Raw genomic sequence first — 226,903 nt, 5'->3', positions numbered from 1 at the left:
CCGGCGCCGGAGCCGTCCTGCTGACCCCCTCGCACCAGTTCCCGATGGGCGTGGCGCTGCGCCCCGAGCGGCGAGCGGCCGTCGTCGACTGGGCCCGCCGCACCGGCGGACTGATCCTGGAGGACGACTACGACGGCGAGTTCCGCTACGACCGCCAGCCCGTCGGCGCCCTCCAGGACCTCGACCCCGACCACGTCGTCCACCTCGGCACCGCCAGCAAGTCCCTCGCCCCCGCCCTGCGGCTGGGCTGGATGGTGCTGCCGCCGTCGCTCGTCGACGAGGTGAGAGCGCTGGGCGGTTCCGCGGTGGCCGCCCTCGATCAGCTGACCCTCGCCGAGTTCATCACCTCCGGCGCCTACGACCGTCACGTCCGCGCCGCCCGGCTGCGCTACCGGCGCCGCCGGGACGCCCTGGTCGCCGCCGTCGCCGCCCACGCCCCCGAGGTGACCGTCACCGGGATCGCCGCCGGACTGCACGTGCTGCTCCAACTCCCGCCCGGCACCGAGCAGTCGGTGGTCCGCGCGGCCGCCTGGCAGGGCCTCGCCGTGCACGGCCTCTCCCGCTACCGCCACCCCCGGGCCGCCGGCCGGCCCGTCGACGCCCTCGTCGTCGGCTACGGCACACCGCCCGACCACGCCTGGGCGGGAACCTTGGAGGCGTTGTGCAACGTCCTGCCCTGAGGTGACCGTGCTCAGTCACGCCCCGTATGATCGCGGGCCGACGTCGACGACGGCACGGCGCACGGCACTCGCGAAACGGTGAACGGGGAGAAGACGGACATGGCAGAGACCCGTCGACGGCTGCGCTCCAGCACCGTCGTACTCGGCGGGATGGGCGTGATCGCCGCGGCCCTCACCTCCTGCGGCTCGGACCCCGACCGCCGCTGCGTCGACCGCGACAGCTACGACTACATCAACGGCTACAAGATCATCGCCGACAAGAACTGCAAGTCCGGCTCCTCCTCGTCCGGCAAGTCCGGCAAGGGCAAGAAGACCGGCACCGGCAGCGGCAAGCGCGTCGACGCCGCCTGGTACTACGACGCCGAGGTCAGCGGCGGCTACGCCGACTACGGCACCTTCAGCCGCGACGAGGCCGTCGACCGCGGCGGCTTCGGCTGCTCCGGCTCCGGCAGCAGCGGCGGCTGACGGACCCCGCGCCATGGAACGCCGCACCATCGAACCCCGCCCCGGCTGGCAGCAGACCGTCGAGGAACAGGGCCTGGTCTACCCCCTCACCCGCTACCCCGACGACTCGCTGCGCCCCTACTGGGACGAGAGCGGCTACTACGTCTTCTCCCTCGACGAGGTCGAGGCCCTGGAGGAGGTCGTCGAGGAACTGCACCGCATGTGCCTCGCGGCGGCCGACCACATCGTCACCGCCGACCGCTTCGCCGACCTCGGCATCACCGACCCGCGTGTCGCGCAGGCCGTCGCCGAGGCCTGGCACCGCCGCGCCGAACTCCCCTCCGTCTACGGCCGCTTCGACCTCCGCTACGACGGCCGCGGCCCGGCCAAGCTGCTCGAGTACAACGCCGACACCCCCACCTCCCTCGTCGAGGCCGCCTCCCCCCAGTGGTTCTGGATGGAGGAGCGCTTCCCCGGCGCCGACCAGTGGAACTCCCTCCACGAACGCCTCGTCGACGCATGGCGCAAACAGGCTCGGCTCCTCCCGCCCGGCAGCCCCCTGTACTTCGCCTACTCCGACGCCGACGAACTCGGCGAGGACCTGATGACGGTCGCCTACCTCAAGGAGACCGCCGAGCAGGCCGGCCTGGACACCGGCTGGATCTCCATGGAGGAGATCGGCTGGGACCGACTCTCCGGCCGCTTCGTCGACCGGCAGCTCCGCTTCATCCGCAGCTGCTTCAAGCTCTACCCCTGGGAGTGGCTCACCACCGACCGCTTCGCCGACCACGTCCTCGACACCCTGGACAACGGCGGCGGCACCGGCACCACCCTGTGGATCGAGCCCGCCTGGAAGATGCTGCTCAGCAACAAGGCCCTCCTCGCCATCCTCTGGGAGCTGTACCCGGACCACCCCAACCTCCTCCCCGCCTACCTCGACGGCCCCCGCGACCTGGCCACGACCACCGGATACGTCGCCAAGCCGCTGCTGGGCCGGGAAGGCGCCGGCGTGACCGTCCACGAGCCCGGCACGCCCCCCGTCGTCCGTGACGAGCCCTGCTGCTACCAGGAACTCGCCCCGCTCCCCGACTTCGACGGCAACCGCGTCGTCCTCGGCGCCTGGGTCGTCGAGAACGAATCGGCAGGCCTGGGCATCCGCGAGTCCTCCGGCTTGATCACCGACGAGTACGCCCGCTTCCTGCCCCACGTGATCCTCTGACCCCACCGGCGCGCCCGGCGGCGCCCAAGAGGTGCCGCTAAAGCCCCAGCACTGCCCGCAGCTGCGCCACCCCCCAGTCCAGGTCCTCCTCCTCGATCACCAGCGGTGGCGCGATGCGGATCGTCGAGCCATGGGTGTCCTTGACCAGGACACGCCGGTCCATCAGCTTCTCCGAGATGTCGCGGCCCGTGCCGTACCGCGGATGCACATCCACGCCCGCCCACAGTCCCCGCCCGCGCACCTGCGTCACCCGCCCCGTCCCGGTCAGCTCCGCCAGTTGCCGGTGGAGGCGTTCGCCCAGTTCCGCCGCCCGGGCCTGGTACTCGCCCGACCGCAGCATCGCGATCACCTCCAGCGCCACCGCGCAGGCGAGCGGATTCCCGCCGAACGTCGACCCGTGCTCCCCGGGCCGGAACACCCCCAGCACGTCGGCCGACGACACCACCGCCGACACCGGCACGATCCCGCCGCCCAGCGCCTTCCCCAGCACATACACGTCCGGCACCACCCCCTCGTGCTCACAGGCGAACGTCCGCCCGGTCCGCCCCAGCCCCGACTGGATCTCATCCGCGACGAACAGCACGTTCCGCTCCCGCGTCAGCTCCCGCACCGCCGGCAGATAACCGGCCGGCGGCACCAGCACCCCCGCCTCGCCCTGGATCGGCTCGATCAGCACCGCGACCGTGTTCTCCGTCAGCGCCTGACGCATCGCCGTCAGATCCCCGTACGGCACGATCTCGAACCCCGGCGTGTACGGCCCGTAGTCCGCCCGCGCCTCCGGATCCGTGGAGAAGCTGATGATCGTGGTCGTCCGCCCGTGGAAGTTGCCGCCCACGACCACGATCTTCGCCATCTCCGAGGGCACGCCCTTGACCCGGTACCCCCACTTCCGAGCCGTCTTCACCGCCGTCTCCACCGCCTCCGCCCCGGTGTTCATCGGCAGCACCATCTCCATCCCGCACAGCTCGGCGAGCTGCTCGCAGAACGCTGCGAACCGGTCGTGGTGGAACGCCCGCGACGTCAGCGTCACCCGCTCCAGCTGCGCCTTCGCCGCCTCGACCAGCCGCCGGTTGCCGTGCCCGAAATTGAGCGCCGAGTAACCGGCCAGCAGATCCAGATAGCGCCGGCCCTCCACATCCGTCATCCACGCGCCGTCGGCACTCGCGACCACCACCGGCAACGGGTGGTAGGTGTGCGCGCTGTGCGCCTCGGCGGCGGCGATCAGGTCGTCCGTAGCGGTCACGGCACCTCCAGAAGGTGAACCAGAAGCTCAGGGCGCCCTCCTTCCTATCCTCGCTCGCATGGTGGACGCGGGAACTTCGCCCTTCGGCGCGCCCGGTAGGCTGAACCACGGGCCGTGACTGGCGCGCTAGGGATGGGACCGACCATCGGGGAGCGGCCCGAACGGGAAACTGTGCCGTGCGCCTGGGCCGAACCGTGTACGCCGAACGCCACGTCCGGAGGTCCCTGATGTCTGACACGTCTGCGCCCCTCTCCACCGAGTCCACCGCCTTCCGCGCCGCCCTCGACGTGATCCGCGCCGTCGAGCCGCGCGTGGCCGACGCCATCGGCCAGGAGGTCGCCGACCAGCGCGAGATGCTCAAGCTGATCGCCTCCGAGAACTACGCCTCCCCGGCCACCCTGCTGGCCATGGGCAACTGGTTCAGCGACAAGTACGCCGAGGGCACCATCGGCCGCCGCTTCTACGCCGGCTGCCGCAACGTCGACACCGTCGAGTCCCTGGCCGCCGAGCACGCGAAGGAACTCTTCGGTGCCCGCCACGCCTACGTCCAGCCGCACTCAGGCATCGACGCCAACCTCGTCGCCTTCTGGTCCGTCCTCGCCCAGCGGGTCGAGGTCCCCGCCCTGGAGAAGGCGGGCGCCCGCCAGGTCAACGACCTCTCCGACGCCGACTGGGCCGAACTGCGCCAGGCCTTCGGCAACCAGCGCATGCTCGGCATGTCCCTGGACGCCGGCGGCCACCTCACCCACGGCTTCCGCCCGAACATCTCCGGCAAGATGTTCGACCAGCGCTCCTACGGCACCGACCCCGCCACCGGCCTCCTCGACTACGAGGCCCTGCGCGCCACCGCCCGCGACTTCAAGCCGCTGATCATCGTCGCCGGCTACTCGGCCTACCCCCGCCTGGTGAACTTCCGCATCATGCGCGAGATCGCCGACGAGGTCGGGGCGACCCTGATGGTCGACATGGCCCACTTCGCGGGTCTCGTCGCCGGCAAGGTCCTCACCGGCGACTTCGACCCGGTCCCGCACGCCCAGATCGTCACCACCACCACCCACAAGTCGCTGCGCGGCCCGCGCGGCGGCATGGTCCTGTGCGACGACTCCCTCAAGGACCAGGTCGACCGCGGCTGCCCGATGGTCCTCGGCGGCCCGCTCCCGCACGTCATGGCCGCCAAGGCCGTCGCCTTCGCCGAGGCCCGTCAGCCCTCCTTCCAGGACTACGCCCAGCGCATCGTCGACAACTCGCGCGCCCTCGCCGAGGGCCTGATGCGCCGCGGCGCCACCCTGGTCACCGGCGGCACCGACAACCACCTCAACCTGATCGACGTCGCCTCCTCCTACGGCCTCACCGGCCGCCAGGCCGAGGCGGCGCTCCTCGAGTCCGGCATCGTCACCAACCGCAACGCCATCCCCGCCGACCCGAACGGCGCCTGGTACACCTCCGGCATCCGCATCGGCACCCCCGCCCTGACCACCCGTGGCCTGGGCACCGCCGAGATGGACGAGGTCGCCGGCCTCATCGACCGCGTCCTCACCACCACCGAGGCCGGTACCACCAAGTCCGGCGCGCCCTCCAAGGCCGCCCACGTCCTCGACCCGAAGATCGCGGACGAGATCTCCCGCCGCGCCACCGACCTCGTGGCCGGCTTCCCGCTGTACCCGGAGATCGACCTCGGCTGACCCGGCTCACACGTCGATCAGCTCCTGACGTGGCCCCCCGTGCGGCGGTCCGGCATCCGGCCGGCCCGCCGCCGTCCGCACTGTGTTCCTCGTCTCACCGGCGACGACCGGCAGCAGCCACGGCGACCGATCGGGTCCCACCCGTTCCCGGCCAGTTCCGGAGCGACCCCCGCGCTCTGAGAGAATGGTGAGCATGGCCTCTGATCGACCCCGTGTGCTCTCCGGAATCCAGCCCACCGCAGGCTCGTTCCACCTCGGCAACTACCTCGGCGCCGTCCGTCAGTGGGTGGCCCTGCAGGAGTCCCACGACGCCTTCTACATGGTCGTCGACCTGCACGCGATCACGGTCCCGCAGGACCCGAAGGAGCTGCGCGCCAACACCCGGCTCGCCGCCGCGCAGCTGCTCGCGGCCGGGCTCGACCCGGAGCGCTGCACTCTCTTCGTCCAGAGCCATGTGCCCGAGCACGCGCAGCTCGGCTGGGTCATGAACTGCTTCACCGGCTTCGGCGAGGCGTCCCGGATGACGCAGTTCAAGGACAAGTCCGCCAAGCAGGGCGCCGACCGTGCCTCCGTCGGCCTGTTCACGTACCCGGTCCTCCAGGTCGCCGACATCCTGCTGTACCAGGCGAACGAGGTGCCGGTCGGTGAGGACCAGCGCCAGCACATCGAGCTGACCCGTGACCTCGCCGAGCGCTTCAACGGCCGCTTCGGCCAGACGTTCACGGTCCCGAAGCCGTACATCCTCAAGGAGACGGCGAAGATCTACGACCTCCAGGACCCGGCGATCAAGATGAGCAAGTCGGCGTCGACGCCGAAGGGCCTCATCAACCTGCTCGACGAGCCGAAGGCCACCGCCAAGAAGGTCAAGAGCGCGGTCACCGACACGGACACCGTGATCCGCTTCGACGCGGAGGCCAAGCCGGGCGTCAGCAACCTGCTCACCATCTACTCGACCCTCATCGGGACGGGAATCGCGGAACTGGAGCAGCAGTACGCCGGCAAGGGCTACGGTGCGCTGAAGACCGACCTCGCCGAGGTCATGGTCGAGTTCGTGACGCCGTTCCGGGAGCGCACCCAGCAGTACCTGGACGACCCGGAGACGCTGGACTCGATCCTGGCCAAGGGCGCGGAGAAGGCCCGCGCCGTCGCCGCCGAGACGCTGGCGCAGGCCTACGACCGGGTGGGTTTCCTGCCGGCCAAGCACTGAGCCGGGCACCGAGCCGGGTACGTGGCCGTAGTGCGCCGCGTACGCGGTGGAGTGCCGGGCCGCGTGCGGGTCGTGCGCGAAGATCACGGCCCGGTCCGCACCACGCACAGCGCTGCACATCACTACGGCTGCGCCTGCCCAGGGCACAGCCGTGGCCGTACAGTCGATAGCCGGGCGACCGCACCGCGGCCGCCCGCGTCCGCACAGGCGTACGTACCGACACGACGACAGGAGACGACGTGGGGACCGTAACGATCGGTGTGTCGATCGCGGTCCCGGAGCCGCACGGCAGCCTGCTCCAGGAGCGGCGCGCGGGCTTCGGCGACGCCGCGGCTCACGGCATCCCCACGCATGTCACCCTGCTGCCGCCGGCGGAGATCGACGACAGCGAGCTGCCGGCCGTGGAGGCGCACCTCACGGCGGTCGCCGCGGCCGGGCGCCCGTTCCGGATGCGGTTGTCCGGGACGGGCACGTTCCGGCCGCTGTCACCGGTCGTGTTCGTGCGGATCGTCGACGGCGCCGAATCCTGTGCCTGGCTGCAGCAGCAGGTCCGTGACCCGTCCGGTCCGGTGGCACGCGAACTGCAGTTCCCGTACCACCCGCACGTGACGATCGCGCACGGCATCGCCGAGGAGGCGATGGACCGCGCGTACGAGGAACTCGCCGACTACGAGGCCGAGTGGTCCTGCACCGGCTTCGCGCTGTACGAGCAGGGCGTCGACGGGATCTGGCGCAAGCTCCGCGATTTCGTCTTCGGCGGCGGCCCGGTGGTACCGCCGCAGGCGGCTCCCGCGGAACGCGGCACGATCCCCAGCTGGTAGCCCTCCAGGGGACGTAGGCCCTGTCGTTTGGATCATCCCGGCGTCGCGGGGTCTGGCACGCACATCTGCCGCGTTGTCGTCAGTCGCCGACGCGCCGCGTCGACTCCCTCCTCCGCCTTGCAGCTGCACGCACCAGACCCCGCTCGACTCGGCCGGGACGCACCGTCCCTCACAGCCGGGCTGATCCAAACGACAGAGCCTAGATCGGCAGCCGGCGGAACACCGCGCGGGGCGTGTGGCGCAGGGCCGACATGGTCAGACGGAGCGCCCCCGGGACCCACACCGTCTCCGAACGCCGGCGCAGCCCCAGCTCGACGGCCGTCGCGACGGCGTCCGGGGTGGTGGCGAGGGGCGGCTCCTCCAGGCCCGCCGTCATCCGCGAGCGGACGAAGCCGGGGCGTACGACCATGACGTGGACGCCGGTGCCGTGCAGCGCGTCGCCCAGGCCCTGGGCGAAGGCGTCCAGGCCGGCCTTGCTGGAGCCGTAGATGAAGTTCGAGCGGCGGGCGCGTTCCCCGGCGACGGAGGAGAGGAAGACCAGCGAGCCGTGGCCCTGGGTCTGCAGCGCCCGCGCGGTGACCAGGCCCGCGGAGACCGCGCCGGTGTAGTTGGTCTGCGCGACGCGCACCGCACTCGCCGGTTCCCGCTCGTCGCGTGCCTGGTCGCCGAGCACGCCGAAGGCGAGCAGCACCATGTCGATGTCGCCCTCCGCGAAGACCTTGCCGAGGACCGTCTCGTGCGACTCGGGGTCGAGCGCGTCGAAGGCGACGGTGCGTACGTCGGCGCCGAGGGCGCGCAGGCCTTCGGCGGCCTCCTCCAGGCCGGGCGAGGGGCGGCCCGCCAGCCACACGGTGCGGGTGCGGCGGCCGATCAGGCGGCGGGCGGTGGCGAGCGCGATCTCCGACGTGCCGCCGAGGACGAGCAGGGACTGGGGGAGGCCGAAGGCGTCCTTCACGGCGGCTCCTAGAGGGTGAGTCGACGGGCGAGATCGGAAACGAACACCCCGCGCGGGTCGAGTTCCGCGCGCAGGGCGCGGAAGTCGTCCAGACGGGGGTACATCGCGGCGAGCAGGTCGGGCCGCAGCCGGGCGTCCTTGGCGAGGTAGACGCGTCCGCCCGCGCCGGCCACCTCCTCGTCCAGTTCGTCGAGGAAGGCGTCGAGGCCGGGCAGGGCGGCCGGGATGTCCAGGGCCAGGGTCCAGCCGGGGGCGGGGAAGGAGAGCCAGCCCGGGTCGGCCTCCCCGAAGCGCTTCAGGACGGCCAGGAAGGACGGGCAGCGGCGTTCGGAGATCCGGTGCACGATCCGGCGCAGGGCCTCCTCCTGGCCGTGTCCGACGACGAACTGGTACTGCACGAAGCCGCTGCGGCCGTAGATCCGGTTCCAGTGCGGCACGCCGTCCAGCGGGTGGAAGAAGGTGGAGATCTTCTGCAGTTCGCCGGCACGCGCGCGTGGGGCCCTGCGGAACCAGAGTTCGTTGAACAGGCCCACCGTCCGCCGGGTGAGCAGGCCCTCGGGGACGGCGGGGGCGGCCGGCAGCTGGGAGGGGCGGAAGGCGAGCGGGTCGCGCCGCGCGCGCGTGCCCTCCGGCAGCGCCTCCAGGGGCGCGTGGTCGCCGCGGGTGAGCACCGCGCGGCCGGTCGCCGCGCCGCGGGCCAGCAGGTCGATCCAGGCGACCGAGTAGCGGTAGTGGTGGTCGGTGGCGGTCAGCCGGGCCATCAGGTCGTCGAGGTCCGCGGCGCGCTCGGTGTCGACCGACATCAGGGAGGTCTCGACCGGCTGGAGCTGGATCGTCGCGGTCAGGATGACGCCGGTCAGGCCCATGCCGCCCGTGGTCGCGTCGAACAGGGGGGTGCCGCGGCTCACGCCGTGGACGCCGCCGTCGGCCGTCAGCAGCTCCAGGGAGAGCACATGGCGGGAGAAGGACCCCGAGGCGTGGTGGTTCTTGCCGTGGATGTCGGCGCCGATCGCCCCGCCGACGGTCACATAGCGGGTGCCGGGCGTCACCGGCACGAACCAGCCGAGCGGCAGCAGCACCTGCATCAGCCGGTGCAGAGAGACGCCGGCGTCGCACAGCACGGTGCCGGCGTCGGCGTCGATGGCGTGCACGCGGTCCAGGCCCGTCATGTCGAGCACCGCCCCGCCGGCGTTCTGCGCCGCGTCCCCGTAGGCCCGTCCCAGGCCCCGGGGGATGCCGCCGCGGGCCCCGCAGTCACGGACGGCGGCGACGGCCTCCTCGTAGGACCGCGGGCGGATCAGACGGGCGGTGGTGGGAGCGGTGCGGCCCCACCCCGTGACGGAAACGGTCTCGGCAGGCATGTCGGTGACCGTATCGCCCCTATGGGGGCTATTAGGTTTGAAACCTGCACCTCTCCCCGAAATGGGTGATTAATGGGATGTCGCTCAATATTGCCGGAGTTCCGGCGGCGGGGGCGTGAACAGTGAGTCCACATGGACGACCTCGACGACATGGACCACCGAATCCTTTCGGCGCTCCGGGCCTACGGCTCCGACCCGCGTGTCGCCGCGGCCGCGCGCGCCCTGTCGTGGGCCGGTGAGCACGGGGCGCTGTGGCTCGCGGCGGGTCTCGCGGGAGCCGCCGTGGACGGCGCGCGGCGTGGCGCCTGGTTGCGTGGAACGGCGCTCACCGCGGGCGCTCACCTCGCCAGCATGGGTGTGAAACGGATCGTGCGCCGTCCGCGCCCCGCGCATGTCGAGCCCCTGGTGCGCACCGCCGGACGGCACTCCTTCCCGAGCTCCCACGCCGCCTCCGCGGCAGCCGCGGCCGTCGCCTACGGCGCGCTCGGCACGCTGGGCGCCCAGGTGTTCCCGCCCCTCGCCGTCGCCATGTGCCTCTCACGCCTGGTCGTGGGCGTCCACTACCCCTCCGACGTGGCGGCCGGCGCGGCACTCGGAGCGCTCGCCGCGCACCTGGGGGCGCGCTGGGTGCGGCAGGGCGTGCCCGACGGCCTGGGCGCGAGCGGGTGCGCCGTGACAGGGAGCGCGCATGACTGAGGCCGCGCCCATGACGAACGGCACGCGCACCACCGACCCGGCACCCCACGACGTCACCGCGCGGACCCTGGGCTCCGCACCCCAGGCCGACACCGCGCGGGCCCCCGAACCCGCCCTCCGGGAGCCGCGTCCGCCCCGCCCGCGACACGCCGAACAGCCGCGCGCAGGCGGCCTCCTAGGGGGCCTCGTCAAGACCGCGCGGCCCAAGCAGTGGGTCAAGAACGTCCTCGTCGTGGCGGCCCCGGCAGCCGCCGGACAACTCTTCTCCCAGCAGGCCCTGGTCCGGCTCCCCCTGGTCTTCGCGCTCTTCACCGCGTGCGCCGCGGCCGTCTACCTGATCAACGACGCGCGGGACGCGGAGGCCGACCGCGCGCACCCGGCCAAGCGGCACCGCCCGGTCGCCGCCGGGCAGGTCCCGGTGCCGGTCGCGTACGCTGTCGGCGGCGGGCTGGCCGCCCTCGCGCCGGCCGCGGCGGCGTTCCTGACGTCACCGGTCGTCGCCGCGCTGCTCACGGCGTACGTCGGCATGCAACTGGCGTACTGCGTCAGCCTCAAGCACGTCCTGGTCGTCGACCTCGCCGTGGTCACGACCGGGTTCCTGATGCGGGCGATGGTCGGCGGGCTGGCGCTCGGCATCCCGCTGTCGCGCTGGTTCCTGATCACGACCGGGTTCGGGGCGCTGTTCATGGTCGCGGCGAAGCGGTACTCCGAGGCCGTGCAGATGGCCGGGAAGGCGGGCGCCACACGCCCGCTGCTCACCGAGTACACCGTCGGCTACCTGCGTTTCGTATGGCAGTTGGCGGCCGGGGTGGCCGTGCTCGGCTACTGCATGTGGGCGCTGGAGGAGGGCGGCGACCCGCACACCGGGCTGCTGCCCTGGCGGCAGCTGTCGATGGTCGCGTTCATCCTGGCGATCCTGCGGTACGCCGTCTTCGCCGACCGGGGCATCGCGGGCGAGCCCGAGGACGTGGTCCTGCGCGACCGCGCGCTCGCCCTGATCGGTCTGGTGTGGCTGGCCATGTACGGCCTGGCGGTGGCCGATTGGTGAGCCGGCCGGTGACCCACGCACCCGCCCGCGCGGATCCCCGGCCACGCCCGCACCGCCGGGAAGTCCTCTCCTTCGCCGCCGTGGGCCTCCTCGCCTACGCCGCGGACCTGGCCCTCTTCACCTGGCTGCGCGGCCCCGCGGGCCTGGACCCGCTCACCGCCAAGGCGCTGTCCTTCGTGGCGGGTTGCACGGTCGCCTACGCGGGCAACGCGCTCGGCACCTACCGGGGAGCCGCGCCGGGCTCGCCCTGGCGGCGGTACGCCGTGTTCCTCGCCGTGAACCTCGCAGGCGCCCTGGTGCAGTTGCTCTGTCTCACCGTCAGCCACTACGGCCTCGGCTTCACCTCGCAACGCGCGGACACGGTCTCCGGGGCGGGAATCGGCATGGCACTGGCCACGATCCTGCGCTTCTGGGGAACCCGGACATGGGTCTTTCACAGCGAGGGCGAGGGCAAGGTCGGATCATGGACTGGCTGAAAAACCTCCCGGTCATCGGCCCGTGGGCCGCCCGTCTGATGACCACGCACGCGTGGCGTTCGTACGAACGCCTGGACCGCGTGAAGTGGACGAGACTGGCCGCGGCGATGACCTTCACCAGTTTCATCGCGCTGTTCCCGCTGCTGACCGTGGCCGCCGCGGTCGGCGCCGCCATGCTCAGCGCCGACCAGCAGAAGGAGCTGGAGGACAAGGTCGCCGAGCAGGTGCCCGGCATCTCGGACCAGCTGAACATCGGCGCCCTGGTCGACAACGCCGGCACCGTCGGGATCATCGCGGGCGCCGTGCTGCTGTTCACCGGCATCAGCTGGGTCGGCGCGGTGCGGGACTGTCTGCGCGCGGTGTGGGAGCTGCCCGACGAGGCGGAGAACCCGTTCCTGATCAGGGCGAAGGACGGCGGTGTCCTGATCGGCCTCGGCGGCGCGGTCCTCGTCACCCTGGCCACCTCCACGGTCGCCTCGGCGGCCGTCGGCTGGATCTCCCGCCAGCTCGGGCTGGTCGAACACGGCTGGGGCAGCCTGCTGTTGCGGATCGCCGCGTTCGCCGTCGCCGTCCTCGCCGACTTCCTGCTGCTGCTGTACGCCCTGACGCTGCTGCCCGGCGTCGAGCCGACCAGGCACCGGCTGGTGGTCGGGGCGCTGATCGGCGCGATCGGGTTCGAGCTGCTGAAGCTGCTGCTGAGCGGCTACCTGCAGGACGTGGCCACGAAGAGCATGTACGGCGCGTTCGGCGTGCCGGTCGCCCTGCTGCTGTGGATCAACTTCACCTCCAAGCTGCTGCTGTACAGCGCCGCCTGGACGGCGACGCCCAGCAAGGAGGCGGAGGGCGTCACCGCCGGCGACGCACCAGGTCGGGCAACGGCCAGCGACGGTTGACCAGGAACGCGGCGCCGCCGAGCAGCAACAGCAGCCCGCCCGCGATCGCCAGGGCGGTCGCGATGCCGCTCGAACCGTTCTCCGCGGTGGCGCTCGCCACCGGCTTGTCCGAGGTCCCGCCGGCCGCGGCGCCCCCGGCCTCGCCCGCGCCCGGCGCGGCGGCCGTGGCCCCCGGCTCGGCGCCGGGCCGGGCCGCGCCCTTGGGTGGCACCAGCTCGCCCACCGGATCAACCTTCCCGGACGCCTTGAAGCCCCAGTCGAAGAGCCGCGCGGTCTCCTTGTAGACCTCGTTGTGGTCGCCCTTCTGCGGGTTCATGACGGTGACGAGCAGCACCTTGCCGCCGCGTTCGGCGACGCCGGTGAAAGTGGCGCCGGCGTTGGTGGTGTTGCCGTTCTTGACGCCCGCGATGCCCTGGTACTGGGAGATGTCGTAGTCGCCGGTGAGCAGCCGGTTGGTGTTCTGGATCTCGAAGGACTCGCGGACCGTCTTGCCCTTCTTGTTCTTCTTGGTCTCGCCGGGGAACTTCGCGGTCACCGTGGAGCAGTACTCGCGGAAGTCCTTCTTCTGGAGCCCGGAGCGGGCGATCAGGGTCAGGTCGTACGCGGAGGAGACCTGCTCGGGGGCGTCGTAGCCGTCGGGGCTGACCACGTTCGTGTCGAGGGCCTGGAGTTCCTCGGCGTGTGCGTTCATCTCCGCGACGGTCTTCTTGACGCCGCCGTTCATCGCGGACAGCACGTGCACCGCGTCGTTGCCGGAGCGCAGGAAGACACCGAGCCACAGGTCGTGGACGGTGTACGTCTCCTCCTCCTTTATCCCGACCATGCTGGAACCGGCGCCGACGCCTTCCAGGTCGGAGAGGGCGACCTTGTGCTTCTCGTTGCGCGGGAACTTGGGCAGCACGGTGTCGGCGAACAGCATCTTCAGCGTGCTGGCCGGGGCGAGCCGCCAGTGCGCGTTGTGCGCGGCCAGCACCTCGCCGGACTCGGCGTCGGCGACGATCCACGACCGCGCGGTGACGTCCTTCGGCAGCACCGGCACGCCCGGCGCCAGATCGACCTGGGTCCCCGGCAGCCCCAGCCGTTCCCCGCCGACGGTCGACATCTTCGCCGGGGGAGTGGCCGACGGACTGGCGCTCCCACTCGCCGACGGGGTGGGCTTGGGCGCGGCGAGCGCTGCCGGAGCGGTCAGCGAAAGGGACAACACGGTCGCCGAAGCGACCAGCAGGGATCGACCGGCGATCTTCTTGGGTGCGGGCACGAGCGAGAAAGTACAGGGCGGGTTCGCGGAAGTCCCGCCCCCCTCTCCACCCCGGACAAGGAACCGGACAGCCGACGGCGATACTGAACGCATGAAACTCAGCCGCCCGATCTCCTGGTTCCTGCTCGCCTTCGGGGTGTGGAGCTGGGTCATCTGGGTCACTTTCGTCAAAAACCTGATCAAGGACGGCAGCGGGCTGGCCTTCGACGACGGTCACCCGACGGCGTACTTCTGGGTGCACCTGCTGCTCGCGGTCGTCTCCTTCGTATTGGGGACGGTCATCGGGGTCATCGGGTTGCGCGGACTGCGCGCACTGCGCCGAACGTCATAGCGGCCGCCGGACCGCAACCCACCCCGCCTCAGGAGAGAGCAACGGCATGGTGATCGTCTTCCTGCTCGTCACGGTGAGCGTCCTCGTGGCGGCCAACTGGTACCTGTGGCGCCGCCTGTTCCGGGACACCACGCGCGCCCCGGGACCGGCCCGCCGCGCGGGCGCGGTGCTGATCGCGGGCGGCTGGGTGCTCGCGATCTGCGCGCTGGTCGCCGAACGCGCGGGCGCCCCGTTCTGGCTCCAGCGCACCCTGGCCTGGCCGGGCTTCCTGTGGCTGGCGCTGTCGATCTACCTGCTGCTCGCCCTGCTGGTGGGCGAGGCCGTACGACCGCTGCTGCGCCGTTACCTGGAGCGCCGGGACCGCGCCCCGGAGCCCGTCGCCACGGACGTGCGGCAGCCGGAGCCGATACCGGCGGGCGCGCCGCCCAAGGAGGCCGCCGGGACGCCGGACACGGACCCCGCGCGGTCGCCGTCCGACGGCTCCGAGCCGCCCCGGCAGGACGGCCCCGAGCAGCCGCCGGCCGGTCCCTCCCGCCGTCTCTTCGTCTCCCGCGTGGTCGCGGGCGCCGCCGCCACGGCGGCCCTGGGGACGGTCGGCTACGGCTCGTACGGCGTGCTGCGCGGCCCGCGCGTGAAGCGGGTCACCGTCCCGCTGGCCAAGCTCCCGCGCGGGGCGCACGGTTTCCGGATCGCGGTGGTCAGCGACGTCCACCTGGGCCCGGTGCTCGGCCGGGGCTTCGCGCAGAAGGTCGTCGACACCATCAACGCGACCCAGCCCGACCTCATCGCGGTCGTCGGCGACCTCGTCGACGGCAGCGTGAAGGACCTCGGCCCGGCCGCGGCACCCCTCGCCCGGCTGAAGGCCCGTCACGGGGCCTACTTCGTCACCGGCAACCACGAGTACTTCTCCGGCGCCGAGCAGTGGGTCGACGAGGTACGGCGGCTCGGCCTGCGCCCGCTGGAGAACGACCGCACGGAACTGCCCTACTTCGACCTCGCGGGCGTCAACGACGTGGCGGGCGAGAGCGAGGGGCAGGGCCCCGACTTCGCCAAGGCGCTCGGCGACCGGGACACCGCGCGGGCGTGCGTGCTGCTCGCCCACCAGCCGGTGCAGATCCACGACGCGGTCGAGCACGGTGTCGACCTCCAGCTCTCCGGCCACACCCACGGCGGCCAGCTCTGGCCCGGCAGCCTCCTCGCGGCCGCCGCGAACCCCACGGTGGCGGGCCTGGAGCGGTACGGCGACACCCAGCTGTACGTCAGCCGGGGCGCGGGCGCGTGGGGGCCGCCGACCCGGGTCGGGGCGCCGTCGGACATCACCGTGGTGGAACTGGCGTCACGCCAGGCGTGACCGGCCGGCCGGGGCGCGGGCCGTTCCCGCCCTGGCCGGTTCTCGCCCTGGCCGGTTCTCGCGGTCCCGCGCGGTCGTGAGAACACCGCATCCGCACAACGGACACCACGCGGCCGCTCCGCATCGCACCATGTGTCAGAGGTGTGTGGGGGGTGAGGAGCGAACGTGGTGAGGCGCTACTCCTTTCGGCTGCCCAGGCACCCGGCGTCCGTGGGGCTCGCCCGGCGCCGGGTGCGCGACCATCTGGGCGACTGGGGGCACGGCCCGGACGATCCGGCGCTCGCGGACGCCGTGCTGCTGGTGTCCGAGCTGGCCACCAACGTCGTACGGCACGGCGCCCGCGCGGAGGGCGAGTTCGAGGTGGCGGTGACCGCGCTGGCCGACGGCTCCTGTCTCGTCGAGGTCTCCGACGAGGACCGGGCCGTCCCCCGGATGCGCACCCCGGACCCATGGGAGGAGAGCGGCCGGGGCCTGCACCTGGTGGAGCACGTCGCCGCCGCGTGGGGCGTGTGGAGCCGGGGGAGCCACGGGAAGACGGTCTGGGCGCTCGTCCACGCCCCCTAGGGGGCGTCTCGTCGATCACGCCGGGCTCGCGGCGCCTGGCACCGCGCCTCGCCGCGTTGTCGTCGGTCCCCGATGCGCCGCATCGACTCCCTCCTCCGCCTTGCGATGCACGGCACCAGACGCCGCTCCCTGATCCGGCCTGATCGACGAGACACCCCCTAGGGCGTCCACCGGGTCCTTCAGGACCTCGGCCGGGTCATTCCGCGGACTTGCCGCCTGGGGCGGGCAGCATCCGCGTCATCCCCGGCAGGAAGTCCGTGAACAGCTCGTGCACCTCCCGCACCAGCGGCCGCAGCACCCGGAAGCGGGCCAGCGAAACGCCTCGCGCGGTGAGCCGGGCGCCGCGCTCGGCGAGCCGGTAGCTGCGTTCCCGGCCCTCGGTGCGGTCGAAGATCCAGTACAGGCAGAGGCCCATCTGGGACAGCCACATCAACTCGGGCAGGATGTCCCGCAGTTCGTCGGGCACCTTGGTCTTCGTCGCCCCGGCGAGCACCTGCCGGTGGACGCTGATGGCCTCCACGCGCGCGTGCTCCGACTCGGGGGAGAACGGGCTGAGCGGACTGTCCGGGTCGGCGGCGTTCTTGAAGAACTGCACCGCGAACTCGTGGTACGGCGTGGCCACGTCCAGCCACGCCTTGAGCACGCCCGCCAGCCGCGCCTCCAGCTCCGTCTCCCGGTCCAGGACTTCGCGGACCGCCGCCTGGTGCTCGGCGGCGATCCGGTCGTAGAAGCCCTGGATCAGGTGTTCCTTGCCGGCGAAGTAGTAGTACGCGTTGCCGACGGAGACCCCGGCCTCCTTGGCGATGGCCCGCATGGTCGTCTTGTCGTAGCCGCGCTCCTGGAACAGCCGCATGGCCGTCTCCAGGATCAGCGCGCGGGTCTGCTCGGACTTGGTGGGCGTGTCGCCCGCCCCGGGGCTGTCGTTCTTCGCAGGCACGGTCGAAGAGCCTAGTCAGTCGCCCGGGACTCTAGTGAGTGGGACAGGCCTCGCCGCCGCAGCCGGGCGGGTCGTACCGCCAGCCGACGCCGGGGTCGTACACCCATCCGTCCGCGCGGCGGTAGGCCCGCCCGGCCCACTGCCCGTCCTGCCGACGCCCGCGCCTCCCCCGCGCGCCCCGCAGCTTCGCGGCGGCCAGGACCGCGCCACGGGCCAGCAGCGCCCCCGACGGGGTGCTGAGGCGATGCGCGAGTCCCCTGTGCTCGCGCAGCGCCCACAACGTCACGATCCACGCGGCCGTCCCCTGATACACCTGTCCGGCGTCCCCGACGACGGTGATCTCGTCGAGGGTGGCGCCGTGGTCGAGGCCGGGGAAGCGCCGCCGGGCCTCGTCGGAGCCGGCGGGCAGCACCTCCAGCGGGACGAGCTGGCGCTGCCGTACCAGCCAGTCGCGCAGGAAGCCGCACAGGCCGCACTCGGCGTCGTACAGCACGGTGAGCCGGCGGACCGGGACGCGCGCGGCGTCCCGGCCCCAGGCGGTGGCGACCACCGAGTCCACCCCGTTCACCGCGTCAACCGCATCCGCCGCGTTCACCGCGTCGACCGCATCCGCCGCGTTCACCGCGTTCACGCCCCGGCCGTAGGAGCGGCCCAGCCCTGCGGGGCGACCGGCGGCAGCTGCTCGCGCTCCATCACACCGCGCCGCCGGATGCGGTTGAGCACGTACACGTTGCCCAGGTGCATGACGCCCAGCACCAGCAGCACCACGCCCAGCTTCGTCGACAGCGCCTCGAAGATCCCGCGGGTGTCGGTGATGGTCTCGTCGTCGCTCAGGTACAGCGCCACGAATCCGAGGTTGACGAGGTAGAAGCCGACCACGAGGAGGTGGTTGACGGCGTCGGCGAGCTTCTCGTCGCCGTGCAGCACGTCGGCGAGGAAGACCCGCCCGTTGCGACTCAGCGTGCGGGCCACCCAGATGGTCAGGGAGATGCTCACCAGCAGGTAGATGACGTAGGCGACGACCGTACGGTCCATGTCCCCCACCCTTTCTTGAACGCGTTCAAAACGCTGACAGGGGAGACTGTAGACCTGTTTTTGAACGCGTTCAACGCAGAAGTGGGTGCTGCCGGTGTGACGCCCGCCTCAGGGGCGGCGCCCCAGTTCCGGCCGCTTGCTGTAGTCCGTGAACCCCAGGACGTTCCCCCAGGGGTCGGCGATCTCGACCGTCCATCCGGTGGCCACGGGGGAGGGTTCGTCGAGCAGGGTGATGCCCGCGCCGGTCAGTGCCCGCGCCGCCGTACGGGCGTCCGGCACCTCCAGCCACACCCGTGGCGTCGGCCACGGCGGCGGCCGGTGCCCGAACTCCTCCTCCTGCCGCAGCAGCAGGCCGGGCGTCTCGCCCCCGACCTTCAGCAGTGCGATCCCGGCCTCGTCGATCCGGAAGGCCGTCGTGAACCCGGCGCGCTCGTAGAACGTCACCGCCTCGGCGAGGTCGCCGACGGGCAGCAGCACGTTGTCGAAACCGAGCAGCTCGTACGACTGGTTGTCTGACATAACGTCAGAATAAGATGCAAACTGCTCAAACCCCGTCATTGTGCCGCCCGTAGACACGCCAGGGCCCCGCCCCCAGTGCTGTGCACCGGAGACGGGGCCCTGGGCCACGTACCCGAGAGAGGGTCAGTAGCGGCGCGTGATCAGCGCCCTCTTCACCTCGGCGATCGCCTTCGTGACCTCGATACCGCGCGGGCAGGCGTCCGTGCAGTTGAAGGTCGTACGGCAGCGCCAGACGCCGTCCTTGTCGTTCAGGATCTCCAGGCGCTGCTCGCCGGCCTCGTCACGCGAGTCGAAGATGAAGCGGTGCGCGTTGACGATGGCCGCCGGGCCGAAGTACTGCCCGTCGTTCCAGAACACCGGGCAGGAGGACGTGCAGGCGGCGCACAGGATGCACTTCGTGGTGTCGTCGAAGCGCTCACGGTCCTCGGCCGACTGCAGCCGCTCACGGGTCGGCTCGTTGGTGTCCTTCGTGATCAGGAAGGGCATCACGTCCCGGTACGCCTGGAAGAACGGCTCCATGTCCACGACCAGGTCCTTCAGGACCGTCAGGCCCTTGATGGGCTCGATCGTGATCGGCTTCTCGGGGTTGATGTCCTTGATCAGCGTCTTGCAGGCCAGACGGTTCTTGCCGTTGATCCGCATGGCGTCCGAGCCGCAGATGCCGTGGGCGCAGGAGCGGCGGAAGGTCAGCGTGCCGTCCAGGTCCCACTTGATCTTGTGCAGACCGTCGAGGACGCGCTCCTTGGGGTCGATCTCCAGCTGGAAGTCTTCCCAGGTCGCCTCCGCCGAGACCTCCGGGTTGAACCGGCGGACCCGGAAGGTGACGGTGATGTACGGCGAGGCCGCGGACCCCGAGTCGGGGGTCTCGACCTTGTCCAGAACAGGGGTAGCCATCAGTACTTACGCTCCATCGGCTGGTAGCGGGTCTGGACGACCGGCTTGTAGTCGAGACGGACGGTTTCCGACCCGTCGGCGCCGACCTCGCGGTACGCCATGGTGTGGCGCATGAAGTTGACGTCGTCGCGGTTCGGGTAGTCCTCGCGGTAGTGACCGCCGCGGGACTCCTTGCGGGCCAGGGCGGAGACCGCCATGACCTCGGCCAGGTCGAGCAGGTTGCCCAGCTCGATGGCCTCCAGCAGGTCCGTGTTGAACCGCTTGCCCTTGTCCTGGATCGCGACGTTCTTGTAGCGCTCGCGCAGCTCGGCGATCTTCTCGACGGCCGTCTTGATCGTCTGTTCGGTGCGGAACACCATGACGTTGGCGTCCATGGTCTCCTGCAGCTCCTTGCGGAGCTCGGCGACCCGCTCGTTGCCGGTGGAGTTGCGCAGCCGCTCGATCTGCTCGACGACCAGGGACTCCGGGTTCTCCGGCAGCTCGACGAAGTCCGCCTTCTGGGAGTACTCGGCGGCGGCGATGCCCGCGCGGCGGCCGAACACGTTGATGTCCAGCAGCGAGTTGGTGCCCAGGCGGTTGGCGCCGTGCACCGAGACGCAGGCGACCTCGCCGGCGGCGTACAGACCCGGCACGACGGTGGTGTTGTCCGCCAGGACCTCACCCTCGACGTTGGTCGGGATGCCGCCCATGGCGTAGTGCGCGGTCGGCTGGATCGGGATCGGGTCCGTGTACGGCTCGATGCCGAGGTAGGTCCGCGCGAACTCGGTGATGTCCGGGAGCTTGGCGTCCAGCTGCTCCGGCGGCAGGTGCGTGAGGTCGAGGTAGACGTGGTCGCCCTCGGGACCGCAGCCGCGGCCCTCACGGATCTCCGTGTAGATGGAGCGGGACACGACGTCACGGGACGCGAGGTCCTTCATGACCGGCGCGTACTTCTCCATGAAGCGCTCGCCGTCCTTGTTGCGGAGGATGCCGCCCTCACCGCGGGCGCCCTCCGTCAGCAGGATGCCCATGCGCCAGATGCCGGTCGGGTGGAACTGGAAGAACTCCATGTCCTCCAGCGGCAGACCGCGGCGGTAGACGGCGGCCTGGCCGTCACCGGTCAGCGTGTGCGCGTTGGACGTCACCTTGAAGAACTTGCCGCAGCCGCCGGAGGCGTAGATCACGGCCTTCGCCTGGAAGACGTGGATCTCACCGGTCGCCAGCTCGTACGCGACGACACCGGCCGACTTCTTGACGCCGTCGACCTCGGTGATCAGCTGGTCCAGGACGTAGAACTCGTTGAAGAACTCCACGCCCTCCTTGACGCAGTTCTGGTACAGCGTCTGGAGGATCATGTGGCCGGTGCGGTCGGCCGCGTAGCAGGACCGGCGGACCGGGGCCTCGCCGTGGTTGCGGCTGTGACCGCCGAAGCGGCGCTGGTCGATCGTGCCGTTCGGGGTGCGGTTGAACGGCAGGCCCATCTTCTCCAGGTCGAGGACCGAGTCGATGGCCTCCTTCGCCAGGATCTCGGCGGCGTCCTGGTCGACCAGGTAGTCACCGCCCTTGACCGTGTCGAAGGTGTGCCACTCCCAGTTGTCCTCCTCCACGTTGGCCAGCGCGGCGGCCATGCCGCCCTGCGCGGCGCCCGTGTGGGAGCGGGTGGGGTAGAGCTTGGTCAGGACCGCGGTGCGGCTGCGCTTCGTCGACTCGATGGCCGCGCGCATACCGGCGCCACCGGCGCCGACGATGACGGTGTCGTACTTGTGGATCTTCATGATTCTCGCAGCCCCGTGCCTAGCGGATGTTCGGGTCGAAGGTGAAGATCACCAGCGTGCCCAGCAGGATGGTGAACACCGTGGCGGTGTAGAGCAGGCCCTTGAGCCACAGCCGGGTGTTCGCGCGTTCCGCGTAGTCGTTGATGACCGTGCGCAGGCCGTTGGCGCCGTGCAGCATCGCCAGCCACAGCATCAGCAGGTCCCAGACCTGCCAGAACGGGGAGGCCCAGCGGCCGGCCACGAAGGCGAAGCCGATCTTGGAGACGCCGCCGTCGAGCACGAGCTGGATCAGCAGGTGGCCGATGACCAGGACGACCAGCACCACGCCGGACAGGCGCATGAAGAGCCAGGCCGCCAGCTCGAAGTTGCCCCGCGTGGACTTCGGGGTCTTCTTGGTGCGCTTGCGCGGGGCCTCGATGTAGGGCGCCGGGTTGTCGACGCTGTAGCCGCCCTCGACGGGGCCGACACCGGATGCGGTGGTCTCAGTGGTGGACATGGGCGTCAGCTCCCGAACAGTTCACGAGCGGCGTGGCCGAGGACGGGGTAGATCGCCCCGAGCATCAGCACGACCCAGATGCCTACGACGGTCCAGAGCATCTGCTTCTGGTAGCGCGGGCCCTTCGACCAGAAGTCGACGGCGATGACGCGGAGGCCGTTGAGCGCGTGGAAGAGGATGGCGGCGACGAGGCCGTACTCCAGCACGGCGACGATCGGCGTCTTGTACGTGGCCACGACCTTGTCGTAGGCCTCTGGGGAGACACGCACGAGTGCGGTGTCCAGCACGTGTACGAACAGGAAGAAGAAAATGAGGACGCCGGTGACTCGGTGAGCCACCCAGGACCACATTCCTTCCCGTCCGCGGTACAGCGTTCCAGCCGGCACGGAAGAACCCTCCGGGAGCGGGATTGGGGCCTGCCGGCTTCGGTGGTCGGACGGGCCCGGCCGGGTACGGTCCACCGGCCCCCAGCATCGTAGCGACGGTTGCCTGCGGCGCTTACGCGGGGCCTACCGGTGTGATCAAACTGGCACGCGGATGGGTTAGGGTGCGGCTTCTGCCCTGAGGTGTCCTGCTATGTATAGGTTGCGGCGCCATTGTGGCTGGTCGCGCCCACGCGGCGGCAGCCGCAGACCGATTACAGCCCCGCGCCCCTCAGGGCGTCCGCCAGGCGCGCCTTCGCCAGGTGCCGGAGTTCCTCCGCCACCACCAGGCGCTCGTCCTCCGGATCGTTCGCCAATCGTGACCGGATGGCGGTCAGCACGTGGTTGAGCGCCTCGTCCGGAGGCGTGCCGTTCACGCAGATGACGAATACGTGTCCGAATCTGGCCTCATAAGCGGCGTACGCGGCGTTCAGCGCCGTATGTGCCGCCTCGTACGTTCCCTCCGGAAGCTCCGGCAGGGATTCCGCCGCCAGGGCCTCCGTCACGTCCGCCGGTGTCAGGTCGTACGCCGCCTCGTCCGCCGCGGCCAGGAGGGAGCCGAGGTCGGGGTAGGGGCGGTGAGCGGTGACGCGGTCGGCCCAGCGGTGGCTGTGCAGGCAGCCGAGGAGGGTGCGCCGGACGGAATCGGCGGGCGCGGTGTTGAAGGCGGCAGGCGGGGCACCGGTGTGGCGGGACTGATCCGGTATGGCGAGCCGGCTGGGGAGGTCGGGGAGACGGTGCGCGGGCAGCGTGGGTCCTCGAGGAAGGTGTGAAGGATGTGCGCTCACGTTATCGAGAGTGGTCACGGCGTGTCCGACGGTTGCCCGAATTTCACCCGCACGGGAGAGTTTAGGAACGTTTGGTGGACGCGTCGCGTCCGCTTTCGGCGTACGTTGGCGGCGTGAGTCAGCACAGGCGCCGGGCGCCGGCGAGGAGGGCGAGGCGGACGCGGACGGCCGCGGTGGCCGCCGGCGCCGCCGTCGTCGTCGTGGCCGCCGGGGTGGGCCTGGGAGTGTGGGCCGGCGGAGGCGACGACGGGCGCGGCGAGCCGGTCGGCTCGGCTCGGCTGCCGTCGGCCGGGCAGTCCGCGCGGGCGCCCGCCCCGGCGGAGCCGAGCCCGACGCCCACCCCCAGCCGGAGCTACCCGCTGTCCTCCGCGCCGGACACCATTCCCGCCGTACGGGCGCACACGCCGGCGCGCGGGCCCGGCTGGCAGCCCGAGCGCGGGTACCGGGTGGTGGTCAGCGACGCCGGTCTCGAGGACGAGGGGCGGCTGATCGCCGGCGAACTGGGGGTGACGTACGGCGGCCGGAAGGGCGACCTGAAGGCCGGGGACGTACGGCTGGCGCTGAACGACGACGAGGGCGCCGACCCGGAGTCGTACACCATGACCGTGCGCGGCGGCCGGGTCACCATCACCGCCCCCGACGACGCGGGGGTCTTCTACGGCACCCGCACCCTGAAGCAGGCCGTGCGCGGCGGCGGGAGCGCCCCGGAGGGCGTGGTGCGCGACGAGCCGGCCAAGCCGCAGCGCGGGTTCATGCTGGACATCGCGCGCAAGCACTTCGACGCGGGCTGGATCGAGGACCGGGTACGGGAGCTGGGGGACCTGAAGTACAACCAGCTGGGCCTGCACTTCTCCGACGACCAGGGCTTCCGCATCCAGTCCGACACGCACCCGGAGATCGTGTCGGAGGACCACCTGACGAAGGCGCAGGTGCGGAAGATCGTCGAGCTGGCCGAGAGCCGGCACATCACCGTGGTGCCGGAGATCGACTCGCCGGGGCATCTCGGCGCGGTCATCGACGCCCATCCCGACCTCCAGCTGCGCAACGCGCAGGGGGTCGCGGCGCGCGGCGCGGTCGACATCTCCGATCCGAAGGCCGCCGAGATCGTCGACGACCTGCTGAACGAGTTCGCCGGCCTCTTCCCCGGCACGCCCTGGCATCTGGGCGGGGACGAGTACCTGGCGCTCACCGCGTCCGACCCGGAGGCGTCGTACCCGCAGCTCGCCGCGGCCGCGCGGGAGGCCTACGGCGCCGGCGCGACCGTCGCCGACCTGGCCACCGGCTGGCTCAACGACCGCGCGCTGACCGTCCGGGTCCACGACAGGACGCCGCGCGCGTGGAACGACGGGTTCTACGAGGGCACGTCCGTGAAGGCCGACGAGAAGATCCAGGTCGCGTACTGGACGGGCAAGGAGATCGGGGCCCGGCAGCCGCTGGAGTATCTGAGCGCCGGACGCCAGGTGATCAACTACAACGACGAGTTCCTGTACTACGTGCTCGGCGAGCCGCAGACCTTCGTCTATCCGACGGGGGAGCGGATCTACGAGCAGTGGACACCGCGGGTGCTGCGCGGCACGGAGGCCGTTCCCGAGCGGTACGACGGGCAGATCCTCGGCGGGACGTTCGCCGTCTGGTGCGACCTGGCCGGCTCGCAGACGCAGGAGCAGGTCGCGGCGGGCATCCGAATGCCCCTGCGCGCCACCGTGCAGAAGCTCTGGAACCCGGGCGAACCCTCGCTTTCCTGGGCGGAGTTCAGCAAACTGGCGGACAGGCTCGGCTGATTCCGCGGTACGGCCGCGGCGTCCGGCGGGGCCGTGGGGCGTTCGGGCCGAACCGACAGTGCGGGGGCGGGACATGGGCTACTGGGGGTACTTCGTCGTCGGCCGCGCCGAGCGGCCGCTGGACGGGCTGACGGCGCTGGCGGGCATGGAGGGGCTGCGGCCGCACGCCACGGCGCCGGGCGGCTGGCAGGTGTGGGAGTGGCCCAGCGCGGACGGCGAGATCGCCGGGATGAGCGCGCTCGCCCGGGGGACCGGGGCGCCCGCGCTCTTCGGCTACGTCATGGACAGCGCCTGCGTGGTCCTGGAGGCCGCCGGCGAGGAGAGCGGGGTGTGGACCGGCTGTCTGGCGCGGGCGGCGACGGCCCGGTACCTCGGCGCCGAGAGCGAGGGGCTGACCCTGGAGGACTACTTCCTGCCGCCCCGCGACGCCGCCGAACGGGCCGTCGCCTGGGCCGCCGAGGCGGGGCACACCGTCCCCGCCGAACCGCTCCACGAAGTGCTGACCGCCGAACCCGACCCGTTGGCCGAAAACCTCTTCTTCCGCCTCCTCGACCGACTGGGTGTCGTCCCGCTGTGACAGAACTCGGCGGTCGCACGCAGTAAGGGGAAGTGCGGGCTCCGTAAAGGTCGGCGCCCACGACAGGCCGCAGACGGGCCCGAAGAGGGAGGCGTGGATGAGCCTGGTGGAACTGATCGCTCAGGCCGACGAACGCGGGCTGGCGGCCAGCGGACTGGCTTGTTTGGATCGGTGCGTGCCCCTGCTGGGCGCGGACGACGAACTGCTGCGCCCGCTGTGGGCGAACCTCGTGGACGGCGGCGACGCCGGTGCCTGGGGCGCCCTGCTGGACCAGGTGCGTGCCGAACTGGGCGTCGCGGACGTCGTGGACGCCGAGGACGCCGAGGACGAGGCCGCCCTGCTCGTCCGGCGGATGCTGGCCGCCGCCCCCGCCATCCGGTCCGCCCCCGAGGCGCGGGTGTGGGCCGACGCCTGCTCCGTCGCCGCCCTCCAGGTCCACCGGATGCTCGATCCCGCCGAGGACGCCGACTCGGTCGACTCCCGGCGGGCCGGCCGCACCGACGGCATGCCCCCGCTCGTCGCCGCCGAACTGCGCCGCCAGGTCACCGTCCTGGAACTGCTCGCCGAGCACGGCACCGGCGGCCTGCGCCGCGCGCTGGACGTCTCCACCGAGGGCCGCCGCGTGCTGCGCGCGGTGGTGTCACGCCGGGCCCGGCACGCGTAAACCCCCGTCCGCGCGGAAATCCTGTGACCGTTCCGGGGGCGAGTGGGGCGGTCCTGGGACGGTTGCGGGAAGGTGCCGCATCCGGGTGACGGAACTCGGGCCCGGAGCGCTTTTCCCCATGTGACGACGACACAGCAGGAGATCAGGCCCTCCGCCGCGGCGAAACCGGTGCGGTGGGCCGGGGACGCGGTCGCGGCGATGCGGGAGGGGGCGCGGGTGCGCCTCGACTACTCGGCGCAGAGCCTGTGGCGCGTCGACCGGTTCATCGCCGAACTGCGCCGCGAGCAGCCGCCGTACGCCGCCGTGCAGGCGGTGCTGCGGGGGTTCGGCGCGTACGCGGGCGAGGTGATCGTCCGGCAGACCGGCGCGGAGTGGTGGGCGACCGGCGGCGACCACTGGGTGCGCACCCCCGACGGCCGGCTGTGGGACCCCATCGACGAGGCCCGCCGCTGCTTCTCGGGCGACGGCTCGCTGCGGCTGCTGTGCCGGGACGCGACGGACGACGGCGCGTTCCGGCACTGAGCGGCCGGGTCAGGGGGCGGCCGGCACGGTGAGCCGGCGGGCGTCCGCGGCGAGGGCGCGGATCGCGGGCAGGTCGCCGTAGAGGCTCTGGCCGGGGCAGTCGGTGGGGTAGCCGTCGCGGTGGCCGGAGATCCGGTACAGGGTGACCTTCTGGCCCGCGGTGTACTTGCCGTTGTCGGCGCCGGCGGTCAGCGTCACCGTGCCGGACGGGTCGCGGTCGTACAGACCGAGCTTCCAGGCGGCGACCTTCGCGATCGACGCGCGCGCCGCGGCGCTGACGGCCTTCGTGTTGTGGTCGCCGAGCATCGAGATGCTGCTCGTGGCGGTGTTGAAGCCGTAGGTGTGCGCGCCTTGCACCGGCTTGTCGATGCCGCCCGCGCGGCCCTCGAAGACGGTGCCGCACTTGTCGACGAGGAAGTGGTAGCCGATGTCGTTCCAACCGTTGCTCTGCACGTGGTACGTGAAGATGCCGCGGACGATCGACGCCGACTCGGCGCAGGTGTAGTCGTTGGTGCCGGCCGTGTGGTGGACGAAGATCGCCTGGGTGCCGGTGGTGTAGGTCGGCGGGTTCTGGACCAGCGACTCGTCGGCGCCCCAGCTCGCGCGCGAGGTGACGGCGGGGCGGTCGGCGGTGGGCTGCGGCGTGCCTGAGTCCGTGCCGGTGCCTGTGCCTGTGCCGGAGGACGTGCCTGTGCCTGTGCCTGTTCCGGAGGACGTGCCCGTCCCCGTGTCGGAGGGCGTCCCCGTGTCGGAGGGCGTGTCCGGGTCGTCCCCGTCGGGGTCGACCAGCTCCACCCGCATGCCCTCGGGCAGTCGCAGGCCCGACGCCCGCACCTGCACCCCGTCGGCGAGGCCGGTCCACAGCGGCTGGGTGCCGCCGCGCACCCCGGCGCGGATGTGGTCGGGGCCCGTCTCGGGAGTGCGGGCGTCGGTGTCGAGGGCGCGCCAGCCGGTCCACTCGCCGGTCGCGGCGGAACGGGTGCGGACCTCGACGGTGCCCTCCAGGGCGGTGTGCGGGTCGTCCCAGGTGACGCCGACCATGCGGAACGGCTGTGTGGCGCGCCGGGGGACGGCCCGGTGCATGGGGTCGGAGCCGAGGATGTCGATGGTGTGGACGGTGCCCGTCCCCTCGGCGTGCGCCTGCCCGGCGGGGCCGGTCAGGCCGAGGGCGGCGAGTGCGAGGGCGGTCGCGACGACGGTGCGCGGCAGAAGACGCATCAGGGGGTGACCTCTTCCTACCCGGCCGGAACCGGCTGGCTGTAACGCATCGGGAGAAGCCGTTCCCGCCCCGGGGCCACCGTGGGGGCACCTGCCGTGAAAGCTCACCCGAACGGAGCGGCCGCGGCACCGCCGCCACGCGTCCGTCACGAACGACGACCGAGACCGTCAAAGGTTGTACGGGGCCTGTGATTTGCCTGTGTGCGAATGGACACGCCCGTGACCCGTGATGTTCCGGCGGCGGCGGGCGCTGGATCATCCGGGGGGCCGGAGCGGGTTTCCCGGATGAGCGAAGGGACGGGCTCGTGAACGCGGCGGCTACCGGCGGAAGAACACCGTGCGCGCGAGAGATGCGCCCCTACACCACGGCCTTCGTCACGCGCGTCACCGCCCGCAACCGGCTGCCGCTGGACTACTCCGTGGCCAGCCTGCGGGTGGTCGACTTCCTGCTCGACGGACTGCGCAAGGGCGGAGCCGAACGGGAACGGCCCGCGGAGACGCTGTTCGGCCTCGGCGGGTACGTCGGTGAGGTGCTGGTACGCCGGGCAGGGGCGGTCTGGGTGGACTTCGACGCCCACCAGCGCGCGTACTTCGGCCAGCCGGTCGGCGTCCGGATGCCCGACGGGCGGGTCTGGAACCCGCTCGGCAAGGTGCACAACCGCTTCGACTCCGGCGCTCCCGAGGAGTCCCTCCAGACGTTCTACCTGACCCTCCACGGGCGGGCGCGCAGGGCCGTGGCGTAGGGACGGGCAAGCGTCGCCGGGCGGCTGACGAGCTGTGACATTTCTGTGCGGCCCGGCGCTGATGACCGTGGGGGACACGGGTGGACGAGGGCGGCCGGGTTCCCCGGTGCGGATCCGCCACGACCGGTAAAGGGCGAGGACAGTTCTTGGGCCAGGCAGGGGAACCCCGCCGCACACAGGCGTACGACGGGGAACTGGGCGCGGCCGTCGCGCGGGCCCAGGACGGTGACGAGGCCGCCTTCGCGGTCGTCTACCGGCTGGTGCAGCCGGGGCTGCTCGGCTACCTGCGCGGCATGGTCGGCGACGACGCCGAGGACGTGGCGTCCGACGCCTGGCTGGAGATCGCCCGCGACCTCCGGCGGTTCAAGGGGGACGGAGCCGGCTTCCGGGGCTGGAGCGCCACCATCGCCCGGCACCGGGCGCTGGACCACCTGCGCCGGCAGCGGGTACGGCCCCGCGCGTCGGCGCTGGAACAGGACGTGCTGGACCTGCCCGGCCCGCACACCACCCACGACCAGGCCCTGGAGTCCATCTCCACCGAGCAGGCCCTGGAACTGGTCCGCGCGCTGCCGCGGGAGCAGGCCGAGGCCGTGCTGCTGAGGGTCGTCGTCGGCCTCGACGGGCCCGCCGCCGCGCGCGTCCTCGGCAAGCGGCCCGGCGCGGTGCGCACCGCCGCCTACCGGGGGCTGAAGCGGCTGGCCGGGCAGCTGGCCGACCGGGGTGTGACGGATGTCGGCCGCGGGACGCTGGGTGAGTCGAAATGAACAGTGACGACGACGGCGAGGGCGACAGATCCGGCCGCGCGGGTCGCAGAGGTCGGACGGGACGGGAAAACGGACATGGGTGAACGGCTCAGCGGTGACGGAGCCCCCGACCGTCTGCACACGCATTACCCCGGCACCTCCGCGTCCGGCCCGCTGGACGAGGACACCGGCCGTCTGGAGGCGTGGCTCGCCGCCACGATGCGTACGAACGGTGTGGACGCCGAGGCCGAGGGGCGGGCCGTGGCCGCGTTCCGGGCCGCCCGGGAGGCCGGCGCCCGGCGCCCCCGCACCCGGCGCCGCGACGACTGGCGGCCCCGCACCCGGCCCGGACTCGCGCGCTCGGCGAAGGCGGCGCTGTCGCTGTTCGCCGTGAGTCTCACGCTGGGCGGTGTCGCGGTCGCGGCGATCGGCTCGGCCGGCTCCCCCGGTCGGGACACCGCCGACGAGCACCGCCGCACCACCCCGTCCCACAGCGCTCGCTCCCAGCCCGCCGACCCGACGGCCGGCCGGCCCTCCGCCCGGCCGTCGGTCCCGGCGTCCGGCACCGGACCGGCCCGCCCGGACCGTCCGAGCGCCGCCGCTGACACCGAGGCCCACTGCCGGGCCTTCGAGCAGGTCGGGGGGCGCGGCAAAGCCCTGGACGCGACGGCCTGGCAGCGGCTGGTCGCGGCGGCGGGCGGCGCGGAGAAGGTCGCCGCGTACTGCGCGGCGCTGGGTGAGGACGCCCGGACGAACCCGGACGAGCGGGGCGGGCCGGACGGGACGGACGGGACGGGAGCGAACGCGGGCCGGTCCGCGCCCCCTGGTGACCAGGCGAAGCCGGACGAGCAGGGTGAACAAGGCGAGCAGGCAGGGCAGAGCGAGAAGAACGAGCCCGGGCAGGCGAAGGGCAAGAAGGAGTAGGCCGGGCGGGTGACTCCTCGCCGCGGGGCTCCGCCGGTGCAGCCTAGGCTCTGTCGTTTGGATCAGCCCGGTTGTGAGGGACGGTGCGTCCTGGCCGAGTCGAGCGGGGTCTGGTGCGTGCAGCTGCAAGGCGGAGGAGGGAGTCGACGCGGCGCGTCGGCGACTGACGACAACGCGGCAGATGTGCGTGCCAGATCCTGCGACGCCGGGATGATCCAGACGACAGGGCCTAGGCAACGGCCGGGGCCGCCACCCCCCACAGGAGAGGCCCCGGCCGTCGCGCGGCACGGGCCGCGCGGCGACCCGTACTTCCTACAGCGCCACGGATGCGTTTTCTGTCACACCCGGGCCGCCCTCAGGGCCGTATCCCGGCGTCGTCCCAGCTCCCGCGCCCGTGGGCAACCATCGAGTCACGAGTTAGTTGCATCTTCTACCGACCTTCTGAGGGCGTGGACGGGGAGCGGTTTCACGCCGTAACGTGCCATTCGCGCCGGGCCGCGGACAGATGGAAGACGGACAGAGCGAGACGTGGCAGACGCCCGCGCGAAAGCGGCGCCGGTGTGGCGCAGAGGGAGTGCGGTGCTGGGGGACGACGCGGAGCTGACGGCCGCGGTGCTTGCGGCACAGGACGGGGACGAGACCGCGTTCCGTACTGTGTACCGCGCGGTGCACCCGCGGCTGCTCGGATACGTACGGACGCTGGTCGGCGAACCCGACGCCGAGGACGTGGCGTCCGAGGCCTGGCTGCAGATCGCCCGGGACCTCGAACGGTTCAGCGGGGACGCGGACCGCTTCCGCGGCTGGGCCGCCCGCATCGCCCGCAACCGCGCCCTGGACCACATACGCATGCGCGGCCGCCGCCCCGCGATAGGCGGCGACGAGACGGAACTGACGGGGAAGGCCGCCGAGTCCGACACCGCCGGCGAGGCCATAGAGGCGCTGACCACCGACCGCACGCTCTCCCTGATAGCCCGCCTCCCGCAGGACCAGGCCGAGGCCGTCGTGCTGCGCGTGGTCGTCGGCCTGGACGCCAACACCGCCGCCGAGACGCTCGGCAAGCGGGCCGGCGCGGTACGGACGGCGGCGCACCGCGGGCTGAAGCGGCTGGCCGAACTCCTCGGCGACCCGAGCGGCGATCCGGAATCGGCCGGGGTGCTCGACGCCCTGCCGCCCCAGCGAGAACCGCGCGGCCGCGCGGTGACGTCCGCGAGTGTGACGCATACGCGCGCGCGGACGCAGAAGGACATGTGATGGCCGACGAGCAGTACCCGTGGCTGGACCGTGAGACGGTGGAGCGTCTGCTGAGCGGCGAGTCACCGGGCACTGCCGACGCCGACGCCCGCATCCAGGCCGAGCGGCTCGCCCAAGCACTCGGCGCGCTCGCCGCCACACCCCCGCCGACCAGCGACGAACTCCCCGGCGAGGCCGCCGCGCTGGCCGCCTTCCGCAAGGCCCGGGACCAGCGCGAGGAGCACGCCGAAGCACCCGCCACCGCCGCCGGACCCGCCCGCGGCGACCTGTCCGACGCGGGGCTGTTCCGCATCGGCGCCCGCCAGGACGACCGTACGACGACCGGCCGCGGCGCCCGCCGGCACCGCCCCCTGCGTCTGGCGCTGGCCGCCGCCCTGGCCGCCGGCATGATCGGCGGGGTGGCGTTCGCGGCCGGAACCGGAGTGCTGCCGACGCCGTTCGACGAGGCCGAACCGGCCCCCGGCGCCTCGGTGTCGGCCGCCGCCACCCCGAACCGCCCGCTGATCACGCCGTCCCCGGAAGGCACCCACGGCGGTACGTCCGGCCTGGCCACCCCCGACGTGGGCGAGCCGTCGGGGGAGGCGCCCGAGCGGGAACCGGAGGCCGGCCGGGACGGCGAGGACCGGGCCACGCCCCCTTCGGACGACGGTGACTCCGGCCGCTCGTGGACCGGGCTCGCCGCGGCCTGCCGTGCCGTGCGCGACGGCCGGGGCCTGGACGCCGACCGCAGACGCGCCCTGGAGGAGGTGGCGGGCGGCTCCGGGCGGGTGACGCGGTACTGCGAGAGCGTCCTGCGGCACGCCCCCGGCGGGGCCGACGCCGGCAAGGGCAACGGCAAGGGCGACGACAACGGCAAGGGCACCGGCAAGGACGAGGGCAAGGGCAACGGCAACGGCGGCGGCAACGGCCAGGGCCACGGGACCGGCGACAACGGCAACGGCAACGGCCAGGGTGACAACGACGACGACGGCCACGGCATAGCCCGCCCCGGCGGACACGGTCACGACGGCGACGGCGACGGCGACGGCCCGGGCGACGACGACCGCCGGGAGCGCCCCGGCCGGGCGTCCCTCTCGCCGCGCCCCTCCTTCACGCCGCCGTACACCACCGGCTGACAGCACCGGCCGGCACCATCTGGCAACCGGGCCTGACCTGCGATTTTGTGTTTCGCTCAACTTTTTTTCGCGAAGGTGTGACGTTTTCTGCCGCCTCGGCGCAGTACAGAGTGAGCCGACTGGTCATCGGCTGTTGCACCGAGCCGGGGTTCCCCCCGTACCCGCGGCTCGTGCACCTGGCGCGGGCGGGACACGTTCCCCCGGTCCCGCCCGCGCCCCGCATCCTCACCAGTGGACGACGACCTTGTCGCCGGTCCGCACCTCCTCGAACAGCTCCGCGATCGCCGCCTCGTCCCGTACGTTGACGCAGCCGTGCGAGGCGCCCGCGTAGCCGCGTGCGGCGAAGTCGGAGGAGTAGTGCACCGCCTGCCCGCCGCTGAAGAACATGGCGTACGGCATCGGCGAGTCGTAGAGCGTGGAGTGGTGGTGGCGGGACTTCCAGTAGACCTGGAACTCGCCCTCGCGGGTCGGGGTGTACTCCGAGCCGAACCGCACCGGCAGCGTCGACACCGTCCGCCCGTCGATCATCCAGCGCATCGTGCGGCTCGACTTGCTGATGCAGAGCACCCGCCCGGACAGACAGCGCGGGTCGGGCGCGTCGGCGGGCTGCCCGCCCATCAGATACAGCTCCCACTGCCCCGGTTCACGGGTCATGTCCAGCAGCCGCTGCCAGGTGACGGTGTCCGTCTCGCCGGTCCGCGGCAGTCCGCGCTTGCCCTGGAAGCCGCTGACGGCCTGCTCGGTCAGATCGTCGTACGTCCCTGTCGGGCCGTCGTACAGCCAGGCGACCTGCCGGAGTCTGGCTTGGAGCTCGCGGACGCCGGGCCCGGTGTCGCCGGGGGACCACAGCACCCGGGGCGGGGGCGCCGGCGCGGCGGGCGCGGTGCTCGGCTTGTCGTCCTCGGGAACGGCGGGCGCCGGGGTGGAGCGGGCCGGGGCGGACGGCGCCGGGGTGGCCGGGGCGGTGCCGGTCACCTCCACGTGCACGGGCCCGCGCGGACCGCCGTCGGCGTCCACCGCCTGTGCCGTGCAGCCGCCCACCGTCAGCAGCGCCGCCAGCGCGGCGACCGCCCGTGCCCCACCCGTCGTACCGCGCATGACAGCCCCCCTGTCGTCGCACCGCCGTGCCCCGCGCACCGCACTGGTGTCACCTGAGATGTTCCCCGCGCGTGACGGGTTGCGAACGGCGCGGCATCGTTGTGAGGAAGGTCCCAGTACGCGGAAGCGCGGAGGCACGCCATGGCACGCGAGTCGGAGTCCGGACTGCCCATCGAGCCGGTTTACGGCCCAGAGGCGCTGGAGGGCTGGGACCCGGCGGAGAAGCTGGGGGAGCCGGGCGCCTATCCCTTCACACGCGGCGTGTACCCGTCGATGTACACGGGCCGCCCCTGGACGATGCGGCAGTACGCGGGGTTCGGCACGGCGGCGGAGTCCAACGCCCGCTACCGGCAGCTGATCGCCCACGGCACCACGGGTCTGTCCGTCGCGTTCGACCTGCCCACCCAGATGGGCCACGACTCCGACGCGCCGATCGCGCACGGCGAGGTCGGCAAGGTGGGCGTGGCGATCGACTCCATCGACGACATGCGGGTGCTGTTCGGCGGGATCCCGCTGGACAAGGTGTCCACGTCGATGACGATCAACGCCCCGGCGGCGCTGCTGCTCCTGCTCTACCAGCTGGTGGCCGAGGAGCAGGGCGTCGGCGCGGACCAGCTGACCGGCACGATCCAGAACGACGTGCTGAAGGAGTACATCGCGCGCGGCACGTACATCTTCCCGCCCAAGCCCTCCCTCCGGCTGATCGCCGACATCTTCAAGTACTGCAAGGCCGAGATCCCGAAGTGGAACACCATCTCGATCTCCGGGTACCACATGGCGGAGGCGGGCGCGTCCCCCGCGCAGGAGATCGCGTTCACGCTGGCGGACGGCATCGAGTACGTGCGCACGGCGGTCGCGGCGGGCATGGACGTGGACGACTTCGCGCCCCGCCTGTCCTTCTTCTTCGTGGCCCGTACGACGCTCCTGGAGGAGGTCGCCAAGTTCCGCGCCGCCCGCCGCATCTGGGCGCGGGTGATGAAGGAGGAGTTCGGCGCGCGCGACCCCAAGTCGCTGATGCTGCGCTTCCACACGCAGACCGCCGGTGTGCAGCTGACCGCGCAGCAGCCCGAGGTCAACCTGGTGCGGGTCGCCGTCCAGGGCCTGGCCGCCGTCCTCGGCGGCACCCAGTCCCTGCACACCAACTCCTTCGACGAGGCGATCGCCCTGCCCACGGACAAGAGCGCCCGTCTGGCGCTGCGCACCCAGCAGGTGCTGGCCCACGAGACCGACGTGACGGCGACCGTCGACCCCTTCGCGGGCTCCTACGTCGTCGAGAGGATGACCGACGACGTCGAGGCGGCGGCGCTGGAGCTGATGCGGAAGGTCGAGGACCTGGGCGGTGCCGTCGCCGCCATCGAGCACGGCTTCCAGAAGAACGAGATCGAGCGCAACGCCTACCGGATCGCCCAGGAGACCGACTCCGGCGAGCGGGTCGTCGTCGGCGTCAACCGCTTCCGGCTCGACGAGGAGGAGCCCTACGAGCCGCTGCGCGTCGACCCCGCGATCGAGGCCCAGCAGGTCGAACGCCTGGGCAGGCTCCGCGCGGAACGCGACCGGCAGGCGGTGGACACCGCCCTCACCGCCCTGAGGAAGGCCGCCGAGGGGCAGGACAACGTCCTGTACCCGATGAAGGACGCGCTGCGGGCGCGGGCGACGGTGGGGGAGGTGTGCGGGGCGTTGCGGGAGGTTTGGGGGGTGTATGTGCCGGCGGATGTGTTCTGAGCTGGGTCGACGGCAAATACCCCGCCCCCGTCCGCCACAAGCGAGGCGAAAGCGTCCCCGTTCCCGAGTCCGTCGGAGTCACCCTCGACCTCCCCGTGGACACCCTCCTCGACGGCGACGACTGACCGTCCCACTCCCTGAGACCCGGGGTGGAGTGTCGTACCCCCGTGCGACACTCCTTGTCATGTTCGGCGTCATCGACCTCCCCACCTACCTGGCAGGCCTCGTCCTGATCGTCCTGCTCCCCGGGCCCAACTCGCTCTACGTGCTGTCCGTCGCCGCCCGCAAGGGCATCCGAACCGGTTACGCGGCGGCGGCCGGGGTGTTCACGGGGGACGCGATCCTGATGACGCTGGCGGCGCTCGGCGCGGCCTCGGTGCTCACGACGACGCCGCTGCTGTTCCTGGTGGTGAAGTACGCCGGTGCCGCGTATCTGGCGTGGATGGCGTACGGCATGCTGCGCTCCGCGTGGGCCATGTGGAAGGCGCGGGGGCAGCGGACCGAGGCGGCGGCCGTCACGCCCGTCGCGGAGTCCGCCGGGGAACACCCGTACCGCCGCGCCCTGGTGGTCTCCCTGCTCAACCCGAAGGCGATCCTGTTCCTGATCTCCTTCTTCGTGCAGTTCGTCGACCCGGACTACGCCTACCCCGCGCTCTCCTTCGTCGTCCTCGGCGCGCTGCTCCAGACGGCGAGCTTCCTCTATCTCTCGCTGCTGATCTTCGGCGGCACCCGCCTGGCCGACGCGTTCCGCCGCAGGCGGCGGCTGGCGGCGGGGGCCACCTCGGCCGCGGGGGCGCTCTTCCTGGGCTTCGCGGTGAAGCTGTCCGTGGCGAGCGCCTGACCCTGCCGCCCGCCCCCTGCCGCTACCGCGCGAGGCCCATCCGTGCCGCGTACTCCGGCAGGCCCGCCGCCGTGTCCCCGGCCCAGCCGACGTAACCGTCGGGGCGGACCAGGAACACCCCGGTCCCGTAGGGGGCGTACGCGGGGATCCGTACGACGGGCGCCCCGAGCGGGGGCAGTCCGGTGTCCGTGCCCACGGTGAGCAGCGTCCAGTGCGGCCCCCGGAATGCGTCGAACAGCCGTACGCCGTCCCGGGTGCCGTCGGGCGCGCGGTCCCCGGCGCGCAGCGCGCCCGGTGCCTGCCGGGTCTCCCGGGTGAGTGCCGACTCCCGGTAGCCGATCCCGAGTTGCCGGGTCGCGTCCCCGCGTCGTTCCTCCCCGCGGTGCACCCGGGTGGACAGGCCCAGCATGTCGGCGGCGACCGGGCGCCGTTCCGCCTCGTACGTGTCGAGCAGGCCCGCGTCCACCCCGTCCCGCAGCACCGCGCCCAGCTTCCACCCCAGGTTGTACGCGTCCTGCACGCTGGTGTTCAGGCCCTGGCCGCCGGCCGGCGAGTGCACGTGCGCGGCGTCCCCCGCGAGGAACACCCGCCCGGCCCGGAAGCGGTCCGCCAGCGCCGCGCGCGGCCGGAAGTCCGACGCCCAGCGCACCTCGGTCACCGCCTCGGGGGCGAGGTGGGAGCGGGCGGCGATCACCTTGCGCACGCCGTCCGGGGAGACGTCCACCGTGCCGCCCTCCGGGAAGCGGGCCATCACCTGGAAGTCCTCGGTCCCCGCGAGCGGGCAGACGGCGAGGAAGCCGTCGTCGTCCCCGCGCGGCGGGAAGATGTGCCAGTTGTCGCGGTCCAGGCCGGTGATCCGCACGTCCGCCACCAGCATCGGGCCCGGGTCGACGAGCTCGCCGGTCATGCCGATGCCGAGCGCGGCGCGCACGGCGGACCGACCGCCGTCGGCGGCCACGACGTACCGGGCCCGCAGTACGGAACCGTCGGCGAAGCGGGCCGTGACGCCCTCCGCTTCCTGGGCGATGCCGGTCAGCTCCCGGCCGAACGCCACGCGCCCGCCCAGTTCGGCGAGCCGCGCCCGCAGGATCTCCTGGGTGCGCCACTGCGGCACCATCCACCCCTCCGCGTACGGCGCGTCCTCGGTCGGCTCGACCGGGTCGAACATCCGGTGCTCGCCCACCTTCGCGCCGTCCTGCCAGATCGCCCCGACCGGGTACGTGCCGCCCGCCGCGCGGATCGCGCCGAGGACGCCCAGGTCGTCGAAGACCTCCATGGTGCGGGGCTGGAGGCCCTTGCCCCGCGAGCCGGGGAACAGGCCTTCGGCCCGCTCGACGAGGAGCGCGTCGACGCCGCGCCGGGCGAGGTCGATGCCCAGGGTGAGCCCGGTCGGGCCGGCGCCGACGATCAGGACGTCCGTGTCGACAGCTGTGGTCATGAGGTCTCTCCTTAACGCTGTTAAGTGCGTCTGCCTCCGAGAGTCCCCTTAACGTTGTTAAGTTGTCAAGCGGGCCGCGCGATAAGTTGGCTCCCGTGAGCACGGAACGACGAGCCCCCCTCGACCGCCGCCGCGTCGCGGACGCCGCCCTCGAACTCCTGAACGAGGTCGGTCTTGAGGGCCTGACCCTGCGCGCCATCGCCAAGGAACTCGACGTCAAGGCACCCGCCCTGTACTGGCACTTCAAGGACAAGCAGGCGCTGCTCGACGAGATGGCGACGGAGATGATGCGCCGGATGTCAGCCGAACCGGCCCCCGGCACGGACCCGGCCGACGGCGACTGGCGGGAGACCCTGCTGCTCCGCATGCGCGGCCTGCGCGCCCACCTGCTGCGCTACCGGGACGGCGCCAAGGTCTACGCGGGCACCCGCTTCACGGATCTGTCGTACGCCGAGCCCATGGAGGCCCACCTCCGCGCGCTCGTCCAGGCGGGCTTCACCCCGCGGGCCGCCGCCCGCGCCTGGTTCACCGCGTACAGCTACACCATCGGCTTCGTCATCGAGGAACAGTCGATGGGCCCCGACCCGGCCGACGGAGCCGGGGGATACGACCTCGACGCGCGCGCCGAACGGCTCGCCGACTACCCGCTGGCCGCCGCCAGTGGCCGCGAGTTCTTCCAGAACCGCGACCGGGGCTTCGAGGCCGGGCTGCGCGCGATCGTCGAGGGCGTGGCGGCGACCTTGCTCTGACGCGCCGCCCGCCCGGCCGGCGCGTCCCCGAGTGCCGTGCTCCCGGCCGTGTCGGTCACGCTGACCCCTCGTGCCGTGTCCGCGGAACGTAGCAGGGGCCAAAGATCAGGAAGCCCGCAGATACGCCGAGAGCGCGGCCTTGCCCAGGTAGGTGAAGCGGGTCTCGCCGGTCAGGTGCTTGTCCAGGGCGTCCTTGATGCCGGGCCACTTGGGGTCGCCGTAGTCGTCGAGGACGACCACCGCGCCCGGCGCGGCGATCTGCTCGGCCCACTGCAGGTCGGCGAGGACGCCCTCGGCCGAGTGGTCCCCGTCGACGACGATCACGCCGTAGGAGCGGTCGGAGACGGCCGCGCGGGTCCCGGGGTCCTCGGAGAAGCCGCGCTGGATGCGGGCCGCGGCGCCCGCCGGGCCGGCCAGGGCGAGGTTGGTGCGGACGGCGTGCTCGTCGACCGGGGCGCCGGTGGGGTCGGGGCGCTGCGGGGTGCCGGGCTGGAGCTGCACGCCGGCGAACGGGTCGACGATCGTCAGGCTCGGGCTGCGGCCGGCCCGCTCCATCATCCGGACCAGCCCGGCGGAGAACATGCCGTACAGCGTGCCGATCTCGAGGATCTCGTCGTTCTCCGGCGGGGCGAGCAGCGGGATCGTGCCGAGCTTGCCGCAGATGTTCATGGTGCCGCCGGCGATCCGGCCCACCCCCAGCGACTCCAGCGCCACCAGCAGCCGGAACGCGGTGGCGACATTGCGCTCGGCGGCGTCCCGGTCCCCGGCCAGCGCCGCCACGTCGGCCTGCAGGCGCTCCAGGGGGCCGGAGCTCACGATCCGCGACAGGCCGCGCGCCCGGGACCCGAGCAGGAGGTCGAGGGTGAGCTGGTGCTGCTTCATCAGTTCGACGGCGTCACGCAGCCGTTCCCGCTCGGCCGCGTTCGCCGCCGCGGCCGAGCGGATCCGCCGGTCGATGCGCTGATCGATGAGATCGGCGACCGGCCGGAGCAGACGCCGGGATGCCGGACTGGTGAGCAGGGTGCGCCTTTTCATGGAACCGAGAACCTCAATCCGTCGGAAGTCGAGTCGGAGTGTTGCGGTCCGAGAACTCCAGTCAGGCTAGGTGGGCGGCACCTGACGGGAAGGCGTACGGAGTTGACCGGTCGGTTAACACCTGGCGAACGCGGTCAGCCGAGCAGCCGCCGCAGATTCAGCCTGCCCCACAGCAGACTGGCGGCGAACGACAGCGTCATCACCGTGGCCACCAGGCCGGCCAGCAGCAGCCCCGCCACCGGACCGCTCAGGTCGGGCGAGACCAGCGGCCGGACGATCTCCTCGACGAAGAGCACATGCACCATGTACGCGCCGAGGGCGGCGCCCGCCAGCTTCTTCAGCAGGGGCCGGCGCTTCTCGGGCACCCGGATCCTGCTGATCAGCAGCAGTACGCAGATGCTCATCGCGGCGACGAACAGGTGCGCGTTGGGCATCACGTAGTGGATCTGCGTGTTGTACCAGAGGCTCCCGGCCATCGTGAGCGGCAGCAGCAGCATCAGCGCGCGGCGCCACCGCACGCTGACCCGGGGGAGCGCGAAGAGCAGGGCCCCGCCGACCGCGTACACCAGCGAGTAGGTGCCGAAGCCCCAGGCGACGGTCGGCATCTCGTGGCCCGTGACCTCGGAGACCGTGGTCATGACGCTCGGCAGGACCGCGATGCCGAGCAGGACGGCACCCAGCCGCCAGGGCCGCTGCCCGGCCTTGATGAGCATCGCGAAGGCCAGCAGGATGATGATCGGGATGTAGGTGTACATGAACCACAGGTGGTACGCGGGCTGCACCGAGGCGAAGAGGGAGTCCGTCGCCAGCTCGGTCATCGGCTCGTCGTTGCGGTTCCGCAGCCAGGCCCAGACCAGGTAGATCGCCGTCCACGCGAACAACGGCACGGTGTTACGGACGATCCGCTTCCACATCTTCCCGGTGTCGCGCGGGGGCGCCCCGACCAGAACGGCCCAGCCGGCGATGGCGAAGTACATCGGGACGGCGAACGGGTTGATCGCCTCGGCCACATGCCCGGCCCAGTACGATCCGGCGCCGTCCGACGGGTCGTTCTTCGTCGCGAGGATGAACTGGGCGCCCACGTGCCCCAGCATGATCGTGGCGGAGCAGATCAGCCGCATCAGGTCGATGTCGTAGCGGTGTTCGCGCTGCTGCGCGGACTGCTCGGACTGTGCGGACTGCTCGGACGTGCCCTGTCTCTGCTGCGGCAAGCGTACGGCTGCGTTGTTCGGCACCGCGCACCTTTCCTGAGGGGTGAGCTGGGGAGGTCGAAGCCCGTGGGGGCGGGTCACTTCCGGGCGCCGCCGCGGCGCACCGCCCGGCGTACGACGCGCTTGGCGCGCCGCACCTGGAGCTTCGCGCGCACCTGCGGGCGGCTGCCGGGCAGGCCGAGCTCGGCCAGCCGCAGCTCGGGGAAGTAGTGGCGGGGCGTGTCCGCCAGGTGGTCGCGCAGCCAGGCGGCCGTCGGCTCCCGCAGCTTCTTGTACGCGTCGGGCTGCATGCAGAAGCCGATCGCCCGCACCAGCGGCGACAGGGTCTCGGGGGCCGCGCCGACGACGGCCGGCGTCGCACCGCGCTCCAGGTCGGGCACCACGTGGTCGATCACGGCGAGCGGCACCCGGTTGCTGTTGGGGTACGGCTTCAGACGCTCCATCACCAGCCTGGTCCCCACCCGGCCGACGGGCACGCCGTAGTAGGCGGAGGCGGTCACCATGGCGGTGGAGAAGCAGCCGACGACGAGTTCGGGCTCGGCGTGCCGGTACAGCGTCTCGGCCAGCAGGGGCGCGTCCAGCACGGTGAGCCGGACGCCGGCCTCCGCGGCCGCCTTGCTCAGCGCCGAGGAGTAGCTCGCGGGCGCGGTCGGGTGGGGCTTGAAGACCACGGACCGGTGTCCGGCCCGCGCGGCCCCGGTGAGCATACGGACGTGGAGGTCCTCCTCCTCTTCCGCGCTCAGGATGTCGATCGCCGCCAGGTACTGGCCCAGCAGCACGGCCGTCGGCTTCTCCGCCAGGACCGGCGCGAGCCGCGGGTCGTCCGCCGCGTCCTGGGAGATCTCGTCGAGCACCCGGCGGAACGCCGCGTCCGGGACGACCTCCGACTCGACGCCGTACTCGGACAGCAGCAGCGGGGTGAGGCCGGGTATCAGGTCGAGGTGCAGCAGCCGCCGGATGCGGCACGCGATGGTCAGCGGCAGCTTGTCCCGGGTCGGGCCGTAGCTCATCAGGCCGTCGGCGTACACGTGGATCGCGGCCTCGGAGAAGATCGCCGCCAGCGCGCGGCCCGGGCTGACCTGGATCGACTCGACGGCGAGGTCGATCCGGTCGCGCTCGCCGATGTCCCAGGCGAGCCGGAACGCCCGCTGCCAGATCACCGTGTCGTTCCCCCGCGGGCCCCAACTGCTGGGGTGGTACGGGCGGATCGCCTCGTTCCAGCTGACCACCGTGTCGAACCGGCCGGCTATGCGCTCGTAGCCGTGCATCTCGTCGAGGCGCAGCGCGGTCTCCGGTATCGCGGCGTTGTTGGAGACCAGCAGGATGCGCCGGGCCTCGTCGCGCGGTCCGAACTGGCCCGCGTCGAGCGCCGCGGCGAGCGTGGCCGCCCCGTAGAGGGTCGAGACCTGGAAGATCTGGGTTCTGTGGGGCATGGATCAGGCAGCCTTCCGCCCGTCACGCAGGCGGCTGAGCAACCTGCTCCTGGTGCTGTCGATGGTTCTGAGGGTCTCCTCCAGCGCGTGCTCGGGCATGCGGCGGAGGGCGGCGCTCGACTCGCGCCGCAGCCGCTGGGCCGCCGTGGGCTCGTACTCGTCGGCCTTGCCGATGTGGAAGGCGATCATGGCGCAGTAGGTGCGCACGGCCTTGAGGAGGAAGCGCTCGGACTCCCGGTCGTTCAGGACGTCCCGCAGCAGCGCGTCGTAGGCCGGGATGAAGTCCAGCTGACGGGAGTCCTTGATCTGGGTGAGCGAGGTCGCCACGCCCCGCCGGTAGAAGATCCCGTGCAGGCCGACGGAGGCGTAGGTCCGGGCCTTCAGGTGCAGGCGCCAGATCCACAGCCGGTCCTCGGCGGTGCGGAGTTCGGTGGCGAAGCGCATCCCGCCGTCGTCGAAGAGGTGCCGCCGGTAGACGCCCGCCCAGACGAAGGGATAGTCGACCATCGTCTCCATGTCGGCCGGCGCGATGCCGTCGCGCGGATCCATCACGGTGTCGCGCATCCGGGCGGGGGGACGGCGCAGCACCCGGTCCTTGCCCGTGACCTGGACGTGGTCGGTGCGGGCGAAGTCGCAGCCCAGTTCCTCGATCGCGTCGACGAGCCCGGCCAGGTGGCCGGGCCCGTACCAGTCGTCGCCGTCGAGAAAGGTGATGAACTCCCCGTTCGCCGCGTCGATTCCGCTGTTGCGCGCCTGGGCTATGCCCATGTTCTTCTCGTGCCGGATCACCTTGGCGCCCGGGAGTTTGTCCGTCCAGCGGTCGATCACCCATGGCGTGGAGTCCGTGGAGCAGTCGTCGACGAGCAGGAACTCGAAGTCGTCTTCCGCATTGCCGGCGAGACTCCGCAGCGTGCTCTCGGCAAAGGTCCCCACATTATGCATGGGCACGACAACGGACAGTTTCGGCACAGGGCCCTCTCATGTTCGAAGGGTGTTATTAGAACAGGCTAACCAGGGCCCCGAAGTCGCCGGTGTCGCGCGAGGTGCGGACAGGTGAATTCCGCGCTCGGTAAACGTGAATTCCCGGTGTCTCAGGCCTGACCGAAGATCTCCCGGAGTTCCTCGATGTTCGAACGGGTGGTCTTCCACAGCAGGTCCTGGGCGCTGTGCACATCCGCCACGGCGGCCGTGTGGTCGTCCAGCACCGCCGCCGCCCGCTCGGCGAGCCGGGGGCCCAGCGACCGGTCGTGCACGGACAGCCCCCACTCCGGCCGGCCGATGTCGGCGAGGAAATAGGCGAGTTTCGGGTGGGAGACGAGGCTGAGGATCGGGGTGCCGCAGCCGAACGGGATCATCCCCGCGTGCCCGCGCATCCCCACCACCAGCCGCGACCGGCGGTACAGGTCGCGGATCCCGTCGTTCGACATGTCGTACAACTGCTCCACGGGCAGCGTGATGCCGTGCTCGCGGCGCAGGTCGTGCACGAACTTCTCGTCGGCGGGCATGTGCGCCGCGTACCGCACGTCCGCCTTGCCCCGCAGCTCCCTCAGCGCGGTGGCCATCTCGCCGAGGAAGTGGCCGTAGTCGTGGCCGAACCGCAGGCCCGCGCGGTCGTACGCGCAGTTCACCAGGACGGTGTCGGAGCGCTCCGCCGGGTCGGTCCAGCCCGGCACCAGATGCCGTGCCACCGTGGTCGGGCAGGGCTGATAGCGCACCCGGTCGCGCAGCCCGGCGGGCAGCAGCTCACGCACGCGTTCGATCGAGCCGTGGTTGCGCAGCCCGAAGAACGCCGACCGCTCGACGAGCGCCCGCAGGCTCTCCGCGAACCGGCCCCGGCGGTAGAGCTGCCCGTCGAACACGTTGTAGCCGACCGCGAACACCGCCAGCGGCGCGGTGATCCGGGCCAGGACGTCGTCCGGGATGTTCCACTGCCAGTGGCTGTTGCCGTTCGGGGAGGTGTCCGGGAGGAACAGCCCGCCGCCGCCCACGATCACCCCGCGCCGCGCGTTCAGCCGCTCCAGCGCCGCCTCGTCGACCAGCCGGTGCACCGGCTGTCGGTACCAGCGCCGCGGGCCGGTGTCCGAGTCGAAGCACATGCGCACGGCCTCGGGCAGGACCTTGTCCCCGGCGTTCTCCTGCCCCTCGGCGAACAGCGCCACATGCGCCAGCTGCTCGGCGGCAGGCGCCGGTTCCGGCTGCTCCGGCTGTTCTGGCCGCCCCGGCGCGTCCGGACGGGTGCGGACGAACCAGGCGTGGCACCCGGCGTCGGTGGGGTCGGCCTCCAGACCGTCGCGGGCGTAGGCGTGCGCGTCCTCCTCCCGCCCGCACACCCAGGCCAGGCGGGCCAGCTGGGCGAACGCGCGCGGGGCGACGTCGGGGGACGCCGCCGCCAGCAGCAGATGGGCCTCCGCCTCGTCGTAGCGGGACAGCGCCATCAGGCACAGGCCGAGCGTCTCCTGGCAGCGCGGCGCGTCCAGCCGGTCGCGCAGGACCGGGGCGAGGACGTCGACGGCCTCGTCGTAGCGGCCCTGCCCGCGGTACCCGTCGGCGACCGTCCGGGCCAGGTCGAGCGAGGGACGCGCCCGCAGCAGAGGCGGCGCGAAGTGCGCGAGGAGATCGGGGTGCTTGCCGCCCGGCAGGGCGCGGTAGGCGGCCCGGAAGTCCTCGTCGTTCATCTCGAAGCGGCGCCGCGCCTCGGTGGCCGGGCCGTACCCGGGCTCGTCGAACGGGCCGGTGAAGCGCAGGACGGCGACGTGCGCGGGCACGGGCGTGTCGTCGTGGAGCCGCCGGGTGAGGAAGTCGTACCGCGCGTCGACCGGGACCAGGACCTCACCGAGCACGGCGTCCAGGTCGGCGTCAGCGGTGAGCCGGTCCGCCACGGCGTCGGCCACGTCGGCGCGCTGGACGACCAGCAGGCCGTCCGGCCGGACGGAGCGCCCCCCGTCGCCCGCCAACTGCGGGACCGCGCCGACTCCGTGACGCATCCGCAGCAGCTCGCCGAGGTCCCCGAGGACCACCATGGACGGGGTGAGGGCGATGACGGTGTCGTAGCCCGCCAGCCGGAAGACGTCCGTACGGCTGTCCGCGTGGCGTGTGACGATCCGCGGGTGCAGGGCGCGCAGCGCGTCGAACGCGGAGTCGGGCAGCCCGGGGTGCAGGACCACGAAGTCCTCGCACACGTCCGGGTTGGTCAGCGCCAGGCTGCGGATCAGCGGGGCGAGGTGGGGCAGCCGTTCGGCGTCGGTGTGGACGGCGAAGGCGATCCGGCGCTTGCCGGTGATGGTTCTGCGGTCGTCCGCGGAGGAGTGGGTCATCGCAGGGCGATCCTCATCTTGCTGTCGTCGACATGCGTCGCACGGTCCATGACCCACTCGGCCTCCCTCGGCCGCAGCCGGCCGGGCGGCTGGAAGCCGATGAGGTCCAGGCGGGGGCTGACGTCCAGGAAGTCCAGGAGCCGCAGGACGGTGAAGGCGGTGCCGGTCCCGGCGTCCCAGCCGGCCTCGCCCAGCAGTGCCGGGTCGGTCAGGGGCCGGCGCAGGGAGGCGTCACCGATGTGCTCCTGCGCGCCGGGGGAGAGTCGCTGCCGGACGGCGCGGCGCCACCCGGCTGCCGGGTCGCCGAACACCAGCCGGACTCCCGTGGGCTGCGTCCATGCGGGTCCGTCCCACGGCGCGTCGCCCCGCAGCGTGACGGCGTGCAGGTCGGTGCGCTCGCCGGTGCCCTCCGCGCGGAGGCGGAACGAGTCGCAGCGCACCACCAGGTCGTAGCGGTCGATCTCGGCGCCCAGCGCGCTCCGGGCGACCTCCTCGCCGTTCGCGACCACGCACACCGTGCGCCCCGCGATCAGGCCGCGCAGACCGGCGGCCCCGATCGGCGTGCCGCCGCCGGGCGCCGGGTCGGCAGGCCCGTCGCGCTCGACGAGCCGCCGGTACTCGCCGTACAGCCGCAGCAGGCGCCGCACCTCGGGGTGGCCCATGCCGTGCCGGGCCACCCGCGCGCGCACGAACGCGGCGAACTCCGTCGTCACGGCCGCGGTGGTCGCGGTCCGCTCGCCGGCCAGGTCGCGCAGCGGGGAACCGGTCTCGGGGAACACCGCCGCATCCACGCACGCCCGGCGGCGCCGCAGGGTGTCGATCCGGCGGACGACCTCCGCCGCCGCGTCGGTGCCGCCCGCCAGCGTCAGATAGCGCTCGTAGCACTCCAGCGCCTCGGCGTCGCGGCCCAGCCCGTCCAGCGCCAGGCCGCGCAGCCGCCAGGCGCCCTTGGACCGCTGCCGGATCCGCGTCGCCGCCTCGGTGACCGCCAGGGCGAGGGCCTGCCCGTCCTCCCCGCCGGCCTCCAGCGCGCGCTCGCCCACCTGGAGCAGGGCGTCGAAGGGGTCCGCCGACGAGGTGTCGTCCAGGGACGTCGCGAGGACGCCGATCGCCTGGACGAGCCGGGCCCGCCCGGGAGCGGACCCGTCGCCCCGCGCCGCGAGGTACTCGCCGCACAGACGCATGTTCCGGGCGTACAGCTCCAGCCTGGCGGCCTCCTTCTGCCGTGCCTTGAACAATCCCGCCAGGGGGTTCGTCATGGGGTTCCACCGTTCGTTCGACCGGAGGCCGAATGTGCCCCAAGGCCCCTGGACGCGGGTGGCTTCACGGTGGACGGCAGGTGAACACTCTCGGCGCGGACGGCTCGGCGCCGCGTGAGCGCCGGATCAGCGCCGCATCGGCTCTGTGTCAGCGCCGTACGGCTTTCAGGATCACCCGCCCGCGGTGCGCCACCCGGCGGGCGGTGGAGTTGCGCGGCAGGAACGCCAGCCGTTGCGGCAGCCCGCCGGGCAGCCCCAGCGCGGTCAGCCGGCGCCGCTTGAAGTAGGGCTGCGTACGGGGACCGAAGTGCCGGGCCAGGAACTCCTCGGCCGCGGGCCGCAGCGAGGGGTGGACCTGCGGCTGCATGGCGAAACCCATGGCCGTGACGAGCCCGGGGAGCAGTTCGGCGGGCAGTCCCGGCGCGTCCCGGCCGGGCGACTCCAGGTCCGGCAGCAGCGCGTGGGCGAGGGCGACGGGGACGCGGTTGCTGTTCTGGAACGGCGCCAGCCGGTCCAGCAGCATCCCGGTGCCGATGCGGGCGACCGGCAGGTCGTGGAACACGGACGCGGTGAACAGGGCCGTCGAGAAACAGCCGACCACCAGCGCGGGCCGCGCCTTCGCGTACAGGACCTCGGCCAGCACGGGGGTGTCGACGACGACCAGGTCGACGCCGAGCCGTTCGGCCTCCGCCCGCAGGGCCAGGCTGTAGCCGGCCGGGGCCGTGGGGTGCGGCTTGAACACCACGGAGCGGTGCCCGCGTCCGACGGCTCCGCGCAGCATCCGCAGATGCAGCTCCTCCTCCTCGGCGGGAGTGAGGATGTTCAGCGCGGAGAGGTACTGGCCGAGCAGCAGTGCCGCGCCGTCCGGCACGGCGGGCAGGTCGCCCGCGGCGCCGGTGAGGTCGCCCATCACCTTCAGGAAGGCCTCGGTGGGCACCACCTCCGCCGGCACGCCGAACTCGGTCAGCAGCATCGGCTTCAGCCCCGCCACCAGGTCCAGATGGAGCAGCCGCCGCACGCGCGTGCCGACCAGCGGGTCGAGCTTGCTGCGGGTGGGGCCGTAGCTCATCAGGCCGTCGGCGTAGACGTGCAGGGGGGCGTCGGTGAAGATCTGGGCCAGCCCGAGAGCCGGATTGACCTGGAGGGACTCCACGACCAGCTCGACCCGGTCGTCGCCCAGCCGCCACAACTGCCGCAGATAGCGCTCGAACAGCGGCAGGTCGTCGCCGCGCGGCTGCCAGGCACCGGGGTGGAAGGGGCGGATCGCCTCGTTGTACGACAGCACCTCGCCGAAGTGGTCGCGCAGTGCGCCGAAGCCCGGCATCTCGTCGACGGCCGGGGTGGTCTCAGGCGTCGCCGAGTTGTTGAACACCAGCAGCACCCGGCGGCCCGGCTCCGGCTCCGCGAAGCACCCGGAGTCGAGCGCGGCGGCGAGCGTGGCCGCGCCGTACAGCGTGGAGACGCAGAAGATCTGGGTGGTACGGGACATCAGGCAGCCGCCTTCCCCTTGGTGATCCGGCGCCGCAGCCGCCGCAGCCTGGCGGCCCGCTGGAAGTCCATGGTGTCGAGCACGTCGCCGAGGGCGTTCTGCGGCATGCGCTTCATGGCCGCCGCGCACATGACCCGCAGCTGCTTGGCCACGGCCGGCTCGAACTTCTCGATCTCCGAGAGATGGTGGGCGATGATCGCGCAGTAGGTGCGCACCGCCTTCGGCAGCAGCCGGTCGGCGTCGCGGTCCGCGGCGGTCTCCCCGACGACCTGGTCGAAGGCGCGGATGAAGTCCAGCTGGCGGACGTCGCCGATCTGGGTGAGCGACCCGGCGACCCCGCGCCGGTAGAACACGCCGAGCAGCCCCACCACGGCGAACGACTCCGCCTCCCGGTGCAGCTTCCAGATCCACGGCCGGTCCTCGGCCGTGCGCAGCCCGTCGGTGAAGTGCAGCAGGCCCCGGTCGAGCAGCCGCCGGTGGAAGGCGCCGGCCCAGGCGTAGGCGTAGTCGACCGAGGTGGTGCGGTCGGCGGGCAGGATCGCCTCGCGCGGGTTCAGCACCTCCCCGCGCCGCCCGACCGGCGCCCGGTGCACGGAGCGGGCCCGCGCGGTCGCCTGGACGTGGTCGGTGCGCACGAAGTCGCAGCCCAGTCCCTCGATGGCGGCGACCAGGTCGGGCAGGTAGCCGGGGGCGAGCCAGTCGTCACCGTCCAGGAAGGCCAGGTACTCGCCGGTCGCCACGTCGAGGCCGGTGTTGCGCGCGGTGGCGAGTCCGCCGTTCTCCTCCCGGTGGATACAGCGCACCTGCGCGAGCCCGGAAAGTTCTTCGGCCGCGCGTTCGAGAATGGCCGGTGTTTCGTCCTTCGATTTGTCGTCGACCAGGATGAACTCGAAGTCGGGACGAGCATTTGCGCGAAGGCTTCTGAGGGTGTCCGGGGCGAATTGCTGAACGTTGTAGAAGGGCACGATCACGGAGAGCTTTGGCACCCGAGAAAGCCTAGGAGGCGGCCCGGCTGCGGAACTTTCCGGTACCGGTACGGGGGGTGAACTCCATGTGTCGGAACGGTGCATGCCGTGTACTTCCCGGGCTGCGACGAGCCAGTTCGGCTCTCGGTGGGGTGCTGTTAACTTTTTGTTGAGTCACGGTTGGGCCATAACTCTCAATCGCTTCCTAGCGTCTTCCGCGTGCCAGCAAGTACAACGAAGCCCACCCGGATCGCGGTACTCGCGGACTCCGACACCCGCTGGAAATGGGGTGCGCTGACCGCGGACCGCATCGTTCCGGTTCCATCCGCGGTAGCCGTCACCGCGGACGCGGCGCAAGCCGCCCCGGTCCTGGACGGATTCCTGCTGCGCGGCCGCGCCACCCCCACCCCACGGCAACTCGCCGAGGTGGGCGTACGCGCCGACTCCCTGCGTGAGGTCACCGCCGTCGAGTTCCTGCGCACCATGGCGCACGAGTCGTACGACGTCCTCGTACTCGCGCTGGTCGGCGGTGGCGTCCAGGCCATGCTGCACGGACTGAAGCGGGTGTGGGAGGACCGGGCGGACCGGCCCGTCGTCGTCACCGGCTACGTCGGCGTCGTCTACGAGAAGCTCGCCGACGGCCTGCTCCTGCGGCACGGCGCGGACCTCGTCCTCGCCAACTCCCGCCAGGACGCCGAGCGGTTCCGCGCCGTGTACGACGGGGTCGGCGCCGACTCCTCCGCCGTGACCGAGGTGGCGCTCCCGTTCCTCGGCGGCGCGCCCTACGAAGGCGAACACGACCCGTACACGGTCGTCTTCGCCGCCCAGCCGTCCGTCCCGGACAGCCGCAAGGACCGCGCGTACCTCCTCGACCGGCTCGTCCGGCACGCCAGGCTGCACCCCGAGCGCGAGGTGCTGCTGAAGCTGCGCTCCAAGCCCGGCGAACACACCACGCACATCGAGGAACTGCCCTACCAGAAGCTGGCGCAGAAGCTCGACCCGCCACCCAACTTCCGCCTGGTGTACGGCAACATGGGCGAGGTCCTGGACCGCACCGACCTGCTGGTCACGGTCAGCTCCACGGCCGCGCTGGAGTCCCTGCACCGCCGCGTGCCCACCGTCGTCCTCACCGACCTCGGCATCCGCGAGGCGCTGGGCAACCACCACTTCGTCGGCTCCGGCTGCCTCGCCTCCTGGGACCAGCTCGACGCCGGCCACCGGCCCGTGCCGGACCCCGGCTGGGTGGCCCGGCAGGGCGTCGAAGCCGACGGCGAGTACGCCACCGCCTTCGACGCGGCCCGCGAACGCATCGCCAAGCTGCTCGCCGCGGACGCGCTGCCCCCGCTCACCCCGTACTACACACCGGCGACCGCCCCCGGCTATCTGCCCGGCATCCTCGCCCGCCACCACCTCGGCCCAGACGGCACCCCGCTGCCCGGCGCCCCCGCCCACGACAAGGACCCCGGCCCGGTCCGCCAGATGGTCCGCCGCGCGGCCCGCGGCGCCTACCGGCACGGCGTGCAGCGGGTGGCCCCGGTGATCCGGCGGATGGGCGAGCTGTGAGCCGTGCGATCCCACCTCAAGGAGTAGAGCCCATGTCCCACCCGCAGACGGGCACAGGCACCGCCCTGCGCCGGGTGCTCGCGGTGATTCCCGCGCGCGGCGGCTCCAAGGGCGTGCCCGCGAAGAACCTCGCCCCGGTCGGCGGTGTTCCGCTGGTCGCCCGCGCGGTCCGCGAATGCCGGGCGACCCGGCTGGTGACCGACGTCGTGGTGTCGACGGACGACCAGGCCATCGCCGAGGCGGCCCGCGCGGCCGGCGCCGAGGTCGTGCTGCGCCCCGCCGCCATCGCCGGCGACACGGCCACCTCCGAGGCGGCCGTCCTGCACGCCATGGACACGCACGAGGCACTGCACGGCTCCCCGGTCGACGTGGTGCTGCTCGTCCAGTGCACCAGCCCCTTCCTGGTCCGCGAGGACGTCGACGGGGTCGCGGCGGCCGTCGCGGAGAACGGCGCCGACACCGCCGTCACCGTCGCGCCCTTCCACGGCTTCGTCTGGCGCGACGCCCCCGACGGCGACGACGAGGGCGCCTTCGGCGTCAACCACGACAAGTCGTTCCGGCCCCGCCGCCAGGACCGCCCCCAGGACCTGCTGGAGACCGGCGCCGCCTACGCGATGGACGCGCCCGGCTTCCGCGAGCACCGGCACCGCTTCTTCGGCCGTACGGAACTGGTGCGCACGGACCCGGCGCGGGTCCTGGAGATCGACGACCCGCACGACCTCGCCCGCGCCAGGGCCCTCGCGCCGCTGTTCGACGCGGAACGGCCCGGCGCCCTGCCGACCGCCGACGACATCGACGCGGTCGTACTCGACTTCGACGGCACCCAGACGGACGACCGGGTGCTGATCGACTCCGACGGACGGGAGTTCGTCTCCGTGCACCGCGGCGACGGACTCGGCATCGCTGCCCTGCGCAGGTCGGGCCTGAAGCTGCTGATCCTGTCCACGGAACAGAACCCGGTCGTCGCCGCGCGGGCCCGGAAGCTCAGGCTCCCGGTGCTGCACGGCATCGACCGCAAGGACCTCGCGCTCAAGCAGTGGTGCGAGGAACAGGGCATCGCGCCGGAGCGCGTGCTCTACGTCGGCAACGACGTCAACGACCTGGGCTGCTTCGCCCTCGTCGGCTGGCCCGTAGCGGTCGCCAGTGCCCACGACGTCGTTCGCGGCGCCGCACGCGCGGTCACCACCGTCCCCGGTGGCGACGGCGCGATCCGAGAGATCGCCGGCTGGATCCTCGGACCCTCTCTCGACTCTCCCGCCCCCACCACCAGGTAAGGAACGTTCCAGTCATGAGCACCAACTCCCGTCTGCGCACGCTCGGTTCCCGTGAGGCCGGCCCCGGCCGCCCCGTCTACATCACCGGCGAGATCGGCATCAACCACAACGGCGAGCTGGAGAACGCCTTCAAGCTGATCGACGTGGCCGCCGAGGCGGGCTGCGACGCGGTCAAGTTCCAGAAGCGCACCCCGGAGATCTGCACCCCGCGCGACCAGTGGGACATCGAGCGCGACACCCCCTGGGGCCGGATGACGTACATCGACTACCGCCACCGCGTGGAGTTCGGCGAGGACGAGTACCGCCAGATCGACGAGTACTGCAAGGAGAAGGGGATCGACTGGTTCGCCTCCCCGTGGGACACCGAGGCCGTCGCCTTCCTGGAGAAGTTCGACGTCCCCGCCCACAAGGTGGCCTCCGCCTCCCTCACGGACGACGAGCTGCTGCGCGCCCTGCGCGGCACCGGCCGCACGATCATCCTCTCCACCGGCATGTCCACCCCGAAGCAGATCCGCCACGCGGTCGAGGTGCTGGGCAGCGACAACATCCTGCTCTGCCACGCCACCTCCACCTACCCGGCGAAGGCCGAGGAGCTGAACCTCCGCGTGATCAACACGCTGGAGAAGGAGTACCCGAACGTCCCGATCGGCTACTCCGGCCACGAGACCGGCCTGCAGACCACCCTCGCCGCCGTCGCCCTCGGTGCCGTCTTCGTCGAGCGCCACATCACCCTCGACCGCGCCATGTGGGGCTCCGACCAGGCCGCCTCCGTCGAGCCGCAGGGCCTTTCCCGCCTGGTCCGCGACATCCGCACCATCGAGGCCTCCCTCGGTGACGGCGTGAAGAAGGTCTACGACTCCGAGCTGGGCCCGATGAAGAAGCTGCGCCGCGTCACCGGCGTGGTCGCCGAGGCCGAGATCGCCGCGGCGGCGGGCGAGCCCGTCACCGTCTGACCGAGCCGAACCCCCACACCCCCCATACGACGGGACGGTCGTACGCCGATGAGCCCCCGCGCCGGTCATGCCGGCCCGAATGCCGGACCGCACACCCTCGCGTTCGTCGAGAGTCCGGTACAGCTGCTGAACGTGCTGGAGTGGGCGCACGCCCACGCGCCCGGCGCGGGGCTCACCCTGGTGGTCCTGTCGCCCGTCGACCCGATGACCCGCGGCCAGCTGCGCCGGATGGCGGAGCTGGCCCGTCAGGAGGGCCACGAGGTCCGCTGGGAGGAGGCGCGCGGCGGCGCGCTGGCACCCTTCCAGACGGTCGGCGGGCTCACGGGGGCGCTGCGCCGCGCGGACCGCATCGTCATGGGGGACCCGTTCTCGCGCTACGTCCAGCTGCTGCTGACCATCACCCGGGCCCGTGACCTGGTCGTCGTCGACGACGGCACGGCGACCATGGAGTTCGTCACCCAGCTGGCCCGCGGCGAACGCCTGGTCCGCTGGCACCGCAAGGGCACCCGCCCCGGGCCCCGCGACCTGGCGTTCGCCCCGGTGTCGTCCTCGGCCCGCCGCCGCCTCACCCCGGCGGCGGACCGCAGGGTCGAGATCTTCTCCTCCATGCCCATAGAGGAGACGCCGGGCGGGGTGACCGTCCGGGCCAACGACTTCTCCTGGACCCGGGCCCGCTTCGGCCCGCCCCGCATCACCAAGGGCGCCGACATGGTCGGCACCTCCCTGGTGGAGACCGGGGTCGTCGACGGCGACCGTTACCTGGCCGCCGTGACCTCCCTGGCCCGTGCCCACGGCGCGCTGCGCTACTTCGCCCACCGCCGCGAGAGCGCGGAGAAACTCCACCGGCTGGCGGTGGAGACCGGCCTGGAGGTGGTCCGCCCCGACCTCCCGCTGGAGCTGATCGCCCGCCGGGGCCCGATCGGCCGTACGGTCCTCAGCTTCCCCTCGACCGTCGTCCACACCCTCCCGCTGGCCCTCGCCGGCACCGAGGTCCGCGTCGCGGTCTGTGACATCGACCCCGCCTGGCTCACCCGCACGGCCTCCCCGCGCGCCCAGGGTTTCCTGGACGGGGTGACGGGGACGGCCCGGGACGTGCACCGGCTGTCGGCGGTCCAGGCGGTGTAGGGGCGGCGGGCGCCCTCCGCCGGAGCGGCGGGCGCGTCACAGCCGGAGCGGCGAACGCTTCACAACTGGTGCGGCGGGCGCTTACCTCCGGGGTAATCGCGGCGGCACGGACCCCTGGCTACGGTCGGGCGGACCACCCGTTCGGCCGAAGGAGGCCCCGTGCCCGCCTATGGTCTCGCCCATCTGCGCAGCCGCCGGCACCATCCCGACATCCTGGAGTACCTGCGCCGCATCCAGGCCACCCTCGACCCCTTCCAGGGCCGGTTCGTCGTGCACGGCCCGCCGGCGGAGGTACTGGAGGGCAGCTGGCCCGGCAGCATCGTGCTGATCGAGTTCCCGGACCTCGGCATGGCCCGCGCCTGGTACGCCTCACCGGCCTACCAGGCGATCCTCCGGCTGCGCACCGACCACATACAGGGCGACGTCGTCCTGGCCGACGGCGTGGGCCCGGCCTACGACCCCGCCGCGCGGGCGGAAAGACTCCGCGCGGAGCAGCCGTAGCCGTGTTCCGGTAGGTGAACGGAAAAGCGTGGGTGGGGCAGGGCGTGGTATCCGTGGAGAAGTGGGTGGGCCTCGCACCGGTCCGGACGGTCGTCGCGGTCGGCCGAGCCGCGCGAGTTTACCCACCCCACCCGGTACCTATGCGCACGGCGGTCGGTTTTTCTTCCCCTAACGGGCTGATTTTTTGTTGATCTCAGGACAGTCGGCCGCCCGGGCGTCCTACCCTTCAGAGGGTGAAGCAATTGATGTCACTGGAGTCCGAGGCCGACCTCCCCGGCGAAGCGGTGCTGCCGGGCACGTTGCCGGAACCCCTGCGAGCCGAGCTCGTCGCGTTCCGCCGTGACCTGCACATGCACCCGGAGCTGGGCAACCAGGAGTTCCGCACCACCAAGGCGATCAAGGCCCGCCTGGAGCAGGCCGGCCTCAAGCCCCGGGTACTCCCGGCCGGCACCGGCCTCGTCTGTGACATCGGCGCCGACGGCGGGCAGTGGAGCGGCGGCCCCGAGATGCTGGCGATGCGCGCCGACATCGACGCGCTGCCGATCCCGGACGCCAAGACCGAGTGCGCCTACCGGTCGACGGTCCCGGACCGCTGCCACGCCTGCGGTCACGACGTCCACACGACGGTCGTCCTCGGCGCCGGGCTGCTCCTCGCCGAGCTGCACCAGCAGGGCCTGCTGCCGCGCCCCGTCCGGCTGATCTTCCAGCCCGCCGAGGAAGTCCTCCCCGGCGGCGCCGCCGAGGCCATCGAGAGCGGGGCGCTGGACGGGGTGGCCCGGATCATCGCCGTGCACTGCGACCCGCGCGTCGACGCCGGGCGCATCGGACTGCGGCACGGCCCGATCACCTCCGCCTGCGACCGGCTGGAGATCGCGCTGGACGGCCCCGGCGGCCACACCGCCCGCCCCCACCTGACGACCGACCTGGTCACGGCGGTGGCCCGGGTGGTCACCGACGTCCCCGCGATCGTCGCCCGCCGCGTCGACGCCCGCAGCGGCCTCTCGGTCACCTGGGGCCGGATCGAGTCCGGCCACGCCCCGAACGTCATCCCGCAGCACGCCGAGCTGTCGGGCACCGTCCGCTGCCTCGACCTGGAGGCCTGGCGGCAGGCGCCGGACCTGGTGCACGCGGCGATCGACGAGGTCGCGGGCCTGCACCGGGCCAAGTCGGAGATCAACTACGTCCGCGGCGTCCCGCCGGTGGTCAACGAACCCGGCGTCACCGAACTGCTCCGCGACGCCATGACCATCCGTCGCGGCATGGACTCAGTCGAGGGCACCGAGCAGAGCCTCGGCGGCGAGGACTTCTCCTGGTACCTGGAGCACGTCCCGGGCGCGATGGCCCGCCTCGGCGTCCGGGTCCCCGGCGAGCGCACCGTCCGCGATCTCCACCAGGGCGACTTCGACGTCGACGAGCACGCGATCACGGTCGGCGTGGAACTCTTCACCGCGGCGGCCCTCCTGGACGGCGGCCGCTAGGCCGCACCCGTCCGGGCTTGTGCCCGGCGGGCCCCGGATGCAGCCTGGATGTGTCCGGAGCACACCTTTCGAGCCGGTGGTTCACCCGCACGTAACGGGCCACCGGCACGAATGGATAACGGCCACGGGGAACCCCGTTCCCTGGAGTTTCTACGCGCGTTAATGTGCGCCGGAACCGAGCACCCACTGCGGGGCTTTGGAGAATGGGGAACTTCAGATGCGTCGGATATCCAGACTGACCCGCGTCGCGGTGGGGGTCGCGTCGCTCGCGCTCGCCGCCACCGCCTGCGGTGGCACCAGCAGTGAGAGTGGCGGCGACGGCGAGAAGGAGAACCTCGGTCTCGCCATCGCGTACGACATCGGCGGCAAGGGCGACCAGTCCTTCAACGACGCCGCGTACGCCGGTCTGACCAAGGCCAAGGACGAGTTCGGCTACAAGACCGCCGACATCGAGCCCACCGAGGGCGAGACGGACGCCGACAAGGAGCAGCGCCTGGCGTCCCTCGCCAAGCAGGGCTACAACCCGGTGATCGGCGTCGGCTTCGCCTACGGCCCCGCCATGGAGGCCGTCGCCAAGGACTACCCGGACACCACCTTCGGCATCGTCGACTCGGTCGTCGAGGGCGACAACGTCGCCTCCCTGGTCTTCGCCGAGGAGCAGGCCTCCTACCTCGCCGGTGTCGCGGCCGCCAAGGCCACCAAGACGAACACCGTCGGCTTCATCGGCGGTGTGGACATCCCGCTGATCCACAAGTTCGAGGCCGGCTTCGAGCAGGGCGTCAAGGCGACGAACCCCAAGGTGAAGGTGCTCTCCCAGTACCTGACCCAGACGGCCGAGGAGGGCGGCTTCTCCAGCCCCGACAAGGGCAAGGCCGCCGCCGAGGGCCAGATCGAGAAGAAGGCCGACGTCGTCTACCAGGCGGCCGGTCTCTCCGGGCAGGGCGTGATCGAGGCCGCCGCCAAGGCAAAGGTCTGGGCGATCGGTGTCGACTCCGACCAGTACCAGCAGGAAGCCCTCGCGTCGTACAAGAAGTTCATCCTCACCTCCGCTCTGAAGGACGTCGGCGGCGCGGTCTACACGCTCGCCAAGTCCGTCGAGGACGGCAAGCCGCTGACCGGCACCCAGACCTTCGACCTGAAGGTCAACGGCGTCGGCCTCGCCGAGAGCAACCCCGAGTTCGCCAAGGTCGAGGGCCTGACGGACGCCGTGGCCAAGGCCAAGGAGGGCATCACCTCCGGCCAGATCAAGGTCAAGACCGAGTAGCGGCACACGTCGCGACCAGGCCGCCCGGCGGAAAGGGCGAACCCGGTCGTACCGATCGGAAGCGGGCGGGCACCCACGGTGTCCGCCCGCTTCGCCGTTCCCGCCCCAGGTCACCCACCGCCACCCGCCCTACGCGCTCCGCGAGCCCGCTCCCGTGCGTTCCGTGGCGTTGGCCACGGGCGGATAACAAGGTGGACAGAAGGGGTTTTCAGGCAGGTCTACGCGCGTTAATCTGCGGCGAAGCCAGCGCCGATGCTGAACCGTGCGGCGCTAAGCGATCCCGGAGCAGTCCGGGCACGCCAGTACGACAGGAGCACCACACATGCGCCGGGTTTCCCGTATCGCGGTCGCGGGCGCAGCGACCGCCTCCCTTGCCCTCGCTCTCTCCGCCTGCGGCGGCACCTCCACCGAGAGCAGCTCGTCCTCGGACAGCGACAAGGGCCTCGCCATCGCTTACGACGTCGGCGGCAAGGGCGACCAGTCCTTCAACGACGCCGCGTACGCGGGCCTGGAGCAGGCGAAGAAGGCGTTCAAGTACGAGACGGCGGACATCGAGCCCACCGAGGGCGAGACCGACGCCGACAAGCAGCAGCGTCTGGAGTCGCTGGCCAAGCAGGGCTACAACCCGGTCATCGGTGTCGGCTACGCCTACGCCTCCGCCATCAAGGGCGCCGCCGAGAAGTACCCGGACACCACCTTCGGCATCGTCGACGACTCCACGGTCGAGGCGAAGAACGTCGCCGACCTGGTGTTCTCCGAGGAGGAGGCCTCCTACCTGGCCGGCGTCGCCGCCGCCAAGTCCACCGAGAGCGACGTCGTCGGTTTCGTCGGCGGTGTGGACATCCCGCTGATCCACAAGTTCCAGGCGGGCTTCGAGCAGGGCGTCAAGGACACCGACCCGAAGGTGAAGGTGCTCTCCCAGTACCTGACCCAGACGGCCGAGGAGGGCGGCTTCTCCAGCCCCGACAAGGGCAAGACGGCCGCCGAGGGCCAGATCGAGAAGAAGGCCGACGTCGTCTACGCGGCCGCCGGTCTCTCCGGTCAGGGCGTGATCGAGGCCGCCGCCGCCAACAAGGTGTGGGCGATCGGTGTCGACTCCGACCAGTACCAGCAGGAAGCCCTCGCCAAGTACAAGGACTCGATCCTCACCTCGGCCATGAAGGACGTGGCCAAGGCGGTCTACAACCTCGCGAAGTCGGTCGAGGACGGCAAGCCGCAGACCGGTATCGTTCGTGGCGATCTGAAGTCCGGTGAGGTGAGCCTGTCGAACTCCAACCCGAAGTTCGCGGACGACGCCGAGGTCCAGAAGGCCGTCGAGACCGCCAAGAAGAAGATCATCAGCGGCGAGATCAAGGTCAAGTCCAGCTGATCCGCAAGACCCTGAGCACTGTGTAACCGCGGGGTTACGTCCGCTCAACGGGGTACGGGGAGGCTGTCTCCCCGTACCCCGTTGTCGCGGTGCGTCGCCCCCTTTCGATGCCGTAGGGGCGCTACGCGCGTAGACGACCCCCGTCCCCAGGAGAGTGCGCCATCAACGCGTCCAGCAGCCCTCCGGCCGGAGCGGCGGTCAACGGTCAGGCGACCGCCGTCGAACTCGCCGGGATCACCAAGCGATTCCCCGGAGTCGTGGCCAACCACGACATCCACCTCACCGTCCGCAAGGGCACCGTCCACGCCCTCGTCGGCGAGAACGGCGCCGGCAAGTCGACGCTGATGAAGATCCTCTACGGCATGCAGAAGCCGGACGAGGGCACCATCACCATCGACGGCGAACAGGTCACCCTGCACAGCCCCGCCGACGCGATCACCCGCGGCATCGGCATGGTCCACCAGCACTTCATGCTGGCCGACAACCTGACCGTGCTCGAGAACGTCGTGCTGGGCAGCGAGAAGCTGTACGGCATCGGCGCCAAGGCCCGCCGCAAGATCAAGGAGATCTCCGAGCGCTACGGCCTCGACGTGCGCCCCGACCTCCTGGTCGAGGAGCTCGGCGTCGCCGCCCGCCAGCGCGTGGAGATCCTCAAGGTCCTCTACCGCGGCGCCCGCACCCTGATCCTCGACGAGCCGACCGCCGTGCTCGTGCCGCAGGAGGTCGACGCGCTCTTCGACAACCTGCGCGAGCTGAAGGCCGAGGGCCTGTCGGTCATCTTCATCTCCCACAAGCTGGGCGAGGTCCTGTCGGTCGCCGACGACATCACCGTCATCCGCCGCGGCACCACCGTCGGCACGGCCGTCCCCTCCGAGATCACCCCGCGTCAGCTCGCCGAGATGATGGTCGGCAGCGAGCTGCCCACCCCGGAGACCGCCGAGTCCACGGTCACCGACCGCCCGGTGCTCACCGTCGACAAGCTGCGTCTGGAGGCCCCCGGCGGCAAGGCGGTCCTCGACGACATCACCTTCACCATCCACGCGGGCGAGGTCCTGGGCATCGCCGGCGTCGAGGGCAACGGCCAGACCGAGCTGGTCGACGCGCTGATCGGCCTCAAGCACGCCGACTCCGGCACCATCGCCCTGGAGGGCGAGGAGATCACCGCCTGGGCCACCCGCAAGCGCCGCGAGCAGGGCATCGGCTACATCCCCGAGGACCGCCACCGCCACGGCCTGCTCCTGGAGTCACCCCTCTGGGAGAACCGCATCCTCGGCCACGTCACCGAGAAGCCCAACGCCAAGGGCGTCTGGCTGGACCCGAAGGCCGCGCAGGCCGACACCCGCCGGATCGTCACCGCGTACGACGTCCGCACCCCGGGCATCGACGTCACCGCGGCCTCCCTCTCCGGCGGCAACCAGCAGAAGCTGATCGTCGGCCGCGAGATGAGCCACAACCCGAAGTTCCTGATCGCCGCCCACCCCACCCGCGGTGTGGACGTCGGCGCGCAGGCCGCGATCTGGGACCACATCCGCGAGGCCCGCCGCGAGGGCCTGGCCGTGCTGCTGATCTCCGCCGACCTGGACGAGCTGATCGGCCTGTCCGACACCCTCCGGGTGATCTACAACGGCAGGCTGGTCGCGGACGCCGACCCGGCGACGATCACGCCCGAGGAGCTGGGCTCCGCCATGACCGGCGCCGCCACCGGCCATCTCGAACACGAAGAGACCCCGACCGACGGCCCGGGTACGGAAGACGAGGCCCGCTGATGAAGAAGTTCGACAAGGAGCGCGTGCTCCTCGCGGTGGCCGGACCGGTCATCGCGCTCGCCGTGGCCTTCGCGCTCAGCGCCATCGTGCTGATCGCCTCCGGCAAGAACCCGGTCGAGCCGTTCGCCGTGATGTTCGAGCAGGCCACCTTCTCCGACATCCAGGTCCGGATCATCAACCAGGCCACGCTGTACTACATCGCGGCCCTCGCGGTGGCCATCGGCTTCCGGATGAACCTGTTCAACATCGGCGTCGACGGCCAGTACCAGCTCGCCGCCATGATGGCCGCCATCGTCGGCGCGCACGCCGACCTGCCGGCCGTCCTCCAGGTGCCGCTGCTGCTGCTCACCGCGCTGCTCACCGGCGCGTTCTGGTCCGGCATCGCCGGTGTCCTCAAGGTCACCCGCGGCGTCAGCGAGGTCGTCGCGACGATCATGCTGAACGCGATCGCCACCTCCGTCATCGCCTACCTGTGGCTGCCGGACGTCTTCGGTGTGAAGGTCGGCAACAACAACACCACCGGCGAGATGCACGAGTCCGGCTGGATCCCCGGCATCGACCTGGGCGCGGCCGGCGAGATCTACGGCCTGGTCGTCCTCGCCGTGCTGCTCGGCATCGGCTACTGGGTCGTCCTCAACCGCACCCGCTTCGGCTTCGACCTGCGTGCCTCCGGTGCCTCCGAGACCGCGGCGGCCGCCAGCGGCGTCGACCCCAAGCGCATGGTCCTCACCGCCATGCTGATCTCCGGCGCGATCGCGGGCCTCGCCGGTCTGCCGATCCTCATGGGCGACACCCACACCTACAGCCTCAACTTCCCGACGGGCATCGGCTTCCTCGGCATCGGCATCGCCCTGCTCGGCCGCAACAGCCCCGTCGGCATCGCGTTCGCCGCCCTGCTGTGGGCCTGGCTCGACAAGGCCTCGCCCGAGCTGGACTTCCACGGCTACGACAAGGAGATCGCGGTCATCATGCAGGGCCTGATCGTGCTCTCGGTCGTCGTCTCCTACGAGGCCGTCCGCGAGTGGGGCCTGCGCCGCCAGCAGCGCCGGGTCGGCGCGGAACTCGCCGCCGGTCACGTGCTCGGCGCCAACAACACGAAGGAGGTGGCTGGCCGATGACCGCCCCCGTCTCTCCGACTGACGTCAACCAGCCCACGCTGCAGCCCGCGGCGCCGACCGGCCGCCGGATGTCGTGGCCCGTGCTGCTGCTGGTCATCGCCGGAGCCCTGGCGCTGACCTCGCTCGTCCGCATCATCACCGGCGCCGACGGCATCACCAACGTCAGCCAGATGTCCACCGCCCTCCAGCTCGCCGTGCCGATCGGCCTCGCCGGTCTCGGCGGCCTGTGGGCCGAGCGCGCGGGTGTCGTGAACATCGGCCTCGAGGGCATGATGATCCTCGGCACCTGGTTCGGCGCCTGGGCCGGCTTCCAGTGGGGCCCGTGGACCGGTGTCCTGGTCGGCATCATCGGCGGCTGCCTCGGCGGCCTGCTGCACGCCTTCGTCACCGTCACCTTCAACGTCAACCACATCGTCTCCGGTGTGGCGATCAACATCCTCGCCCTCGGCGCCACCCGCTACCTGGCCCCCCTCGCCTTCGAGGGCCACGAGGGCGGCTCCGCCAAGCAGTCCCCGGCGGTGGAGTCCCTCGGCCACTTCACGGTGCCGGGCCTGTCCGACGCCCTCAGGGACCTCAACGACCAGGGCTGGTTCCTGATCTCCGACATCGCCGGCCTGCTCGGCGGCCTGGTCACCAACGTGTCCTGGCTGACCCTGATCGCCATCGCGCTGGTCCCCGCCACCTGGTGGATCCTGTGGCGTACGGCCTTCGGCCTGCGGCTGCGCTCCTGCGGCGAGAACCCGGTCGCCGCCGAGTCCCTCGGCGTCAACGTCTACAAGTACAAGTACCTGGCCGTGATCATCTCCGGCGGCCTGGCCGGCCTCGGCGGTGCCTTCCTGTCCATCGTGGCCAACCCCTTCTACCTGGAGGGCCAGGTCAGCGGCCGCGGCTACATCGGCCTCGCGGCGATGATCTTCGGCAACTGGATGCCGGGCGGCCTCGCCATCGGCGCCGGACTCTTCGGCTACACCGACAGCCTCAACCTGCGCGGCGGCTCCGAGAACGTCCACGCGCTGCTGCTGCTCGGCGCGCTGCTCCTGCTGATCGGCGCGATCTGGCTGGCGATCCGCAAGAAGTACACCTCCGCGGGTATCACCCTGATCGTGGGCCTGCTGGTGTTCGCCTGGTACGCGGGCACCAACGAGGTCCCCAACCAGGTCGTCTCCGCCACGCCGTACGTCATCACGCTGGTCGTCCTCGCCCTGTCGGCGCAGCGGCTGCGGATGCCGAAGGCGGACGGAATGCCGTACCGGAAGGGACAGGGCAAGTGACCGTCGACTGGGAGGCCCTGAGGGAGGTGGCGCGGGACGCCATGTCCCACGCGTACGCCCCCTACTCGGGCTACCCCGTCGGCGTCGCCGCCCTCGTCGACGACGGCCGCACGGTCTCCGGCTGCAACGTGGAGAACGCCTCCTACGGCCTCGGCCTGTGCGCCGAGTGCGGCCTCGTCTCCGAGCTGCAGCGCACCGGCGGCGGCCGGCTGACGCACTTCACCTGCGTCGACGGCAACGGCGACATCCTCGTCCCGTGCGGCCGCTGCAGGCAGCTGCTGTACGAGCACGGCGGCCCGGACCTCCTGCTGGAGACCCCGGCGGGAATCCTCCGCCTCGCGGAGATGCTGCCCCAGGCCTTCGGCCCGGACCATCTCACCAAGTAACTCCCCGCGGCCCCTCTGAACCGATACCCGATCAGAGGGGCCGCGCTCTTCCCGTACCACCGGAAGGAAATCCATGGCCATGGACGCCATCTCCGTCATCCGCACCAAGCGGGACCGCGGTGAGCTGAGCGACGCGCAGATCGACTGGGTCATCGACGCGTACACCCGCGGAGAGGTCGCCGACGAGCAGATGTCCGCGCTCGCGATGGCGATCCTGCTCAACGGCATGAACCGCCGGGAGATCGCCCGCTGGACCGCCGCGATGATCGCGAGCGGCGAGCGCATGGACTTCTCGTCCCTGTCCCGCCCGACGGCGGACAAGCACTCCACGGGCGGCGTCGGCGACAAGATCACCCTTCCGCTGGCCCCGCTGGTCGCCGCCTGCGGCGCGGCCGTTCCGCAGCTCTCGGGCCGCGGCCTCGGCCACACCGGCGGCACGCTGGACAAGCTGGAGTCCATCCCGGGCTGGCGGGCCCTGCTCTCCAACGAGGAGATGCTGAACGTCCTGGACACGACGGGCGCGGTGATCTGTGCGGCGGGTGACGGCCTGGCCCCCGCCGACAAGAAGCTGTACGCCCTGCGCGACGTGACCGGCACGGTGGAGGCCATCCCGCTGATCGCCTCCTCGATCATGTCGAAGAAGATCGCCGAGGGCACGGGCTCCCTGGTCCTGGACGTCAAGGTCGGCACCGGCGCCTTCATGAAGACCATCGAGGACGCCCGCGAACTGGCGTCGACGATGGTGGGCCTCGGCACGGACAGCGGCGTGAAGACGGTCGCCCTCCTGACGGACATGTCGACCCCCCTCGGCCTGACCGCGGGCAACGCCCTCGAAGTCCGCGAGTCGGTCGAGGTGCTGGCCGGCGGCGGCCCCGCGGACGTCGTGGAACTGACCATCGCGCTGGCCCGCGAGATGCTCGACGCGGCGGGCGTGAAGGACGCCGACCCGGCGAAGGCCCTGGCCGACGGCTCGGCGATGGACGTCTGGCGCCGCATGATCGCGGCCCAGGGCGGCGACCCGGACGCGGCCCTGCCCACCTCGCGTGAGCAGCACGTGGTGAAGGCCCCGTCGTCGGGCGTCCTGACCCGTCTCGACGCCTACGACATCGGCATCGCCGCCTGGCGCCTCGGCGCGGGCCGCGCCCGCAAGGAGGACCCGGTGCAGGCGGCGGCGGGCGTGGAACTCCACGCCAAGCCGGGCGACACCGTGACGGAGGGCCAGCCCCTGCTGACCCTCCACACCGACACCCCGGAGCGCTTCGACTACGCCCTCCAGGCGGTCGACGGCTCCTACGACATCGCGGCCCCCGGCACGGACTTCACGCCGACGCCGGTGGTGCTGGAACGTATCGCCTGACCAGGCGGTTTCCCTTTCGGGTGAACGGGACCGGTGGACCCCCGCCGGTCCCGTTCGGCATGCTGGGATCGGTGACGCACCGATAGGAGACCGCCATGAGCGCACTCACCGTCAGCCATGACCCCGAGCAGGGCTGGGACGACCTCGTCCGGTTCTGGGAGGAGATGGAATGGCCCGAGGGCAGCAAGGTGGAGATCATCGAGGGGATCGTCACCGTGTCACCTGCTCCAGCGTCCCGCCACAACGTCATCGCAGAACGTATTCAGCGTCGCCTCTACTCCGTGATCCCTGAGGACTGGGGCATCTTTCAAACTCAGGCCATCGCCGTGCCCTCACGGCTGGGCATGTTCATTCCGGACCTGCTGGTGGCTCCGGTACGGGAGTGTGCGGAGTCGGACTCCCATATCTCCGGTGCTCTCGCCGAACTCGTCGTCGAGGTGACCTCCCAGTCCAACGCCCGCCACGACCGCGTCAGCAAGCCCGCCGCCTACGCGACGGCCGCCATCCCGCTGTACCTCCTCGTCGACCGCTGGGCTCCCGGCGGGCCCACGGTGACGCTCTACGGAGAGCCGAAGGGCGACGTCTACCGGGTCCTGAGCGCGGTCAAGTTCGGTGACCCGATCAAGCTGCCGGAGCCGTTCGGCCTCACCCTCGACACCGGCGAGTTCCCGGTCGACTGACGCGGCGTCACCCCAGCGCCGCCGCCACCAGCACCAACCCCGGCACCGAAACCACCGTCGACAACAGCACCGCCTCCCGCGCCAGCACCTCGCCCACCCGATAGCTGCTGGCGTACGTGAACAGGTTCTGCGCGGCCGGCAGCGCCGACGTCACCACCACGTCCAGCAGCGCCGCACCCCGCAGCCCGAAGACCCCCGCCGCCAGTACCCACGCGATCACCGGCTGGGCGACGGTCTTGAGGCCCACCGCCAGCAGCACGGGCGCCTTCTCCGCGCCCCGCAACGGCAGTGTGCCGCCCCGCAGGGAGATGCCGAAGGCGAGGAGGACGGCGGGTACGGACATGTTGCCGATCAAAGTCAGGGGGTCCATGACCGGCCCCGGCACCGGGACACCCGCCGCCGACACCGCCACCCCGGCCAGCGAGCCCAGCGCGATCGGGTTCCGCAGCGGCGTCAGCAGCCGCTGCCACAGCGGCCGTCTCGCCCCGCCGGCCGCGAGGTCCAGCACCGTCAGCGCGACCGGTGTCACCCCGACCAGCTGGAACAACAGCACCGGCGCCACCAGCGAGGCGTCGCCCAGCACGTACACGGCGATCGGGATGCCGAGGTTGCCCGAGTTGACGTATCCGGCGCACAGCGCGCCGATCGTCGTACGGCCCACTCCCCAGCGGCGTACGACGCCCACTGCCACGAACACCCCGGCCACCGCCGCCGTGCTCAGTGCCGTCACCAGCAGCCGGGTGGAGAAGACCACCGAGAGGTCGGCCCCCGCGAGCGTGGTGAACAGCAGCGCGGGGGAGGCGACGTGGAAGGCGAGCTTGGTCAGCACCTCGCGGCCTTGTTCGCCGAGGTATCCGCGTCGGCCAATGGCATACCCGACGCCGATCACCACCGCGATCACCGAGAACCCGCTCAGCACCCCCTGCACGGCACCGCCTCGACCACGTGGCGGCGGCCGGACAAGGCGGAGGGAGGCGATGCGTGTGGCATGCAAGCAACCCTCTGCGGGAAGCGGTTTCCGGTCAATGTGATGCCGGTGACGCCGCCCCGCGATGAGTCCGGCGGGCCCGCCGGGTCTACCGCACGTGGATGCCATGACACCCGCGGACATCGTGCTGGCCGGACCCGTCACCCGGGAGGAGGTGGGCGGGCTGTGCGAGGACGTGCGCGTCCTGCTGGAGGGCGGCGGGCCGACGGTCGTGGTGTGCGACGTCGGCGCGCTCGGACCACCCGGGCTGGCCACCGTCGACCTGCTCGCCCGGCTCCAGCTGACGGCCCGGCGCGCCGGGGGCCGGATCCGGCTGCGGAACCCCGCCCCGGCGCTACACGCCCTGCTCGACCTGGTCGGCCTCCGCTTCGAGGTGGAGGGGCAGCCCGAACAGCGGGAACCACCGCTCGGTGTCCAGGAAGCAGTGGAACCCGGTGATCCGGCCGTCTGATATCTCCAGGACCTGCACCGCCCACGGCGTGAAGCCGCCCGCCTCCGGGTCCGGCTTGTAGTGCGCGAACCCGGGCAGTCCGTTGACCTCGACGGGCCGCAGCCGCGAGCCCGCGCAAGCGGAGCCGACGGTGGTCATGAAGCCGGTGATGTCGGCCGTGCCGCGCAGCCACAGGTCGAACGGCGGCATCGTCATGACCGCGTCCTCGTGCAGCAACGCGGTCAGCGCCGTCATGTCGTAGCCCTCGAAGGCCGCCACATAGCGCTCCAGGAGCTTCTGCTGGTCCGCGTCGAGCGGGTCGGACACCGCCGCGTCGGCGGCGGGGTCGGGCCGCTCGGCGAGGGTGGCGCGGGCCCGCTGGAGAGCGCTGTTGACGGAGGCGACGGAGGTGCCGAGGAGTTCGGCGACCTCGCTCGCCTTCCAGGCCAGCACCTCCCGAAGGATCAGCACCGCCCGCTGCTTGGCGGGCAGTTGCTGGAGCGCCGCCATGAAGGCCAGCCGTACCGACTCCTTGGCGACCGCCGCCTCCGCCGGGTCGGCGGTGGTTGGCAGCACCCGGGCGTCCGGCATCGGCTCCAGCCAGGTGTGGTCCGGGCGGGGGGAGAGGGCGGCCTGCGCGAGCGGTGTCGCCTCCGACAGGTCCATCGGCCGCGCGCGCTTGTTGCCGGCCGTCAGCATGTCCAGGCAGACGTTGGTCGCGATCCGGTACAGCCAGGACCGCAGACTGGAGCGGCCTTCGAACTTCTCGTGACTCCGCCAGGCGCGGACCAGGGTGTCCTGCACCGCGTCCTCGGCCTCGAAGGAGGAGCCGAGCATGCGATAGCAGTAGCCGGTCAGCTCGACCCGGTACTTCTCCAGTTCGACGTCGAGATCCGTCGTCGCCGTGGTGTTGCTCATGGTCCACCCACCCCTGTGGCCGCTACGGTGCCGCGCCTTCGCGCTCCAGCACTCCGGAAGCTACCGCAGCCCACTGACAACGGCCCCCGGAGCCGGGGAACCGCAGGTGAGGGGCGTGGCCGGTCAGGCGGTCCGGGCGAGAGTCCGCGCCGCGGCCACCGATCCGAGCACGGTGATGCCGACGACTCCGGCCACCGCCAGCAGCCCGACCCCGACCGTCCCGGCCCAGCCGCCCGCGTGGAAGGCGACGGCACCCGCCGTACTGCCCACGCTGGAGCCGACGTAGTACGCCGACTGGTACAGCGCCGCGGCCTGCGCCCGCCCGTGGGTCGCCGTCTTGCTGACCGCCGACGAGGCCACCGCGTGCCCGGCGAAGAAGCCCGCCGTGATCAGCACCAGACCCAGCAGCACCAGCGGCAGCGAGTCGGCCAGCGACAGCAGCAGCCCCGCGGCGGTGGTGCCGCCGCCCAGGTAGAGCGCGCCCCGGCGGCCCAGCCGGCCGACCAGCCGGCCCGCCGCCGACGCGGACACCGTCCCGACCAGGTACACCAGGAAGACCGAGCCGACGACGCCCTGCGGGAGCGAGAACGGCGCGTCCGTCAGGCGGTAGCCGATCACCGTGTACACCCCGCCGAAGACGGTCATGAACAGCGCGCCGATCGCGTACAGCCGCCGCAGCAGCGGGTCGGCGAGGTGCGCGCGGACCGTGCGGGCCAGCACCCGCGGGCGCAGCGAGCCCGGTGCGAAGTGCCGCGGCGCCGGCAGCAGCAGCCGGAAGGCGATCGCGCAGCCCACCGCGACCAGTCCCAGCGCGCCCAGCGCGACCCGCCAGCCCCACTCCTGCGCGACCCAGCCGGTGATCACCCGGCCGCTCATCCCGCCGACGCTGTTGCCCGCGACGAACAGGCCGATCGCGGTGATCAGCGCCTTCGGCCGGACCTCCTCCGCCAGATACGCCGTCGCCGACGCCGGGACTCCGGCCAGCGCCGCGCCCTGTACGGCGCGCAGGGCGACCAGCGCGGTCAGCGAGGGCGCGAACGGCACCAGCAGCGCGACGGTCACCGCCACCGCCAGGGACGCCGTCATGACCGTACGCCGCCCGAACCGCTCGGACAGGGCGCTCATCGGGATGACGAACAGCGCGAGCCCGCCGGTGGAGGCCGCCACGGTCCAGCTGGCCTCGCTCGCCGTCACCCCGAAGTCACCGGAGATCAGCGGGAGCAGTGCCTGCGTGGAGTAGAGGAGCGCGAAGGTCGCGACGCCCGCGAGGAACAGGGCGAAACTCATCCGGCGGTAGCCGGGCCCGCCCGGGGCCATACGCGAGTCGGGAACGGTCTTTACGGCGCCCACGATGGTGGACGCCCCGGTACTGGCGGGAGTCATGCTTCGACCGTACGGACGCCCTCGCTCATCCGTCCAATGCATGGAATCGCCATAATCGTTCCCATGGCGCATCAGCAGAGGTCACAGGCCCACCTGTCACAGTCCGGTGACACAGAAGACATGGCGATGACGCTGGCTCCGCGCCTCGCGTACTTCGCGGGCGTCGCCCGCACCGAGCACGTCACCCGCGCCGCCCAGGAGATGAACGTCCCCCAGTCGACGCTCTCCCGGGCCATGGTCCGCCTCGAGCAGGACCTGGGGGTGGAGCTGTTCGCCCGCCGCGGCCGCACCGTCGCCCTCACCCCCGCCGGGCGCACCTTCCTGACCTCCGTCGAACGTGCCCTCGCGGAGGTCGAGCGGGCCGCCGAGGAGGTCCGCGCGGACGCCGACCCGACCACCGGCAAGGTCGCCTTCGGCTTCCTGCACACCATGGGCACGGAGACCGTACCCGGCCTCATCCGCGCCTTCCGCGCGGAGCACCCGCGCGTGCGCTTCACCCTCGTCCAGAACTACGGCGAGGCCATGATCGAGCGCATGCGCGCCGGCGGCCTCGACCTCTGTCTGACCTCCCCCGTCCCCGACGCCCCCGACCTGGTCGCCCGCCGCCTGGACGAACAGAAGCTCCGCCTGGTCGTCCCCGCCGACCACCGTCTGGCCGCCCGCAAGCGCGTCCGCCTCGCCGAGGCGGCCGACGAGTCCTTCGTCACCCTGGAACCCGGCTACGGCCTGCGCCGCATCACCGACGACCTCTGCCAGGAGGCGGGCTTCCGCCCGAAGGTCGCCTTCGAGGGGGAGGAGGCGGAGACGCTGAGGGGTCTGGTGGCGGCGGGCCTGGGCGTCGCCCTGCTGCCGCCGCCCGCCGTCCCCCGCCCGGGAGTCGCGGAACTGACGGTCACGGCACCGCGCGCGGTACGCGAGATCGGCGTCGCCTGGCTGGCCGGCAGCGTGGACACGCCCCCGGTGGCCGCCTTCAAGAAGTTCCTGCTCTCCAGGAAGGGAAGCCTGCTGACCTGAGACGCGGAGGGCACCCCGGCGCCGCTACCGCCGCAACGACTTCCCGAACCCGGAGGCCAGCGGCATCCGCAAGCCCAGCGGCGGCGGAGCCGCCAGCGCGTCCTCCACCGGCCGCGACAACGGCCGTCCGAACACCGCCCCCATCACGAAGTCCTCGACGAGCGCCCGCACTTCCTCCCGGTGCTGCTGCAACCGGTGCCGGTCCGAGTGCACTTCGAACCGGCACACCTGCCGGTTCACCTTCTTCGCCCGCTCCGCCAGCCGGAACGACAGCTCGGGATCGGTCCGCTCGTCGTTCGTCCCGTGCACGACCAGCACGCGCCGCCCCGCCAGCTGTTTCACCGGTTCGGGTGATGCCGCGACATCGTCCTCCGGCAGCCAAGGGGCGACCGCGACGACGGAGTTGACGGCGTCGTGCCCGCCCGCCCGCAGCGCCGCCCGCCCGCCCATGTCGTACCCGGCGAGACACACGGGCACGTCCCCGTACCGGCGTACGACCTCGTCCGCGGCCCAGGCCGCGTCATGGGCGAGCCGGGCCTCGCTGCCGTTCCAGCCGCGGTAGCGGTACCGCACCACGTGTACCGCGAGCCCGTCCGCCGCGCCGGCCCGCTGGAGCCGTCGCCCCAGCCCTCTCACGGGCCCGGCCGACGGCAGCGGTGAGGGTCTTCGGTCGGAGACCTCGTCGCCGCCCGGGAGCAGCAGTACCACACCGCTCACCGCCGTCGGCTCCGGACCGAACGCCCGCCCCAGCCTGGCCCTGCGAACCGCCGTCGCTTGCTGTGCCATGACAGAACAGTGTCAGAAGCGCGGGTGTACGCCATCGGTCCGTGCGGTCACCGTTGCGTATCGACGCGGGTGTTGGGAAACGCGATCTACGCGCGTAGGGGTTACAGTGCGAAAATGACGCGCCAGACTGACCGGATGGGGACCACCCCGAGCCCGGACCAGATCCGCCGGGCACCCAAGGTTCTGCTCCACGACCACCTCGACGGCGGCCTGCGTCCCGGCACGGTCGTCGAACTCGCCCGGCAGACGGGCTACTCCCAGCTCCCCGAGACCGACCCCGGCAAGCTGGGCCTCTGGTTCCGGGAGGCCGCCGACTCCGGCTCGCTGGAGCGGTACCTGGAGACCTTCTCGCACACCGTCGGCGTCATGCAGACCCGCGACGCCCTGGTCCGGGTCGCCGCCGAGTGCGCCGAGGACCTGGCCGCGGACGGAGTCGTCTACGCCGAGGTCCGCTACGCCCCCGAACAGCACCTGGAGGGCGACCTCACCCTCGAAGAGGTCGTCGAGGCCGTGAACGAGGGCTTCCGCGAGGGCGAGCGCCGGGCCAGGGAAGAGGGCCGGCGGATCCGCGTCGGCGCGCTGCTCACCGCGATGCGGCACGCCGCCCGCTCCCTGGAGATCGCCGAACTCGCCAACCGCTACCGCGACGAGGGCGTCGTCGGCTTCGACATCGCGGGCGCCGAGGCCGGGCATCCGCCCACCCGGCACCTCGACGCCTTCGAGTACCTGAAGCGGGAGAACAACCACTTCACGATCCATGCCGGTGAGGCGTTCGGGCTGCCGTCCATCTGGCAGGCCCTCCAGTGGTGCGGCGCCGACCGGCTCGGGCACGGTGTGCGGATCGTCGACGACATCGAGGTCGCCGCCGACGGCACGGTCCGGCTCGGCCGGCTCGCCTCGTACGTCCGGGACAAGCGCATCCCGCTGGAGCTGTGCCCGACCTCCAACCTCCAGACCGGCGCCGCCCGCTCCTACGCCGAGCATCCGATCGGCCTGCTGCGCCGCCTGCACTTCCGGGCCACGGTCAATACGGACAACAGGCTTATGTCGGGCACGAGCATGAGCCGGGAATTCGAGCACCTGGTCGACGTATTCGGTTACACGCTCGACGACATGCAATGGTTCTCCGTCAATGCGATGAAATCAGCGTTCATTCCTTTCGATGAACGGCTGGCCATGATCAATGACGTCGTCAAGCCCGGATATGCAGAGCTGAAATCCGAGTGGCTGTTCCAGCAGACTGCCTCCACCAGCGGTTTCACTACTCCGAAGGGCTGATCGGGGGACCAGGGGGATCGGGTTTCTCCAGAGGGTGTTCACCATCCGTCCGCATTTCGATGTTTGCGGCGGCCGGTCGGGCGTGTTTACGTTCTTGGGCGCCTCCCATTTCCCACCCGTTCTTTCTCACCGTCATCCCGTTTCGAGTCAGTCAAGGACGCAATTCACCATGAAGCAGTCTGCTGCCAAGACCCTCGGTGTCGCCGCGCTCGGTGCCGCCTTCGCCGCCGCCGGTGCGGGCGCCGCCAACGCCGCCGCGCCGGGCGTCCCCGACGCAGCCGGTCAGGCCCTGGACACCGTGACCCGCACCCTCCCGGCGGAGAACGTCTCCCAGGCGCTCCCGGGCTCCGGCGAGGCGCTGGCCCAGGGGCAGACCGCGCTCGAGGCCGGGCTGGCCGCCGCGCAGCCCGTCGCCCAGCAGGTGCTCGCCGAGGGCCCGACCGCACCGGTCAACGGACTGCTCGGCGGTCTGCCGGTGCAGGGCCTGCCCACCCACGGCATCCCGGTGAACGGCATCCCGCTGGGCTGACCGGCACCCCCACGCGCCGACGGGGCGCACCCCTGGGACGAGGGGTGCGCCCCGTCGGCGTACCGGCCCGGCCGGGGTCACCAGGCCGTGCGCGCCGCCTTGCCCTCGGAGGGCAGCAGTATCCACAGGGCCAGGTAGAGCAGGAACTGCGGCCCCGGCAGCAGGCAGGAGGCCAGGAAGATCACGCGCATCGTCGTCGCGGAGGTGCCGAAGCGCCCTGCCAGCGCTGCGCACACTCCGCCGATCATCCGGCCGCTGGTGGGGCGGGCAAGGCGGGACATGGCGACTCCTTCTTCTCTCGGCTCGCGGGCCGTGAGCGTCGGCCGGAGGCGGCCCTGGCGGCTGCCTCAACTACCGTCCACGCTACGGAGACGAAGGGGGCAGAACATCGCTCCACGGGGCGATCCCGACCCTGGGAATCGTCGGGGTCCGACCCTGAGCCGGCTCCTCCTGGGGGAGCGCGGCCCGCCGCCGGCACTCCAGCCGGCGCCGCAGCCGGGCCCGCCCGGCCGGGACGAGGGCGAGATGCGTGAGCGCCACGCCGGCGGTGTTCAGCAGCAGCGAGTCGACATTCACGACCCGCCCCGGCACCCCGGTCTGCAGCAGCTCGATGGCCAGCGAGATCAGCACGCCGGCGGCGGTCGTACGCACGAACGAGACCAGCGGCGACTCGGTCAGCCGCCCGCCCGCCATCGGCAGCAGCACGCCCAGCGGCGCGAGCAGCGCGAGCCCTTCCCCGAGCTGCCGCGTCGCCTCGGGCCAGCCCAGCGCGAGATCGGCCCGGATGCCGTCGAGCGGACGCAGATTGGCGGGCATCACCCAGGGGACGTCCAGCGGGCGCAGTGTCAGCCAGGCGACGAACGCGAGGTGCGCGACGAGGAGGACACCTCCTGTCACACGGATGCGGATCGCGGCGCTGCCGCCCCTGGAGCCTTGACGCTGCACGCCCCCCTAGACGCGACCGTCGGCGGGATCGGTTCCGGGTTGCCGTCGCGCGTACGGGTGAGGCATGCGCCACACCCGTACGGCAGCCCCTTCGGGCGGGGTCACGTCACTCGCCGGACACACTCGAGGACGGCGGCTCCGCCGACCCCGGCCGGGCGCGCACGTCGTCCGTGCACTTGTAGCGGCGCGGCGCCTGGTCGCCGGGTCCGCCCAGGATCACCGAGCCGTCGCCCTCGGCCGCCGCCGAGTCGGAGAACGTGCACACGATCTGGGCCAGCGCGACCGACCCGATCCCGGACGGCGGCGTGCTCAGCCGCAGCGTGTCCTCCGGGTCCCCGCGGCGCGGCCCGGCCACCGCCGTACCGCCGCGCACGTCCGTCTCGTACCCGGCGTCCGTCTCGGCCGGCGACGGCGCCTCCGTCAGCTCGTCCAGCAGCCCCTGCGCCACCAGCACCCGCCGCTCGGTGTCCGTCGCGCCCTCCGCGACCCGTACCGTCCGGTCCACGGCCACCAGCGACGAGCCGCACAGCAGGAACACCTGCACCGGCATCCCGCGCGAGGCCTGCGTGGTCACGTCCGGACCGGCCGGCGAACAGTGCGCCCGCGAGGGCGCGGGACCGAAGTCGGTCGGCACCTCCGTGGCCCGGATCCCGCAGCCGGTGAGCAGCGCGGCGAGCGTCCCGGCGAGCACGGGCACCGACAGCAGACGGCGTGCGCCGCGTCGTACGTCCATCAGGAGCCCTCGCCCTTCTGCGCGCCGCCGCCCGCCTGCTGTTCGGCGTCCTGCCGCGCCACCTCCGAGGCGTCCTTGGGCAGCCGCAGCGTGAACACGGCGCCGCCCTCCGGGGAGTTCGCGGCGGTGATCTCACCGCTGTGGATGTGCGCGTTCTCCAGGGCGATCGACAGGCCGAGCCCGCTGCCCTCGGAACGCGGCCGGGAGGCGCTGGCCTTGTAGAACCGGTCGAAGACATGCGGCAGCACGTCCTCGGGAATGCCGGGCCCGTGGTCGCGCACCGCGATCACGACCGCGTCGTCCGCCTCCCGGACCGACACCCGCACCGGCGATCCGCCGTGCTTGAGCGCGTTGCCGATGAGGTTGGCGAGGATCACGTCGAGGCGGCGCGGGTCCAGCCGGGCGTGGATGCCCCGCTCGGCGTCCAGCTCCACCGCGTCCAGCCACGCACGGGCGTCGATGCAGGCGGTGATCTGGTCGGCGATGTCGACGTCGTCGAGGACCAGCCGGGCGGTGCCCGCGTCGAAGCGGGTGACCTCCATCAGGTTCTCGACCAGGTCGTTCAGCCGCCGCGTCTCGCTCACCACCAGCCGCACGGCCGGTTCGATCATCGGGTCGATGCCGCCGCCCTCGAACTCCAGCTCCTCCTCCAGGACCTCCGTGACGGCGGTGATCGCGGTCAGCGGGGTGCGCAGCTCGTGGCTCATGTCCGCGACGAACCGCCGCGACGCCTCGTCCCGCGCCGCCATGTCGGCGACCCGCTTCTCCAGCGCCTCGGCCGCGTTGTTGAAGGTCCGCGACAGATCGGCCAGTTCATCGGTCCCGGACACCCTGAGCCGGGTGTCCAGCTTGCCCTCCCCGAGCCGCCGCGCGGCGACCCCGAGCCGGTGCACCGGCTTCAGCACGGTCGTCGCTGCGGCCTGCGCGAGCAGCGCCGAGCCGATCAGCGCGAGACCGGTGGCGATCCCCAGCGACCAGGCCAGCGAGTTGAGGTCCTTGGCCTCCGGCTCCAGCGACTTGAGCATGTACCCGGTCGGCCCGCCCCCGATCACCCGGGTACCGGCCACCAGGTACGGGGTGCCGTCGTCGACGGTCCGCTGCCAGTACAGGTGGTACGGCGACTTGTTGTTCGAGGTGAGCGGCTGCTCCTTGTTCACCGCCGTGCGCAGCGAGGCGGGCACGTCCTCGATCGAGAAGCCGTTCAGACCGCCCGAACTGCCGTACACCGTCCGCCCGTCACGGTCCTTCGCGACCAGCAGCACACTGAACTGCTGCCCGCCCACGGCCATCTGGCCCGCCGTGTGCTGCAGCTCGTCCTGTCCCGGGAACTCGGGCAGCACGCCCGCCCGGTTCTGCATCTCCTGCTCGAAGTCCCGCAGCACCGCGTCCTGGGTACGGGTGAGCACCGCCTCCCGGTTGAGCCAGTACGCGATCGCCGACGCCGAGACCGCGGCCGTCAGCGCGACCAGCCCGAACACCACCACCAGCCGCAACCGCAGACTGGTGAAGCGCAACCCGGACAGAACTCCCTTGCGAGCCGCGGTCCAGCCGCGGAACCCCCCTTGCCGGTCCGTCACTGAGGCGGATCCAGTCGGTAGCCCACACCACGGACCGTACGGATCAGCGTCGGGGACGACGGCACGTCCTCCACCTTCGCGCGCAGCCGCTGGACACACGCGTCCACCAGCCGCGAGTCACCGAGGTAGTCGTGCTCCCACACCAGCCGCAGCAGCTGCTGCCGGGACAGCGCCTGACCGGGCCGCCGGCTCAGCTCCAGGAGCAGCCGCAGCTCGGTCGGCGTGAGCTGCAGGTCCTCCCCGTTCTTCGTCACGGTCATCGCCGCGCGGTCGATGACGAGGCTGCCGAAGGCCGCCGCGTCGTTCGACTCCCGCTCCCCGCGCCGCAGCACGGCCCGGATGCGGGCGTCGAGCACCCGCCCCTGCACCGGCTTGACCACGTAGTCGTCGGCGCCGGACTCCAGGCCCACCACCACGTCGATGTCATCGCTGCGCGCGGTCAGCAGGATGATCGGCAGCTGGTCCGTGCGCCGGATGCGCCGGCACACCTCGAACCCGTCGATGCCGGGCAGCATCACATCCAGCACGATCAGATCCGGTCGCTGCTCACGCAGCAGCTTCAGACCGTCCTCACCACTGGCAGCGGTCGCCACCCGGTGTCCCTGGCGCGTCAGTGAGAGCTCCAGGGCCGTACGGATGGCGTCGTCGTCCTCGATCAGCAACAGGGAAGGCACGCGCCTCATTCTGGCCCATGGCGGTGCGGGATTCGACACTCGGGCGCCTGCGTAGCCGTATCGCTCGTCTCTGTGACGACGATGTGCTCCTCCTGTGGCCGACCCCTGTGACAGGTCTGTGACAGTCGGCGGACACGGCCATGAAGTCCCCCGGGCAAGCTTTTCGACACAAGCACGGAAGCAAGACAGAACACCGGGAAGTCCACGACGGGGGGGCGCGAGATGAACACGCTGCACGGCACCACCACCAGCGCAGTGATCACGCGTCTGCACGACGTGAACACCCACCGGGGTTCCGAGAAGTCCGGTGCCGTGAGCGGGCGGGGGTGCGCTCGCGGCACCGGGCGTCAGCACACCGCGTACATGACGGTGGTTGACGGTTTCACGGGGGAAACGCACGGGGGATCCGCGTACAGGGAGGAATCGGGGGAGCGCCGCTCGCTGTCGGAGGCCGAGTTCACGGCCTACGTCCAGGAACGCCGCGCCTCCCTGTACGCAACCGCCTACCACCTCACCGGTGACCGCTTCGAGGCCGAGGACCTGCTGCAGAGCGCGCTGTTCTCGACCTACCGGGCGTGGGACCGGATCAGTGACAAGGCGGCGGTCGGCGGCTACCTGCGCCGCACCATGACCAACCTGCACATCAGCGCTTGGCGGCGCCGCAAGCTCAACGAGTACCCGACCGAGGAACTGCCGGAGACGCCCGGCGACACGGACGCGATGCGCGGCACCGAGCTGCGCGCGGTCCTGTGGCAGGCGCTGGCCCGGCTGCCCGAACTCCAGCGCACCATGCTGGTCCTGCGCTACTACGAAGGCCGCACGGACCCGGAGATCGCGGACATCCTCGACATCAGTGTCGGCACGGTGAAGTCCAGCATCTGGCGCTCCCTGCGCCGGCTGCGCGAGGACGAGGTCCTCAGCTTCGGCCGTGACGAGGAGGACGCCTTCGGGGAGCTTGTCGCCTGAAGGTGAGGGGGGACACGGGGGAGCGGTAACGGGAGGGGAACCACGGGGGTCACGGGGGACCCGCGGGGGGTCACACGGGGGAGCACAGGAGAGCGGGGCTGGAGGGCCGGGGGGTCCGTCCAGTCCCGTTCTGCTGTGTACGGGGACGCGTGGGTGCGGAGGCGCGTGAGTGCGGAGACGCGTGGGTATGGGGGCGCGCGTCTCGGCTCTACGCCGGCGTGCGCGCCGTCGCGCAGCGGCCCGCCGCCGCGGCCGCCAGCCGGCCCATCGCCTCGTCCTTGTCGCAGGCGTGGGCGCCGAGCGCGGTCTGCCGGGCCACGATGGACCGCTCGTCGCGCATCAGCCGCCAGCCGCGGCGCAGCAGGAACGGCACCGAATTGCGGCCCTCCTTGAGGTCCCGCAGGAAACGCCGGCGGAAGGTCGTCACCGAGCCGCGGCTCAGGCACAGCGCGTCGGCGAGCACGCCCAGTTCCCGGCAGCGGCCGACGATCTCGGCGGCGAAGATGCCCTCCGCGATGAACAGCGGGGTGCGCCCGATGTCGATCGTGTCCTCGCCGGTGCGGGCGCTCAGTGAGATGTCGTAGACGGGAACGTTCGTACGGCCCGTGCGGCACAGGTCGGTGATCGCGGCGACCGCCGTGTCCGCGTCCCATGAGTCCGGGTGGTCCCAGTCGATGTCGGAGCTCCCCGCCACCTGAGGCAGCGTGGGGTCGGTGGCCTCCTTGTAGAAGTCGTCGAGCCGCAGGACCGGGAGGCCGGAGCGGGCGGCGAGGAGGGACTTGCCGGAGCCGGAAGGGCCGCAGAGCAGCACGACTCGGGTCGGTATGGGCGGATGGGAGCTCACGGGACACCAGTGTGAGGCATCGCCCGGCCCGCGAACGACCCCGCGGGTCGGCTTTGAAGCGTGCGTCACACCTCAACTACCCTGCGTGTCTGACACGTTACCCAGTGCATGAGAAGGTGGCAGAAGCGATGGCCCGACACCACTCCTCCAAGACCCCGACCGGCCGCCGCGCCCTGGTCGCCCTCGCCACCGCGGGCGCGGCTCTGGGTGCGGGCGCCACAACGGCCGCCGCGGCCGACGCCCCCTCGGTGGAAGTGCCGTGGCGGGCCACCTCGCTGGGCGAGATCGACCCGCAGGGCGGGATGCGGGCGCTCGGCGGAGCACTCCCGTACGTCACCGGCCCAGTCGCCGGGCTCAAGCCCAACCCGCTCGCCGGGACCGGCGTCGACCCGCTCGACAACGGAGTCGGCACCCAGCTCGCCGACTTCAAGCCCCTGACGTCCCAGGCGCTGACCGGGCCGGTGGCGCAGGCGCAGTCCGTCGGGGCCATTCCGGTGGTGGGCGACGTGGCCAGGCTGCTGGCGCCGTAGGACTGCCGGCTCCCCAGGGGCGAGACGCCCCTTAGGGGGCGTCTCGTCGATCATGCCGGGCTCGCGGCGTCTGGCACCGCGCCTCGCCGCGTTGTCGTCACTCGCCGATTCCCCCAAGCTCTCGGCTCCGCTCGAGCAGGGGGGACCCCCATCGCATCGACTCCCTCCTCCGCCTTGCGATGCACGGCACCAGACGCCGCTCCCTGATCCGGCCTGATCGACGAGACACCCCCTAGGGCTGCTTCCCGCCCCGCAGCGGGACTTCCCGGATCAGCCAGGACACCGCGAACGTCACGGCGCACAGCGCGGCCGTGCCCAGCGCGACGCCGTGGACTCCGTCGACGACGCCCGTCCGGAATGCGTCGCGGACCGGGTCCGGGAGGTCCCGCAGCAGTGCCGGGGTCAGCTCCCCGGCGGTCAGCCGCTCGCCGGCGGCGCCGAGCCGGTCCGTCACGGTGGCCGTGAGGCCGTTCGTGTACACCGAGCCGAGCACCGCGACGCCGGTCGAGCCGCCGATGGTGCGCAGCAGCGTCTGGGTGCCGCTGGCCGCGCCCATGTCGCGCGGGTCGGCGCTGTTCATGGTGATCAGCATCGTCGGCTGCATCACACAGCCGAGGCCCACGCCGAGCGCCAGCGTCAGCGCGGAGGCCGCGGCCGCGCTCGTCCCGGTGCCGAGCGCCAGCAGGGCCAGGGCACCCGCCGTGGCCAGTGCCCCGCCCGCGATGGGATAGCCGCGATAGCGGCCGCCGTCGGCCACCCGCCGGCCGATGACGAGCTGCGCGCCGATCATGCCCAGCATCAGCGGCAGCAGTAGCAGTCCGCTGCGGGTGGCCGACATGTCCTGCACGAACTGCATGTACAGCGGCAGATAGCCGGCCGTCGCCAGCATGGCCGCGCCCGTGAGGAAGCTCAGGATCTGAGCCACCGTGAAGTTGCGGTCGCGGAACAGCCGGGGCGGGATCACCGGCTCCGGGGCGCGCCGCTCGACCCGCACGAAGGCGGCGAGCGCGGCGGCGGACAGCACGGCGAGCGCGACGATCCGGAAGGACGTCCAGGCGTACGTCGTGCCGGCCCAGCTCGCGAGCAGGGTCACGGCGAGGATCGCAGTGGTCAGCAGGGCCGCGCCGGCGAGGTCGACGCGGGCCCGGACGCGTTCGTGGCGCAGCCGTACCCCGAAGCCGATGACGGCGAGGGCCACCGCGCCGACCGGCACGTTGACGTAGAAGGTCCAGCGCCAGTCCAGCTGGTCGGTGAGGAAGCCGCCGATCAGCGGGCCCCCGATCATCGCGGCCGGCAGCAGCACCCCGATCAGCGCCTGGGAGCGCCCGGCCTGCGCGGGGGTGAGCAGCGTCCCGAGGAGCGAGAGGGCGCCGACGAACAGTCCGCCCGCCCCGATGCCCTGCAGCGCCCGGAAGGCGATCAACTGCCCCATGTCCTGCGCCAGTCCGCAGAGCACGGAGCCGGCGAGGAAGACGGCGATGGAGGCGAGGTAGCTGCCCTTGCGGCCGTACAGGTCGCCCACCTTGCCCCACAGGGGGGTGGAGACGGCGCTCGTCAGCAGATACGCGGTGATCACCCACGACAGGTGGTCGAGGCCGCCGAGGTCGCCGACGACGGTGGGCAGCGCGGTGCCGATGATCGTGCCGTCGAGCGTGGCGAGCACGATGCCGAGCATCAGCCCGAGGACGACGAGCCGGGAGGGCGGGGTGTCCGCGCCGGCCGTCCCCGCCCGGGGTCCGCCCGTGCCCGTCGTGTCCGGGCCGGCTGCGTCGGTGCGTGCGTCCATGGTTCCTCCTCTCTGGGGGCCGGATCGCCTCAGGCGACGTACGGGCGGACGGTCTTGGCGTCGCGCAGGGCGTGCGCCCACCAGGCGAGCTGGTCGAGGAGGGTCTTGGCGGCCGTGTCGGCGCCGGGGTCCTTGCAGCGGCCGTCCTCGTCGAAGCGGCTCCAGGCGTCGTGGAAGCTGACGGTGTTGCGGATGGTCGTGGCGTTCAGCTCGGCCATGACGACCCGGAGCTGTTCCACGGCGCGCAGGCCGCCGGACAGCCCGCCGTACGAGACGAAGGCGACCGGCTTGCCGTGCCACTCCTCGCCGTGCCAGTCGATCGCGTTCTTCAGTGACGCCGGGAAGCTGTGGTTGTACTCGGGCGTGACGATGACGAACGCGTCGGCGGCGGCGAGCCGGGGTGTGACCAGGGCCAGTCGTTCCTCGGTGCCGGGCGGCGGCTGCTGCCCGAACGCCGGGAACACCGTGGGCAACGGGGTCTCGGCGAGGTCGACGACGTCGGCGCGCATGTCGTCGCGCTCGGCGAGGTGGAGGCCGAGCCACCTGGTCACGACGGGAGCGAAGCGGCCTTCGCGGGTGGAGCCGACGACGACGGCGACGCGGAGCGGCGCGGTGGCTGCGGCAGGCATGGGAGACCCCCGGATATGTACGGCGTATCGGACGTGTACAACGTACACATCGATGTGTACGCCGTCTACTGGAGATACGCTGTACACCAGGCCGACGGAGAGGAGCCGAGTCGTGGCCGATCGGAAGAAGGAGGAGGCCGGCGGGCCGGTGGAGCCGACTCTCTGGGAGCGACTGGAGCGGCCCGCCCCGGCGCCCCGCGCCTCCCTGACCCTGGAGCGGATCGCCGCCGCCGCGGTCGAGATCGCCGACGAGGAGGGTGGCGCGGCCGTCACCATGCGCCGCCTCGCCACCAAGCTCGGCGTCGCGCCGATGGCGCCCTACCGGCACGTCGACGGCAAGGACGACCTCTGGGCGCTGATGATCGACCGGGTGTCCCGGGAGCTGGCCCTGCCGGACGGGGCGACGGAGTGGCGGGAGGTGCTGCGCTCCTACGCCCTGCAGACGCGCGAGCTGATGCTCGCCCACCCGTGGATGGCGGTCATGCCCACCCCGGTCGTCATGCTGACGCCGTCCCGGATGGCCGTGGCGGAACGGCAGCTGTCCGCGCTCGCCGCCCACGGCCTGGACGCCGACTCGGTGATGGCCGCCTTCCGGGCCGTCACCTCCTTCGTGCACGGCTCGGCCCAGACCGAGATCGCCCTGCGGGACTACCAGCAGCGCAAGGGCTGGACCAGCGGCGACGAGACCCGCCGGGCGCTCGCCCCGCAGATGGGATACCTGATCGGCACCGGCCGGTATCCGGCCTACGAGCAGTACGCGCTCAGCGCGGCCCGCAAGGACGACCGGGCCTGGGAGTTCGAGTTCGGCCTCGACTGCGTGCTCGACGGCATCGCGCAGCGCCTCGGCATCTGACGCACGGCACACGGAAGCCCCGGCCCTCCTGGACGGAGGAGGACCGGGGCTTCCAGCCGGAGCGGGGAGCGGCTAGTACGACGAGCCGGACGCGCCCAGCGAACCCGTCGGGTGCCAGACCGTCTTCGTCTCCAGGAACGCCGTCATACGGTCGATGCCCGGGGTTGCCGACCAGCCGGCCTCGTCCACAGGCTGTGGACGCAGGACGCGCTTGAGGTTGTCCGCCGCAGCGACCTCCAGCTCCTTCGCCAGCGTCTCGTCGGCGCCCGCGAGATCGATCGCGTTCACGTCCTGGTGCGCGGCCAGCGGCGCCGCCAGCTCCGCCGTACGGCCGGACAGCACGTTCACCACGCCGCCGGGGACGTCCGAGGTGGCCAGCACCTCGCCCAGGGACAGCGCGGGCAGCGGGGACTTCTCGGAGGCGACCACGACCGCCGTGTTGCCGGTGGCGATCACCGGGGCCACCACGGAGACCAGGCCGAGGAACGACGACTCCTGCGGGGCGACGATCGCCACCACGCCCGTCGGCTCCGGGGAGGACAGGTTGAAGAACGGGCCCGCCACCGGGTTGCCGCCCCCCACCACCTGGGCGATCTTGTCGGTCCAGCCCGCGTACCAGACCCAGCGGTCGATGGTCGCGTCCACCTGGACGGCGGCCTTCGACTTCGACAGGCCCTCCGCGTCCGCGACCTCGCGCACGAACTGGTCCCGGCGACCCTCCAGCATCTCCGCGACGCGGTAGAGGACCTGGCCCCGGTTGTACGCCGTCGCGCCGGACCAGCCGCCGAACGCCTTGCGGGCGGCGACGACCGCGTCCCGGGCGTCCTTGCGGGACGACAGCGGAGCGTTGGCCAGCCAGTTGCCCTTCGAGTCCGTCACCTCGTACACCCGGCCGCTCTCGGAACGCGGGAACTTCCCGCCCACGTACAGCTTGTAGGTCTTGAAAACACTGAGACGGTCAGACATCGAGGTACGCCTCCAGGCCGTGGCGGCCGCCCTCGCGGCCGAAGCCCGACTCCTTGTAACCGCCGAACGGCGAGGTCGGGTCGAACTTGTTGAACGTGTTGGACCAGATCACGCCCGCGCGCAGCTTGTTCGCCACGGCAAGGATGCGGGAGCCCTTCTCCGTCCAGATGCCCGCCGACAGGCCGTACGGAGTGTTGTTGGCCTTGGCGACGGCCTCGTCCGGGGTGCGGAAGGTCAGCACCGACAGGACCGGGCCGAAGATCTCGTCACGGGCGATGGTGTGCGCCTGGGTGACGTTCGTGAACAGCGTCGGCGCGAACCAGTAGCCGCTCTCCGGCAGCTCGCAGGCCGGGGACCAGCGCTCGGCGCCCTCCGCCTCGCCCTGCTCGACGAGGGAGGTGATGCGCGAGAGCTGCTCGGCGGAGTTGATCGCGCCGATGTCGGTGTTCTTGTCCAGCGGGTCGCCCAGGCGGAGGGTGGACAGCCTGCGCTTGAGGGAGTCGAGGAGTTCCTCCTGGATCGACTCCTGCACCAGCAGCCGGCTGCCCGCGCAGCAGACCTGGCCCTGGTTGAAGAAGATGCCGTTGACGATGCCCTCGACGGCCTGGTCGATCGGGGCGTCGTCGAAGACGATGTTGGCGCCCTTGCCGCCCAGCTCCAGGGTCAGCTTCTTGCGGGTGCCGGCGACCGTGCGGGCGATCTCCTTGCCGACGCCGGTGGAGCCGGTGAAGGCGACCTTGTCCACGTCCGGGTGCGCCACGAGCGCGGCGCCCGCGTCGCCGTAGCCCGGGAGGATGTTCACGACGCCCTTGGGCAGGCCCGCCTGGCGGCAGACGTCCGCGAAGAACAGGGCGGAGAGCGGGGTCGTCTCGGCGGGCTTGAGCACCACCGTGTTGCCCGTGGCCAGCGCCGGGGCGATCTTCCACGCCAGCATCAGCAGCGGGAAGTTCCACGGGATGACCTGGCCCGCCACGCCGAGGGGCCGGGGGTCCGGGCCGAAGCCCGCGTGGCCCAGCTTGTCCGCCCAGCCCGCGTAGTAGAAGAAGTGCGCGGCGACCAGCGGCAGGTCGGCGTCCCGCGTCTCCCTGATCGGCTTGCCGTTGTCCAGGGTCTCCAGGACGGCCAGCTCGCGGCTGCGCTCCTGGATGATCCGGGCGATGCGGAACAGGTACTTGGCGCGCTCGGAGCCCGGCAGCGCGGACCACTTCTCGAACGCCTTGCGGGCGGCCTTCACCGCGCGGTCGACGTCCGCCTCGCCGGCCTGGGCGACCTCGGAGAGGACCTCCTCGGTCGACGGGCTGACCGTCTTGAAGACCTTGCCGTCCGCGGCCTCGGCGAACTCGCCGTCGATGAACAAGCCGTAGGAGGGGGCGATGTCGACGACCGAGCGGGACTCGGGCGCGGGGGCGTATTCGAATGCCGATGCCATGGTGATCAGTCCACCGTCACGTAGTCGGGGCCGGAGTAGCGGCCGGTGGCCAGCTTCTGACGCTGCATCAGCAGGTCGTTCAGGAGCGAGGAGGCGCCGAACCGGAACCAGTGGTTGTCCAGCCAGTCCTCGCCGACGGTCTCGTTGACCAGCACCAGGAACTTGATGGCGTCCTTGGAGGTGCGGATGCCGCCGGCCGGCTTCACGCCGACCTGCACGCCGGTCTGGGCGCGGAAGTCCCGGACCGCCTCGAGCATGAGCAGGGTGTTGGCGGGCGTGGCGTTCACCGCGACCTTGCCCGTGGACGTCTTGATGAAGTCCGCCCCGGCCAGCATGCCGAGCCAGCTCGCGCGGCGGATGTTGTCGTACGTCGACAGCTCGCCGGTCTCGAAGATCACCTTCAGACGGGCCGCCCCGCAGGCCTCCTTCACGGCGACGATCTCGTCGTACACCTTCATGTACGAGCCCGAGAGGAACGCCCCGCGGTCGATGACCATGTCGATCTCGTCGGCGCCCGCGGCGACCGCCTCGCGGACGTCGGCCAGCTTGACCTCGATGGGCGCGCGGCCCGCCGGGAAGGCGGTGGCGACCGAGGCGACCTTCACCGGGGACCCGGCCACGGCTTCCTTCGCGGCGGCCACCATGTCGGGATAGACGCAGACGGCCGCCGTCGCCGGGGTCGTGCGGTCGGTCGGGTCGGGGTGGACCGCCTTGGCGCCGAGCGCCCGGACCTTGCCCGGGGTGTCCGCGCCTTCCAGCGTCGTCAGGTCGACCATGGAGATGGCCAGGTCGATGGCGTAGGCCTTGGCGGTCGTCTTGATGGAACGGGTGCCGAGCGAGGCGGCGCGCGCTTCCAGGCCGACCGCGTCGACGCCGGGCAGCCCGTGGAGGAAGCGGCGCAGCGTGCTGTCGGACGAGGTCACGTCCGAGAGGCTGTGCGTGGGTGCATTGGTGGGCATGGTCACCAGACGAGCATATCTACGCGCGTAGCTGCTGTACACCCCTCGGCACTCATCGCCGCTCATCCACAGGTACGGGACCGCGCATGAGCGTTGTCGGCGGCGTCGGGCAGAATCGGGACCATGACGACCACCGAGTCCAAGGATCGGATCTACCGGTCGCCCGCGGGCATCGCCGGGGGTGTGCTGCTGCTCGGCCTCGCCGGGTGGCTCGGCATCGACGCGATCGTCGCCGGTGACGGGCGCACGCCGTGGCTGGCGCTCGCGACGCTGCTGCTGGTGGTGCCGCTGGTCACCGCCTTCACCCTGCGGCCCGCGGTGTCCGCGAACGAGGACCGGCTGCGCGTGCGCAACCCGTTCCGGGTGATCGTGCTGCCGTGGGGGGAGATCGCCTCGCTGCGGTCCGGTTATTCCAACGAGGTCGTCGCCAAGTCCGGCACCAAGTACCAGCTGTGGGCCGTGCCGGTGTCGCTGCGGGCGCGGAAGCGGGCGGCGCGCCGGGAGTCGCGGCGGGCCGCGGAGCTCTCCAGGGGCGGCGGCCGGGAGCGGGGGCTCGGCGGCTTCGGCGGGGCGTCGGCCGCGGTGCCGGACGAGCCCGTGCGGGCCCAGGCCGACCAGATCATGGACGAGCTGCGGGAGCTGCTGGAGAACCGGGAACAGGCCGAGACCGCGCAGGGCCGCGTCAGCGTGCGCTGGGCGTACGAGATAGCGGGGCCCGCGGTGGCCGGCGCGGTGTTGCTGGCGGTGCTGCTCGCGGTCGGGTGAGCCCGGCCGGCCCCCGCTCCCGGGTGTCGGGACCGGGGTGCCCTGAGCGGTCGGCCGAGGGCACCCCGGGCGGGCGTCAGATGCCGGCGGCCGCCGACAGGTCCCGCTTGATCGCCGCCAGGAGGTCCGCCGCCGTGGCGCGGGCGGCCGGCAGGTCGGCGTGCGTCGCCACCGGGACGACGACCTCCAGGTAGCACTTCAGCTTGGGCTCCGTGCCGCTGGGGCGGACGATGACGCGGGCGCCGTCGAGGGTGTAGCGCAGACCGTCGGTGGGCGGCAGCCTGTCCGTGCCCTTCGTCAGGTCCTCGGCGTTCGTGATGGCCAGGCCCGCGAGCTCGGTCGGGGGCTGCTCGCGCAGGCGGCGCATGGCGTCCGCGATGAGCGAGAGGTCCTTCACCCGCACCGAGAGCTGGTCGGTGGCGTGCAGGCCGTGCTCCACGGCGAGGTCGTCGAGCAGGTCGAGGAGCGTGCGGTTCTGCTCCTTCAGGACCGAGGCCAGCTCCGTGATCAGCAGGGCGGCGGTGATGCCGTCCTTGTCGCGGACGCCCTCCGGGTCGACGCAGTAGCCCAGCGCCTCCTCGTAGCCGTAGCGCAGGCCGTCGACGCGGGCGATCCACTTGAAGCCGGTCAGCGTCTCCTCGTACGGCAGGCCCGCCTTCCCGGCGATACGGCCGAGCAGGGAGGAGGAGACGATCGACTCGGCGAAGGTGCCGCGCGCGCCCCGGTTCACCAGGTGGGCGGCGAGGAGCGCGCCGACCTCGTCGCCGCGCAGCATGCGCCAGCCGTCGCCGTCCTTCACCGCCACGGCGCAGCGGTCCGCGTCCGGGTCGTTCGCGACGACCAGGTCCGGGCCGGTCTCGCGGGCCTTCGCGAAGGCGAGGTCCATGGCGCCGGGCTCTTCCGGGTTGGGGAAGGCGACGGTCGGGAAGTCCGGGTCCGGCTCGGCCTGCTCGGCGACCAGGTCCGGGGCGGGGAAGCCGGCGCGGGCGAAGGCCGCGAGGAGGGTGTCCTTGCCGACACCGTGCATGGCCGTGTAGACGGTCCGCGCGGTGCGGGGGGAGCCCTCGGCGAGCACGGCGTCCGTGCGGGCCAGGTAGGCGTCGAGGACGCTGTCGTCGAGGGTTTCCCAGCCCTCGGTGGGCCGGGAGACCGTCGTGAGCGACGGGATGGCGGCGATCTCGGCGGCGATGTCCGCGTCGGCGGGCGGGACGATCTGGGAGCCGTCGCCCAGGTACACCTTGTAGCCGTTGTCGCGGGGCGGGTTGTGGCTGGCGGTGACCTCCACACCGGCGACCGCGCCCAGGTGCCTTATGGCGAAGGCGAGGACGGGCGTGGGGAGCGGGCGCGGCAGGAGGGCTGCGCGCAGCCCGGCGCCGGTCATGACGGCGGCGGTGTCACGGGCGAAGTCCGCGGACTTGTGGCGGGCGTCGTAGCCGATGACGACGAGGCCGTCGCCCTGGCCGTTCTTCCGCAGGTACGCGGCCAGGCCGGCGGCGGCGCGGATGACGACCGAGCGGTTCATGCGCATGGGGCCGGCGCCGAGTTCGCCGCGCAGGCCGGCGGTGCCGAACTGGAGGGTGCCGCCGAAGCGGGCGCCGAGCTCCTCGACGTCGTGGGCGTCGATGAGCGCGGCGAGTTCGTCGCGGGTCTCCGCGTCGGGGTCCTCGGCGAGCCAGGCCTGGGCCCTTGCGATGAGATCGTCTTGCACTGTCCGGTCAACCTCTCGTCGTCGTGCGGATGCCTGCGGCGCCTGCGCGGATCGGTCGGGGTGCGCGTGGCGCCGGCGGATTCGATTGTGGGTCGGGATCGGGGGCGGAGTGGAGGGTGCCCGCCGTACGCGGCCACAACGCACCCGAAGGGGCGCGGGGAGCCGTCCGGCGGGACACGAGGGGGACTGCGGGCGGTGCGACGGGCCTGCGGCCGGCGTGACGGACCCGTGCCCGGCGCGACGGACCTGCGGTCGGCCACGACGGATCAGCGTCCCGCAAGGCGGACCCGGGTCCGGCGCGAGGACCCGTGTCCAGCGTGACGGACCTGCGGTCGGCCACGACGGACCCGTGCCCTGCGGGACGGGCCCGCGGTCGGCCAACGGACCAGCGTCCAGCGCGACGGATCAGCGTCCCGCACGACGGACCCGCGCCCGGCGCGACGGACCCGCGGTCGGCGCGACGGACCCGCGCCCCGCATGACGGACCCGCGGTCGGCCACGACGCACCAGCGTCCAGCGACGGACCCGCGGCCAGCCGCGACGGACCCGCGCCGCCCGACGGCGCGAAGCGGCAACCCCTACGGATGCAGCGGCACGCCTACGGATGCAGCGGCTCCCTTACGGCGGCACGAAGGGGCACCCCTACGTGACGCAGCGGCACCCCTACGTGACGCAGCGGCACCCATACGGCACGAAGCAGCACCCCTACGGTACGCAGCAGTACCCCCTACTGCATCCCTCTCAGATCCGGCCCAGCACCCGGGCCAGCAGGGAGCCCATCCGGGCGGCCGAGTCGCGGCCTGCCTGGAGGACCTCCTCGTGGTTCAGCGGCTCGCCGGTCATGCCCGCGGCGAGGTTGGTGACCAGGGAGATGCCCAGCACCTCCGCGCCCGCCTCGCGTGCGGCGATCGCCTCGAGGACGGTGGACATGCCCACCAGGTCGGCGCCGATGACGCGGGCCATGCGGATCTCGGCCGGGGTCTCGTAGTGCGGGCCGGGGAACTGGGCGTAGACGCCCTCTTCGAGGGTGGGGTCGATCTCCTTGCACAGGGCGCGCAGGCGCGGCGAGTACAGGTCGGTGAGGTCGACGAAGTTCGCACCGACGATCGGCGAGGTCGCGGTCAGGTTGATGTGGTCGCTGATCAGGACCGGCTGGCCGGGGCGCATGCCCTCGCGCAGACCGCCGCAGCCGTTGGTCAGCACGATGCTCTTGGCGCCCGCGGCGACGGCGGTGCGCACGCCGTGCGCGACGGCGGCGACGCCACGGCCCTCGTAGTAGTGGGTGCGGCCCAGGAAGACCAGGGCGCGCTTGTCGCCGATCTGGTAAGAGCGGACCTTGCCGCCGTGCCCTTCGACCGCCGGCGGCGGGAAGCCGGGCAGCTCGGTGACCTGGAACTCGGCGTCGGGAGTACCGAGCGCGTCGACGGCCGGTGCCCAGCCGGAGCCCATCACGAGGGCGACGTCGTGGGACTCGGCGCCGGTGAGTGCGCGCAGGCGCGCGGCGGCGGCGTCGGCGGCGGCGTAGGGGTCGCCCTGGATGTCGTCCGGAAGAAGAGATGCGTTCACACGGTCGAGAGTAGCCGGTCATCGCCTACGCGCGTAGATGACAGAGCTCACGGGATCGCGATCGTTGTCTTGTCGTTTCCGACGAGAGTCATGTCCCAACGGGACCGAGAGCCCCTTCCGGGCGCCCGCGCGCTCAGCAGGGACGCTTGCGCAGCTCCATCACGTAGTCGTGCGGCGCGCCGGCCGACTCCGCGGCGTCGGCGATCTCGCCCAGATAGCGGGCCGACGGCAAGCCCCCCTCGTAGCCGTTGAGGACGTACACCCAGGCCTGCTCCTCGCCGTCGAGGGTGTGCACGCGGACCCGGAGGCGGCGGTAGACGTCCAGGCCCGCGCCGACCCAGCGGTCGAGTGACTCCTCGTCCATCGGGGCGATGTCGTACAGCGCGACGAAGACCTGCGAGGCGGGGTCCTCGACGATCGTGGCGAGGGCGCCCTCCCAGCCCAGCTGCTCGCCGCCGAAGGTCAGCCGCCAGCCGTTCAGCCAGCCCGTGGCACGCAGCGGCGAGTGGGGAGCGCGGCGGATCATCAGCCGCGCGTCGAGATTGCCGGCGTACGCGGCGTAGAGCGACATGGACAGAGGGTACGGCAGTCGGCTCCGCCGTCACTTTCGACGCAGGGACATCCGTGCCGGCCCGGTGACGACCCGGCCGGGCCCCCGAGGCAGTCGCACCTTGAAGCGTGCGGGACAATGGAGTACGTGACTCGGATCGTGATCATCGGTGGCGGACCCGGCGGATACGAAGCGGCGCTGGTCGCCGCTCAGCTCGGTGCGGAGGTGACCGTCGTCGACTGCGACGGTCTGGGCGGTGCGTCGGTGCTGACCGACTGCGTGCCGTCGAAGACGCTCATCGCGACGGCCGAGGTGATGACCACCTTCGACTCGTCGTACGAGGAACTGGGGATCATCGTCGCGGACGACACCCCGCACATCGACACGCCCGCGCGTGTCGTCGGTGTCGACCTCGGCAAGGTCAACCGCCGGGTGAAGCGGCTGGCGCTCGCCCAGTCGCACGACATCACGGCGTCGGTGACGCGGGCGGGCGCCCGGGTGGTGCGCGGTCGCGGGCGGCTGGACGGGCAGCAGGGCCTGGACGGATCGCGCAAGGTCGTGGTGCGCGCGGCCGACGGCAGCGAGGAGACGCTGGTCGCCGACGCCGTGCTGATCGCGACGGGCGGTCATCCGCGCGAGCTGGCCGACGCCCAGCCCGACGGCGAGCGCATCCTGAACTGGACGCAGGTGTACGACCTGAACGAGCTCCCCGAGGAGCTGATCGTGGTCGGCTCCGGTGTCACCGGCGCCGAGTTCGCCGGTGCCTACCAGGCGCTCGGTTCGAAGGTCACGCTCGTGTCGTCCCGGGACCGCGTGCTGCCGGGCGAGGACCCGGACGCCGCCGCCGTCCTGGAGGACGTCTTCCGGCGCCGCGGCATGAACGTCATGGCCCGCTCCCGCGCCCAGTCCGCCAAGCGGGTCGGCGACCGGGTGGAGGTCACCCTCGCCGACGGCCGCGTCATCACCGGCACGCACTGCCTGATGGCGGTCGGCGCCATCCCGAACACCGAGGGCATGGGCCTGGAGGAGGCCGGCGTCAGGCTGCGCGACTCCGGGCACATCTGGACCGACAAGGTCTCCCGGACCACTGCGCCCGGCGTGTACGCCGCCGGTGACGTCACCGGTGTCTTCGCCCTCGCGTCGGTGGCGGCCATGCAGGGCCGTATCGCCATGTACCACTTCCTGGGCGACGCCGTGGCGCCGCTGAACCTGAAGACCGTCTCGTCGAACGTGTTCACCGACCCGGAGATCGCCACCGTCGGCTACACCCAGGCCGACGTCGACGCCGGCAAGATCGACGCCCGGGTCGTGAAGCTGCCGCTGCTGCGCAACCCGCGCGCCAAGATGCAGGGCATCCGGGACGGCTTCGTCAAGATCTTCTGCCGGCCGGGCACCGGGATCGTGGTCGGCGGTGTGGTCGTGGCGCCGCGCGCGTCGGAACTGATCCATCCGATCTCGATCGCCGTCGACAACAATCTGACGGTCGAACAGATCGCGAACGCTTTCACCGTGTACCCGTCCCTTTCGGGCTCGATCGCCGAGGTCGCGCGACAGCTGCACACCCGTAAGGCCGGCGACGGCGGCTGACGGCCGAAACCGACTCCTCGCTGGTCACAGGGAGTCGTCGGCCCCGCGTACGGCATGGGTGGCGGGAGTAAATCCCTATACCACTTCCGCCCCTGCCGTACGAACAACTTCTGTTATTCGGCGCAAACTGCTGAAAGCAGACGGTCGTTGGGGTTACTGTCAGTTTCGTGTTCGCTGCAGAACGTCGCCAATTGATCCTCGAAATGGTGCGAGCGAATGGAGCGGTGTCGCTCCGGGAGCTCGCCCGCGTCGTCCAGACCTCCGAAGTGACCGTACGACGGGACGTGCGCGCGCTGGAGGCAGAAGGACTCCTCGACCGCCGGCACGGCGGTGCGGTACTGCCGGGCGGGTTCACGCGGGAGTCCGGCTTTCCGCAGAAGTCTCATCTCGCGACCGCCGAGAAGACGGCCATCGCCGACCTCGCCGCCAACTTCGTCGAAGAGGGCGAGGCCATCGTCGTCGGGGCGGGCACCACCACCCAGGAGCTGGCCCGCCGGCTCGCCCGCATCCCCGGGCTGACCGTCGTCACCAACTCCCTCCTGGTCGCCCAGGCCCTCGCCCACGCCAACCGCGTGGAGGTCGTGATGACCGGCGGCACGCTGCGCGGGTCCAACTACGCCCTCGTCGGCTCCGGCGCCGAACAGTCCCTCCAGGGGCTGCGGGTCTCCCGGGCCTTCCTCTCCGGGAGCGGGCTCACCGCCGAGCGCGGGCTGTCCACGTCCAACATGCTCTCCGCCTCCGTCGACCGCGCGCTCGTCCAGGCCGCCGCGGAGGTGGTGGTCCTCGCGGACCACACCAAGCTCGGCGCGGACACCATGTTCCAGACCGTGCCGACGGACGTCATCACCCGCCTCGTCACCGACGAGCCCCCGCCGCACGACGACCGCGCGGCCACCGAACTGCAGGCCCTGGCCGACCAGGGCGTCCAGATCGCGGTGGCGGGCACGGGCGCCCCGGGAAACGCCGGGGGCCACGGCAGCGCGGGGGGTGACAGCGCCCAGGCCCGCCAGCAGCGCCGGGACGTGCCCCTCCCCGGGCCCCGCCGTGGCCAGGTGCACGGCGGCCAGCCGCTCCGCACGGCCGCGGTCATGGGCGGGGAGCAGACCCCGGGCGCCGACCGGGCACGCGTGGCGGACCTGCGCCGGCGCTGAGACGCCGGGGAGGGGCTTCGGCGTACGACGCCCGAAGCGGGGGCCTTCGGCGTACGACGCGCAGAGCCGAGGCCATCGGCGTACGACGCCACGACGCCCGAAGCCGCGCGCCCGGCGGAGGAAGCCCCCGCCGGGCGCGTAGAGAAACCTCTGGGTGAGGCCGGTCTCCGGGTCAGTCCTTGATCTCGCAGATCGCGGCGCCCGAGGTGATGGAGGCGCCGACCTCCGCGGTGAGGCCCTTGATGGTGCCCGCCTTGTGGGCGTTGAGCGGCTGCTCCATCTTCATGGCCTCCAGGACGACGACCAGGTCGCCCTCCTGCACCTCCTGGCCCTCCTCGACGGCGATCTTGACGATCGTGCCCTGCATCGGGGAGGCGAGGGTGTCACCGGAGGCGACGGGGCCGGACTTCTTCGCCGCGCGCCGCTTCGGCTTGGCGCCGGCGGCCAGGCCGGTGCGGGCCAGCGACATGCCCAGCGAGGACGGCAGGGAGACCTCCAGGCGCTTGCCGCCGACCTCGACGACGACCGTCTCGCGGCCGGTCTCCTCGTCGGCCTCGGCGTCGGCCGGGGCGGCGAAGGGCTTGATCTCGTTGACGAACTCGGTCTCGATCCAGCGGGTGTGGACCGTGAACGGGTCGGCCGAGCCGGTCAGTTCCGGCGCGAAGGCCGGGTCCTTGACGACCGCGCGGTGGAACGGGATGGCGGTGGCCATGCCCTCGACCTGGAACTCCTCCAGCGCACGCGCGGCCCGCTCCAGGGCCTCCTTGCGGGTGCGGCCGGTGACGATCAGCTTGGCGAGCAGCGAGTCCCACGCCGGGCCGATGACGCTGCCGGACTCGACGCCCGCGTCCAGGCGCACACCGGGGCCGGACGGCGGGTCGAAGGCGGTGACGGTGCCGGGCGCGGGCAGGAAGTTGCGGCCCGGGTCCTCGCCGTTGATGCGGAACTCGAAGGAGTGGCCGCGCAGCACCGGGTCGCCGTAGCCCAGCTCCTCGCCGTCGGCGATGCGGAACATCTCGCGCACCAGGTCGATGCCGGCGACCTCCTCGGTGACCGGGTGCTCGACCTGGAGCCGGGTGTTGACCTCCAGGAAGGAGATCGTGCCGTCCAGGCCGACGAGGAACTCGACGGTGCCGGCACCGACGTAGCCGGCCTCCTTCAGGATCGCCTTGGAGGACGAGTACAGCTCGGCGACCTGCTCCTCGGAGAGGAACGGGGCCGGGGCCTCCTCGACCAGCTTCTGGTGCCGGCGCTGCAGCGAGCAGTCACGGGTGGAGACGACGACCACGTTGCCGTGCTTGTCGGCGAGGCACTGGGTCTCCACGTGGCGGGGCTTGTCGAGGTAGCGCTCGACGAAGCACTCGCCGCGGCCGAAGGCGGCGACCGCCTCACGGACGGCCGAGTCGTACAGTTCCGGCACCTCTTCGAGGGTCCGGGCGACCTTCAGGCCGCGGCCGCCACCACCGAAGGCGGCCTTGATCGCGATCGGCAGGCCGTGCTCCTTCGCGAAGGCCACGACCTCCTCCGCGCCCGAGACCGGGTCCGGCGTACCGGCGACCAGCGGCGCGCCGGCGCGCTGGGCGATGTGCCGGGCGGCGACCTTGTCACCGAGGTCGCGGATGGCCTGCGGCGGCGGGCCGATCCAGATCAGGTCGGCGTCGAGCACCGCCTGCGCGAAGTCGGCGTTCTCCGACAGGAAGCCGTATCCGGGATGGATCGCGTCCGCCCCCGACTCCTTGGCGGCCTTCAGCACCTTGTCGATGTCCAGATAACTGGTGGCCGGAGTGTCACCGCCCAGGGCGAACGCCTCATCCGCGGCGCGGACATGCAGAGCGTCCCGGTCCGGGTCGGCGTAGACGGCCACGCTCGCGATCCCGGCGTCCCGGCAGGCCCGGGCAACGCGGACAGCGATTTCGCCACGGTTGGCGATGAGCACCTTGCGCACGATGAGGCTCCCTCCTTGAAACAAGCCGAGTTTAGGGACTGCCGACACGGCACTTCGACCCGTCCCCAATGGTGAGCTTGCCCACACGGAGCGTGATTCGAGGCTCGCTCGACCCGCGAAATCCCTTGTCGCACCGTGGTACGCAGGACTCCTTCGGCAAACCCTAGCCTTCCGCTGTGGTCAAGGTCTCTGTCATCACGTGCTGCGGGCCACTTCGTTTCTTTGTGGAGTCCCTACGAATGGCCCAACGTTTCTTTGCCTTGGGCAGAACCCTTGTCCCGACGTTTACCCGTTAGTAGCGTTCGCGATGTCTCGAACGTACTTGGGGTAACGGCAGCCTTGCTCGCTCGACGGTCGAAGGTGGGTGGAACCGGTGGTGCGCAGGCCGGTGGCATGGATCGTGGCGGTCGTCCTCTTCGCCGAGGCGCTGGCCATCGCGGCGCTGAACTGGTTCCTCGGGGTCGTCGTCGACCGTCAGGACATGTCCCTGGCGGGGCTCGACCCGGACGTGATGGCCACGTCCTCGAAGATCGGCGGGGTCGTCTTCGGCCTCTACTTCGCCCTGTGCGGCCTCGTCGCCCTGCTCGTCGCCCTGCGCGACCGCCCGGCGGCCGGCCTGGGCCGCGTCCTGCTGATCAGCGCGGCCGTGGTGCACGGGCTGCTGGGGGCGTTCGTGTGGGGGGTCGTGGGCTGGCCGGCCTTCGTGTTCATGGTGCTGGTGCTCGGGCTGATCGTGCTGCTGCTGATGACGCACGACGGGCGGGCGGCGGCGGACCCGGCCGGGCCCGCGGAGCCCACGGACGTGCTGCCGGAAGGCGGGGCCGCGCCCGCCTAGGCGGGCCCGCTCACGTCCACCTGGACGGTCGGCCCGCTCACGTCCACAGATCGGTGATGTTGATCCCCAGCTGACCCAGCAGCTTCCGCACCAGGGGCAGGCTGATGCCGATCACGTTGCCGTGGTCGCCGTCGATGCCCTCGATGAAGGGGGCCGAGCGGCCGTCGAGGGTGAAGGCCCCGGCGACGTGGAGGGGCTCGCCGGAGGCGACGTAGGCGGCGATCTCCTCGTCGGTGGGGTCGCCGAAGCGGACGACGGTGGAGGCGGTGGCGGAGGTGTACCGCCCGGTCGCGGTGTCGTAGACGCAGTGGCCGGTCTGCAGGGTGCCCGCGCGGCCGCGCATCGACTTCCAGCGGGCCGTGGCCTCCTCGGCGTCGCCGGGCTTGCCGAGCGCCTGGCCGTCCAGTTCGAGGACCGAGTCGCAGCCGATCACGATCGCGCCCATGACGTCGGGCCGGGCGGCCACCACGGAGGCCTTCGCCTCGGCGAGGGCGAGGGCGAGTTCGGCGGGGGTGGGGGCGGTGACGGCGTCCTCGTCGACGCCGCTGACGATCACCTCGGGTTCGAGCCCGGCCTGACGGAGCAGGCCCAGCCGGGCGGGGGACTGGGAGGCGAGCACGAGGCGGCGGCGCGGCTGATCGGTCATGCGGTCAGGGTAGCCGGGGGCGCGGCGGCCCGCCGGGGTCTCATCTCGCCCCGATCACGATCATCGCGAGCACCATGGCGACCGCCATCAGAACGCCCAGCCGCCGCAGCATGTCCTGCATGTCGCGCAGTTCCTTGGGCGGCTCGTTCTCGGGGTCGGACCACAGCATGCCCGCAATGGTCGGGCGCGGATCGGGGCGGCGCCTGAGTACGCGTACTCAACTTCCCTAAACGGTGCTACTGTGCCATTAGTTAATGGGATTGCAGTTCCTTTTGGAGGTTGCGTCATGTCGTCGTTCACCACCGCCTGGACCGCGTCACCCCAGTTGCCCAGCGAGGGGTTCGCCCCGAACTGGTCCCGGACGGGCTTCTGGCGTCAGTCGCTGCGTCAGGTCGTGCACCTGACGGCGGGCGGCGACCGGCTCCGCGTCCGGCTGTCGAACGTGTACGGCACCTCACCGCTGCGCGTCGCGGGCGCCACGGTGGGCCGTACGACCAAGGGGGCGGCGGTGGAGCCGGGCTCGGTGCGGCGGCTCTCCTTCGACGGCGCGGCCGAGGCCGTCGTCCCCGCACGCGGGCAGCTGCTGAGCGACCCGGCGGGACTGCGGGTGGCGGCCGGGGAGTCGCTGACGGTCACGCTGCACCTGGACGCCGTGACCGGGCCCGCGACCTTCCACGCGCAGGCCTTCACCACCAGCCACCGCGGCCCGGGCGACCTGCTCGCCGACACCGACGGGACCGGCTTCACGGAGACCACCGAGTCCTGGTACTTCCTCACCGCCGTCGAGACCGACGCGGGGCGCACCGACGGGATCGCGCTGTTCGGCGACTCCCTCACCGACGGCTTCGGCTCCACCCCCGGCGCCGACCGCCGCTGGTCGGACGCGCTCGCCCGGCGCACCGGACGGCCCGTGCTCAACGCCGGGATCGGCGGGAACCTGCTGCTCAACGACTCCGCGTGGTACGGGGAGAAGGGGGTGGGCCGGCTCGCCCGGGACGTGCTCGACCAGCCGGGCGTGGACACCCTCGTCGTGCTGCTCGGCGTCAACGACATCGGGTTCAGCGAGACCGACGAGCAGCCGACCTACCACCCGGCGCCGGTGGTGGAGGCGGCGGAGCTGATCGAGGGCCACCGCTCGTTGCTGCGGCAGGCGCGGCGGCGGGGCCTGCGGGTGATCGGCGCGACGCTGCCGCCGTTCGGCGGGTCCGACCACTGGGGGGAGCGCGCGGCGAAGACCGCGCACGAGCTCGACGAGTGGATCCGCGGCGCCGGGGAGACGGGCGAGTACGACGCCGTGGTCGACTTCGGCCGGCTGCTGGCCGACCCGGCGGACCCGGACCGGCTGCGGCCGTCGTACGACTTCGGCGACCACCTGCACCCCAACGACGAGGGGTTCGAGGTGATGGCCGAAGCCGTCGCGGGTGTGCTGCGTTAGATCATCCCGGCCAGAACGTCCGCTCCCACGTCGCCGGGCCCGGCTGGGGCAGGCGGCGGGCGGCGATGCGGGACGGGTCGGACCAGGCGTCGTGGGCGGAGGGCGCGCCGGGCGGGGCGGCTGCCGCCGCCGCGGCGCGGACGCGGACCACCGCCAGTGCGGCGGCCAGCTCCTCCGGGGTCGGGTTGCCCCGTACGACCTTGATGTTCATGACGGCTCCCAGCAGGCCTAGAGGGGGATGTTGCCGTGCTTCTTCGGGGGCAGGGATTCCCGCTTGGTGCGCAGTTGACGCAGGCCGCGGACGATGTGGCGGCGGGTGTCCGACGGCATGATCACGGCGTCGATGTAGCCGCGCTCGGCCGCGACGTACGGGTTGAGGAGGGTGTCCTCGTACTCCCGCATCAGCCGGGCGCGCGTGGCCTCGACGTCCTCCCCGTTCGCCTCGGCCTCGGCGAGGGTGCGGCGGTGCAGGATGTTGACGGCGCCCTGCGCGCCCATCACCGCGATCTGGGCGGTCGGCCAGGCCAGGTTGAGGTCGGCGCCCAGGTGCTTGGAACCCATGACGTCGTACGCGCCGCCGAAGGCCTTGCGGGTGATGACCGTGATCAGCGGGACGGTCGCCTCGGCGTACGCGTAGATCAGCTTCGCGCCGCGGCGGATGATGCCGGTGTGCTCCTGGTCGACGCCGGGCAGGAAGCCGGGCACGTCGACGAAGGTGAGCACGGGCACGTTGAAGGCGTCGCAGGTGCGCACGAAGCGCGCGGCCTTCTCGCTCGCGTCGATGTCCAGGCAGCCGGCGAACTGCATCGGCTGGTTGGCGACGATGCCGACCGGGCGGCCCTCGACGCGGCCGAAGCCGGTCAGGATGTTCGGCGCGAACAGCGCCTGCGTCTCGAAGAACTCCGCGTCGTCGAGGACGTGCTCGATGACCGTGTGCATGTCGTACGGCTGGTTCGCCGAGTCCGGGACGATCGTGTCCAGCTCGCGGTCCTCGTCGCTCAGCTCCAGGTCCGCCTCCTCGGGGAAGGCGGGCGGTTCGCTGAGGTTGTTGGACGGCAGGTAGCTCAGCAGCTGCTTGACGTACTCGATCGCGTCCTTCTCGTCGCCGGCCATGTGGTGGGCGACGCCGGAGGCGGTGTTGTGGGTGCGGGCGCCGCCCAGCTCCTCGAAGCCGACGTCCTCGCCGGTGACCGTCTTGATGACGTCGGGGCCGGTGATGAACATGTGCGAGGTCTGGTCGACCATCACCGTGAAGTCGGTGATCGCGGGCGAGTACACCGCGCCGCCCGCGCACGGCCCGACGACCAGGCTGATCTGCGGGATCACACCGGAGGCGTGCGTGTTGCGGCGGAAGATCTCGCCGTAGGCGCCCAGCGAGGCGACACCCTCCTGGATGCGGGCGCCGCCGGAGTCGTTGATGCCGATGACCGGGCAGCCGGTCTTCAGCGCGAAGTCCATCACCTTGACGATCTTCTGGCCGTAGACCTCGCCCAGCGCCCCGCCGAAGACCGTGAAGTCCTGCGAGAACACGGCGACGGGACGGCCGTCGACCGTGCCGTACCCGGTGACGACGCCGTCGCCGTAGGGGCGGTTCTTCTCCAGGCCGAAGTTGGTGGAGCGGTGCCGGGCGAACTCGTCCAGCTCGACGAACGAGCCCTCGTCCAGCAGCAGCTCGACCCGCTCACGGGCCGTCAGCTTCCCTTTGCTGTGCTGCTTTTCCACGGCGCGTGCGGAGCCGGCGTGCGTCGCCTCCTCGATCCGGCGCTGGAGATCCGCGAGCTTGCCCGCGGTCGTGTGGATGTCGATCTCTTCCGGCTCGGACATCGGGATGCGGCTCCCTGCCTGCTCAAAAGGGGGGACGGTTACTCATCCGTAGAGTAGTGGGGGGCCTTCCGATCGGCAGTGCGGTCTATCCCACACCTAGGGTGGCTTGCATGACGCCCCGAGATGCCTCAGGAGACAGCCGCTGGTCGGACCTCGACCGGCCGCCCCTCAACGCCGCCGCTCTGCGCCGGGCCCTGGTCCGGGAAGGGAGCCTGTGGTCGGACGTGGAGGTGGTGCAGCACACCGGCTCCACCAACAGCGACCTGGTGGCCCGGGCCGCCAGTGGTGAAACACCCGAGGGAGTGGTCCTCGTCGCCGAGGAACAGACGTCCGGGAGGGGACGCCTGGACCGCCGGTGGACGGCACCGCCGCGCTCCGGGCTGTTCTTCTCCGTGCTCCTGCGGCCCGCCGACGTGCCGGTGACCCGCTGGGGGTGGCTCCCGCTGCTGACCGGCGTGGCCGTGGCCACCGGGCTGTCCCGCGCGGCGGGCGTCGACACCGCCCTCAAATGGCCCAACGACCTGCTGGTGACCGTGGCCGGAGAGGAACGCAAGGCGGGCGGCATCCTCGCCGAGCGGTCGGGCGAGCACGGCGTCGTCGTGGGCGTCGGCATCAACGTCACCCTCCGCGCGGACGAGCTGCCGGTCCCCCAGGCGGCCTCCCTCGCCTTGGCCGGAGCCACCGTCACGGACCGCGATCCGCTGCTGCGGGCGATGCTGCGGTCCCTGGAGGACTGGTACGGCCGCTGGCGCGCCGCGGGCGGCGACCCGGCGGCCTGCGGGCTCCAGGAGACGTACGCGGCGGGCTGCGCGACGCTGGGCCGGGCCGTACGGGCGGAACTGCCCGGGGACCGCTCGATCACCGGGGAGGCAGTGGCCGTCGACGGCGACGGCCGACTGGTCATCGCCACGAAGGACGGGGTACAGGAACCGGTGGGCGCGGGCGACATCGTGCACCTGCGACCGGCGTGACCGACCCGGCCTGAGGGGGCGCGGGGAACTGCGCGACCAGCCCCCCCACCACCCGCACCCGGCAGACGACAGCCACCCCGCCCACCGCATCCGCCCCGGTCCACCTGACGGAGTGAGCTGGCGCACATCTGCCGTAGAGTTGAGGCCGGTCGATACCTGACCGTGGCAGATCGGAAGGGCAACAGGCGTGACCGTCGACGACACGGGCTCCGGCATGGGTCGTAACCCGGCGCCCGACGGCACCGACCCAGGCGAGGACCCCCTCGCCCTCCGTCTCGAACAGCTCATCCTCGGTGCCGAGCGCCGCTACACGCCCTTCCAGGCGGCCCGCAGCGCCGGCGTCTCCATGGAGCTGGCGTCCCGCTTCTGGCGGGCGATGGGCTTCGCCGACATCGGGCAGGCCAAGGCGCTCACCGAGGCGGACGTCCTGGCGCTGCGCCGCCTGGCCGGCCTCGTCGAGGCGGGCCTGCTGAGCGAGGCGATGGCGGTGCAGGTGGCCCGTTCCACGGGCCAGACCACCGCCCGTCTGGCCGAATGGCAGATCGACTCCTTCCTGGAGGGCCTGACCGAGCCCCCGGAGCCCGGCATGACCCGTACCGAGGTCACGTATCCGCTGGTCGAGCTGCTGCTGCCGGAGCTGGAGGAGTTCCTGGTCTACGTCTGGCGGCGGCAGCTCGCCGCCGCGACCGGCCGGGTCGTCCAGGCCGCCGACGACGAGGAGATGGTCGACCGGCGGCTGGCCGTCGGCTTCGCCGACCTCGTCGGGTTCACCCGGCTGACCCGCCGCCTGGAGGAGGAGGAGCTGGGCGAGCTGGTCGAGGCGTTCGAGACCACGGCCGCCGACCTGGTCGCCGCGCGCGGCGGGCGGCTCATCAAGACGCTCGGCGACGAGGTGCTGTACGCCGCCGACGACGCGGGGGTCGCCGCGGAGATCGCGCTCCGGCTGATCGAGACCATGGCGAACGACGAGACCATGCCGGAGCTGCGCGTCGGTATCGCCTTCGGCACGGTGACCACCCGAATGGGCGATGTGTTCGGTACGACGGTGAACCTGGCCTCCCGGCTGACGTCGATAGCCCCCAAGGACGCCGTGCTCGTCGACAGCGCGTTCGCCGAGGAGCTGATCCGCACCGGGGAGGCCCCGGCCTCCGAGGCGGAGGCGGCCGAGGCCGCGGCCGCCGCGGAGAAGGAGGGCGAGCAGCCGCCGGCGTACCGCTTCGCGCTCCAGCCGATGTGGCAGCGGCCGGTGCGTGGCCTCGGCGTCGTCGAGCCGTGGCTGCTCAGCCGCAGGGACGGGACGGCGTAGGGCGCCCCTAGGGCCGCGCGGCCGGGGATCAGCGGCGCCTGCTCAGCGGGTCCAGGCACAGGTCGACGACCGGTACGCACAGCTCCGGATCGTCCGGGCGGTGCGGCGCCGGGGCGCCGGTGGCCGGGGCGGGCTCGGGAGTCGGCTTCGGCCTCGGCTTCGGCGGGGTGGTGCCGGGAGGTGCCTGGGGCGCGGTCGTGACCTCGGACGACGGGGCCGCGGGCGGATTCGGCGCGTGCGGGACGGCCGTGGCGCGGGGGACTCCGATGCCGGTGTGTGTGGGGGAGCGGGTCGCGGTCGGGACGGGCACGCCCGCCGACGCCGCCCTCGGTGCCGTCCCCACGCCGCCGAGCGCGGACGGCGCGGACGGGCTGCGCTCCGGTGCTGCGGCGAAGGTCGCGGCCGTGCCGGCCGCCCGTTCCCGGCCGCCGTCGGCCGTGGCCCGGTCCGGGCTCGGGCCGGTCCGCCCGGCGCCGAGGCCGTCGACGGCACCGGGCTCCGGCGTCGGCCGTACGAGACTCAGCAGCCCGGCGGCCACCACGAGGCCGGCCGCGGCGAGCAGCAGCTTGCGGGAGCGAGGGCGGCGGTGCCGGCCACGGGCCGGGCGGCTCGTGGTGCCGGTCGTGTCGGTCTGCGTTCCGCTCGTCATGCGATCGATCCCTCCCCGATGCGTGCGCCCCCGGTGCGCCGTGGCGGTGCACGTTATGCGCTCCCGCGGGCGGGTGACCGGGAGTCGGGCGGGATGTCACTCGAACGGGGCGCCGGACGCGGCCCCGGCGGCCGACGGCCCGTTCGCTCTTTCCCCGGCGGGGCGCGGCTGCGATGATCGGGGCACTGTTGTTAACCCGCGTTAACCGGAGGGGTGTCGTGAGCGAGGCCGTTGTGAGCGAGGAGCGGTTCGGGGAGTTCGTGCTGGTCCGGCGGCACGAGGACGGGCATGTCGCGGAGCTGGCGCTCGACCGGCCCAAGGCGATGAACGCGGTGTCCAGCGAGATGGCGCGCTCCCTCGCCGGCGCCTGCGCGGCGCTCGGCGCCGACCGGGACGTCCGCGTGGTCGTGCTGACGTCGACGCACGAACGGGCGTTCTGCGTCGGCGCGGACCTGAAGGAGCGGAACTCCTTCACCGACGCCGAACTGGTCCGGCAGCGCCCGGTCGCGCGCGGGGCGTACACCGGCGTGCTGGAGCTGCCGATGCCGACGGTCGCGGCGGTCCACGGCTTCGCCCTCGGCGGCGGTTTCGAGCTGGCGCTGTCCTGCGACGTGATCGTGGCGGACCGTACGGCGGTGGTGGGGCTCCCGGAGGTGTCCGTGGGGGTGATCCCCGGCGGCGGCGGGACCCAGCTGCTGCCGCGCCGGGTGGGCGCTGCCCGCGCCGCCGAGCTGATCTTCACGGCGCGCCGGGTGGAGGCGCCCGAGGCCCGGGAGCTGGGGCTGGTCGACGTCCTGGTGGACGAGGGCCGGGACCGCGCGGAGGCCCTGGCGCTGGCCTCCCGGATGGCCGCCAACTCCCCGGTGGGCCTGCGTGCCGCCAAGCGCGCCCTGCGTCTCGGCCACGGCCTGGACCTGCGGGCCGGCCTGGAGGTCGAGGACGCGGCCTGGCGCTCGGTGGCGTTCTCGGGCGACCGCGCGGAGGGCGTGGCGGCGTTCAACGAGAAGCGGGCGCCGCGCTGGCCGGGGGAGTGAGACCCCGTCCGGTGCCGGGGAGTGAGACTCCGTCCGTGCCGGGGAGTGAGACTCCGTCCGGTGCCGGCGGAGTGCGCGGGAACCCGTCCTGCCGGGCCCGGCGCGGCCGTGGTGATCACTCCAAGCGGCGCATCAACGTCCCACATCCCCCGAAAGCTCCCTAGCCTGGAGCAATGGGTGAGGACAACCGGCTCGCGGACGTCGTCGCGCTCGCGCAGGGCATGGCCGCGGCGCGCACTCCGCGCGAGTCGTGGCGGGCCGCGGCGGTCGGGGCGTGCCGGGCGCTGGGCGGGAGCTTCGCCGCGCTGTCGGTGTGGGAGCGGGAGCTGGGGCGGCTGCGGGTGCTGGTGAACGTCGGTGAGCGGGCGCCGGACGAGGTGGAGTTCCCGGAGGACGAGACCTATCCGGTGCACCAGTTCGCCGAGATCACCGAGTTCCTGCACGAGCAGTGGGCGGCCGGCGGTGAACCGGACGCCTGGGTGGAGACCGCCGACGGGCCGACCGAGGGGCGCGCCGGTTTCGTGCACCAGCGGGTCTCGGCGCTGCGCCGCCGCGGCCGGGGGTCCTGTGTGGTCGCGCCGATCGTGCTGCACGGCCGGGCCTGGGGCGAGCTGTACGTGGCCCGCCCGGCCGGTACGCCGGTGTTCGACCGGGGCGACGCCGACTTCGCGACCGTCCTGGCCGCCGTGGTGGCCGCGGGCATCGCGCAGACCGAGCGGCTGGAGGAGGCCCGCCGGCTGGCCTTCACCGACTCGCTGACCGGCCTCGCCAACCGCCGCGCGGTCGACATGCGGCTGGACGAGGCGGTGGAGCGGCATCGCGAGGAGGGCGTGGTCGTCAGCCTGGTGGTCTGCGACCTCAACGGGCTCAAACGCGTCAACGACACCCTCGGCCACGCCGTCGGCGACCGGCTGCTGGAACGGTTCGGGTCGGTGCTGTCCCTGTGCGGCGCGATGCTGCCGGGGACCCTGGCCGCCCGGCTCGGCGGGGACGAGTTCTGTCTGCTCGCGGTCGGGCCGCCCGCCGAGGACGTGGTGAAGGTGGCCGGCGAACTGTGCCGCCGGGCGGCCGAGCTGGACCTGGGGGAGGGCGTCGCCTGCGGGGTCGCCTCCACCGAGGAGCCGATCGGCGCGGTCCGCTCCGCCCGCCGGCTGTTCCGCCTCGCCGACGCCGCCCAGTACCGCGCCAAGGCCGTCCGCGCGGCCAGACCGGTGGTCGCGGGCCGGGAGGGACCGGACGACCCCGTCGTACGCCTGGCCGACGAGCCGTCCCCCGAGACGTCCCGCGAGCGCCGCCGCTTCCGGGGGCGGCCCTGAGGGGCCCGGTGTGACCGTGTGAGATGTGAGTAAGGGGTGAACCCCGCACCCACTGGTGACATTTTCGAATTCACTGCGTACGCTCCTGAATATGGATATGCACACTGTGGTGGTGGGGACGTCCGGCGTCACCGCGTCCGACGTCCTCGCCGTGGCCCGCCGCGGCGCCCGTGTCGAGCTCTCCGACGAGGCGGTGGCCGCCCTCACCGCGGCCCGCGAGATCGTGGACGCGCTGGCGGCCAAGCCGGACCCCGTCTACGGCGTCTCCACCGGCTTCGGCGCCCTGGCGACCCGGCACATCGGCCAGGAGCTGCGCACCCAGCTCCAGCGCAACATCGTCCGCTCGCACGCCGCCGGCATGGGCCCGCGCGTCGAGCGGGAGGTCGTACGGGCCCTGATGTTCCTGCGGCTGAAGACCGTCTGCTCCGGACACACCGGCGTGCGGCCCGAGGTCGCGCAGACCATGGCGGACGTCCTCAACGCCGGCATCACCCCGGTCGTGCACGAGTACGGCTCCCTCGGCTGCTCCGGTGACCTCGCCCCGCTCTCCCACTGCGCCCTGACGCTGATGGGCGAGGGCGACGCCGAAGGCCCGGACGGCACCGTCCGCCCCGCCGGGGAACTGCTCGCCGAGCACGGCATCGCCCCCGTCGAGCTGCGCGAGAAGGAGGGCCTCGCCCTCCTCAACGGCACCGACGGCATGCTCGGCATGCTGATCATGGCCCTCGCCGACCTCGACACCCTCTACAAGTCCGCCGACGTCACCGCCGCCCTGAGCCTCGAGGCCCTGCTCGGCACCGACAGGGTCCTCGCCCCCGAACTGCACGCCATCCGGCCCCACCCCGGCCAGGGCGACAGCGCCGCCAACATGCTCGCCGTGCTGAACGGTTCCGGCCTGACCGGTCATCACCAGGACGACGCGCCCCGCGTCCAGGACGCCTACTCGGTGCGCTGCGCCCCGCAGGTCGCCGGCGCCGGCCGCGACACCATGGCGCACGCCCGCCTGGTCGCCGAGCGCGAACTGGCGTCGGCCGTCGACAACCCCGTCGTGCTGCCCGGGGGCACCTCCCAGGCTTTCGGCTCCGGGGGAGGCCGGGTGGAGTCCAACGGCAACTTCCACGGCGCCCCGGTCGCCTACGTCCTGGACTTCCTCGCCATCGCAGCCGCCGACCTCGCCTCCATCGCCGAGCGCCGCACCGACCGGCTGCTGGACAAGAACCGCAGCCACGGCCTGCCGCCGTTCCTCGCCGACGACGCGGGCGTGGACAGCGGTCTGATGATCGCTCAGTACACGCAGGCCGCCCTGGTCAGCGAGCTGAAGCGGCTGGCCGTACCGGCGTCCGCGGACTCCATCCCGTCCTCCGCGATGCAGGAGGACCACGTCTCCATGGGCTGGTCGGCGGCCCGCAAGCTGCGCACGGCCGTGGACAACCTCACCCGCGTCATCGCCGTCGAGCTGTACGCCGCCACCCGTGCCGTCCAGCTGCGCGAGGGCCTGACCCCGGCCCCGGCGACCCGCGCCGTCCTGGACGCGGTCCGCGCGGCCGGCGTCGAGGGCCCCGGCCCCGACCGCTTCCTCGCCCCCGACCTCGCGGCGGCCGACGCGTTCGTGCGCGACGGGCGGCTGGTCGCGGCGGTGGAGACGGTCACCGGACCGCTGCGCTAGGGGGAGACGCCCCCTAGGGGCTGGCCGTACGGACGCCGAAGGGCCCCGCCCGCGATGCGGACGGGGCCCTTCGGCAGTGCCTGGCGGGCTTACTTGAGCTTGCCGGCCTGGAACTTCACCAGCTCCGCCGGAACGGCGTACTTGTCACCGGTCATGAGCGCACCGAGGTTGAGCGTGTAGTACGTCGCGATGGTGCTGCCGTGCCGCACGACCTCGGCGTGGACGTCGCCCGTCGAGCCGTCCTCCATGTCGCCGGTCACCACGAACGCCACGGACTCGTCGCCGGTGCCCGACGACTTCTCCTCGGTCACCTTGGTGACCTTCTGGTCCTCGCCCTGCGACGTGCCGGAGAAGCCGCCCGCGCAGTTCGCGACCGCGTCGGCGACCGACTTCATCGTCTGCTCGGCGCCGTCACCGTCGTAGGAGGAGAGGCCGACGACCGTGTAGTCCACGTTCATCGCGTCGGCCATCATGTCCTCGGCGTCACCCTCGGCCAGGTCCTCCAGGGACTTGGACGCGGTGTCCGTCGGGCTCTTCTCCTCGACGGCGCCGGTGTTCGTCTCCGCCGCGGCGTCGCCCGGGGCCAGACCGCTCATGACGTAGGTCAGCGGGAGGCACTTCTCGTCCGTCTTGACGTCGTCCTTGGTCATCACCGCGGACTTGTCGAGCGGCTCGACCTTGTACCCGTCGACCTCGCCGTCGGCGATGATCAGCTTCTTCAGTTCCGCCGCGCTGAGCGCCTTGGCGGCAGGGGCCTTCTCGTCCGAACCGAGGCTCTTGTCCCCGCTGGACTCGCTCTCCGAGCAGCCCGTGACAAGGGCGAGCGACAGCACGCTCACAACAGCTGTGGCGCCCAGTCGCGCACCCGATGATCTCTTCATGAGCGGACTATGAAGGGCCAGTCAAGAACACGTCAAGCCAGATTATCTTCCGGGCTTACAGCCCAAGACGTTCCCTGCGCACCGAATACACCACGAACCCGGCGCCCAGCGTCAGGCAGAACGTGCCGCCGACGACGTACGGGGTGCTGTCGAAGCTGCCGGTGTCGGCGAGCCGGGGCCCGCTCTCGGACGTGGTCAGCGAGGCCGCCCTGGCCTGCGTCGTCCGCGTGGCCGCGGGCTGCTCTCTGGCCGAGTCGTCCGAGGTCGCGTTCGCGGACGGGACGAACCACAGGGCGCCCAGCAGGGTGCCCGCGGCGGTGGCGGTCAGCAACGGACGGCGAGCGGATGACACGGAATATCGATCCCCTTGTGGCGCTGGCGAATTGGCCGTGTGGGGCGATGTTAGTGAAAGTCGCGGGTCACGGGAAAGTCACGGGAGCACCTGGCCGTACGCTCCGGGCATGAGCACTCCAGAGACATCACGTTTTGTCCGGCTTCGAGTAGAGCTCGTCCTCGAAGTGATGGACGAGGACGCGGTCACCAAGGCCGCGTTGCGCAAGGTCGCCGGCGAATCGGATATGCCGGCCGGGGAACGGGTACATGCCGAGAGCGCTGTGACGGAGGACACCGCGGAGGCCCTGGCCTACCTCGTCGACCCGTTCGACCTGGTCGGCGAGGTGCCGGGGATCGAGCTCCAGCAGGCCTCCTGGAGCAGCGAACAGGTCGACTACGACCCGGATTCGCCGGAGTGGGACCTCGACGAGGACGATGACGACGAGGGCGAGGCATACGACGAGGACGACGAGGACGACGAGGACGACGAGGGCGCGGCGTCGGGCGGCTGAGCGCGCGGGGAAAAAATTGTGACCCCGGGGGGCAACCGCCACCCGGGGTTCGCTCGTCTCAAGGGGCGCACTGACCGACACCTGCGCCGGCCTGTCCGGCCGCGACGTGGTGTGCCCCACACATACGGCGAATGTGGAACGGGACGAACCGGTCGTAGCGTTGAACCCACTTAACGGGGACTCTCGGGGTTATGGGGAATCGGTAACGATGGAGAAGCGTGTGATGACGAACAGTAGGCGGATCAGGGGCCTGAGGGCCGCGACCGCACTGCTCGGCAGTGTGCTGGTGCTCTCGGCCTGCTCCGGCGGCGAGGCGTCCGGCGAGGACAACGACAGCTCCCAGGCGACGGTCGACGAGGCGGCGGCGCAGAAGACCTCCGCGGCCCAGATCAAGATCACGCCCAAGGACGGCTCGTCCAACGCCTCCATCAACAACTCCGCGGCCGTCACCGTGAGCAAGGGCACCCTCACCGAGGTCAAGATGACCACCGCGGACGGCACCGCGGTCGCCGGTGAGATATCCGCGGACAAGACCAGCTGGAAGCCCAGCGCCCAGCTGGAGCGCGCGACCGGCTACAAGATCGCGGTGACCGCGAAGGACGCCGACGGCCGTGAGGCCCACGAGAACGCCTCCTTCACCACCGTCTCCCCGGACAACAGCTTCATAGGCAGCTTCACTCCGGAGGACGGCTCCACGGTCGGCGTGGGCATGCCCGTCTCGATCAACTTCGACAAGGCGATCACCAACAAGGCGGACGTCCAGAAGGGCATCACCGTCTCCTCCAGCAGCGGCCAGGAGGTCGTCGGCCACTGGTTCAACGCCAACCGCCTCGACTTCCGTCCCGAGGACTACTGGAAGGAAGGCTCCAAGGTCACCCTGAAGCTGGCGCTCGACGGCGTCGAGGGTGCCGAGGGTGTCTACGGCGTCCAGCAGAAGACGGTCTCCTTCACCATCGGCCGCAACCAGGTCTCCGTCGTCGACGCGCAGACCAAGCAGATGAAGGTCATGCAGGACGGCAAGGTCGTCAAGACCATCCCGATCTCCGCCGGCTCGCCCGACAACAAGACGTACGAGGGCCAGATGGTGATCTCCGAGAAGTTCAAGGAGACCCGGATGAACGGCGCGACGGTCGGCTTCACCGACGACGACGGCAAGGGCGAGTACGACATCAAGGACGTGCCGCACGCCATGCGCCTGTCGACGTCCGGCACCTTCATCCACGGCAACTACTGGGGCGCGAAGTCCATCTTCGGCAGCGTCAACACCAGCCACGGCTGCGTCGGCCTGTCCGACACCAAGGGCGCCAACGACCCGAACACCGCGGGTGCCTGGTTCTACGACAACTCGATCGTCGGTGACGTCGTCGTCGTGAAGAACACCGGTGACAAGACCATCGCCCCGGACAACGGCCTCAACGGCTGGAACATGGACTGGGCGCAGTGGAAGGCGGGCTCCGCGGTCTGACGCGGTTCCCGATGAGAGTGCCGCTTCCCCTCGGGGAGGCGGCATTCGCGTTTCCCGGGCCCTTCTCATCCTTCTCTTATCCCGGCCTTATCCCTTCATCACGCGTCGTCCCTAGCTTGCGGCGCATGTTCTTCACCTACCTGAGGCGCGAACTGCGCCGCCGCAGAAAGGCGGCCCTCGTCGTCGCCTCCGGACTCGCGCTGGGCATCGCGCTGGTCATCGTGGTCAACTCCGTGTCCTCCGGCATGGGCAAGGCCCAGGACAAGGTCCTCCAGTCGCTGTACGGGCTGGGCACCGACATGACCGTCACCAAGGCGGCCGAGCCCGCCGAGGAGGGGCAGGACGGCGAGCGCCCGCGGTTCCGGTTCGACGCCCAGGACGAGGAGTCCGGCGAGGAGCAGAGCAGCGACCGGGTGATGGTCCAGGGCTTCCAGACCCTGTCGAGCGCCACCGTGAAGAAGGTCGCCGCGCAGGACGGCGTCTCGGACGCGGTGGGCGGACTCAGCCTCCAGGTCGTCAAGGTGAGCGGCGAGTTCACGCGGGGTCAGTTCCAGCAGCAGCCGGACAGCGGCAGCGGCGGCCGGCAGGACGGCCCCGGAGGCGGCGGCAGCGCCCAGCCGGAGGGCCGGGTGCAGGGCGGCGGCGCCGACTTCGACGTCAACAGCTACACCGTCTACGGCACCGACGTCACCGAACCCGCCCTCGGCCCGCTGACCTCCTCCGAGATCACCAGCGGCCGTACCTTCAAGGACTCCGAGACCGACGCGAAGGTCGCCGTCGCCGACGCGTCCTATGCCAAGGAGAAGAAGCTCGCCGTCGGCGACACCGTGACCGTCAAGGGCGTCAAGTTCGAGGTCGTGGGCATCGCCACACCGGAGAGCGGTGACGCGGCCGCCAATCTCTACATCCCGCTGAAGCGGGCCCAGACCCTCGCCGACTCCGCGGACAAGGTCACCACCATCTACGTCAAGGCGGCCGACTCCCAGCGGATCGACGCCGTCAAGTCGGGCATCCAGAAGAACATCTCCGGTACGACGGTCACCACCTCCGCCGACCTCGCCGAGACCGTCTCCGGCTCCCTGTCCACCGCCTCCGACCTCGCCGGCAAGGTCGGCAAGTGGCTGTCGATCGCCGTGCTCGTGGCCGCGTTCCTGGTGGCCGGACTGCTCACCTCGTCCGCGGTGTCCCGGCGGGTGCGGGAGTTCGGCACGCTGAAGGCGCTGGGCTGGCGGTCCGGCCGGGTGACCCGGCAGGTGGTCGGCGAGGCCGTCGTCAACGGTCTGGTCGGCGGGGTGCTCGGCATCGTGGTCGGTGTCGCCGGGGCGTACGCGGTGACCGCGGTCAGCCCGACGCTCCAGGCGGAGCTGGGCGGCGGGACCACCGGCGGCGGCATGGGCGGCCCGGGCGGCGGCCGGATGCCCGGCGGGCCCGGACAGCAGGCCGCGTCCCGCACGCTCGACGTCGCCCTCACCGCGCCGGTGAGCCTGACGACCATCGCGCTCGCGGTGGGTCTCGCGGTGACCGGGGGACTGATCGCCGGCGCGTTCGGCGGCTGGCGGGCGTCGCGGCTGCGGCCGGCGGACGCGCTGCGGCGCGTCGAGTAGCCGACGGCCACGCCCACCCCCTCACCCCTCCCAGGAGCAGACCCATGTACGAACTCAAGGCCGTCACCAAGCGCTACACCCGCGGCAAGGAAACCGTCCACGCCCTCGCCGGGGTCGACCTGACCATTCCCGACGGCGACCGGCTGGTCATCCAGGGTCCCACCGGCGGCGGCAAGTCGACGCTGCTTCAGATGCTGGGCGGCCTCGACCGGCCCAGCTCCGGGGAGATCGTCCTCGACGGGACCGACCTGGCCCAGTTGTCCGAGGCCAGGCTCACCAAGGTGCGCAGCGAGAACATCGGCTTCGTCTTCCAGAGCTTCAACCTCATCCCCACGCTCACCGCGCAGGAGAACGTGGAGACCGCCCTCGTCCCGCTCGGCGTGAAGCCGAAGGAGCGGCGCGAGCGGGCCGCCGAGGCGCTGACGTCGGTGGGCCTCGGGGAGCGGCTCGGGCATCTGCCCGGTGAGATGTCCGGCGGTCAGCAGCAGCGGGTGGCGATCGCCCGGGCGCTGGTGAAGCAGCCGAAGGTGCTGCTCGCCGACGAGCCCACCGGAAACCTCGACGAGTCGACCCGCGACGAGATCATGGACGTACTGGAACGCATGTGGAAGGAGCTGGGGCTCACTTTCATCATGGTCACCCACGACTCCGCACTCGCGAAGAAGGCCCCGCGGCTGGCGACGATCCGGAAGGGAACCATCACGGTCAAGGAGAACAATTCTTGAGGAACAACACCTGAGGCGCCGTCAGTGAGGCTCGGCGCCGGGTCGTTTCTATAGCGAACTCGTGACACAGCCCGCTCTTGAGGCCATTGATCACCCCCCGGCATACTCACAGTTCCGGGGGGTGCACGAGCGTGTGTGCGGGACCACCCCCGGCCGGGTGAACGGGGAATTCGCCCGGTACCTCAACTCCAGGGGGAGTTTTGCGCAGACAAGTGAAGAGAGCGGGCGTCACCGCGGTCGCCACCGCGGCCGCCGTGGCCCTCGCCGCGGGACTGACCACCCCGGCCTCGGCGAAGCCCGCACAACCCGTCCAGAGCAGCGCCGAACTGAAGTCCCAGCACCACATCACCCTGATCACCGGCGACCGGGTCACCGTCGACGGCAAGGGGCGGGTCATCGGCCTCCAGGCTGCCAAGGGACGCGAGCACATACCCGTCCAGATCCGCAAGGTCGACGGGCACACCCTCGTCATACCCGCCGACGCGGCCCGCCTGGTCACCACCGGCAAGCTCGACCGGCGGCTGTTCGACGTCACCGAGCTGAACAAGTCCGCCACCCGCAAGGCCCAGAAGAAGGGCCTGAAGGTCATCGTCGGCTACCAGGGCGCCGCGGGCGGCGCCAAGTCCGACGTCCGGGACGCGGGCACGCTCCGGCAGAGCCTGAAGTCCCTGAACGCGGACGCCGTGCAGACCCCGTACGAGGACACCCACGAGCTGTGGGACGCGGTCACCAACGGCGACCGCACCGCCTCCGGCATCGCGCACGTCTGGCTCGACGGAGTCCGCCGGGTCAACCTCGACAAGTCCGTCGCGCAGATCGGCGCCCCCAAGGCCTGGGCGGCCGGCTACGACGGCAAGGGCGTCAAGATCGCCGTCCTCGACACCGGCGTCGACGCCACCCACGCCGACCTCAAGGACCAGGTCGTCGCCTCGAAGAACTTCACCAAGGCCGCCGACGCCACCGACAAGTACGGCCACGGCACCCACGTCGCGTCCATCGCGGCCGGTACCGGCGCCAAGTCCGGCGGCAAGCTCAAGGGCGTCGCGCCCGGCGCCGACATCCTCAACGGCAAGGTCCTCGACGACACCGGCTACGGCGACGACTCCGGCATCCTCGCCGGCATGGAGTGGGCGGCCGAGCAGGGCGCCGACGTCGTCAACCTCAGCCTCGGCGGCCCGGACGGCCCGGAGGTCGACCCGCTGGAGGCGGCGGTCGACAAGCTGTCCGCCGAGAAGGGCATCCTGTTCGCCATCGCGGCCGGCAACGCCGGTCCCGAGTCGGTCGGTTCGCCCGGCAGCGCGGACTCCGCGCTCACCGTCGGCGCCGTCGACGACAAGGACCAGCTGGCGGACTTCTCCAGCACCGGCCCGCGCGTCGGCGACGGCGCGATCAAGCCGGACGTCACCGCGCCCGGCGTGGACATCACCGCCGCCGCGGCCCCCGGCAGCGTCATCGACCAGGAGGTCGGCCAGAAGCCCGAGGGCTACCTGACCATCTCCGGCACGTCGATGGCCACCCCGCACGTCGCGGGCGCCGCCGCGATCCTCAAGCAGCAGCACCCGGACTGGACCGGCGCCGAGATCAAGGCCGCCCTGACCGGCAGCACCAAGGGCGGCGCGTACACGCCGTTCGAGCAGGGCTCGGGCCGTGTCCAGGTCGACAAGGCGCTGAAGCAGACCGTCGTCGCGGAGCCGGTGTCGGTGAGCTTCGGCGTCCAGCAGTGGCCGCACACCGACGACAAGCCGGTCACCAAGCAGCTGACCTACCGCAACCTCGGCACGCAGGACGTCACCCTCGCCCTGTCCGCCAAGGCCACCAACCCCAAGGGCCAGCCCGCGCCCGCCGGCTTCTTCAAGCTCGGCGCGACCAAGGTGACGGTCCCGGCCGGCGGCAAGGCCTCCGTCGACCTCACCGTCGACACCAAGCTGGGCGGCACGCTCGACGGCGCCTACTCGGCGTACGTCACGGCGACGGGCGGCGGCCAGACGGTCCGCACCGCGGCGGCCGTGCAGCGCGAGGTGGAGTCGTACGACGTCACCCTGAAGGTCCTGGACCGCTCGGGCAACGCGACGAAGAACTACGACGTCAGCCTGGACGCCATGACCGGTCTGGGCAGGGGCAAGTGGTACACGCCGTACGACCCGGACGGCACCGTCACCGCCCGCGTGCCCAAGGGCAGCTACGTCCTCAACTCCAGCGTGCTCGTCAGCGACGACCCCGAGAAGTACGAGGGCGCCGACTGGCTCGTCCAGCCCAAGCTGAACGTCACCAAGAACACGACGATCACGCTGGACGCCCGCAAGGCCAAGCCGGTGGACATCACGGTGCCGGACGCGGCCGCCAAGTCCGAGTTCGCGTCGCCCGACTTCACCGTCGAGTCCGGCGACAACTCGTACTCGTACGGCTGGTGGATGGACTCGTACGCCAACTTCCGCACCGCCCACCTCGGCCCGCAGATCACCGACGGCTCGCTCTCCCAGCAGTGGGCCGGACACTGGACCAAGGGCGCCGGTGAGCAGTACGACACCGTCGTCGGCTCCAAGGTGAAGCAGCTCGCCACCGGCTACACCAAGCACTACAAGGCCTCGGACCTCGCCAAGGTCAAGGTCGCCATGGGCGCCGCGACCCCCGGCAAGAAGGGCGCGCTCTCCGCGGTCGGCTGGCTGCCGGGCAGCTTCGGCGCCACGTCCATCGCCATCCCGCAGCAGCTCCCCGGCACCCGCACGCTCCACCTGTCCACGCAGGGCGGCGTCAAGTGGGACCTGGAGTTCGAGCAGCAGGGCGGCGTGGACGAAGAGGGCTGGCCGGTCTCCGAGGCCTTCTACAGCCTCGGCTCCGGGCAGGTCTTCAAGGGCGGCAAGAGCTACTCCAAGACCGTCAACAAGGCCGTCTTCGGCCCGACCCTGAACAGCGAGTTCGGCGTCTACCGGGACGGCAACGAGATCTACGGCTACCTGCCGCTGTTCGCCGACTCCGCGAAGAACCCCGGCTCGTCGCTGTTCACCTCGGTGAACACCACCCTCTACCGCAACGGCACCAAGGTCGGCACGAACGACGACCCGCTGTTCGGCGAGAAGGCGTTCAAGGTCCCGTCCGGTGACGCCGCGTACAAGCTGACCACCTCGGTCAAGCGGACCACCAAGGTCGCCGCCGCCTCCACCCGGATCGACGCGAGCTTCAGCTTCCGCTCCAAGAAGCCCGCCGACCTGGCCAAGCTGCCGGTCTCCACGGCCCGCTTCAACGCCTCCGTCGGCCTGGACGGCAAGGTCACCGCCGGCAAGTCGGTCACCTTCCCGGTCACCGTCGAGGGCGCGGCCAAGGGCAACCTGAAGTCGCTGTACGTCTACGCGTCCTACGACTACGGCCAGACCTGGAAGAAGCTCACCGTCAAGGACGGCAAGATCACCGTCAAGAACCCGGCGAAGGGGAAGGCCATCTCCTTCCACGCCAAGATCACGGACAAGAAGGGCAACAAGTCCACGATCTCGATCTACAACGCGTACTACGGCAAGTGACCCACGCCTGACCCACGCGTGATCTCGTGAAGCCTCGGCGCCGTCGTCAGACCGACGGCGCCGAGGTCTTCGCGTCCACGCCCCAGCTCGCCAGCAGCCGCAGCGCGTCGGCCGACGCGGACCCCGGCTCCGCGTGGTACGTGATCAGGGACTGCTCCACGTCGTCGACCAGGCGGAACGTCTCGAACGACAGGGTCAGCTCGCCCACCAGCGGATGCCGCAGCCGCTTCACGCCGTACGTCTTCTCCTTGACGTCGTGCCGCGCCCACAGCCGCCGGAAGTCCTCGCTCTTCACGGACAGCTCACCGACCAGCGCCGACAGCCGCGGATCGTCGGGGTGGCAGCCCGCGTCCATGCGCAGGAAACTCACCACGTCCGACGCCTTCTGCTCCCACTGCGGGAACAGCTCCCGGTACTCCGGCTTCAGGAACACCATCCGCGCCCAGTTCCGCTCCCGCTCCGGCAGCTCCCCCCAGTCGCCGAACAGGGCCGCCGCCATCCGGTTCCACGCCAGGACGTCCGAGCGCCGCCCCACGACGTACGCCGGGATGCCGTCCATCGTGTCCAGCAGCTGCCGCAGCGCCACCCGCACCGGCTGGCTGCGCGCCACCGGCTTCCTCTTGTGCTGCGTCGGCTTCGCCAGATGCGTCAGGTGCGCGTGCTCGGCCTGGTTCAGCCGCAGCGCGCGGGCGATCGCGTCCAGGACCTCCGCCGAGACGTTCCGGCCGTTGCCCTGTTCCAGCCGGGTGTAGTACGCCACCGAGACCCCGGCGAGCTGCGCCAGCTCCTCGCGCCGCAGCCCCGGCACCCTGCGATGCCGTCCGTAGTCGGGCAGGCCCACGTCCTCCGGCTTCAGCCGGGCCCGCCGGGTGCGCAGGAACTCGCTGAGCTCCGCCCGCCGGTCCAGACCGGCCCCGTGGTCCTCCGCCGGCTCCGGTACCGCGTCGAGCTTTCCATCCATACGTCCAGTATTCCTGGTCGTACGCACCTGAGCCTGACCCCGCCAGTGGTACGCACGGCGAACGTACGCAAAGGCGTGGTCTGGGTGGATGCCGCGCACTCGGCGAGGCTGGAGCCCGTACCCGGACGGAAGGCAGCCGGGCACGCGACCCCCGCTAGGAGACCCCTCGGCATGACCACTGTCGCCGCATACGCCGCCCCCTCCGCCAAGGCTCCGCTGGAGCGCACCACCATCGAGCGGCGGGAGCTCGGCGAGTTCGACATCCTGATCGACATCAAGTTCGCCGGAATCTGTCACTCCGACATCCACCAGGCCCGCGAAGGCTGGGGCGAGGCCATCTTCCCGATGGTCCCCGGCCACGAGATCGCCGGCATCGTGACCGGGGTCGGCCCCGGCGTCACCCGCCACGCCGTCGGCGACCGCGTGGGCGTCGGCTGCATGGTCGACTCCTGCCGCGAGTGCGAGAACTGCAGGGCCGGCCAGGAGCAGTACTGCGTCAAGGGCAACGTGCCCACCTACAACGGCATCGGCAAGGACGGCCTGCCCACCTACGGCGGCTACTCCGAGAAGCTGGTCGTCGACGAGAACTACGCCGTCCGCATCCCCGACGGCCTGGCGCTCGACGAGGCCGCGCCGCTGCTGTGCGCCGGCATCACCCTCTACTCGCCGCTCAAGCGCTGGAACGCCGGCCCCGGCAAGAAGGTCGCCATCGTCGGCCTCGGCGGCCTCGGCCACATGGGCGTGAAGATCGCCCACGCGCTCGGCGCGGAGGTGACCGTGCTGTCGCAGTCCCTGCGCAAGCGGGAGGACGGCCTGAAGCTCGGCGCCGACCACTACTACGCCACCAGCGACCCGAAGACCTTCGAGGAGCTGGCCGGCACCTTCGACCTGATCATCTCGACGGTCTCGGCCCCGCTGGACTTCGGCGCCTACCTGTCGCTGCTCAAGACGCAGGGCACCCTCGCGAACGTGGGCGCCCCGGAGGAGCCGGTCTCCCTCAACCTCTTCTCCGTGATCGGCGGCGGCAAGTCCCTCGCCGGCTCCATGATCGGCGGCATCGCCGAGACCCAGGAGATGCTGGACTTCTGCGCCGAGCACGGCATCGGCGCGGAGATCGAGCTGATCCGCGCGGAGCAGATCAACGAGGCGTACGAGCGGGTGCTCGCCAGCGACGTCCGCTACCGCTTCGTGATCGACACGGCGACCATCTGACCGTCCCGGCGCACACGACCCGGGGCCGGCGGCCCGCACCAGCTCCGGTGCGGGCCGCCGGCCGTTTCTAGGCTTCGTCCCCGCCGCGCGGCCAGATCGCGACCGCGACCAGCACGGCCGCCCACACGCCCAGCGGCGCGAGTGGCCAGTAGTACGTCAGCTCCCCCCGCTGCGCACAGCGCACGCCCCATATCCCGGACATGATCACCGCCCCGCCGAGCCAGTACCGCCACTCGGCCAGCCACTCCACGAGGTCCTTGCGGTCCTGTTCCGCGCGCGTGGGCGCCGGCGCGGGCAGGTCGGCGGTCAGTACGGCCAGGTCGCCGGCCGTACGCGCCCGCAGCGCGCCGGCCGCGCGGTGCGCGTGCTCCTCTTGCTCGAGTCGGCCCTCCGCCAACGCCTTCGTGAGCACGCCGAGCACCTGGTCCCGGTCGCGGTCCGAGACCCGCACGGCGGGCGTGGCAGGATCGCGCTGGTCTTCCATCGCTGTCCCCTTTCCGTACGGCACGGCAGGCCGTCGGCAACGACTTTTAGAATACGACTGTATCTCAAAAAGGTGAGGAGCGCGCCGATGCCCAAGACCGTCGACCGGGAGGAGCAGCGCCGGCAGATCGGCACCGCCCTGCTCGAACTGGCCGCCGAGCGCGGCCTCGACGAGGTCAGCGTGCGCACCGTGGCCGCCGCCAGCGGCCGCTCCGCCGGCGCCGTGCAGAAGTACTTCAGCACCAAGGAGGAGATGCTCGCCTTCGCCGCCGAACTGGCCGGCGAGCGCGTCGAGCGGCGGATGGCCGAGGTCGGCACCACGCTGCCGGCACGCCGGGCGCTGCGCGAACTGATCCTCACCACGCTGCCCCTGGACGCCGAGCGCCGCGCCGACGCCACCGCCCAGCTCGCCTTCGCCGTCCACGCGGCCCACCACCCCCGCCTCGCCGCGATCCGGCGCCAGGTCGACCAGGACGTCCGGCAGGCCCTGGTGACCTGGCTGGAATCGGCCGGGCACGGCGACAACGCGGGCGCCGTCGCCGACGCGGTGATCGCCCTGTCCGACGGCCTGGCGCTGCGGATGCTCTACGCGTCGTCCGAGCAGGAGCGGGAGGGCCTGCTCACAGCCCTGGACCGGGCGCTGGACGTTCTGATCGGCTCGCCGGGGGCCTGATGTCGAAGATCGGCCGGGTGCGGGCGGGGAGCCAGGCCGCGTGACGGTCGCGAAGCCGGTCCCGTTCGGCAGGCGTGGCGAGGACGACGTCCGCGCCGCCGTCGTAGGGGTGGTGGATGCGGCGGAGCTCCGTGTCGGTGACGAACACCTCGACGACCGCCTCGTCGGCGACGGCGCGCAGCAGATCGTCGACGCAGCCGGATCGCCACGGCCGCCGGTCGGCGTAGAGGCGCGTATAGGTGTGGAAGTCCGGATCGGGATCGTCCAGATCCGGTTCGGTCCACCAGAGGACACCCTCGGGGTGGAGCTCCCGGCGCGGTGTCGGATACCCGGCGGGACCGGTCGGGGTGTACGACCAGTCCATGGTCACGACGAACACGTCCGTGCCGGCGAACAGCCCGTCGAGAACGGTGTTGTACCGCTCCAGGACGACCGCGTACTCGTCCTCGGACTCCGGGTAGCGCTTCGATCCGGGAAGGCTGTGGAAGCGCACCCAGACATCCGTGTACGTGCTGCGGAACGTGTGCCCGACGGGCGGACCCGCCGGCCGTCGGGCCCGCCACAGCGCCGCGAGCAGCGCCGGGTCCACGTCAGTCGTCATCCTTCGGCCTTGGCGACGCCGATCGGGCAGGAGACGCCCGTGCCGCCGATGCCGCAGTAGCCCGCCGGGTTCTTGTCGAGGTACTGCTGGTGATAATCCTCGGCCGGATAGAACGTGCGGCCCTCCGCCGGCAGGATCTCCGTGGTGATCTCGCCGTAGCCGGAGTCGGTCAGCACCCGCTGGTACGACTTCCGGGAGGCCTCGGCCGTGGCCGCCTGTTCGGGGGTGTGGGTGTAGATCGCCGAGCGGTACTGGGTGCCGACGTCGTTGCCCTGGCGGAAGCCCTGGGTCGGGTCGTGGGCCTCCCAGAACGTCTTCACGAGACGGTCGTAGGAGATCACCGCCGGGTCGAAGACGACCCGCACGACCTCCGTGTGGCCGGTCAGGCCCGAGCAGACCTCCTCGTAGGTGGGGTGCTCGGTGTAGCCGCCCTGGTAGCCGACCAGGGTGGTGTACACGCCCGCCTGGAGCTGCCAGAACTTGCGCTCGGCGCCCCAGAAGCAGCCCAGGCCGAAGTCGGCGGTCTCCAGGCCCTCGGGGTAGGGGCCGAGGAGCGGGGTGCCGAGGACCGTGTGACGCTCGGGGACGGTGAAGACCGGCTCCGGGCGGCCCCGCAGCGCCTGCTCGGGGGTGGGCAGGACGGGCGTACGTCCGAAGAGCATGGGTTCCTCCTTGTGCAGGGCGGTGCCTGCGTCAACGTACGGCCGCGTCCTCAGATTCCGCCGCGCGCCTTCAGCACCTGCGCCGCGCTGTAGTCCCGCTCCCCGGTGTAGGCCTTGATCATCGCCTCCCGGCCGCCCCGGTACGACCACGGCACGGCGTCGATGTACCCGTCGACCAGCCGGAACTGCTCCACCGCCGCCTCGTGGCGGTCCTGCCAGAACAGCAGGCTGGCGAGGAGGTGGCGGACGTGCGGGATCCGCCAGTCGCCGGGGTTCGCCGCGGCGGCCGCCGCCACGTCGACCAGGGCAGCGTCGACCGCGGCGACGACCTCGGGGCGCTTGTAGAACTCGTCCCGGTTGAGGTCGTCGTGCGCGATCTCGTACTCGTAGTACGCCTCCAGCGGCAGCACGCTCAGCAGCTGCCCCGGCCGGCCCTTCCCGGCCGCCGCCCGGGCGAACGCCTCCGCCAGCTCGTGCGAGCCGCGCCACTTGGCGCACCAGTACTGCAGCGCGGCGGAGTGCGCGGCCAGGTGGTGCGGGTCGCGCTTCTCGATCTCCGCCCAGATCTTCTCGAAGCGGTCGTGGGGATAGCCCAGGCCCATCGCCAGCGGCAGTTCCACGATGAACGGGCACGGGTCGTCGCCCGCCAGCGACTGGGCGTGCGCGCATGCCTCCTGCGCCTGCCGCAGCACGCGGTGGAAGCCCGCGAACTGCTCGTCGGTGGTGTACTTCGCCCGCGCGGCGCCGCGGATCTCCCACGCCAGGTCGATCAGGGACTCGGCGTGCACCAGGGCCGCGGCGGGGTCCTCGGGCCGCGCGGTACGCCACGCCAGCAGCCAGGCGTCGTCCTTGACGGCCTCCCGCGCCAGCACGCTGGAGCGCCGGTCCCGCTCCTGCCAGTCCTGTCCGGCCGCCGCCAGGAACTCGGCGCCCGCCTGCCAGTTCCCGGCCCGCACGGCCTCCCGCGCGGCGGTGACCTCGGGGTCGGGGGCGCGGTCGTGGTCGGTGTCGAGCTGGTCGCCGGGCAGGAAGCCCAGCTTGGCGGCGGCCTTCGGCAGGTCCCCGGTGCGTACGCCGCCCGGACCCTTCGTGTGCTTGCGGAACCAGACGACGAGCACGATCAGGAGGACGGCGAGCGGGATGACTATGTGCATGGGTGCGTTGTGTCCTTGGGGAGGAGAGGGGTGGACCTGTCAGTGCGTCGGCGCGAGCAGCCTGCGCAGCTCGCCGGTCTCCGGTACGTCCGCCACCGCCGCGTCCAGCGCCTGCTTCAGCCACTCCTCGTGGCCGTCCGGCAGCCGCAGCCGGGCCGCGTCGCTCCAGGACAGCTCCCAGTGGGCCCGGCCCTGGCGGGCGAGTTCGACGAGGACGAGCCGGCCGAGGCGGGCGCGCAGCTGGGGCCGGGCGAACTCGCGGGCGGCGCGGCCGGTGGCGGCCTCGGCCTCCGGCGACTTGGGCAGCAGATCGGCGAGCTGCCACAGCAGGCCCGCGTCGGCGGCGTCGAGGACGGCGGACGGGGAGCCGTCGCCGCCGTGTGCTTGGGCGACGGCCCGGCGCAGCGGTTCGGCGTCCTGCTCGGCCTGCCGGAGCATCGACCGGTGGACGAGCTGTGCCCAGTCGGCGGCGCGGGCCAGCCGCAGCGCCTCCGGGGTGAGGGCGACCCGCTCCAGTTCGGTGAAGGCGCGGTCCGGGTCGGCGAGCAGGGCGAGCGCGGGGCGGGCGCCGGCCAGGGCGCGGCCGTCGTCGGGGAGCTGCTCGATCAGGGCGACCCGCTCGGCGATCGGCGGGTGGGAGTCGTACGGCGACTGCTCCTGCGGGGGCGGGGAGGCGCGCAGCTCGTCGAGTTCGCCGGCGCGCTCGGCGAGCAGCCGGCGCAGGCCGCCGAAGACCTCGCCGGGCGGCGGCAGCAGTCCGGCAGCGGTGCCGAGGGTGGCGTAGGACTGCATGTAGAAGTCGTGGGCGGAGTCCAGGACGGGGATCTCGCGCAGCGCGGAGGCGGTGGCGTCGCGGCCGGCGATGCGGGCGGCGGCCAGGTCGGCGGCGAGTTCCTGGCGGCGGCCCACTTCCTGGGAGACGCGCAGGTAGAAGCGGCCGTACCAGAGGAAGGGCTTGGCGGCGAGGCGGTAGCTCATGCCGGCGCCCCCGGTGTCGACCTCGTCGGCTTTCTTGCCGCGGGCGAGCCGCTTGGCGTTCTTCTTCTCCTGGCGGGCCTGCTCCTTGGCGGCCTTCGCCTGGGAGCGCTCGTGCAGGTTGGCGACGGTGCGCATGACCTGGAGGCGGCCGCGCAGGGTGATCGCGACGAGGCGGGTGTCGTGGTGGGTGTAGTGCCCGAACTCGTGGGCGATGACGGAGCGCAGCTGGGGTTCGCTCAGGCCGGTCATCAGCGGCAGGCCGATGTACATGCGGCGGCGGCCGGGCAGCAGGCCGAGCAGGCGGGTGTCCTCGGTGACGGCCGCGTTGACGTCGCCGGTGAGGACGATCTCGTCGGGTGCGCGGGTGCCGGTCTGCTCGGCGAGCTCGCGTACGGCGGCCCACAGCGCGGGTTCCTGCTCGGGGGTCACCGGCAGGCCGGGGACCGGCTCGTCCTTGGGGGTGCGCAGCGCGAACATGCCCTGCACGATGGGGATCGCGACGAGCGCGCTGACGAACCAGATCTTGGCGGTGATGCTGCCGACCCCGGCCTCGGCGAACGCCCAGTCGACGGCGACCAGTGCGCCGAGCATGACGAAGCCGAGGAGATAGAAGCCGGCGAGCAGGACGAGGGCGCGCAGCGCGCGCAGAGTTGCGCCCATAGCGGGACGAACCCCCCACGGAGTTCTTGAAAATGGACATGACGAAACGATGTGGGGGGATGCGGAGTATGCCTGACCGCAGGTCAGCGCGGCAACGTCATTTCCGGGAGGACGCCGCCGCGCCGGGGCCCGTGGGTCAGTGCGGAAGGGTCGCCGGGCTGCCGCCGTTCGCCTCGTAGCCCGCCACCGCCAGCGCGCGGTAGACCGCGAACTCCGCCGCCGGGTCCGGCGACAGCGTCCAGGGCAGGGCGCCGACATGGCCGTCGACGTGCACCAGCTCGTTCATGGCCTCCGCCCAGCGCTCCGCCCGCACCAGGAAGAAGATCAGCAGATGGCGCACGTGCGCCAGCATCGGGTCGTCGGCGCGGGCCGAGTGGACCGCGTGCAGCGCGCCGTGGATCGCCTTCGTCACGACCTCGCTCTGGTAGAAGCCGCTCACCAGGTTCACCTCGGGCAGGTGCTCGAACACCGAGAACAGCGGCATCGCCGCCAGCAGCGAGCCCTGCGGCGCGCGGGCCGCCGCGGCCTCCGCGAACGAGGTCGCCAGCTCCTTCGAGCCGTGCCACTTCTCGCACCAGAAGTGCAGCGCGGCCAGATGCGCGCCCATGTGGTTCGGCGTCCGGTCCAGGATCCTCAGCCACAGCTGCTCGAACTCCTCGCGGGAGTAGGCGAGACCGCGGGCCACCGAGAGCTCGACGATGTACGGGACCGGGTCGCCGGGGGCCAGCAGCGCCGCGTCCCCGCACGCCGCCTTCGCCTCCTCCATGATGATCCGGAACTCGTCCGTGCCCGGGGTCGCCGTCCGCCACGCCTGCTGCACCAGGAACTCGGCGTGCACCGCCGCGCCCCCCGCGTCCTTGGGCTGCTCGGCGCGCCACACCCGCAGCCACTGCCCGCCGGGCGTCTCGCCGGCGTTCCCGGGCCGCTGCTGGAGCTCCAGGGAGGCGGCACCCGCGAAGGCCTGCACGCGCTGCCAGCGCAGCTCGCCCTCCGCCTCGGTGCCGGCCAGCAGCTGGGCCGCCGCGCGGTAGTCCTGCGTGCGCTGCACCAGGTCCAGGACGTCCAGCAGGTCCTGGTCGGGGCCGGGCATCCGGACGTCCAGCTCCTCCTGGCGCACGAAACCGTAGTTCGCCGGGTCCGCGGCGTCCGGGTGGCCGGGCGGAACCTGCTCGATCATGCCGCGCCGGCGCCTCATGAAGGGGAGCAGCACCAGGCTCAGCATGAGCAGTGCCATCAGGACCCAGAGAATCTCCATGCCTCCAGCGTTCCAGACGCCCATGACAATTGGCCAACCCGGTCGGTGACCTGTGGATGACTTCGCCGTCCGTCATCTTTCCCGTTCGCGCACTACGCTCGGTGCTCATGAGCGACAGGCACATCAGTCAGCACTTCGAGACGCTCGCGATCCACGCGGGCAACACCGCCGACCCCCTGACCGGCGCGGTCGTCCCGCCCATCTACCAGGTGTCGACCTACAAGCAGGACGGCGTCGGCGGGCTGCGCGGCGGCTACGAGTACAGCCGCAGCGCCAACCCGACCAGGACCGCCCTGGAGGAGAACCTCGCCGCCCTGGAGGGCGGCCGCCGCGGCCTCGCGTTCGCGTCCGGACTGGCGGCCGAGGACTGCCTGTTGCGCACGCTGCTCGACCCCGGCGACCACGTGGTCATCCCGAACGACGCGTACGGCGGCACGTTCCGCCTGTTCGCCAAGGTCGTCGCCCGCTGGGGCGTGGAGTGGTCGGTCGCAGACACCAGCGACCCGGCCGCCGTGCGGGCCGCGATCACCCCGAAGACCAAGGTCGTGTGGGTCGAGACGCCGTCCAACCCGCTGCTCGGCATCACCGACATCGCGGCCGTCGCCCAGGTCGCCCGGGACGCCGGCGCCAGACTCGTCGTCGACAACACCTTCGCCACGCCCTACCTCCAGCAGCCGCTGGCGCTCGGCGCGGACGTCGTCGTGCACTCGCTGACCAAGTACATGGGCGGCCACTCGGACGTCGTCGGCGGCGCCCTGATCACCGCCGACGAGGCGCTGGGCGAGGAGCTGGCCTTCCACCAGAACGCGATGGGCGCGGTCGCCGGGCCCTTCGACTCCTGGCTGGTGCTGCGCGGCACCAAGACGCTGTCGGTGCGCATGGACCGGCACAGCGAGAACGCCACGAAGATCGCCGACATGCTCACCCGGCACGCGCGCGTGACCAGCGTGCTGTACCCGGGGCTGCCCGAGCACCCCGGTCACGAGGTCGCCGCCAAGCAGATGCGGGCGTTCGGCGGCATGGTCTCCTTCCGGGTCGAGGGCGGCGAGCAGGCGGCCGTCGAGGTCTGCAACCGCGCCAAGGTGTTCACGCTCGGCGAGTCCCTGGGCGGCGTCGAGTCGCTGATCGAGCACCCCGGGCGGATGACGCACGCCTCCGCGGCCGGCTCGGCGCTGGAGGTGCCGGGCGACCTGGTCCGCCTCTCCGTGGGCATCGAGAACGTCGAGGACCTGCTGGAGGACCTCCAGCTGGCGCTCGGCTAGCCGACGCGTCTCACCAGCCCGTGAGCGGTGGAGTCGTCGTCGACGGCGGCTCCGCCCACGGGCGGGCCGTCAGCGCCCACACGGTGAACGCCACGCCCGCCGCGAGCAGCAGCAGCCAGCCCACCCGGCGGGCGAGCACCCGGCGGCGCAGCATGCGGCCGCCCCGCCGCACCACCTCCGCGTACAGCTCCGGCGGCACCGTGGGCGCCGCCCGCTCCATGATCCGCCGTACGGCGGCCTCCCGCTCGGGCCGGTTCACCTGGGCCTCCTCACGACGGCGCCGTCTTCGCGCGCCGGGCCGCCGGCGCCGGGGTGCGGGGCGGGTGCAGCAGGTTCGCCGTGGCCCGGTCGCAGACGGTGCGCACGCGTTCCTCGGGCAGGCCCAGCAGAGCGGCGGTCTGCTCCTCGGCGACCCCTTCGTAGAGCCGCAGCACGATGATCAGCCGCTCCTGCGGGGTGAGCCCGGTCAGCGTGGCGTCGGGGCCCGGCCGGAACCGGACCAGCACACCCCCGTAGTGGTGCCACGCCCCGCGCGCGAAGCGGGTCGCCAGGTACTGGCGGGCCCTGTCGTACGGGTCCTCGCCGCGCAGCCGGTCCCAGCACGCGTAGGTGTGCGCGAGGGCCAGCGTCAGCAGACGCCGGGCACGCGGATTGTCGTACGGCGTCTCCGCCGTGAGCAGGGTGGCGGTGTGCAGCAGCCGTCCGGCCGCGCCCGCGACGAACGCCTCGAACTCCCGGGCGCGGCGCTCGTCCCGGGACTCCTGCCGTCGTCGCACCGCGCCTCCCCCCTGAGGGCGACCTGAGGACACGGATCCCGGCGCGCGGGAGGCCAACCCGGCGGACGGACCCGGGCGCGAGGGGACCCGGTCTCATATGAGGCCAGGGGTGGTGTTTCGGTCAAGAGCCGTGCACGGCCCGGAACGCGGGCGTCAGGACGGCGTCGGACGCTCCGCCGCCGGTACCCCCTGCGGCGCCATCCGCGCGGAGAGCGCGACATTGAAGCGGGTGAGGAGCGTGCAGAACGCCTCGCGCTCCTCCGGTGCCCAGTCGTGTGTCAGCTCGGCCATCAACTGACGCCGTGAGGAGCGCACTTCCTCCAGCCGCGACAGCCCGCGCGGGGACAGCTGGAGCACCACCGCCCGCCCGTCCTCGGGATGCGAGGTCCGCTTGACGAGACCGGTGTCGACGAGCGGGGCGACCTGCCGGGTGACCGTCGAGGAATCGATGCCCATGCTGGAGGCGAGCGCCTTGACGCCCATCGGGCCCTCCTTGTCGAGCCGGTTGAGCAGCAGGTACGCGGCACGGTCCATGGAGTTGCGCACCTGCCCGACACCGCCGAGCCGGGTCTGTTCGGCACGCCGGGCGAACACCGCCACCTCGTGCTGGAGGGTGTCGAGAAGGCCGGTGTCACCGACGGTCGTCATGTCCATCGACATTTCAGGTGTTGTGGGCATGGCCGGGGGCTCACTTCATGAGGGCTGCTGGGTTGGGGGACAGGGTACGCGGCCCGGAGGCGGGCCGTAGCGGCGCTGCGGAATCCGGTCTCGGTGGTTGGTCACACCCGAGCTTCCCGCCCGTGAACTGCGATGCTTGAGTCATGAGCTACCGCACCGCTGACTCCTTTCGGACCGTCACCCTCGACGACGTACGCGGCGCCCAGAAGATGCTCTCGGGGATCGCGCGGGTGACGGCCATGGAGGGCAGCCGGCACCTGAGCCGGCTGGTGGGGTCGGCGGTGCACCTCAAGTGCGAGAACCTCCAGCGGACGGGCTCGTTCAAACTGCGCGGCGCGTACGTGCGGATCGCCGGGCTGCTGCCCGAGGAGCGGGCCGCCGGGGTGGTCGCGGCGAGCGCGGGCAACCACGCGCAGGGCGTGGCCCTGGCCTCCTCACTGCTCGGGGTGCGCTCGACGGTGTTCATGCCGAAGGGCGCCCCGCTGCCCAAGATCAGCGCCACCCGCGAGTACGGCGCCGACGTGCGCCTGCACGGCCAGGTGGTCGACGAGACGCTGGCCGCCGCGCAGGAGTACGCGGCCGAGACCGGCGCGGTGTTCATCCACCCCTTCGACCACCCCGACGTCATCGCCGGGCAGGGCACGGTCGGCCTGGAGATCCTCGAACAGTGCCCGGAGGTGCGCACGGTCGTCGTCGGGATCGGCGGCGGCGGACTCGCGGCGGGCATCGCGATCGCGGTGAAGTCGCTGCGGCCGGACGTGCGGATCGTCGGGGTGCAGGCGGCGGGCGCGGCCGCCTACCCGCCCTCGCTGGCGGCCGGTCGCCCGGTGTCGGTCGAGAACCCGGTGACGATGGCCGACGGCATCAGGGTCGGACGGCCCGGCGACGTGCCGTTCGGGATCGTCGGCGCACTGGTCGACGAGGTCCGCACGGTCACCGAGGACGAGCTGTCCGCCGCGCTGCTGCTGTGCCTGGAGCGGGCCAAGCTGGTGGTGGAGCCGGCCGGCGCGAGCCCGGTCGCCGCGCTGCTCGGCGATCCCGGCGCCTTCGAGGGGCCGGTGGTGGCGGTGCTGTCCGGCGGCAACGTGGACCCGGTGCTGATGCAGCGGGTGCTGCGGCACGGCATGGCGGCGCAGGGCCGCTATCTGGCGGTCCGGCTGCGCCTGACGGACCGGCCGGGCGCCCTCGCGACCCTGCTCGGGGTGCTGTCGGTGGTCGACGCCAACGTCCTCGACGTGAGCCACGTACGGACCGATCCGCGGCTCGGGCTCACCGAGGCGGAGGTGGAGCTGCACCTGGAGACGAAGGGGCCGGCCCACTGCGTCGAGGTCGGTGAGGCGCTGCGGGCGGCGGGGTACCGGGTCATCGACTGACCGTTTCCTCGGCGGCATGACGACGCCCCCGGCGTCACGAGGACACCGGGGGCGCGGCAGACAGAGTAGTGACGGCGGCTGGGGTCAGCCGACGTACGGCTCGGCCTTCAGGATCTTCACCGAGGCCTTCTTGCCGTTCGGAAGCTCGTACTCCGCGTCCTCGCCGACCTTCTTGCCGTTCACGCCGGTGCCCAGCGGGGACTGCGGGGAGTACGTCTCGATCTCGTCGCTCGCGTACTCCCGGGAGGCGAGCAGGAAGGTCAGCGTGTCGTCCTCGTCGCCGTCGAAGGCGATCGTCACGACCATGCCGGGGGCGACGACACCCTCGGCCGCCGGAGCCTCACCGACCTTGGCGTTCTCCAGGAGCTGGGTCAGCTGGCGCACACGGAGCTCCTGCTTGCCCTGCTCCTCCTTGGCCGCGTGGTACCCGCCGTTCTCCCGCAGGTCGCCCTCCTCGCGCGCCGCGGCGATCTTGGCCGCGATCTCGGTGCGCGCGGGACCAGACAGGTACTCAAGCTCTTCCTTGAGCTTGTCGTACGCCTCCTGGGTCAGCCAGGTGACGTTCTCGCTGGTCTGGGTCACAGGTGCTCCTCGTCGGTACTGGGAATACAAAGCATCGCCCTACCCAGAAGCATGTTCCTTCACGAGTGGGCGAAACCACGAGCCTAACAATTCAGGGACGGAAGGGGGAGGACATAAGTCACCAAAATCACGTCAACGCAGGTCAGCCGGTCGACATTCCGGGTGACGCGTCAGTCGGCGTGGCAGCCCAGCAGCTCCGCCGTGGTACCGGGCCCCGTGGTGCGGAGGGTGACGACCTCCGTCAGCCGGGTGGCGTCCCCGTCGAAGCGGAAGTCGGCCCGGCCCACCTCGGCGCCGTCCGCCGCCTGGGAACGAACCGTGCAGTAACCGGAGGCGCCGGCGTCCTTCTCGACGCTCAGCTCCACCTTCACGGAGTCGTCCCGGAGGTCGAAGCTGATCACCTCGGCGCTGATCTTGTTCTGGCCGACGTAGTGGTAGGCGAAGAAGGCGAGCAGACCGACCAGCACCGCCCCGAGGACGCCGCCGACCAGCTTCAGGGTGCGGTCCGAGCGCTCGTCCGAGGAACGGCCGTAACGGCCCTCGGGCAGTCGCGTACTCGCCGTACTCATGATCGTCCTCTCGACCGGGCGGAACAGATGTCCCGAAACGGGCCCCCGGTGCCGTATCCCGGAATTTTTGGCCCTCCGATTCGGTCACTATAGAAGCCGCCCACCCGTCACCCGACCACCGCCCCACAACGACGTCCCTACGGGACGACACCTGTTGATGGCTCCGGACCACCGGGAGCCGACCGCACCCGGGCACCCGGGAGCCGACACGACGACCGAGGATTGAGTCTTGACTGACCAGCTGCGACTGATGGCTGTGCACGCCCACCCCGACGACGAGTCGAGCAAGGGCGCGGCGACCATGGCGAAGTACGTGTCCGAGGGGGTGGACGTGCTGGTCGTGACCTGCACGGGCGGGGAGCGCGGCTCCATCCTCAACCCGAAGCTCCAAGGCGACGCCTACATCGAGGAGAACATCCACGAGGTACGCAGGAAGGAGATGGACGAGGCCCGGGAGATCCTCGGCGTCAAGCAGGAATGGCTCGGCTTCGTCGACTCCGGCCTGCCCGAGGGCGACCCGCTGCCCCCGCTGCCCGAGGGCTGCTTCGCCCTCGAGGACGTCGACAAGGCGGCCGGCGAGCTGGTGCGGAAGATCCGCTCCTTCCGTCCCCAGGTGATCACCACCTACGACGAGAACGGCGGCTACCCGCACCCCGACCACATCATGACCCACAAGATCACGATGGTGGCCTTCGAGGGCGCGGCCGACACCGAGAAGTACCCGGAGGCCGAGTACGGACCGGCGTACCAGCCGCTGAAGGTCTACTACAACCAGGGCTTCAACCGGCCCCGCACCAACGCCCTGCACCAGGCGATGCTCGACCGGGGCCTGGAGTCCCCCTACGGCGAGTGGCTCAAGCGCTGGGACGAGTCCGGCCACAAGGAGCGCACCCTGACCACCCACGTGCCCTGCGCCGACTTCTTCGAGATCCGCGACAAGGCACTGATCGCCCACCGCACCCAGATCGACCCCGACGGCGGCTGGTTCCGCGTCCCGCTGGACCTCCAGAAGGAGGTCTGGCCCACCGAGGAGTACGAGCTCGCGAAGTCCCTCGTCGACACCTCCCTCCCCGAGGACGACCTCTTCGCGGGCATCCGGGACAATGCCTGACATGACCCCAAGCACAAGCCTGGCCATGACGCACTTCGTGACCATCGCCAAGGAGCTCGACAAGGACAAGGTCACCCCCGGAGTCCTCGGCTTCATCGTCTTCGCGGTGATGGGCCTGGCCGTCTGGGCCCTGATGAAGTCGATGAACCGCCACATGGGCAAGGTCGACTTCGAGGAAGCCCCGGAACCGGGGACCGAGGCCGAGACCTCGGCCGCCGGCACCAAGGCCGACAAGGGCTGACCCGCGCGGGCTGGTGCGGGCGGTGCCGGCGCGGCGTCACTGCCGCGCCGGCACCTCCACACCCATCACCTCCCGGGCATGCCGGCTCGGCACCATGCCCAGCCGCCACGCCTGCCAGCCCGCCTCCAGGCTGACGCCGCGCTCCAGCAGCAGCCGGAACGCCGGCACGAAGCCGTCCAGCTTCTCGTCGCGTGCCGGATGCCCGGCGCGGGCCAGCTGGGCCAGCTCCTCCTCCGCCACCGCCGTACCGACCTCCACCCCGCCCGGGGCGGCGTACGGCAGCAGGGTGCAGCGCAGGAAGCGGGCCCAGTCCTCGCCGCGCCGGTCGCCGTACCCCGCGAACAGCCCGGCCGCCTCCTCGCACAGGCCCAGCGCCTGCGCCGTACGGCCGTTGCCCGCGTCCACCACGGCCAGCTCCAGGCACGTCCACGCCTCGCCGTGCGCCACGCCGATGCGCTGGAAGTCCGCGCGGGCGTCCACCAGCAGCTGGCGGGCGAAACCGGAGTTGCGCAGCGAACCGGTCTGCGCGGCCCGCTGATCACGGGTGACCCGCGCCGAGTGATGCCGGGCACAGGCCAGCCCGTACACGTCCCGCATCCGCGAGAACATCGTGCGGGACCGCTCCAGCTCGCGCACCGCCCGGTCCAGGTCGCCCGTCTCCTCCAGCGCCTGCCCCAGGTGGTACAGCGTCCACGCCTCCCCGCGCGCGTCCTCGTTCTCCCGGTGCCGCACCGCCGCCTGCCGCAGCTCCTCCACCGCCGGCGAGGCGTCCCCCGCCAGCAGCAGCGTCCGCGCCAGCTGGGTCAGCGCCCACGCCTCACCCCGGGCGTCCCGGGTCCGGCCGTAACGCTCCAGGGCGTGCCGCAGCTCCGTCCCGGCCCGCGAGGCGTCGCCCAGACGGATGTACAGCTGGCCCAGCTGGAAATGCGCCCACGCCTCCCCGTGCAGCGACCCGCCCGCCCGGTGCAGCTCCAGCGAACGCGTCAGCAGTTCCAGGGCCTCCGCGAGACGGGCCCGGTCCCGCTCCACCGCCGCCAGCGCGTGCATCGTCCACGCCCGGTCCGTCGCCAGCTCCGGCGCCGCCTGCATGTCCAGCGCCTCCCGCAGCTTCGCCGCCGCCTCGGTGAGAACACCCTGGTGATGCAGGGTGATGCCGAGCGAGCACAGCGCCCGCGCCGCCCCCGCGTCATGGTGGGCCTCCCGGTACAGGTCGACCACCGAGGCCAACGTCGCCCGCGCCCGGTCCAGCTCGCCCAGCTGCCGGGCCGCGATACCCGTACGCCACTGCACCGAACGGATCAGCAGCCCCTGGTCCACGGCCTGCGCCAGCTCGCTGATCTCACCCAGCCGGTACAGGTCCCCGCGCAGCAGGCAGTAGTCGCACAGCGCGCCCAGCAGGTTCAGCACCGCCCGCTGGTCCACGCCCTCGGTGTGCCTGAGCGCCGCCGTGATGAAGCTGGACTCGTCGTCCAGCCAGCGCAGCGCCTCGTCCAGCGAGGTGAAACCGTGCGGGCCGAACCGGTCCGAGCGGGTCGACATGTTGCCGTCCACCAGGCGCAGCACCGAGTCCGCGAGATCCGCGTAGTTCCCGATCAGCCGCTCCTGCGCCGCCGTACGCTCCGCCGGATCCTCCTCGTCCAGCAGCCGGGCGTGCGCGAAGGCGCGGACCAGATCGTGCAGGCGGTAGCGGCTGCCACGGACATGGTCGAGCAGCCCCGCGCGGGCCAGCGCCACCAGCAGCCGCGTCGCCTCCGCCTCGTCCGTCGCCAGCAGCGAGGCCGCCGCCGCGGCACCCAGCGAGGCCCGCCCCGCCAGCGCCAGCCGCCGCAGCAGCCTGCGCGCCGGCTCCGGCTGATCCGTGTACCGCAGCCACAGCGCCCGCTCCACCGGCTCCACCGGACCGTACGCCCCCAGGTCCGACGCCAGCCGCCGCGGCGAACGCGCCCCCAGCGACGACCCCGCGATCCGCAGCGCCAGCGGCAGCCCGCCGCACAGCTCCCGGATCCGGTCCGCGGACTGCGCGTCGTACGGCCCCGCTTCCCCCTGCGCCGCCGCGCCCAGCAGCCCCTCCGCGCCGGCCGCGTCCAGCACCGGCACCGGCAGCTGATGCACCCACGCCGGGAAGTCGTCCGGCAGCCGAAGCGGCTCCCGCGCGGTCACCAGGACCAGACTGTCCGACCGCTCCGGAACCAGCGTGCGCACCTGCTCCGGATCACAGGCGTCGTCGAGGACGACCGTGACCGGCACCCCCGTCAGATGCTGGTGGTACAGCTCGCTCAACCGCTTGACCTGCTGATCCGCCGACGACCGCTCCCGGAACAGCAACTGCTCACGCGGCGCGCCCAGCCGGTTCAGCAGATGCAGCAGCGCCTCCCGCGTCGACAGCGGCGGCTCCTCCGGACTGCCCCCGCGCAGATCCACCACACACGCCCCGCGGAACTGATCCCGCAGATCGTGCGCGGCCCGCACCGCCAGCGTCGTACGACCGGCACCGGGCGCCCCGTGCAGCACCACCACCGTCGGCCGCGTCCGCGTACTCGCCCGCGCCGCCTGCACCCACTGCCGGATCCGCGCCAGCTCCTGCCGCCGCCCCGCGAACGGCCCCACCGGCTCCGGCAGTTGCCCGAACGACTGCTCCAGCGCGGCCCGCCCCCGCGCGGCGGCGCTCTTGTCCGCGCCGAGGAGCTGCGGACCGCTCTTCCTCGGCCCGGTCGACGCGGCCAGCACCCGCTGCTGATCCAGGAACGGCCGGATGCCGCGCACCTCCAGCGCGGTCAGCCACTGCAACCGCAGCTGCTCGGCCCCACCGGGCTGCCCGGCCGCCCCCGCACGCCGATGCGCGGCCGGCAGATGCACACCGGCCACCTTCACCACCGTCGCCGCGGCCCCCGCGAACCCCACGGTCACCCCGGCGCCGAGCGCGGTCCCGGCCCCCGTGCCGAGCGCCAGATCGGCGACGGCCGCGGCGACCGCCGCCACCACCGCGACCAGCAGCGGCGTCCCGGCACCCTCCCGCGCGTACCGCTGCCCGAACGTCAGCCGCCCGGCCTCCGCCTCGTCCAGCGCCCGCGTGTACGCCTCGTACTCCTCCCCGGCCGCGCCCGCCATCGCGTCCAGCGCCCCGCGCGCCCGCGCCATCAGCACCTTCCCGTCGACCCGGCCCCCCGACCGCCGCACCTCCTCCTCCACGGCCCGCCCGAGCAACCGCTCGGCCTCGGCCCGATGACTGTCCCGCATGTCACGTCCCCCTCCGGCGGCAACGGCGTTCCCGGTCAAGTGTGCTGCGCGGGGCGAGCGGAGGGGAGAGGGCGGCGATCGAGGGAACCCGGCGGGCGGGCCACGTGCCGTGAGCCGTTTGCCGGGTACTGCGGCAGGATGGACTCCATGTCGAACCGACTCGCCCACGAGACCTCGCCCTACCTGCTCCAGCACGCGGACAACCCCGTCGACTGGTGGCCGTGGTCGGAGGAGGCGTTCGAGGAGGCGCGGCGCCGGGACGTGCCCGTACTGCTGAGCGTCGGCTATTCGAGCTGCCACTGGTGCCATGTCATGGCGCACGAGTCCTTCGAGGACGAGGCGACCGCGGCCTATCTCAACGAGAACTTCGTCAGCGTCAAGGTCGACCGCGAGGAACGCCCCGACGTGGACGCCGTCTACATGGAGGCCGTGCAGGCCGCCACCGGGCACGGTGGGTGGCCGATGACCGTGTTCCTGACGGCGGAGGCCGAGCCGTTCTACTTCGGTACGTACTTCCCGCCGGCGCCCCGGCACGGGATGCCGGCGTTCCGGCAGGTGCTGGAAGGGGTGCGGCAGGCGTGGGCGGAGCGGCGGGAGGAGGTCGCCGACGTCGCGGGGAAGATCGTGCGGGATCTCGCCGGGCGGGAGATCGACTACGGGGCCGGGAAGCAGGTGCCGGGGGAGCAGGAGCTGGCGCAGGCGCTGCTGGGGCTGACGCGGGAGTACGACCCGCAGCGCGGCGGGTTCGGCGGGGCGCCGAAGTTCCCGCCGTCCATGGTGATCGAGTTCCTGCTGAGGCACGCGGCGCGGACCGGGTCCGAGGGCGCGTCGCAGATGGCGCGGGACACATGTGAGCGGATGGCCCGGGGCGGGATCTACGACCAGCTCGGGGGCGGGTTCGCGCGGTACTCCGTGGACCGGGACTGGGTCGTGCCGCACTTCGAGAAGATGCTCTACGACAATGCGCTGCTGTGCCGGGTCTACGCCCATCTGTGGCGGGCCACCGGGTCCGAGCTGGCGCGGCGGGTGGCGCTGGAGACCGCGGACTTCATGGTGCGTGAACTGCGCACCGAGGAGGGCGGGTTCGCCTCCGCGCTGGACGCCGACAGCGACGACGGGACCGGGCGGCACGTCGAGGGCGCCTACTACGTGTGGACGCCGGAGCAGCTTCGCGCCGTCCTCGGCGACGCTGACGCCGAGCTCGCCGCGCAGTACTTCGGGGTGACGGAGGAAGGGACCTTCGAGGAGGGGGCGTCGGTGCTGCAACTACCGCAGCACGAGGGCGTCTTCGACGCGGAGAAGGTGGACTCGGTGCGGCGGCGGCTGTTCGCCGCCCGCGCCGAGCGGCCCGCTCCCGGCCGGGACGACAAGGTCGTCGCCGCCTGGAACGGCCTGGCGATCGCCGCGCTCGCCGAGACCGGCGCCTACTTCGACCGCCCCGACCTCGTCGACGCCGCCCTCGCCGCGGCCGATCTGCTGGTCCGGGTGCATCTCGACGACCGCGCGCAGCTGGCCCGGACCAGCAAGGACGGCCGGGCCGGTGCCAACGCGGGCGTGCTGGAGGACTACGCGGACGTCGCCGAGGGCTTCCTCGCCCTGGCGTCGGTCACCGGGGAGGGCGTCTGGCTGGACTTCGCGGGGCTGCTGCTCGATCACGTGCTCGTGCGGTTCACCGACGAGAAGACCGGTGCCCTGTACGACACCGCCGCCGACGCCGAGCGGCTGATCCGCCGGCCGCAGGACCCGACCGACAACGCCGCCCCGTCCGGGTGGACGGCTGCCGCGGGCGCGCTGCTGGGCTATGCCGCGCAGACCGGTTCCGAGCCCCATCGGACCGCCGCCGAGCGGGCGCTGGGCGTGGTGCGGGTGCTGGGGCCGCGGGTGCCGCGGTTCATCGGCTGGGGGCTCGCGGTGGCGGAGGCGCTGCTGGACGGGCCGCGCGAGGTGGCGGTCGTGGGGCCCGCCCTCGACGACGCCGGGACGCGGGCCCTGCACCGTACGGCGCTGCTCGGCACGGCCCCCGGCGCGGTCGTGGCGTACGGCGTCGCGGGCGGCGCGGAGTTCCCGCTGCTCGCGGACCGACCGCTCATGGGCGGTGAACCGACCGCTTATGTCTGTCGTAATTTCACCTGTGACGCTCCTACGACCGACCCTGAGCGCCTGCGTCTCGCGTTGTCGGGGCGATGAGTGCTGTCTGAATTGAGCAGGTGTTCGGGTAGATCCCGCTAGTCACCCGACCGCTCCGAAACACTCTATTTATCGGAACAGCTCCCGCGCTTCACAGTTCCCCCCTAGTCTCTGCACATGCCGAGACGGCTCGACTGCCGTCCCGGCTGGGGGTTTTGGGGATCTGGGGGGATCTGTTTGCTGACGTCTGTCTTCATCGCTGCCGTTTCACTGGCCCTGTTCTGGATGGCGGCGTTCACCCTGTGGTGGCAGATGCACGCCTGGCGTACGCCCGAGGTGCTCGCATCGACCCGGTTCAGCAGACCGGACGGTGCCGAGCACCTGTCCTTCTCGCTGCTGCTTCCGGCGCGGCACGAGCAGGCGGTGCTCGACCACACCATCCAGCGGCTGCTGGAATCCAGCCACGCCGACTTCGAGATCATCGTGATCGTCGGGCACGACGACCCGGAGACCACGGAGGTCGCCGAGCGGGCCGCCGCGCGGGACCCGCGGGTCCGCGTCGTCGTCGACACCCACGAGAAGAAGAACAAGCCGAAGGCCATGAACACGGCGCTGCCGCACTGCCGCGGCGACGTCGTCGGGGTCTTCGACGCCGAGGACCAGGTCCATCCGGAGCTGCTCGCCCACGTGGACCACGCCTTCCGCACCACCGGCGCGGACGTCGTCCAGGGCGGCGTCCAGCTGATCAACTTCCACTCCAGCTGGTACAGCCTGCGCAACTGCCTGGAGTACTTCTTCTGGTTCCGCTCGCGGCTGCACCTGCACGCGCAGAAGGGGTTCATCCCGCTCGGCGGCAACACCGTCTTCGTCCGCACGGACGTGCTGCGGGAGGCCGACGGCTGGGACCCGAACTGTCTCGCCGAGGACTGCGACCTGGGGGTCCGCCTCTCCAGCGTCGGCAAGAAGGTCGTCGTCGCCTACGACTCCGAGATGGTCACCCGCGAGGAGACCCCGGGCTCGCTGATGAGCCTGCTGAAGCAGCGCACCCGCTGGAACCAGGGTTTCCTCCAGGTGTACCGGAAGCGGGACTGGAAGCAGCTGCCGACCTTCGGGCAGCGGCTGCTCGCCCGCTACACCCTCATGACGCCGTACCTCCAGGCGGTCTCCGGCGTCGTCATCCCGCTCAACGTGGCCGTCGCGCTCTTCCTCGACGTGCCCGTCGGCATCGCCTTCGTCACCTTCCTGCCGGCCGTCACCGCCCTGGTGACCTTCGTCTTCGAGCTGGTCGGCCTGCACGACTTCGGCAAGCAGTACGGGCTGCGCGTCCGGTTCGTCCACTACGTGAAGCTGATCGTGGGCGGCCCCTTCTACCAGGTGCTCCTCGCCGGGGCCGCCGTACGCGCCGTCTGGCGTGAGCAGCGCGGCCGCAACGACTGGGAGCTGACCAGCCATGTCGGCGCTCATCTCGCGCACGTGAACCGAGAGGACGTTCCTGCGTGACCTCCACACTTCCCGCGGCGACCGGAGTCAAGGTCCCCGCGCAGCGGACAGCTGCGCCCACGACCCGTTCGACCGGTCGAACACAGCCTCCGCAGAGACTGCGGTCCTCCCGTCCCGACCTGATCCTGTGCGGCGTCCTCCTGGTGGCGATCCTCGTCGTCCAGGGCTGGAACATCGCCGACTACCCCACCCTCAGCGACGACGAGGGCACCTACCTCGCCCAGGCCTGGGCCGTCCAGGAGGGCCGCGGCCTCGCCCACTACACCTACTGGTACGACCACCCGCCGCTCGGCTGGATCCAGATAGCCGTCCTCACCTGGATACCCGCGCTGATCAGCCCCGACTCGATGACCGTCGGCAGCATGCGCGTGATGATGCTGCTGATCTCCGCGGTCAGCGCGGTCCTCGTCTACGTCCTCGGCCGCCGCCTCGCCCTGCCCCGCTGGGCCGCCGGGCTCGGCATGGCCCTGTTCGGGCTCTCCCCGCTGTCGGTCGTCCTCCAGCGGGAGATCTTCCTCGACAACCTCGCCGTGATGTGGACGCTGCTCGCGTTCACCCTCGCCGCCTCCCCGAGCCGCCACCTCTGGCACCACTTCGGCGCGGGCATCGCCGCCGCGACGGCCGTGCTCACCAAGGAGACGATGCTCGTCGTCCTGCCCGCCCTGCTGCTCACCATGTGGCGGCACAGCCACCGCGACACCCGCAAGTTCGCCGTCACCGGCGCGATCACCGCTTGCGCCCTGATCGGCCTGTCGTACCCGCTGTTCGCGCTGCTCAAGGGCGAGTTGCTGCCGGGCGACGGCCATGTCTCCCTGTGGGACGGCATCACCTACCAGATGAGCCGCCCCGGCTCCGGCTTCATCCTCGACGCCGGCTCCGGCTCCCACGGCGTCCTGCAGTCCTGGCTCTACTACGACCGCGTGCTGCCCCTCGGCGGTCTCGCCGGCGCCCTGCTGCTCCTGCTGACCTGGCGCTGGTCGGTCACCGCCCGCGCCCTCGCCGGGCCCGCTCTCACGGTCGCGATCCTCGCCCTGGTCGCCCTGCGCCCCGACGGCTACCTGCCCGCGATGTACATCATCCAGGCGCTGCCGTTCCTCGCCCTCGTCCTCGCCGGAGGCGCCGCGAGCGTCGCGCACGCCGTGCTGCACAAGCGGCGCCGCGAGGGGCGCCGGCCGCACGCGCGGTACGCGGTCGCCGCCGTCCTCGCGCTCGCCGCGAGCGTCTACGTCGTACCCCGCTGGTACGACGGCGCCCGCACCGCGATGACCGCCGACGCCAACGCCCCCTACCAGGCCGCCGCCCGCTGGATGGCCACCGAGGTACCCGACCCGGGGGACACCCGGGTCCTCGTCGACGACGCGCTGTGGCTGGACCTCGTCCACCAGGGCTACCGGCCCGGGCTCGGCGCCATCTGGTTCTACAAGGCCGACCTCGACCCCGCCGTCACCAAGACCATGCCGCGCGGCTGGCGGGACCTCGACTACGTGGTCGCCTCGCCGACGGTGCGGCGCGACGCCGTGGACCTGCCGAACGTGCGGGCCGCGATCGAGCACTCGAAGCCGGTCGCCGTGTTCGGCGCCGGTGAGGACCGGATCGAGATCCGGCGGATCCAGTCCGCGGGCACCCCGGGAGGCGAGCGATGAGCCAGGAGTCCATCGTCCCCGAAGAGGCCGTCACGGCGGCGGAGGTCGCCGAGCCGGGCGCCGTCACCATCGTCGTGCCGACCTTCAACGAGTCGGCGAACGTGCGGCGGCTGCTGCACCAGATCACCGAGTCGGTGCCGGCCCGGCTGCCCTGCGAGGTCGTCTTCGTCGACGACTCCACCGACGACACCCCGCAGGTCATCCACGAGGCCGCGCGGGACTGCCCGTTCCCGGTGACCGTGCTGCACCGCGAGGAGCCCGTCGGCGGGCTCGGCGGCGCGGTCGTCGAGGGCATGAAGGCGGCAGGGTCGGACTGGATCGTCGTCATGGACGGCGACTGCCAGCACCCGCCGTCCCTGGTCCCCGAGCTGGTCACCACCGGGGAACGCGCGGGCGCCGGGCTCGTCGTCGCCTCCCGCTACCTCAAGGGCGGCAGCCGCGCCGGGCTCGCCGGCAGCTACCGGGTCGCCGTCTCCCGCGCCGCGACCTGGCTGACCAAGACCCTCTTCCCGCGCCGGCTGCACGGCATCAGCGACCCGATGAGCGGGTTCTTCGCCATCCGGCGCAGCGCGGTCACCGCGGAGGCCCTGAAGCCGCTCGGCTACAAGATCCTGCTGGAACTGGCGGTCCGCAGCCGCCCGCGCACGGTCACCGAGGTGCCGTTCGTGTTCCAGGAGCGGTTCGCCGGGGAGTCCAAGTCCACCGTCAAGGAGGGGCAGCGCTTCCTGCGGCACCTCGCCGGGCTGCGCACCGCCGATCCGCTGGCCCGGATGGTGGTGTTCGGGCTGATCGGGCTGACCGGCTTCGTGCCGAACCTGGCCGCCCTGTGGGCCATGACCGAGGCGGGGCTGCACTACCTCCCCGCGGAGATCATCGCCAACCAGTTCGGTGTGGCCTGGAACTTCCTGCTCATCGAGAAGCTGCTGTTCCGCGACCGGCGGCGGCACCGGCACTGGGCGGACCGCACCGTACGGTTCGCGCTGCTCGCCAACGCCGACCTGGTGCTGCGCATCCCGCTGATCGCGCTGCTGGTCGCGCAGTTCGGCCTGGCCGTGCTGCCCGCCACCGCGCTCGCCCTGGTCATCACCTTCGTCCTGCGCTTCGTCGGCACCGAGGCGCTGGTCTACCTGCCGCGCCGCAAGCCGCGGACGAAATCCGAGCCGCACAGCTAGCTAGGAGCACCGCATGAGATCCCGTCGGAGAACGGCCGTCCTGGCCGCCATGGGCCTCGCCGCAGGCCTGCTGCTCACCACTCCCCAGCCCGCCTCCGCCGCCAACCTCATCAAGAACCCCGGGTTCGAGACGGCCGGCACCGGTGACATGCCGTACTGCTGGCACAAGTCCGGCTGGGGCGACAACGACTTCACCTTCACCACGACCGGCGACGCCCACTCCGGCGGCAAGGCGATGAAGGTCGAGCTGACCCGCCGCGTCGACGGCGACCGCAAGGCACTGATCACCGAGTCCGCGGCCTGCGCGCCGGTGGTGACCGTCGGCAAGCAGTACGACCTGTCCCTCTGGTACAAGACGACCACGCCGGACGCGAGCGTCACCCTGTTCCGGCACGACACCACGGCGGGCTGGCAGTACTGGACCGACCTCAAGACGCTCGACATGGCGGGGACCTGGACCCAGGCGTCCGTCCGCACACCCGAGGTCCCCGCCGGCACCGACCGGATCAGCTGGGGCGTCTCCGTCTACGGCACCGGCTCCGCCACCACCGACGACTACACCATGGAGCAGGTCACCGACCCGGTCCCGCCACCGCAGTGCACCGGCACGGCCGCCGAGTGCGCCAACGGCAAGTGGCAGGTGCTGCCCGCGCAGAACCCGGTGCGGTCCATGCACTCGGTCGTCCTGCACAACGGCAAGGTCCTGCTGATCGCCGGCTCCGGGAACAACGAGGAGATGTTCGAGGCGGGAACCTTCACGTCCGCCGTCTACGACCCGGCCGACGGCAGCTACAAGGTCATCCCCACCCCGAAGGACATGTTCTGCGCCGGGCACGTCCAGCTCCAGGACGGGCGGGTGCTGGTGATGAGCGGCAACAAGGGCTATCCGTCGGCGGACGGCACCATCGGCTACCAGGGCTACAAGGACTCGTACGTCTTCGACCCCGCGACCGAGACGTACACGAAGACCAACGACATGAACGACGGCCACTGGTACCCGTCGGCGACCGTCCTCGGCAACGGTGACGTCATCTCGTTCGGCGGGCTGAAGGAGGACTCCACCGGGTCCGTGACGGCCGAGCTGTGGTCCGAGCAGCAGCAGAAGTGGCTGCCGACCTGGCAGGTCAACCAGACCTGGTCGTACTGGGGTTTGTACCCGTCGATGATCCTCATGCAGGACGGCCGGCTCTTCTACTCCGGCAGCCATGTCTTCGGCAACAACATCCCCGGCACCGGCGCCGCGATCTACGACTACGACGCCAACACCGTCACCCAGGTGCCCGGCCTGCAGAAGAAGGACGAGCGGGACCAGTCGGCGAGCGTGCTGCTGCCCCCGGCGCAGGACCAGCGGGTGCTGACCATCGGCGGCGGCAACATCGACTCCAACCCGGCCGCCAACCGGCTCACCGACGTCATCGACCTGAAGCAGCCCAACCCGCAGTACGTCGCCGGGCCGCCGCTCCCGCAGGGCACCGTCGACCTCGGGGGCGGCAAGGTCCCGCAGACCGGTGCCCAGGGCAAGATGTACGTTTCCGCGGTGCTGCTGCCCGACGGCAAGGTGCTGGAGACGGGCGGCGCCCTGCACAACCGGGCCAACCCGGTCTTCGAGTCCTCGATCTACGACCCGGAGACGAACACCTTCGACCCGGTGGCCGCCGACCCCGAGGCCCGCGGCTACCACTCCTCCGCGTTCCTGCTCCCGGACGGCCGGGTGATGACCACCGGCGACAACCCGGGCAACGGCAGCTGGAACCACAACGTGTCCGTCTACACCCCGCCCTACCTGCTCAAGGGCCCCCGCCCGACGATCACTTCGGTGATCGACACGGAGTGGAACTACGGCGACACCCAGCGGATCACCGTCGACCGGCCCATCGCCAAGGCGGAACTGATCCGCCCGGCTGCCGTCACCCACTCCTCCGACCCCAACCAGCGGTTCGTGGACCTGCCGCTGTCCGTCGACGGGAACAACGTCGACCTGAACGTGACGAGCAACCCCGACCTGGCCCCGCCCGGCTGGTACATGCTCTTCGCGGTGGACGCCAACGGGGTGCCCTCGGTGGCGAAGTGGGTGCACCTCCAGGGGCCGTCCGCGCTGAAGGCCACCGACGCCTCGGCCCACGTCCACTCGTTCGCGGACTCGCTCGAGGGCAAGGTGCAGAAGCCCGGCAAGAAGCGCGCCGCACAGCCGGTGAGCCCCACCGTCTCCGGGTGCGACCGGCACTACGGCTCCGCCAACGTCTGTGTGCCGACCGTCTTCCCGCCCCAGGTGAAGAAGACGACGGCCGCCCGCTGCACCTGGCTGAAGCAGAACGACTACGGCCGCCTCGAGGTCAACGGCAAGGACGACCCGCTCCGCCTGGACCCGGACCGGGACGGGGTGGCCTGCGGAAAGAAGGATCTCGTGAGGCGCTGAGCGCGCCCCTCAGGGGCGGGGCCGTAGCGACATGCGGCTCCGCCGCGCGGGCGCGACCAGCCACAACGGCGCCGCGGTTCCCCACGGCGCTTCCGTCAGCGGTGCTCCGAGCGGAGCGTGAGGGCGCGTTCCACGATGGCCTCCAGCTGTTCGTGGTGCGCGCCCTTCCAGTACGCGCGGCCGCAGGCCCGGCACTGGGCGAACACGTCGTACGTCCGCTGGGTGCCGGCCTCCAGCCGGTCCGCCACCTCCTCCTTGGTGGCCTCCTTCAGCAGGCCGTTGCAGGCGGTGCAGCGGGTCCACGGGCGCAGCTCGGGGGCGAAGCGGTCGAGGACGTCGTGCAGCTGGTCCTCCGGCCGGGTGCTGTAGACGTAGGCGCCGGCCCACAGTTCGCGGCGGCGCAGCAGGCCCCGGTCCCGGCTGAGCATCACCCGCTGTTCGGCGGCCGAGCGGGCGGCGAGCGCCGGGTCGCCGATGTCCGTCGACTCGTACGCGGTGTCCACGCCGAGCAGCCGCAGCCGGCGGGCGAGGGTGCCGAGGTGCACGTCGAGGAGGAAGCGCAGCGGCGCGCCGGGCACCCGCTGCGGACGCGGCACGGCCCGTACGCTCACCCGCTCGCCGTCCTGCGGGATGTGCGCGGTCGGCACCTGGTGTCCGTCGACGACCAGCGCGCCGACCTCGGTGAGCGGCACTCCGAGGGATTCGATGACATGTCCCAGCGTGGAGACGCCGTCGGTGGCCAGCGGGGTCGCGCCGCGACGGCGGTGCTGCGGGACGAACAGCCCCAGTTCCGGGGCGATTTCGACGTGGATCTCGGGTGCGTTCACGATTTCAGGATGTCAGGCCGCGCGCGAAGACGGTGAGCGCGCGGTCCACCAGGTCCGAGAGGTCGTCGCGGAAGCCGGTGCGGGCCCAGTACTGGGACACCTCCATCAGCCCGCCGACGAGGGACATGGTGAAGACCCGCACCTCCAGGCTCTCCGGGTCCCGGCCGGTGCGCTCGCCGATGGCCTCGCCGATCGCCCGGCCCGTCTCCGACATGTTCTCCAGCATGCGGGAGCGCACCGCGGGCACCTCGGCCATCAGCCGGCAGCGCAGCCGGGTGACCTCCTGCTCCTCGCCCATGCCGAGGCCGACGGCCCGCCGCATGGCGTGCCGCAGCGACTCCAGCCACGGCTCGTCGGCGGGACGGGAGCGCAGGTCCTCCACCAGGAGCGCGTCGTACTCGTCGGTGAGGACGATGTCCTCTTTGGCGGGGAAGTAGCGGAAGACGGTCGACGCCGACACCTCGGCGCGGTCGGCTATCTGCTCGACCGTGGTGGCCTCGTACCCCTGCTCCTCGATCAGTCCGTAGGTGGCCGTGCGGATGGCCTCCCGCGTCTTGATCTTCTTCCGTTCACGGAGCCCCAGCCGGGGGCGGTCGGAGGGGGCAGGGGTACGTACGGCCGTCATGCGGCTCATTGTCCGTCACGCGTGCTGGTAGGCCACCAGGGAGATCCCCACGTAGTGCACGATGAACGCCGCCAGCGTGAAGGAGTGGAACACCTCGTGGAAGCCGAAGTAGCGCGGTGAGGGGTTGGGGCGCTTGATGCCGTAGACCACGCCGCCCAGGCTGTAGAGGATGCCGCCGACGATCACCAGGACCAGGACGGTGACGCCGCCGGTGCGCAGGAAGTCGGGCAGGAAGAAGACGGCCGCCCAGCCCATCGCCAGGTAGCAGGGGGTGTACAGCCAGCGCGGGGCGCCCACCCAGAACACTCTGAAGACTATGCCGGCCAGTGCCGCCGCCCAGATCCCCCAGAGCAGCCACTGCCCCTTGGCATCGGGCAGGAGCAGCAGGGTGAGCGGGGTGTAGGTGCCCGCGATGATCAGGAAGATGTTGGCGTGGTCGAGGCGGCGCAGCACGCCGTCCATCCGCGGGCTCCAGTCGCCCCGGTGGTACAGCGCGCTCACGCCGAACAGCAGACAGGCCGTCAGCGCGTAGATGCCGCAGGCGATGCGGCCGCGCGGCGAGCTGGCGAGGGCGGTCAGCACCAGGCCCGAGACCAGGGCCGCGGGGAACATGCCCAGGTGCAGCCAGCCCCGCAGCTTGGGCTTGACGGAGTCCGGCAGGGACGGGTGCGGTAGCTGGCGCGCCATGGAGCCACGGTCGGCGACCGGCGTCTCCATGGGCGCGTCGGAGGCGGACGCAGTCATGCGGGGCATGGTACCTACGCCGCCGTAAGTGACGGATCAGAGTCCCATGACGACGGCGCGTCACCGGGGGCGGCCAACGCCAAGAAAAGGTCAGCCGAACTCAACGCGGACGCAAAAAATCACGGCGAAAGCCCCAGGACGTGGCGTTCCTCACGGCGCTCAGGTGTGCGGCCCCCTGGACAAATGGGCGGTCACCTCGGATGATCAAATGAGTGCGGTCGGCACCGGATGAGCGGCTACGAAGCATCCGGGTCGCGGCCCCCACGGGGCAGACAGGACAAAAAACCCTCATTTAGGAGCAATCGTGGCGCGCGACAACGCGGCTCCCAGCACCGTCAGCCCGACCAACCATCAGGGACTGGTCTCGTGGGTCAACGAGATCGCTGAACTGACCGAGCCGGACAACGTGGTCTGGTGCGACGGATCCGAGGCCGAGTACGAGCGACTGTGCGAGGAGCTCGTCGAGAAGGGCACCTTCCGGAAGCTCGACCCGATCAAGCGCCCCAACTCCTACTACGCGGCCTCCGACCCCACCGACGTCGCCCGCGTCGAGGACCGGACCTTCATCTGCTCCGAGAAGGAGGAGGACGCCGGCCCCACCAACCACTGGAAGGACCCCGCCGAGATGCGGGAGATCTTCAGCGGTGAGAAGGGCCTCTTCCGCGGCTCCATGCGTGGCCGCACCATGTACGTCGTCCCCTTCTGCATGGGCCCGCTCGGCTCGCCGCTGTCCGCGCTCGGCGTGGAGATCACCGACTCCGCGTACGTCGCCGTCGCCATGCGCACCATGACCCGCATGGGGCAGGCGGTCCTCGACGAGCTGGGCGACGAGGGCTTCTTCGTGAAGGCCGTGCACACCCTCGGCGCCCCGCTGGAGCCCGGCCAGGAGGACGTCCCCTGGCCCTGCAACCAGACGAAGTACATCTCCCACTTCCCGGAGACCCGCGAGATCTGGTCCTACGGCTCCGGCTACGGCGGCAACGCCCTGCTCGGCAAGAAGTGCTACGCCCTGCGCATCGCCTCCGTCATGGCCCGCGACGAGGGCTGGCTCGCCGAGCACATGCTGATCCTCAAGCTCACCCCGCCGCAGGGCGAGTCCAAGTACGTCGCCGCCGCCTTCCCGTCCGCCTGCGGCAAGACCAACCTCGCCATGCTGGAGCCCACGATCTCCGGCTGGACGGTCGAGACGATCGGTGACGACATCGCCTGGATGCGCTTCGGCGAGGACGGCCGGCTCTACGCCATCAACCCGGAGGCCGGTTTCTTCGGCGTCGCGCCCGGCACCGGCGAGCACACCAACGCCAACGCCATGAAGACCCTGTGGGGCAACTCGGTCTTCACCAACGTCGCCCTCACCGACGACAACGACATCTGGTGGGAGGGCATGACGGAGGAGACCCCGGCCCACCTGACGGACTGGAAGGGCAACGACTGGACCCCGGAGTCGCAGACCCCGGCGGCCCACCCCAACGCCCGCTTCACCGTCCCGGCGTCGCAGTGCCCGATCATCGCGCCCGAGTGGGAGGACCCCAAGGGCGTGCCGATCTCCGCGATCCTCTTCGGCGGGCGCCGCGCCACCGCCGTACCGCTGGTGACGGAGTCCTTCGACTGGAACCACGGCGTCTTCCTCGGCGCGAACGTGGCCTCCGAGAAGACCGCCGCCGCCGAGGGCAAGGTCGGCGAGCTGCGCCGCGACCCGTTCGCGATGCTGCCGTTCTGCGGCTACAACATGGGCGACTACATGGCCCACTGGATCAAGGTCGGCCAGTCCGCGGACGCGGCCAAGCTGCCGAAGATCTACTACGTGAACTGGTTCCGCAAGAACGACGAGGGCAAGTTCGTCTGGCCCGGCTTCGGCGAGAACAGCCGCGTCCTGAAGTGGATCGTGGAGCGCCTGGAGGGCAAGGCGGAGGGCGTTCAGACGCCCATCGGCATCCTGCCGACCAAGGACGCCCTCGACACGAACGGGCTCGAACTGTCCGACTCCGACCTGGAGTTCCTGCTGACGGTGGACAAGGAGGTGTGGCGCGAGGAGGCCGCCCTGGTCCCCGAGCACCTGAACACCTTCGGCGACCACACGCCCAAGGAGCTGTGGGACGAGTACCGCGCCCTGGTGGAGCGCCTGGGCTGAGCGCGGCAGCGCGTCAAGACTCCGCGGCCGGCTGAACCGACTGTGCCCTGACCAGCTAGATCGTCACGGCCGGCCGCGGTGAACACCGTCACGGCACCTGGGCCCCGCACAATGGCGTGCGGGGCTCCGGTGTTTCCCCTTGCGCCTCGGATCTTCACGACTGTTTCATGCTCTCTACAGGCGTCTCACGCAACGCCGTGGGCGCTCAATTCAGCCTGTGGGGGGCACAGTTGAATACAGCACACCGTTCCGGACGGCTCGCGGCGACCGTTCTCGCCGCCGCACTCGCCGGGACCGGACTCACCGTCGCCGTCGCGCCCGCGGCGCACGCGGCGGCCTCCGACGTCGTGGCCAAGCTGCCGTTCTCGTCGTTCTCGGCGCTCGCCGTCGACAACGTCCACCAGCGCGTCTTCGTGGCGGACAGCAACGTCGGCTACTACCAGAACTCCGGCAGCATCGCCGTCTACAACTTCGACGGCGAGCGGCTGACCACGATCACCGTCAACCAGAACCACGTCTCCGGCCTCGCGGTCAGCGCGGACGGCAGCAAGCTGTGGGTCGGTACGCGCGAGCGCATCGAGGCCTACGACACCGTCACCTACCAGCGCACGTTCGCCGCCAACGCCTATACCGACACCTGTGGCCGCGAGGTCGCCGCGTCCGGCGGCCAGGTCTACGCCACGACGCCGTACGCGCAGTACACCTCCGAGTGCGCCACCGCCCAGACCAATCTCGACGGCATCGTGAACGGCGCGCTCACCCGCACCGGCTGGAACGACTCCGGCGATCTGCTGCTGGAGGCCGGTGCCGGGGACAAGATGCTCATGGGCCAGTCGCTCAACGCGAAGGCGGCCAACCCCTTCGTCTCCGTGTTCGACACCAGCAACGGCAGCCTGGTCCGCAACGCCGCACGCCGCTTCGCCGACAGCGAGGGCAAGGGTGCCCTGAACCTGAAGGACATGGCGCTCTCCGCCGACGGCGGCAAGGTCGCTCTCGCCGACGCCGACGCCGGCACCCGCCTGCTCGACGCCTCCGACCTGTCCGACGCGGCCACCGCCTACCAGCCGCTGCCCGCCGGGGCCACCGCCAGCGCGGTCGCCTTCAGCGGCGACGGCAAGTACATCGCGCGCGGCGCGGCGGCCACCGGGGCCACCCCCGACCTGCTGGTCCAGCCCGCGAACCCGGAGGACGCCACCGCCCCGCTGGAGTTCGTCTTCGAGGGCAGCCTCGACGGCGACCGGGTCGTCCCGCGCGGCATGGAGTGGTCGGCGGACGGCTCCCGGCTGTTCACGGTGACCACCAACGCGGCCGGCAGCCAGTACTGGCTGCACATCATCCAGCCCCCGGCCGTCCAGTACGACGTCCGCCTCACCGGCGACCTCGCCCACAGCCCCGCCCAGGCGGTGGCCGGCGAGCCGCTGGCGGTGCGCGGGCGGCTGGAGTACGACGGCCCGGCGCCCGCGCAGCCGCTGAAGGTGACCGCCACCCGCACCGACGCGAACGGCACCCACGAGCTGGGCACCGCCACCGTCAAGGAGGACGGCACCTACACGGTCCTCGACGAGCCGGACCTCGTCGGCGACGCGACCTACACGGTCTCGTTCCTCGGCGACCTGACCCACCGCCCCGCCACGGACGTCACCCACACCGTCTCCGTGGGCAAGGCGCCCACCTCGATCGCCCTCACCGCACCGGCGGAGGCGACGCTCGGCGACGGCGTGGAGATCACCGGCAGGTTCACCGCGCAGGGCAAGGCGCTGCCGGAGCGGGCCGTGCTGAAGGTGCAGCGCACGGACCGGCTGGGCAGCGGGGCGCTCACGCCGGTGACGGTCGCCGCCGACGGCACCTTCACCGTCAACGACATCCCGCGCACCCGGCGCGAGACGACGTACACGATCAGCTGGGCGGGCGACGACCTGCACACCGGGTCGACGGCGTCGGCGACGGTGGTGGTGCGGCGCTGATCGCGCACCACTTCCCGAACACCGCTCAACTTTAGAACGAATCCAATGTAGGATGGCTTCTGTCAGAGCACAGGAGGCCATCCCATGTACGAGCCGATCCGCACCAAGTCGGTCCACACGATGGCCGGCACCTCGGACTTCCCCCACCGGTCACGTGAGGAAGAGCTGGACATCCAGCTCGCGGGCCATCTCGCGGCACTGCTCGCCGTCACCGACGAGCTGCGCGCGCTGGACCCGTCCGCCGACCTGGACACCGCGGCCGCACGGCTCGCGGAGCAGGTGGCCCGGCTGCGCGGAGGGCAGGTGCCGGTCCGCGCGGCCGTCACCGCCGTCGCGGAACCGCACCTCGCCGCGCTGCACCAGCGGGCGCACGCGCTGGCGGGCCGGGCACTGGTCGTCGCGGCCTCCCGCGCGGACACGGCCGCGGCGATCCTCGCCGCCGAGCGGATGGACGCGCACGCGGAGGCGCTGGGCCCGCGTGAGGTGGCGGCCCGCTGAGCCCTGAGGGCTCCCCCTGACGGCCCCGGTCCGCGTGCACCCGCAGCGACGCGCGGACCGGGCGCCACATCAACGGCACACCGGCGTCTCGCCGCCGGGCCTCAGCTCTGGCCGTACCCGTCCAGGAAGTTGCCGATCCGCCCCATCGCGTCGCGCAGATCACCCGCCGACGGCAGGGTCACCACCCGGAAGTGGTCCGGCTCCGGCCAGTTGAAGCCGGTGCCGTGCACGACCATGATCTTCTCCTGCCGGAGCAGGTCCAGGACCATCCGGCGGTCGTCCTTGATCTTGAAGACCTTGGGGTCGAGGCGCGGGAACAGATACAGCGCACCCTTCGGGCGGACACAGCTCACGCCCGGGATCTGCGTCAGCAGGTCGTAGGCGACGTCCAGCTGCTCCTTCAGCCGCCCGCCCGGCAGCACCAGGTCGTTGATCGACTGACGTCCGCTGAGCGCGGCCACCACCCCGTGCTGACCCGGCATGTTCGCGCACAGCCGCATGTTCGCCAGGATCGTCAGACCCTCGATGTAGGAGTCGGCGTGGGCGCGGGGGCCGGAGATCGACATCCAGCCGACCCGGTAGCCGGCCACCCGGTACGCCTTCGACATTCCGTTGAAGGTGAGGGTGAGCAGATCGGGGGCGACCGCGGCGGTCGGGGTGTGCCGGGCGCCGTCGTAGAGGATCTTGTCGTAGATCTCGTCCGAGCAGACGAGCAGGTTGTGGCGGCGGGCGATGTCCGTCAGCCCGCGCAGCATCGCCTCGTCGTACACCGCGCCGGTCGGGTTGTTCGGGTTGATGATCACGATCGCCTTGGTGCGGTCGGTCACCTTGCGCTCGACGTCGGCGAGGTCGGGCATCCAGTCCGACTGCTCGTCGCAGCGGTAGTGCACCGCCGTACCGCCGGACAGGGACACCGCGGCCGTCCACAGCGGGTAGTCCGGGGCCGGTACGAGAACCTCGTCGCCGTCGTCCAGCAGGCCCTGCATCGACATGGTGATCAGCTCTGAGACGCCGTTGCCGATGAAGACGTGCTCGACGTCCGTCTCGATGCCGAGGGTCTGGTTGTGCATGACGACGGCCCGGCGGGCGGCCAGCAGGCCCTTCGCGTCGCCGTAGCCGTGCGCGGTGGAGACGTTGCGGAGGACGTCCTCCAGGATCTCCGGCGGGCACTCGAAGCCGAAGGCGGCCGGGTTGCCGGTGTTCAGCTTGAGGATGCGGTGGCCCGCCGCCTCAAGCCGCATCGCCTCCTCGAGCACCGGGCCCCGGATCTCGTAACAGACGTTGGCGAGCTTGGTCGACTGGATCACCTGCATGTCTGGGAGCCTACGGCCGGTCATGGCTCCATGGGTCGTGTTTTCCACCACGTGAGACATGTGGTTTGGGCGGGTATGTGCCACCGCTGTCCCTGTGGCCACTGAGGTCCCTACAATGCGCGGCCATGTCAGAGCCCCCCAGAACGGGTGAACACCAGGTTCCCCCGATGGTGTACCAGCCGCAGCCGCAGCCGGAGCACATCCCGGCCTACGACGAGTACGCCGACCCGGCGGCGGCGCACGGCTGGCAGAACGCCTACGACGAGACGCGGGAGCTGCCGCCGGTGCCCTCCGGGCCGCGCCGCTCCCGGCGCAAGCCCAGCGCGTGGCGGCAGCGCCGGGTCGCGGTCGCCGCCGGCGCCGTGGGTGCGGTGTCCGCGGCGGCGCTGGTCGCCGGGTTCGCCTTCTCGGGGTCGTCCTCCGAGGGCGGCTCACAGGGCGGGAAGGGCCGTACGAGCCCGACGGCGGACGACAAGGACGCCGCGGACGCCGGGGACGCCACGCCGGACGAGGGGACGACGACGGGCGCGGGGACCCCGGCGGGCGAGGGCGGCGCCGCGGCCTCCGCGCCCGCTCCGGGCGGTGCCGCCGCCTCCGGTACCCCGGCCGCGGACCCCACTGGCGGTGGTTCCGGCGAACCCTCGGCGTCGCCCGGCGCCACCCGCGAGCCGACGACGGCGAGCCCCGCGCCCACCAGCGCCCCCTCCACCGCCACGGGCGCGCCGACCGCGTCCGGCGGCGGTGACGGCAAGCCGGGCCGCGGTCATGGCAGGGGGCCGAAGTAGGCCGGGGCCACCCGCGAGAAACGGCCACCAGCAGGCCTGAAACGCCTCCTTGTCCCCTCTCGTCGCCGCACTAACAATGCGCATGACAACGCAGCGGGCGGCCGGACGACCTCCGGTCGCCCACGTCGTACAGAGGGGACCCCACATGAAGAAGCCTCTCCTCGCCACGCTCGCGGCCCTGGCCATCGCCGGGGCGGGCGCGGCACCCGCCGTCGCGGCGACGCCCGACACCGAGGCCCCCGCGGTCAAGGCGGTGAACTTCGCCGGCACCGTCGCGCTCAGCAACTGCTCCGGCTCGGTCGTCCGCATGCCCGACTCCGCCGACGACGACCCGGCGCTGGTGCTCACCAACGGCCACTGTCTGGAGTCCGGCTTCCTGGACCCCGGCGAGGTCGTCGTCGACCGGGCCTCCACCCGCTCCTTCGGCCTGCTGAACTCCGCCGGCACCCGCGTGGCGACCCTGCGCGCGAACAAGATCGCCTACTCGACGATGACCGACACGGACGTCGCCGTCTACCAGCTCACCCGCACCTACGGGCAGATCCGCGCCTCCTACGGCATCAACGCGCTCACCCTCAACGACGCCCACCCGGTCGCCGGAACCGCGATCAGCGTCGTCTCCGGATACTGGAAGCGCATCTACAACTGCTCCATAGACGGCTTCGTGCACCAGATGCGCGAGGGCGACTGGACCTGGAAGGACTCCGTCCGCTACACCGCCGCGTGCGACACGATCGGCGGCACCTCCGGCTCCCCGGTCGTCGACCAGACCACCGGCCGGGTCGTCGCCGTCAACAACACCGGCAACGAGAGCGGCGAGCGCTGCACGCTGAACAACCCGTGCGAGGTCGACGCGAACGGCAATATCACCGTCCGCCAGGGCATCAACTACGCCCAGCAGACCTACCAGCTCGCCGCCTGCTTCGGCCTCGACAGCAAGCTGGACCTGTACGCGAGCGGCTGCACCCTGCCCAAGCCGTGACCTGACCGGTCAGACGGGCGTCCTGCGCACCGACCGGCCCGCCAGGACGTCCGTCCGCCGCCCGTCGTCCATCACGAACCGCCCGTCGACCAGGACGTACGGGATGCCCGTCGGAAGGGTCCGCGGACGGTCGTACGTCGACCCGGCCGCGACGGTCGCCGGGTCGAACAGCACCAGGTCGGCGCGGTACCCCTCGCGCACCACGCCCCGGTCCGGCAGCCGCAGCCGGGCCGCCGGGCGGGCGGTGAGACGGGCGACGCACTCCTCCAGTGACAGCACGCCCAGCTCGCGGACGTACCGGCCGAGGTAGTGCGGGAAGGTGCCGTACGCGCGCGGATGCGGCTTGGCGCCCTGGAGGATGCCGTCCGAGCCGCCGGTGTGGACGCGGTGCCGCATGATCGCCCGGACGTTCTCCTCGTGGCCGACGTGCTGCAGGATCGTCGGCCCCAGCCGGTCCGCCACCAGCAGCCGCTGCGCGACCGTCCACGGCTCCTCGCCGCGCGCGTCCGCCGACTCCCGGACCGTACGGCCCACGTACTCGGCCAGCGCCGGGTCGGTCACGCCCGAGATCTCGATGGTCTCCCACTCCACGGGCACCCCGTGACAGCCGTCAGCGCCGACGACCTCCATGTGGTGCCGGATCCGCTCGGCGGTCTCCGGGTCGGTCAGCCGCTTCAGCACCGCCTCAGGACCGCCCTCGCTCGCCCAGCTCGGCAGCAGCGCCGCGAGGGTGGTGCAGCCGGGGGTGTACGGGTAGGTGTCGAGGCTGATATCGGATCCGGCGGCCAGCGCCTCGTCCAGCAGGGCCAGCAGCTCGGGCGCGCGGCCCTTGTTCACGCCGAAGTTCATGGTGGCGTGCGCCAGGTGCAGCGCACAGCCCGCCTCCCGGGTGAGGGCCACCATCTCCTCGTAGGCCGCCAGCGCGCCCGCCCCGTACGACCGGTGGTGCGGGCAGTAGTAGCCGCCGTACGACGCCACCACCCGGCACAGCTCGGTCAGTTCCGCGTCCTTCGCGTACATGCCCGGTGTGTACGTCAGCCCGGAGGACATGCCGACCGCGCCCTGCTCCAGCCCCTCCGCGACCAGCTGCCGCATCCGGTCCAGCTCGCGCGGGGTCGCCTCCCGGTCCTCCCAGCCGACGGCGAGCGCGCGGACCGTGCCCTGCGGGATCAGGTAGGCCGCGTTCACGGCGATGCCCCGGTCCAGCCGGTCCAGGTACTCGCCCACCGACCGCCAGTCGAAGTCGATGTCGTCGCCGGAGCCGTTCCAGCCGGTGATCGCCCGGCGGACCTCGGCCAGGGTGCGGTCGTCGACCGGCGCGTACGACAGCCCGTCCTGGCCGATCACCTCAAGGGTGACGCCCTGCGCGGCCTTCGCGCTGTGGTCCGGGTCGCGCAGCAGGGCGAGGTCGCTGTGGGCGTGCATGTCGATGAAGCCGGGGGACAGGACCAGGCCCTCGGCGTCCAGCTCCCGCATCGCGGTGGGGCGCTGACAGCCCGCCGCGGCGGCCTCCTTGACGATCGACACGATCCGGCCGCCGTCCACGACGACGTCGGCGCGGTAGGAAGGGGCGCCGGTGCCGTCCACGACGTCCGCGTCCCGGATGACGAGGTCTTCCATCGCCGATGCCTCCGGTCTCCTAGAAGAACGTACGGATGTAGTCGACGACCGTGCCGTCCGCCTCGGCCACCGGGATCAGCTGCCACTTGTCGAACGACGTGCACGGATGCGACAGCCCGAGCCCCAGCCAGTCGCCGACCTCCAGGTCCGCCTCCGGCCCGGTGCGCAGCCAGGCGTGCTGGTCGGACAGGCCGGTCACCTCGACGCCGGCGGCCGGGCGCTCCACGCCGTCCCGGCGCACCACCTGGGCGAACGGCAGATCAAGGTCGTAGGCCGCGTCCCGCTTGCCCGCGTTGACGAACGCCTGCTCCGGGGAGGGCCGGGACACCACCTGCGCCCACAGCCGGAACGCGGGCTCCAGGGCGCCCTCCTCCGGGACCCGGGTGAAGGGGGTCAGCTTGCGGTAGTGGCCGTCGTCGTGGGAGACGTACGCGCCGGAGCGCAGCAGCTTCAGCACGGGCGCGGACAGTTCCGGCAGCCCGGCGAAGGCGTCCGCCACCGCGTCGAACCAGGCGCTGCCGCCCGCGCTGACCACGATCTCGTCCAGCCCCGCGAACCGGCCCGCCTTGTCGAACCCGGCGGCCAGGGAGACCAGCCCGTCCAGCCACGCCCGTACGCGCTCCGGGGTCGCCCGCGGCACCTCGCCCTCGTACCCGGCGACACCGACCAGCCGCAGCGACCGGGCGGCGGCCACCGCGTCCGCGACCGCCGCGCACTCCGCCTCCGTGCGGACACCGGTGCGGGCACCCTCGCCGGCGGCGAGTTCGACGACGACGTCCAGCGGGCGGGCGGCGCCCTCCAGGGCCGCGTCCATCAGCTCCACGCCGCGTACCGAGTCGACGTAACAGACGAACCGGAAGCCGGGGTCCGCGGCCAGCTCGGCGGCGATCCAGCGCAGGGCCGCCGGGTCCACCAGCTCGTTCGCCAGGAACACCCGCCGCACTCCGAACGCCCGCGCCACCCGCACCTGGTGCGGCACCGCGAGCGTGATGCCCCAGGCGCCGTGCTCGATCTGGCGGGCGAACAGCTGCGGGGCCATGGAGGTCTTGCCGTGCGGGGCGAAGGCCAGGCCGTGGCGGGCGGTGTACGTCGCCATGAGCCGGAGGTTGTGCTCCAGGTGCTCGGCGGACAGCGCGAGGACGGGCGTGGTGAAGCCGCCGGTGAACAGGTTGCGGCGCTGGGCGGCCAGCTCGCCGACGGTCAGCCCGTCGGCGTCCGGCGGGAGGCCACGGAAGCGGTGGTCGACGACTTCCTCGGCGAGCCGGGCGAGGGCTTCGCTGTTCATGGAGCCTCCCTGATCAGGTGCGTTGCACAGCTTGCAACACTCGTTGCGTATATCGCTTGTCGCTGTCTAACATCTCGGCCGACGCTGGGTCAACGGAGCCGCCACGACCCGCGAGAGCCGACGAGGAGCTACGAGCATCGTGACCACGACCGGAACCGGCAACGCCCCCGACGTCGACACCCCCGACGTCGTGGACGTCGTCGCGCTCGGCGAGTCCATGGTCACCTTCCTGCCCACCCGCCCCGGCCGCCTCGCCGACGTGCCCTCCTTCGACCGGGCCATCGGCGGCGCCGAGTCCAACGTCGCCTGCACCCTGGCCGCCGCCGGGCACACCGCGCGCTGGGTCAGCCGGGTCGGCGCCGACGGCTTCGGCGACCACCTGGTCGAGACGATCGCCGGCCACGGCGTCGACACCACCGCCGTGCGCCGCGACCCCGCCCGCCCCACCGGCGTCTACTTCCGCACCGCCGGCGACCGGGCCACCGACGCCCACGAGGTGGCCTACTACCGCGCCGGGTCGGCGGCGTCCGCGATGAGCGTGACCGGCGTCGACCTCGCCGCCGTACGCGCAGCGCGCGTCCTGCACCTGTCCGGCATCACCGCCGCGCTCTCCGCGAGCTGCCTGGAGCTGATGCGGGAGCTGACCGCTCCCGCCGCCGGGCGTCCGCCGGTGTCGTTCGACGTGAACCACCGGCCCGGGCTGTGGCGGGACGCCGGCGGTCCGGGGGTGCTGCTGGACCTGGCGCGCGGCGCGGACATCGTGTTCGTCGGGGCGGACGAGGCCGAGGCGGCCTGGGGCGTCACCGGCGGCCCGGAAGCGATCCGCGCACTGCTCCCGGAGCCGGGCGTGCTGGTGGTCAAGGACGGGGCGCGGGGGGCGACGGTGTACGAGAGCGAGGACGGCGGGCGACCCGGCGGCGACCCGTCGGCGCCGGGCCGCGCGGCCGGCCCCGCCGCGGCCCCGGCACCGGGCACCCGCACCACGCGGACCACCCACGTCCCCGCCCCCGAGGTCACCGTCGTGGCAGCCGTCGGCGCGGGCGACGCCTTCGCCGCCGGGTTCCTCTCCGCCACCCTGCGCGGCCTCCCCGTCCGCGACCGCCTCCGCCACGGCCACCTGTGGGCCGCCGCCGCCCTCACCGTCCCCGGCGACCTCGCCACACCCCCCGCCCGCGCCCACGCCGACCGGCTCGCCGCCCTCGACGACACCGAGTGGGGGAGACTTCGACTCGGCCCCGGCTGGACCGCAGCCGACGAAGGGGCCGAGGAGGAGGTACGTACGCCATGAGCCAGACCGTCGACCGCGCGCTGAGCATCCTGCCGCTGCTCGCCGAGGGGCCCGCCGACCTCGGACAGGTCGCCGACCGCCTCGGCGTGCACAAGTCCACCGCGCTGCGGCTGCTGCGCACCCTCCACGAACACGGGTTCGTCTACCGCCAGTCCGACCAGCGCTACCGCCTCGGCGCCCGGCTCTTCGCCCTCGCCCAGGAGGCGATGGAGAACCTGGACATCCGGGAGATCGCCCACCCCCACCTCGTCCGCCTCAACGAACAGTGCGGGCACACCGTCCACCTCGCCGTCCACGAGGAGAACGAGGTCCTCTACATCGACAAGGTGGAGAGCCGCTACCCGGTCCGCATGTACTCGCGGATCGGCAAGCCCGTCGCCATCACGGTCGCCGCGGTCGCCAAGCTGCTCCTCGCCGACCTCCCCGAGGCCGAGCGCCGCGCCCTCGCGGACAAGCTCGACTACCCCCTGTACACGCCCCGTTCGACCCCCAACGCCCCCGCCTTCCTGCGGGAGCTGGAGAAGGTGCGCGAACAGGGCTGGGCCACCGACCTCGGCGGCCACGAGGAGTCCATCAACTGCGTCGCCGCACCCGTCCGCGGCGCCGACGGCCGGGTCGTCGCCGCGATGTCGGTCTCCGCGCCGAACGTCGTCGTCACCGCCGACGAACTCCTCACCCTGCTCCCGCTGGTCCGCCGTACCGCGGAGGACATCAGCGGCGAGTACTCCGGCAGAACCACCGCGAAGGACACCGCATGACCGAGAAGACCGCCCTCACCCCCAAGACCCACACCACCCCGCCCGCGAAGTTCTCGCACGGCGTGCGGAAGGGCAACATCCTCCAGGTCGCCGGCCAGGTCGGCTTCCTGCCCGCCGAGGAGGGCAAGCCGCCCACGCCCGCCGGCCCCACCCTGCGCGAGCAGACCCTCCAGACCCTCGCCAACGTCAAGGCGGTCCTGGAGGAGGGCGGCGCGAGCTGGGACGACGTGATGATGATCCGCGTCTACCTCACGGACGTCGACCACTTCGCCGAGATGAACGAGATCTACAACGCCTACTTCGAGGAGCAGGGCCTCACCCAGCCCCCGGCCGCCCGTACGACGGTCTACGTCGGCCTGCCCGCCGGCCTCCTCATCGAGATCGACGCCCTCGCCGTCCTGAGCTGATCTCCGCCGCACTCACGCACGCCTGTCACGGCGCGGCGCCCGCCATCCCACGGGGCGCCGCGCCGCGCTCCCCCCTGCCCGAAAGCCGCATGCATTTACGTAGAGGACCCCCGCATGTCCTTCCCGATCGCCGCCTCCGCCCCCGCGGAGACCCCGCCCCACACCGGCGGCCTCCTCCTGCTGATCGACGGCACCGCCGGGCTGCTGACGGTCGCCGCCCTCGGCATCGCGCTGCTGCTCTTCCTCATCATCAAGGCGCGCCTCCAGCCCTTCGTGGCCCTGCTCGCCGTCTCCATAGCCGTCGGCCTGATGGCCGGTCTCTCCGTCACCGAACTCTTCGGCACCGTCCAGCGCTCGGACGCCGTCTCCACCATCGAGTCCGGCATGGGCGGCATCCTCGGCCATGTCGCCATCATCATCGGCCTGGGCACCATGCTCGGCGCGATCCTCGAAGTCAGCGGCGGCGCCGAGGTGCTGGCCTCCCGCCTGCTCAACCTGTTCGGCGAGCGGCGCGCCCCGCTCGCCATGGGCCTGACCGGCCTGATCTTCGGCATCCCGGTCTTCTTCGACGTCGGCATCTTCGTCCTCGCGCCGATCGTCTACGCCGCCGCCAAACGCTCGGGCAAGTCGATCCTGCTGTACTGCCTGCCGCTGCTCGCCGGCCTGTCGATGACCCACGCCTTCCTGCCCCCGCACCCCGGCCCGGTGGCCGCCGCCGGCCTGCTCCACGTGGACCTCGGCTGGGTCATCCTCATGGGCGTCGTGTGCGGCATCCCGGCGGTGCTGGCCGCCTGGGCGTTCTCCGCGTGGATCGGCCGCCGCGTCTTCGTGCCGGTGCCGCAGGACATGGTGGAGGCCGCCGAGGAGGCCAAGCGGGCGGTCCTCGACGAGCAGGGCGGGCAGCAGGCCCCGCGCGAACAGCCCGTCGCCCTCGGCACGGTGCTCGCCATCATCGGCACCCCGCTGATCCTCATCCTGGCCGCGACCTTCTCCTCGATCGCCCTCGACCCCTCAACCCTCCGCTCGGTCGTCGAGTTCTTCGGCCACCCCTTCGTGGCCCTCACCCTCGCCCTGCTCCTCGCCTACTACGTCCTCGGCGTGCGCCGCGGCTGGTCCCGCAAGTCCCTGGAGACCGTCTCCACGTCCTCCCTGAAGCCGGTCGGCAACATCCTGCTCGTCGTCGGCGCGGGCGGTGTCTTCGGTGCCGTCCTGAAGGCCAGCGGAGTCGCGCAGGCCCTGTCGGACACCTTCAACGACGTCGGCCTGCCGGTGATCGTCCTCTCCTACCTGATCTCCCTGGTCCTGCGCGTCGCCCAGGGCTCGGCCACCGTCGCCATCGTCACCACGGCCGGCATCGTCGCCCCGCTGCTCGCCGAGGGCGACCACTCGCAGGCCTTCGTCGCTCTGGTCATCATGGCCATCTCCGCGGGCTCCATCTTCGCCTCGCACGTCAACGACGGCGGCTTCTGGATCGTCGCCAAGTACTTCGGCATCAGCGAGCGGGAGACCCTGAAGACGTGGACGGTGCTGGAGTCGGTGCTGTCGCTCGCGGGGTTCGTGGTGGCGGCGGTGCTCAGCGTCTTCGTGTAGTCCGCCGGGCCCGCCGGTCCGCCGGTCCGCGGGTCCGTCGTTCGCCCGGAAGCCGACCAGTCGGCGACCGGCGCGTCGTGTCCAATGGATGAAGGGGAGCCCCACGGGGGAGCAGCGGCCCTCGCCACGCCGAGTGCGGGGCGAGGGCTGGCTGTTCCCGGCACAGGTATGTCGTCCATACTTCCGCCGTGGAGCAGCGCATAGGACCCAGCATTCAGCCCCTGCAAGGCGCCGCGGCCGACCCGGCGTTCGTCCCCGGCATCACGGGCCCGCGCCCCGAGGAGCCGGAGGAGACGGCGTCCGCCGAGGCGGAGGAGACGGCCGTCACCGAGGAGGCCGTGGAGGAGGAGCCGGAGGAAGCGGCCCCGGAACCGGAGGAATCCACCGAGGACGGCCCCGTGTTCGAGGCCGCCGACCGGCGCGCCCGGATCGTCGCCGACGGCAGGGGCGTACGCCTGAGCCTCGACGAGGAGTCCTGCGAGTTCCGCTGGGACGAGATCGGCGCGGTCGAGACCGCGACCGCCCGCTTCGGCAAGCGGTTCACCGTCACCGTGCACACCCCTGACCGGCGCTGGTACCCGATCGAGATCGAGGCGCCGGCCAGGGCGAGCTTCAAGGAGTGGGAGTCACAGCTCGACGCGGTGCTGGACGCCTACTTCGAGGAGGACGAGAAGGCGGAGACGGGCGAGAAGGCCTAGCAGTACTGGGCTTCCTTCCCGATCGACCGGTACATGCAGTCCGCGTTCTCCAGCAGCTGCAGCACCGCGTCCCGGTTGCGTGAGGTCTCCCGCTCGATCACCTCGTCGGGCGGGTAGAACCCGCCTCCGCCGGACCTCGGGTACATCTCGAAGGTGTACCCGAAGATCTTGTGCACGCCCCAGAGATAGTCGTCGATCGACCCGTCGGTGATGTACAGGTCGCTGGACTGCTCCGGCGTGTACCCGTTGCTGGCGGCCATCTTCTGACCGACCGTCGCGAAGGCGTTGCGGTCGTCGGCGGTCATGCCCGTGGTCGTGTCGGAGTACGTGTACCCGAACGGCCACAGCACCAGCTCGCTGTAGGTGTGGAAGTCGATGCCCGCCTTGATCTGCTGCGTGCCGCCGACTACCCGGCTGCGCACGAAGTCGGAGACGACCTTGACCTCCTTCGCCGACTCGGGCGCCGAGCCCCGGTAGGTCTCGGAGGACGTCGAGCCGGACGAGCCGCCGCAGCAGCCCCAGCGGTAGTTCCAGTTCCGGTTGAGGTCCGTGCCGACGTACGACGAACCGGAGTTGGGCTGCCGGTTCTTGCGCCAGGAGCGGTAGGAGCCGGACGCGATGTCGTACTCGCCGCCGTCCGGGTTGAGGTCCGGGATGATCCAGATCTCGCGGTTGTTCACCAAGCCGGTGACCCGGGAGTCGGTGCCGTAGTCGGAGGTCAGCTCGCGCAGCAGGTAGAGCGCCATCTCGACGGTCAGGTGCTCACGGGCGTGCTGGTGGTGGGTGAACAGCACCTCCGGCTCGGACTCGTCCGCGGCCACATTGTCGCTGATCTTGATCGCGACGATGTTCCGGCCCTGGTACGAGGTGCCGATCGTGCGCTGGGAGGCGATCGACGGGTTGGCGGCGACGATGGAGTTGATCTCGCTCGTCATCTCCGCGTAGTTGTGGTAGCGCGAGTCGGCCGACGGGAAGTCGTACAGCCGGATCTCGTCCGACCCGGCCGACCGGTCCGGCACCGCGCCCAGCGGGCTGACGTCGTAGCCGAGCCGGCGTAACTGCCGGATCTGCTCCGCGCGCCCGGAGACCACGACGCCGTGCCCGTGGACCTCGTCCACGGAGACGCCGGCCCGCTGGAGCGCGGTGCGGTCCTCGGCCGTCGAGCGCAGATGGACCTCGTACTGACGGATGTCGTCCGCCGAGGCGGTCGCCTCGGCCGCGCTGTCGGCGGTGGCGTCGGTGGTCGTCGCCGAGAGGGGTGCGGCCAGGGCGAGGGCGAGCAGGGCGGCGAGCGCGGCGGTGCGTCTGCCGCTGCGGGCGCCCGCGCCCGGGGGAGTGTTCTTGCCGCGAATGCGAAGTCGCATGAAGTCTCCTTGTTTCTCCGGCGATTCCGGGGTCTCCGGGATCTCCGGAGTCTCCGGAAGCGGGGAGTGGAGCGGTGGGGGTGGTTCTCCGGTGCGACGGTGCGGTGGTGCGGCGTGCGGGTGTGGCGCTCATGGTGCGGTGATGGCATGAGCAGGTCAATAGGGCGCGGGGTGCCGATGGCCTGAAGCAGACGGAAAACGGCTGCGCAGTGTACGCGGGGCCGCCGGTCCGGGCGGCCCACCCGGCAAAGTGCACCCGCGGGTGTGAGTGCCGCGTGCATATATGTGAGGGCCGGGGCAGAGTGAGGGTCCGCGGACGGGCAGCCGCGGACTGTTGCCGACTCCCAGCTCCCACCCCAGAGGACAGGCTGATCATGGGCGGATCAGCGCCACGACGGGACTGTCAGCTGCCGGTCGAGACCACCAGCTTCGTCGACCGGCGGGACGAACAGGCCGAGGGCCGCGACCTGCTGGCCCGGGCCCGGCTGGTCACCCTGACCGGACCGGGCGGCGTCGGGAAGACGCGCCTCGCCGCACGCATCGCGGCCCGCGTCGCCCGCGCCTTCCCCGACGGCGTGCGCTTCGTCCACCTCTCCGGCCTGCACGACCCGGCCCTCGTGCCGGTCGCCGCAGCCGACGCGCTCGGCCTGCACGACCACTCCGCGCAGCCCCCGCTCGACGCCCTCGTGGACCAGGTACGGGAACGGCGGCTGCTCCTCGTCGTCGACAACTGCGAACACCTCCTCGCCGCCTGCGCCGAACTGGCGGCCGCCCTGCTGCACGGCACCACCGGCGTACGCGTCCTCGCCACCAGCCGGCACCGGCTCGGCCTCACCGAGGAACACCTCATGGAGGTACGGCCGCTGCCCGTACCCGACCCCGACGGCGACCTCTCCGCCGCCGACGCCAACCCCGCCCTCACCCTCTTCGCCGACCGCGCCGCCGCCGTCGTCCCCGGCTTCCGCCTCACCCCCGGCAACCGGGCCGCCGTCGCCCGCCTCTGCCGGCGCCTCGACGGACTGCCGCTCGCCATCGAACTCGCCGCCGTCCGCATGCGCGTCCTCGGTGTCGAACAGCTCCTCGAACGCCTCGACGACCGCTACCGCCTGCTCTCCTCCGGCAGCCCCGCCGTCCCGCCCCGCCACCAGACGCTGCGCGCCGCCGTCGACTGGAGCCACGAACTGTGCACCCGGCAGGAGCAACTGGTGTGGGCCCGCGCCTCCGTGTTCGCGGGCGGCTTCGACCTGGACGCGGCGGAAGCGGTGTGCGCCGACGGTGAGCGAGTGCGCTCGTACGACGTCCTCGAAGCCGTCGCCGGGCTGGTCGACAAGTCCGTGCTGTGCCGCGAACCCGGCCCGGACGGCGTCCGCTACCGCCTGCTCGACACCCTGCGTCACTACGGCCTGCAGCAACTGCGCCGGCTCCCCGGCGAGGAGGCCGCCGCCCGGCGCCGCCAGCGCGACTGGATGCTGACCCGCGCCGCCGCCTGCGAACAGGCCTGGTTCGGCCCGGGCCAACGCGACATCGTGGCCCGCCTCCGCGCCGACCAGGACAACCTGCGGGCGGCACTGGCGTTCAGCCTGACGGGTACGGGGGGAGGAGAGCAGGGCCGTGCGGGTGATGTCGGTGACGCCGGGGGTGAGTCCGCCGTACTCGCCGCCCCCACCCCCGGCGAAGCCCTCGCCGGCCTCCGCCTCGCCGGGACGCTCTGGTTCTACTGGCATGCCTGCGGTGCCCCCCGCGAAGGCCGCTACTGGCTCGACCGCGCCCTGGACGCCAACCCGGAACCCACCCGCGAGCGCGCCCGTGCCCTCTGGGTCTCCGGGTTGCTCGCGGGCTGCCCCGAAGACCTCACCCGGGGCCTGCGGCGGGCCGAGGAGGCCGCCGCGCTCGCCCGGCGGCTCGGCGACGAGGCGGAGGCCGCGCACGCCGGATACGCCATCGGCGTCATCCGGCTGTTCAGCGACGACCTGCCCGCCGCCCTCACCCACTTCCGCGCCAGCGTCGCCCGGGGCCGCGTCCCCGGCCAGCACCTCAGCCTCGTCGGCCTCGACCGCGTCGAACTCGCCTGCGCCCTCGGCTTCCTCGGCGAGGCCGACCAGGCGATCGCCGTCTGCGAGGAGACCCGGCGGCTGTGCGAGGCGCACGGCGAGGAATGGGTGCTGTCGTACGTGCTGCGCATGCTGGCCCTCGCCCACACCGTGAAACGCGACTGGCCGCGGGCCGAACACCACGCCCGCGAGGCCCTGCGCCGCAAACTCGCCGTCCACGACATCACCGGCATCGGCCTCACCCTGGACCTCCTCGCGCAGATCGCCGGCCAGGACGGCGCCCCGGAACGCGCCGCCGTGCTGCTCGGCGGCGCCGACCGGGTCTGGGCCGACGTCGACCGCGACCGCTGGGGCTCCGCCGCACTCGGCGCCGCCCGCCGCGGCACCGAGACCCGCGCCCGCGAGGCCGTCGGCGCCCAGGACTTCGAGCGGGCGTACGACCGGGGTGCGGCGCTGGGCCTGGCGGAGATCGTCGGCTACGCCCTGGAGGAGCACCGGCCGCCCGAACCGCCCCAGCCGGAGCGGCCCCCGCAGGGCGTCCGCCTGACCCGGCGCGAGACGGAAGTCGCCGAACTCGTCGCCGAGGGACTGGCGAACCAGCAGATCGCCGACCGCCTCGTGATCGCCCGCCGGACCGCGGAGGGCCATGTGGAACGCATCCTCAGCAAGCTCGGCTTCAGCAACCGCAGCCAGATCGCCGCCTGGGTGACGGCCCAGCGCTGACCCCGCCGAACCACCACCCCCCACACCCCGATTCACCCCCGATCCACCGGTACCGACCCACCCCACCTCCGACAGGAACCCCATGACCACCCGACCAGCCACCCCACCCCACCCCTTCGACCACCGCATGGCCGTCCACAGCTCCGACGAGGAGTTCCTGGCCACCGCCCTGTCCTTCCTCGCCGAAGGCCTCACCGCCCCCGACGAGCCCCCGCCCGTCGCCATCGCCGCCCCCGCCAAGCTGGACCTGCTGCGCGACGCCCTCGCCGGTGACGCGGCACGCGTCGTCACCGTCCCGCACACCGACTGGTACACGGGCTCCGCCGCCAACGCCATCGCGCAGGCCGCCGGTTACCTCGCCGCGCACGCCGGCCCCGGCGGCCGTATCCACCTCCTCATGGAGCCCGACTGGGGCGGCCGGGCCGGCCGCTCCGCGCGCGAGTCCGCCGAGTGGATCCGCTACGAGGCGCTGGCCAACCTGCTGTTCGCCCCGTTCGCCACCACCGCCCTGTGCGTCTACGACACCCGCACCGCGGGCCCCGCCGTGATCGCCGCCGCCCGCCGCGCCCACCCCGACACCGAGGTGTACGCCGACCCGCTGCTGGTCGCCGCCGAGCTGGACGCCGTACCGCTGCCCCCGGCGCCGCGGGACGCGCACCGGCTGGACACGCCCGACCCGGACGCCGTCCGCACCTGGGCCGTCGCGCGGGGACTGGCCGCCGCGGAGGCGGAGCTGTTCGCCACGGCCGTGGCGGAGGCGGCCGTGGACCCCGTGACCGGCGTACTGCTGTGGGGCGAGGCCCCGTCCTGCGTCTGCGAACTGCGCTCCGCCCGCCCGGTCGGCGACCCGCTCGCCGGCTTCGTCCCGCCGCCCGCCCCCGGACCGGCACCCGGCCAGGGCCTGTGGTTCGCCCGCCAGGTCTGCGCGTACGTGGACGTACGGGACGACGCGGCGGGAACCTCGGTACGCCTCCAGTACGCCTAGGCAGCATGGTCCCGGCGCCGCCACGCAGGTATGGAAACGGGTAGTCCTCCCCGTGTGCCGGACCCACCCCCGGGACAACCTGAACCCATGCTGAGACCTGCCGGGGGCGTCCTCCCGGACCCTCACCCCGAGTACGGCGCCTACCCCCAGCCCCCGATGGGCGCGGGGTACGCCAGCGTCGAGTACGACCCCCGTCCCTCCGCGGTCGGCGAGGCCCGCGCGCAGGTGCGCAGGCAGCTGGAGGGGTGGGGGCTGGCGGAGCGGGACGACCAGGACGACCTGGTGGCCACAGCCGAACTCCTCGTCAGCGAGCTGGCCACCAACGCCCTGCTGCACTCCGCGAGCCGCTTCCGGCTCACCCTGTCCGCCGCCCACGGGGTCCTGCGCTGCGAGGTCGCCGACGCCGGCCGCCGCGTACCGCAGGTGCTCCAGGCGGGCACCTCGGAGAGCGGCCGGGGCATATACCTGGTGGACGCGCTCGCCCGGCGCTGGGGCTGCCATCAGGACGGGCCGGGCAAGACCGTCTGGTTCGAGCTCGGCACGTGCGCGTGCGACGGCTGCGGTCGGCGACAGCCGTAGCACGGGGCAGACGACCCGGGCAGCCCGGGCCCCGGCGGCACAGCCGTCCGCCGGGGCCCCTCGTCACCCCGCGCACCGCCGACTGAGCGTAAAGAGTGGAGATCCCGTACGCCCTCTTGCCGCGAAGCGGACCATCCGCTTTCTTGACCTGCATGGCGGACACCACGGGAAACACCACGGCATCCCAGGTCGGCGAATCGGCAACCCCCTCCACACCCCGCAAATCGAGCTGGAAGTACATCGGCCCCGGAATCGTCGTCGCCGCGACCGGTGTCGGCGCCGGCGACCTGGTCGCCACCCTCATCGCGGGCAGCAGCTTCGGCTACACCCTCCTCTGGGCCGCGATCGTCGGCTGCCTCGTCAAGATCTCCCTGGCGGAGGCGGCGGGCCGCTGGCACCTGTCCACCGGCCGCACCCTGTTCGACGGCTGGGCCAGCCTCGGCCGCTGGACGACGTACTTCTTCGCGGCGTACCTGGTGATCTGGGGCTTCGTCTACGGCGCGGCGGCGATGTCGTCGAGCGCGCTGCCGCTCCAGGCGCTCTTCCCCGACGTCATGGACCTGAAATGGTGGGGCGTGGCCTGCGGTCTGGTGGGCCTGGTCTTCGTCTGGTTCAACAAGTACGCCGTGTTCGAGAAGGTCATGACGGTCCTCGTGGGCGTCATGTTCGTGGTGACGGTGTACCTGGCGATCAGGGTCACCCCCAACCTGGGCGAGGCCTTCGCCGGCCTGCTCCCCGTCCTCCCCGACGAGAAGGACTCCATCCTCAACACCCTCGGCCTCATCGGCGGCGTGGGCGGCACCATCACCCTCGCGGCCTACGGCTACTGGGTCAACGCCAAGGGCTGGACCGACACGGGCTGGATGAAGGTGATGCGCCTGGACAACCGGGTCGCCTACGCGACGACGGGCATCTTCGTCGTGTCGATGCTCTTCGTCGGCGCGGAACTCCTGCACTCCGCGAACGTGGCCATCGCCAGTGGCGACAAGGGCCTGATCCAGCTCACCGACATCCTGGAGGCCGAGTACGGCGCGGCGACGGCGAAGTTCTTCCTCATCGGCTTCTTCGCCACGTCGTTCACCTCACTGATCGGCGTCTGGCACGGCGTGAGCCTCATGTTCGCCGACTTCGTCGCCCGCTACCGCCGAGGCGACGAGGCGAAGGGCAAGGAGATCGCCGCCGGCACCCGCGAACGCTCCTGGCCCTTCCGCGCTTACCTGCTCTGGCTGACCTTCCCGCCCGTCATCCTGCTCTTCCAGGGCCAGCCCTTCCGCCTGATCATCATCTACGGCGTCCTGGGCGCGGCGTTCCTGCCGTTCCTGGCCGGCACACTGCTGTGGCTCCTCAACTCGGGCCGCACCCCCAGCGAATGGCGCAACGGATGGCTGAGCAACGGCATGCTGGTCCTGGCCGGCCTGCTGTTCCTGATCCTGTGCGTGAAGCAGATCTGGGACCAGCCGTGGTCGGAGTTCTTCTAGCGGCCCGGTTCTCCGCCGAAGACGTGAAACATTTCCCGGCCCCCACCGCATCGAAGAGGTGACGGCGACGGCAAGGTGACGGACCGACGAGTCACCGGGTGGGGCGGGGAACACGGATGAGACAGCGGCGGGCGGACGAGTACGCGGAGTTCGCGGCGGCGCGCGGCGGGCACCTGTACCGGTCCGCGTGCCTGCTCACGGCCGGGGACACCCACCTCGCCGAGGACCTGGTCCAGGAGACTTTGGGCCGGCTCTACGTCAGCTGGCACCGCGTCAGCCGGGCCGGAAACCCCGCCGCGTACGCCCAGACCGTCCTCACCCGCACGTTCCTCGCCCAGAAGCGGCGCCGCAGCAGCACCGAGCGCGCGACCGACGTACTGCCCGAACAGCCGGACACCACCGGTGACGACACGCCCCTGCGCCTGACCCTTCTGGAAGCACTGGCCCGGCTGCCCGCGAAGGACCGGGCGGTGGTCGTGCTGCGCTACTGGGAGGACCGCAGCATCCAGGAGACGGCGGCCGTCCTGCACGTCAGCTCGGCGGCCGTACGCACCCGGTGCGTACGCGCTCTCGCACGGCTGCGCGAACTGCTCGGCGAGGACATGACCGAGTACGCCGCGACCTGAGCCCCGCGCTCCCTCTCTTCGTTTCACGACCGACTCCAGAACGGTGGTTCGCCATGCCCGCAGACCCCACCCCCCAGGACCCCTTCGAGAACCGGCTCGGCGCCGCCCTGCGCGAGACCGGCGACACCTTCGACACCGACCGCCCCGCCCTGATCGCCGCAGGCCAGGCCCGCGGACGCCGGATGCGGCTGCGCCGCCGGGCCGCGGTGTTCGGCGGCGCGGCGAGTCTCGTGGCGGTGGGCGTGAGCGCGGCACTGGTCCTGCCGGGAAACGGGAACGGCACCGGCACCGCCGCCGGCGGCGGAGCCCAGTCCGTCGGCCGCGCGGGCACGGCGTCCGCGACCACGAGCACGCCCGCCCCCGAGACCGCCGAGGAGCTGATCGCCACGCTGAAGTCCCTGCTTCCGAAGGGGAAGGTGACCGGCGAGCGCGGAGACGGCACGGCCGGGGGCTCGCCGTACGCGCTTGTCGTGTTCGACGACGGGGAGGGCCCCGGCGCCGTCTCCGTGGGCCTGAACCGGGTGGAGCCGGGCAGCGAGTCGGCACGCCAGGTGACCGAGTGCCCGGACAAGGCCTTCGTCGCCCACGACGCCTGCAGCACGACCCGGCTGGCGGACGGCTCCCTGCTGATGCTCTTCCAGGGGTACGAGTATCCGGACCGGCGCGTGGACACCAAGCGCTGGCAGGCCGAGCTGGTGACCGCCGAGGGGCAGCACATCAGCGTGAGCGAGTGGAACGCCGAGGCGGAGAAGGACGCCCCGATCACCCGGGAGCAGCCCCCGCTGTCCCCGGAGGAGCTGGCGAAGATCGCCAAGGCGTCCGCGTGGCGGGCCGCGATCGACGCGATCCCGGAGAACCCGAAGGGCAAGCCGTCCGCAGGCGGCGACGTGCCGCCGGCGGCGGACGGCACCTCGGTCGTGAAGACCCTCAAGAAGCTGCTGCCGAAGGGCCTGAAGGTGGTCTCGGACGGCGGCCAGGAGACCGAGTACGGCTACGTGGTCGTGGACGACGGCAAGGGCCGGAGCATGGTCCAGATCAACGTACAGCCCGACATGTCGGACGTCGCCGACCAGCTCTTCGGCGCCGACTCGGAGACGCTGGAGGACGGCACGAAGGTCGCCGTCCGGCAAGGCCCCGGCGAGAAGGGCGGCGAGGGCGTCGTGATGTGGAACGTCGACACCATGCGCCCCGACGGCCGACGGGTCGTGATCAGCGCCTTCAACTCCGGCGCGCAGCACACCGCAGCCACCCGCGAGACCCCGGCCCTGACGATCGAACAGCTCCGCGAGATCGCCCTCGACCCCCAGTGGCCGACCCTGCTCTGAACCCCCCGAGGCGGCGGACCGCCCGGTACCGGCGGACAGTATCCTCATGGACCTCACCACGTTCCCGGGGGACCGCCGCCAATGACCACGCAGCCGCCGCCATACGGCAACCAGCCCGCCTACGGCCCCCCGGTGCCACCCCCGCCGACAACGCCCCCGGCGGGCTTCGGCCCACCCCCACCGCAGTACGCCCCGATGCCGCCGCAATCGGTGGGAATGGGCCCGGAGTTCATGGCGGTGGACCGCCACAGCTCCGTCATCGTCGACGCCGAAGGCGTGACTTTCGAGATCAACGACGTGATCGCCGAATTCCCCTGGCCGGAAGTCCGCAGCGTCCACTACAAGGCGAGCCCGTCGGGCAAGCACCTGATGATGGCCGTCGTCCATCTCGACGGCCAGGTCTACGAGTGCGTGGTCGAGGCGAAGCCCCGGACGAGGCTGGGGGAGTGGTTCCACCAATTGGCGGCGGTGATCGGGTACTACCGCCCTATGGGCTGGTAACCCGGAAGGCAGCCAAGATTCCTCCTCACCTGTCCGAGACCTTGATCTCGATGGGCTCCCACGTGAGCCAGGACGCGTTCAGCGACCTCCCCCTCCCGGCACTCGCCGAGTGGCCCCTGCAAGCAGGCCCTTCGCTGAACGTGTCGCCACTCGCCACGGTGAGCTACGGCGTGCCTTGCTCTCCCACCTGCCGGACACCGGGCAGGAAGTCCTGGTCGCGTGGCCGGCCGACCGAACAGCCGCCAGGCTCCCGTACCGAGCTGAGGCAAGTATGACTGCCCGCTCCGGAATGGCGGCTGCCTCAAGCGGCAGCCTCTCAGGAGGCGGGGTTCACGATGGATCGGTTTTCCGGCGACGCTCTTCAATGGGACCTGGATCGTAGCTCAGTTCATCCGATGGGACAGCATAGGGCGGAACCCACCATTCTGGGACAAAGCCGTCGGGATAGTATTCGAAAGTTCGGCATGTGCTGCACCACTCCCATAGTCGGCCACGACCTGAAAAGGCTACGCCGCGCACTACTCGTGCCACATTGTCCTCCTGTGTGTACCAGCGATGCAGCGTTTTCTGGTCGCAGATGGGACAGCGTTCCGAGAGATCAGGGCTTTGCCAGTTCCTATTGAATACCTGGCGCCATGTCGGATGGGTATCCGTGTCCGTTTCCCGCCAGGAAATTGATCGGTTCATCGGTTTCCCTCTATCCAGTCCTGTAAAGCATTACCTGAGCCATATGGGGTTTCCGTCCGCCAGTGAACTGGCGTTCCCGTGCTCCTGCCCCGCGAATCCCATACCCGGGCATGGCTCAATTCGTGGGCAATGTTGGCCGCGGTAACATCGTCGAATATTCCGTCGGGGCCAACCCGGATCACCCGTCCCCCGTCACGTCCTGCGGCTGTAAGTGAAAGTGAATGCGGTCCCGTCACATGCTGGATTCCCGCTCTCGCCGTGAGATGTCGATGTCCTGCTGAAGCGCGCTGAACCGGGGAGGTACTCGGTTTGCGTCAAGGACGACGACGTGCAGCCGATCTCCGACCTGGGGTGGTGCGGTGCCCTCTTCCCACCAGGAAGGGTGCTTCACTCGGTCGACGAACCCGGTCTCGCCGTCGGCGTCGACCATGGCGCCGACTGGAGCCACCGCGATGACAGTCACGTGAAGTTCTTGATGATTGTGAAACGTCACCTGCAGCCATCCAGGTGTGGGAGCTTGGTCGCCTCCGCGTAGCGTGCCAGACTGAGACCGGCGGGCTGTTTCAGGGGGCCGCCGAGGGGAGTGGTCCAACCCTGACGAAATGTGCCCGCCATGTCGATGGCGGCGATCCGAATGGCATTCAACTTTGCTTTTATGTGAAAAGAAGTCGGTCGGCAATTGTCAGAGCTGGTGTTGTTTGGATCTCCATTTTCCCGGCACACTCGCCCATTTGAAATTCGATCAGGATGTGAGTAGCGCCTGCGCTCGAATGGATGGTCATGTGCGTGGCGCCCTCCCGGAAGATGTCCAGCGTAACTTCGCCGTTCCGGTCCTCCCGGCGCACCCTCACCGATCTGGCGAGTGCGTCATAGGACAACAAAATTCGCTCATCATCTTCGTCTCGAAGGGTAATCGTGCGGGCGTCGCTTCCCTGCTCGCTCTCGGGCCATTCACCGATAGCCTCAAGGATGTCATGGTCGCTCGGGACAATGAATTCTCGGTACATGGTCGCCTCGATCCTCCGTAATTAGTGGTTATAGGGCGGCCAGTGGTCGGCGCTCTTGACGATACTTGGGCCTGACCCGCTGCCGCGGAAGATGACGGTGGACAGCCTAGGCCCGCCATCGGACGTCAACTGCCAGGTGCTCTCGACCTCAAGTGCTCCACCCGGGCCATAGAGGACGGATCGCGTCACGCCGAAGTCGCCGCTGCCGCCGTTCCACTGGTTCGTGAAGGTCCTCTCAAAGGGCTGGGTGGACGCATCAGCCAGGTGATCCGTCACGTACTGTCGCATCTCCGGAGTGTCATTGATGCCGATCCGACGCAGTTGTAGCTCGTTCTGCAGCGCTCTGGGCGAATTGTGCGAGTCTGGCTTGATGTCCTTGTTGAACAGGTAGTCCAGCTTCCGGGGATCGATTTCGGCGTCTCCCGCGCCTGATGGGCAACCAGCGAGCCCTAGAGGATCCCCCCAAGTGTGCGGATTGTGGATATAGGTGGCTGGGTTGGGCGCGGGGACGAGGCCTAGCGGGTCAGGAGTAAGGAAGCGAGCGACCTCGGGGTCGTAGTGACGGAAGTAGTTGTAATGCAGCCCCGTTTCCGGGTCGAAGTACTGGCCGGGGAAGCGCAGAGGCGTGTAGGCCGTGCTGTCGGCTGCCCATGCCGTCGTGCCCCACAGTGTGCTGCGGGTGCGCCACGCGATCTCGCCCCGTTCGTCGATGAGCTCGCTCGGCGTGCCGATGAGGTCGGTGACGATGGTGAAGAAGCGGGAGTCGATCTCCTCCTGGGGGGCTCCCGCGGGGGACAGGAGGCGTTCCGTCTGGGCCAGGGGGCGCAGTCCCTGGTGGTCCCAGGTGAGGGTGACCGGGTTGGGCAGGTCCGGAGAGGTCGTGGTTTGTTCGCACAGGGTCGTGCCGTCCCAGGTGAACAGCACCCGCTCGACGACCGTTTCGCCGTCCTCCGCCAGGCGGAGCTTCGCCGTGCGGCGGCCCAGCGGGTCGTATGTGTAGCGCCAGCGGGTGCCGTCCGGAGTCGTCACCGACGTCAGGCGGTCCCCGGTGTCCCATTCGTAGCGCCAGGTGGCCGGCTTGCGGGACAGGCGGGGCTTCTGGCGCAGGGTGACGCGGCCCAGTTCGTCGTGTTCGTAGCGGACTCGGCCGGCCCGGGTGATGCGGGTGCCCGTGTACTCGCGGTCGCCCACCGCTTCCGCGCCGGGGTGGGACGTCGGCCAGGACGCCGACGTCTGGTTGCCCGCCGCGTCGTACGCGTACGTCTCCGTCCAGTTCGCCGCGTGCACCGCCGTCACCCGGCCCGCCGGGTCCAGGTCGAAGCGACGGGCGCCGGAGAGCTGGTCGTCGATGCCGATCAGGTTGCCGTCGGCGCGGTACGTGTACGCGCGGTGCTGGATCCGGGCCCCGCCCGCTCCCCTCACCGATTGCGTCGTCAAGCGGCCCAGCTCGTCGAAGTCGTGCTCCAGGGTGACCGTCTCGCCGATCCGGCGGGTCAGTTCGCGGCCTGCCGCGTCGTAGGTGAAGTCGATCGCGCGGCCCGAAACCACCATGCCTGTGCGGCGGCCGGCCGCGTCGTACCCCCAGGTCGTCGTCGCGCCGGTCGGGGTCGTGCGGCCCGTTCGGCGGCCCAGGTCGTCGTAGGTGTATGTGAGTGTCCGGCCGTCGACCGTCTCCGAGAGCAGGCGGCCGAACTCGTCCCGCGAAAGTGCCAGGGTCGTGCCGTCCGGGCCCGTCGCCTCCGCGAGCTGGTCCGTCTGGTCGTACGCGAAGGTCGTGACCTGGCCCGCGGCGTCCTTGCGGAGCACCTGGCCCAGTTCGTTGCGTTCGAAGGAGACGGTCTCGCCGAGCGCGTTCACCCGCGAGGTCAGGCGGCCCGCCGCGTCGTAGCCGTACGTCAGGCGGCGGTCGTCGAAGTCCGTCTCCGTGATCAGACGGCCGGCCGGGTCGTACTCGTACGTCCATGTCAGGCCCTGCGGGTTGGTGACCTTCGTCAGCCGCAGTTCCTTGTCGTGGTCGAAGTCGTAGCGGACGCCGTCCGGGCCCGTACGGGACGTCAGCAGATCGAAGTGGGTGTACTCGTAGCGCGAGACACCGCCCATCGGGTCGGTGTGGGTGGTGCAGTTGCCTTCGCCGTCGTACGTCCAGCTCTCCGTTGTGCCGTCGGCGGCCGTACGGCGGGACAGACGGCCTTCGACCGTCCACTCCAGGTGGGTCGTCGCGCCGGTCGGGTCCGTGATCGTGACGGGTCGGCCGAACGCGTCACGGTCGTAACGTGTGATCGCGCCCAGAGGGTCCGTGATCTCCACGGGGAGCCCTGCCGCGTCGCAGCGGACCGATGTCGTGTGGCCGAGTGGGTCGGTCACCGACGTGAGGTGGCCCGCCTCGTTGTAGGTGAACCGGGTGGTGTGGCCCGCCGGGGTCGTCACCGCCGTCCTGTTGCCCCGGTCGTCGTACGTCTGGCGCACGGCCGTGCCGTCCGTGTTCACCACCCGGACGGGCAGCGCCAGCTCGTTGTACTCCGCCGTCGTCTCCCGGCCGTCGGCTCGGACGACCGACGCCAGGTTGCCCGCCTCGTCGTAGCGGAACGACGTGACGTGGCCCAGCGGGTCCGTGCGGGACAGGACGCGGTTGTAGCGGTCCCGTTCGAAGCGGGTGGTCGCGCCCAGCGGGTCGGTCTCGGCGACCACCTGGCACAGGTCGTTCACCAGGTAGTGGTGGACGTGGCCGGCGCCCGTGGTCGCCGTCGTCGTGCGCAGGCCCGTGTGCGGGTCGCGGTCGCCGTACTCCAGGCGCAGGGTCATGTGGCCCTCTGCGCCGCCCTCCGCGACGCAGCGGTCCCGGTCGTCGTACTCGTATGTGTAGCCGCGGTCGTTCGTGTCGGTCCAGGAGGTGATCCTGCCCGCCTCGTCGTACGTGAACTTCAGGGGCCGTCCCGACGAGTTCACGACCTCCGTCAGGTCGCCCGCCTCCGAGTAGCCGTAGCGGATCAGTTCCTGGTCGGCGCCGGCCAGGTGCAGCGCCGTGATCCGGTGGTCCTCGGTCGTGATGCGGATGCGGTAGCCGCCGCTGTGGGCGATCGCGGACGGGGCGCCGTCCTTGTCGTACTCGAAGGTGATCCAGTTGCCGTTGCGGTCGTCGATCTGCTCCAGCCGGGCGTGGGCGTCCGTCTGGTCCTCGAAATGCCAGACCCGGCCGGTCGACGGGTCGGTGATCCGGTAACCCTCCGGGTCCCGGTGCAGGGGCCAGCGCGGGCCCTCGGTCGGCAGGGTCGGCTCGCCACCGGGCTCCGGGTGCGGGTAGGCGAGGAGCAGGCCGTCCTCGTGGACGAAGACGATGCGGTCCGCGTCGATCTCCAGGCGCTGGTCGACCGTGTTCGACCAGGACGGGCCGAACCAGCGGCCCGCGCGGTAGCCGGACTCCGCCCGGCGTGTGAACACCAGCGGCAGCGTGCCCGGCAGCGTCACGTCCGTCTGCGGCAGGTACATCTTGCCGGTGGCCAGGTTCACGGGGTCCGTGGGGTCCTTCTCGGCGACCTGGCCCGGTTTGCTGTGGGCACCGGACGGGGCGTCGGCGAGGTGCTCGCCCGCCGTCCCGAGGCCGGTCGGCTTCCCCAGTCCATTGACCCCGTCCAGCCGACGTGCGAGCCCCGCCGATCCGCCCACCGCAACCCCGCCGGCCAGGCTCGGCGCCAAGTAGCCCAGCATCCGCACCGGGTCCTTCTCGAACGCGTCCCAGGTGTTCACCGTGCCCTGGTAGAAGTCCTTCGAGAAGGCGACGGGGTCGCGGACGGCTCCGATGCCGCCGTCGATGACCATCCCGGCGTCGTGGAGGTAGGCGCCGGGCTCGGTCAGCAGGCGGCCGGGGTTCACCGCGAGGGCGAAGTCGCCGAAGTCCTCCGCTGCCTCCTTTGCGCCGCCCTTGAAGCGGGACCAGGCGCTCGGGCGGTTCGGCGCCTTCTCCGCGGCCTTCCCCAGCTCCCGCTTGGCGGTGGCCGCCGCCTCCTCGACGTCGCCCTGGGCGGTCTGGATCCTGCCGACCAGTTCGGCCATCAGCGTCTTGCCCGGGTCGGTCGACGGCGGCTTGGTGACGCCTGCCGTGTCGCCGGCCTTCGTGTCGCCCGCCTTCACCGCCGCGTTGTAGTCCGTCACCGCCTTGTCGTACGTACGCGACAACTCGCGGGCGGTCGGCGCCTCGTTGTCGATGATCTGCGCGGTGAGGCGCTGGGCGGTGTCGAGGGTGTTCCGGTAGGCCAGCACCGCCAGGCTGGCCGCGACGAACGCGTCCAGCGCCGTGTCCAGGTCCTTGGGGAGACGCTTGACCGTGTCGCGGAACACCTCGGCCGCCTCGCCCTGCCAGGGGTCGGTGTTCAGCTTGCGCAGCTGTTCCGCGCCCTGGCCGAAGTGCGCCGCCGCGCCGGCCAGCTTCTTGATCAGCTCGTCCAGTTCGGACGGTTTGCCGGGTATCCAGTCCTGGACGGTGTCCCCTTCGGCGATCCATGCCCGGCGGCGGAAACTCTTCTCGGTCATCGTTTACGCCTCTACTCCCCGCCGGTGCCCTGCTCAGTGCTCTCCGTACGCGGCCTGAACTGCTGTTCCTTGCCCGTGATGCCGTGCCCCTCCAGCCACGACGTCACCGGCCGGTCGTCCTTCTGCTGCTTCTGCAACTCGACCATCCGCGCCTCGTACGCCACCTTCGTATCGGTGACGAGGAAGGTGTTGATCACGGAGGCGAGCGCGGCCACGATCACGTCGGCGTCGTCCGCGATGCAGCCGAGGCCGTGGCTCCACTTGGCGAGGAAGGAGTCGACGGCGTCCGTCACCTCGCTCGCGCCGGTCTTGTCGAGCGTGTTCAGTGCCATGAACTCGAGCCGCTGCTCGGCGCTTTCGCCGGCGAGTTTGCGTGCCGCCTCGGTCGACTCCTCCAAGGGGCGGGCTATCGACTGGAGAAACTGCACCTCGTACTTGAAGTCACCGCCGTCGGCACCTCTGGGTACCAGCCAGGATTCACCGCTCATGCCGTCGCGCTCCCCCCGTTCCGGTACGAGATGTGCAGCACCGGCTCGGATTCGCCGATGGCCGCCGACGCCAGCCGCACCGCGTGTTCCGCGGCCGGGTCCAGCCACACGTCCAGTCCGGGTGGCAGGAGATCGAGTACGTCGGCGCCGGTGGTGGAGAACCACGGCCCCTCGCCCGCGAACAGGGCGAACTGATCGAGGGAGGAGAAGACGGGGACCAGGCGGTCGGCTATCGCCGCAGCCCGCCTGTCTTCGGCGTCCATCAGGTCCAGGAGACTGGAACGCGGGCCCTCGCCGACTGCCGCCGTCCCGGCCGCCGATGCCGGCACCGTGAGAAAGCCCGGCTCGTCCGGCCGTTCGCAGTACACCCGTGCCCTGATGAACGCGTCGAAGACGTCCTGCGGCGGGGCCAGTCCCTCCCGCGCCCGCCGCACGACGTCAATCAGGTCGACGGCTTCCCCCTCCGTACTCATGTTCCCAAAGATCACATGGGGTGGTTACGGAGAGCAAAGCGGCTCACACGTTTTCGGTCTACCGCTGCCTACAGCTTCGGTCTACGGCAGCGCGTGCACGTGCGGCCCCACCGCGTTCGACCACGCGTTGCCCGCCGTCGCGTCCCAGTTCGTGGACCAGGTCATCGCGCCCCGCAGGTCGGGGTAGGTCCGCGAGGGCTTGAACGACCCGCACCCCGTGCCCTTCGTCAGGCAGTCCAGCGCGTTGTTCACCACCGTCGGAGACACATAGCCGCTGCCCGCGCCCCGCGTCGACGCCGGCAGGCCCAGGCCGACCTGGGACGGGGCGAGGCCGCCTTCCAGCTGGATGCAGGCCAGCGCCGTCAGGAAGTCCACCGAGCCCTGGCTGTAGACCTTGCCGTCGCAGCCCAGCATGGAACCGCTGTTGTAGTACTGCATGTTGACGACCGTGAGGATGTCCTTCACGTTCAGCGCGGTCTGGAAGTACGAGTTCGACGTCGACTGCATGTCGATGGTCTGCGGGGCCATCGTCAGGACCATCGACGGGCCCGCCTTCGCGGACAGGGACCGGAGCGCCTGCGTCATGTACGTCGCGTTGAGGCCGTTCTCCAAGTCGATGTCGACGCCGTCGAAGCCGTACGTCTGCATCAGGCCGTAGACCGAGTTGGCGAAGTTCGTCGCGGACGTCGAGTCGTTCACGGTGACGGTGCCGCGTTCGCCGCCCACCGAGATGATGACCTTCTTGCCGGCGGCCTGCTTGGCCTTGATGTCGGCCTTGAACTGGTCGACGGTGTAGCCGCCCAGCCCCGCCGAGTCCAGGTTGAACGTCACCGCGCCCGGCGTCCCGGTGGCGTCGGCGAAGGCGACCGCGATGATGTCGTACTGCGCCTGGACGTCCGACAGCTTCTGCACGGTCGCGCCGTTGTTGAAGTTCTGCCAGTAGCCGGTCACCGCGTGCTTGGGCACGGAGCCGCCGCCTCCGCCGCCGGTGGGGGAGGTCGTCGCGTTCACCGTCGCCGACTTCGGCGACTCACCCGCCGCGTTCGTCGCCGTGACCTGGAAGGAGTACGACGTGGAGGCCGCGAGGCCCGTCACGGTGGCGGAAGTGCCGGTGACCGCGGTGATCTTCGTACCGTTGCGGTAGATGTTGTAGCCGGTCGCGCCGGACACCGTGTTCCAGTTGAGGGAGACGGACGACGACGTCGTGCCGGAGACCGTCAGGCCGCTCGGGGCGCCCGGGATCGTCGGGCCCGGGTCGGTGCCACCGCCGCCGTCGGGGCCGAAGACGGAGATGTCGTCCGCGTGGTACGCCGCCTGGCCGTACCAGCCGTGGGTGTAGATCGTCACCGAGTTCGTCGACGCGCCGGTGCGGAACGTCGTCGTCAGCTGCTTCCAGGACGCGGAGTCCGGGGTCCACGTCGAGACGTCCGTCGTGCCGGTGCCGGTCGCGCCCAGGTAGGCGTAGCCGCCCTGGACCCAGGCGCTGAGGGTGTACGTCGAGTTGGGCTTGACGGCGACCGTCTGCGAGCAGCGGGCGTTGTCCTGCCCGGCGGGTGTCGCCTTGAGCGCGGCCGAGCCGCCGTGCACGGGGGAGGTGACGGTCGTTCCGCTGCCCGCGGAGCAGGTCCAGTTGCTCAAGCCCGATTCGAAGCCCGCGTTCTTCGCGTTGTTGATGTCCGCGGCGGACGCCTGGACGGCGGTGGTGAGGGAGAGGGCGAGGGCGGCGGTGGCGGCGCCGGACCACAGGCGTATGCGCCTGTTTCTCCGTCTGTGTACGAGGTCCACTGGGGCCTCCGTTGGGGGAGTGGGGGTCGTGGGTCCTTCGGGACGACGGTGGCCACCGCTGACCCCTCAAAGTTGGTCTAGGCCAATTGAGTTGTCAAGAGGTCCAGACCAAACTCCCGGTTTCCGGGGGATGCTTCGAAAGGGTGCCGCTTCGGGCCCCCGGTGCGCACAACCTGTCCCGTTTTGGCGTGACTTGTGCGAAGGCAGTTGCTCGCGAGCTACACAAACGCTGTTCTCCGGTCACAGAGGCGTGGATACAGTGCTGACGTAGTCACGCAGTGAAGTCATCTCGGTGCGTCGGAGTCACCCCGGCGGACCGACCGGCGTGAGAGCGGGGAGCTGCGCGTGCCAACTGCCATTGCCGTGACCAGCGCCGACCTGGCGCTGCCGGCGCAGGACGAGCGGACGCTGCCCGCGGTCGTGCTGAAGGACCTGGACCGGCGTCCGCTGGAGCAGGTGCTCGCCGAGGTCCTGGCCGTCCTGGAGACCCACGGCCATCTCGTCGTCGTCCACTCCGCGGCCGCACCCGCCGCCGTCGAACGCCGGCTGCGCACCGTCCGCTCCCTGCTGGAGACCGACCGGATCGCCCTCTTCAGGCCGGAGCTGCCGCCGCTCGGCGTCGCCGTCCTCGCCCGCCAGCTGCGCCAGCTCGCCTCCTGCGACCTGAGCCCCGGTGTCCTCGCCTCCGCCGGCCGGCTGCTCACCCACTACATCCACGCCGGCGCGCTGCTCGGCTCGGTCGCCCGCCTCGACCGGGTCCCCGTCGACCTCAAGGCGCACGCCAAGTCCTGGGTGCCCGGCAGCCAGTTCGCCGTCGTGGCGCACCCGCAGCCGCAGCTCGTCCGCCTCGCCCCCGGCGCCGCCCTCACCGGCCCCGAGTTCGGCACCTGGATGCTCACCGCCAAGGGGCAGCTCCAGTCCGACTGGGTCACGGGCACCCTCGGGCCGTCCTGGAAGGTGCAGGGCCTGCGGGAGACGGCGCTGCCCGCCGAGTCGCCGGTCTGGTGGGGGACCGGGAAGCTGATCGAGTTCTGCTCCTACCTGCCCGACCTGTCGGTCCTCTACCAGCTGGTCGGCTCGGTCCGGCAGAGCAGCTGCCACTGGTGCGGCATCGACGTCATCGGCGACCGCTGCGTGTTCTGCTCCGCCACCGCGCCACCTCCCGCGCAGCACCACCAGCTCACCGCCGGGTGAGCACCAGAGAAGCCCCGACCGCCACCCCCCGATGAGGTTGCCCGCTTCATGAACTCCCGTCAGCGCCGCGGCGTGATACTGCTCCTCCTCTCCGTCCTGTGCGCCCTCGGCGCGTTCGCGGGCGTGCTGTCCGTCGTCAACGACGTGAAGTCCAAGGTCGGCCCCGAAGTCGCGGCGTACCGCCTGAAGCAGCAGATCGAGCCCTACACACCGCTGTCCGCCGCCCAGTTCGAGAAGGTCTCGATGCCCGAGCGGTGGCTGTCGCCCAACGCGGTCCGCGACCTGTCCGAGATCCGCGGCAAGATCGCGGTCACCACGCTGCGGAAGGGCTCCCTGCTCCAGACCGACATGATCGTGAGGCGGCCCGCCCTGGAGCCGGGCGAGCAGGAGGTCGCCATCATGATCGACGCGGCGACCGGCGTCGCCGGGAAGATCACCGCGGGCTCCCGGGTCAACGTCTACGCCACCTTCGAGGGTGAGCGGGAGGGCGACCCCGACCAGTCCAAGATCATCGTCACCGACGCCCGGGTCATCGACGTCGGCGAGCTGACCGTCCTGACGCCGGACGAGAACGACCGGGGCCGGGAACCCACCGACGCCGTCCCCATCACCTTCGCCCTGTCCGCCCTCGACGCCCAGCGCATCACCTACGCCGAGTCCTTCGCCCAGCGTGTCCGGCTCGCCCTGGTCGCGCCCGGCGGCGACTCCGCGATCCCCGAAGAGGACCGGACGTACGAACTCGCGAAGGACAAGTGAGAGGCCCGTATGCCCACGAGGATCCTGCCGGCGGTCGGCGACGCGGACGCGGCGCGCTCCGTCACCACCCTGCTCAGCCAGCTCCCGGACGCCGAGCCGGTGGCCCCGGTGGTGGACTCCACCCAGCTCGTCGACACCCTCGCCCGGCTCGCCGCCGAGTCCGTCGACGAACTCCCCGAGGTCGTGGTCGTACACGAGCGGATCGGCCCCGTCCCCGCCCTGGAGCTGATCCGCGAGGTCGCCCTCCGCTTCCCGGCGGTCGGCGTCATCCTCGTCACCTCGGACGCGAGCCCCGGCCTCTTCCAGGCCGCCATGGACTCCGGCGCCCGCGGCCTGGTCACCCTCCCGCTCGGCTACGAGGAACTCGCCAGCCGGGTCCAGGCCGTCTCCCAGTGGTCGATCGGCGTACGCCGCCACCTCGGCCACGGCGGCGACGCCTTCACCGGTGTCGGCGGCACGGTCGTCACCGTCAGCGGCGCGAAGGGCGGCGTGGGCGCCACGGTCACGGCCGTCCAGATCGCCCTCGCCGCCCAGACCTCCGGCCGCGGCACCGTCCTGGTCGACCTCGACCTCCAGGCCGGGGACATCGCCTCCTACCTGGACGTCCAGTTCCGCCGCTCGGTCGTCGACCTCGCCGCCATCACCGACATATCGCCACGCGTCCTCGCCGACGCCGTCTTCCGCCACGACACCGGCCTGGCCCTGCTGCTCGCCCCCGCCGAGGGCGAACGCGGCGAGGAGGTCACCGACCGCGCCGCCCGCCAGATCGTCAGCGCCCTGCGCTCCCGCTACGAGACCGTCGTCGTCGACTGCGGCACCCAGCTCACCGGCGCCGGCGCGGCCGCCGTCGAGATGGCCGACACCGCCCTGCTGCTCACCACCCCGGACGTGGTCGCCGTACGCGGCGCCAAACGCGCGGTGCGCATGTGGGACCGGCTCCAGATCCGCAAGGCCGAGGAGACCACCGTCGTCGTCAACCGCCACACGCGCGGTACGGAGATCCAGCCCGCACTCATCCGCAAGATCACCGGCACCGCCGTGGCGGCCACCGCGATCCCCGCCAACTTCAAGGAGCTTCAGGCCGTCGTGGACGCGGGCCGCCTGCACGAACTCGACGCCAGAAGCACGGTCAAGCAGGCGCTGTGGAGCCTCGCCGGCGAACTCGGCCTGGTCAAACCGGCGGGCGGGGACCGCCGGGCCGGCGGCCGGTTCCGCGGCGACCGGGGCGCGGCGGGTTTCCGGCGGCGCAGGGACGCGGGGGGATGAGCATGCGCGGGCGGATACGGAGGCGCCCGGTGCGCAGCCGGGACCGCGGCCAGGTCACCGTCGAGTTCCTGGGGATGACCCCGCTGATCCTGATCACACTGGTGCTGCTGTGGCAGTTCGTACTCGTGGGGTACACCTTCGTGCTCGCGGGGAACGCTGCGGACGAGGCGGTGCGCGCCGCCACGGAGGTGGCCCCGGGGGAGCGCCAGGGCGCCTGCGAGGCGGCCGGGCGGGACAAACTGCCGGGGGCCTGGGAGGGGGGCGCGCAGGTGAGCTGTGCGGGCGGGGGCGGCTATGTCACGGCCGACGTCACCCTCAAGGTGCCCGTCCTCTTCCCCGGCGCCGCCGACTTCCCCTTCGAGGTGAAGGGACACGCCGGCGCGGTCGAGGAGGAGACGGACTGAGATGCCGTACCTGACGCCGTACGTGACGCCGTACGACGGGGACCCGGGGCGAGGAAGGGGCCGCGACCGTGGCCAAGTCGCCCTCGAGTACCTCGGGTTCATCCCGATCCTGATCCTCGTCGCGCTGGCCGCCGTACAGATCGGGCTGATCGCGTACGCCGCCCAGCAGGCCGGCACGGCCGCCCGCGCCGGCGCCCGCAGCGCCTCCCTGGACGGGCCGTTCGCCGCGGACTGCCAGGCCGCCGTCAGCGGCTGGCTCGCCGACGGGACGACCTGCACCGGCGGCGGAGGCGGCGACGAGGTCGAGGTCACCGCGACCGTCGACATCCCCTCCGTCGTCCCCGGCTGGGACTTCGGCGACGCCCACAAGTCCGCCACCATGCCGCGCGACCACTGACCGAGGAGCACCGGAGCCATGAGCCTGCGGGCACGCATCAACTCCCCCGAGGAGCACGGCATTCGGGGCGAGGACGGCCACCTCGTCGCCTCCTACCGCGCCAAACTCCTGGAGGAGATCGACCTCGCGGAGATGAGCGCGCTGGCCGCCGCCGAACGCCGGGCGCGGCTGGAGCGGGTGCTCGGCCACATCATCAGCCGCGAGGGCCCCGTACTGTCCACGGTGGAGCGCTCCCAGCTGATCCGCAGAGTGGTCGACGAGGCGCTGGGCCTCGGCATCCTGGAACCGCTCCTGGAGGACGCCTCGATCACCGAGATCATGGTGAACGGCCCCGACGCGATCTTCGTGGAGCGCGGCGGCCGGGTGGAACAACTCCCGCTGCGCTTCGCGTCGAACGACCAGCTGATGCAGACGATCGAACGGATCGTGTCCACGGTCAACCGGCGGGTCGACGAGTCGAACCCCATGGTCGACGCCCGCCTCCCCTCTGGCGAGCGCGTCAACGTCATCATCCCGCCGCTCTCCCTCACCGGGCCCACGCTCACCATCCGCCGCTTCCCGCGCTCCTTCACCCTGCACGAGCTGATCGGCTTCGGCTCCCTCGACGAGCACATGCTGTACCTGCTCGCGGGGCTCGTGCAGGCACGCTTCAACATCATCGTCTCGGGCGCCACCGGCACGGGGAAGACGACCCTGCTCAACGCCCTCTCCGGCCTCATCCCGGAGTACGAGCGGATCATCACCATCGAGGACTCCGCCGAACTCCAGCTCCAGCAGCAGCACGTCATCCGCCTGGAGTCACGGCCGCCGAACGTCGAGGGCAAGGGCCAGGTCACCATCCGCGACCTGGTCCGCAACTCCCTCCGTATGCGCCCCGACCGCATCGTCGTCGGCGAGGTCCGCGGCGGCGAGTCCCTGGACATGCTCCAGGCCATGTCCACCGGCCACGACGGCTCGCTGGCCACCGTCCACGCCAACAGCGCCGAGGACGCCCTGATGCGGCTCCAGACCCTCGCCTCCATGTCCGACGTCGAAGTCCCCTTCGTCGCCCTGCACGACCAGATCAACAGCGCCGTCGACGTCATCGTCCAGCTCACCCGCTTCGCCGACGGCGCCCGCCGCGTCACCGAGATCGCCGTCCTCGACAGCCACGGCGGAGAGCCCTACCGCCTGGCCACCGTGGCCCGCTTCGACGCCCGGCCGATGACGTCCGACGGCCGCGTCCACGGCACCTTCCAGTACTTCCCGCTGCCGCGCCGCACCGCCGACCGCCTCTACATGGCGAGCCAGCCCATCCCCCAGGCCTTCGGCGTCGCCCACACCGAGGACCAGCTCGCCACCCGAGAAGCCAGATAGACAGGGACCAGGTAGTCATGGAACTCAACACCCTCGTCGGTCTGACGACCGGTATCGCCCTGCTGACCTGCGTCCTCGCCGTCGTGGGCCTGCACGTGTACGCCACCGGCAGGGCCCAGCGCCAGGCCCTCGTCGACCGGCTCTCCGCCACCGGCCAGATCCCCTACGCCGGACGCCGGCGCCGCTTCCGCCACCTCGACCGGCGGCTGCGCCGCACGAAACTCGGCAGACGCCTGGAACTGCGCCTCGCGGCGACCGGCCTCGACATCACCCCCGGCGAGTTCTTCGCCGCGATGCTCGCCACCGTCGCGGGCCTGTGGCTGATCGGCCAGGCCACCCTGGCGCCGTTCTTCGGCCCGATCGCGGGCCTGCTCGGCGTCTGGGCGGCGCTGCAGTACCTCACCTGGCAGCGGCAGAAACGCATCGAGAGGTTCATCAACCAGCTCCCCGAACTCGCCCGCATACTCGCCAACGCCACCCACGCCGGCCTCGCGCTGCGCACGGCCATCGGCATGGCGGCGGAGGAACTGGAAGCCCCCGCCGGAGAGGAACTCGCCAAGGTGGCCAACCAACTCGCCGTCGGCGCGTCGATGGACGACGCGCTCGGAGAGCTGGCGGAACGCCTCCCGTCGCGGGAACTCGTCGTCCTCGTCACCACCCTCGTGCTGTCGAACCGCGCGGGCGGCCAGGTGGTCGGAGCGCTGCGGAACCTGACCGAGACGCTGGAGGAACGCAAGGAGACCCGGCGGGAGATCCGCACCCAGCTCTCCCAGGTGAACATGACGTCGTACGCCGTCCCCGTCATGGGCATCGGCTCCCTCTTCCTCATGAACGGCGTGAAGGACGGCGCCCTGGACCGCATGACCGGCTCCCCGGTCGGCCAGGCCTGCGTGATCATCGCGTTCGCGCTGTACGCGGTCGGGTTCGTGCTGATCCGCCGCATGTCCCGGATCGACGTCTGAGGAAAACCGAGGGAAGGGGAGGAGGGAGAGAACCATGGCACTGCTGCTGGCCCTGCTGATGGGCATCGGCGTCTGGGGCGTCTTCGCCGGGATCCGCATGTACCGGGCGGACGCCAAACTGCCCACCGACCTGGCACTCGCCCTGGAGGTGGGCGCCACCCGCACCGGCGCGGTCGACTCGCTGGTCGACCGCCTCGGCATGCGGTACGCACCCGCCGTACTGCGCCTCATGGGCCCGAAGCAGGTCGCCAGGTACCGCCGCAAGATCGACCTGGCGGGCAACCCCGGCGGCCTGACCATAGACCGCTACGCGGCCAGGCGGGCGGTCTACGGCGCGCTGGGCGGCGTCGGCGGCCTCATCTTCCTGCTCCAGGGCAACGTACTGATGACCCTGCTCCTCTTCGCCTTCGGCGCGTTCTGGACGGAGGTCGGCATCTGGTCGGCGATCCGCATCCGCAAGGACGTCATCGAACGCACCCTGCCGGACTTCCTGGACGTCCTCGCGGTCGTCGTGAGCGCGGGCCTCGGCTTCCGCCAGGCCCTCGACCGGGTCGCCTCTCGCTACGAGGGCCCCTGGGCAGACGAGATCCGCATCACCCTCCGCCAGATGGACCTCGGCATGAGCCGCCGCCAGGCCTTCGCGGAACTGCGCCGCCGCAACGACTCCGAGCAGGTCGCCATGTTCGTGACGGCGTTGCAGCAGGGCGAGGAACTGGGCGCGCCGATCGTCGACACCCTGGTGGCGCTGGCCAAGGACATGCGCCGCACCGACGCGCAGAACGCCCGCCGCAAGGCGGCCCGCGCGGTCCCCAAGGCCACCATGATGATCACCACCTTCATGGTCCCCGCGACGATGCTGCTGCTCGCCGCGGGCCTGATCCTGGGCTCCGGGACGGACTTCGGCACCATCACGGGTGAGTGAGAGATGGCGACGATCTCGACCACGACCACGACCACGACGCCGACAGTGACGGCTGGGCGAGCCGTGGGCAGGCTGCTCCGCCGCCGCACCTCCCGGACATCACCGCAGACCACGGCACAGCCGGAGGCCGATCCGCAGGAGAAGCCCGCCCCCTCGCTGCCGATCCAGATCAACGCGCTCCAGGCCATGTGCCGCCAGGTCTTCGGCTTCCGGCTCGCCATGATCGCGCTGGCCGCTCCGGCAGCCCTCCTGAACGCGTCCCCGGGCCTCGGCGCCCATCTGGTCGGCGCGGCGGTCGTCGTCACCTTCATGGCGTCGTACGCCCTCTTCAGGGACTGGGAACGCTTCGGCCCCCTCCTCCTGCGCCACCCGACCCTCCTGGCCGCGGACACCCTCTTCGGCTCCCTCCTCCTGGTCTCCGCGGGCCCGGACACCACCCTCGCCTACGTCAGCGTCTGCACCCCGCTCCTCGCCGGCCTCGCCTACAGCTGGCGCGGCGCCGCCTGCTTCGCCTCCCTCCAGTCGCTGATCCTGCTCCTCGTCCAGGCGACCCTGGCCCGCAGTGGCGACAGGACCCCCGCGGAGGCCCTGCTCCTGCCCGGCCTCTGCGTCATCGCCGGAGCCGTCGGCTCCACCCTGCGCAACCTCATGCTCCGCTTCGGCGAAGCCACCCGGGCGCTGACCGAGGTCCAGGCCCGGCTGGCGGCCGCCGAGGCGGTGGCGGAAGAACGCGCCCGCCTCGCCCGCGAACTGCACGACTCCGTGGCCAAGACCCTGCACGGCGTCGCCCTGGCCGCCGACGGCCTGGCCGCCTCGGCAGGCGCCCCGGCCCCCGACCCCGCCACGCTCCGCCGACAGGCGGACCTCGTGTCCCGCTCGGCCCGCAGAGCGGCGTCAGAATCGCGCGAACTCCTGAGGGACCTGCGCCGCGAATCACCTCCGAGCGAGCCGACGAACCTGCAAGCGCAACTCGACAGCCGGGTACACGACTTCACGCTACGCACGACAATCCCGACGACGTACCGCACGACGGGCGCCCGGGCCCTACCCCCCGTCCCACCCGCGGTGGCCCGCCAACTCCTCACGATCACGGCGGAAGCCCTGGAAAACGCCCACCGCCACGCGTCCCCGACGAAGGTGGAGGTGACAGCGGGCGTCGAGAACGACCAACTGCACCTCACCATCTACGACGACGGCCACGGACTGCCGCCCGGCACCACCCTCGAACACCTCCGCCGGGCGGGCCACTTCGGCCTCCTGGGCATGGTCGAACGCGCCGCCTCCGTGGGCGCCCGCATCCGCATCGGCCGCGGCGCCCACGCCACGGGGACGGAAGTCCGCCTCGACCTCCCCCTGGCGGCCCTGACGACCACACCAGGCGAAGCAGCATGAGGAGCCACCCGATGCCGCCTCTCTTCGACGTCCCCCCACCCCAGGCCACCCTCCGGGTCGTGGTCGCGGACGACAACCCGGTGGTCCGCGCGGGCCTGACCGCACTGCTCACCGGCCGCGCCGACATCACGGTCGTGGCGGAGGCCGCCGACGGCCGCGAGGCGTACGAGGCGGCCCAGGCCCACCGCCCCGACGTGATCCTCCTAGACGTGCGCATGCCCGGCGTAGACGGCCTCTCAGCGCTCCCGTACCTCGTACGCCTGGCCCCCGTCCTGATGCTGACGTACAGCCGCGAGTCCGAAATCGTCCAGGAGGCCCTGCGGCGCGGGGCGGGCGGCTACCTCGTCCACGGCGAGTTCACGGCGGACCAGCTGGTGACGGCGGTACGGGACATCAAGGAGGGCAAGGCCCACTTCACGGCGACGGCGGCGGGGGCGCTGCTGGCGCAGCTGAGGGAGGGCAGCGCAGGTGCAGAGAGTGCGCCTGCAAACTCTTCATTACCCCCAACTAGCCCCTTCCCCGGGCCAATTTCCCCGGAATCGCTTTCGCAAGTGCAACCATCTATGGCACAGTCCTCACCGGAACGGTTCCCCGACCGGACGCGGTACCGGCTCAGCCCGAGGGAGGTGGAGATCATGGACCTCATCGCATCCGGCATGAACAACCAGCAGATCGCCGCCACCTGCTTCATCAGCGAGAAGACGGTCAAGAACCACATCAACCGCATCTTCGCCAAGCTCCACAGCACCAGCCGCGCAGAAGCCACCACCAAGTGGCTCGGCACGGCCCCCGACTCCCCGGGGGGCCCACGATGACCCCGAAATGGGCCCGGATTTGGGCCCACGGACTCTCGAAGCCTCCCCACGTCCCGCTCTACCCTCCCCTCGTCGGAACCGACAGCGGCACATCCGAAGGGGAACACCATGCGCAACTGGAGCGACGACAAGGGTCAGACCGCGGTGGAGTACCTGGGGATCATCGCGGTGGTGGTGGCGATCGTGCTGGCTATTACGGGGACGGACATCGGGCAGACGATCTTCGACGCGATCACGACCAAGATTGCCGAAGTCACAGGCGGCTGATGAGGCGCCGGAGGTGCCGAGACGACTCAGGGCAGGCCTTCCCCATCTACATCACGGTGGTGGCGGGTCTGCTCTTTCTCGCGTTCGCGTACCTTGCGGTCGGCCAGGCCGCGGGGACCAGGAACGAGGCCCAGACAGCGGCTGACGCGGCGGCGCTCGCGGCGGCGCTGGAGACACGGGACCAGCTGGCGGGGGAGTGGCTGGAGAACGTGAAGGACCCAGCCGTGTGGCAGGGCATCTTCGACGGCGACGTGCAGGTGACCGACTCGTGCTGGCGAGCCCATGAGCTCGCGGCACAGAACGACGCCCACGTGCAGGGGTGCGGGCCGGAAGGGCTGCTCGGCTACGAGGTCGAAGTCGAGACCGACGAGCCGGTGGGGGATTCCATAGTCCCCGGCACGGAAGACACGTACGCCAAGGCATCGGCCAAGGCAGTCATCGAGCCCCGGTGCACCTTCGATCCGCCGGCCGACGATGCGGGTGACGACGGGGGTGACGAAGCGGCCGACGACCCGGGTGAGGGCGAGGTTGACGACGAGCTGCCCACGCTCAGCTGCGAGGACAAGAACTGGGTTCTCAACCCTGACGACCTCACTGACCTGCCGGACCCGGAAGACCTCTTCGACGTCCACCTGGCCGACTGACAAGCGAACGACGAGTGACGAAGGAAGCAGAGGCATGAGCATTCGGTTCACAGCGAAGGCCCGCAGGGGGATGGCCGCGTTGTCCGTGGTGGCCGGTCTGGCCCTCGGCGTGGCCGGATGCAGCGGCGGTGACGGCGAGGACAAGAAGCCGGAGAGCTCGACGTCCGCCTCCGAGGCGAGCGGCTCCCAGCCGAGCGCTCAGGAAGGGCAGGCGGAGACACCGTTGGCCGAGGTGAAGGGCTCGAACGGACTGCTTCTCCAGATCACCTCCGCCGAGCGCGACGCCGGCGGCTTCGTCACCGTGAATGGGAACCTGAAGAACGACGGAGCCAAGAGCGTCGCCATCCCGGCCTCATTGAGCGGCAACGAGACGGAGATCATCAGGAACGGCAGGTCGCTGGGCGGAGCCACACTCGTCGACTCCCAGGGCAAGAAGCGCTACTACGTACTGCGCGACACGGACGGCCGCCCACTGACGACCACGGGCTTGTCGACGATCAGGTCCGGCGAGAGCGTCGCTGTCTTCATGCAGTTCCCCGCGCCACCGGCCAACACCACAGAAGTCACCTTCCAGCTGCCCACATTCGCCAGCGCCCCCATCTCGATCTCCGGGTGAGGCCACCGATGAACGCAACCCCGCGCCTCCCCCTGACCCTCGCCACCGCCACCCTCCTCCTCACCACCACCCTCTACACGGCCACCACCGCCCACGCCGACGACGACCCCAGCGTCCCGCCCGGCACCGAGGCCACGGCCGCCGCACCGGTCGAACTGGACGCCAACGACCCGGACCTGAAACTCCCCGAGGGCGCCACGCTGGCCGAACCGAAAGTCCTCGACATCAAGCAGGTCGTGGAGGACCAAGGCGGCGAGGAACGCCGGGAGGACACGAACGCGGACGTGAAGTTCGCCCTCCAGGCGGAGGTGCTGTTCCCGAGGGACAGCGCCAAGCTCGGCGCGGAGGCGAAGGCCCGCATCGAGGCGATCGCGCAGGAAATCAAGACTCAGAACGCGACGCGCATCCGTGTCTTCGGCTTCACCGACAACCTCGGCTCCTCGGCCCACGGCGACGTCCTGTCGAGACAGCGCGCGAACGCCGTACACGACATCCTGGACACGGAACTGAACGACCCGGGCGTCACCTTCGAGGTGCGCGGCTACGGCGAGGACTACCCGATCGCGTCGAACGCCTCGGAGGAGGGCCGCAAGAAGAACCGACGGGTGGAGGTGTCGTTCCCGCGAGGGGAGAGCTGAAGGCCGTCAGCCGCCAGGCTTGTCGCTCCCGTCGGCGTCGGTGGGAACCGCGATGACGAATACGCCCTTGCCCTGGACACCTTGAACGATGCCCTCGGCTTGCAGCATCTCGATAGCCGACTTGATGGTCCGGCGGCTGACCGTTCCACCAGTCTCCTGTTCCAGCTCATGGTGAGAGGGGATGCGTCGGCCAACCGGGATCTCGCCCCGCCGGATGCGCTCGCGCAGAGCGGACGCCAGCTGCACGTACATCGGAATGATGCTGTCCCGGTCGATCTCTATCATGCCCGGGAGCGTAAAAGGCCAGCCCAGGACAGCATAGGCCGACTTAGCACGTATCTAGACGTACTAAGACGTACCAAGTTGCGGTAGTGTCGATGCCGACAGAAGTCCCCCGCGACGGGTGGAGCCGTCCGGGGGCGTGGTCACCAACCGCTGGAGGTTGACGACGTGAGCATTATCCACGTGCTGGTGCGCTGGATCCGGGCCTTGCGCGTGCCCGGCCCCGGCAGGCACAGGTCGGGCACGAGCCCTACAGCCACCCCCTCGCCGACGTGCGAACCGCGAGCACTCCACCCGGCCGCCGCACCACTTCCCGCCCACCGCTCCCCGTACGGACTGCCGACCTTGCTCGACGTCCACACGGCGGCTTCGGTACGGCCGTACGTACTCGCGACCAGCATGGAACGGGCGGCCTGATGTCCGAAGAAGGCAAGAAACCCCGCCCACCGGTACGCATGTGCATCCGCTGCCGCGTGACCACCCAGGCGCCGGTCGTGGTCGGCGTGGTCCACCAGAACTCGGGCCCGGGCTTCGTCGTGTACGCCTGCCGGCCGTGCTCCGCGCACTACCCGCCGGAACCGCCCGTGCTGCACTCGACAGGAAGCAAGCCATGACCGGACGGGCACGCCCCACCACGGCCGAACGGCATCTCTCCCCGGAGTGTGCGCTGGCGAGCCGCCCCGGCTACGAGGACGTACACAGCGCCTGCCGCCGTCTGACGGACGTCCCGCTGCCGTTCGGTGGCGGCCTGCTCCTGGTACGGCGCTGTGGGTGCGTCTGTCACGGCCTGGCACGGGAGCGAAAGAGATCCGGCTGAGACGGGCGACAGGGGGTCGCGAGGCTCCCTGTCGCACCGCCCCGTCCCGTCGTTGGCGCAGCGTGCCATGGCTCTGCGCCTGCGTGTCATGCTCCAGCGCTGGGCGAACGCGACGTAGGCCGTGATCACAAACGCTTCACTCCCAACCACCGTTCACATCCCGCCAGAAGCGAGTTCGGGGGAGGGGGCGGGAGCCCCCGTGCGTAGGTCGGCGTCTTGGCAAGGCAGGAGATCGGTCTCGCGGGATGAGCAGCACTCGCTTGGCGTGGGACGAGTGGGAGCAGCTCAAAGGGCCGGCAGGCGATTGCCTGAGAGGCCGTGGAAGGGGTGGCCAAATGCTCACACTGTGACGCACCTTCCTAACCTGCTGTCACAGGCGGTCACTAGAGTAGGTGAGTACGGTCTCGCCTGATCCGGAGGCCGGAACGGGGACGGGGAACGGGGAGGCACCGGTGCTGCCGAGCGACAGTGGCGGTTCGACGAGCACGAGCGCGTCGACGGGCTCGACGGGTACGTCCTGGCTGTCCAGCGTGTTCGACACGGCGAAGGACGCGGTCCACGACCTGTCCACGGAGCTGTCGTCGTTCACGAAGTTCCGGCAGCGGGTCGACGAACTCATCCGCGACCTGAAGGAGTCGCAGGCCGGGCCCACGAAGGTGGGACAGGAGCAGGTCGGGCGCCAGAAGTTCGGCGGCGGCGAAGGGGCCTGGACCGAGGCGGCAGGCCTGCATAAGTCGTACGAGAAGGTCATCACCGACCTGGAGACGTTCTCCAAGCTGCTCTCCGACTGCATGGAAGCCATGTCCATCGCGGTCCTGGCATCCCACAAGGGCTACGAGAACATCGACCTGGACGTCCGCAACCGCATGGCCGCGATCACCGCCGAGACGACGGAACACTACGGAGGCCCGTACGACCCCGAGCGCGCGAAGCGCGAAGGCGTCGCGGGCGGGGGCGCCGATACCGGTGGGCAGAAGCCGCCGAGCGGCGACGCGGGCGGCACGATCTGATCCGGCGGGCGACGGGCACGGTACGAGAACGGGGAGACGACTGATGGCAGGCAAGGGATCCAGTGGGTCCGGCGGGTCCGGGGGCGGCACGTCGTTCGAGAGCATGAGCCACGAGCAGATGCTCGCCTGGCTGGACCAGGCCGACAGCGGGACGGTCCAGTCCGCCGCCGAGAAGCTGGTCGCGGCGGCCAAGGAGATCCGCGAGATCGCGAACGAGCTCAAGGTCCGCCCGCAGTGGGTGGAGTGGAAGGGCGAGGGCGCGGACGCCTTCCGCGTCTGGGCCGGCGACCTCGCCAACTCCGCACTCCGCCTCGCCGACTTCAGCAGCGACTCCGGCAAGTGGCTCTCCCAGGCCTCCGGCGCGATCGCCACCGCCCAGGCGTCCATCCCACGCGACGAACCCAGCGCCACCGCCAACCTCGCAGCCGCCAAGGCCCACCACAACGACCCCGACGCCGGAGCGATCGCCTCCAAGTCCAGCTCCGAACTGGCGGCACTGAAGGCCAGCAAGGAAAACGTCCGCCAGGAGGCGGCCCGCGAGATGCGGAAGCTGGCGCAGGCGTACGACCTGTCGTCGACGCAGATGGACAAGCTGGAGCGGCCGAAGTTTCCGCCGCCGCCCAAGGGGATCGGTGATGACGAGCGTTCCAAGGACCTGACGCGGCCCGGAACTGGGAGTTCCGGAGGTGGGTCCAGTGCTGCCGCGTCGCGCGCTGTTGGCTCTGCCGGAGCGGTGACCGGGCATGCTGTATCCGCGGCACAGCTTGACGAGGCTAGGTCCGCCACCGGGGTTCCGGCAGATGCTGTGCCGCCCCGAGCCGTTTCCATCGACAACCCCGCGCACGTCGAGATCAACTCGGTCGACACACTTCCGGAAACACATCGCCCGGTGACTGGTCCAGGACCAGCGGTGGGACCGGTGACGCCGACTCGTCCCGAACCAGTCCTGCCCCCGACTGTGACAGGCATGATTCCGCCAACTTCAGGCCGCGGCGCAGGACGTATGCCCACTGCCTCAGGTGGCGCGGGAAAGCCGATTGCAAGCGGCCGCACACCGTTCCCATCAGGGCAGGGAGGAACGGGCCTTCCGCGCGGCCGGGACATCACGGGCGGTGGCCCGTACCCGAACGGCCAGCCGTCCGGGACTGCTACCGGCAGGACCCTCCCGGGGCAGGGATGGGGAGCCGGCCGCAACATGCCCCCCGCATCCGGCACCACGGCCGGACGTCCGACCAACTCCGGCGTCATGGGTGGACGACCGACAGGGCCGGCCGTCGCAGGTGGACGTCCAACGGGAGCCGGTGCCATGAGTGGACGACCCGCGAGCCCGATCACGGGAGGACGCCCCACCGGCAATAGTGCCGCTAGGGGACATGCGCCCGCGGCGCCTGCCACGGGAAGGCCGTCGGGGCGCCTGCCTGGCGGAACAGTCGTAGGCGGAGAGCCTGCCGCCAACCGGTCGACGGGCCGCGTCCCGGCAGCGGGACCGACGGGGCCGTCGGCGGGGGCTCGCCCTGGATCCGCGGTGAATACCGGCCGCCCGCTGTCCACGCCTCAAGGCGGCGTAGTCGGCGGGACTCCGCTACAGACAGGCCGGGCGCCTGCCCGTCCGGGTGCACCGGTACCGTCCGCACCGACGCGAGGTGGCGTCTCCGGGGGCACACCGAGCGAGGGCGTCGGCCGCGGTACTGCCCGCACCGCACCCGGATCCGCCAGGGGGGCCCAGCGGGGCGGGAGACAGCAGACCGATCACCGCAACACCTAGTCGGCCGCCGTTCGACCCGCAGTGCACACGAGAGGGACGTATATGCCCACCAACAGAATGAGGCGTGGCCGGCTCCAGGCTGTCGCCTCGGCAATCGTCGGCCTTCTGCTGGTGGGAGGTGCGGCCACTCCGGCGCACGCCGACTCGACGCGCGACAAGCAGTGGTTCCTGGACGCCATGCACGCTGAGGAAATGTGGCGCACGAGCACAGGCGAGAGCATCACGGTGGCCGTGATCGACTCCGGGGTCGATCCGAGCAATCCCGACCTGAGTGGACGTGTGCTCGACGGTTTGGACCTCGCGCCCGCAAGCCGGGCCGGTGACGAGCACACGGACTACGACGGGCACGGCACCGGGATGGCCGCACTCATTGCCGGCACCGGGGCGTACGGCGGTGGAAACGGTGCATTCGGGCTTGCGCCGGGTGCCAAGATTTTGCCGATTAGGATGCCGGCTGCCGACGACGGCAGTGGCTTCGAGACTTCCTCGAGCTTCAGCAAAGCCATCCGGTATGCGGTCGACCACGGCGCCCGGGTGGTCAATATCTCCATGGGTGGGGCGATCGATACCCCTGAATTGACTGCGGCCGTCCGCTACGCGGTCGACAACGGCTCACTTGTCTTTGCGAGCGTCGGGAACTCCGGTGACGAAGGCAACCGAGTTCAGTATCCGGGGGCCACCCCTGGCGTGATCGGAGTGGCGTCGGTGGGCAAGGATCTTCGGCGGTCCTCCTTCTCCCAGTTCGGACCGCAAGTCGACATGGCAGCACCCGGTGAGGAAATGGTCCACGCATGTGGCGGTAAGACTGGGCTCTGCGAAACCGAGGGCACAAGTGACGCCACCGCCCTCGCCTCCGCCAGCGCCGCACTCATCTGGTCCAAGCACCCGACCTGGACCAACAACCAGGTCCTCCGCGTCATGCTGAACACCATCGGCGCCCCCACGGACGGCGCGAAGCGCAACGACTCCATCGGCTACGGCATCGTCCGCCCACGCATTGCGCTCCAGAATCCCGGCGACCCAGGTCCGGCGGACGTCTACCCGCTGCCTGATCTCAAGGCAGTCGAGGCTTCGGCTGCCCCCTCTGCGAGCGCACTTGAGTCCCAGGCCGCACAAGCGCCGACCAAGGACGACGACACCGGTTCGAGTACCGCAGTCACGAAGAACTCCTCGGACAATTCCCTCTGGGTCGCTCTGAGCGTCGGCACGGCCGCCCTCCTTGCAGCCGTCGTGGTAGCGGCTGCCATCCGCAGGCACCGTAGGGCGGCCAGCACCCTGACGGAGAGTCAGACCAGGCAGTGATGTAAGGCCGTTTCATCCAGACGGATGGCGATATCCCGTCACGCTTCCGCAAGGATTCTTGGCTTTTTCTCGTTCGAGAATGAGATGTCACAGGGAGGAACCGCACATGGCGTGGGAGGAATGGGATCAGCTGAAAGCTTCAGCGGCGGCACAGGATTCCACGCAGATGCAGCTCAACCAGTACCCTGGCGACCAGGGAGGCGGCGGCACTAGAGGAGACCTCGAAGTAAGCAACCAGGGTCTCGAAGCCGTCGGGAAAGCAGCCCGCGACCTGTTCAACGACTTCACCACCTACAGCGGGCACGCACGTGTTGCCTCCGAGAGGGCTGCGGGCGGGCTCAAGGGCGAGGGGTTTGCTCTCGGCGGTGCACTCGAACACGTGTCGGCGCGCTGGAGCGAGCAGACCAAGACGCTCCTGGACGCTTGTGCCCATATCTCGAACCACCTGCGGTTCACCAAGAACCAGCACGCGGGCGACGAATCCTACATCGCGGGCGCAGTCAGCAGCATTGCCACGCTCGATGAGGGCTTCGATGACCGGAAGGGGCACTGACGTCGATGGACCTCGATTCCTTGCGTTACGGCAACTTCTCCCAACTCGGTGAGGCGATCACCGATTGGGAGCAGATGACGAAGAAACTTGCCGATATGAAGAAGGATGCGGAGGGCGAGTTAAAGGGAAAGGCCGACAAGGCCAAGTGGGCAGGCGTCAACGCCACTGTCAGCCGTGAGTTCATCACCAAGACTGCTTCTGAGTTCGCTGATGCGCACACCCAGGCGAACACGGTTGCCAAGATCCTCAAAGACACCCGAGAGGAGCTGATTGGTTACCGGACCCAACTCAACGACGCCTTGGACCGTGCTGCTAAAAAGCACCTGACAGTGGCGGACACAGGAGACGGCTCGTTCACGGTCGTCGCCAACACCCGGCCCGACTGGGCGTCCGACCCGAGCGGCCAGCATGGTGCAGTCAGCCAGAAGGAGGTTGACGATGCTCGGGACGAGATCCAGCGCATTCTGAGCAAGGCCACTCACAGCGACTCCACGGCAGCGAAGGCGCTGCGCCTGATCGTCGATCAGGCCAAGTACGGTTTCTCTGGAGCCAGTTACGACAGCCGTGATGCAGCGGTCAAAGCCATCGCAGACGCTGACAAGATGGCAAAGATCCTCGCGAAGGATCCCCGTGACGTAACGAACACAGAACTCGCTTCGCTCAACAGCACCCTGGCCAAGTACAAGAACGATCCCCTCTTCGCAGAGGAGTTCGCAACCCAGGTGGGGCCGAAGCGGGCGCTCACCTTCTGGGCTGGCATCGCTGACCCGTACCAGGGCGAATTCAACCATGATCCTGCGAGGGATAAGCAGGCCAAGCAGCTCCAGAAAAACCTTGGGATCACGCTCGGGCGAGCCACACTCTCCGACAGTGATCAGATGGCGGGCTGGAAGGACCAGATGATCAAATTGGGTCCGAATCAGCTTGGGGTCGACGATGCCAGCAACCCTACCGGCTACGCCGTCATGAGTAATCTCATGCGCTTCGGTGACTACGACGATGACTTCCTCTACCGCTACGGTGACGAACTTCTCGCATACGACAAGCAGGTCAACGGACGGGCCACCACTCCGTGGGTCAATAACTGGAACACGGGAGATCTCAATCTGTGGGGCAACAAGAATGACCGTGGCCGAGACCCCGTGACGGGGTTCCTCGAGGCGTTGGGTCACAACCCTGGCGCTTCGGAGAAGTTCTTCGCTCGCCCGGACTTCTCGGATACTTCCATGCCGGCGCTGGAAAGAGACACGGTGAACGCCGAATCAGAGGTCAATGAGCATCTCAAGTATCTGACCAGTGAACGTCTCTGGCTACCCGATACCGCGATGGACGGCAAAGATGGCTACGTCGCCGGACGCGACGCACTCGGTCACGCGCTGGAAGCGGCGACGACTGGATACTCGTCCGATGCCGAAGCGAAGGATACGGTGGCAGGCGACCGCCGTACGGCGAACACCGCAGCTGTTTTTGAACAGGTCGCGTATCTCTACGGTGGCGAGGGCGGTCCCAAGCTGCTGCACACCCAGCCTGAACTCGCTGACAGCTTGGGGAAGATCGGCGGCGCATACATCGACGACATCGACTACGAGCTTTCCGGTGTCGGCGATCACGGAAAGGATGCGGGCGACTTCCCGGCTCGTTACGACGGTCGGGCAAGCATTGGAAATCAAGGGGCCATCGATTTCCTGAGCGTCCTCGGCCAGGCCGAGGACTCGCACAAAATTGTCACCGCGGCGCAACACATGTACACCCTGAGCGTTTTGGATGCCAACCCGGCCACCAGTGAAGAAAACATGAACCGCGCTAGAGACGCCATGTCAACGGGTGCGGAAGCCCGCGGAATTCTGGATCACTCTCGTGTGCAGCAGGCAGCCGCGACTTACGGTGCGGAGTCCGAGGAGGCGAATAAGGAACTCGCCCGCTCATCCGACTGGAAGAAGCTGATGGCTGGTGCAGTGGTGGCCGGCGGAGTCGCCGCTGTTCCTCTTCCTGGCTCCACTGCTGCTGCTTTGGTGATTGCTCCTGTCGCTGCGGATCAGATCGTCAATGCAGCTAATACACTGCTCGGTCACGAAATCGATAAGGCCACGGAAGAAGCGGCAGCCGATCCCAGCGTTCCTTCGCAGATGACGAGTCGAAAGTTTTTCGATCAAGGAACGGACGGCTTGGGGAAGATCTATACTGCATATTTCGAGGGCTACCCGAAAGCTGCAGATAAGGCAGATGACCAGCAATGGATCGATGGCCTCGAAGGTAGCTACCTAGGTACGGGTCCGAATCAGAACGATTACCGAGGTCGACCCCCATTCAAGGACTGAGGTTGGCTGAAGATGCTTCTACTGGCACAGGGTAGTAAGTCGAAAATTACGCTCTTCGTTGTGGTCGCGGCGGTACTTACGAGCGGTTGCAGTAGCGGCTCTGACGCGGAGGGGCTGAGTAAAGAGCAGAAGGGAGTTCCTGCACACGAGATCTGCGATGGGACGCTCGACACGTCGGCTGCTGCTGCCCTGAAGCGAATTTCTGGCACGAACAGATTCGAAGAGCTCACTGGGACTAACCAAGCAGGTGAGCCGGACGAATTCTCGGTAAGCAGGTCGGTCAAGCATCTTCATGACGAATACCTCAAGCAGAGTGAGTGCTCGGTGTATAAGGCAGGTGACGGCAGCGGGAAGCCGCTGTTTGAGGTCCGTTTTTCAGCGTCTGGGCACTACCCCTCAGGAAAATCGGATTCGAGTGACAGGAAGGTTCGATACCCGCTTGGCGTCTTCGCGCAGGTAGGTCTTAACGGGGCTGATCTCTTCTTTCGTTGTACGACCAAGGCGTCAACCAGCGATGCATACATTGGGGACACGGACTATGTGAAGGCCCAGATGTATACAGCCACAAACCGGCTCCGGGGGGGTGACAAAGCAAGAGACATCATGGTCATCCTGAACTCAATGGCAAGGTCAGTCGCCGAGGCCGCGGGCTGCGCGCCGCAGGCCGGACTGCCGACTCGAGTACCGGATGCTGTATGAGCTCTTTGACCGTTTCCACCCACGGTAATGATGGCCGCCCGTAGCCCCTCTGCCACACAGCGAGAAGCTCATGCAAGAGATAGCCGCTCAGACTCTCACCCCCGAGCAGATCAAGGAACGGGCTGAGCGTGTTCGCGCTCTGCTCTCCGAGAGGCTCGGACACAACGTCTCCGAGGAGGAGTCCGCAGAGATGCGGCGCAGGATGAGGGATGCGACCGCCGCGTACCGAGCCGCGCTCGCGGATGCGGAGCCATCGCGTTGAACCTCACCGAGCACTATGTCCTTGACAGCCCGACCCGGCTGACGTTGGGGGCAAACAGTTCTACGGCCTCATCTATGCCGCGGCGGCCAGCCGCGACGTACGACTGTGGGTCCCGGTCGCGCACGCACGGGCTCCAGGCGGGGCGTGACGTCACCCATCGGCTCCCCCGCTCCCTCCCTGTCCCCGAGCAGCTACGATCCTCACCACCACCCCTGCGCTCAACCCCCACCCCGCCATCGCTCCCGCCCCCGCCTCCAGCACATGCCGAGCCCGCAAGCGAGGCAGGCCCAGGCGGCCCGGGTGCATGGTGCGTACGGCCAGGACCTTGAGATGTCGGTCGAGGTAGGCCACGTCGATGGGGATGCGCATGCCGATGGTGTGGATGCTGCCGGCGGGGGAGAGGAGGAGGGCGCCCTCGATCGTGTCCCGGCCCAGCAGGCCTTTTGTGCGGGCCCGGTAGGACGTTGCGATCTCAAGGGGGATTCGTAGTTCCGCCCCGGTCCCAGTCCCGGTTCCAGCCCCGACCCCAGGTATTACCAGAGTCCCCTGGCCGTCGTACCACCGCCGACGCATTGCGGGTCACCTCCCGTATTGGCACGTTCCGGTGGATCAGACTGTCATCATGCGCAGACTTCTGCTTCAGGTGGCGACGTCGCTCGACGGATACATGGAAGGTCCCGGCCGCGACATCAGCTGGCATCGTGTCGACGAAGAGCTTCACCAGCACATGAATGACACGCTCCGCGGGATGGGGGGCTTCCTCAGTGGGCGGGTCGTGTACGAGATGATGGCCGAGTTCTGGCCGACGGCCGATCAGGATCCCGAGGTCGACGCGACGATGGCGGAGTTCGCGGGGATCTGGCGGGACATGCCGAAGATCGTGTACTCGCGCACGTTGCGGGACGCGGACGTCGGGTGGAACACCACCGTCGTACGGGACGTCGTGCCGGAGGAGGTGCGTGCGCTCAAGGAGCAGCCCGGCGGTGACCTGGTGCTCAGTGGCGGAAAGGCCGCGGAGGCGTTCCTCCGGCATGGGCTGGTCGACGAGTTCCGCATTTACGTCAACCCCGTGCTCGTCGGGGGCGGCACGCCCATGTTCCCCGAGTCCTCCTCGCTGACCGACCTGCGGCTTCTGGAGAGCCGTACGTTCGGCAACGGGGTGGTCCTGCTTCGATACGAGGTGCGGGGGACGGCCCCCAGGGCTTCCGCGTAAACCGGTTGTCCCGTGATCCCGTGCGCCGTTAGGTGGTCCCATGACTGGACTCGGCGTTGTCTTCCGTCCGCAACTCCCGCCCGAGCGACTGCGCGCCCTCGCGCGTCTCGCCGACGACACCGGTCTCGACGAGCTGTGGCTGTGGGAGGACTGCTTCCTGGAGGGCGGGATCTCCACGGCCGCCGCCGCGCTCGCCTGGACCGAGCGGATCACAGTGGGCGTGGGGCTGCTGCCCGTGCCGTTGCGCAACGTCGCGGTCACCGCCATGGAGGCCGCCTCCCTGCACCGGATGTTCCCGGGCCGTGCCCTCGTCGGCGTCGGGCACGGCGTCCAGGACTGGATGGGGCAGGTCGGGGCGCGCGCCGAGTCGCCGGTGACTTTGCTGCGGGAGTATCTGGCCGCGCTGCGGGCCCTGCTGCGCGGGGAGCGCGTCAGCACCGAGGGCCGGTACGTGAAGCTGGACGACGTCGCCCTCGACTGGCCCCCGCACGCCCCGGTCGACGTGCTCGCCGGCGTCACCGGACCGCGCTCGCTGCGGCTGTCGGGGGAGGCGGCCGACGGCACCATCCTCACCGCGGCGACTCCTCCGGACGGCGTACGACGGGCGCGGCGGCTCATCGGGGAGGGGCAGGCGTCGGCCGGGCGGAGCGAGCCGCATCACGTCGTCGTCTATCTGCTCACCGCCACCGGCGCCGACGCCTCCGACCGGCTGCGCGCCGAGCTCGTCGCCGAGGGGCTGGCCGACGTTCCCGGTCTCGGGGTCGCGGGGGACGCCGCCGAGGTCGCCGACGCGGTGCGGCGGCTCGCGGACGCCGGTGCCGACACCGTCGTACTCCAGCCGACGGCCGACGAACCCGACCCCGAGGGCTTCGTGCGGTTCGCGGCACAGCAGGTGCGGCCCCTGCTGTCCTGAGCCCAGGGATGGCATACGCAGGCAGTCACCTCCGTACGGAATCACCTACGCACCGAATCACCTCCGTACCGATCACCTCCGCACAGAATCCCGATCCGCCCGCACGCCGAACCGCCTGCCACCATCGAGAGATGCACCAGACGCACCCCCGCACCTTCGAAGAACTCGTCGCCGAAGGCGCCGCCGTGCCCACCGAGGGCTGGGACTTCTCCTGGTTCGAGGGCCGGGCCACCGAGGCGCGGCCCTCCTGGCGGTACGCCGAGTCGCTGGCCGGGCGGCTCGCCGCCGCGAGTGCCGTACTGGACGTCCAGACCGGGGGAGGGGAGGTCCTGGACTTCGCGCTGGGCCGGGCCGGATCCGCTCCGGCCCTCGCCGTCGCCACCGAGGGCTGGCCGCCCAACGTCGCCAAGGCCACCGCGCTGCTGCGCCCGCGCGGCGTGCCCGTGGTCGCCGCGCACGAGGACGCGCCGCTGCCCTTCGCGGACGGCGCCTTCGATCTGGTCGTCAGCCGGCACCCCGTACGGCCGCACTGGGACGAGATCGCCCGGGTGCTGGAGCCCGGCGGCGTGTACTTCGCCCAGCACGTCGGGCCGAGCAGCGTCTTCGAGCTCGTCGAGTTCTTCCTCGGGCCGCAGCCGGAGGAGGTGCGCCGGGGCCGGGACCCGGAGGGGGAGCGGGCCGACGCGGAGGCGGCGGGGCTGGAGGTGGTGGAGCTGCGGGCGGAGCGGCTGCGGATGGAGTTCCACGACGTCGCCGCGGTCGTTCACTTCCTGCGGAAGGTGGTGTGGATGGTGCCCGGCTTCACCGTCGAGGCGTACGAGCCGCAGCTCCGTGAGCTGCATGAGCGGATCCAGGCCGAGGGGGCCTTCGTCGCCCACAGCGCCCGGCATCTGTTCGTCGCCCGGAAGCCCGCCTAGGCCCTGTCGTTTGGATCATCCCGGCGTCGCGGGGTCTGGCACGCACATCTGCCGCGTTGTCGTCAGTCGCCGACGCGCCGCGTCGACTCCCTCCTCCGCCTTGCAGCTGCACGCACCAGACCCCGCTCGACTCGGCCGGGACGCACCGTCCCTCACAGCCGGGCTGATCCAAACGACAGAGCCCAGAGCCACCAGGCGCAGGCGCAGGCGTGCGCTGCCGCCAGGCCGTGCTGTCACACCAGGCTCACCGCCCCCACCACCCCCGCCGCTCCCACCACCCCCACCAGCACTTTTATTCACAGTGTTCTCACATTGTTATCGGAAGTGGCTCGTTTCGCCCACACGCCTCACGTAAGTTCAGACCAAGGTAATTCGCGTGAGCAAAGCCGCGCGGGACGGCACCGCGTGGTGGAGGGGGCTGCGCGGTGCCGTGTCCGACCTTTGTCTTCCCGCCCGGTGCGGCTCCCCGTCCGGCGCTGTCGCCCGCCTCGCCGCCCGCGTCAAGCTCGTGCCTGTGTGCTGTTGTAGCCCGCACGGGGGATGCCCGGCGGGTGCGCGCCGGGTGCTGTGAACCGGCCATGAGCCGCCTGTGGACCGGGCTTTCCGGTGCCAGCGCCGCGTCGCCGGGCAACTTCGGAGAGTAGTTGTGGCGCGCTGATGTGCGCGACATCCCTCACGAAGGGTTATGGTGGAAACCCCCCCTCGGGCCGGTCCGTCTCCCCCCCACGGACCGGCCCGTTTTCTTTGCCGGTGGAGGCCCGGATTCCCGCGCCCCGTCCCCGGCCTGGAATGAGGCATTGCCGCCGCGGGGGTAGGCTTCGCCCCGGGGGACCGCCATACGGACAGGGGTGCACCGGGCTCGCTCTCGGCGGTGGCGAGCCGCTGCCGGCGACACCGTTCTCTGTCCGACCAGTACGGAGGGGCTGACAATCACGTGAACCTGCGCGACAAGCTGCGCGGCCTGCTGGTCAGGCTCTACGCACGCCGGGTGGAAGGTCACCTGGACCACGCTCAGGTGCCCAAGCACATCGGCGTGATCATGGACGGCAACCGCCGCTGGGCGAAGGCGGCGGGCTCCAGCACCGTGCACGGCCACCGGGCCGGCGCCGAGAAGATCGAGGAGTTCCTCGGCTGGTGCAGCGAGACGGACGTCGAGGTCGTCACCCTCTGGCTGCTGTCGACGGACAACTTCGACCGGCCGCAGGAGGAGCTGGGCCCGCTCCTCGGCATCATCGAGGACGTCGTGCGCACCCTGGCCGCCGACGGCCGCTGGCGGGTGCACCACGTGGGCACCCCGGACCTGCTGCCGTCCGGCATGCAGACCACCTTGAAGGAGGCCGAGGAGGCCACCGCCCGGATCGACGGGATACTCGTAAACGTCGCCATCGGCTACGGCGGCCGGCAGGAGATCGCCGACGCGGTCCGCTCGATGCTGCACGACGCGGCCGACAAGGGCACCTCGATCGAGGACCTGGCCGAGGCCGTCGACGTCGACATGATCGGCCGGCACCTCTACACCGGCGCCCAGCCGGACCCGGACCTGGTGATCCGCACCAGCGGCGAACAGCGGCTGTCCGGATTCATGCTGTGGCAGACGGCCCACTCGGAGTACTACTTCTGCGAGGTCTTCTGGCCGGCCTTCCGCAAGGTCGACTTCCTGCGTGCCCTGCGCGACTACGCGGCACGCCACCGCCGTTACGGCGGCTGACACACAACGTCCCCCAAGAGGGCGTACGGGTACCCCGTCTCACTGGGGTGAAACGGTGCAAGACGGCGCATGTCACGTGGAGTTCACCGGCGCGCCGTCATATGCCGTGGCATGGCAGCGCTTGTTCGAGGGCATAGACCAGACAGGTCGACACCCGAACCACGGGTGTCGGATCTCAGCGGACGGCACGGAGCCGTCCGCCCGGGAGGCCCTTTGCACGAGCCCGACCGTGCGGTCACTGGCACGGGAGAAGCAGTGGAGGGCCGGTTTCCGGCCCGTGCATCGAGGCCGACGACCGGCCTGGTTCCCCCCGCCCTCCCGGCCCAGCTTCCACCCCGTCGCTCCCCGACCTCATCCGAGGGGGTACGTCCTTCCGTGGTGACCAGCGCACAGCGCCGAAAGCCAGACCGGCGCACCTATGTTCTCGACACCAGCGTCCTGCTGGCCGACCCGAACGCCCTGAGCCGCTTCGACGAGCACGAGGTCGTGCTCCCCGTCGTCGTGGTCACGGAGCTGGAGGCCAAGCGGCACCATCCCGAACTCGGGTACTTCGCCCGGCAGGCCCTGCGCCTGCTCGACGACTACCGGGTGCGGTACGGCCGTCTGGACGCCCCCATCCCGACCGGTGACCTGGGCGGGACCCTCCGTGTCGAGCTCAACCACTCGGACCCCAGCGTGCTGCCCACCGGCTACCGCCTGGGGGACAACGACTCCCGCATCCTCGCGGTCGCCCGCAACCTGCAGGCCGAGGGGTTCGACGTCACCGTCGTGTCGAAGGACCTGCCGCTGCGGATCAAGGCCTCCTCCGTCGGGCTCCTGGCCGAGGAGTACCGCGCGGAGCTCGCCATCACGGACTCCTCCGGCTGGACCGGGATGTCCGAACTGACCCTGCCCGCCGAGCAGGTGGACATCCTCTTCGAGGAAGGGCACGTCCACGTCCCCGAGGCGGCCGGCCTGCCCGTCCACACCGGTCTGACCATCCACTCCGAGCGCGGCCGGGCCCTCGGCCGGGTCACCGCGGAGGGCGATGTCCGGCTGGTGCGCGGCGACCGGGAGGCGTTCGGCATCAAGGGCCGCAGCGCCGAGCAGCGGATCGCGCTCGATCTGCTCCTCGACCCGGACGTCGGCATCGTCTCCATGGGCGGCCGGGCCGGCACGGGCAAGTCGGCGCTGGCGCTGTGCGCGGGTCTGGAGGCGGTGCTGGAGCGGCGTCAGCACCAGAAGGTGATGGTCTTCCGGCCGCTGTACGCGGTGGGCGGGCAGGAGCTCGGCTATCTGCCCGGCACCGAGGCGGAGAAGATGAGCCCTTGGGCGCAGGCCGTCTTCGACACCCTGTCGGCGGTCACCAGCCGTGAGGTCATCGAGGAGGTCACCGCGCGCGGCATGCTGGAGGTGCTGCCGCTCACCCACATCCGCGGGCGTTCGCTGCACGACGCGTTCGTGATCGTGGACGAGGCGCAGTCGCTGGAACGGAACGTCCTGCTGACCGTTCTGTCCCGGATCGGGGCCAATTCCCGGGTGGTGCTCACGCATGACGTGGCCCAGCGGGACAACCTCAGGGTCGGGCGCTACGACGGTGTCGTCGCCGTCGTGGAGAAGCTGAAGGGGCATCCGCTGTTCGCGCATGTCACCCTGACCCGGTCCGAGAGGTCCCAGATCGCCGCGCTTGTGACCGAAATGCTGGAGGACGGGCAGATCTGACCGGTCTGACCGGCCTGGCCGGTCTGACCGCTCTGCGCAACTTCACAGGCGTTACGCGGTAGTTGGTGCCGTCCGGAAAGGCGAAGAGCCTAGCCGGGCGGCGCCGTCGTGTGTGGGGGAACGATGAAATCCCCAGGCTCAAACGGGATGTGAGCTTTCACACGCAACTCGGAATTGCCTTGCGGCGTCGCCTTGCGGCAGAGTCTCACTCCTGTCAGGCCCCGCATGCGACACACCTGTACCCCCAGCGGTACGGAACGACTTCAGCACCACCGCTAACTCCATAGCACCGTCGTATGCCGCCCGAGCACCATGCGGCGCTCCCCGCGAGGGAGTTGCCCACCGGGCCCGCGCCTCCCGTGACCCCGTAGTTGGGGAGGCCAGTGCCAGGGGCACGATTGCGTCCGCCAGGGTCACCGAAGCGGGCGATGCTGGAAGGAAACCGTGTGAGCCGGATTTCGGTCCGGGGATTCGCAGTGGCCTCGGCCACCGCGGTCACCGCTGTCGGAAGCGTCGTCGGCGTTGCCTCGGGCAGCACCGCGCAGAACAACGACGCCGAGGCGGCGGCAGCCGACCTGACGCTCCTCGCGGACATACCCGCGGGCCAGCAGGCCCAGGTGCAGACCGCGTCCCTGACGCAGCAGGCCAACGTGCAGGCCATCGCGGCGGACGCGACCGCGAAGAAGGACGCCGAGGAAGCGGCCCGCAAGCAGGCCGCCGAGACCGCGATCGCGAAGAAGGAGCAGGCCGAGAAGGCCGCTCAGGAGGCCAAGGAAGCCGAAGAGGCCAAGGAGCGCGAGGAGGCCGAGCAGAAGGCCAGCCGCGACGCCGCCCGCGCCGACGCCTCGACCTTCGCCGTCCAGAGCTCGTACTCCATCGCGCAGATCCAGTCGATGGCCGCGCAGATGGTGCCGGGCGACCAGTTCCAGTGCTTCAGCAACATCGTGGACCACGAGTCCGACTGGAACTACCGGGCCGTGAACCCCTCCTCCGGTGCCTACGGTCTCTTCCAGGCGCTGCCCGGGACCAAGATGGCCTCCGCCGGCGCCGACTGGCAGACCAACCCGGCCACCCAGATCAAGTGGGGCCTGAACTACATGAACGAGCGCTACGGCAGCCCCTGCGGCGCCTGGTCGTTCTGGCAGGCCAACCACTGGTACTAGGCCGTACCCGACACAGGTACGAGGCGTACCGCCCGCTGGTCCTCGCGAAGCCCCTCACCGTCCACGGTGAGGGGCTTTCGCCATGTACGGTCGGACGGAACGACTCCAGGGAGGAGTGGTGGGCGACGGGGGAGAGGGACGGAACATGTCGCGAGTGCCAGGGTGGCTCGGCCGGTTGGGAGCCGGGCTGAACCGCGTGGGCAGGCAGTGGGAGGAACGCCGCGCCGAGGCGGAGAAGGAGCCCCCGGAGGACGAGGGCCGGTCGCCCGAACCGCCCGAGCCGCCCGCCCAGGTGCCGGCGCCTCCGGGGTACGCCCCGGCCGTGGCCGCCCGCCCCGACCCGGCGCAGGCCGTGCCGTGGGGTGTCCGGGTCGCCGCCGAGGCCGGCTGGCGGCTGCTGGTGCTGGCCGGCACGGTGTGGGTGCTGATGCGGGTCATCAGCGCCGTACAGCTGGTGGTGCTGGCGTTCGTCGCCGCGCTGCTGATCACCGCGCTGCTCCAGCCGACCGTGGCCCGGCTGATGCGCCGGGGGGTGCCGCGCGGGCTGGCCACCGCGCTGACCGCGCTCCTCGGGTTCGTGGTGATGGGCCTGGTCGGCTGGTTCGTGACCTGGCAGGTCATGGAGAACATCGGCAATCTCTCCGACCAGGTCCAGGACGGCATCGACGAGCTGCGCCGGTGGCTGCTGGACAGCCCGTTCCACGTCACGGACAAGCAGATCAACGACATCGCCGAGAACCTGCGCGAGGCGATCGGCGCGAACACCGACCAGATCACCTCCGCGGGCCTGGAGGGTGTGACGGTCGTCGTGGAGACGCTGACCGGCATCCTGCTCGCGGTCTTCTCGACGCTGTTCCTGCTCTACGACGGCCGGCGCATCTGGGAGTGGACGCTGAAGCTGGTCCCGGCCGCCGCCCGGCCGGGCGTGGCGGGCGCCGGGCCGCGGGCCTGGCGGACGCTGACCGCGTATGTGCGCGGCACGGTGATAGTCGCGCTGATCGACGCCATCTTCATCGGCCTGGGCATCTACTTCCTCGATGTGCCGATGGCCGTGCCGCTGGCGGTGTTCATCTTCCTGTTCGCGTTCATCCCGCTGGTCGGCGCCGTGATCTCCGGGGCGCTGGCGGTGGTCGTCGCGCTGGTGACGCAGGGTGTGTTCACCGCGGTGATGACGCTGGTGGTGGTGCTGGCGGTGCAGCAGATCGAGGGGCACATCCTCCAGCCGTTCATCCTGGGCCGGGCCGTGCGGGTGCATCCGCTCGCCGTGGTGCTGTCCGTCGCGGCGGGCGGCATGGTGGCCGGGATCGGCGGCGCCGTGGTGGCCGTACCGCTCGTGGCCGTGTCGAACACGGTCGTCGGCTATCTGCGGGCCTACTCGCAGGAGGCCGCGCTGCGGAACTCCCCGGCGCCGCACGGCGCCACGTCGACGGACGCGTCCCCGGCCCCGCCGCCGCAGGCGAACGCCTGAGGACCGCCCGGCAAGCGCCCGCGAACGACGAAGGCCCCGGCCACCAGGGGAGGGTGGACGGGGCCTTCGGGCGTCAGCGGCGGATCACTCGGCGAGGACCGCCTCGGCGTCGAGGGTGACGCCGACCGCCTGGATCACGGAAGCGATCTTGAACGCCTCCTGGACGACCTCGCGGTCGATGCCCGCCTTGCGCAGCACCTGCTCGTGCGAGTCCAGGCACATGCCGCAGCCGTTGATGGCGGACACGGCGAACGACCACAGCTCGAAGTCGACCTTGTCGACACCGGGGTTGCCGATGACGTTCATCCGCAGGCCGGCGCGCAGGTTGCCGTACTCGTGGTCGGACAGCAGGTGGCGGGTGCGGTAGAAGACGTTGTTCATCGCCATGACGGCCGCCGCGGACTTGGCCGCGGTGTACGCCTCCGGCGTGAGGTTCGCCTTCGCCTCCGGCTCCAGCTCACGCAGCACGATCGGGGAGCGCGAGGCGATGGCGGTCGCCAGCACGGTGCCCCAGAGCTGCTGGGCGGGGAGGTCGGAGTTGCCGATGACCGAGCCCAGGTTGAGCTTCAGGTCCTTGGCGTAGTCCGGTATGCGGGACTTGAGGGAGTCGAGCGACATGGGGTCACTCACCCGCCAGCAGCTTGACCGGGTCCAGCGTCTCGTCGCCCTTGCTCCAGTTGCAGGGGCACAGCTCGTCGGTCTGCAGGGCGTCCAGGACCCGCAGGACCTCCTTGGGGTTACGGCCGACGGAGCCGGCGGTCACCATGGAGAACTGGATCTCGTTGTTCTGGTCGACGATGAAGACCGCACGCTTGGCGAAGCCGTCCTCGCCCTCGATGCCGAGGTCGCGCATCAGCTCGTGCTTGGAGTCGGCCATCATCGGGAACGGCAGGTCGCGCAGGTCGTCGTGGTCCTTGCGCCAGGCGTGGTGGACGAACTCGGAGTCGCCGGAGAAGCCGAGGACCTGGGCGTCACGGTCGGCGAACTCGTCGTTCAGCTTGCCGAACGCGGCGATCTCGGTCGGGCACACGAAGGTGAAGTCCTTGGGCCAGGCGAAGATGACCTTCCACTTGCCCTCGTAGGTCTTGTGGTCGATCGTCTCGAACTCCTTGCCCTTCTCCAGCGAGACACAGGCGGTCAGTTCGAACTCGGGGAACTTGTCACCGACAGTGAGCACTAGCTCTCCTTGCAGCGCAGCGAAGAAACACCCGCTTTTGACAGGTGTTTCCCATGGGTTGGACGTGACCGATCGTGGCACAGCACGCATTGATTAGTGAAATAGCTACACTCGGTCGTGTTGATCGGAGGTAGCTATTAGTGACTGTCAGTAACGTGGGTCATCCCGGCAAACGCCGCCAGCCCAGCCTCGCCCAGCTCAGGGCCTTCGCCGCCGTCGCCGAGCATCTGCATTTCCGGGACGCCGCCGCGGCCATCGGCATGAGCCAGCCCGCCCTCTCCGGCGCCGTCTCCTCGCTGGAGGAGGTGCTGGGGGTGACCCTTCTCGAGCGTACGACCCGCAAGGTGCTGCTCTCGCCCGCCGGTGAGCGGCTCGCGGTGCGCGCGAAGGCCGTGCTGGACGAGGTGGGCGCGCTGATGGAGGAGGCCGAGGCGGTACGGGCGCCGTTCACCGGGGCGCTGCGGCTCGGGGTGATCCCCACGGTCGCGCCGTACCTGCTGCCGACCGTGCTGCGGCTGGTCCACGAGCGCTACCCCGACCTCGACCTCCAGGTCCACGAGGAGCAGACCGCCAACCTGCTCGACGGGCTCACCACCGGCCGCCTCGACCTGCTGCTGCTCGCCGTGCCACTCGGGGTGCCCGGCGTCGTCGAACTCCCCCTGTTCGACGAGGACTTCGTGCTCGTCACCCCGCTCGACCACTGGCTCGGCGGCCGGGAGGGCATCCCGCGCGAGGCGCTGAAGGAGCTGAACCTGCTGCTCCTCGACGAAGGGCACTGCCTGCGCGACCAGGCCCTCGACATCTGCCGGGAGGCGGGCCGCGAGGACGCGCCGGTGACCACCACCGCCGCCGGTCTGTCCACCCTCGTCCAGCTGGTCGCCGGCGGCCTCGGCTGCACCCTGCTGCCGCGCACCGCGCTCAAGGTCGAGACCAGCCGCAGCAACCAGCTGCTCACCGGCTACTTCGCCGACCCCGCCCCCACCCGGCGGATCGCCCTGGCGATGCGGGCGGGGGCGGCGCGCGGCGGCGAGTACACCGAGCTGGCGGCCGCGCTGCGCGAGGCGCTGCGGCCACTGCCGGTGCGGGTGCTGGAGGCGGGGGCCTGACCCGCGGTCACTCGGTGCGCAGGCCGTCCGGGCGCATCAGGCGCAGCAGCGGGGGCAGGCTGAGCAGGGTGACGGCGAGGACGACGCCCGCGCCGATGCCGGTCATCGCCAGGACGCTCGACCAGTCCACGCGTACCGAGGTGTCCGTCATCCGCAGCAGCACCGCGCCCAGCGTCAGCCCCACCACGCAGGCCAGGGCGAGGCCGAGGGTGATCGGGACCGCCGTCTGCCACAGCACCGACAGGGTCAGTGTGCGGCGCCGGGTGCCGAAGGCGACCAGCGACGACAGCAGCTTGCGGCGTTCGCGCAACTGCTCCAGCTGGGAGACGAGCAGGCTCGCCCCGATCAGCGCCAGCACACAGGCGGCGCCGACGAGCAGTCCGGTGCGGATGTTGGTGAAGCGGTTGTTCTGCTCGCTGGCGAACCAGGTCGACGGCTGGCTGAGCGGGTCGACCAGCGCCGCCGTGTTCCGTACGTGCTCGCGCGCGTCCGGCACGGACTCGTCCAGCCCCAGGTAGAGCCGGCCGGACACACCGGCGGCGGCCTCCTCGGGCAGCGCGCTCGGCGTCATCAGGACGCCGCCGCGCCGTACGCCCGTGGGGTCCGGGACCGAGCGGGCCTCCTTGATGTCCGCGGGCACGGGCCAGGCGACCGGCTTCTTCCCCTCGCGGTCGGCGTCGAACCAGAGCGATCGTCCCTGCTTCACCATCATGGCTGTGTCCGTGTCGTACTCGCCGCCCCGCACGACGAAGGAGTCGCCGTCGCGGCAGGAGGGTAGCTCCGCCAGCTCGCGCAGGGACGCGCAGTCGCCGACGGTGACCTGGGCGTACCGGTCGGCTCCCGTGCCCCGGTCGCCGGCGTACCCCTCGGAGAAACCGAAGACCCGCCGCACGCCCTCGGTCGACTCGAAGCGGGCCTTGACCGTGTCGAACGGCATCCCGTCCGGCACGTCGACCTGCATCTGGGCGCGGGTGAGGTCCTTGCCGGTGCTCTCGGTGTAGTCGTCCTCGACGCCCGCGAACAGCATCTGCAGCGCGATCGCCCCGGCCACCGCCACCGCGATGCCGTTGACCATGCGGGCCGCGGTGCCGCTGCTCAGCTGGAGCCGGCGCACGGCGAGCTGCCAGGAGACGGCACCCGCGCCGAGCCGGGCGACGACCGCCTCGACGATCCACGGCAGCAGCGCGGTGATACCGACCAGCAGGAACAGCACACCGCCGGTGACCAGGTACTGGTTGAAGTCGCCCTCCTCGCGGCCGTTGCCGACCATCGGGTAGAGCATGCCGAGGCCGGCCAGCGGCAGCAGCAGCCGCCACCACAGGCGGCGCCGCGCGGGCCGGGTGGTGCGCACCACGCCGAGGGGCTCGATCACCACACCGCGCAGCGCGACCTGGGTGACCAGCACGGCCGCGGCCAGGACCGCGACGGCGACCAGCACCGCCAGCAGCGGCGAGGGGTCCAGGTAGCTCGGGAACGCGCTGAACCCGAACACCTCCACCGTCCCGGCCCACTGCCGGCCGAGCAGGAAGAACCCGGTGCCGAAGACGAGGCCCAGCGCGGCCCCCGCCATCGCCTCGCCCGCGGCGACCCGCCGGGTCATCCGGCTGTCGGAGCCGACCAGCCGCAGCGCCGCCAGCCGCCGGTCGCGGCGTTCGCCGCCGAACCGTACGGCGGTCGCGACGAAGACGCCGACCGGCATCAGCAGCACCACCACGACGACCAGGAGCAGCAGGAGCAGTACCGGGTCCATCCGCTCCCGCCCCGGAAGCGGATCACCGAACCGGTCCAGGCGCGACACCCCGTTGTCGAGCCGTGCCGCGAGCCCCTCACCGCCCGCGTAGTAGGCGAGTTCGGCCGAGCCGATCAGCCCGCTCTCCCCGATGGTGCCGACGATCCGCTGCGGCAGCCGCTCCCGCAGCAGCTCGCCCTCGCCGGACTCCAGCAGCCGCTCGAGTGCGGGGGACACCACCATCTCGTCCACGCCGGGGAACTCGGCCACGCCCGGCGGCAGCGGGGCGCGCGGCCCCTCGGGCTCCAGCACCCGCCCTCGTATGTCCTCGCCGCGGAAGGCCGTGTCGCTGTTGGCGATCAGGACGGTGCCGTCGCTCTTCTTCGGCTCCGTCTGGTTGATCAGGAGGTCGGACCGGGCGTTGCCCCGCTCGTCGCGCACGGCCAGCGCGTTCGGGATCGCGGTGGTGAGCAGCAGCAGCGCCACGCCCAGGCCGACGCCGACGGCGGTCAGCAGGGTGCGGATCCATCCCTCCCGCCCGCCGGCGAAGGCGAACCGGAACCCCAGGCCCAGGTCCCTGGACCAGTGCCGCAGATTCATACGATCCGCTCCATGTCCCGCGACCGGCCGTCCCGTACGACGATCTCGCGGTCGGAGTAGGCGGCGACCCGCGCCTCGTGCGTGACCAGCACGACCGCCGCGTTGGTCGACCGGGCCGCGTCCGTCAGCAGCTCCATCACCCGCTCCCCGTTGAGGGAGTCGAGCGCGCCGGTCGGCTCGTCGGCGAACAGCATCCGGGGTCCGGTCACCAACGCCCGGGCGACGGCGACGCGTTGTCCCTGCCCGCCGGAGACCTCGCCGGGGCGCTTGCCCGCGATGTCGTCGACCTCCAGGCGGGCCATCCACTCGCGTGCCGTGCGCTCGGCGGCCTTGCGGGGCGTGCCGCCCAGCCGCAGCGGCAGCGCCACGTTCTCGACACAGCTCAGCTCCGGCACCAGCTGCCCGAACTGGAACACGAACCCGAACTCGCTGCGCCGCAGCGCACTGCGTTCGCTGTCGCTCATCCCGGCCATCTCGCGCCCGGCGTACCGGATCGACCCCTCGTCGGGCGTCACGATCCCGGCGAGGCAGTGCAGCAGCGTCGACTTGCCGGACCCGGAGGGGCCCATGACGGCGACGACCTCGCCCGGGTGGATGGAGAAGTCGGCGCCGTCGAGCGCCGTGGTCGGCCCGTACGTCTTGCGCAGCCCCTCGGCCACGAGCAGGGCACCGGCGGGGGCGTTCACTGGGCGACCACCGCCTCGGCCAGCTTGTGGAGGCGGGCGGCGGTCAGCTCCAGCCAGCGCAGGTCGGCCTCGAGGTGGAACAGCGCGTGGTCGCAGATCAGCTGGTCGGCGAGGTCGCCCTTGCGCTTGCGGTCGGTGAGGATCCGCATCATGCGCAGGTGTTCGGCGCGCTGGGTGTCGAGGATGTCGGCCGCGTTCCGGTGGGTGAGGAGCGCGAGGACGACCTTGGTGTAGAGCGTCGACTGGAGGTACGGCTCGGGCTTCTCCGGTGTCGCGAGCCACTGTTCGACGTCGGTGATCCCGGCGTCGGTGATCGCGTACCGCTTGCGCTCGGGGCCGCCGCCGGGCTCGATGCCGTCGACTTCGACGAGCCCGTTCTTCAGCAGGCGGGACATCGTCGAGTAGACCTGGCCGTAGTGCAGCGGCCGGTCCTGACCGAATTTCGCGTCGAAGGCCCGCTTGAGGTCGTAGCCGTGGCGGGGGCCGGACTCCAGCAGGCCGAGAAGGGTGTGACCGATGGACATGGCGCCACTCTACACACCATGTATACGTCGCGTGTATACGCCGAGTGTTCAGTCCGGTCCTCGGTGGTCCTCGTCGCTCGTCGGCCCCTTCGGCGGCCGGCCCCGGCGCGGGATCGGACCCGCCTCGCCGGGCAGCCGCCCGGCCTCCCCGAGCGCCCGCCGCAGCAGGAACTCGATCTGCGCGTTCGCCGAGCGCAGCTCGTCGCTCGCCCAGCGGGCCAGTGCCTCGTACACCAGCGGATCGAGCCGCAGCAGCACCTGCTTGCGCTGCTGCTGCGGCCGCCGCCGGGGAGTGGGCTCCTCCGGAGAGTCCGTCACTGGTAGAGCGTTCCGGTGTTGAGGACCGGCTGCGCGGAGCGGTCCCCGCACAGCACCACCATCAGGTTGGACACCATCGCCGCCTTCCGTTCGGAGTCCAGTTCCACGATGTCCCGCTCGGCGATCCGGTCCAGCGCCGCCTCGACCATGCCGACCGCGCCGTCCACGATCTGCCGCCGTGCCGCGACCACCGCGCCGGCCTGCTGCCGCTGGAGCATCGCGGAGGCGATCTCGGGCGCGTAGGCGAGGTGCGTGAAGCGGGACTCGATGATCTGCACGCCGGCCGCCTCCACGCGCGCGTGCAGTTCGATCGCCAGCTTCTCGGTGATCTCCTCGGCGTTGCCGCGCAGCGAGAGGCCGCCCTCGTCGTGGGCGTCGTACGGGTACTCGATGGCGATGTGCCGGACGGCCGCCTCGGTCTGGGTGGAGACGAACTCGATGTAGTCGTCCACCTCGAACGTGGCCTGCGCGGTGTCCTCGACCTTCCAGACCACCACCGCGGCCAGCTCGATCGGGTTGCCGTAGGCGTCGTTGACCTTCAGAACGGCGGTCTCGTGGTTCCGCACCCGCGTCGAGATCTTGGTGCGGGACGTGAGCGGGTTCACCCAGCGCAGGCCGTCCTGCCGGATCGTGCCCCGGTACCGCCCGAAGAGCTGGACCACCCGGGCCTCGCCCGGCGCCACCATGTTCAGCCCGCACATGGCGACGAACGCGGAGACGCCGACCAGGATGCCGACGACTATCAGCGCGGCCTTCGCCCCGGTCGCCGTGACGGCGGTGGCGGCGACGACCATGGCGATGCCGGCCAGCAGGCCGACCAGGCCGAGGAGCAGGGCGAGTCCGCCGCCGATGCTGTGCGCGGTGAACTCCCGGACGCGCGGCTCGGGCATCTCGGGTACGTCGGCGGTGGTCGCGGTGGCGTGTGCGGACATGGATGGTCCCCCCGGTTCGTGCTGACTCTGATCTAGCTAAGTGATATCAGATTACCCCGTCACGGCAACCTCGGCCACCTCTCGGGCGTCGGTTCCGTAGAGACAGGTGCTGATTGTCACGTCAGGAAAAGACCGAAACAGGCCGACTTGGCCACATAGAGGAGTGTTAGCTTTCGAAGCTGACCTGAGCCACGCGAACTTGTGTGACCAACGAGAGCGAAGCGGAGCAGACGGAGTCATGGGACGAGCGGAAGAGAGACGAGCGCGACAGCGCGGTGGCCGCCGCGCGGCGCCCCGGCGCCGCCGTTCGTCGGGCGCGGCCGGCAAGAGCGGCATACGCCGGCTGTTCACCTGGAAGAAGATCCTCGGCACGTTCCTCGGGGTGTGCCTGCTGGGCATCGGCGCGTTCATCGTGCTGTACCTGGTGATCGACATCCCGCAGGGGAACGCCCTCGCCAAGGAGCAGGGCAACGTCTACAAGTACAGCGACGGCAGCACCCTCGCCCGCAAGGGCCTCAACCGGGAGGTCGTCGACCTCTCCGAGGTCCCCAAGGGCGTCCGGAACGCCTTCGTGGCCGCCGAGAACAAGTCCTTCTACAGCGACTCCGGCGTCGACCTGAAGGGCACCGCCCGAGGTGTCCTCAACACCCTGTCCGGCAAGGGCAAGCAGGGCGGCTCCACGATCACCCAGCAGTACGTCAAGAACTACTACCTCACCCAGGAACAGACGGTCAGCCGCAAGCTCAAGGAGCTGATCATCTCCCTGAAGGTGGACCGCCGGATGTCCAAGGACGACATCCTCGCGGGCTACATGAACACCAGCTTCTACGGCCGCGACGCCTACGGCATCCAGGCCGCCGCCCAGTCCTACTACGGCGTCGACGCCGCCGACCTCGACATCGAACAGGGCGCCTACCTCGCCGCGTTGCTCCAGGCCCCCAACTCCTACGACTGGACGATCGCCTCCGACACCGGCCGCAAGCTGGTCCGGGAACGCTGGGACTACGTCCTCGACAACATGGTCGAGGAGGGCTGGCTGGACGCCGGCAAGCGGGCCGGCATGAAGTTCCCCGTGCCGGAGGACCCCAAGGCCGCCCCCGGCATGGAAGGCCAGAACGGCTACATCGTCGACGCGGCCAACCAGGAACTCGCCCGGCAACTGGTCGACCAGGGCTCCGCCGCCGACATGGAGGAGGCCCTGACCAAGATCAAGCGCGGCGGCTGGACCATCACGGTCAACATCGACCGCAAGAAGCAGAAGCAGCTGGAGAAGTCCGTCAAGGTCCAGCTCACCAGCAAGCTGGACCCGAAGGAACGCAAGGTCGACGCGGACGTCCAGGCGGGCGCCGCCTCCGTCGCCCCGAAGACCGGCAAGGTCCTCGCGATGTACGGCGGTGTCGACTACGTCGAGCACTACACCAACAACGCCACCCGCGACGACTACCAGCCCGCCTCCACCTTCAAGCCGCTGATCCTGGCCGCCGCCCTGGAAGAGGGCGCCACCACCCAGGACGGCACCCCGATCAACGCCGACACCGTCTACGACGGCGACAACAAGCGCCCGGTCGTGGACAACGGCACCCCGGTCGGCTTCGCCCCGGAGAACGAGGACCAGGCCGACTACGGCGACATCACCGTGCAGACGGCCATGAACAAGTCCGTCAATTCCGTCTTCGCGCAGATGGGCGTGGACGTCGGCATGGAACAGGTGCTGGACACCGCGGGCGACCTCGGCATGGACACCGAGGGCCTGGACGCCGTACCGGCCCAGACCCTCGGCTCGATGGGCGCGAGCCCGCTGGAGATGGCCGGCGCCTACGCCACCCTCGCCAACCACGGCGAGCAGGTCACCCCGACCCTGCTCGCCTCCGCCGAGCACAAGGACGTCACCGTCGAGCTGCCCGACCCGGTCGGCGAGCAGGTCATCAGCCGCGAGGCCGCCGACACCGTCACCTCGGTCCTCACCGGCGTCGTCGACGACGGCACGGCCCAGCGGTCGGTACGCGACAACCCCGAGCGCGGCGGCCAGCAGGTCGCCGGCAAGACCGGCACGTCCGACGACAACAAGTCCGCCTGGTTCACCGGCTACACCCCGAACCTGGTCACCTCCGTCGGCGTGTTCGGCGAGGACGACAAGCCCCCGCACCGGCAGGTCCCGATGTACAAGGCGGGCGGCGAGCCGCGCGTCGACGGCGGCGGCTTCCCGGCGCGGATCTGGGCGCAGTACACCTTCGGCGCGATGGGCAAGGTCACCGAGTTCGACCTGGACACCACCCAGGGCGCCGCGGTCCGGCCCACCTGGACCCCGACGGTCACCGAGACCCCGACCGAGGAACCGACGACGGAGGAACCCTCGTCGTCCCCGTCCACGTCGGAGAGCCCGTCGCAGACGCCGAGCCAGACCCCGTCCCAGACCCCCTCGCAAACCCCGACACAGACCCCGAGCCAGACCCCGACGACGGCGCCCCCGACGGGCGGCACCCTCCCGGAGAACCCGTTCGAACCGGAAGAGGACGAGTAGGGACACCGCACCCGCCGTACGGAGGAAACCGTCACGGCGGGTGCGCGCTACGTCCGGTTCAGCTCGAACCAGACGACCTTCCCGGTGCTGAGCCGGGTGGCCCCCCACCGCCGGGCCATCCGGTTCACCAGATACAGCCCGCGCCCGCCCTCGTCGGTGGCCCGGGCCTGCCGCAGCCGCGGCAACTGCGGCACGTCGTCGCCGACCTCGCAGCGCAGCACGTCCGTCCGCAGCAGCCGCAACGTGACCGGCCGCGAGGCGTACCGCACCGCGTTGGTGACGACCTCACTGACCAGCAGCTCGACCGAGTCGGTCAGCTCCTCCAGACCCCACCGCGCGAGCGCCCGCCGGGCCAGCCGCCGGGCACGGCCGGGCGCCGCGTCCTCCGGCTCCAGGAACCAGTACGCCACATCGCTCGGCGCGATCCCGTCGAACCGGGCGGCGAGCAGGGCGATGTCGTCGTCCCGGTCGCCCGGGCCGAGCATGTCCAGCACCTCGTCGCACAGCGCCTCCAGCGGCGGCGGATGGTCCGGCCCGGTCAGCTGCGCGGTCGCGGCGAGCTTCTCGCGCAGCTGCTCTATGCCGGTCCACACGTCCCGCAGCCGGGACTCGACCAGGCCGTCGGTGTAGAGCAGCAGCGTCGCCCCGGCGGGCGCGTCCAGCTCCACGGCCTCGAAGTCGACGCCGCCCACGCCGATCGGCGCGCCCGCCGGCACCCGCAGCACCTCGGCGCGTCCGCCCAGGTGCAGCAGCACGGGCGGCGGATGGCCGGCGTTGGCGATGGTGATGCGGTGCGAGACCGGGTCGTAGACGGCGTAGAGGCAGGTCGCCATGCGGTCGGTGCCCAGCCGCTGGGCCTGTTCGTCGAGGTGGTGCAGCACCTCCTGCGGCGGCAGATCCAGACCGGCGAGGGTCTGCGCCGTCGTCCGCAGCTGGCCCATGATCGCGGCGGACGTCATGGAGTGCCCCATGACGTCACCCACGACGAGGGCCACGCGGCTGCCGGGCAGCGGGATCGCGTCGTACCAGTCGCCGCCCACCCGGGCGGTCTCGGCGGCGGGCAGGTACCGGGAGGCGAGCCGCACACCGGTCGGCTGCGGCAGCGTCTCCGGCAGCATGGTCCGCTGCAGCTCGTCGGCGATGTACGCCTCACGGCCGTACAGCACCGCCTTGTCGATGCCGAGCGCGCTGTGCGTGGCGAGCTGGGCGGCGACGAGGAGGTCGTCGGCCTCGAAGGCGATCCGCTCCGGGCGGCGCAGGAAGACCGCGGCGCCGATCACCCGGCGGCGGCCGCGCAGCGGTGCCAGAATGGCCCGCTGGCCGTTCGGAATGATCGATTCGCCCTCCTCGCCGAGCAGTTCGGGCAGCGCGGCGCGGGCGGCCGGCGCGTCGGCGAAGACCGGGCGGACACCGCGCAGCACCTCGTTGAGGGCGCCACCGGGGCGTACCTCGCACAGTTCGGCGGTGAGCGCCGACAGCTCCGACGGCTCCGGCTGGAAGACGGGCAGGAAACCGCCCTCGGTGTCCCGCTCCTCCGGGATCCGGTCGGTGCGGCGCAGCCGCAGCACCACCGGGCCGGTGGGCCGCTCGTCGCCGACCGGCAGCGGGTCGCGCAGGTAGACGAGGATCGCGTCGGAGAAGGTCGGCACGGTCGCCCGGCACAGCCCCATCACGATCTCGTCCAGGTCGATGCCGCGGGCGATCCGCCGGGTCGCGGCGCCCACGAAGCGCAGCCGGTCGCCGTCCCGGCGCATGGGAGTGGGCCGGCCGGGCGGCAGGCCCTGGCCGGTGCGGCGGTCCTGCTCCAGGCTCGGCTGGGCCGGTATGGCCTCCGGGGCGGGACGCGGCCGGTGGTCGCCCACGCTCGGCTTCGTCCGCGCGGGAGGTACCGCCACGGGTCCGTCGGCGGGCGGCTGGGAGTGCTCCGGGCCGGGGCCGCCCGCCGGGCCGGTTCCGGGACCGGTGCCCTCGGGGGCGGGGGTCACCGGCGGGCCCGAGGGCGTCTCACCGGCGCCGCGGGCCTGTGCCTGGGGTAACCCGGTGCCGCCGGGCGTGCTGCGCTGCGGCCCCGGGGTACGCAGGAGCGCCCCGCGGGGATCCACGGGGTCGGCGCCCTTCCGGGGGCGCTCGAAGGAGGTCGGCTGCTCCGTCACGCGTGTCGCATCCATCCGTCCGGGGCTGCGCGCCGCGCGATCCGCGTGCGCCGCTGCAGTTCGTCCCGCAGGAAGGCCGATACCCGGAATACGTGTCCGGGGAACGGATTTCCCGCGTGGTCAGAGGTTGTTCCTGTGCCACCTGCGGACCGGCCGCGGCCCGCACGGGTGGTGCGCTCGTACCCCTCGCTCACGTCGTGCCGCCCCTCGGTGACATGTGGTCAGGCCCGTTGCGCGCCCCGGGAGTTGCCGCCGCGCGCCCTTGCGGAGGACGATCCTACGTTTCTTGCCCGGGGGCGCATCAAGGGTCTCATGAGGACAGGTGCGCGGGCATGCGATCCCAGTCGTCCGGGAGGACGGGGACGGACCAGGACGGATCCGGGCGCCAGTGCTGCCAGCCGTCCGAGAACGGCGGGCCCCAGGCGCGGATCACCTCCACCGCGTCCCGCCCCGCCGCACGCACCCGTTCGGCGAGCCGGGCGTCCATCAGGCCGTCCCGCTGGGCCTGCGCGAACTCGTCCTCGTCGCGCCAGTGCCAACTGCGGTCCGGCTGCACGGAGATGTCCAGGAAGTGATCCTCGGAGTCGACCCCGCCGTCCCAGCGCGCCAGCGGCTGCTCCAGGTTCACGTACCAGTTCTTGAACCGCCAGCCCGGCTCCCAGAACAGCCACACCGACCAGGGCTCGCCGGGCCGCGCCAGCTTCAGCACCCCGGTGCCGAACCAGCGGTCGCGCTGCACGGCGCGCGGCCTGGTGTAACGGGTCTCCAGCGGCTCCAGGTGCACGGGAGTGCCGTCGGCGAGGACCGGCTTCACACACTCGGTGCCGGGGGCCAGCCAGACGGCGAGCACGTCCTCGTCGTCGCGGACGACGGTGACGGGGCGCGCGATGTGGAAGCGGTCGCCGGCGTTCTCCCGGTACCGCCACAGGATCCGGCTCCCGGGCGCCCAGAAGGCCGTCGATCCGCCCGCTTCCACTTCTCTCACCGCTCCGTCGTCTGCCATGAACAGATATTAGGTGTCACTGTCATACGACGCTGCGGTACGCGTCACGGTTCACACGTGCGGAACGGCCGGTTACGGCCGTGTCATACGCAGGACGTCCAGCGCCTCGTCGAGTTGCTCCACGGTGAGGTCGCCGCGCTCCACGTACCCGCTCTCGAGCACCACCTGCCGGATCGTCTTCCGCTGCGCCAGCGCCTTCTTGGCGACCTTCGCGGCCTCCTCGTACCCGATGTACTTGTTGAGCGGGGTGACGACGGACGGCGACGACTCGGCGTACTCGCGGGCGCGTTCGCGGTTCGCGGTGATCCCGTCGACGGTGCGGTCGGCGAGCAGCCGCGAGACGTTCGCGAGCAGCCGGACGGACTCCAGCACGTTCTTCGCGATGACCGGGAGCATGACGTTCAGCTCGAAGTTGCCGGCCGCGCCCGCGGTGGCGATCGTCGCGTCGTTGCCGATGACCTGCGCGGCGACCATCAGAGTGGCCTCGGGGATGACCGGGTTGACCTTGCCCGGCATGATCGAGGAGCCCGGCTGGAGGTCGGGCAGGGCGATCTCGGCGAGCCCGGTGCGCGGTCCCGAGGACATCCACCGCAGATCGTTGGCGATCTTCGTCAGCGACACCGCGATCGTCCGCAACTGCCCGCTGGTCTCCACGATCCCGTCCCGGGCACCCTGCGCCTCGAAGTGGTCGCGGGCCTCGGTCAGCGGCAGCCCCGTGGTCCGGGCCACCTCCTCGATGACGGCGGCGGAGAACCCCGGCGGGGTGTTGATGCCGGTGCCGACCGCCGTGCCGCCCAGCGGCAGTTCGGCCAGCCTCGGCAGCGAGGCCTCCAGCCGCTCGGCGCCGTACCGCACCTGCGCCGCATACCCCGCGAACTCCTGACCCAGCGTCACCGGGGTGGCGTCCATCAGATGCGTCCGCCCCGACTTCACGACGTCGGCGAACTCCTCGGCCTTGCGGGTCAGGGAGGCGGCGAGGTGCCACAGGGCGGGGATCAGGTCGCGGGTGACGGCGGCCGTGGCCGCGATGTGGATGGAGGACGGGAAGACGTCGTTGGAGGACTGGGAGGCGTTGACGTGGTCGTTGGGATGCACGGCCCTGCCCAGCCGCTCACTGGCGAGGGTGGCGATGACCTCGTTGGTGTTCATGTTGGACGAGGTCCCGGACCCGGTCTGGAACACGTCCACCGGGAAGTGCTCGTCCCAGCGCCCCTCGGCCACCTCCGCGGCCGCCTCCTGGATGGCCTCCGCGACGTCCTTGTCCACGACCCCCAGCCGGGCGTTCACCTTCGCCGCCGCCGCCTTGATCCGCGCCAGCGCCTCGATGTGCGCCCGCTCGATCCGCTGCCCGGAGATCGGGAAGTTCTCCACCGCCCGCTGCGTCTGCGCCCGCCACTTGGCGTCCGCGGGGACCCGGACCTCACCCATGGAGTCGTGCTCGATGCGGTATTCGCTCATACCCGCTACAGCGATCGGGGGCGGTGCGATGTTCCGGGGGGCGGAAGCCGCCCCCCGGATGGGCCAGCTACGCCAGACCCGGACCACGCACCGGGATGTGCGTGAACGTCGGCTCGGGCGCCGGGTTCTGGAAGAAGTCGTTGCCCTTGTCGTCGACGACGATGAACGCCGGGAAGTCCTCGACCTCGATCTTCCAGACGGCCTCCATGCCGAGCTCCTCGTACTCGACGACCTCGACCTTCTTGATGCAGTCCTGGGCGAGGCGCGCGGCCGGGCCGCCGATGGAGCCGAGGTAGAAGCCGCCGTGCGTGCCGCACGCGTCGGTGACCTGCTTGCTCCGGTTGCCCTTCGCCAGCATCACCTTGGAGCCGCCCGCCGCCTGGAACTGCTCGACGTAGGAGTCCATGCGGCCGGCCGTGGTCGGGCCGAAGGAGCCGGACGCGTAGCCCTCCGGCGTCTTCGCCGGGCCCGCGTAGTACACCGGGTGGTCCTTCAGGTACTGCGGCATCTCCTCGCCCGCGTCCAGCCGCTCCTTGATCTTCGCGTGCGCGATGTCACGCGCCACGACGAGCGGCCCGGACAGCGACAGCCGGGTCTTGACCGGGTACTTCGTCAGCTCGGCCAGGATCGCGTCCATCGGCTGGTTCAGGTCGATCCTGACGACGTCACCGGACTCGTCGAGGTGCTCGTCCGTCGTCTCCGGCAGGAAGCGCGCCGGGTCCGTCTCCAGCTGCTCCAGGAAGACGCCCTCCGCGGTGATCTTCGCGACGGCCTGCCGGTCGGCCGAGCAGGAGACGGCGATGGCCACCGGGCAGGAGGCCCCGTGCCGCGGCAGCCGCACCACGCGCACGTCGTGGCAGAAGTACTTGCCGCCGAACTGCGCCCCGATGCCGATCTTCTGCGTCAGCTCGAAGACCTTCTCCTCCAGCTCCTTGTCCCGGAAGCCGTGGCCGAGGGGCGAACCCTCGGCGGGGATCTCGTCCAGGTAGTGCGCGGAGGCGTACTTCGCGGTCTTCAGCGCGTACTCCGCCGACGTGCCGCCGACGACGATCGCCAGGTGGTACGGCGGGCAGGCGGCCGTGCCGAGCGAGCGGATCTTCTCCTCCAGGAACTTCATCATGGAGGCCTCGTTCAGGACGGCCTTCGTCTCCTGGTACAGGAACGACTTGTTGGCGGAGCCGCCGCCCTTCGCCATGAACAGGAACTTGTACGCGCCGCCGTCCGTCGCGTACAGCTCGATCTGCGCGGGCAGGTTGGAGCCGGTGTTCTTCTCCTCCCACATGGTGAGCGGAGCCATCTGCGAGTACCGCAGGTTGAGCTTGGTGTAGGCGTCGTAGATGCCCCGGGACAGGGCCTCCTCGTCACCGCCCTCGGTCAGCACGTTCTGCCCGCGCTTGCCCATGACGATCGCCGTGCCGGTGTCCTGGCACATGGGCAGCACGCCCGCCGCCGCGATGTTCGCGTTCTTCAGCAGGTCGAGGGCGACGAACTTGTCGTTGGCGGACGCCTCGGGGTCGTCGATGATCCGCCGCAGCTGCGCCAGGTGGGCCGGCCGCAGGTAGTGCTGGATGTCGTGGATCGCCTCCTCGGCCAGCTTCCGCAGCGCCTCCGGCTCGACCTTGAGGAACGTCCGCCCGTCGGCCTCGAAGGTGGAGACACCCTCGGAGGTCACCAGCCGGTACGGGGTGGTGTCCTCTCCCATGGGGAGCAGATCGGTGTACGCGAACTCAGGCATCTCGCCCATTCCTCACTCACGACAGACAGCGGCTGGCCTCCATTGGCAGCGCCCCCCAGCGTAGAACCTGCCTGTGACGGCGAGCCTGTGAGGTAAGGCTCAGTTGCCGGCCGTCGGGGACTATCGCGATCTATCGTGTTTCGCTACGCTGCTGTCGTGGACCTTCAGAAGCAGACCGCGCCCCCCGCCTCCGAACTCCGCGCCTCCGACGCCGACCGCGACCGTGTCGCGGACGTCCTCGGCCAGGCCCTTGCCGAGGGCCGCCTCACCGCCGACGAGCACGCCGAGCGTGTCGAGCGGGTCTTCGGGGCCCGGACGGTCGGCGATCTGGAACCGCTCGTCCGCGACCTGCCCGGCGCGCACCGGCAGCGCGCGACCCCGCGGTACGCCCAGGCGCCGGGCCGCCCCACGGCCGGCGCCATACCGGCCGATCCGGACGAGAACGTGGTCGCGGTGTTCAGCGGCGCGATCCGCAGGGGCCGCCGGCGGGCCGGACGCCGGATCCACGCGTACGCGGTCTTCGGCAGTGTGGAGATCGACCTCAGCGAGGCGCTGTTCGAGTACCAGCAGGTCGTGGTGAAGGCGTTCTCCGTGTTCGGCAGCGTCGAGGTCAAGGTCCCGGAGAACGTGTCGCTGCGCGGCACCGGCGGCGGCGTCCTCGGCGCCTTCGAGGTGGACACGCTGGACGCGGCCGACCCCGACGCGCCGGTCGTCTTCGTCGACGGCTGGGCCGTCCTCGGCAGCATCGAGGCCCGCGCGAAGCGGGGCAGGAGCGTCGCCGACATCCTCGACCGCGTCCACGCCAAGGTGGACCGGAGTCTGCGCAGGCATCTCGACCGTTGACGGGCGTCAATCCAGCCACGCGGCGGCCGGCCCGCCCCGGCCGTCGGGAACTCCCCGCATAGGCGCGCGTACAGCGGGTAGACCTTGCTGCATCGTCTCTCGCTCGCGAAGCCGTCGTCAGGAGTAGACCGTGCTGCAACCGCCGCATTCGTCCCTGCAGGTAGCTGCCGTTCCGGCCCAGCGGGTGCCAGCGCGAGACAGGGACCAAGACGCCCCCTGGCACACCGAGGCGGTGTGCCGACGCGACGAGGCCGGCCTGTTCTTCGCCCCCTCCAAGGAGCCCACCGCCGCCCGGCTCTCCCGCGAGGAAGCGGCCAAGCGCGTCTGCGCGCGCTGTCCGGTCATGGTCGAGTGCCGCGAGCACGCCCTGCTCCAGCCCGAGCCCTACGGCGTCTGGGGCGGCCTCACCGCCGCCGAACGCCGCGTGGTCCTGGCCCGCCGACGCCGCCGCGACCTGGAACTGAAGAAGGCGGCGAGGACCGCCAACCGCATAGCGGCAGCCGGCTGAACCACGAAAAGACGAGGCGCCCCCTCCGCACAGGGGGCGCCTCGTCACTGCCTGCCGGCCAGGCGTGCCGACCCGAAGCCTCGGCAGGCGCTACTTCGCCCGGTCGAAGTCGATCGCGCTGTACGCCCGCAGCTTGCTCAGCCGGTGCTCGGAGTCGATCCGCCGCACCGTCCCGGACTTCGACCGCATCACGATCGAGTCGGTCGTGGCGGTCTCGGACCGGTACCGCACGCCCCGCAGCAGCTCGCCGTCCGTGATCCCGGTCGCGACGAAGAACACGTTCTCCCCGGTGACCAGGTCCTCGGTGGTCAGCACGCGGTCGAGATCGTGGCCCGCGTCGATCGCCCGCTGCCGCTCCTCGTCGTCCTTCGGCCACAGCTTGCCCTGGATGGTGCCGCCCAGGCACTTCACCGCGCAGGCCGAGATGATGCCCTCGGGCGTGCCGCCGATGCCGAGCAGCAGGTCCACGCCCGTACCCTCGCGCAGCGCCAGGATCGAGCCGGCGACGTCGCCGTCGGAGATCAGCTTGATCCGCGCTCCGGTCTCCCGGATCTCCTTGATGATCCCCTCGTGCCGCGGCCGGTCGAGGATGACCACGGTCACGTCCTCCGGCGTGGCCCGCTTGGCCTTGGCGACCCGGCGGATGTTCACCGACACCGGCGCGTCGATGTCCACGAAGTCGGCCGCCTCGGGGCCGGTGACCAGCTTGTCCATGTAGAACACGGCGGACGGGTCGAACATCGACCCGCGCTCCGCGGCGGCGAGCACGGCGATCGCGTTCGGCATGCCCTTGGCGGTCAGGGTGGTGCCGTCGATCGGGTCGACGGCGATGTCGCACTCGGGCCCGGTGCCGTCGCCGACCTGCTCTCCGTTGAAGAGCATCGGGGCCTCGTCCTTCTCGCCCTCCCCGATGACGACGACGCCGTTCATGGAGACGGTGGAGACGAGGGTCCGCATGGCGCGCACCGCGGCA

General features: G+C 71.3%; 209 protein-coding genes and 1 riboswitch (2 of these 210 running past the window's edge). Of the genes, 119 read left to right on the top strand and 90 right to left on the bottom strand.

Annotated features, from left to right (window positions below):
• The 3 genes from pdxR to AMK31_RS11920 form a co-directional block, all read left to right on the top strand.
• A protein-coding gene (gene pdxR, locus AMK31_RS11930) for a MocR-like pyridoxine biosynthesis transcription factor PdxR (RefSeq protein WP_073940434.1) crosses the window boundary here: on the top strand, positions 1-680 show its 3' portion. 709 nt of this gene lie to the left of the window's left edge; the window shows 680 of its 1,389 coding nt (coding positions 710-1,389); the start codon falls outside the window, past its left edge; it ends in the stop codon at positions 678-680.
• Between the two features lie 99 nt (positions 681-779).
• Entirely contained in the window at positions 780-1,145 is a 366-nt protein-coding gene (locus AMK31_RS11925; RefSeq protein WP_073940765.1) for a hypothetical protein, read from the top strand.
• A 13-nt stretch (positions 1,146-1,158) separates the two neighbouring features.
• A complete protein-coding gene (locus tag AMK31_RS11920; protein ID WP_073940433.1) occupies positions 1,159-2,343 on the top strand; it encodes a glutathionylspermidine synthase family protein in 1,185 nt (394 codons plus the stop codon).
• A 37-nt stretch (positions 2,344-2,380) separates the two neighbouring features.
• Here AMK31_RS11920 and rocD read toward each other — a convergent pair whose 3' ends face one another.
• On the bottom strand, positions 2,381-3,586 hold the full coding sequence (gene rocD / locus AMK31_RS11915; RefSeq protein ID WP_073940432.1) for an ornithine--oxo-acid transaminase: 1,206 nt from the start codon (positions 3,584-3,586) through the stop codon (positions 2,381-2,383).
• 104 nt (positions 3,587-3,690) lie between these two features.
• Positions 3,691-3,781: riboswitch (ZMP/ZTP riboswitch) on the top strand.
• A gap of 32 nt (positions 3,782-3,813) precedes the next feature.
• Between rocD and AMK31_RS11910 the strand changes: the two genes are divergently transcribed.
• From AMK31_RS11910 to AMK31_RS11900, 3 genes are all read left to right on the top strand, one after another.
• Positions 3,814-5,268 carry a glycine hydroxymethyltransferase gene (locus AMK31_RS11910; RefSeq protein WP_073940764.1) on the top strand — a complete coding sequence of 485 codons (1,455 nt, stop codon included), beginning with the start codon at positions 3,814-3,816 and terminating at the stop codon, positions 5,266-5,268.
• Positions 5,269-5,461: 193 nt separating this feature from the next.
• Positions 5,462-6,475, top strand: coding sequence for a tryptophan--tRNA ligase (gene trpS, locus AMK31_RS11905; RefSeq protein ID WP_073940763.1), 1,014 nt, complete (start codon positions 5,462-5,464; stop codon positions 6,473-6,475).
• A gap of 239 nt (positions 6,476-6,714) precedes the next feature.
• A complete protein-coding gene (locus AMK31_RS11900; protein ID WP_073940431.1) occupies positions 6,715-7,296 on the top strand; it encodes a 2'-5' RNA ligase family protein in 582 nt (193 codons plus the stop codon).
• Between the two features lie 199 nt (positions 7,297-7,495).
• Here the strand turns inward: AMK31_RS11900 and AMK31_RS11890 are convergent, their stop codons facing one another.
• Positions 7,496-8,251, bottom strand: a complete 756-nt coding sequence (locus AMK31_RS11890; protein ID WP_073940430.1) for a decaprenylphospho-beta-D-erythro-pentofuranosid-2-ulose 2-reductase — start codon at positions 8,249-8,251, stop codon at positions 7,496-7,498.
• Between the two features lie 8 nt (positions 8,252-8,259).
• The gene (locus AMK31_RS11885; protein WP_073940429.1) at positions 8,260-9,612 is read right to left on the bottom strand and encodes an FAD-binding protein; all 1,353 of its coding nucleotides are present in this window, start codon (positions 9,610-9,612) and stop codon (positions 8,260-8,262) included.
• Between the two features lie 132 nt (positions 9,613-9,744).
• Between AMK31_RS11885 and AMK31_RS11880 the strand changes: the two genes are divergently transcribed.
• Genes AMK31_RS11880 through AMK31_RS39785 form a run of 4 tightly spaced genes read left to right on the top strand, consistent with a single transcriptional unit; the run spans position 9,745 to position 12,725 of the window.
• Positions 9,745-10,308, top strand: a complete 564-nt coding sequence (locus tag AMK31_RS11880) for a phosphatase PAP2 family protein (protein WP_073940428.1) — start codon at positions 9,745-9,747, stop codon at positions 10,306-10,308.
• Entirely contained in the window at positions 10,301-11,356 is a 1,056-nt protein-coding gene (locus AMK31_RS11875) for a decaprenyl-phosphate phosphoribosyltransferase (RefSeq protein WP_241842623.1), read from the top strand. The genes AMK31_RS11880 and AMK31_RS11875 overlap by 8 nt, the downstream gene beginning before the upstream one ends.
• Positions 11,357-11,364: 8 nt before the next feature.
• Positions 11,365-11,832 (top strand): GtrA family protein, encoded by a 468-nt coding sequence (locus AMK31_RS11870; RefSeq protein ID WP_073940427.1) that lies wholly within the window; start codon positions 11,365-11,367, stop codon positions 11,830-11,832.
• Entirely contained in the window at positions 11,820-12,725 is a 906-nt protein-coding gene (locus tag AMK31_RS39785; RefSeq protein ID WP_073940426.1) for a YihY/virulence factor BrkB family protein, read from the top strand. Before AMK31_RS11870 ends, AMK31_RS39785 begins: the two co-directional genes overlap by 13 nt.
• On the opposite strand, the gene AMK31_RS39780 is transcribed toward AMK31_RS39785, so the two are convergent.
• On the bottom strand, positions 12,679-13,983 hold the full coding sequence (locus tag AMK31_RS39780) for a D-alanyl-D-alanine carboxypeptidase family protein (RefSeq protein ID WP_338013035.1): 1,305 nt from the start codon (positions 13,981-13,983) through the stop codon (positions 12,679-12,681). The two genes, AMK31_RS39785 and AMK31_RS39780, sit on opposite strands and share 47 nt — an antisense overlap.
• Positions 13,984-14,074: 91 nt before the next feature.
• On the opposite strand from AMK31_RS39780, the gene AMK31_RS11855 reads away from it, so the two are divergent.
• The 3 genes from AMK31_RS11855 (at position 14,075) to AMK31_RS11845 (ending at position 16,229) form a co-directional block, all read left to right on the top strand.
• Entirely contained in the window at positions 14,075-14,314 is a 240-nt protein-coding gene (locus AMK31_RS11855) for an SCO4848 family membrane protein (protein ID WP_073940762.1), read from the top strand.
• A gap of 46 nt (positions 14,315-14,360) precedes the next feature.
• Complete coding sequence (locus AMK31_RS11850; protein WP_073940424.1) at positions 14,361-15,665, top strand: metallophosphoesterase; 1,305 nt, start codon at positions 14,361-14,363, stop codon at positions 15,663-15,665.
• A 165-nt stretch (positions 15,666-15,830) separates the two neighbouring features.
• Positions 15,831-16,229, top strand: a complete 399-nt coding sequence (locus AMK31_RS11845; protein ID WP_073940423.1) for an ATP-binding protein — start codon at positions 15,831-15,833, stop codon at positions 16,227-16,229.
• A 196-nt stretch (positions 16,230-16,425) separates the two neighbouring features.
• Here AMK31_RS11845 and AMK31_RS11840 read toward each other — a convergent pair whose 3' ends face one another.
• The 9 genes from AMK31_RS11840 to AMK31_RS11800 all read right to left on the bottom strand — a co-directional run bounded on the left by AMK31_RS11840 (position 16,426) and on the right by AMK31_RS11800 (position 23,074).
• On the bottom strand, positions 16,426-17,166 hold the full coding sequence (locus AMK31_RS11840; protein ID WP_073940422.1) for a TetR/AcrR family transcriptional regulator: 741 nt from the start codon (positions 17,164-17,166) through the stop codon (positions 16,426-16,428).
• A gap of 31 nt (positions 17,167-17,197) precedes the next feature.
• The gene (locus AMK31_RS11835; RefSeq protein ID WP_385311072.1) at positions 17,198-17,725 is read right to left on the bottom strand and encodes a thiol-disulfide oxidoreductase DCC family protein; all 528 of its coding nucleotides are present in this window, start codon (positions 17,723-17,725) and stop codon (positions 17,198-17,200) included.
• Between the two features lie 68 nt (positions 17,726-17,793).
• On the bottom strand, positions 17,794-18,201 hold the full coding sequence (locus tag AMK31_RS11830) for a hypothetical protein (RefSeq protein WP_073940421.1): 408 nt from the start codon (positions 18,199-18,201) through the stop codon (positions 17,794-17,796).
• A 108-nt stretch (positions 18,202-18,309) separates the two neighbouring features.
• Positions 18,310-18,720, bottom strand: coding sequence for a VOC family protein (locus AMK31_RS11825; RefSeq protein ID WP_073940420.1), 411 nt, complete (start codon positions 18,718-18,720; stop codon positions 18,310-18,312).
• A gap of 123 nt (positions 18,721-18,843) precedes the next feature.
• Positions 18,844-19,614 carry a succinate dehydrogenase iron-sulfur subunit gene (locus AMK31_RS11820; protein WP_073940419.1) on the bottom strand — a complete coding sequence of 257 codons (771 nt, stop codon included), beginning with the start codon at positions 19,612-19,614 and terminating at the stop codon, positions 18,844-18,846.
• Entirely contained in the window at positions 19,614-21,368 is a 1,755-nt protein-coding gene (gene sdhA, locus AMK31_RS11815) for a succinate dehydrogenase flavoprotein subunit (RefSeq protein WP_073940418.1), read from the bottom strand. The genes AMK31_RS11820 and sdhA overlap by 1 nt, the downstream gene beginning before the upstream one ends.
• Before the next feature lie 19 nt (positions 21,369-21,387).
• Entirely contained in the window at positions 21,388-21,864 is a 477-nt protein-coding gene (locus tag AMK31_RS11810) for a succinate dehydrogenase hydrophobic membrane anchor subunit (protein WP_073940417.1), read from the bottom strand.
• Positions 21,865-21,869: 5 nt separating this feature from the next.
• Complete coding sequence (gene sdhC, locus AMK31_RS11805) at positions 21,870-22,250, bottom strand: succinate dehydrogenase, cytochrome b556 subunit (RefSeq protein WP_073940416.1); 381 nt, start codon at positions 22,248-22,250, stop codon at positions 21,870-21,872.
• Between the two features lie 251 nt (positions 22,251-22,501).
• Positions 22,502-23,074, bottom strand: a complete 573-nt coding sequence (locus AMK31_RS11800; RefSeq protein WP_107468588.1) for a 2-oxo-4-hydroxy-4-carboxy-5-ureidoimidazoline decarboxylase — start codon at positions 23,072-23,074, stop codon at positions 22,502-22,504.
• A gap of 113 nt (positions 23,075-23,187) precedes the next feature.
• Between AMK31_RS11800 and AMK31_RS11795 the strand changes: the two genes are divergently transcribed.
• From AMK31_RS11795 to AMK31_RS11780, 4 genes are all read left to right on the top strand, one after another.
• Entirely contained in the window at positions 23,188-24,855 is a 1,668-nt protein-coding gene (locus AMK31_RS11795) for a beta-N-acetylhexosaminidase (RefSeq protein WP_079186808.1), read from the top strand.
• A 73-nt stretch (positions 24,856-24,928) separates the two neighbouring features.
• Positions 24,929-25,432: a hypothetical protein gene (locus tag AMK31_RS11790; protein ID WP_073940414.1), complete on the top strand. Its 504-nt coding sequence runs from the start codon at positions 24,929-24,931 to the stop codon at positions 25,430-25,432.
• Between the two features lie 97 nt (positions 25,433-25,529).
• Complete coding sequence (locus tag AMK31_RS11785) at positions 25,530-26,096, top strand: hypothetical protein (protein ID WP_073940413.1); 567 nt, start codon at positions 25,530-25,532, stop codon at positions 26,094-26,096.
• A gap of 120 nt (positions 26,097-26,216) precedes the next feature.
• Positions 26,217-26,618, top strand: a complete 402-nt coding sequence (locus tag AMK31_RS11780; RefSeq protein ID WP_073940412.1) for a hypothetical protein — start codon at positions 26,217-26,219, stop codon at positions 26,616-26,618.
• Positions 26,619-26,627: 9 nt separating this feature from the next.
• On the opposite strand, the gene AMK31_RS11775 is transcribed toward AMK31_RS11780, so the two are convergent.
• Positions 26,628-27,836, bottom strand: coding sequence for a peptidoglycan recognition protein family protein (locus tag AMK31_RS11775; RefSeq protein WP_079186807.1), 1,209 nt, complete (start codon positions 27,834-27,836; stop codon positions 26,628-26,630).
• A 350-nt stretch (positions 27,837-28,186) separates the two neighbouring features.
• Between AMK31_RS11775 and AMK31_RS11770 the strand changes: the two genes are divergently transcribed.
• From AMK31_RS11770 to AMK31_RS11745, 5 genes are all read left to right on the top strand, one after another.
• Complete coding sequence (locus AMK31_RS11770; RefSeq protein WP_073940411.1) at positions 28,187-28,579, top strand: hypothetical protein; 393 nt, start codon at positions 28,187-28,189, stop codon at positions 28,577-28,579.
• Between the two features lie 146 nt (positions 28,580-28,725).
• A complete protein-coding gene (locus AMK31_RS11765; protein WP_073940410.1) occupies positions 28,726-29,343 on the top strand; it encodes an RNA polymerase sigma factor in 618 nt (205 codons plus the stop codon).
• Between the two features lie 75 nt (positions 29,344-29,418).
• Entirely contained in the window at positions 29,419-30,246 is an 828-nt protein-coding gene (locus tag AMK31_RS11760; RefSeq protein WP_107468587.1) for a hypothetical protein, read from the top strand.
• A gap of 579 nt (positions 30,247-30,825) precedes the next feature.
• Entirely contained in the window at positions 30,826-31,497 is a 672-nt protein-coding gene (locus tag AMK31_RS11750) for an RNA polymerase sigma factor (RefSeq protein ID WP_073940408.1), read from the top strand.
• Positions 31,497-32,612 (top strand): hypothetical protein, encoded by a 1,116-nt coding sequence (locus AMK31_RS11745; protein ID WP_073940407.1) that lies wholly within the window; start codon positions 31,497-31,499, stop codon positions 32,610-32,612. Before AMK31_RS11750 ends, AMK31_RS11745 begins: the two co-directional genes overlap by 1 nt.
• A 225-nt stretch (positions 32,613-32,837) precedes the next feature.
• Here AMK31_RS11745 and AMK31_RS11740 read toward each other — a convergent pair whose 3' ends face one another.
• The gene (locus tag AMK31_RS11740; protein ID WP_073940406.1) at positions 32,838-33,710 is read right to left on the bottom strand and encodes a L,D-transpeptidase family protein; all 873 of its coding nucleotides are present in this window, start codon (positions 33,708-33,710) and stop codon (positions 32,838-32,840) included.
• Between the two features lie 141 nt (positions 33,711-33,851).
• Between AMK31_RS11740 and AMK31_RS11735 the strand changes: the two genes are divergently transcribed.
• Complete coding sequence (locus tag AMK31_RS11735) at positions 33,852-35,432, top strand: acyl-CoA mutase large subunit family protein (RefSeq protein WP_073940405.1); 1,581 nt, start codon at positions 33,852-33,854, stop codon at positions 35,430-35,432.
• Positions 35,433-35,616: 184 nt separating this feature from the next.
• Positions 35,617-36,273 carry a leucine efflux protein LeuE gene (leuE, locus tag AMK31_RS11730; RefSeq protein WP_073940404.1) on the top strand — a complete coding sequence of 219 codons (657 nt, stop codon included), beginning with the start codon at positions 35,617-35,619 and terminating at the stop codon, positions 36,271-36,273.
• Positions 36,274-36,295: 22 nt separating this feature from the next.
• Here leuE and AMK31_RS11725 read toward each other — a convergent pair whose 3' ends face one another.
• A complete protein-coding gene (locus AMK31_RS11725) occupies positions 36,296-37,711 on the bottom strand; it encodes an FAD-dependent oxidoreductase (protein ID WP_073940403.1) in 1,416 nt (471 codons plus the stop codon).
• 95 nt (positions 37,712-37,806) lie between these two features.
• Between AMK31_RS11725 and AMK31_RS11720 the strand changes: the two genes are divergently transcribed.
• Complete coding sequence (locus AMK31_RS11720; RefSeq protein ID WP_073940402.1) at positions 37,807-38,460, top strand: TetR/AcrR family transcriptional regulator C-terminal domain-containing protein; 654 nt, start codon at positions 37,807-37,809, stop codon at positions 38,458-38,460.
• Between the two features lie 105 nt (positions 38,461-38,565).
• On the opposite strand, the gene AMK31_RS11715 is transcribed toward AMK31_RS11720, so the two are convergent.
• The 8 genes from AMK31_RS11715 to AMK31_RS11680 all read right to left on the bottom strand — a co-directional run bounded on the left by AMK31_RS11715 (position 38,566) and on the right by AMK31_RS11680 (position 49,187).
• The gene (locus tag AMK31_RS11715; protein WP_073940401.1) at positions 38,566-39,495 is read right to left on the bottom strand and encodes a class I SAM-dependent methyltransferase; all 930 of its coding nucleotides are present in this window, start codon (positions 39,493-39,495) and stop codon (positions 38,566-38,568) included.
• 134 nt (positions 39,496-39,629) lie between these two features.
• Positions 39,630-40,730: an acyltransferase gene (locus AMK31_RS11710; RefSeq protein ID WP_073940400.1), complete on the bottom strand. Its 1,101-nt coding sequence runs from the start codon at positions 40,728-40,730 to the stop codon at positions 39,630-39,632.
• Positions 40,731-40,783: 53 nt separating this feature from the next.
• Positions 40,784-42,139: a polysialyltransferase family glycosyltransferase gene (locus AMK31_RS11705; RefSeq protein WP_073940399.1), complete on the bottom strand. Its 1,356-nt coding sequence runs from the start codon at positions 42,137-42,139 to the stop codon at positions 40,784-40,786.
• Positions 42,140-42,142: 3 nt separating this feature from the next.
• A complete protein-coding gene (locus tag AMK31_RS11700; protein ID WP_073940398.1) occupies positions 42,143-43,108 on the bottom strand; it encodes a glycosyltransferase family 2 protein in 966 nt (321 codons plus the stop codon).
• A 122-nt stretch (positions 43,109-43,230) separates the two neighbouring features.
• Complete coding sequence (locus AMK31_RS11695; RefSeq protein WP_073940397.1) at positions 43,231-45,453, bottom strand: polysaccharide pyruvyl transferase family protein; 2,223 nt, start codon at positions 45,451-45,453, stop codon at positions 43,231-43,233.
• Positions 45,450-46,712 carry a glycosyltransferase family 29 protein gene (locus tag AMK31_RS11690; RefSeq protein ID WP_073940396.1) on the bottom strand — a complete coding sequence of 421 codons (1,263 nt, stop codon included), beginning with the start codon at positions 46,710-46,712 and terminating at the stop codon, positions 45,450-45,452. Before AMK31_RS11690 ends, AMK31_RS11695 begins: the two co-directional genes overlap by 4 nt.
• A gap of 148 nt (positions 46,713-46,860) precedes the next feature.
• Positions 46,861-48,201 carry an alpha-2,8-polysialyltransferase family protein gene (locus AMK31_RS11685; RefSeq protein ID WP_073940395.1) on the bottom strand — a complete coding sequence of 447 codons (1,341 nt, stop codon included), beginning with the start codon at positions 48,199-48,201 and terminating at the stop codon, positions 46,861-46,863.
• A complete protein-coding gene (locus AMK31_RS11680; RefSeq protein ID WP_073940394.1) occupies positions 48,201-49,187 on the bottom strand; it encodes a glycosyltransferase family 2 protein in 987 nt (328 codons plus the stop codon). The genes AMK31_RS11685 and AMK31_RS11680 overlap by 1 nt, the downstream gene beginning before the upstream one ends.
• Before the next feature lie 198 nt (positions 49,188-49,385).
• Between AMK31_RS11680 and AMK31_RS11675 the strand changes: the two genes are divergently transcribed.
• From AMK31_RS11675 to AMK31_RS11610, 14 genes are all read left to right on the top strand, one after another.
• A complete protein-coding gene (locus AMK31_RS11675) occupies positions 49,386-50,729 on the top strand; it encodes a DUF6716 putative glycosyltransferase (RefSeq protein ID WP_073940393.1) in 1,344 nt (447 codons plus the stop codon).
• 32 nt (positions 50,730-50,761) lie between these two features.
• Positions 50,762-52,003: an N-acylneuraminate cytidylyltransferase gene (locus AMK31_RS11670; protein ID WP_073940392.1), complete on the top strand. Its 1,242-nt coding sequence runs from the start codon at positions 50,762-50,764 to the stop codon at positions 52,001-52,003.
• A gap of 14 nt (positions 52,004-52,017) precedes the next feature.
• The gene (locus tag AMK31_RS11665) at positions 52,018-52,956 is read left to right on the top strand and encodes an N-acetylneuraminate synthase family protein (RefSeq protein ID WP_073940391.1); all 939 of its coding nucleotides are present in this window, start codon (positions 52,018-52,020) and stop codon (positions 52,954-52,956) included.
• A gap of 48 nt (positions 52,957-53,004) precedes the next feature.
• Positions 53,005-54,081 (top strand): hypothetical protein, encoded by a 1,077-nt coding sequence (locus AMK31_RS11660; RefSeq protein WP_073940390.1) that lies wholly within the window; start codon positions 53,005-53,007, stop codon positions 54,079-54,081.
• A gap of 159 nt (positions 54,082-54,240) precedes the next feature.
• The gene (locus tag AMK31_RS11655; protein WP_073940389.1) at positions 54,241-54,582 is read left to right on the top strand and encodes a DUF1330 domain-containing protein; all 342 of its coding nucleotides are present in this window, start codon (positions 54,241-54,243) and stop codon (positions 54,580-54,582) included.
• A gap of 245 nt (positions 54,583-54,827) precedes the next feature.
• The gene (locus AMK31_RS11650; RefSeq protein WP_073940388.1) at positions 54,828-56,060 is read left to right on the top strand and encodes an amidohydrolase; all 1,233 of its coding nucleotides are present in this window, start codon (positions 54,828-54,830) and stop codon (positions 56,058-56,060) included.
• 217 nt (positions 56,061-56,277) lie between these two features.
• The gene (locus tag AMK31_RS11645) at positions 56,278-57,324 is read left to right on the top strand and encodes a BMP family lipoprotein (RefSeq protein WP_073940387.1); all 1,047 of its coding nucleotides are present in this window, start codon (positions 56,278-56,280) and stop codon (positions 57,322-57,324) included.
• A 322-nt stretch (positions 57,325-57,646) separates the two neighbouring features.
• Positions 57,647-58,693: a BMP family lipoprotein gene (locus AMK31_RS11640; RefSeq protein ID WP_073940386.1), complete on the top strand. Its 1,047-nt coding sequence runs from the start codon at positions 57,647-57,649 to the stop codon at positions 58,691-58,693.
• A gap of 161 nt (positions 58,694-58,854) precedes the next feature.
• Entirely contained in the window at positions 58,855-60,459 is a 1,605-nt protein-coding gene (locus tag AMK31_RS11635) for an ABC transporter ATP-binding protein (RefSeq protein ID WP_073940385.1), read from the top strand.
• Positions 60,459-61,577 carry an ABC transporter permease gene (locus tag AMK31_RS11630; RefSeq protein ID WP_073940384.1) on the top strand — a complete coding sequence of 373 codons (1,119 nt, stop codon included), beginning with the start codon at positions 60,459-60,461 and terminating at the stop codon, positions 61,575-61,577. Before AMK31_RS11635 ends, AMK31_RS11630 begins: the two co-directional genes overlap by 1 nt.
• On the top strand, positions 61,574-62,848 hold the full coding sequence (locus AMK31_RS11625; RefSeq protein ID WP_073940383.1) for an ABC transporter permease: 1,275 nt from the start codon (positions 61,574-61,576) through the stop codon (positions 62,846-62,848). The genes AMK31_RS11630 and AMK31_RS11625 overlap by 4 nt, the downstream gene beginning before the upstream one ends.
• A complete protein-coding gene (locus AMK31_RS11620; RefSeq protein WP_073940382.1) occupies positions 62,845-63,234 on the top strand; it encodes a cytidine deaminase in 390 nt (129 codons plus the stop codon). Before AMK31_RS11625 ends, AMK31_RS11620 begins: the two co-directional genes overlap by 4 nt.
• A gap of 79 nt (positions 63,235-63,313) precedes the next feature.
• On the top strand, positions 63,314-64,591 hold the full coding sequence (locus AMK31_RS11615) for a thymidine phosphorylase (RefSeq protein ID WP_198948474.1): 1,278 nt from the start codon (positions 63,314-63,316) through the stop codon (positions 64,589-64,591).
• Positions 64,592-64,686: 95 nt separating this feature from the next.
• Positions 64,687-65,271: a Uma2 family endonuclease gene (locus AMK31_RS11610; RefSeq protein WP_073940380.1), complete on the top strand. Its 585-nt coding sequence runs from the start codon at positions 64,687-64,689 to the stop codon at positions 65,269-65,271.
• 7 nt (positions 65,272-65,278) lie between these two features.
• Here the strand turns inward: AMK31_RS11610 and AMK31_RS11605 are convergent, their stop codons facing one another.
• Complete coding sequence (locus AMK31_RS11605; protein WP_073940379.1) at positions 65,279-66,199, bottom strand: AEC family transporter; 921 nt, start codon at positions 66,197-66,199, stop codon at positions 65,279-65,281.
• A gap of 124 nt (positions 66,200-66,323) precedes the next feature.
• Between AMK31_RS11605 and AMK31_RS11600 the strand changes: the two genes are divergently transcribed.
• A complete protein-coding gene (locus tag AMK31_RS11600) occupies positions 66,324-66,710 on the top strand; it encodes an STAS domain-containing protein (RefSeq protein WP_073940378.1) in 387 nt (128 codons plus the stop codon).
• On the opposite strand, the gene AMK31_RS11595 is transcribed toward AMK31_RS11600, so the two are convergent.
• The gene (locus AMK31_RS11595) at positions 66,594-67,607 is read right to left on the bottom strand and encodes a sigma-70 family RNA polymerase sigma factor (protein ID WP_073940377.1); all 1,014 of its coding nucleotides are present in this window, start codon (positions 67,605-67,607) and stop codon (positions 66,594-66,596) included. The genes AMK31_RS11600 and AMK31_RS11595 overlap by 117 nt on opposite strands.
• A 123-nt stretch (positions 67,608-67,730) precedes the next feature.
• Complete coding sequence (locus AMK31_RS11590) at positions 67,731-68,990, bottom strand: MFS transporter (protein ID WP_073940376.1); 1,260 nt, start codon at positions 68,988-68,990, stop codon at positions 67,731-67,733.
• Positions 68,991-69,053: 63 nt separating this feature from the next.
• Here AMK31_RS11590 and AMK31_RS11585 point away from each other — a divergent pair, with 63 nt between their 5' ends.
• Positions 69,054-70,004, top strand: a complete 951-nt coding sequence (locus tag AMK31_RS11585; protein ID WP_073940375.1) for a LysR family transcriptional regulator — start codon at positions 69,054-69,056, stop codon at positions 70,002-70,004.
• A 24-nt stretch (positions 70,005-70,028) separates the two neighbouring features.
• Here AMK31_RS11585 and AMK31_RS11580 read toward each other — a convergent pair whose 3' ends face one another.
• Complete coding sequence (locus AMK31_RS11580) at positions 70,029-70,790, bottom strand: alpha/beta hydrolase (RefSeq protein ID WP_073940374.1); 762 nt, start codon at positions 70,788-70,790, stop codon at positions 70,029-70,031.
• Positions 70,791-70,904: 114 nt separating this feature from the next.
• Here AMK31_RS11580 and AMK31_RS11575 point away from each other — a divergent pair, with 114 nt between their 5' ends.
• Together AMK31_RS11575 and AMK31_RS11570 are read left to right on the top strand one after the other, a co-directional pair.
• Entirely contained in the window at positions 70,905-72,068 is a 1,164-nt protein-coding gene (locus AMK31_RS11575) for an adenosine deaminase (protein ID WP_073940373.1), read from the top strand.
• Positions 72,069-72,237: 169 nt separating this feature from the next.
• The gene (locus AMK31_RS11570) at positions 72,238-72,597 is read left to right on the top strand and encodes an ATP-binding protein (RefSeq protein ID WP_073940372.1); all 360 of its coding nucleotides are present in this window, start codon (positions 72,238-72,240) and stop codon (positions 72,595-72,597) included.
• 77 nt (positions 72,598-72,674) lie between these two features.
• Here the strand turns inward: AMK31_RS11570 and AMK31_RS11565 are convergent, their stop codons facing one another.
• The 5 genes from AMK31_RS11565 to afsQ1 form a co-directional block, all read right to left on the bottom strand.
• On the bottom strand, positions 72,675-72,878 hold the full coding sequence (locus AMK31_RS11565) for a PspC domain-containing protein (protein WP_073940371.1): 204 nt from the start codon (positions 72,876-72,878) through the stop codon (positions 72,675-72,677).
• 82 nt (positions 72,879-72,960) lie between these two features.
• The gene (locus AMK31_RS11560) at positions 72,961-73,542 is read right to left on the bottom strand and encodes a VanZ family protein (protein WP_073940370.1); all 582 of its coding nucleotides are present in this window, start codon (positions 73,540-73,542) and stop codon (positions 72,961-72,963) included.
• A gap of 106 nt (positions 73,543-73,648) precedes the next feature.
• Positions 73,649-74,275: a hypothetical protein gene (locus AMK31_RS11555; RefSeq protein WP_073940369.1), complete on the bottom strand. Its 627-nt coding sequence runs from the start codon at positions 74,273-74,275 to the stop codon at positions 73,649-73,651.
• Complete coding sequence (locus AMK31_RS11550; protein WP_073940368.1) at positions 74,275-75,852, bottom strand: sensor histidine kinase; 1,578 nt, start codon at positions 75,850-75,852, stop codon at positions 74,275-74,277. Before AMK31_RS11550 ends, AMK31_RS11555 begins: the two co-directional genes overlap by 1 nt.
• Positions 75,849-76,526 carry a two-component system response regulator AfsQ1 gene (gene afsQ1, locus AMK31_RS11545; RefSeq protein ID WP_073940367.1) on the bottom strand — a complete coding sequence of 226 codons (678 nt, stop codon included), beginning with the start codon at positions 76,524-76,526 and terminating at the stop codon, positions 75,849-75,851. The genes AMK31_RS11550 and afsQ1 overlap by 4 nt, the downstream gene beginning before the upstream one ends.
• Positions 76,527-76,748: 222 nt before the next feature.
• Here afsQ1 and AMK31_RS11540 point away from each other — a divergent pair, with 222 nt between their 5' ends.
• A complete protein-coding gene (locus tag AMK31_RS11540) occupies positions 76,749-77,492 on the top strand; it encodes a SigE family RNA polymerase sigma factor (protein ID WP_073940366.1) in 744 nt (247 codons plus the stop codon).
• A 208-nt stretch (positions 77,493-77,700) separates the two neighbouring features.
• Here the strand turns inward: AMK31_RS11540 and AMK31_RS11535 are convergent, their stop codons facing one another.
• Positions 77,701-78,336 carry a uridine kinase family protein gene (locus AMK31_RS11535; protein ID WP_385310987.1) on the bottom strand — a complete coding sequence of 212 codons (636 nt, stop codon included), beginning with the start codon at positions 78,334-78,336 and terminating at the stop codon, positions 77,701-77,703.
• 128 nt (positions 78,337-78,464) lie between these two features.
• Between AMK31_RS11535 and AMK31_RS11530 the strand changes: the two genes are divergently transcribed.
• A complete protein-coding gene (locus tag AMK31_RS11530; protein ID WP_073940364.1) occupies positions 78,465-78,866 on the top strand; it encodes a hypothetical protein in 402 nt (133 codons plus the stop codon).
• A 232-nt stretch (positions 78,867-79,098) separates the two neighbouring features.
• On the opposite strand, the gene AMK31_RS11525 is transcribed toward AMK31_RS11530, so the two are convergent.
• Together AMK31_RS11525 and AMK31_RS11520 are read right to left on the bottom strand one after the other, a co-directional pair.
• On the bottom strand, positions 79,099-80,652 hold the full coding sequence (locus AMK31_RS11525; RefSeq protein ID WP_274535961.1) for an MDR family MFS transporter: 1,554 nt from the start codon (positions 80,650-80,652) through the stop codon (positions 79,099-79,101).
• A 29-nt stretch (positions 80,653-80,681) separates the two neighbouring features.
• Positions 80,682-81,281 carry an NADPH-dependent FMN reductase gene (locus AMK31_RS11520; protein WP_073940362.1) on the bottom strand — a complete coding sequence of 200 codons (600 nt, stop codon included), beginning with the start codon at positions 81,279-81,281 and terminating at the stop codon, positions 80,682-80,684.
• Between the two features lie 112 nt (positions 81,282-81,393).
• Between AMK31_RS11520 and AMK31_RS11515 the strand changes: the two genes are divergently transcribed.
• Positions 81,394-82,134 carry a TetR/AcrR family transcriptional regulator gene (locus AMK31_RS11515; protein WP_073940361.1) on the top strand — a complete coding sequence of 247 codons (741 nt, stop codon included), beginning with the start codon at positions 81,394-81,396 and terminating at the stop codon, positions 82,132-82,134.
• Between the two features lie 72 nt (positions 82,135-82,206).
• On the opposite strand, the gene AMK31_RS11510 is transcribed toward AMK31_RS11515, so the two are convergent.
• From AMK31_RS11510 to deoC, 3 genes are read right to left on the bottom strand one after another with little or no spacing between them, the layout of a single operon-like run.
• Positions 82,207-83,100 (bottom strand): aldehyde dehydrogenase family protein, encoded by an 894-nt coding sequence (locus tag AMK31_RS11510; RefSeq protein WP_073940360.1) that lies wholly within the window; start codon positions 83,098-83,100, stop codon positions 82,207-82,209.
• Positions 83,093-84,529: an aldehyde dehydrogenase family protein gene (locus tag AMK31_RS11505; protein WP_073940359.1), complete on the bottom strand. Its 1,437-nt coding sequence runs from the start codon at positions 84,527-84,529 to the stop codon at positions 83,093-83,095. Before AMK31_RS11505 ends, AMK31_RS11510 begins: the two co-directional genes overlap by 8 nt.
• Before the next feature lie 5 nt (positions 84,530-84,534).
• Entirely contained in the window at positions 84,535-85,488 is a 954-nt protein-coding gene (gene deoC / locus AMK31_RS11500) for a deoxyribose-phosphate aldolase (protein WP_073940756.1), read from the bottom strand.
• A 123-nt stretch (positions 85,489-85,611) separates the two neighbouring features.
• Here deoC and AMK31_RS11495 point away from each other — a divergent pair, with 123 nt between their 5' ends.
• Positions 85,612-86,253, top strand: coding sequence for a PH domain-containing protein (locus AMK31_RS11495; RefSeq protein ID WP_073940358.1), 642 nt, complete (start codon positions 85,612-85,614; stop codon positions 86,251-86,253).
• 76 nt (positions 86,254-86,329) lie between these two features.
• Here AMK31_RS11495 and AMK31_RS11490 read toward each other — a convergent pair whose 3' ends face one another.
• From AMK31_RS11490 to AMK31_RS11480, 3 genes are all read right to left on the bottom strand, one after another.
• Entirely contained in the window at positions 86,330-87,961 is a 1,632-nt protein-coding gene (locus AMK31_RS11490; protein WP_073940357.1) for a phospho-sugar mutase, read from the bottom strand.
• Positions 87,962-88,702: 741 nt separating this feature from the next.
• Positions 88,703-89,527 carry a purine-nucleoside phosphorylase gene (locus tag AMK31_RS11485; protein WP_073940356.1) on the bottom strand — a complete coding sequence of 275 codons (825 nt, stop codon included), beginning with the start codon at positions 89,525-89,527 and terminating at the stop codon, positions 88,703-88,705.
• Between the two features lie 133 nt (positions 89,528-89,660).
• Complete coding sequence (locus AMK31_RS11480; protein ID WP_073940355.1) at positions 89,661-90,098, bottom strand: gamma-glutamylcyclotransferase; 438 nt, start codon at positions 90,096-90,098, stop codon at positions 89,661-89,663.
• 117 nt (positions 90,099-90,215) lie between these two features.
• Here AMK31_RS11480 and AMK31_RS11475 point away from each other — a divergent pair, with 117 nt between their 5' ends.
• Positions 90,216-91,664, top strand: a complete 1,449-nt coding sequence (locus tag AMK31_RS11475; protein ID WP_073940354.1) for an NAD(P)H-quinone dehydrogenase — start codon at positions 90,216-90,218, stop codon at positions 91,662-91,664.
• A gap of 167 nt (positions 91,665-91,831) precedes the next feature.
• Positions 91,832-92,815 (top strand): DeoR/GlpR family DNA-binding transcription regulator, encoded by a 984-nt coding sequence (locus AMK31_RS11470; protein WP_073940353.1) that lies wholly within the window; start codon positions 91,832-91,834, stop codon positions 92,813-92,815.
• Positions 92,816-92,987: 172 nt separating this feature from the next.
• On the opposite strand, the gene AMK31_RS11465 is transcribed toward AMK31_RS11470, so the two are convergent.
• The gene (locus tag AMK31_RS11465; protein ID WP_073940352.1) at positions 92,988-94,760 is read right to left on the bottom strand and encodes an acetyl/propionyl/methylcrotonyl-CoA carboxylase subunit alpha; all 1,773 of its coding nucleotides are present in this window, start codon (positions 94,758-94,760) and stop codon (positions 92,988-92,990) included.
• Positions 94,761-95,133: 373 nt separating this feature from the next.
• On the opposite strand from AMK31_RS11465, the gene AMK31_RS11460 reads away from it, so the two are divergent.
• On the top strand, positions 95,134-95,595 hold the full coding sequence (locus tag AMK31_RS11460) for a hypothetical protein (RefSeq protein WP_073940755.1): 462 nt from the start codon (positions 95,134-95,136) through the stop codon (positions 95,593-95,595).
• Positions 95,596-95,632: 37 nt separating this feature from the next.
• Here the strand turns inward: AMK31_RS11460 and AMK31_RS11455 are convergent, their stop codons facing one another.
• The gene (locus AMK31_RS11455) at positions 95,633-96,241 is read right to left on the bottom strand and encodes a Maf family protein (protein ID WP_073940351.1); all 609 of its coding nucleotides are present in this window, start codon (positions 96,239-96,241) and stop codon (positions 95,633-95,635) included.
• Between the two features lie 40 nt (positions 96,242-96,281).
• Positions 96,282-96,410 carry a morphogenic membrane protein MmpB gene (mmpB, locus tag AMK31_RS42085; protein ID WP_107468586.1) on the bottom strand — a complete coding sequence of 43 codons (129 nt, stop codon included), beginning with the start codon at positions 96,408-96,410 and terminating at the stop codon, positions 96,282-96,284.
• A 117-nt stretch (positions 96,411-96,527) separates the two neighbouring features.
• Between mmpB and AMK31_RS11450 the strand changes: the two genes are divergently transcribed.
• Complete coding sequence (locus tag AMK31_RS11450) at positions 96,528-97,676, top strand: SGNH/GDSL hydrolase family protein (RefSeq protein ID WP_073940350.1); 1,149 nt, start codon at positions 96,528-96,530, stop codon at positions 97,674-97,676.
• 1 nt (position 97,677) lies between these two features.
• Here the strand turns inward: AMK31_RS11450 and AMK31_RS11445 are convergent, their stop codons facing one another.
• A complete protein-coding gene (locus AMK31_RS11445) occupies positions 97,678-97,887 on the bottom strand; it encodes an acyl-CoA carboxylase epsilon subunit (protein ID WP_073940349.1) in 210 nt (69 codons plus the stop codon).
• 17 nt (positions 97,888-97,904) lie between these two features.
• Positions 97,905-99,500 (bottom strand): acyl-CoA carboxylase subunit beta, encoded by a 1,596-nt coding sequence (locus AMK31_RS11440; protein WP_073940348.1) that lies wholly within the window; start codon positions 99,498-99,500, stop codon positions 97,905-97,907.
• Positions 99,501-99,610: 110 nt separating this feature from the next.
• On the opposite strand from AMK31_RS11440, the gene AMK31_RS11435 reads away from it, so the two are divergent.
• Positions 99,611-100,471 carry a biotin--[acetyl-CoA-carboxylase] ligase gene (locus AMK31_RS11435; protein ID WP_073940347.1) on the top strand — a complete coding sequence of 287 codons (861 nt, stop codon included), beginning with the start codon at positions 99,611-99,613 and terminating at the stop codon, positions 100,469-100,471.
• A gap of 187 nt (positions 100,472-100,658) precedes the next feature.
• Positions 100,659-101,777 carry an adenylate/guanylate cyclase domain-containing protein gene (locus AMK31_RS11430; protein WP_073940346.1) on the top strand — a complete coding sequence of 373 codons (1,119 nt, stop codon included), beginning with the start codon at positions 100,659-100,661 and terminating at the stop codon, positions 101,775-101,777.
• Between the two features lie 28 nt (positions 101,778-101,805).
• Here AMK31_RS11430 and AMK31_RS11425 read toward each other — a convergent pair whose 3' ends face one another.
• On the bottom strand, positions 101,806-102,426 hold the full coding sequence (locus tag AMK31_RS11425; protein ID WP_241842621.1) for a hypothetical protein: 621 nt from the start codon (positions 102,424-102,426) through the stop codon (positions 101,806-101,808).
• Between the two features lie 233 nt (positions 102,427-102,659).
• Between AMK31_RS11425 and AMK31_RS11420 the strand changes: the two genes are divergently transcribed.
• The 3 genes from AMK31_RS11420 to hutH all read left to right on the top strand — a co-directional run bounded on the left by AMK31_RS11420 (position 102,660) and on the right by hutH (position 106,442).
• Positions 102,660-103,460 (top strand): enoyl-CoA hydratase/isomerase family protein, encoded by an 801-nt coding sequence (locus AMK31_RS11420; RefSeq protein WP_073940754.1) that lies wholly within the window; start codon positions 102,660-102,662, stop codon positions 103,458-103,460.
• Positions 103,461-103,633: 173 nt separating this feature from the next.
• On the top strand, positions 103,634-104,776 hold the full coding sequence (locus tag AMK31_RS11415) for a GGDEF domain-containing protein (RefSeq protein ID WP_073940345.1): 1,143 nt from the start codon (positions 103,634-103,636) through the stop codon (positions 104,774-104,776).
• A gap of 97 nt (positions 104,777-104,873) precedes the next feature.
• Positions 104,874-106,442, top strand: coding sequence for a histidine ammonia-lyase (gene hutH, locus AMK31_RS11410; RefSeq protein WP_073940344.1), 1,569 nt, complete (start codon positions 104,874-104,876; stop codon positions 106,440-106,442).
• A gap of 89 nt (positions 106,443-106,531) precedes the next feature.
• Here hutH and AMK31_RS40660 read toward each other — a convergent pair whose 3' ends face one another.
• A complete protein-coding gene (locus AMK31_RS40660; RefSeq protein ID WP_073940343.1) occupies positions 106,532-107,323 on the bottom strand; it encodes a hypothetical protein in 792 nt (263 codons plus the stop codon).
• Positions 107,324-107,378: 55 nt separating this feature from the next.
• Positions 107,379-107,675 (bottom strand): hypothetical protein, encoded by a 297-nt coding sequence (locus AMK31_RS11400; protein ID WP_073940342.1) that lies wholly within the window; start codon positions 107,673-107,675, stop codon positions 107,379-107,381.
• Positions 107,676-107,784: 109 nt separating this feature from the next.
• Between AMK31_RS11400 and AMK31_RS40655 the strand changes: the two genes are divergently transcribed.
• The 5 genes from AMK31_RS40655 (at position 107,785) to AMK31_RS11370 (ending at position 115,477) form a co-directional block, all read left to right on the top strand.
• Positions 107,785-108,168: a hypothetical protein gene (locus AMK31_RS40655; protein ID WP_073940341.1), complete on the top strand. Its 384-nt coding sequence runs from the start codon at positions 107,785-107,787 to the stop codon at positions 108,166-108,168.
• A 223-nt stretch (positions 108,169-108,391) separates the two neighbouring features.
• Complete coding sequence (locus AMK31_RS11390; protein WP_073940753.1) at positions 108,392-109,633, top strand: Ig-like domain-containing protein; 1,242 nt, start codon at positions 108,392-108,394, stop codon at positions 109,631-109,633.
• A gap of 125 nt (positions 109,634-109,758) precedes the next feature.
• Positions 109,759-111,237, top strand: coding sequence for an ABC transporter permease (locus AMK31_RS11385; protein ID WP_073940340.1), 1,479 nt, complete (start codon positions 109,759-109,761; stop codon positions 111,235-111,237).
• Between the two features lie 44 nt (positions 111,238-111,281).
• Positions 111,282-111,962: an ABC transporter ATP-binding protein gene (locus AMK31_RS11380; protein WP_073940339.1), complete on the top strand. Its 681-nt coding sequence runs from the start codon at positions 111,282-111,284 to the stop codon at positions 111,960-111,962.
• A gap of 212 nt (positions 111,963-112,174) precedes the next feature.
• Positions 112,175-115,477 carry a S8 family peptidase gene (locus AMK31_RS11370; RefSeq protein WP_079186805.1) on the top strand — a complete coding sequence of 1,101 codons (3,303 nt, stop codon included), beginning with the start codon at positions 112,175-112,177 and terminating at the stop codon, positions 115,475-115,477.
• Positions 115,478-115,523: 46 nt separating this feature from the next.
• Here AMK31_RS11370 and AMK31_RS11365 read toward each other — a convergent pair whose 3' ends face one another.
• Positions 115,524-116,438, bottom strand: a complete 915-nt coding sequence (locus AMK31_RS11365) for a helix-turn-helix domain-containing protein (RefSeq protein WP_073940338.1) — start codon at positions 116,436-116,438, stop codon at positions 115,524-115,526.
• Between the two features lie 171 nt (positions 116,439-116,609).
• Here AMK31_RS11365 and AMK31_RS11355 point away from each other — a divergent pair, with 171 nt between their 5' ends.
• Complete coding sequence (locus tag AMK31_RS11355; RefSeq protein WP_073940337.1) at positions 116,610-117,650, top strand: NAD(P)-dependent alcohol dehydrogenase; 1,041 nt, start codon at positions 116,610-116,612, stop codon at positions 117,648-117,650.
• 67 nt (positions 117,651-117,717) lie between these two features.
• On the opposite strand, the gene AMK31_RS11350 is transcribed toward AMK31_RS11355, so the two are convergent.
• Positions 117,718-118,134 (bottom strand): DUF1707 SHOCT-like domain-containing protein, encoded by a 417-nt coding sequence (locus tag AMK31_RS11350; RefSeq protein WP_073940336.1) that lies wholly within the window; start codon positions 118,132-118,134, stop codon positions 117,718-117,720.
• 87 nt (positions 118,135-118,221) lie between these two features.
• Here AMK31_RS11350 and AMK31_RS11345 point away from each other — a divergent pair, with 87 nt between their 5' ends.
• Positions 118,222-118,806, top strand: coding sequence for a TetR/AcrR family transcriptional regulator (locus AMK31_RS11345; RefSeq protein WP_073940335.1), 585 nt, complete (start codon positions 118,222-118,224; stop codon positions 118,804-118,806).
• On the opposite strand, the gene AMK31_RS11340 is transcribed toward AMK31_RS11345, so the two are convergent.
• The 5 genes from AMK31_RS11340 to AMK31_RS11320 form a co-directional block, all read right to left on the bottom strand.
• Complete coding sequence (locus tag AMK31_RS11340) at positions 118,754-119,407, bottom strand: DUF3885 domain-containing protein (RefSeq protein ID WP_241842620.1); 654 nt, start codon at positions 119,405-119,407, stop codon at positions 118,754-118,756. The two genes, AMK31_RS11345 and AMK31_RS11340, sit on opposite strands and share 53 nt — an antisense overlap.
• Positions 119,404-120,069, bottom strand: a complete 666-nt coding sequence (msrA, locus tag AMK31_RS11335; RefSeq protein WP_073940334.1) for a peptide-methionine (S)-S-oxide reductase MsrA — start codon at positions 120,067-120,069, stop codon at positions 119,404-119,406. The genes AMK31_RS11340 and msrA overlap by 4 nt, the downstream gene beginning before the upstream one ends.
• Positions 120,070-120,119: 50 nt before the next feature.
• Positions 120,120-121,223, bottom strand: coding sequence for a hypothetical protein (locus AMK31_RS11330; protein ID WP_073940333.1), 1,104 nt, complete (start codon positions 121,221-121,223; stop codon positions 120,120-120,122).
• 39 nt (positions 121,224-121,262) lie between these two features.
• A complete protein-coding gene (locus tag AMK31_RS11325; RefSeq protein WP_073940332.1) occupies positions 121,263-122,861 on the bottom strand; it encodes a M48 family metallopeptidase in 1,599 nt (532 codons plus the stop codon).
• Between the two features lie 136 nt (positions 122,862-122,997).
• A complete protein-coding gene (locus AMK31_RS11320; protein WP_073940331.1) occupies positions 122,998-124,116 on the bottom strand; it encodes a hypothetical protein in 1,119 nt (372 codons plus the stop codon).
• 107 nt (positions 124,117-124,223) lie between these two features.
• Here AMK31_RS11320 and AMK31_RS11315 point away from each other — a divergent pair, with 107 nt between their 5' ends.
• Positions 124,224-125,378, top strand: a complete 1,155-nt coding sequence (locus AMK31_RS11315) for a cystathionine gamma-synthase (protein ID WP_073940330.1) — start codon at positions 124,224-124,226, stop codon at positions 125,376-125,378.
• Positions 125,379-125,388: 10 nt separating this feature from the next.
• Here the strand turns inward: AMK31_RS11315 and AMK31_RS11310 are convergent, their stop codons facing one another.
• The 3 genes from AMK31_RS11310 to AMK31_RS11300 form a co-directional block, all read right to left on the bottom strand.
• A complete protein-coding gene (locus tag AMK31_RS11310; RefSeq protein WP_073940329.1) occupies positions 125,389-125,637 on the bottom strand; it encodes a hypothetical protein in 249 nt (82 codons plus the stop codon).
• A gap of 10 nt (positions 125,638-125,647) precedes the next feature.
• Positions 125,648-126,154, bottom strand: coding sequence for a sigma factor-like helix-turn-helix DNA-binding protein (locus AMK31_RS11305; RefSeq protein ID WP_198948472.1), 507 nt, complete (start codon positions 126,152-126,154; stop codon positions 125,648-125,650).
• Positions 126,155-126,307: 153 nt separating this feature from the next.
• Entirely contained in the window at positions 126,308-126,814 is a 507-nt protein-coding gene (locus AMK31_RS11300; RefSeq protein ID WP_198948484.1) for a MarR family winged helix-turn-helix transcriptional regulator, read from the bottom strand.
• A 161-nt stretch (positions 126,815-126,975) separates the two neighbouring features.
• On the opposite strand from AMK31_RS11300, the gene ilvA reads away from it, so the two are divergent.
• Positions 126,976-128,205 (top strand): threonine ammonia-lyase, encoded by a 1,230-nt coding sequence (gene ilvA, locus AMK31_RS11295; RefSeq protein WP_073940328.1) that lies wholly within the window; start codon positions 126,976-126,978, stop codon positions 128,203-128,205.
• Positions 128,206-128,289: 84 nt separating this feature from the next.
• On the opposite strand, the gene greA is transcribed toward ilvA, so the two are convergent.
• Both greA and AMK31_RS11285 read right to left on the bottom strand, forming a co-directional pair.
• On the bottom strand, positions 128,290-128,787 hold the full coding sequence (gene greA, locus AMK31_RS11290) for a transcription elongation factor GreA (RefSeq protein ID WP_073940327.1): 498 nt from the start codon (positions 128,785-128,787) through the stop codon (positions 128,290-128,292).
• Between the two features lie 170 nt (positions 128,788-128,957).
• Complete coding sequence (locus tag AMK31_RS11285) at positions 128,958-129,356, bottom strand: DUF4307 domain-containing protein (protein ID WP_073940326.1); 399 nt, start codon at positions 129,354-129,356, stop codon at positions 128,958-128,960.
• A 250-nt stretch (positions 129,357-129,606) separates the two neighbouring features.
• Between AMK31_RS11285 and mca the strand changes: the two genes are divergently transcribed.
• The gene (mca, locus tag AMK31_RS11280) at positions 129,607-130,467 is read left to right on the top strand and encodes a mycothiol conjugate amidase Mca (protein WP_073940325.1); all 861 of its coding nucleotides are present in this window, start codon (positions 129,607-129,609) and stop codon (positions 130,465-130,467) included.
• The gene (locus AMK31_RS11275) at positions 130,460-130,708 is read left to right on the top strand and encodes a hypothetical protein (RefSeq protein WP_073940324.1); all 249 of its coding nucleotides are present in this window, start codon (positions 130,460-130,462) and stop codon (positions 130,706-130,708) included. Before mca ends, AMK31_RS11275 begins: the two co-directional genes overlap by 8 nt.
• Before the next feature lie 36 nt (positions 130,709-130,744).
• Here the strand turns inward: AMK31_RS11275 and AMK31_RS11270 are convergent, their stop codons facing one another.
• Positions 130,745-133,945, bottom strand: coding sequence for a tetratricopeptide repeat protein (locus tag AMK31_RS11270; protein WP_073940323.1), 3,201 nt, complete (start codon positions 133,943-133,945; stop codon positions 130,745-130,747).
• Between the two features lie 147 nt (positions 133,946-134,092).
• Here AMK31_RS11270 and AMK31_RS11265 point away from each other — a divergent pair, with 147 nt between their 5' ends.
• The 5 genes from AMK31_RS11265 (at position 134,093) to AMK31_RS11245 (ending at position 142,803) form a co-directional block, all read left to right on the top strand.
• A complete protein-coding gene (locus AMK31_RS11265) occupies positions 134,093-136,132 on the top strand; it encodes a thioredoxin domain-containing protein (RefSeq protein ID WP_073940322.1) in 2,040 nt (679 codons plus the stop codon).
• A 177-nt stretch (positions 136,133-136,309) separates the two neighbouring features.
• The gene (locus AMK31_RS11260; RefSeq protein WP_073940321.1) at positions 136,310-137,572 is read left to right on the top strand and encodes a glycosyltransferase; all 1,263 of its coding nucleotides are present in this window, start codon (positions 136,310-136,312) and stop codon (positions 137,570-137,572) included.
• On the top strand, positions 137,569-139,215 hold the full coding sequence (locus AMK31_RS11255; protein WP_073940320.1) for a phospholipid carrier-dependent glycosyltransferase: 1,647 nt from the start codon (positions 137,569-137,571) through the stop codon (positions 139,213-139,215). The genes AMK31_RS11260 and AMK31_RS11255 overlap by 4 nt, the downstream gene beginning before the upstream one ends.
• Positions 139,212-140,387, top strand: a complete 1,176-nt coding sequence (locus AMK31_RS11250; RefSeq protein WP_073940319.1) for a glycosyltransferase — start codon at positions 139,212-139,214, stop codon at positions 140,385-140,387. The genes AMK31_RS11255 and AMK31_RS11250 overlap by 4 nt, the downstream gene beginning before the upstream one ends.
• A gap of 13 nt (positions 140,388-140,400) precedes the next feature.
• Positions 140,401-142,803 (top strand): galactose oxidase-like domain-containing protein, encoded by a 2,403-nt coding sequence (locus AMK31_RS11245; protein WP_073940318.1) that lies wholly within the window; start codon positions 140,401-140,403, stop codon positions 142,801-142,803.
• Between the two features lie 95 nt (positions 142,804-142,898).
• On the opposite strand, the gene AMK31_RS11240 is transcribed toward AMK31_RS11245, so the two are convergent.
• From AMK31_RS11240 to trhA, 3 genes are read right to left on the bottom strand one after another with little or no spacing between them, the layout of a single operon-like run.
• Positions 142,899-143,630, bottom strand: a complete 732-nt coding sequence (locus tag AMK31_RS11240) for a Mut7-C RNAse domain-containing protein (protein ID WP_073940317.1) — start codon at positions 143,628-143,630, stop codon at positions 142,899-142,901.
• Positions 143,631-143,634: 4 nt separating this feature from the next.
• The gene (locus tag AMK31_RS11235; protein ID WP_079186804.1) at positions 143,635-144,255 is read right to left on the bottom strand and encodes a TetR/AcrR family transcriptional regulator; all 621 of its coding nucleotides are present in this window, start codon (positions 144,253-144,255) and stop codon (positions 143,635-143,637) included.
• Positions 144,256-144,270: 15 nt separating this feature from the next.
• Positions 144,271-144,999 carry a PAQR family membrane homeostasis protein TrhA gene (gene trhA / locus AMK31_RS11230; RefSeq protein WP_073940315.1) on the bottom strand — a complete coding sequence of 243 codons (729 nt, stop codon included), beginning with the start codon at positions 144,997-144,999 and terminating at the stop codon, positions 144,271-144,273.
• Between the two features lie 304 nt (positions 145,000-145,303).
• On the opposite strand from trhA, the gene AMK31_RS11225 reads away from it, so the two are divergent.
• The 3 genes from AMK31_RS11225 (at position 145,304) to AMK31_RS11215 (ending at position 149,592) form a co-directional block, all read left to right on the top strand.
• Positions 145,304-147,130 (top strand): phosphoenolpyruvate carboxykinase (GTP), encoded by a 1,827-nt coding sequence (locus AMK31_RS11225; RefSeq protein WP_073940314.1) that lies wholly within the window; start codon positions 145,304-145,306, stop codon positions 147,128-147,130.
• A gap of 230 nt (positions 147,131-147,360) precedes the next feature.
• Positions 147,361-149,094, top strand: a complete 1,734-nt coding sequence (locus AMK31_RS11220) for a hypothetical protein (RefSeq protein WP_073940313.1) — start codon at positions 147,361-147,363, stop codon at positions 149,092-149,094.
• An 84-nt stretch (positions 149,095-149,178) separates the two neighbouring features.
• A complete protein-coding gene (locus AMK31_RS11215) occupies positions 149,179-149,592 on the top strand; it encodes an SCO4983 family protein (RefSeq protein ID WP_073940312.1) in 414 nt (137 codons plus the stop codon).
• 101 nt (positions 149,593-149,693) lie between these two features.
• On the opposite strand, the gene AMK31_RS11210 is transcribed toward AMK31_RS11215, so the two are convergent.
• Positions 149,694-150,905 (bottom strand): pyridoxal phosphate-dependent aminotransferase, encoded by a 1,212-nt coding sequence (locus tag AMK31_RS11210; protein WP_073940311.1) that lies wholly within the window; start codon positions 150,903-150,905, stop codon positions 149,694-149,696.
• Positions 150,906-151,030: 125 nt separating this feature from the next.
• On the opposite strand from AMK31_RS11210, the gene AMK31_RS11205 reads away from it, so the two are divergent.
• A complete protein-coding gene (locus AMK31_RS11205; protein WP_073940310.1) occupies positions 151,031-151,690 on the top strand; it encodes a hypothetical protein in 660 nt (219 codons plus the stop codon).
• Positions 151,691-151,835: 145 nt separating this feature from the next.
• Complete coding sequence (locus AMK31_RS11200; RefSeq protein WP_073940309.1) at positions 151,836-152,672, top strand: trypsin-like serine peptidase; 837 nt, start codon at positions 151,836-151,838, stop codon at positions 152,670-152,672.
• Positions 152,673-152,681: 9 nt separating this feature from the next.
• Here AMK31_RS11200 and AMK31_RS11195 read toward each other — a convergent pair whose 3' ends face one another.
• Together AMK31_RS11195 and AMK31_RS11190 are read right to left on the bottom strand one after the other, a co-directional pair.
• Positions 152,682-154,292, bottom strand: coding sequence for an N-acyl-D-amino-acid deacylase family protein (locus AMK31_RS11195; protein WP_073940308.1), 1,611 nt, complete (start codon positions 154,290-154,292; stop codon positions 152,682-152,684).
• 19 nt (positions 154,293-154,311) lie between these two features.
• On the bottom strand, positions 154,312-155,577 hold the full coding sequence (locus AMK31_RS11190; protein WP_073940307.1) for an amino acid deaminase: 1,266 nt from the start codon (positions 155,575-155,577) through the stop codon (positions 154,312-154,314).
• Between the two features lie 217 nt (positions 155,578-155,794).
• Between AMK31_RS11190 and AMK31_RS11185 the strand changes: the two genes are divergently transcribed.
• From AMK31_RS11185 to AMK31_RS11165, 5 genes are all read left to right on the top strand, one after another.
• A complete protein-coding gene (locus AMK31_RS11185; RefSeq protein WP_241842641.1) occupies positions 155,795-156,865 on the top strand; it encodes a sugar kinase in 1,071 nt (356 codons plus the stop codon).
• Entirely contained in the window at positions 156,862-157,623 is a 762-nt protein-coding gene (locus AMK31_RS11180) for an IclR family transcriptional regulator (RefSeq protein WP_073940305.1), read from the top strand. Before AMK31_RS11185 ends, AMK31_RS11180 begins: the two co-directional genes overlap by 4 nt.
• Entirely contained in the window at positions 157,620-158,030 is a 411-nt protein-coding gene (locus AMK31_RS11175) for a RidA family protein (RefSeq protein WP_073940304.1), read from the top strand. Before AMK31_RS11180 ends, AMK31_RS11175 begins: the two co-directional genes overlap by 4 nt.
• Before the next feature lie 114 nt (positions 158,031-158,144).
• Positions 158,145-159,620 carry a GntP family permease gene (locus tag AMK31_RS11170; RefSeq protein ID WP_073940303.1) on the top strand — a complete coding sequence of 492 codons (1,476 nt, stop codon included), beginning with the start codon at positions 158,145-158,147 and terminating at the stop codon, positions 159,618-159,620.
• Between the two features lie 188 nt (positions 159,621-159,808).
• A complete protein-coding gene (locus tag AMK31_RS11165) occupies positions 159,809-160,318 on the top strand; it encodes a hypothetical protein (protein WP_073940302.1) in 510 nt (169 codons plus the stop codon).
• Here the strand turns inward: AMK31_RS11165 and AMK31_RS11160 are convergent.
• Entirely contained in the window at positions 160,315-161,682 is a 1,368-nt protein-coding gene (locus tag AMK31_RS11160; RefSeq protein ID WP_073940301.1) for a M14 family metallopeptidase, read from the bottom strand. The two genes, AMK31_RS11165 and AMK31_RS11160, sit on opposite strands and share 4 nt — an antisense overlap.
• A 374-nt stretch (positions 161,683-162,056) precedes the next feature.
• Here AMK31_RS11160 and AMK31_RS11155 point away from each other — a divergent pair, with 374 nt between their 5' ends.
• From AMK31_RS11155 to AMK31_RS11125, 7 genes are all read left to right on the top strand, one after another.
• Positions 162,057-164,456, top strand: a complete 2,400-nt coding sequence (locus AMK31_RS11155) for an ATP-binding protein (RefSeq protein ID WP_073940300.1) — start codon at positions 162,057-162,059, stop codon at positions 164,454-164,456.
• Between the two features lie 82 nt (positions 164,457-164,538).
• Positions 164,539-165,441: an MEDS domain-containing protein gene (locus tag AMK31_RS11150; RefSeq protein WP_073940299.1), complete on the top strand. Its 903-nt coding sequence runs from the start codon at positions 164,539-164,541 to the stop codon at positions 165,439-165,441.
• A 156-nt stretch (positions 165,442-165,597) separates the two neighbouring features.
• Positions 165,598-166,020, top strand: a complete 423-nt coding sequence (locus AMK31_RS11145; RefSeq protein ID WP_073940298.1) for an ATP-binding protein — start codon at positions 165,598-165,600, stop codon at positions 166,018-166,020.
• A gap of 152 nt (positions 166,021-166,172) precedes the next feature.
• Positions 166,173-167,498, top strand: coding sequence for an Nramp family divalent metal transporter (locus tag AMK31_RS11140; RefSeq protein WP_073940297.1), 1,326 nt, complete (start codon positions 166,173-166,175; stop codon positions 167,496-167,498).
• Positions 167,499-167,614: 116 nt separating this feature from the next.
• Entirely contained in the window at positions 167,615-168,124 is a 510-nt protein-coding gene (locus tag AMK31_RS11135; RefSeq protein WP_073940296.1) for a SigE family RNA polymerase sigma factor, read from the top strand.
• A gap of 53 nt (positions 168,125-168,177) precedes the next feature.
• Complete coding sequence (locus AMK31_RS11130) at positions 168,178-169,449, top strand: hypothetical protein (RefSeq protein ID WP_073940295.1); 1,272 nt, start codon at positions 168,178-168,180, stop codon at positions 169,447-169,449.
• A gap of 81 nt (positions 169,450-169,530) precedes the next feature.
• A complete protein-coding gene (locus AMK31_RS11125; protein ID WP_073940294.1) occupies positions 169,531-169,950 on the top strand; it encodes a hypothetical protein in 420 nt (139 codons plus the stop codon).
• Between the two features lie 919 nt (positions 169,951-170,869).
• Here AMK31_RS11125 and AMK31_RS11120 read toward each other — a convergent pair.
• The 6 genes from AMK31_RS11120 to AMK31_RS11095 form a co-directional block, all read right to left on the bottom strand.
• A complete protein-coding gene (locus tag AMK31_RS11120) occupies positions 170,870-171,100 on the bottom strand; it encodes a hypothetical protein (RefSeq protein WP_241842619.1) in 231 nt (76 codons plus the stop codon).
• A gap of 190 nt (positions 171,101-171,290) precedes the next feature.
• Entirely contained in the window at positions 171,291-171,644 is a 354-nt protein-coding gene (locus AMK31_RS11115) for a hypothetical protein (protein WP_073940292.1), read from the bottom strand.
• A 21-nt stretch (positions 171,645-171,665) separates the two neighbouring features.
• Positions 171,666-176,171: a putative T7SS-secreted protein gene (locus AMK31_RS11110; protein ID WP_079186803.1), complete on the bottom strand. Its 4,506-nt coding sequence runs from the start codon at positions 176,169-176,171 to the stop codon at positions 171,666-171,668.
• An 11-nt stretch (positions 176,172-176,182) separates the two neighbouring features.
• Positions 176,183-176,659, bottom strand: coding sequence for a hypothetical protein (locus AMK31_RS11105; RefSeq protein ID WP_073940291.1), 477 nt, complete (start codon positions 176,657-176,659; stop codon positions 176,183-176,185).
• Positions 176,656-177,132: an SseB family protein gene (locus AMK31_RS11100; RefSeq protein ID WP_073940290.1), complete on the bottom strand. Its 477-nt coding sequence runs from the start codon at positions 177,130-177,132 to the stop codon at positions 176,656-176,658. Before AMK31_RS11100 ends, AMK31_RS11105 begins: the two co-directional genes overlap by 4 nt.
• Before the next feature lie 81 nt (positions 177,133-177,213).
• Entirely contained in the window at positions 177,214-178,917 is a 1,704-nt protein-coding gene (locus AMK31_RS11095; protein ID WP_073940289.1) for a chitinase, read from the bottom strand.
• A 345-nt stretch (positions 178,918-179,262) separates the two neighbouring features.
• Here AMK31_RS11095 and AMK31_RS11090 point away from each other — a divergent pair, with 345 nt between their 5' ends.
• The 14 genes from AMK31_RS11090 to AMK31_RS11030 all read left to right on the top strand — a co-directional run bounded on the left by AMK31_RS11090 (position 179,263) and on the right by AMK31_RS11030 (position 190,546).
• Entirely contained in the window at positions 179,263-180,111 is an 849-nt protein-coding gene (locus AMK31_RS11090) for a hypothetical protein (protein WP_073940288.1), read from the top strand.
• 48 nt (positions 180,112-180,159) lie between these two features.
• On the top strand, positions 180,160-180,867 hold the full coding sequence (cpaB, locus tag AMK31_RS11085; RefSeq protein ID WP_073940287.1) for a Flp pilus assembly protein CpaB: 708 nt from the start codon (positions 180,160-180,162) through the stop codon (positions 180,865-180,867).
• Between the two features lie 9 nt (positions 180,868-180,876).
• Positions 180,877-182,133, top strand: a complete 1,257-nt coding sequence (locus AMK31_RS11080; RefSeq protein ID WP_073940286.1) for an AAA family ATPase — start codon at positions 180,877-180,879, stop codon at positions 182,131-182,133.
• A gap of 2 nt (positions 182,134-182,135) precedes the next feature.
• Positions 182,136-182,537 carry a TadE family protein gene (locus tag AMK31_RS11075; protein ID WP_079186802.1) on the top strand — a complete coding sequence of 134 codons (402 nt, stop codon included), beginning with the start codon at positions 182,136-182,138 and terminating at the stop codon, positions 182,535-182,537.
• Position 182,538: 1 nt separating this feature from the next.
• Positions 182,539-182,934: a TadE/TadG family type IV pilus assembly protein gene (locus tag AMK31_RS11070; protein WP_073940284.1), complete on the top strand. Its 396-nt coding sequence runs from the start codon at positions 182,539-182,541 to the stop codon at positions 182,932-182,934.
• A gap of 18 nt (positions 182,935-182,952) precedes the next feature.
• On the top strand, positions 182,953-184,290 hold the full coding sequence (locus AMK31_RS11065) for a CpaF family protein (protein ID WP_073940283.1): 1,338 nt from the start codon (positions 182,953-182,955) through the stop codon (positions 184,288-184,290).
• Positions 184,291-184,307: 17 nt separating this feature from the next.
• Positions 184,308-185,252: a type II secretion system F family protein gene (locus tag AMK31_RS11060; RefSeq protein WP_073940282.1), complete on the top strand. Its 945-nt coding sequence runs from the start codon at positions 184,308-184,310 to the stop codon at positions 185,250-185,252.
• Positions 185,253-185,286: 34 nt separating this feature from the next.
• Entirely contained in the window at positions 185,287-186,174 is an 888-nt protein-coding gene (locus AMK31_RS11055; RefSeq protein WP_073940281.1) for a DUF5936 domain-containing protein, read from the top strand.
• A 3-nt stretch (positions 186,175-186,177) separates the two neighbouring features.
• Positions 186,178-187,566, top strand: coding sequence for a sensor histidine kinase (locus AMK31_RS11050; protein WP_198948471.1), 1,389 nt, complete (start codon positions 186,178-186,180; stop codon positions 187,564-187,566).
• Positions 187,567-187,577: 11 nt separating this feature from the next.
• Complete coding sequence (locus AMK31_RS11045; RefSeq protein ID WP_241842618.1) at positions 187,578-188,381, top strand: response regulator transcription factor; 804 nt, start codon at positions 187,578-187,580, stop codon at positions 188,379-188,381.
• Positions 188,382-188,489: 108 nt separating this feature from the next.
• The gene (locus tag AMK31_RS40995; RefSeq protein ID WP_198948470.1) at positions 188,490-188,648 is read left to right on the top strand and encodes a Flp family type IVb pilin; all 159 of its coding nucleotides are present in this window, start codon (positions 188,490-188,492) and stop codon (positions 188,646-188,648) included.
• Positions 188,648-189,292: a pilus assembly protein TadG-related protein gene (locus AMK31_RS11040; RefSeq protein ID WP_073940279.1), complete on the top strand. Its 645-nt coding sequence runs from the start codon at positions 188,648-188,650 to the stop codon at positions 189,290-189,292. Before AMK31_RS40995 ends, AMK31_RS11040 begins: the two co-directional genes overlap by 1 nt.
• Positions 189,293-189,326: 34 nt before the next feature.
• On the top strand, positions 189,327-189,908 hold the full coding sequence (locus AMK31_RS11035; protein WP_073940278.1) for a hypothetical protein: 582 nt from the start codon (positions 189,327-189,329) through the stop codon (positions 189,906-189,908).
• An 8-nt stretch (positions 189,909-189,916) separates the two neighbouring features.
• Positions 189,917-190,546: an OmpA family protein gene (locus tag AMK31_RS11030; protein ID WP_073940277.1), complete on the top strand. Its 630-nt coding sequence runs from the start codon at positions 189,917-189,919 to the stop codon at positions 190,544-190,546.
• Positions 190,547-190,552: 6 nt separating this feature from the next.
• Here the strand turns inward: AMK31_RS11030 and AMK31_RS11025 are convergent, their stop codons facing one another.
• Positions 190,553-190,831, bottom strand: coding sequence for a GntR family transcriptional regulator (locus AMK31_RS11025; protein ID WP_073940276.1), 279 nt, complete (start codon positions 190,829-190,831; stop codon positions 190,553-190,555).
• A gap of 1,266 nt (positions 190,832-192,097) precedes the next feature.
• On the opposite strand from AMK31_RS11025, the gene AMK31_RS11005 reads away from it, so the two are divergent.
• The 5 genes from AMK31_RS11005 (at position 192,098) to AMK31_RS40380 (ending at position 199,292) form a co-directional block, all read left to right on the top strand.
• The gene (locus AMK31_RS11005) at positions 192,098-192,655 is read left to right on the top strand and encodes a hypothetical protein (RefSeq protein ID WP_241842617.1); all 558 of its coding nucleotides are present in this window, start codon (positions 192,098-192,100) and stop codon (positions 192,653-192,655) included.
• Positions 192,656-194,462: 1,807 nt separating this feature from the next.
• Entirely contained in the window at positions 194,463-195,722 is a 1,260-nt protein-coding gene (gene mycP / locus AMK31_RS10995; RefSeq protein WP_073940270.1) for a type VII secretion-associated serine protease mycosin, read from the top strand.
• Between the two features lie 106 nt (positions 195,723-195,828).
• Entirely contained in the window at positions 195,829-196,275 is a 447-nt protein-coding gene (locus tag AMK31_RS10990; protein ID WP_073940269.1) for a hypothetical protein, read from the top strand.
• A gap of 5 nt (positions 196,276-196,280) precedes the next feature.
• Complete coding sequence (locus AMK31_RS10985) at positions 196,281-198,593, top strand: hypothetical protein (protein WP_073940268.1); 2,313 nt, start codon at positions 196,281-196,283, stop codon at positions 198,591-198,593.
• Between the two features lie 12 nt (positions 198,594-198,605).
• Entirely contained in the window at positions 198,606-199,292 is a 687-nt protein-coding gene (locus AMK31_RS40380) for a hypothetical protein (protein WP_143204230.1), read from the top strand.
• Between the two features lie 412 nt (positions 199,293-199,704).
• On the opposite strand, the gene AMK31_RS10975 is transcribed toward AMK31_RS40380, so the two are convergent.
• Positions 199,705-200,127 carry a DUF192 domain-containing protein gene (locus AMK31_RS10975; RefSeq protein ID WP_073940267.1) on the bottom strand — a complete coding sequence of 141 codons (423 nt, stop codon included), beginning with the start codon at positions 200,125-200,127 and terminating at the stop codon, positions 199,705-199,707.
• 49 nt (positions 200,128-200,176) lie between these two features.
• On the opposite strand from AMK31_RS10975, the gene AMK31_RS10970 reads away from it, so the two are divergent.
• The 7 genes from AMK31_RS10970 to AMK31_RS10940 all read left to right on the top strand — a co-directional run bounded on the left by AMK31_RS10970 (position 200,177) and on the right by AMK31_RS10940 (position 208,637).
• A complete protein-coding gene (locus tag AMK31_RS10970; protein WP_073940748.1) occupies positions 200,177-200,767 on the top strand; it encodes a dihydrofolate reductase family protein in 591 nt (196 codons plus the stop codon).
• Between the two features lie 40 nt (positions 200,768-200,807).
• Complete coding sequence (locus tag AMK31_RS10965; protein WP_073940266.1) at positions 200,808-201,680, top strand: LLM class flavin-dependent oxidoreductase; 873 nt, start codon at positions 200,808-200,810, stop codon at positions 201,678-201,680.
• Positions 201,681-201,811: 131 nt separating this feature from the next.
• On the top strand, positions 201,812-202,597 hold the full coding sequence (locus AMK31_RS10960; protein ID WP_073940265.1) for a class I SAM-dependent methyltransferase: 786 nt from the start codon (positions 201,812-201,814) through the stop codon (positions 202,595-202,597).
• A gap of 934 nt (positions 202,598-203,531) precedes the next feature.
• Complete coding sequence (locus tag AMK31_RS10955) at positions 203,532-204,305, top strand: isoprenyl transferase (protein WP_073940264.1); 774 nt, start codon at positions 203,532-203,534, stop codon at positions 204,303-204,305.
• Positions 204,306-204,680: 375 nt separating this feature from the next.
• A complete protein-coding gene (locus AMK31_RS10950) occupies positions 204,681-206,006 on the top strand; it encodes a PhoH family protein (protein WP_073940263.1) in 1,326 nt (441 codons plus the stop codon).
• Between the two features lie 446 nt (positions 206,007-206,452).
• Complete coding sequence (locus AMK31_RS10945; RefSeq protein WP_073940262.1) at positions 206,453-207,169, top strand: transglycosylase SLT domain-containing protein; 717 nt, start codon at positions 206,453-206,455, stop codon at positions 207,167-207,169.
• Between the two features lie 145 nt (positions 207,170-207,314).
• Positions 207,315-208,637: an AI-2E family transporter gene (locus AMK31_RS10940; RefSeq protein ID WP_073940261.1), complete on the top strand. Its 1,323-nt coding sequence runs from the start codon at positions 207,315-207,317 to the stop codon at positions 208,635-208,637.
• A gap of 84 nt (positions 208,638-208,721) precedes the next feature.
• Here AMK31_RS10940 and AMK31_RS10935 read toward each other — a convergent pair whose 3' ends face one another.
• The gene (locus AMK31_RS10935) at positions 208,722-209,255 is read right to left on the bottom strand and encodes an alkyl hydroperoxide reductase (RefSeq protein ID WP_073940260.1); all 534 of its coding nucleotides are present in this window, start codon (positions 209,253-209,255) and stop codon (positions 208,722-208,724) included.
• A 4-nt stretch (positions 209,256-209,259) separates the two neighbouring features.
• A complete protein-coding gene (locus AMK31_RS10930; RefSeq protein ID WP_073940259.1) occupies positions 209,260-209,814 on the bottom strand; it encodes a peroxiredoxin in 555 nt (184 codons plus the stop codon).
• Positions 209,815-209,954: 140 nt separating this feature from the next.
• Between AMK31_RS10930 and AMK31_RS10925 the strand changes: the two genes are divergently transcribed.
• Positions 209,955-210,920, top strand: coding sequence for a LysR substrate-binding domain-containing protein (locus tag AMK31_RS10925; RefSeq protein WP_073940258.1), 966 nt, complete (start codon positions 209,955-209,957; stop codon positions 210,918-210,920).
• A gap of 7 nt (positions 210,921-210,927) precedes the next feature.
• On the opposite strand, the gene AMK31_RS10920 is transcribed toward AMK31_RS10925, so the two are convergent.
• From AMK31_RS10920 to AMK31_RS10900, 5 genes are read right to left on the bottom strand one after another with little or no spacing between them, the layout of a single operon-like run.
• Entirely contained in the window at positions 210,928-213,249 is a 2,322-nt protein-coding gene (locus tag AMK31_RS10920) for an ABC transporter permease (protein ID WP_073940257.1), read from the bottom strand.
• Positions 213,246-213,935 carry an ABC transporter ATP-binding protein gene (locus tag AMK31_RS10915; RefSeq protein ID WP_073940256.1) on the bottom strand — a complete coding sequence of 230 codons (690 nt, stop codon included), beginning with the start codon at positions 213,933-213,935 and terminating at the stop codon, positions 213,246-213,248. The genes AMK31_RS10920 and AMK31_RS10915 overlap by 4 nt, the downstream gene beginning before the upstream one ends.
• Positions 213,932-214,459: a PadR family transcriptional regulator gene (locus AMK31_RS10910; RefSeq protein ID WP_073940255.1), complete on the bottom strand. Its 528-nt coding sequence runs from the start codon at positions 214,457-214,459 to the stop codon at positions 213,932-213,934. Before AMK31_RS10910 ends, AMK31_RS10915 begins: the two co-directional genes overlap by 4 nt.
• Before the next feature lie 48 nt (positions 214,460-214,507).
• Complete coding sequence (locus AMK31_RS10905; RefSeq protein ID WP_079186800.1) at positions 214,508-214,777, bottom strand: hypothetical protein; 270 nt, start codon at positions 214,775-214,777, stop codon at positions 214,508-214,510.
• Positions 214,774-215,709, bottom strand: a complete 936-nt coding sequence (locus tag AMK31_RS10900; protein ID WP_073940253.1) for an SPFH domain-containing protein — start codon at positions 215,707-215,709, stop codon at positions 214,774-214,776. Before AMK31_RS10900 ends, AMK31_RS10905 begins: the two co-directional genes overlap by 4 nt.
• Positions 215,710-215,947: 238 nt before the next feature.
• Between AMK31_RS10900 and AMK31_RS10895 the strand changes: the two genes are divergently transcribed.
• Positions 215,948-218,230 (top strand): transglycosylase domain-containing protein, encoded by a 2,283-nt coding sequence (locus AMK31_RS10895; RefSeq protein ID WP_073940252.1) that lies wholly within the window; start codon positions 215,948-215,950, stop codon positions 218,228-218,230.
• A gap of 47 nt (positions 218,231-218,277) precedes the next feature.
• Here AMK31_RS10895 and AMK31_RS10890 read toward each other — a convergent pair whose 3' ends face one another.
• The 4 genes from AMK31_RS10890 to AMK31_RS10875 form a co-directional block, all read right to left on the bottom strand.
• A complete protein-coding gene (locus AMK31_RS10890) occupies positions 218,278-220,398 on the bottom strand; it encodes an ATP-binding SpoIIE family protein phosphatase (protein ID WP_198948469.1) in 2,121 nt (706 codons plus the stop codon).
• Between the two features lie 295 nt (positions 220,399-220,693).
• Positions 220,694-221,386 (bottom strand): cytidylyl-2-hydroxypropylphosphonate hydrolase, encoded by a 693-nt coding sequence (gene fomD / locus AMK31_RS10885; RefSeq protein WP_198948468.1) that lies wholly within the window; start codon positions 221,384-221,386, stop codon positions 220,694-220,696.
• A 72-nt stretch (positions 221,387-221,458) separates the two neighbouring features.
• Positions 221,459-222,844 carry a class II fumarate hydratase gene (locus AMK31_RS10880; RefSeq protein WP_073940249.1) on the bottom strand — a complete coding sequence of 462 codons (1,386 nt, stop codon included), beginning with the start codon at positions 222,842-222,844 and terminating at the stop codon, positions 221,459-221,461.
• Between the two features lie 67 nt (positions 222,845-222,911).
• Positions 222,912-224,588, bottom strand: coding sequence for a fumarate hydratase (locus AMK31_RS10875; protein WP_107468582.1), 1,677 nt, complete (start codon positions 224,586-224,588; stop codon positions 222,912-222,914).
• A gap of 147 nt (positions 224,589-224,735) precedes the next feature.
• Here AMK31_RS10875 and AMK31_RS10870 point away from each other — a divergent pair, with 147 nt between their 5' ends.
• Positions 224,736-225,422, top strand: coding sequence for a DUF1707 SHOCT-like domain-containing protein (locus AMK31_RS10870; protein WP_073940248.1), 687 nt, complete (start codon positions 224,736-224,738; stop codon positions 225,420-225,422).
• Positions 225,423-225,552: 130 nt separating this feature from the next.
• Positions 225,553-225,930 carry a WhiB family transcriptional regulator gene (locus AMK31_RS10865; protein ID WP_073940247.1) on the top strand — a complete coding sequence of 126 codons (378 nt, stop codon included), beginning with the start codon at positions 225,553-225,555 and terminating at the stop codon, positions 225,928-225,930.
• Between the two features lie 90 nt (positions 225,931-226,020).
• Here the strand turns inward: AMK31_RS10865 and glpX are convergent, their stop codons facing one another.
• Positions 226,021-226,903, bottom strand: partial view of a class II fructose-bisphosphatase gene (gene glpX / locus AMK31_RS10860; protein WP_073940246.1) — the 3' portion only. 149 nt of this gene lie beyond the right edge of the window; only the last 883 of its 1,032 coding nucleotides appear in the window; the start codon falls outside the window, past its right edge — the gene reads right to left on this strand; it ends in the stop codon at positions 226,021-226,023.

Source organism: Streptomyces sp. TSRI0107 (genome assembly GCF_001905845.1).
In the GTDB taxonomy this organism is placed as follows: domain Bacteria; phylum Actinomycetota; class Actinomycetes; order Streptomycetales; family Streptomycetaceae; genus Streptomyces.
Note: the sequence above shows the minus strand (reverse complement) of the source record. Positions and strands in the feature narration are given on the sequence as shown.

Coding starts and splice junctions, on each gene's coding strand:
- AMK31_RS11925 (WP_073940765.1), top strand. CDS start 780: ATGGCAGAGACCCGTCGACGGCTGCGCTCCAGCACCGTCGTACTCGGC.
- AMK31_RS11920 (WP_073940433.1), top strand. CDS start 1,159: ATGGAACGCCGCACCATCGAACCCCGCCCCGGCTGGCAGCAGACCGTC.
- AMK31_RS11910 (WP_073940764.1), top strand. CDS start 3,814: ATGTCTGACACGTCTGCGCCCCTCTCCACCGAGTCCACCGCCTTCCGC.
- trpS (WP_073940763.1), top strand. CDS start 5,462: ATGGCCTCTGATCGACCCCGTGTGCTCTCCGGAATCCAGCCCACCGCA.
- AMK31_RS11885 (WP_073940429.1), bottom strand. CDS start 9,612: ATGCCTGCCGAGACCGTTTCCGTCACGGGGTGGGGCCGCACCGCTCCC.
- AMK31_RS11880 (WP_073940428.1), top strand. CDS start 9,745: ATGGACGACCTCGACGACATGGACCACCGAATCCTTTCGGCGCTCCGG.
- AMK31_RS11875 (WP_241842623.1), top strand. CDS start 10,301: ATGACTGAGGCCGCGCCCATGACGAACGGCACGCGCACCACCGACCCG.
- AMK31_RS39785 (WP_073940426.1), top strand. CDS start 11,820: ATGGACTGGCTGAAAAACCTCCCGGTCATCGGCCCGTGGGCCGCCCGT.
- AMK31_RS11855 (WP_073940762.1), top strand. CDS start 14,075: ATGAAACTCAGCCGCCCGATCTCCTGGTTCCTGCTCGCCTTCGGGGTG.
- AMK31_RS11850 (WP_073940424.1), top strand. CDS start 14,361: ATGGTGATCGTCTTCCTGCTCGTCACGGTGAGCGTCCTCGTGGCGGCC.
- AMK31_RS11830 (WP_073940421.1), bottom strand. CDS start 18,201: ATGGACCGTACGGTCGTCGCCTACGTCATCTACCTGCTGGTGAGCATC.
- AMK31_RS11825 (WP_073940420.1), bottom strand. CDS start 18,720: ATGTCAGACAACCAGTCGTACGAGCTGCTCGGTTTCGACAACGTGCTG.
- AMK31_RS11820 (WP_073940419.1), bottom strand. CDS start 19,614: ATGGCTACCCCTGTTCTGGACAAGGTCGAGACCCCCGACTCGGGGTCC.
- sdhA (WP_073940418.1), bottom strand. CDS start 21,368: ATGAAGATCCACAAGTACGACACCGTCATCGTCGGCGCCGGTGGCGCC.
- AMK31_RS11810 (WP_073940417.1), bottom strand. CDS start 21,864: ATGTCCACCACTGAGACCACCGCATCCGGTGTCGGCCCCGTCGAGGGC.
- AMK31_RS11790 (WP_073940414.1), top strand. CDS start 24,929: ATGGGCTACTGGGGGTACTTCGTCGTCGGCCGCGCCGAGCGGCCGCTG.
- AMK31_RS11785 (WP_073940413.1), top strand. CDS start 25,530: ATGAGCCTGGTGGAACTGATCGCTCAGGCCGACGAACGCGGGCTGGCG.
- AMK31_RS11775 (WP_079186807.1), bottom strand. CDS start 27,836: ATGCGTCTTCTGCCGCGCACCGTCGTCGCGACCGCCCTCGCACTCGCC.
- AMK31_RS11770 (WP_073940411.1), top strand. CDS start 28,187: ATGCGCCCCTACACCACGGCCTTCGTCACGCGCGTCACCGCCCGCAAC.
- AMK31_RS11760 (WP_107468587.1), top strand. CDS start 29,419: ATGGGTGAACGGCTCAGCGGTGACGGAGCCCCCGACCGTCTGCACACG.
- AMK31_RS11745 (WP_073940407.1), top strand. CDS start 31,497: ATGGCCGACGAGCAGTACCCGTGGCTGGACCGTGAGACGGTGGAGCGT.
- AMK31_RS11740 (WP_073940406.1), bottom strand. CDS start 33,710: ATGCGCGGTACGACGGGTGGGGCACGGGCGGTCGCCGCGCTGGCGGCG.
- AMK31_RS11735 (WP_073940405.1), top strand. CDS start 33,852: ATGGCACGCGAGTCGGAGTCCGGACTGCCCATCGAGCCGGTTTACGGC.
- leuE (WP_073940404.1), top strand. CDS start 35,617: ATGTTCGGCGTCATCGACCTCCCCACCTACCTGGCAGGCCTCGTCCTG.
- AMK31_RS11725 (WP_073940403.1), bottom strand. CDS start 37,711: ATGACCACAGCTGTCGACACGGACGTCCTGATCGTCGGCGCCGGCCCG.
- AMK31_RS11715 (WP_073940401.1), bottom strand. CDS start 39,495: ATGAAAAGGCGCACCCTGCTCACCAGTCCGGCATCCCGGCGTCTGCTC.
- AMK31_RS11705 (WP_073940399.1), bottom strand. CDS start 42,139: ATGCCCCACAGAACCCAGATCTTCCAGGTCTCGACCCTCTACGGGGCG.
- AMK31_RS11695 (WP_073940397.1), bottom strand. CDS start 45,453: ATGACCCACTCCTCCGCGGACGACCGCAGAACCATCACCGGCAAGCGC.
- AMK31_RS11690 (WP_073940396.1), bottom strand. CDS start 46,712: ATGACGAACCCCCTGGCGGGATTGTTCAAGGCACGGCAGAAGGAGGCC.
- AMK31_RS11685 (WP_073940395.1), bottom strand. CDS start 48,201: ATGTCCCGTACCACCCAGATCTTCTGCGTCTCCACGCTGTACGGCGCG.
- AMK31_RS11670 (WP_073940392.1), top strand. CDS start 50,762: ATGTCCCACCCGCAGACGGGCACAGGCACCGCCCTGCGCCGGGTGCTC.
- AMK31_RS11665 (WP_073940391.1), top strand. CDS start 52,018: ATGAGCACCAACTCCCGTCTGCGCACGCTCGGTTCCCGTGAGGCCGGC.
- AMK31_RS11660 (WP_073940390.1), top strand. CDS start 53,005: ATGAGCCCCCGCGCCGGTCATGCCGGCCCGAATGCCGGACCGCACACC.
- AMK31_RS11650 (WP_073940388.1), top strand. CDS start 54,828: ATGTCACTGGAGTCCGAGGCCGACCTCCCCGGCGAAGCGGTGCTGCCG.
- AMK31_RS11645 (WP_073940387.1), top strand. CDS start 56,278: ATGCGTCGGATATCCAGACTGACCCGCGTCGCGGTGGGGGTCGCGTCG.
- AMK31_RS11640 (WP_073940386.1), top strand. CDS start 57,647: ATGCGCCGGGTTTCCCGTATCGCGGTCGCGGGCGCAGCGACCGCCTCC.
- AMK31_RS11630 (WP_073940384.1), top strand. CDS start 60,459: ATGAAGAAGTTCGACAAGGAGCGCGTGCTCCTCGCGGTGGCCGGACCG.
- AMK31_RS11625 (WP_073940383.1), top strand. CDS start 61,574: ATGACCGCCCCCGTCTCTCCGACTGACGTCAACCAGCCCACGCTGCAG.
- AMK31_RS11615 (WP_198948474.1), top strand. CDS start 63,314: ATGGACGCCATCTCCGTCATCCGCACCAAGCGGGACCGCGGTGAGCTG.
- AMK31_RS11610 (WP_073940380.1), top strand. CDS start 64,687: ATGAGCGCACTCACCGTCAGCCATGACCCCGAGCAGGGCTGGGACGAC.
- AMK31_RS11600 (WP_073940378.1), top strand. CDS start 66,324: ATGAGTCCGGCGGGCCCGCCGGGTCTACCGCACGTGGATGCCATGACA.
- AMK31_RS11595 (WP_073940377.1), bottom strand. CDS start 67,607: ATGAGCAACACCACGGCGACGACGGATCTCGACGTCGAACTGGAGAAG.
- AMK31_RS11590 (WP_073940376.1), bottom strand. CDS start 68,990: ATGACTCCCGCCAGTACCGGGGCGTCCACCATCGTGGGCGCCGTAAAG.
- AMK31_RS11585 (WP_073940375.1), top strand. CDS start 69,054: ATGGCGCATCAGCAGAGGTCACAGGCCCACCTGTCACAGTCCGGTGAC.
- AMK31_RS11580 (WP_073940374.1), bottom strand. CDS start 70,790: ATGGCACAGCAAGCGACGGCGGTTCGCAGGGCCAGGCTGGGGCGGGCG.
- AMK31_RS11575 (WP_073940373.1), top strand. CDS start 70,905: ATGACGCGCCAGACTGACCGGATGGGGACCACCCCGAGCCCGGACCAG.
- AMK31_RS11570 (WP_073940372.1), top strand. CDS start 72,238: ATGAAGCAGTCTGCTGCCAAGACCCTCGGTGTCGCCGCGCTCGGTGCC.
- AMK31_RS11565 (WP_073940371.1), bottom strand. CDS start 72,878: ATGTCCCGCCTTGCCCGCCCCACCAGCGGCCGGATGATCGGCGGAGTG.
- AMK31_RS11555 (WP_073940369.1), bottom strand. CDS start 74,275: ATGGACGTACGACGCGGCGCACGCCGTCTGCTGTCGGTGCCCGTGCTC.
- AMK31_RS11540 (WP_073940366.1), top strand. CDS start 76,749: ATGAACACGCTGCACGGCACCACCACCAGCGCAGTGATCACGCGTCTG.
- AMK31_RS11530 (WP_073940364.1), top strand. CDS start 78,465: ATGGCCCGACACCACTCCTCCAAGACCCCGACCGGCCGCCGCGCCCTG.
- AMK31_RS11525 (WP_274535961.1), bottom strand. CDS start 80,652: ATGGACGCACGCACCGACGCAGCCGGCCCGGACACGACGGGCACGGGC.
- AMK31_RS11520 (WP_073940362.1), bottom strand. CDS start 81,281: ATGCCTGCCGCAGCCACCGCGCCGCTCCGCGTCGCCGTCGTCGTCGGC.
- AMK31_RS11510 (WP_073940360.1), bottom strand. CDS start 83,100: ATGTCTGACCGTCTCAGTGTTTTCAAGACCTACAAGCTGTACGTGGGC.
- AMK31_RS11505 (WP_073940359.1), bottom strand. CDS start 84,529: ATGGCATCGGCATTCGAATACGCCCCCGCGCCCGAGTCCCGCTCGGTC.
- deoC (WP_073940756.1), bottom strand. CDS start 85,488: ATGCCCACCAATGCACCCACGCACAGCCTCTCGGACGTGACCTCGTCC.
- AMK31_RS11495 (WP_073940358.1), top strand. CDS start 85,612: ATGACGACCACCGAGTCCAAGGATCGGATCTACCGGTCGCCCGCGGGC.
- AMK31_RS11480 (WP_073940355.1), bottom strand. CDS start 90,098: ATGTCGCTCTACGCCGCGTACGCCGGCAATCTCGACGCGCGGCTGATG.
- AMK31_RS11475 (WP_073940354.1), top strand. CDS start 90,216: ATGGAGTACGTGACTCGGATCGTGATCATCGGTGGCGGACCCGGCGGA.
- AMK31_RS11455 (WP_073940351.1), bottom strand. CDS start 96,241: ATGACCGATCAGCCGCGCCGCCGCCTCGTGCTCGCCTCCCAGTCCCCC.
- mmpB (WP_107468586.1), bottom strand. CDS start 96,410: ATGCTGTGGTCCGACCCCGAGAACGAGCCGCCCAAGGAACTGCGCGAC.
- AMK31_RS11450 (WP_073940350.1), top strand. CDS start 96,528: ATGTCGTCGTTCACCACCGCCTGGACCGCGTCACCCCAGTTGCCCAGC.
- AMK31_RS11445 (WP_073940349.1), bottom strand. CDS start 97,887: ATGAACATCAAGGTCGTACGGGGCAACCCGACCCCGGAGGAGCTGGCC.
- AMK31_RS11440 (WP_073940348.1), bottom strand. CDS start 99,500: ATGTCCGAGCCGGAAGAGATCGACATCCACACGACCGCGGGCAAGCTC.
- AMK31_RS11435 (WP_073940347.1), top strand. CDS start 99,611: ATGACGCCCCGAGATGCCTCAGGAGACAGCCGCTGGTCGGACCTCGAC.
- AMK31_RS11425 (WP_241842621.1), bottom strand. CDS start 102,426: ATGACGAGCGGAACGCAGACCGACACGACCGGCACCACGAGCCGCCCG.
- AMK31_RS11415 (WP_073940345.1), top strand. CDS start 103,634: ATGGGTGAGGACAACCGGCTCGCGGACGTCGTCGCGCTCGCGCAGGGC.
- hutH (WP_073940344.1), top strand. CDS start 104,874: ATGCACACTGTGGTGGTGGGGACGTCCGGCGTCACCGCGTCCGACGTC.
- AMK31_RS40660 (WP_073940343.1), bottom strand. CDS start 107,323: ATGAAGAGATCATCGGGTGCGCGACTGGGCGCCACAGCTGTTGTGAGC.
- AMK31_RS40655 (WP_073940341.1), top strand. CDS start 107,785: ATGAGCACTCCAGAGACATCACGTTTTGTCCGGCTTCGAGTAGAGCTC.
- AMK31_RS11390 (WP_073940753.1), top strand. CDS start 108,392: ATGACGAACAGTAGGCGGATCAGGGGCCTGAGGGCCGCGACCGCACTG.
- AMK31_RS11385 (WP_073940340.1), top strand. CDS start 109,759: ATGTTCTTCACCTACCTGAGGCGCGAACTGCGCCGCCGCAGAAAGGCG.
- AMK31_RS11380 (WP_073940339.1), top strand. CDS start 111,282: ATGTACGAACTCAAGGCCGTCACCAAGCGCTACACCCGCGGCAAGGAA.
- AMK31_RS11365 (WP_073940338.1), bottom strand. CDS start 116,438: ATGGATGGAAAGCTCGACGCGGTACCGGAGCCGGCGGAGGACCACGGG.
- AMK31_RS11355 (WP_073940337.1), top strand. CDS start 116,610: ATGACCACTGTCGCCGCATACGCCGCCCCCTCCGCCAAGGCTCCGCTG.
- AMK31_RS11350 (WP_073940336.1), bottom strand. CDS start 118,134: ATGGAAGACCAGCGCGATCCTGCCACGCCCGCCGTGCGGGTCTCGGAC.
- AMK31_RS11345 (WP_073940335.1), top strand. CDS start 118,222: ATGCCCAAGACCGTCGACCGGGAGGAGCAGCGCCGGCAGATCGGCACC.
- AMK31_RS11340 (WP_241842620.1), bottom strand. CDS start 119,407: ATGACGACTGACGTGGACCCGGCGCTGCTCGCGGCGCTGTGGCGGGCC.
- msrA (WP_073940334.1), bottom strand. CDS start 120,069: ATGCTCTTCGGACGTACGCCCGTCCTGCCCACCCCCGAGCAGGCGCTG.
- AMK31_RS11330 (WP_073940333.1), bottom strand. CDS start 121,223: ATGCACATAGTCATCCCGCTCGCCGTCCTCCTGATCGTGCTCGTCGTC.
- AMK31_RS11325 (WP_073940332.1), bottom strand. CDS start 122,861: ATGGGCGCAACTCTGCGCGCGCTGCGCGCCCTCGTCCTGCTCGCCGGC.
- AMK31_RS11320 (WP_073940331.1), bottom strand. CDS start 124,116: ATGGAGATTCTCTGGGTCCTGATGGCACTGCTCATGCTGAGCCTGGTG.
- AMK31_RS11315 (WP_073940330.1), top strand. CDS start 124,224: ATGAGCGACAGGCACATCAGTCAGCACTTCGAGACGCTCGCGATCCAC.
- AMK31_RS11300 (WP_198948484.1), bottom strand. CDS start 126,814: ATGTCGATGGACATGACGACCGTCGGTGACACCGGCCTTCTCGACACC.
- ilvA (WP_073940328.1), top strand. CDS start 126,976: ATGAGCTACCGCACCGCTGACTCCTTTCGGACCGTCACCCTCGACGAC.
- AMK31_RS11285 (WP_073940326.1), bottom strand. CDS start 129,356: ATGAGTACGGCGAGTACGCGACTGCCCGAGGGCCGTTACGGCCGTTCC.
- mca (WP_073940325.1), top strand. CDS start 129,607: ATGGCTGTGCACGCCCACCCCGACGACGAGTCGAGCAAGGGCGCGGCG.
- AMK31_RS11275 (WP_073940324.1), top strand. CDS start 130,460: ATGCCTGACATGACCCCAAGCACAAGCCTGGCCATGACGCACTTCGTG.
- AMK31_RS11270 (WP_073940323.1), bottom strand. CDS start 133,945: ATGCGGGACAGTCATCGGGCCGAGGCCGAGCGGTTGCTCGGGCGGGCC.
- AMK31_RS11265 (WP_073940322.1), top strand. CDS start 134,093: ATGTCGAACCGACTCGCCCACGAGACCTCGCCCTACCTGCTCCAGCAC.
- AMK31_RS11250 (WP_073940319.1), top strand. CDS start 139,212: ATGAGCCAGGAGTCCATCGTCCCCGAAGAGGCCGTCACGGCGGCGGAG.
- AMK31_RS11245 (WP_073940318.1), top strand. CDS start 140,401: ATGAGATCCCGTCGGAGAACGGCCGTCCTGGCCGCCATGGGCCTCGCC.
- AMK31_RS11235 (WP_079186804.1), bottom strand. CDS start 144,255: ATGACGGCCGTACGTACCCCTGCCCCCTCCGACCGCCCCCGGCTGGGG.
- trhA (WP_073940315.1), bottom strand. CDS start 144,999: ATGACTGCGTCCGCCTCCGACGCGCCCATGGAGACGCCGGTCGCCGAC.
- AMK31_RS11215 (WP_073940312.1), top strand. CDS start 149,179: ATGTACGAGCCGATCCGCACCAAGTCGGTCCACACGATGGCCGGCACC.
- AMK31_RS11210 (WP_073940311.1), bottom strand. CDS start 150,905: ATGCAGGTGATCCAGTCGACCAAGCTCGCCAACGTCTGTTACGAGATC.
- AMK31_RS11205 (WP_073940310.1), top strand. CDS start 151,031: ATGTCAGAGCCCCCCAGAACGGGTGAACACCAGGTTCCCCCGATGGTG.
- AMK31_RS11200 (WP_073940309.1), top strand. CDS start 151,836: ATGAAGAAGCCTCTCCTCGCCACGCTCGCGGCCCTGGCCATCGCCGGG.
- AMK31_RS11195 (WP_073940308.1), bottom strand. CDS start 154,292: ATGGAAGACCTCGTCATCCGGGACGCGGACGTCGTGGACGGCACCGGC.
- AMK31_RS11190 (WP_073940307.1), bottom strand. CDS start 155,577: ATGAACAGCGAAGCCCTCGCCCGGCTCGCCGAGGAAGTCGTCGACCAC.
- AMK31_RS11185 (WP_241842641.1), top strand. CDS start 155,795: ATGGTCACCTTCCTGCCCACCCGCCCCGGCCGCCTCGCCGACGTGCCC.
- AMK31_RS11180 (WP_073940305.1), top strand. CDS start 156,862: ATGAGCCAGACCGTCGACCGCGCGCTGAGCATCCTGCCGCTGCTCGCC.
- AMK31_RS11175 (WP_073940304.1), top strand. CDS start 157,620: ATGACCGAGAAGACCGCCCTCACCCCCAAGACCCACACCACCCCGCCC.
- AMK31_RS11170 (WP_073940303.1), top strand. CDS start 158,145: ATGTCCTTCCCGATCGCCGCCTCCGCCCCCGCGGAGACCCCGCCCCAC.
- AMK31_RS11160 (WP_073940301.1), bottom strand. CDS start 161,682: ATGCGACTTCGCATTCGCGGCAAGAACACTCCCCCGGGCGCGGGCGCC.
- AMK31_RS11155 (WP_073940300.1), top strand. CDS start 162,057: ATGGGCGGATCAGCGCCACGACGGGACTGTCAGCTGCCGGTCGAGACC.
- AMK31_RS11150 (WP_073940299.1), top strand. CDS start 164,539: ATGACCACCCGACCAGCCACCCCACCCCACCCCTTCGACCACCGCATG.
- AMK31_RS11145 (WP_073940298.1), top strand. CDS start 165,598: ATGGGCGCGGGGTACGCCAGCGTCGAGTACGACCCCCGTCCCTCCGCG.
- AMK31_RS11140 (WP_073940297.1), top strand. CDS start 166,173: ATGGCGGACACCACGGGAAACACCACGGCATCCCAGGTCGGCGAATCG.
- AMK31_RS11135 (WP_073940296.1), top strand. CDS start 167,615: ATGAGACAGCGGCGGGCGGACGAGTACGCGGAGTTCGCGGCGGCGCGC.
- AMK31_RS11130 (WP_073940295.1), top strand. CDS start 168,178: ATGCCCGCAGACCCCACCCCCCAGGACCCCTTCGAGAACCGGCTCGGC.
- AMK31_RS11125 (WP_073940294.1), top strand. CDS start 169,531: ATGACCACGCAGCCGCCGCCATACGGCAACCAGCCCGCCTACGGCCCC.
- AMK31_RS11115 (WP_073940292.1), bottom strand. CDS start 171,644: ATGTACCGAGAATTCATTGTCCCGAGCGACCATGACATCCTTGAGGCT.
- AMK31_RS11110 (WP_079186803.1), bottom strand. CDS start 176,171: ATGACCGAGAAGAGTTTCCGCCGCCGGGCATGGATCGCCGAAGGGGAC.
- AMK31_RS11105 (WP_073940291.1), bottom strand. CDS start 176,659: ATGAGCGGTGAATCCTGGCTGGTACCCAGAGGTGCCGACGGCGGTGAC.
- AMK31_RS11100 (WP_073940290.1), bottom strand. CDS start 177,132: ATGAGTACGGAGGGGGAAGCCGTCGACCTGATTGACGTCGTGCGGCGG.
- cpaB (WP_073940287.1), top strand. CDS start 180,160: ATGAACTCCCGTCAGCGCCGCGGCGTGATACTGCTCCTCCTCTCCGTC.
- AMK31_RS11080 (WP_073940286.1), top strand. CDS start 180,877: ATGCCCACGAGGATCCTGCCGGCGGTCGGCGACGCGGACGCGGCGCGC.
- AMK31_RS11075 (WP_079186802.1), top strand. CDS start 182,136: ATGCGCGGGCGGATACGGAGGCGCCCGGTGCGCAGCCGGGACCGCGGC.
- AMK31_RS11070 (WP_073940284.1), top strand. CDS start 182,539: ATGCCGTACCTGACGCCGTACGTGACGCCGTACGACGGGGACCCGGGG.
- AMK31_RS11065 (WP_073940283.1), top strand. CDS start 182,953: ATGAGCCTGCGGGCACGCATCAACTCCCCCGAGGAGCACGGCATTCGG.
- AMK31_RS11060 (WP_073940282.1), top strand. CDS start 184,308: ATGGAACTCAACACCCTCGTCGGTCTGACGACCGGTATCGCCCTGCTG.
- AMK31_RS11055 (WP_073940281.1), top strand. CDS start 185,287: ATGGCACTGCTGCTGGCCCTGCTGATGGGCATCGGCGTCTGGGGCGTC.
- AMK31_RS11050 (WP_198948471.1), top strand. CDS start 186,178: ATGGCGACGATCTCGACCACGACCACGACCACGACGCCGACAGTGACG.
- AMK31_RS11045 (WP_241842618.1), top strand. CDS start 187,578: ATGCCGCCTCTCTTCGACGTCCCCCCACCCCAGGCCACCCTCCGGGTC.
- AMK31_RS40995 (WP_198948470.1), top strand. CDS start 188,490: ATGCGCAACTGGAGCGACGACAAGGGTCAGACCGCGGTGGAGTACCTG.
- AMK31_RS11040 (WP_073940279.1), top strand. CDS start 188,648: ATGAGGCGCCGGAGGTGCCGAGACGACTCAGGGCAGGCCTTCCCCATC.
- AMK31_RS11035 (WP_073940278.1), top strand. CDS start 189,327: ATGAGCATTCGGTTCACAGCGAAGGCCCGCAGGGGGATGGCCGCGTTG.
- AMK31_RS11030 (WP_073940277.1), top strand. CDS start 189,917: ATGAACGCAACCCCGCGCCTCCCCCTGACCCTCGCCACCGCCACCCTC.
- AMK31_RS11025 (WP_073940276.1), bottom strand. CDS start 190,831: ATGATAGAGATCGACCGGGACAGCATCATTCCGATGTACGTGCAGCTG.
- mycP (WP_073940270.1), top strand. CDS start 194,463: ATGCCCACCAACAGAATGAGGCGTGGCCGGCTCCAGGCTGTCGCCTCG.
- AMK31_RS10990 (WP_073940269.1), top strand. CDS start 195,829: ATGGCGTGGGAGGAATGGGATCAGCTGAAAGCTTCAGCGGCGGCACAG.
- AMK31_RS10985 (WP_073940268.1), top strand. CDS start 196,281: ATGGACCTCGATTCCTTGCGTTACGGCAACTTCTCCCAACTCGGTGAG.
- AMK31_RS40380 (WP_143204230.1), top strand. CDS start 198,606: ATGCTTCTACTGGCACAGGGTAGTAAGTCGAAAATTACGCTCTTCGTT.
- AMK31_RS10975 (WP_073940267.1), bottom strand. CDS start 200,127: ATGCGTCGGCGGTGGTACGACGGCCAGGGGACTCTGGTAATACCTGGG.
- AMK31_RS10970 (WP_073940748.1), top strand. CDS start 200,177: ATGCGCAGACTTCTGCTTCAGGTGGCGACGTCGCTCGACGGATACATG.
- AMK31_RS10965 (WP_073940266.1), top strand. CDS start 200,808: ATGACTGGACTCGGCGTTGTCTTCCGTCCGCAACTCCCGCCCGAGCGA.
- AMK31_RS10960 (WP_073940265.1), top strand. CDS start 201,812: ATGCACCAGACGCACCCCCGCACCTTCGAAGAACTCGTCGCCGAAGGC.
- AMK31_RS10940 (WP_073940261.1), top strand. CDS start 207,315: ATGTCGCGAGTGCCAGGGTGGCTCGGCCGGTTGGGAGCCGGGCTGAAC.
- AMK31_RS10935 (WP_073940260.1), bottom strand. CDS start 209,255: ATGTCGCTCGACTCCCTCAAGTCCCGCATACCGGACTACGCCAAGGAC.
- AMK31_RS10920 (WP_073940257.1), bottom strand. CDS start 213,249: ATGAATCTGCGGCACTGGTCCAGGGACCTGGGCCTGGGGTTCCGGTTC.
- AMK31_RS10910 (WP_073940255.1), bottom strand. CDS start 214,459: ATGTCCATCGGTCACACCCTTCTCGGCCTGCTGGAGTCCGGCCCCCGC.
- AMK31_RS10900 (WP_073940253.1), bottom strand. CDS start 215,709: ATGTCCGCACACGCCACCGCGACCACCGCCGACGTACCCGAGATGCCC.
- AMK31_RS10895 (WP_073940252.1), top strand. CDS start 215,948: ATGGGACGAGCGGAAGAGAGACGAGCGCGACAGCGCGGTGGCCGCCGC.
- AMK31_RS10890 (WP_198948469.1), bottom strand. CDS start 220,398: ATGGATGCGACACGCGTGACGGAGCAGCCGACCTCCTTCGAGCGCCCC.
- fomD (WP_198948468.1), bottom strand. CDS start 221,386: ATGGCAGACGACGGAGCGGTGAGAGAAGTGGAAGCGGGCGGATCGACG.
- AMK31_RS10880 (WP_073940249.1), bottom strand. CDS start 222,844: ATGAGCGAATACCGCATCGAGCACGACTCCATGGGTGAGGTCCGGGTC.
- AMK31_RS10875 (WP_107468582.1), bottom strand. CDS start 224,588: ATGGGCGAGATGCCTGAGTTCGCGTACACCGATCTGCTCCCCATGGGA.